The sequence below is a fragment of the Xanthomarina spongicola genome (genome assembly GCF_003148645.1).
In the GTDB taxonomy this organism is placed as follows: Bacteria; Bacteroidota; Bacteroidia; order Flavobacteriales; family Flavobacteriaceae; genus Xanthomarina; species Xanthomarina spongicola.
The window spans coordinates 519,042-749,727 of record NZ_QGGP01000001.1 but is presented as its reverse complement, the minus strand read 5'-3'; the positions used below and the strand labels follow the sequence as shown (position 1 = coordinate 749,727).

The 230,686-nt window shown below is 31.4% G+C and carries 201 protein-coding genes and 5 tRNA genes (2 of these 206 only partly in view); 102 read left to right on the top strand and 104 right to left on the bottom strand.

The genetic code is table 11. The features are described from left to right. From LX78_RS03395 to LX78_RS03355, 9 genes are all read left to right on the top strand, one after another. Positions 1–569: the 3' portion of a mechanosensitive ion channel family protein gene (locus LX78_RS03395; RefSeq protein WP_109681217.1), read on the top strand. 331 nt of this gene lie to the left of the window's left edge; only the last 569 of its 900 coding nucleotides appear in the window; the start codon falls outside the window, past its left edge; its stop codon occupies positions 567–569. 17 nt (positions 570–586) lie between these two features. Next, positions 587–1,813, top strand: coding sequence for a metallophosphoesterase (locus LX78_RS03390; RefSeq protein ID WP_109681216.1), 1,227 nt, complete (start codon positions 587–589; stop codon positions 1,811–1,813). 68 nt (positions 1,814–1,881) lie between these two features. After that, complete coding sequence (locus tag LX78_RS03385; RefSeq protein WP_109681215.1) at positions 1,882–2,385, top strand: hypothetical protein; 504 nt, start codon at positions 1,882–1,884, stop codon at positions 2,383–2,385. Positions 2,386–2,402: 17 nt separating this feature from the next. Beyond that, positions 2,403–2,858, top strand: coding sequence for a pyridoxamine 5'-phosphate oxidase family protein (locus LX78_RS03380; protein WP_109681214.1), 456 nt, complete (start codon positions 2,403–2,405; stop codon positions 2,856–2,858). 78 nt (positions 2,859–2,936) lie between these two features. Then, positions 2,937–3,824, top strand: a complete 888-nt coding sequence (locus LX78_RS03375; RefSeq protein ID WP_109681213.1) for a DnaJ C-terminal domain-containing protein — start codon at positions 2,937–2,939, stop codon at positions 3,822–3,824. Between the two features lie 2 nt (positions 3,825–3,826). Beyond that, entirely contained in the window at positions 3,827–4,123 is a 297-nt protein-coding gene (locus LX78_RS03370) for a chaperone modulator CbpM (RefSeq protein ID WP_245881459.1), read from the top strand. Between the two features lie 6 nt (positions 4,124–4,129). Beyond that, positions 4,130–5,227: a DUF6544 family protein gene (locus LX78_RS03365; protein ID WP_109681211.1), complete on the top strand. Its 1,098-nt coding sequence runs from the start codon at positions 4,130–4,132 to the stop codon at positions 5,225–5,227. Positions 5,228–5,337: 110 nt separating this feature from the next. Continuing rightward, complete coding sequence (locus LX78_RS03360) at positions 5,338–6,552, top strand: alpha/beta hydrolase-fold protein (RefSeq protein WP_109681210.1); 1,215 nt, start codon at positions 5,338–5,340, stop codon at positions 6,550–6,552. 80 nt (positions 6,553–6,632) lie between these two features. After that, on the top strand, positions 6,633–7,121 hold the full coding sequence (locus tag LX78_RS03355; protein ID WP_109681209.1) for an AAA family ATPase: 489 nt from the start codon (positions 6,633–6,635) through the stop codon (positions 7,119–7,121). 48 nt (positions 7,122–7,169) lie between these two features. Here the strand turns inward: LX78_RS03355 and LX78_RS03350 are convergent, their stop codons facing one another. The 3 genes from LX78_RS03350 to LX78_RS03340 all read right to left on the bottom strand — a co-directional run bounded on the left by LX78_RS03350 (position 7,170) and on the right by LX78_RS03340 (position 9,788). Continuing rightward, positions 7,170–8,168, bottom strand: coding sequence for an MlaD family protein (locus LX78_RS03350; RefSeq protein WP_109681208.1), 999 nt, complete (start codon positions 8,166–8,168; stop codon positions 7,170–7,172). A 67-nt stretch (positions 8,169–8,235) separates the two neighbouring features. After that, a complete protein-coding gene (locus tag LX78_RS03345; RefSeq protein WP_408068257.1) occupies positions 8,236–8,958 on the bottom strand; it encodes an ABC transporter ATP-binding protein in 723 nt (240 codons plus the stop codon). 59 nt (positions 8,959–9,017) lie between these two features. Beyond that, positions 9,018–9,788 (bottom strand): MlaE family ABC transporter permease, encoded by a 771-nt coding sequence (locus tag LX78_RS03340; RefSeq protein ID WP_109681206.1) that lies wholly within the window; start codon positions 9,786–9,788, stop codon positions 9,018–9,020. 133 nt (positions 9,789–9,921) lie between these two features. Between LX78_RS03340 and LX78_RS03335 the strand changes: the two genes are divergently transcribed. From LX78_RS03335 to LX78_RS03325, 3 genes are all read left to right on the top strand, one after another. Next, entirely contained in the window at positions 9,922–10,839 is a 918-nt protein-coding gene (locus tag LX78_RS03335) for a L,D-transpeptidase (protein WP_109681205.1), read from the top strand. A gap of 76 nt (positions 10,840–10,915) precedes the next feature. Continuing rightward, entirely contained in the window at positions 10,916–11,674 is a 759-nt protein-coding gene (locus LX78_RS03330) for an NYN domain-containing protein (protein ID WP_109681204.1), read from the top strand. A gap of 6 nt (positions 11,675–11,680) precedes the next feature. Then, the gene (locus tag LX78_RS03325; RefSeq protein WP_109681203.1) at positions 11,681–12,565 is read left to right on the top strand and encodes a ChaN family lipoprotein; all 885 of its coding nucleotides are present in this window, start codon (positions 11,681–11,683) and stop codon (positions 12,563–12,565) included. Positions 12,566–12,701: 136 nt separating this feature from the next. On the opposite strand, the gene LX78_RS03320 is transcribed toward LX78_RS03325, so the two are convergent. The 3 genes from LX78_RS03320 to mutS form a co-directional block, all read right to left on the bottom strand. Further along, a tRNA-Leu gene (locus LX78_RS03320) sits at positions 12,702–12,785 on the bottom strand. Positions 12,786–12,810: 25 nt separating this feature from the next. Then, positions 12,811–12,882: transfer RNA gene (locus LX78_RS03315), tRNA-Gly, on the bottom strand. 117 nt (positions 12,883–12,999) lie between these two features. Then, positions 13,000–15,612 carry a DNA mismatch repair protein MutS gene (gene mutS, locus LX78_RS03310; protein ID WP_109681202.1) on the bottom strand — a complete coding sequence of 871 codons (2,613 nt, stop codon included), beginning with the start codon at positions 15,610–15,612 and terminating at the stop codon, positions 13,000–13,002. 122 nt (positions 15,613–15,734) lie between these two features. Here mutS and LX78_RS03305 point away from each other — a divergent pair, with 122 nt between their 5' ends. Both LX78_RS03305 and LX78_RS03300 read left to right on the top strand, forming a co-directional pair. After that, a complete protein-coding gene (locus LX78_RS03305) occupies positions 15,735–16,274 on the top strand; it encodes an RNA methyltransferase (RefSeq protein ID WP_109681201.1) in 540 nt (179 codons plus the stop codon). Beyond that, the gene (locus LX78_RS03300) at positions 16,275–16,934 is read left to right on the top strand and encodes a class I SAM-dependent methyltransferase (RefSeq protein ID WP_245881458.1); all 660 of its coding nucleotides are present in this window, start codon (positions 16,275–16,277) and stop codon (positions 16,932–16,934) included. Between the two features lie 19 nt (positions 16,935–16,953). On the opposite strand, the gene LX78_RS03295 is transcribed toward LX78_RS03300, so the two are convergent. Together LX78_RS03295 and folK are read right to left on the bottom strand one after the other, a co-directional pair. After that, entirely contained in the window at positions 16,954–17,445 is a 492-nt protein-coding gene (locus LX78_RS03295) for a GyrI-like domain-containing protein (RefSeq protein ID WP_109681200.1), read from the bottom strand. Next, a complete protein-coding gene (gene folK, locus LX78_RS03290) occupies positions 17,426–18,574 on the bottom strand; it encodes a 2-amino-4-hydroxy-6-hydroxymethyldihydropteridine diphosphokinase (RefSeq protein ID WP_109681199.1) in 1,149 nt (382 codons plus the stop codon). Before folK ends, LX78_RS03295 begins: the two co-directional genes overlap by 20 nt. Before the next feature lie 71 nt (positions 18,575–18,645). On the opposite strand from folK, the gene LX78_RS03285 reads away from it, so the two are divergent. The 5 genes from LX78_RS03285 to LX78_RS03265 all read left to right on the top strand — a co-directional run bounded on the left by LX78_RS03285 (position 18,646) and on the right by LX78_RS03265 (position 23,812). Next, a complete protein-coding gene (locus LX78_RS03285; RefSeq protein WP_109681198.1) occupies positions 18,646–19,350 on the top strand; it encodes a queuosine precursor transporter in 705 nt (234 codons plus the stop codon). Between the two features lie 92 nt (positions 19,351–19,442). Further along, the gene (locus tag LX78_RS03280) at positions 19,443–22,079 is read left to right on the top strand and encodes an AsmA family protein (RefSeq protein ID WP_109681197.1); all 2,637 of its coding nucleotides are present in this window, start codon (positions 19,443–19,445) and stop codon (positions 22,077–22,079) included. A gap of 180 nt (positions 22,080–22,259) precedes the next feature. Then, the gene (locus LX78_RS03275) at positions 22,260–23,123 is read left to right on the top strand and encodes a sigma-70 family RNA polymerase sigma factor (protein WP_109681196.1); all 864 of its coding nucleotides are present in this window, start codon (positions 22,260–22,262) and stop codon (positions 23,121–23,123) included. Positions 23,124–23,164: 41 nt separating this feature from the next. Continuing rightward, positions 23,165–23,359: a 30S ribosomal protein S21 gene (gene rpsU / locus LX78_RS03270; RefSeq protein WP_109681195.1), complete on the top strand. Its 195-nt coding sequence runs from the start codon at positions 23,165–23,167 to the stop codon at positions 23,357–23,359. Between the two features lie 6 nt (positions 23,360–23,365). After that, on the top strand, positions 23,366–23,812 hold the full coding sequence (locus tag LX78_RS03265; protein ID WP_109681194.1) for a GNAT family N-acetyltransferase: 447 nt from the start codon (positions 23,366–23,368) through the stop codon (positions 23,810–23,812). Position 23,813: 1 nt separating this feature from the next. Here the strand turns inward: LX78_RS03265 and LX78_RS03260 are convergent, their stop codons facing one another. Continuing rightward, positions 23,814–24,608, bottom strand: coding sequence for a DUF2797 domain-containing protein (locus LX78_RS03260; protein ID WP_109681193.1), 795 nt, complete (start codon positions 24,606–24,608; stop codon positions 23,814–23,816). Positions 24,609–24,649: 41 nt separating this feature from the next. Between LX78_RS03260 and LX78_RS03255 the strand changes: the two genes are divergently transcribed. Next, complete coding sequence (locus LX78_RS03255) at positions 24,650–26,164, top strand: GH3 auxin-responsive promoter family protein (RefSeq protein WP_109681192.1); 1,515 nt, start codon at positions 24,650–24,652, stop codon at positions 26,162–26,164. A 318-nt stretch (positions 26,165–26,482) separates the two neighbouring features. On the opposite strand, the gene LX78_RS03250 is transcribed toward LX78_RS03255, so the two are convergent. Beyond that, the gene (locus tag LX78_RS03250; RefSeq protein ID WP_109681191.1) at positions 26,483–27,352 is read right to left on the bottom strand and encodes a MerR family transcriptional regulator; all 870 of its coding nucleotides are present in this window, start codon (positions 27,350–27,352) and stop codon (positions 26,483–26,485) included. A 151-nt stretch (positions 27,353–27,503) separates the two neighbouring features. On the opposite strand from LX78_RS03250, the gene LX78_RS03245 reads away from it, so the two are divergent. The 5 genes from LX78_RS03245 (at position 27,504) to LX78_RS03225 (ending at position 32,507) form a co-directional block, all read left to right on the top strand. Beyond that, positions 27,504–28,928 carry a fasciclin domain-containing protein gene (locus tag LX78_RS03245; RefSeq protein WP_109681190.1) on the top strand — a complete coding sequence of 475 codons (1,425 nt, stop codon included), beginning with the start codon at positions 27,504–27,506 and terminating at the stop codon, positions 28,926–28,928. Positions 28,929–29,042: 114 nt separating this feature from the next. Further along, positions 29,043–30,506, top strand: coding sequence for a phytoene desaturase family protein (locus LX78_RS03240; RefSeq protein WP_109681189.1), 1,464 nt, complete (start codon positions 29,043–29,045; stop codon positions 30,504–30,506). Position 30,507: 1 nt separating this feature from the next. Then, the gene (locus LX78_RS03235) at positions 30,508–31,344 is read left to right on the top strand and encodes a phytoene/squalene synthase family protein (RefSeq protein ID WP_109681188.1); all 837 of its coding nucleotides are present in this window, start codon (positions 30,508–30,510) and stop codon (positions 31,342–31,344) included. Between the two features lie 23 nt (positions 31,345–31,367). Beyond that, a complete protein-coding gene (locus LX78_RS03230; protein WP_109681187.1) occupies positions 31,368–31,823 on the top strand; it encodes a sterol desaturase family protein in 456 nt (151 codons plus the stop codon). A 3-nt stretch (positions 31,824–31,826) separates the two neighbouring features. Then, on the top strand, positions 31,827–32,507 hold the full coding sequence (locus LX78_RS03225) for a lycopene cyclase domain-containing protein (protein ID WP_109681186.1): 681 nt from the start codon (positions 31,827–31,829) through the stop codon (positions 32,505–32,507). Positions 32,508–32,542: 35 nt separating this feature from the next. Here LX78_RS03225 and LX78_RS03220 read toward each other — a convergent pair whose 3' ends face one another. From LX78_RS03220 to LX78_RS03170, 11 genes are all read right to left on the bottom strand, one after another. Continuing rightward, positions 32,543–33,112, bottom strand: a complete 570-nt coding sequence (locus LX78_RS03220) for a hypothetical protein (RefSeq protein ID WP_109681185.1) — start codon at positions 33,110–33,112, stop codon at positions 32,543–32,545. 40 nt (positions 33,113–33,152) lie between these two features. After that, positions 33,153–33,587, bottom strand: a complete 435-nt coding sequence (locus tag LX78_RS03215) for a hypothetical protein (RefSeq protein ID WP_146192537.1) — start codon at positions 33,585–33,587, stop codon at positions 33,153–33,155. A 30-nt stretch (positions 33,588–33,617) separates the two neighbouring features. Continuing rightward, positions 33,618–34,193, bottom strand: a complete 576-nt coding sequence (locus LX78_RS03210; RefSeq protein WP_109681183.1) for a hypothetical protein — start codon at positions 34,191–34,193, stop codon at positions 33,618–33,620. Between the two features lies 1 nt (position 34,194). Continuing rightward, positions 34,195–34,617: a hypothetical protein gene (locus tag LX78_RS03205; protein ID WP_109681182.1), complete on the bottom strand. Its 423-nt coding sequence runs from the start codon at positions 34,615–34,617 to the stop codon at positions 34,195–34,197. Between the two features lie 10 nt (positions 34,618–34,627). Continuing rightward, the gene (locus LX78_RS03200) at positions 34,628–36,109 is read right to left on the bottom strand and encodes a hypothetical protein (RefSeq protein WP_109681181.1); all 1,482 of its coding nucleotides are present in this window, start codon (positions 36,107–36,109) and stop codon (positions 34,628–34,630) included. A gap of 472 nt (positions 36,110–36,581) precedes the next feature. Beyond that, entirely contained in the window at positions 36,582–37,814 is a 1,233-nt protein-coding gene (clpX, locus tag LX78_RS03195; protein WP_109681180.1) for an ATP-dependent Clp protease ATP-binding subunit ClpX, read from the bottom strand. Positions 37,815–37,907: 93 nt separating this feature from the next. Then, positions 37,908–38,582 (bottom strand): ATP-dependent Clp endopeptidase proteolytic subunit ClpP, encoded by a 675-nt coding sequence (gene clpP, locus LX78_RS03190; RefSeq protein ID WP_109681179.1) that lies wholly within the window; start codon positions 38,580–38,582, stop codon positions 37,908–37,910. A gap of 96 nt (positions 38,583–38,678) precedes the next feature. Then, the gene (tig, locus tag LX78_RS03185; RefSeq protein ID WP_109681178.1) at positions 38,679–40,007 is read right to left on the bottom strand and encodes a trigger factor; all 1,329 of its coding nucleotides are present in this window, start codon (positions 40,005–40,007) and stop codon (positions 38,679–38,681) included. 81 nt (positions 40,008–40,088) lie between these two features. Beyond that, entirely contained in the window at positions 40,089–40,436 is a 348-nt protein-coding gene (locus LX78_RS03180) for a phage holin family protein (protein WP_109681177.1), read from the bottom strand. Positions 40,437–40,481: 45 nt separating this feature from the next. Next, positions 40,482–41,246: an alpha/beta fold hydrolase gene (locus LX78_RS03175; RefSeq protein ID WP_109681176.1), complete on the bottom strand. Its 765-nt coding sequence runs from the start codon at positions 41,244–41,246 to the stop codon at positions 40,482–40,484. Between the two features lie 50 nt (positions 41,247–41,296). Further along, complete coding sequence (locus LX78_RS03170; RefSeq protein ID WP_109681175.1) at positions 41,297–42,010, bottom strand: pyridoxine 5'-phosphate synthase; 714 nt, start codon at positions 42,008–42,010, stop codon at positions 41,297–41,299. Positions 42,011–42,099: 89 nt separating this feature from the next. On the opposite strand from LX78_RS03170, the gene LX78_RS03165 reads away from it, so the two are divergent. The 8 genes from LX78_RS03165 (at position 42,100) to murI (ending at position 50,360) form a co-directional block, all read left to right on the top strand. Beyond that, positions 42,100–42,759, top strand: a complete 660-nt coding sequence (locus LX78_RS03165) for a CBS domain-containing protein (protein ID WP_109681174.1) — start codon at positions 42,100–42,102, stop codon at positions 42,757–42,759. A 6-nt stretch (positions 42,760–42,765) separates the two neighbouring features. Next, entirely contained in the window at positions 42,766–43,650 is an 885-nt protein-coding gene (locus tag LX78_RS03160) for an NAD kinase (RefSeq protein WP_109681366.1), read from the top strand. A gap of 99 nt (positions 43,651–43,749) precedes the next feature. Further along, positions 43,750–44,439, top strand: a complete 690-nt coding sequence (gene porG, locus LX78_RS03155; protein ID WP_109681173.1) for a type IX secretion system protein PorG — start codon at positions 43,750–43,752, stop codon at positions 44,437–44,439. After that, the gene (locus LX78_RS03150; protein ID WP_109681172.1) at positions 44,440–45,180 is read left to right on the top strand and encodes an isoprenyl transferase; all 741 of its coding nucleotides are present in this window, start codon (positions 44,440–44,442) and stop codon (positions 45,178–45,180) included. Between the two features lie 10 nt (positions 45,181–45,190). Then, positions 45,191–47,797 carry a BamA/OMP85 family outer membrane protein gene (locus LX78_RS03145; RefSeq protein ID WP_245881457.1) on the top strand — a complete coding sequence of 869 codons (2,607 nt, stop codon included), beginning with the start codon at positions 45,191–45,193 and terminating at the stop codon, positions 47,795–47,797. A gap of 173 nt (positions 47,798–47,970) precedes the next feature. After that, positions 47,971–48,972: an OmpH family outer membrane protein gene (locus LX78_RS03140; RefSeq protein ID WP_109681170.1), complete on the top strand. Its 1,002-nt coding sequence runs from the start codon at positions 47,971–47,973 to the stop codon at positions 48,970–48,972. A 33-nt stretch (positions 48,973–49,005) separates the two neighbouring features. Next, a complete protein-coding gene (locus LX78_RS03135; protein WP_109681169.1) occupies positions 49,006–49,515 on the top strand; it encodes an OmpH family outer membrane protein in 510 nt (169 codons plus the stop codon). Between the two features lie 65 nt (positions 49,516–49,580). Continuing rightward, a complete protein-coding gene (murI, locus tag LX78_RS03130) occupies positions 49,581–50,360 on the top strand; it encodes a glutamate racemase (RefSeq protein ID WP_109681168.1) in 780 nt (259 codons plus the stop codon). Here murI and LX78_RS03125 read toward each other — a convergent pair whose 3' ends face one another. Both LX78_RS03125 and LX78_RS03120 read right to left on the bottom strand, forming a co-directional pair. Then, entirely contained in the window at positions 50,361–50,876 is a 516-nt protein-coding gene (locus LX78_RS03125; RefSeq protein WP_109681167.1) for a gamma carbonic anhydrase family protein, read from the bottom strand. Between the two features lie 91 nt (positions 50,877–50,967). After that, a complete protein-coding gene (locus tag LX78_RS03120; RefSeq protein WP_109681166.1) occupies positions 50,968–51,978 on the bottom strand; it encodes a PorP/SprF family type IX secretion system membrane protein in 1,011 nt (336 codons plus the stop codon). A gap of 252 nt (positions 51,979–52,230) precedes the next feature. Here LX78_RS03120 and LX78_RS03115 point away from each other — a divergent pair, with 252 nt between their 5' ends. The 5 genes from LX78_RS03115 to LX78_RS03095 all read left to right on the top strand — a co-directional run bounded on the left by LX78_RS03115 (position 52,231) and on the right by LX78_RS03095 (position 56,820). Then, a complete protein-coding gene (locus tag LX78_RS03115) occupies positions 52,231–53,133 on the top strand; it encodes a NifU family protein (protein WP_109681165.1) in 903 nt (300 codons plus the stop codon). A 52-nt stretch (positions 53,134–53,185) separates the two neighbouring features. After that, positions 53,186–53,386: a dodecin family protein gene (locus tag LX78_RS03110; RefSeq protein WP_109681164.1), complete on the top strand. Its 201-nt coding sequence runs from the start codon at positions 53,186–53,188 to the stop codon at positions 53,384–53,386. A 143-nt stretch (positions 53,387–53,529) separates the two neighbouring features. Continuing rightward, positions 53,530–55,572 carry a thioredoxin domain-containing protein gene (locus tag LX78_RS03105; RefSeq protein WP_109681365.1) on the top strand — a complete coding sequence of 681 codons (2,043 nt, stop codon included), beginning with the start codon at positions 53,530–53,532 and terminating at the stop codon, positions 55,570–55,572. Next, positions 55,572–55,934, top strand: a complete 363-nt coding sequence (locus tag LX78_RS03100; protein ID WP_109681163.1) for a DUF1304 domain-containing protein — start codon at positions 55,572–55,574, stop codon at positions 55,932–55,934. Before LX78_RS03105 ends, LX78_RS03100 begins: the two co-directional genes overlap by 1 nt. Before the next feature lie 73 nt (positions 55,935–56,007). Then, positions 56,008–56,820, top strand: coding sequence for a mechanosensitive ion channel family protein (locus LX78_RS03095; RefSeq protein WP_109681162.1), 813 nt, complete (start codon positions 56,008–56,010; stop codon positions 56,818–56,820). 4 nt (positions 56,821–56,824) lie between these two features. Here the strand turns inward: LX78_RS03095 and tsaB are convergent, their stop codons facing one another. From tsaB to LX78_RS02940, 31 genes are all read right to left on the bottom strand, one after another. Next, on the bottom strand, positions 56,825–57,499 hold the full coding sequence (gene tsaB / locus LX78_RS03090; protein WP_109681161.1) for a tRNA (adenosine(37)-N6)-threonylcarbamoyltransferase complex dimerization subunit type 1 TsaB: 675 nt from the start codon (positions 57,497–57,499) through the stop codon (positions 56,825–56,827). Between the two features lie 5 nt (positions 57,500–57,504). Beyond that, entirely contained in the window at positions 57,505–58,833 is a 1,329-nt protein-coding gene (locus tag LX78_RS03085) for a TolC family protein (protein WP_170109789.1), read from the bottom strand. Continuing rightward, positions 58,826–59,944, bottom strand: coding sequence for an efflux RND transporter periplasmic adaptor subunit (locus LX78_RS03080; protein WP_109681159.1), 1,119 nt, complete (start codon positions 59,942–59,944; stop codon positions 58,826–58,828). The genes LX78_RS03085 and LX78_RS03080 overlap by 8 nt, the downstream gene beginning before the upstream one ends. Positions 59,945–59,960: 16 nt before the next feature. Further along, positions 59,961–61,205 (bottom strand): ABC transporter permease, encoded by a 1,245-nt coding sequence (locus LX78_RS03075; RefSeq protein WP_185117697.1) that lies wholly within the window; start codon positions 61,203–61,205, stop codon positions 59,961–59,963. A gap of 1 nt (position 61,206) precedes the next feature. Continuing rightward, positions 61,207–62,436, bottom strand: a complete 1,230-nt coding sequence (locus LX78_RS03070; protein ID WP_109681158.1) for an ABC transporter permease — start codon at positions 62,434–62,436, stop codon at positions 61,207–61,209. Then, positions 62,429–63,130 carry an ABC transporter ATP-binding protein gene (locus tag LX78_RS03065; RefSeq protein WP_109681157.1) on the bottom strand — a complete coding sequence of 234 codons (702 nt, stop codon included), beginning with the start codon at positions 63,128–63,130 and terminating at the stop codon, positions 62,429–62,431. Before LX78_RS03065 ends, LX78_RS03070 begins: the two co-directional genes overlap by 8 nt. A gap of 90 nt (positions 63,131–63,220) precedes the next feature. Then, complete coding sequence (locus tag LX78_RS03060) at positions 63,221–63,439, bottom strand: hypothetical protein (RefSeq protein ID WP_109681156.1); 219 nt, start codon at positions 63,437–63,439, stop codon at positions 63,221–63,223. 10 nt (positions 63,440–63,449) lie between these two features. After that, a complete protein-coding gene (locus LX78_RS03055) occupies positions 63,450–63,995 on the bottom strand; it encodes a DUF420 domain-containing protein (protein WP_109681155.1) in 546 nt (181 codons plus the stop codon). Continuing rightward, positions 63,988–64,734 (bottom strand): SCO family protein, encoded by a 747-nt coding sequence (locus LX78_RS03050; RefSeq protein ID WP_109681154.1) that lies wholly within the window; start codon positions 64,732–64,734, stop codon positions 63,988–63,990. Before LX78_RS03050 ends, LX78_RS03055 begins: the two co-directional genes overlap by 8 nt. Beyond that, positions 64,724–65,446, bottom strand: coding sequence for a hypothetical protein (locus LX78_RS03045; protein ID WP_109681153.1), 723 nt, complete (start codon positions 65,444–65,446; stop codon positions 64,724–64,726). The genes LX78_RS03050 and LX78_RS03045 overlap by 11 nt, the downstream gene beginning before the upstream one ends. Before the next feature lie 143 nt (positions 65,447–65,589). Further along, a complete protein-coding gene (locus tag LX78_RS03040) occupies positions 65,590–65,970 on the bottom strand; it encodes a cytochrome C oxidase subunit IV family protein (RefSeq protein ID WP_109681152.1) in 381 nt (126 codons plus the stop codon). Between the two features lie 21 nt (positions 65,971–65,991). Next, on the bottom strand, positions 65,992–66,969 hold the full coding sequence (locus tag LX78_RS03035; protein ID WP_109681151.1) for a cytochrome c oxidase subunit 3: 978 nt from the start codon (positions 66,967–66,969) through the stop codon (positions 65,992–65,994). Between the two features lie 137 nt (positions 66,970–67,106). Further along, positions 67,107–67,688: a cytochrome c oxidase subunit 3 gene (locus LX78_RS03030; protein ID WP_109681150.1), complete on the bottom strand. Its 582-nt coding sequence runs from the start codon at positions 67,686–67,688 to the stop codon at positions 67,107–67,109. Positions 67,689–67,691: 3 nt separating this feature from the next. Then, positions 67,692–68,585 (bottom strand): heme o synthase, encoded by an 894-nt coding sequence (cyoE, locus tag LX78_RS03025; protein WP_109681363.1) that lies wholly within the window; start codon positions 68,583–68,585, stop codon positions 67,692–67,694. A gap of 60 nt (positions 68,586–68,645) precedes the next feature. Then, complete coding sequence (locus LX78_RS03020; RefSeq protein ID WP_109681149.1) at positions 68,646–70,760, bottom strand: energy transducer TonB; 2,115 nt, start codon at positions 70,758–70,760, stop codon at positions 68,646–68,648. A gap of 130 nt (positions 70,761–70,890) precedes the next feature. After that, on the bottom strand, positions 70,891–71,610 hold the full coding sequence (locus tag LX78_RS03015; protein WP_109681148.1) for an energy transducer TonB: 720 nt from the start codon (positions 71,608–71,610) through the stop codon (positions 70,891–70,893). A 58-nt stretch (positions 71,611–71,668) separates the two neighbouring features. Then, positions 71,669–71,980 (bottom strand): VanZ family protein, encoded by a 312-nt coding sequence (locus LX78_RS03010; protein WP_170109788.1) that lies wholly within the window; start codon positions 71,978–71,980, stop codon positions 71,669–71,671. A gap of 64 nt (positions 71,981–72,044) precedes the next feature. After that, positions 72,045–72,425 (bottom strand): glycine cleavage system protein GcvH, encoded by a 381-nt coding sequence (gcvH, locus tag LX78_RS03005; RefSeq protein WP_109681146.1) that lies wholly within the window; start codon positions 72,423–72,425, stop codon positions 72,045–72,047. A gap of 61 nt (positions 72,426–72,486) precedes the next feature. Further along, positions 72,487–79,692, bottom strand: a complete 7,206-nt coding sequence (sov, locus tag LX78_RS03000; protein WP_408068255.1) for a T9SS outer membrane translocon Sov/SprA — start codon at positions 79,690–79,692, stop codon at positions 72,487–72,489. 4 nt (positions 79,693–79,696) lie between these two features. Then, positions 79,697–80,278, bottom strand: a complete 582-nt coding sequence (gene ruvA / locus LX78_RS02995) for a Holliday junction branch migration protein RuvA (protein ID WP_109681145.1) — start codon at positions 80,276–80,278, stop codon at positions 79,697–79,699. An 82-nt stretch (positions 80,279–80,360) separates the two neighbouring features. Then, complete coding sequence (locus LX78_RS02990) at positions 80,361–82,640, bottom strand: NADP-dependent malic enzyme (RefSeq protein WP_109681144.1); 2,280 nt, start codon at positions 82,638–82,640, stop codon at positions 80,361–80,363. 71 nt (positions 82,641–82,711) lie between these two features. After that, the gene (gene queG / locus LX78_RS02985) at positions 82,712–83,635 is read right to left on the bottom strand and encodes a tRNA epoxyqueuosine(34) reductase QueG (RefSeq protein WP_109681143.1); all 924 of its coding nucleotides are present in this window, start codon (positions 83,633–83,635) and stop codon (positions 82,712–82,714) included. A 37-nt stretch (positions 83,636–83,672) separates the two neighbouring features. Continuing rightward, positions 83,673–84,695, bottom strand: a complete 1,023-nt coding sequence (ruvB, locus tag LX78_RS02980; protein ID WP_109681142.1) for a Holliday junction branch migration DNA helicase RuvB — start codon at positions 84,693–84,695, stop codon at positions 83,673–83,675. 165 nt (positions 84,696–84,860) lie between these two features. Further along, complete coding sequence (locus LX78_RS02975; protein ID WP_109681141.1) at positions 84,861–86,654, bottom strand: cytochrome c oxidase subunit I; 1,794 nt, start codon at positions 86,652–86,654, stop codon at positions 84,861–84,863. Between the two features lie 34 nt (positions 86,655–86,688). Beyond that, positions 86,689–87,756 carry a cytochrome c oxidase subunit II gene (locus LX78_RS02970; protein ID WP_109681140.1) on the bottom strand — a complete coding sequence of 356 codons (1,068 nt, stop codon included), beginning with the start codon at positions 87,754–87,756 and terminating at the stop codon, positions 86,689–86,691. A gap of 26 nt (positions 87,757–87,782) precedes the next feature. Continuing rightward, positions 87,783–89,144 (bottom strand): quinol:cytochrome C oxidoreductase, encoded by a 1,362-nt coding sequence (locus tag LX78_RS02965; RefSeq protein ID WP_109681139.1) that lies wholly within the window; start codon positions 89,142–89,144, stop codon positions 87,783–87,785. Between the two features lie 24 nt (positions 89,145–89,168). Further along, positions 89,169–89,726, bottom strand: a complete 558-nt coding sequence (locus LX78_RS02960) for a c-type cytochrome (protein WP_170109787.1) — start codon at positions 89,724–89,726, stop codon at positions 89,169–89,171. 9 nt (positions 89,727–89,735) lie between these two features. Beyond that, complete coding sequence (locus LX78_RS02955) at positions 89,736–90,272, bottom strand: DUF3341 domain-containing protein (protein ID WP_109681138.1); 537 nt, start codon at positions 90,270–90,272, stop codon at positions 89,736–89,738. A 3-nt stretch (positions 90,273–90,275) separates the two neighbouring features. Then, positions 90,276–91,733: an NrfD/PsrC family molybdoenzyme membrane anchor subunit gene (gene nrfD, locus LX78_RS02950; RefSeq protein ID WP_109681137.1), complete on the bottom strand. Its 1,458-nt coding sequence runs from the start codon at positions 91,731–91,733 to the stop codon at positions 90,276–90,278. A 34-nt stretch (positions 91,734–91,767) separates the two neighbouring features. Then, positions 91,768–94,974, bottom strand: coding sequence for a TAT-variant-translocated molybdopterin oxidoreductase (locus LX78_RS02945; protein WP_109681136.1), 3,207 nt, complete (start codon positions 94,972–94,974; stop codon positions 91,768–91,770). Positions 94,975–95,060: 86 nt separating this feature from the next. Then, positions 95,061–96,353, bottom strand: a complete 1,293-nt coding sequence (locus LX78_RS02940; protein ID WP_109681360.1) for a c-type cytochrome — start codon at positions 96,351–96,353, stop codon at positions 95,061–95,063. Between the two features lie 214 nt (positions 96,354–96,567). Between LX78_RS02940 and LX78_RS02935 the strand changes: the two genes are divergently transcribed. Together LX78_RS02935 and LX78_RS02930 are read left to right on the top strand one after the other, a co-directional pair. Beyond that, on the top strand, positions 96,568–96,966 hold the full coding sequence (locus LX78_RS02935) for an SPOR domain-containing protein (RefSeq protein WP_109681135.1): 399 nt from the start codon (positions 96,568–96,570) through the stop codon (positions 96,964–96,966). A gap of 87 nt (positions 96,967–97,053) precedes the next feature. Next, a complete protein-coding gene (locus tag LX78_RS02930; protein ID WP_109681134.1) occupies positions 97,054–97,476 on the top strand; it encodes a hypothetical protein in 423 nt (140 codons plus the stop codon). 148 nt (positions 97,477–97,624) lie between these two features. On the opposite strand, the gene infB is transcribed toward LX78_RS02930, so the two are convergent. The 3 genes from infB to rimP are packed head-to-tail and all read right to left on the bottom strand — an operon-like array spanning position 97,625 to position 102,124. Continuing rightward, entirely contained in the window at positions 97,625–100,387 is a 2,763-nt protein-coding gene (infB, locus tag LX78_RS02925; protein ID WP_109681133.1) for a translation initiation factor IF-2, read from the bottom strand. Positions 100,388–100,417: 30 nt separating this feature from the next. Further along, the gene (gene nusA / locus LX78_RS02920) at positions 100,418–101,650 is read right to left on the bottom strand and encodes a transcription termination factor NusA (protein WP_109681132.1); all 1,233 of its coding nucleotides are present in this window, start codon (positions 101,648–101,650) and stop codon (positions 100,418–100,420) included. A gap of 12 nt (positions 101,651–101,662) precedes the next feature. Beyond that, on the bottom strand, positions 101,663–102,124 hold the full coding sequence (gene rimP, locus LX78_RS02915) for a ribosome assembly cofactor RimP (protein WP_109681131.1): 462 nt from the start codon (positions 102,122–102,124) through the stop codon (positions 101,663–101,665). 161 nt (positions 102,125–102,285) lie between these two features. On the opposite strand from rimP, the gene LX78_RS02910 reads away from it, so the two are divergent. Continuing rightward, on the top strand, positions 102,286–103,110 hold the full coding sequence (locus tag LX78_RS02910) for a universal stress protein (RefSeq protein WP_109681130.1): 825 nt from the start codon (positions 102,286–102,288) through the stop codon (positions 103,108–103,110). A 53-nt stretch (positions 103,111–103,163) separates the two neighbouring features. Here the strand turns inward: LX78_RS02910 and LX78_RS02905 are convergent. Next, a tRNA-Gln gene (locus tag LX78_RS02905) sits at positions 103,164–103,236 on the bottom strand. A gap of 152 nt (positions 103,237–103,388) precedes the next feature. On the opposite strand from LX78_RS02905, the gene LX78_RS02900 reads away from it, so the two are divergent. Together LX78_RS02900 and LX78_RS02895 are read left to right on the top strand one after the other, a co-directional pair. After that, on the top strand, positions 103,389–106,703 hold the full coding sequence (locus LX78_RS02900; protein ID WP_109681129.1) for a glycosyltransferase family 117 protein: 3,315 nt from the start codon (positions 103,389–103,391) through the stop codon (positions 106,701–106,703). A 5-nt stretch (positions 106,704–106,708) separates the two neighbouring features. After that, positions 106,709–107,377 carry a polysaccharide deacetylase family protein gene (locus LX78_RS02895; RefSeq protein WP_109681128.1) on the top strand — a complete coding sequence of 223 codons (669 nt, stop codon included), beginning with the start codon at positions 106,709–106,711 and terminating at the stop codon, positions 107,375–107,377. Here LX78_RS02895 and LX78_RS02890 read toward each other — a convergent pair. The 5 genes from LX78_RS02890 to LX78_RS02870 form a co-directional block, all read right to left on the bottom strand. Continuing rightward, complete coding sequence (locus LX78_RS02890; protein WP_109681127.1) at positions 107,374–107,670, bottom strand: thioredoxin family protein; 297 nt, start codon at positions 107,668–107,670, stop codon at positions 107,374–107,376. The genes LX78_RS02895 and LX78_RS02890 overlap by 4 nt on opposite strands. Positions 107,671–107,815: 145 nt before the next feature. Beyond that, positions 107,816–109,045 carry a metallophosphoesterase gene (locus tag LX78_RS02885; RefSeq protein ID WP_109681126.1) on the bottom strand — a complete coding sequence of 410 codons (1,230 nt, stop codon included), beginning with the start codon at positions 109,043–109,045 and terminating at the stop codon, positions 107,816–107,818. Between the two features lie 40 nt (positions 109,046–109,085). Then, entirely contained in the window at positions 109,086–109,322 is a 237-nt protein-coding gene (locus LX78_RS02880; RefSeq protein ID WP_109681125.1) for a glycoside hydrolase family 2 protein, read from the bottom strand. 39 nt (positions 109,323–109,361) lie between these two features. Continuing rightward, positions 109,362–110,066, bottom strand: a complete 705-nt coding sequence (locus LX78_RS02875; RefSeq protein ID WP_109681124.1) for a copper homeostasis protein CutC — start codon at positions 110,064–110,066, stop codon at positions 109,362–109,364. 38 nt (positions 110,067–110,104) lie between these two features. Beyond that, positions 110,105–110,506: a beta-N-acetylhexosaminidase family protein gene (locus LX78_RS02870; protein WP_109681123.1), complete on the bottom strand. Its 402-nt coding sequence runs from the start codon at positions 110,504–110,506 to the stop codon at positions 110,105–110,107. Positions 110,507–110,548: 42 nt separating this feature from the next. On the opposite strand from LX78_RS02870, the gene LX78_RS02865 reads away from it, so the two are divergent. From LX78_RS02865 to LX78_RS02850, 4 genes are all read left to right on the top strand, one after another. Further along, on the top strand, positions 110,549–113,479 hold the full coding sequence (locus LX78_RS02865; protein WP_109681122.1) for a GH92 family glycosyl hydrolase: 2,931 nt from the start codon (positions 110,549–110,551) through the stop codon (positions 113,477–113,479). Between the two features lie 64 nt (positions 113,480–113,543). After that, complete coding sequence (locus LX78_RS02860) at positions 113,544–114,824, top strand: sugar MFS transporter (RefSeq protein ID WP_109681121.1); 1,281 nt, start codon at positions 113,544–113,546, stop codon at positions 114,822–114,824. Further along, entirely contained in the window at positions 114,817–117,153 is a 2,337-nt protein-coding gene (locus tag LX78_RS02855; RefSeq protein WP_109681359.1) for a GH92 family glycosyl hydrolase, read from the top strand. The genes LX78_RS02860 and LX78_RS02855 overlap by 8 nt, the downstream gene beginning before the upstream one ends. A gap of 5 nt (positions 117,154–117,158) precedes the next feature. Then, on the top strand, positions 117,159–118,160 hold the full coding sequence (locus tag LX78_RS02850; RefSeq protein WP_109681120.1) for an isoaspartyl peptidase/L-asparaginase family protein: 1,002 nt from the start codon (positions 117,159–117,161) through the stop codon (positions 118,158–118,160). Here the strand turns inward: LX78_RS02850 and LX78_RS02845 are convergent. Together LX78_RS02845 and cphA are read right to left on the bottom strand one after the other, a co-directional pair. Further along, entirely contained in the window at positions 118,157–119,566 is a 1,410-nt protein-coding gene (locus tag LX78_RS02845; protein WP_109681119.1) for an aldehyde dehydrogenase family protein, read from the bottom strand. The two genes, LX78_RS02850 and LX78_RS02845, sit on opposite strands and share 4 nt — an antisense overlap. 7 nt (positions 119,567–119,573) lie before the next feature. After that, complete coding sequence (gene cphA / locus LX78_RS02840) at positions 119,574–122,210, bottom strand: cyanophycin synthetase (protein ID WP_109681118.1); 2,637 nt, start codon at positions 122,208–122,210, stop codon at positions 119,574–119,576. 106 nt (positions 122,211–122,316) lie between these two features. Here cphA and LX78_RS02835 point away from each other — a divergent pair, with 106 nt between their 5' ends. Then, the gene (locus LX78_RS02835) at positions 122,317–123,180 is read left to right on the top strand and encodes a cyanophycinase (RefSeq protein ID WP_109681117.1); all 864 of its coding nucleotides are present in this window, start codon (positions 122,317–122,319) and stop codon (positions 123,178–123,180) included. Positions 123,181–123,272: 92 nt separating this feature from the next. On the opposite strand, the gene LX78_RS02830 is transcribed toward LX78_RS02835, so the two are convergent. After that, the gene (locus LX78_RS02830; protein ID WP_109681116.1) at positions 123,273–124,202 is read right to left on the bottom strand and encodes an isoaspartyl peptidase/L-asparaginase family protein; all 930 of its coding nucleotides are present in this window, start codon (positions 124,200–124,202) and stop codon (positions 123,273–123,275) included. 123 nt (positions 124,203–124,325) lie between these two features. Here LX78_RS02830 and polA point away from each other — a divergent pair, with 123 nt between their 5' ends. After that, positions 124,326–127,184, top strand: a complete 2,859-nt coding sequence (polA, locus tag LX78_RS02825) for a DNA polymerase I (protein ID WP_109681115.1) — start codon at positions 124,326–124,328, stop codon at positions 127,182–127,184. Between the two features lie 69 nt (positions 127,185–127,253). On the opposite strand, the gene LX78_RS02820 is transcribed toward polA, so the two are convergent. Further along, positions 127,254–129,626, bottom strand: coding sequence for an arylsulfatase (locus LX78_RS02820; protein ID WP_109681114.1), 2,373 nt, complete (start codon positions 129,624–129,626; stop codon positions 127,254–127,256). Between the two features lie 448 nt (positions 129,627–130,074). Between LX78_RS02820 and rplM the strand changes: the two genes are divergently transcribed. From rplM to rpoN, 9 genes are all read left to right on the top strand, one after another. Then, positions 130,075–130,530, top strand: coding sequence for a 50S ribosomal protein L13 (gene rplM / locus LX78_RS02815; protein ID WP_109681113.1), 456 nt, complete (start codon positions 130,075–130,077; stop codon positions 130,528–130,530). A 1-nt stretch (position 130,531) separates the two neighbouring features. Beyond that, positions 130,532–130,918: a 30S ribosomal protein S9 gene (rpsI, locus tag LX78_RS02810; RefSeq protein WP_109681112.1), complete on the top strand. Its 387-nt coding sequence runs from the start codon at positions 130,532–130,534 to the stop codon at positions 130,916–130,918. Positions 130,919–131,110: 192 nt separating this feature from the next. After that, positions 131,111–131,890 (top strand): 30S ribosomal protein S2, encoded by a 780-nt coding sequence (gene rpsB / locus LX78_RS02805; RefSeq protein WP_109681111.1) that lies wholly within the window; start codon positions 131,111–131,113, stop codon positions 131,888–131,890. Positions 131,891–131,982: 92 nt separating this feature from the next. Beyond that, the gene (tsf, locus tag LX78_RS02800) at positions 131,983–132,948 is read left to right on the top strand and encodes a translation elongation factor Ts (protein ID WP_109681358.1); all 966 of its coding nucleotides are present in this window, start codon (positions 131,983–131,985) and stop codon (positions 132,946–132,948) included. 201 nt (positions 132,949–133,149) lie between these two features. Then, complete coding sequence (gene pyrH / locus LX78_RS02795; protein WP_109681110.1) at positions 133,150–133,857, top strand: UMP kinase; 708 nt, start codon at positions 133,150–133,152, stop codon at positions 133,855–133,857. Between the two features lie 63 nt (positions 133,858–133,920). Then, complete coding sequence (frr, locus tag LX78_RS02790) at positions 133,921–134,475, top strand: ribosome recycling factor (RefSeq protein WP_109681109.1); 555 nt, start codon at positions 133,921–133,923, stop codon at positions 134,473–134,475. Between the two features lie 176 nt (positions 134,476–134,651). Then, on the top strand, positions 134,652–137,069 hold the full coding sequence (locus LX78_RS02785) for an efflux RND transporter permease subunit (protein ID WP_109681108.1): 2,418 nt from the start codon (positions 134,652–134,654) through the stop codon (positions 137,067–137,069). 45 nt (positions 137,070–137,114) lie between these two features. Further along, entirely contained in the window at positions 137,115–138,548 is a 1,434-nt protein-coding gene (gene asnS, locus LX78_RS02780; RefSeq protein ID WP_109681107.1) for an asparagine--tRNA ligase, read from the top strand. 234 nt (positions 138,549–138,782) lie between these two features. After that, positions 138,783–140,240 carry an RNA polymerase factor sigma-54 gene (rpoN, locus tag LX78_RS02770; protein WP_109681105.1) on the top strand — a complete coding sequence of 486 codons (1,458 nt, stop codon included), beginning with the start codon at positions 138,783–138,785 and terminating at the stop codon, positions 140,238–140,240. A 72-nt stretch (positions 140,241–140,312) separates the two neighbouring features. On the opposite strand, the gene LX78_RS02765 is transcribed toward rpoN, so the two are convergent. From LX78_RS02765 to LX78_RS02750, 4 genes are read right to left on the bottom strand one after another with little or no spacing between them, the layout of a single operon-like run. Then, the gene (locus LX78_RS02765) at positions 140,313–140,951 is read right to left on the bottom strand and encodes a DUF6705 family protein (protein WP_109681104.1); all 639 of its coding nucleotides are present in this window, start codon (positions 140,949–140,951) and stop codon (positions 140,313–140,315) included. 7 nt (positions 140,952–140,958) lie between these two features. After that, positions 140,959–141,603, bottom strand: coding sequence for a DUF6705 family protein (locus LX78_RS02760; RefSeq protein WP_146192536.1), 645 nt, complete (start codon positions 141,601–141,603; stop codon positions 140,959–140,961). 6 nt (positions 141,604–141,609) lie between these two features. Beyond that, on the bottom strand, positions 141,610–142,239 hold the full coding sequence (locus LX78_RS02755) for a DUF6705 family protein (RefSeq protein ID WP_146192535.1): 630 nt from the start codon (positions 142,237–142,239) through the stop codon (positions 141,610–141,612). A gap of 13 nt (positions 142,240–142,252) precedes the next feature. Beyond that, positions 142,253–142,741 carry a hypothetical protein gene (locus LX78_RS02750; protein WP_109681101.1) on the bottom strand — a complete coding sequence of 163 codons (489 nt, stop codon included), beginning with the start codon at positions 142,739–142,741 and terminating at the stop codon, positions 142,253–142,255. Between the two features lie 253 nt (positions 142,742–142,994). Here LX78_RS02750 and LX78_RS02745 point away from each other — a divergent pair, with 253 nt between their 5' ends. Then, positions 142,995–143,600, top strand: coding sequence for a hypothetical protein (locus LX78_RS02745; RefSeq protein WP_109681100.1), 606 nt, complete (start codon positions 142,995–142,997; stop codon positions 143,598–143,600). On the opposite strand, the gene LX78_RS02740 is transcribed toward LX78_RS02745, so the two are convergent. The 8 genes from LX78_RS02740 to LX78_RS02705 all read right to left on the bottom strand — a co-directional run bounded on the left by LX78_RS02740 (position 143,595) and on the right by LX78_RS02705 (position 148,796). Further along, on the bottom strand, positions 143,595–144,299 hold the full coding sequence (locus LX78_RS02740) for a porin family protein (RefSeq protein WP_109681099.1): 705 nt from the start codon (positions 144,297–144,299) through the stop codon (positions 143,595–143,597). The genes LX78_RS02745 and LX78_RS02740 overlap by 6 nt on opposite strands. 90 nt (positions 144,300–144,389) lie before the next feature. Further along, a complete protein-coding gene (locus LX78_RS02735; RefSeq protein ID WP_109681098.1) occupies positions 144,390–144,875 on the bottom strand; it encodes an ExbD/TolR family protein in 486 nt (161 codons plus the stop codon). A gap of 13 nt (positions 144,876–144,888) precedes the next feature. Further along, a complete protein-coding gene (locus LX78_RS02730; RefSeq protein WP_109681097.1) occupies positions 144,889–145,527 on the bottom strand; it encodes an ExbD/TolR family protein in 639 nt (212 codons plus the stop codon). Between the two features lie 2 nt (positions 145,528–145,529). Next, on the bottom strand, positions 145,530–145,949 hold the full coding sequence (locus LX78_RS02725; RefSeq protein ID WP_109681096.1) for a hypothetical protein: 420 nt from the start codon (positions 145,947–145,949) through the stop codon (positions 145,530–145,532). 24 nt (positions 145,950–145,973) lie between these two features. Further along, positions 145,974–146,756, bottom strand: coding sequence for a MotA/TolQ/ExbB proton channel family protein (locus tag LX78_RS02720; RefSeq protein ID WP_109681095.1), 783 nt, complete (start codon positions 146,754–146,756; stop codon positions 145,974–145,976). 75 nt (positions 146,757–146,831) lie between these two features. Next, a tRNA-Ser gene (locus tag LX78_RS02715) sits at positions 146,832–146,919 on the bottom strand. 75 nt (positions 146,920–146,994) lie between these two features. Further along, complete coding sequence (locus tag LX78_RS02710; RefSeq protein ID WP_109681094.1) at positions 146,995–148,026, bottom strand: asparaginase; 1,032 nt, start codon at positions 148,024–148,026, stop codon at positions 146,995–146,997. A gap of 2 nt (positions 148,027–148,028) precedes the next feature. Beyond that, on the bottom strand, positions 148,029–148,796 hold the full coding sequence (locus LX78_RS02705) for a TatD family hydrolase (protein WP_109681093.1): 768 nt from the start codon (positions 148,794–148,796) through the stop codon (positions 148,029–148,031). 52 nt (positions 148,797–148,848) lie between these two features. Between LX78_RS02705 and LX78_RS02700 the strand changes: the two genes are divergently transcribed. Next, a complete protein-coding gene (locus tag LX78_RS02700) occupies positions 148,849–149,289 on the top strand; it encodes a retropepsin-like aspartic protease family protein (RefSeq protein ID WP_109681092.1) in 441 nt (146 codons plus the stop codon). Between the two features lie 61 nt (positions 149,290–149,350). Next, complete coding sequence (locus LX78_RS02695; RefSeq protein WP_109681091.1) at positions 149,351–149,977, top strand: response regulator transcription factor; 627 nt, start codon at positions 149,351–149,353, stop codon at positions 149,975–149,977. Between the two features lie 545 nt (positions 149,978–150,522). On the opposite strand, the gene odhB is transcribed toward LX78_RS02695, so the two are convergent. The 3 genes from odhB to LX78_RS02680 are packed head-to-tail and all read right to left on the bottom strand — an operon-like array spanning position 150,523 to position 155,485. Next, positions 150,523–151,734, bottom strand: coding sequence for a 2-oxoglutarate dehydrogenase complex dihydrolipoyllysine-residue succinyltransferase (gene odhB / locus LX78_RS02690; protein ID WP_109681090.1), 1,212 nt, complete (start codon positions 151,732–151,734; stop codon positions 150,523–150,525). Between the two features lie 28 nt (positions 151,735–151,762). Next, positions 151,763–152,725 carry a M23 family metallopeptidase gene (locus LX78_RS02685; protein WP_109681089.1) on the bottom strand — a complete coding sequence of 321 codons (963 nt, stop codon included), beginning with the start codon at positions 152,723–152,725 and terminating at the stop codon, positions 151,763–151,765. Further along, positions 152,726–155,485, bottom strand: a complete 2,760-nt coding sequence (locus LX78_RS02680) for a 2-oxoglutarate dehydrogenase E1 component (protein ID WP_109681088.1) — start codon at positions 155,483–155,485, stop codon at positions 152,726–152,728. 140 nt (positions 155,486–155,625) lie between these two features. On the opposite strand from LX78_RS02680, the gene LX78_RS02675 reads away from it, so the two are divergent. Further along, positions 155,626–156,144, top strand: a complete 519-nt coding sequence (locus LX78_RS02675) for an alpha-ketoglutarate decarboxylase (RefSeq protein WP_109681357.1) — start codon at positions 155,626–155,628, stop codon at positions 156,142–156,144. Here the strand turns inward: LX78_RS02675 and LX78_RS02670 are convergent. Together LX78_RS02670 and LX78_RS02665 are read right to left on the bottom strand one after the other, a co-directional pair. Then, positions 156,141–156,491, bottom strand: a complete 351-nt coding sequence (locus LX78_RS02670) for a hypothetical protein (RefSeq protein ID WP_109681087.1) — start codon at positions 156,489–156,491, stop codon at positions 156,141–156,143. The two genes, LX78_RS02675 and LX78_RS02670, sit on opposite strands and share 4 nt — an antisense overlap. Then, positions 156,491–157,465, bottom strand: coding sequence for a polyprenyl synthetase family protein (locus LX78_RS02665; RefSeq protein WP_109681086.1), 975 nt, complete (start codon positions 157,463–157,465; stop codon positions 156,491–156,493). Before LX78_RS02665 ends, LX78_RS02670 begins: the two co-directional genes overlap by 1 nt. Positions 157,466–157,588: 123 nt before the next feature. Here LX78_RS02665 and LX78_RS02660 point away from each other — a divergent pair, with 123 nt between their 5' ends. The 7 genes from LX78_RS02660 to LX78_RS02630 all read left to right on the top strand — a co-directional run bounded on the left by LX78_RS02660 (position 157,589) and on the right by LX78_RS02630 (position 168,378). Beyond that, positions 157,589–158,200, top strand: coding sequence for a TetR/AcrR family transcriptional regulator (locus LX78_RS02660; protein ID WP_109681356.1), 612 nt, complete (start codon positions 157,589–157,591; stop codon positions 158,198–158,200). After that, a complete protein-coding gene (locus LX78_RS02655) occupies positions 158,197–159,540 on the top strand; it encodes a TolC family protein (RefSeq protein ID WP_109681085.1) in 1,344 nt (447 codons plus the stop codon). The genes LX78_RS02660 and LX78_RS02655 overlap by 4 nt, the downstream gene beginning before the upstream one ends. Before the next feature lie 20 nt (positions 159,541–159,560). Next, on the top strand, positions 159,561–160,772 hold the full coding sequence (locus LX78_RS02650; RefSeq protein ID WP_109681084.1) for an efflux RND transporter periplasmic adaptor subunit: 1,212 nt from the start codon (positions 159,561–159,563) through the stop codon (positions 160,770–160,772). After that, on the top strand, positions 160,772–164,251 hold the full coding sequence (locus LX78_RS02645) for an efflux RND transporter permease subunit (RefSeq protein ID WP_109681083.1): 3,480 nt from the start codon (positions 160,772–160,774) through the stop codon (positions 164,249–164,251). The genes LX78_RS02650 and LX78_RS02645 overlap by 1 nt, the downstream gene beginning before the upstream one ends. Positions 164,252–164,407: 156 nt before the next feature. Next, positions 164,408–166,162: an aspartate--tRNA ligase gene (gene aspS, locus LX78_RS02640; protein ID WP_109681082.1), complete on the top strand. Its 1,755-nt coding sequence runs from the start codon at positions 164,408–164,410 to the stop codon at positions 166,160–166,162. Positions 166,163–166,327: 165 nt separating this feature from the next. Continuing rightward, a complete protein-coding gene (locus LX78_RS02635; RefSeq protein WP_109681081.1) occupies positions 166,328–168,127 on the top strand; it encodes a chloride channel protein in 1,800 nt (599 codons plus the stop codon). After that, positions 168,127–168,378 carry a hypothetical protein gene (locus LX78_RS02630; RefSeq protein ID WP_109681080.1) on the top strand — a complete coding sequence of 84 codons (252 nt, stop codon included), beginning with the start codon at positions 168,127–168,129 and terminating at the stop codon, positions 168,376–168,378. The genes LX78_RS02635 and LX78_RS02630 overlap by 1 nt, the downstream gene beginning before the upstream one ends. Here the strand turns inward: LX78_RS02630 and LX78_RS02625 are convergent. Beyond that, a complete protein-coding gene (locus LX78_RS02625) occupies positions 168,375–168,824 on the bottom strand; it encodes a nucleoside deaminase (RefSeq protein ID WP_109681079.1) in 450 nt (149 codons plus the stop codon). The genes LX78_RS02630 and LX78_RS02625 overlap by 4 nt on opposite strands. A gap of 67 nt (positions 168,825–168,891) precedes the next feature. After that, positions 168,892–171,522 (bottom strand): T9SS-dependent M36 family metallopeptidase, encoded by a 2,631-nt coding sequence (locus tag LX78_RS02620; RefSeq protein WP_109681078.1) that lies wholly within the window; start codon positions 171,520–171,522, stop codon positions 168,892–168,894. Between the two features lie 138 nt (positions 171,523–171,660). Between LX78_RS02620 and LX78_RS02615 the strand changes: the two genes are divergently transcribed. Continuing rightward, positions 171,661–173,433 (top strand): 1-deoxy-D-xylulose-5-phosphate synthase, encoded by a 1,773-nt coding sequence (locus LX78_RS02615; RefSeq protein ID WP_109681077.1) that lies wholly within the window; start codon positions 171,661–171,663, stop codon positions 173,431–173,433. A 66-nt stretch (positions 173,434–173,499) separates the two neighbouring features. On the opposite strand, the gene LX78_RS02610 is transcribed toward LX78_RS02615, so the two are convergent. The 3 genes from LX78_RS02610 to LX78_RS02605 all read right to left on the bottom strand — a co-directional run bounded on the left by LX78_RS02610 (position 173,500) and on the right by LX78_RS02605 (position 178,477). After that, positions 173,500–176,730 (bottom strand): T9SS type A sorting domain-containing protein, encoded by a 3,231-nt coding sequence (locus tag LX78_RS02610; RefSeq protein ID WP_109681076.1) that lies wholly within the window; start codon positions 176,728–176,730, stop codon positions 173,500–173,502. 183 nt (positions 176,731–176,913) lie between these two features. Then, positions 176,914–177,045 carry a hypothetical protein gene (locus LX78_RS14975; protein WP_281267897.1) on the bottom strand — a complete coding sequence of 44 codons (132 nt, stop codon included), beginning with the start codon at positions 177,043–177,045 and terminating at the stop codon, positions 176,914–176,916. Between the two features lie 88 nt (positions 177,046–177,133). Next, positions 177,134–178,477: a deoxyguanosinetriphosphate triphosphohydrolase gene (locus LX78_RS02605; RefSeq protein ID WP_109681355.1), complete on the bottom strand. Its 1,344-nt coding sequence runs from the start codon at positions 178,475–178,477 to the stop codon at positions 177,134–177,136. A 244-nt stretch (positions 178,478–178,721) separates the two neighbouring features. Between LX78_RS02605 and LX78_RS02600 the strand changes: the two genes are divergently transcribed. After that, positions 178,722–181,535, top strand: a complete 2,814-nt coding sequence (locus tag LX78_RS02600) for a TonB-dependent receptor (protein WP_109681354.1) — start codon at positions 178,722–178,724, stop codon at positions 181,533–181,535. A gap of 43 nt (positions 181,536–181,578) precedes the next feature. Next, positions 181,579–182,754 carry a multidrug transporter gene (locus tag LX78_RS02595; RefSeq protein WP_109681075.1) on the top strand — a complete coding sequence of 392 codons (1,176 nt, stop codon included), beginning with the start codon at positions 181,579–181,581 and terminating at the stop codon, positions 182,752–182,754. Between the two features lie 67 nt (positions 182,755–182,821). Here LX78_RS02595 and LX78_RS02590 read toward each other — a convergent pair whose 3' ends face one another. Continuing rightward, entirely contained in the window at positions 182,822–183,175 is a 354-nt protein-coding gene (locus tag LX78_RS02590; RefSeq protein WP_109681074.1) for a toxin-antitoxin system YwqK family antitoxin, read from the bottom strand. A 384-nt stretch (positions 183,176–183,559) separates the two neighbouring features. Here LX78_RS02590 and LX78_RS02585 point away from each other — a divergent pair, with 384 nt between their 5' ends. Both LX78_RS02585 and LX78_RS02580 read left to right on the top strand, forming a co-directional pair. Then, complete coding sequence (locus LX78_RS02585) at positions 183,560–184,762, top strand: porin (protein WP_109681073.1); 1,203 nt, start codon at positions 183,560–183,562, stop codon at positions 184,760–184,762. Positions 184,763–184,837: 75 nt separating this feature from the next. Continuing rightward, positions 184,838–187,162, top strand: coding sequence for an inorganic phosphate transporter (locus tag LX78_RS02580; protein ID WP_109681072.1), 2,325 nt, complete (start codon positions 184,838–184,840; stop codon positions 187,160–187,162). 59 nt (positions 187,163–187,221) lie between these two features. Here the strand turns inward: LX78_RS02580 and LX78_RS02575 are convergent, their stop codons facing one another. The 3 genes from LX78_RS02575 to LX78_RS02565 all read right to left on the bottom strand — a co-directional run bounded on the left by LX78_RS02575 (position 187,222) and on the right by LX78_RS02565 (position 192,829). Then, positions 187,222–188,991, bottom strand: coding sequence for a Na/Pi cotransporter family protein (locus tag LX78_RS02575; RefSeq protein WP_109681071.1), 1,770 nt, complete (start codon positions 188,989–188,991; stop codon positions 187,222–187,224). A 198-nt stretch (positions 188,992–189,189) separates the two neighbouring features. After that, on the bottom strand, positions 189,190–191,661 hold the full coding sequence (locus tag LX78_RS02570; protein ID WP_109681070.1) for a ribonucleoside-diphosphate reductase subunit alpha: 2,472 nt from the start codon (positions 191,659–191,661) through the stop codon (positions 189,190–189,192). A gap of 187 nt (positions 191,662–191,848) precedes the next feature. Next, complete coding sequence (locus LX78_RS02565; RefSeq protein WP_109681069.1) at positions 191,849–192,829, bottom strand: ribonucleotide-diphosphate reductase subunit beta; 981 nt, start codon at positions 192,827–192,829, stop codon at positions 191,849–191,851. Between the two features lie 577 nt (positions 192,830–193,406). On the opposite strand from LX78_RS02565, the gene LX78_RS02560 reads away from it, so the two are divergent. Both LX78_RS02560 and LX78_RS02555 read left to right on the top strand, forming a co-directional pair. Beyond that, complete coding sequence (locus LX78_RS02560) at positions 193,407–194,141, top strand: LytR/AlgR family response regulator transcription factor (RefSeq protein WP_109681068.1); 735 nt, start codon at positions 193,407–193,409, stop codon at positions 194,139–194,141. Positions 194,142–194,145: 4 nt separating this feature from the next. Further along, positions 194,146–196,125 carry a tetratricopeptide repeat-containing sensor histidine kinase gene (locus tag LX78_RS02555; RefSeq protein WP_109681067.1) on the top strand — a complete coding sequence of 660 codons (1,980 nt, stop codon included), beginning with the start codon at positions 194,146–194,148 and terminating at the stop codon, positions 196,123–196,125. A 9-nt stretch (positions 196,126–196,134) separates the two neighbouring features. Here LX78_RS02555 and LX78_RS02550 read toward each other — a convergent pair whose 3' ends face one another. Next, entirely contained in the window at positions 196,135–196,704 is a 570-nt protein-coding gene (locus LX78_RS02550; protein WP_109681066.1) for a DUF3109 family protein, read from the bottom strand. A gap of 102 nt (positions 196,705–196,806) precedes the next feature. On the opposite strand from LX78_RS02550, the gene LX78_RS02545 reads away from it, so the two are divergent. Together LX78_RS02545 and LX78_RS02540 are read left to right on the top strand one after the other, a co-directional pair. Then, positions 196,807–197,010 carry a hypothetical protein gene (locus LX78_RS02545; RefSeq protein ID WP_109681065.1) on the top strand — a complete coding sequence of 68 codons (204 nt, stop codon included), beginning with the start codon at positions 196,807–196,809 and terminating at the stop codon, positions 197,008–197,010. Further along, positions 197,010–197,612: an FAD-dependent oxidoreductase gene (locus LX78_RS02540; protein WP_109681064.1), complete on the top strand. Its 603-nt coding sequence runs from the start codon at positions 197,010–197,012 to the stop codon at positions 197,610–197,612. Before LX78_RS02545 ends, LX78_RS02540 begins: the two co-directional genes overlap by 1 nt. Here the strand turns inward: LX78_RS02540 and LX78_RS02535 are convergent. The 4 genes from LX78_RS02535 to LX78_RS02520 form a co-directional block, all read right to left on the bottom strand. Beyond that, positions 197,609–199,201: a S41 family peptidase gene (locus LX78_RS02535; RefSeq protein ID WP_109681063.1), complete on the bottom strand. Its 1,593-nt coding sequence runs from the start codon at positions 199,199–199,201 to the stop codon at positions 197,609–197,611. The two genes, LX78_RS02540 and LX78_RS02535, sit on opposite strands and share 4 nt — an antisense overlap. Further along, positions 199,201–199,632, bottom strand: a complete 432-nt coding sequence (locus LX78_RS02530) for a deoxycytidylate deaminase (RefSeq protein ID WP_109681062.1) — start codon at positions 199,630–199,632, stop codon at positions 199,201–199,203. The genes LX78_RS02535 and LX78_RS02530 overlap by 1 nt, the downstream gene beginning before the upstream one ends. 119 nt (positions 199,633–199,751) lie before the next feature. Then, positions 199,752–200,342, bottom strand: coding sequence for a HupE/UreJ family protein (locus tag LX78_RS02525; protein ID WP_109681061.1), 591 nt, complete (start codon positions 200,340–200,342; stop codon positions 199,752–199,754). Between the two features lie 118 nt (positions 200,343–200,460). Next, positions 200,461–200,542, bottom strand: a tRNA-Leu gene (locus LX78_RS02520). A 144-nt stretch (positions 200,543–200,686) separates the two neighbouring features. Here LX78_RS02520 and LX78_RS02515 point away from each other — a divergent pair. The 20 genes from LX78_RS02515 (at position 200,687) to LX78_RS02420 (ending at position 220,493) form a co-directional block, all read left to right on the top strand. Further along, on the top strand, positions 200,687–201,628 hold the full coding sequence (locus LX78_RS02515; RefSeq protein ID WP_109681060.1) for a ribose-phosphate pyrophosphokinase: 942 nt from the start codon (positions 200,687–200,689) through the stop codon (positions 201,626–201,628). Positions 201,629–201,653: 25 nt separating this feature from the next. After that, complete coding sequence (locus tag LX78_RS02510) at positions 201,654–202,304, top strand: 50S ribosomal protein L25/general stress protein Ctc (RefSeq protein ID WP_109681059.1); 651 nt, start codon at positions 201,654–201,656, stop codon at positions 202,302–202,304. Between the two features lie 145 nt (positions 202,305–202,449). After that, a complete protein-coding gene (gene pth, locus LX78_RS02505; RefSeq protein ID WP_245881456.1) occupies positions 202,450–203,016 on the top strand; it encodes an aminoacyl-tRNA hydrolase in 567 nt (188 codons plus the stop codon). A gap of 218 nt (positions 203,017–203,234) precedes the next feature. Next, positions 203,235–205,199: a M43 family zinc metalloprotease gene (locus tag LX78_RS02500; RefSeq protein ID WP_170109786.1), complete on the top strand. Its 1,965-nt coding sequence runs from the start codon at positions 203,235–203,237 to the stop codon at positions 205,197–205,199. Positions 205,200–205,435: 236 nt separating this feature from the next. Beyond that, positions 205,436–208,285 carry a T9SS-dependent choice-of-anchor J family protein gene (locus LX78_RS02495; protein WP_109681056.1) on the top strand — a complete coding sequence of 950 codons (2,850 nt, stop codon included), beginning with the start codon at positions 205,436–205,438 and terminating at the stop codon, positions 208,283–208,285. A 79-nt stretch (positions 208,286–208,364) separates the two neighbouring features. Next, the gene (locus LX78_RS02490) at positions 208,365–209,300 is read left to right on the top strand and encodes a bifunctional riboflavin kinase/FAD synthetase (RefSeq protein ID WP_109681055.1); all 936 of its coding nucleotides are present in this window, start codon (positions 208,365–208,367) and stop codon (positions 209,298–209,300) included. Beyond that, positions 209,293–210,624: an HTTM domain-containing protein gene (locus LX78_RS02485; protein ID WP_109681054.1), complete on the top strand. Its 1,332-nt coding sequence runs from the start codon at positions 209,293–209,295 to the stop codon at positions 210,622–210,624. The genes LX78_RS02490 and LX78_RS02485 overlap by 8 nt, the downstream gene beginning before the upstream one ends. 33 nt (positions 210,625–210,657) lie before the next feature. Then, the gene (serS, locus tag LX78_RS02480; RefSeq protein WP_109681053.1) at positions 210,658–211,929 is read left to right on the top strand and encodes a serine--tRNA ligase; all 1,272 of its coding nucleotides are present in this window, start codon (positions 210,658–210,660) and stop codon (positions 211,927–211,929) included. A 142-nt stretch (positions 211,930–212,071) separates the two neighbouring features. Further along, complete coding sequence (locus LX78_RS14970) at positions 212,072–212,197, top strand: hypothetical protein (protein ID WP_281267896.1); 126 nt, start codon at positions 212,072–212,074, stop codon at positions 212,195–212,197. A 175-nt stretch (positions 212,198–212,372) separates the two neighbouring features. After that, positions 212,373–214,148, top strand: coding sequence for a tetratricopeptide repeat protein (locus tag LX78_RS02470; RefSeq protein ID WP_109681051.1), 1,776 nt, complete (start codon positions 212,373–212,375; stop codon positions 214,146–214,148). A gap of 4 nt (positions 214,149–214,152) precedes the next feature. Further along, positions 214,153–214,668 carry a GNAT family N-acetyltransferase gene (locus LX78_RS02465; protein WP_109681050.1) on the top strand — a complete coding sequence of 172 codons (516 nt, stop codon included), beginning with the start codon at positions 214,153–214,155 and terminating at the stop codon, positions 214,666–214,668. Between the two features lie 80 nt (positions 214,669–214,748). Further along, the gene (locus tag LX78_RS02460; protein WP_109681049.1) at positions 214,749–215,072 is read left to right on the top strand and encodes a DUF4286 family protein; all 324 of its coding nucleotides are present in this window, start codon (positions 214,749–214,751) and stop codon (positions 215,070–215,072) included. Positions 215,073–215,140: 68 nt separating this feature from the next. Then, entirely contained in the window at positions 215,141–215,941 is an 801-nt protein-coding gene (rsmA, locus tag LX78_RS02455) for a 16S rRNA (adenine(1518)-N(6)/adenine(1519)-N(6))-dimethyltransferase RsmA (RefSeq protein ID WP_109681048.1), read from the top strand. A 5-nt stretch (positions 215,942–215,946) separates the two neighbouring features. After that, the gene (gene mgtE, locus LX78_RS02450; protein ID WP_109681047.1) at positions 215,947–217,320 is read left to right on the top strand and encodes a magnesium transporter; all 1,374 of its coding nucleotides are present in this window, start codon (positions 215,947–215,949) and stop codon (positions 217,318–217,320) included. Between the two features lie 112 nt (positions 217,321–217,432). Beyond that, positions 217,433–217,798 (top strand): cupin domain-containing protein, encoded by a 366-nt coding sequence (locus LX78_RS02445; protein WP_109681046.1) that lies wholly within the window; start codon positions 217,433–217,435, stop codon positions 217,796–217,798. Positions 217,799–217,888: 90 nt separating this feature from the next. Next, the gene (locus LX78_RS02440) at positions 217,889–218,833 is read left to right on the top strand and encodes a 2-hydroxyacid dehydrogenase (protein WP_109681045.1); all 945 of its coding nucleotides are present in this window, start codon (positions 217,889–217,891) and stop codon (positions 218,831–218,833) included. A gap of 27 nt (positions 218,834–218,860) precedes the next feature. Continuing rightward, positions 218,861–219,316 carry a DUF1801 domain-containing protein gene (locus LX78_RS02435; protein WP_109681044.1) on the top strand — a complete coding sequence of 152 codons (456 nt, stop codon included), beginning with the start codon at positions 218,861–218,863 and terminating at the stop codon, positions 219,314–219,316. 85 nt (positions 219,317–219,401) lie between these two features. Further along, entirely contained in the window at positions 219,402–219,788 is a 387-nt protein-coding gene (locus LX78_RS02430; protein ID WP_109681043.1) for a VOC family protein, read from the top strand. Between the two features lie 12 nt (positions 219,789–219,800). Next, positions 219,801–220,061, top strand: a complete 261-nt coding sequence (locus LX78_RS02425) for a zinc ribbon domain-containing protein (RefSeq protein ID WP_109681042.1) — start codon at positions 219,801–219,803, stop codon at positions 220,059–220,061. Positions 220,062–220,121: 60 nt separating this feature from the next. Further along, positions 220,122–220,493 (top strand): DUF4870 domain-containing protein, encoded by a 372-nt coding sequence (locus tag LX78_RS02420; protein WP_109681041.1) that lies wholly within the window; start codon positions 220,122–220,124, stop codon positions 220,491–220,493. 8 nt (positions 220,494–220,501) lie between these two features. On the opposite strand, the gene LX78_RS02415 is transcribed toward LX78_RS02420, so the two are convergent. Genes LX78_RS02415 through LX78_RS02405 form a run of 3 tightly spaced genes read right to left on the bottom strand, consistent with a single transcriptional unit; the run spans position 220,502 to position 224,085 of the window. Further along, positions 220,502–222,334, bottom strand: coding sequence for a GNAT family N-acyltransferase (locus LX78_RS02415; protein ID WP_109681040.1), 1,833 nt, complete (start codon positions 222,332–222,334; stop codon positions 220,502–220,504). Positions 222,335–222,355: 21 nt separating this feature from the next. Beyond that, positions 222,356–223,606 (bottom strand): aspartate kinase, encoded by a 1,251-nt coding sequence (locus LX78_RS02410; protein ID WP_109681039.1) that lies wholly within the window; start codon positions 223,604–223,606, stop codon positions 222,356–222,358. Continuing rightward, the gene (locus tag LX78_RS02405) at positions 223,606–224,085 is read right to left on the bottom strand and encodes a GNAT family N-acetyltransferase (RefSeq protein WP_109681038.1); all 480 of its coding nucleotides are present in this window, start codon (positions 224,083–224,085) and stop codon (positions 223,606–223,608) included. Before LX78_RS02405 ends, LX78_RS02410 begins: the two co-directional genes overlap by 1 nt. Positions 224,086–224,208: 123 nt before the next feature. Here LX78_RS02405 and fbp point away from each other — a divergent pair, with 123 nt between their 5' ends. Continuing rightward, a complete protein-coding gene (fbp, locus tag LX78_RS02400) occupies positions 224,209–225,216 on the top strand; it encodes a class 1 fructose-bisphosphatase (RefSeq protein ID WP_109681037.1) in 1,008 nt (335 codons plus the stop codon). Positions 225,217–225,283: 67 nt separating this feature from the next. Here the strand turns inward: fbp and LX78_RS02395 are convergent, their stop codons facing one another. Further along, positions 225,284–225,715, bottom strand: a complete 432-nt coding sequence (locus LX78_RS02395; protein ID WP_109681036.1) for a tellurite resistance TerB family protein — start codon at positions 225,713–225,715, stop codon at positions 225,284–225,286. Positions 225,716–225,896: 181 nt separating this feature from the next. Here LX78_RS02395 and mfd point away from each other — a divergent pair, with 181 nt between their 5' ends. Continuing rightward, on the top strand, positions 225,897–229,235 hold the full coding sequence (gene mfd / locus LX78_RS02390) for a transcription-repair coupling factor (RefSeq protein ID WP_109681035.1): 3,339 nt from the start codon (positions 225,897–225,899) through the stop codon (positions 229,233–229,235). A 52-nt stretch (positions 229,236–229,287) separates the two neighbouring features. Here mfd and LX78_RS02385 read toward each other — a convergent pair whose 3' ends face one another. Beyond that, entirely contained in the window at positions 229,288–229,653 is a 366-nt protein-coding gene (locus LX78_RS02385) for a YraN family protein (protein WP_109681034.1), read from the bottom strand. Between the two features lie 148 nt (positions 229,654–229,801). Between LX78_RS02385 and LX78_RS02380 the strand changes: the two genes are divergently transcribed. Beyond that, complete coding sequence (locus tag LX78_RS02380) at positions 229,802–230,098, top strand: TFIIB-type zinc ribbon-containing protein (protein ID WP_109681033.1); 297 nt, start codon at positions 229,802–229,804, stop codon at positions 230,096–230,098. Further along, on the top strand, positions 230,095–230,448 hold the full coding sequence (locus tag LX78_RS02375) for a hypothetical protein (protein ID WP_109681032.1): 354 nt from the start codon (positions 230,095–230,097) through the stop codon (positions 230,446–230,448). The genes LX78_RS02380 and LX78_RS02375 overlap by 4 nt, the downstream gene beginning before the upstream one ends. Positions 230,449–230,564: 116 nt before the next feature. Here LX78_RS02375 and LX78_RS02370 read toward each other — a convergent pair whose 3' ends face one another. After that, positions 230,565–230,686: the 3' end of a hypothetical protein gene (locus LX78_RS02370; RefSeq protein ID WP_109681031.1), read on the bottom strand. 454 nt of this gene lie beyond the right edge of the window; the window shows 122 of its 576 coding nt (coding positions 455–576); its start codon lies off the right edge, out of view — the gene reads right to left on this strand; it ends in the stop codon at positions 230,565–230,567.

The following is a 230,686-nucleotide window of genomic DNA, read 5'->3' as shown; positions in this document are numbered from 1 at the left end:
TATATAAGCCTGGAGATAGAATTGAAATTAATGGCATTAAAGGAGATGTTATAGATGTTGGCAGTATTTATACAACTATGATGGAAATTGGCCAATGGGTTTCTAGCGATAATTACAGTGGAAGAATAGTAAAATTGAGCAATGCCTTTGTGTTTAAAGGAGCCATATACAACTACTCTCAAGACTTTCCATTTATTTGGGACGAAATTAATTTACCTATAAAATATGGCTCAGATATAGAATTGGCAAAATCTTTAGTCATTGATATTGCGTCTAAAGCATTGGCTGAACATACAGCAAGTTCTAAAACACAATGGAAAGAAATAGTAAACAAATATTATATTGAAGATGCGCAAATAGATCCAACACTTGCTATTACGTTAACAGATAATTGGATTCAATTTAATTTAAGATTTATTGTAGATTACAAAAAACGAAGGTTTACAAAAAACGAATTACACAACTCAATTCTAAAAGCTTTTGAGGGTACAAATGGCAAAGTTTTATTTGCATCAACCACCATAGAACTTGTTAAAATACCAGAAATTAAAGTCGATATTAATAAGTAAAATATATAAAATAGATTATGAAAAGCTATTCACTTTTTACCATATTCCTTTTGTGTTTAGTTATTTTTACTGTCGATTTTTTAGCATATCATTGGTTAAAGTCAATTACAAATCTTATTTCCTTCTCCTTTTTAAGGAGTGCCATTCATATACTTTTTTGGTTTTTTACTATTGGATTAATAGTAGCCATAATTACCCTGAAAATAAGATTAGACCACATACAACCTAGAAGAAAACAATTACTTATCTCATCTTTATATGGTTTGACCATATCATCCTTTATTCCTAAAATAATTTTTATAGTTGTTACGGCTATTTTCTTTTTTACCAATTATGTGTTTTCCGAAAAAGAATCGCTTTTAGTCATTCCTCTTATTGGGTTATTTGCTGGATTTCTACCCTTTTTCGTAATTGTTTATGGTATTTTTAAAGCTAGATACAATTTTAAAGTACATCATGTAAAACTCCCTTTTAATCATTTACCTGAAGGGTTTCATGGTTTGAAAATTGTTCAAATTTCCGATTTACACTTAGGAAGTTTCAATCATCAATTTCATATTCTAGATCGAGCTATAAATAAAATTAATCAGCTTGAGCCAGATCTGTTAGTATTCACAGGTGATTTAGTTAATAATTATGCTTGGGAATTACGTGGCTGGAAAAAAGCATTCAGACATTTTTCGCCTAACATAAGCAAGTTTGCTGTTTTAGGAAATCATGATTATGGCGATTATAGTAAATGGGACTCTAAAGAAGCCAAGCAAGAAAATTTTGAAGCTATTAAGACATTTTACAAAGAGAATAATTTTAAGCTTTTATTGAATGAATCTGAAATAATAACTTCAAAAAATGAAAAAATAGCCATTATTGGTGTTGAAAATTGGGGGAATCCACCTTTTAAACAATATGGAGATTTGCAAAAAGCATTATCTGGCACTGAAGAAGTTCCGTTTAAAATTCTTTTGTCTCACGATCCAACTCATTGGCCAGAAGAAGTTATAAAACAAACCAACATTGCCTTAACACTTTCTGGGCATACACATGGTATGCAGGCTGCTTTTAAATTAAAAAACAAAGAATGGAGTCCTATAAAATATAAATACAAGCATTGGGCTGGATTATACGAAAACAACAAGCAATGTCTCTATGTAAACAGAGGTCTAGGCTGGCTTGGTTTCCCTGGAAGATTAGGCATGCGTCCAGAAATAACACTTATAGAATTAATAAAAAAACAAAATGTCTAAACTGATTTATGTCATAGGCTTTTACTTTAATAAGTATTAAGTTAGTTGTTAGTCTAAATTAGAATATTATGACACGTAAAAAGAAAATACTATATGTTTTTATTGGCATTATTACACTATTTTTTTTATTCCTAGTTTGGTATAAAGTTACTTATTCCATGGACGAAGCTGCTTCTTACGAAATTAATTCTCCTACAAATCAAACTAAATTATTAATAGCAACCCAAGGCAGCGAATTTAAAAATGCAATAACAGAAAATATTGTAAATTACTACAAGAAAGATTCGCTTTACATTAAAGTTATTGATGTGTCACTATTAGATAAAATTAATGCCAATAAATTTAATGCTATATTTTTATTTCATACATGGGAAAACTTAAAACCTCCTATTGAGGTTGAGAAATTTATAGAAAGTAACAAAGCGCTTAAAAGCAAAATAATTATATATACTACATCTGGAAACGGTTCTTATAAAATGGAAAATGTCGATGCTCTAACTGGAGAATCTAATATTGAAGATGTAAAAAAGGTAAGCAATCAAATTAAAAGAAAATTGGACGATTTATTATAATAAGAAAACCCAGAAACATGATAGCAAATTTAGAAACCAAAGAATGCAACTTTATACTTAGCAATAATTACATTGGACATTTAGGGTACATCTTCCAAAACAAACCCTTTGTGGTACCAATTACTTATTACTTTGATGAAAAAGCGAACCATATTATCTGTTATTCTGGCGAAGGACATAAAATAACAGCCATGCGAAAAAACAATACAGTTTCCTTGCAAGTAGCAGAAATAGAAACAGTAAATAATTGGAAATCTGTTTTGGTTCATGGACAGTTTGAACTTCATTTTGGTAGCGAAGCTAAAGCCTATCTTCATGCTTTCTCATTAGGTGTAAAAGACGTTATTACAGAACAAGAACAGGTTAAGCTAGATCGTATTAGCGATTTTTCTAGCAAAATTTATAAAGATGAAATTCCTTTTGTTTTCTTAATTAAAATTGAAGAAGTAACTGGAAAAAAAAGAATTCATTAAGTTAAATTGTTATGGAATAAATAGCAGACAAACTAAATATTGAAATAGAGATATTATTAGAATTAAAAAACCATTAGGATGTCGTACATTGATTATTATAAAATATTAGGCATTCCAAAAAATGCTACAGAAAAAGACATAAAGAAAGCCTATAGAAAATTAGCAAGGAAATACCATCCAGATCTAAACCCTAACGACAAAGAAGCTGAAAAAAAATTTAAGGAAATTAACGAAGCCAATGAGGTTTTAAGTCATCCGGAAAACAGAAAAAAATACGATGAACACGGAAAAGACTGGAAACATGCCGAAGAATTTGAAAGAGCAAAACAACAGCAACAACAATACCAAGGTAGCAGACAGCAACAGTATTCTGGTGATTTTAATGAAAGTGATTTTTCAGATTTTTTCGAATCCATGTTTGGTGGAGCCTCTAGACAAAGAAGTAGAAGCACCATGTTTCGAGGTCAGGATTTTAATGCCGAATTACAACTAGATATAAAAGATGTTTATGCAAGCCATAAACGCACATTAACCGTAAACAACAAAAACATTAGGATTACTATTCCTGCAGGTATTGAGAATGGTCAGGTTATTAAAATTAAAGGACATGGTGGCAAAGGTGTCAATAATGGTCCAAATGGCGATTTATACATTAAATTCAATATTTTAAACAATACCAGTTTTAAAAGAGACAAAAACAATCTGTATACAACGGTCGATTTAGATTTATACAAAGCTCTTTTGGGTGGCGATGTTACAGTTGATACTTTTAACGGAAAAGTAAAACTGAAAGTAAAACCAGAAACCCAAAATGGCACTCAGGTTAAGCTTAAAGGCAAAGGCTTTCCTGTGTATAAAAAAGAAGGTCAGTTTGGCGATTTATACATTACATATAACATAAAAACACCAACAAAATTAACTGACAAGGAAAAAGAATTATTCACCGAATTATCAAAATTAAGATGATTATGGACAGAGAAAATTTAATATCAGTACAAGAGTTTTGCTCGCTTTATAAGGTTCCAGAAACATTTATTACATCCTTATACGAATACGAATTAATTGAAATTACAACCACAGATAACACCCAATGTGTACGTGTTACCCAATTAAAAAACATCGAAAAACTCATTAGGTTTCATTTCGAAATGGATATTAATCTGGAAGGCATTCATGCCATTTCTAATTTGCTTAATAAAGTGGAAACCTTACAGGACGAAATTAAGAGACTTCACAACAAGATAGATTTTTATGAAAGTAATTAATATGTTATGCAATATGTCTATAGCTTCATATTATTGTTTCATGGATTAATACATCTTTTAGGATTTGTAAAAGCCTTTAATCTAGCAGAAATAAACCAATTACCTCAAAGCATTTCAAAACCAATTGGGATTCTTTGGTTCCTAACGTTTCTTCTGTTTTTAATAACATTCTTGGCATATTTAAAATCTTATAAATTCTGGTTTATTATTGCTATTGTAGCAGTTATCATATCGCAAATAATCATTATTATATTTTGGAAATATGCTAAATTTGGTACGATAGCCAACATTATTATTCTTGTTGTTAGCATATTCTCTTTAGGCAAGTATCAATTTAATAATATGGTTTCAAACGAAACCACACAGGTTTTACAACATATTCAAACTAAAAATCATACTATAATTTCTGAAAAAGACATCTTGCATTTACCAGAAATTATTCAAACATGGTTAAGAAATTCTGGAGTAATTGGAAAAGAAATAAGTCAAAGCATTCGGTTAAAACAAATTGGGAAGATGAGGACTAAACCAGAAAACAAATGGATGCCTTTTACTGCCACACAAATATTTAATGTAGAAAAGCCAGCTTTTGTCTGGAATACTCAAGTTGAAGCCATGCCATTTATTTCTTTATATGGTAGAGACAAGCTATACCTAGAACAAGGTAGTATGCTTATTAAACTAGGAGCTTTAATTCCAGTAGTGAATGATGCTGAAAACCCACAAATAAATTCTGGAGCAATGATACGGTTTTTAGCTGAAATATGCTGGTTTCCATCAGCTGCTTTAAACAATTATATTGTTTGGGAAACTTTAGATAAAACTTCAGCAAAAGCGACGTTAACAGTCAATGGCGAAAGCGTATCAGGAATATTCAAATTCTCTAAAGAAGGCCATATTATTTCCTTTGAAGCCAAACGATTTTATGGTGGCAATACAAATTCTAAACTTGAGACTTGGCATGTAAAGATGACTTCTTACAAAACCTTTAACAATATTAAAATTCCAAATAAAAGCTCAGTAAGTTGGAAATTAAAAGAAGGTGATTTTAATTGGTTAAAGCTTGAAATATTGGAATTGGAAAGAAATATAATTAAAGATTAGGTAAAAACTTTTAGATTTGTAGGTATATGCATTAAGAATATACACACGAGTGTATATCTTGCATTGATTGTATATAATTTATTGAAGACAAAATATTATAAAAACGATAAATGAGGACGTATTGCATATTTTTTTTACTGCTGATTGTTACATGCTCAACAAAGGCTCAAGAATTCTCCTCCTACGAAAAACCAATAGAAACAAGTTTGTATTCGCAAGCATTAAATGACTCTGTAAGTCTGGAAATAACCTTGCCTAAAGAACTAAAAAATCAAACAGGTAAAGAATATCCTATTATATATTTACTTGATAGACAGTTATCCAACAACTATAAATACAATCTATATGCTATTGACTATTTAAGTACACTGCAATGGATGCCTAATGCAATAGTTATTGGTATTACTTTTTCTAATAAAAACAGAAATTCTTGGACAGTTCCTAATGCATCTGGTGGAAAAGCAGATAATTTGATACTATTTATAGAAAATGAGTTGAATAATGAATTGAGAGAAAAATACCCTATCTCAAATTTTAATTTGTTGATAGGACATTCTCGTACGGCAATTTTTTCATCTTACGCTTTATCAAAAAGCCCTGAATTTTTCAATGGTACAATAGCAAGTAGCGTTTCGAATTTTGACTTTGGGGATAATGAACAACACAAACAATTTGAACTCTTCTTGAATAAGATTGTGTCAAGTTCTCATAAATACTATTACTATTTTTCAGTAGGAGAAAAATCATATGGAGATTTACATGAATCAGCCGTAGACACATTAAACACTTATTTAAATGCTAAAAAATTACCTAAAAACTTGGAATGGAAATATTACAAGCATAAAATAGCACATGATCTTACACCAGGAGTTACTGTAGGTAATGCTTTAAGTGAAATTTTCAAAGATTACGGCAGAAGAATAGAGTTATGTTTTGATCTTGCAAAAGGATCGAGAAATAAAGTGCCATGGAATGATTTTCTAGACTTATATTCTTCCCTTTCTTCTGAATTAGGTTTTAAAATCCAACCATCAGAATTATTCTTCAATAGTATTGCTTCAGAGTATTACAATGATTATGACAGTATATATGGTGACAACAATCTAGATTTTACTCTAGAGATTCTATTAAAGGCAATAGAAGAGTTTCCAAATGATTTTGAATACAATAGTTGGATAGGAGAAATCTATATTACTCTCAAAGAAATTGAGAAAGGAGAACATTATCTCAATAAGGCAATCGAACTAATAAATAATGACAAATCCGTCTCGGAATTAGATCGAATAAACTACCTTAAAGAAATAGAGGCATTAAAAACGGAATAACCAACTACAATAATATGTGTAATGCAAGCATTGCTCACACCATAAACTAACCGTTAGGTTACAATCTGAAAAAAACAAAAATGATACATTTGATAGTTGGAAATACAGGTTCAGGAAAAACAACATATTCAACTGAATTAAAAAGAAAAACAAACGGCATTATTTTTTCAATTGACAAGTGGAATAAAACACTATTCTTAGCCGACAAAAAACCGACTGACGGATTAGAATGGTTTCTAGAAAGAATTGAACGAGCTGAAAAATTGATTATGACTCTAGTTAGTCAGTTAGAAACCTCAAAAACCGATTCAATTCTAGATTTAGGACTTTCAAAATTTGAACATCGTGAAAAATTTAGAAAGTTCGCTGATTTAAACGGTTATGAATTAAGAACCCATTTTTTAGACATTCCAAAAGAAACTCGACTAAATAGAGTTATGAAAAGAAACAAAGAAAAAGGTGAAACTTTTGAATTTGAAGTAAGTAAAGAAAATTTCGATTTTATGGAAAACTGGTTCGAAAAACCTACTAAAAAAGAAATGATTGGAGGAATAATTATTAATGAATAAAAAACATGTACCAATAAAGAACTAGGTAAGAAAACAATCTGTTTTAAACTAATTCTTTTCTTTTTCAGCCTTTTTCTCAGCCTTTTGTTCTTCTTTTTCTAATTTCTTAAAATAACCACGTGTCAAGAAATTATGCTTTAAGGCTTCCATATTCTGGTTAAATTTATCTGTACCTTCATTAATATATTTAATAGATTCTTCAAGTTGTTTTACTAATTCAGGATCGTTCGATAAATAATTTACAGCTCCTTCTCCTTCTTTTAAATTGGTTATGGTTTCGTTTAAATTGGTAATTACAGATTGTATTTCCATACTTGATGTTTCCAAATTTGAAATAATATGTCTTACCTTATTAGCTTCAATAGTATCGTTTAATAAAACACCAGCAACGCTTTCTTCTAAATCAATCTCAGCTATAAGCGAATTAAGCCTCAACATAGTTTTGTTGGTTTGCACACTTGTTAATTTTAAATTATTAAGCGTTTCCTTGATGTCATTTGCTGCAATGGTATCGTTTATAAGCATCCCTAGAGTGCCTTTTCCTTTTGTAATAGAATTAACAATGTCTAATAATTTAGATGTTAATAAAGCTGCATTTTCATTTGTTGTATTTAAGGTATTAAGCATTTCGCCTGTTCCAATTTTTGTATAAGATTTTATGTTATCTCCTTGAGCTATTGGACCTGCTAACCCTTGGCCTGGAATAATATTTACAATCATGTTTCCAACCAAACCATCGGAACCAATTGTTGCAATAGCATCTTTTTTAATATGCTTTACCATTTTCTCATTGATAACCAATTCCACATTAATAGTAGAATCGTTAATCATGTTAATATTTCTTACTGTTCCTACATTAATTCCAGAATAACGAACGTTATTACCTTGCATCAAGCCATTTACATTATTAAAATTAGCACTTATTGTAAAGGTTTTATCGAACATGTTTTTTTGTTCGCCAATAAAATAAACAGCAGTTATAAAAATGATTAATCCAATAACCACGAAAAGTCCCAGATTAAATGTCTCTTTACTTGTTTTTTTCATTTAACTATATTTATTTCATTCCTATAAATCTACCTGACTTCAGACAGAAAAGGGAATCTTTATTAAATTATTTAAAAAATGCTTTTACTTGCTCATCGTTAGACGAAGCCAATTCAGTAAAAGTTCCTTCAGCATAATTAGTTCCATCCACCAATAAAATCATGCGTTCGCTAACTACTCTAGCACAATCTACATCGTGAGTTATAATTAACGACGACGTTTTATATTGTTTCTGTACACGTCTCATAAGCTCAATAATTTCCTTAGACGTTATTGGATCTAAACCACTTGTTGGCTCATCGTATAAAATAATTTTAGGTTTTAAAATAAGTGCTCTTGCTAAAGCTATCCGTTTTTTCATACCTCCAGACAGTTCAGATGGCATTAAATTTACTGTATGAGCCAGACCAACACTTTCTAATGCTTCAGTAATAAGTGGTGTAGTATCTGTTAAATTTTCAAATTTCTTTTTATGTCTTCTTAACGGAAATTCTAGATTCTCTCTTACTGTCATAGAATCGTAAAGCGCATTCCCTTGAAAAAGAAAGCCAATTTCGGTTCGAATGTTATCTAATTCAACACGATTAAGTTTGGTAATATCCTTTCCCATAACTTTTATACTTCCGGAATCTGCTTGCATTAAACCAACAAGGCATTTAATCATAACCGATTTCCCTGAACCAGATTTCCCCATAATGACTAGATTTTCTCCTTCAAAAAGCTCTAGGTTAAATCCGTTTAACACGTGGTTATTTCCAAAAGATTTTCTCAAGTCAACAATCTCAAGCATGAGTTTTTTTTCGCTTTGCTCTTTAGTTACATCTAGTATGTTTTGAGTTTGATTCATCTTTAAATTTCAAAAAATATGTCTGTTATAAAAACGGCTATAAAATCTAATATAAATAAAAGCATGGACGCATAAACAACTGCAGAATTTGCTGCCTTACCAACACCTACTGTTCCTTTTTTGCAGTTATATCCTTTAAAACAACCTACAAGTGCAATGGCAAAACCAAAGAAAAACGTTTTTATAGTTGCTGGAATAAGATCGCTAAATTCTAAAGCTTTAAATACTTTATTAAAATATAAAACAAAAGACACATCTCCTTTTGCATTTTCAATAATATACGAACCATAAAGTGCAATAGCATCACCAAAAATAACCAAAATAGGAAGCATGATTGTTGCTGCAAGAATTCTTGTAACCACTAAAAATTTAAAAGGGTTTGTTCCAGAAACTTCCATAGCATCAATCTGCTCTGTTACTCTCATAGAACCTAATTCGGCTCCTATTCCAGAGGCAATTCTTCCTGCAAATGTTAAGGCAATAATAACAGGTCCAATCTCTCTAATTATAGAAATACTAACCATAGAAGGCATCCAAGATTCTGCTCCAAATTCTTGCAAAGTTGGTCTGGTTTGTAAGGTTAAAACCAAACCAATAATAAATCCAGTAACACCAACTAATAGAATAGAACGATTGCCAATACTATAACACTGCCTTAAAAGTTCTTTAAACTCGAATGGTCTAGAAAAAACTTCTTTAAAAAACCGACCAGCAAAGTATGTAAGCTCTCCTATTTCAATAAAAAACGATTTTATAGCGCTATTTTTCTGCATGTTACATAATTAGCATTCTACCAAATATAATGTAAGAAGCTAACAATTAATATGATTAATATCATTTCTTTTCTAAGATATTCATTCTAAATTTAAGTATGAATTCTTAATAAAAATAATTTATTATAATGTGATGACCTTTAAAACTATTAATTACTATCTACTTACTATTGTGTTAATAGTAACCACTAGCTTTTTTCCTAAAAACACACAATTAAACAATCAAAACACAATAAAAACAAGAAATCTTCAAGACTCAATACAACCAGTAATATTAACTAGAGATATTCAGATAAAAAGTTACTTTCAATATCTAGATTCTATTATTACAAATTTTAATTCCAAACATGCTTATATTATTTCTGAACATGTTCTGGTTAGACACAATCCATGGATAATAGACTCTTTGGCAAATACAGATTATTATAGAATGATGGCTAAAGACTCTTTTGTATACAATCAAAAAGAGTTAATTATACTAAAAAAAGGTAGTCGAATTAATATTCCAGATTCTCTTGAAACTAAACAATTACTTGACACCTTTAAAAATACTTGGTTAGATGTAAATATTCCCGAATATAAATTTCGAATCTATAAAGATTCCACAATGTTATACGAGTTTCCAATTAGAGTTGGTAGAAACGAAAAAAAATATTTGAAAATGGGAAACAGAGTTACTGATTTAAAAACTATTCCTGGTGAAGGAAAAATTGTAGCCTTTATAAAGAATCCTGATTACTACAATCCTGTAACTGGAAATCAATATTTTGTAACTAAAAGAGACGATAATAAAACAACCAAATTACCACAAATTCCATTTATTGAAACTGAAATAAATGGCATAAGATATGGTCAATTAATTCATCCAACAACCAATCCAATAACACTTAATAAAGCATATTCTAATGGCTGTATTGGCACAAACGAAGCAGATGCTTGGATTATATATTATTATGCGCCAATTGATACAAAAATTAGGATTAGATATGATTTAAATATTATTAACGAAGAAGGCGAAAAAGTAGTTTTAAAAGATATTTATGGTGAATAAATAAGTATATAACATTAATATCTTTTATATTATATGTAATTTGGCAATTAATGAAAATTAAAGTTTTAATAATAATATGAATTTAAACATTGCAGTACTTATAGATGGAGATAATATTCCCTCAGCTCACGTAAAAGAAATGATGGAGGAAATTGCAAAATATGGCAATCCTACCATAAAAAGAATTTATGGCGACTGGACCAAACCTCATCTAACTAAATGGAAAGATCTTTTACTGCAAAATGCCATTACACCTATTCAGCAATATGCTTACACGACAGGTAAGAATGCAACAGATTCGGCCATGATTATTGATGCCATGGATATCCTTTATTCTAATAAAGTAAATGGTTTCTGTTTGGTTTCTAGCGATAGTGATTTTACAAGATTAGCTATCAGATTAAGAGAGGCTGGCATGCAAGTTATAGGTATTGGAGAAAAAAAGACGCCAACACCTTTTATTGTGGCATGCGATAAATTTATTTACGTTGAAATATTAAGAAGCCAATCTGAAAAGAAAGACGAAACTAGCAACAAAGAGAAAGAAAAAGATAGTATCGATAAAATTACACCTCAAGTTATTAAACTAATTTCTACAACTATTGATGATTTATCAGATGAAGATGGCTGGGCATTTCTTGGAGATGTTGGAAGTTTACTACAAAAAAAACAACCCAATTTTGATTCTAGAAACTATGGCTTTGAAAAATTAACTCCCATGATTAAATCCACCGAAAGTTTTGAAATTGAACAAAGAGAAACTCCTAAAAGCAAACACAAATTAATTTTTGTTAAAAATATAGAAAAGCCTAAAAGAAGACCTAAAAGAAAATAATTCTACATGAAACAATTAGTACAAATAGCTTTCATATTCTTAGCGTTTATAAGTATAACAAATGCACAAAACAAACCAGCTTACCAATTGTTTAAAAACAATGGAAAAGCAGCTGATTACAACAAAATGATTAAAGATTTGGCTGAAAGTGATATGGTTTTTTTTGGCGAATATCACAACAATCCAATTTCACACTGGCTACAATTAGAAATGAGTAAAAGTTTCTTCGAGATTAAAAGAGACAAACTATTTTTTGGTGCAGAAATGTTTGAAAATGGAAACCAGTTAGTTTTAAACGAATACTTAGAAGGATTTTATGCTGAAGATAAAATGCTTCCAGAAATCACGCAGTTATGGGGAAATTACAAAACAGATTACAAACCTTTAGTCGATTTTGCCAAAGACAATAATTTAAGATTTATTGCCACAAACATTCCAAGACGTTATGCTTCCATGTTAAGTAAAAAAGGCATGGACGCTTTAAAAGAATTAAGCCCAGAAGCACTTGCCATGATTGGGCCAGATTTAGAAACCTATTTCGACCCAACTGTAAAGGCTTATGCTGAAATGGCAGATAAAATGGGTGGACATGTGCCTCCAAACATGCTAAACATTCAAATAGCCCAAGCCTCAAAAGATGCAACTATGGCTCATTTTTCTTTACAGAATTTTAATCCAGGTGAATTTCTCTTTCATTTTGAAGGTTCTTACCATTCCAACTACAATCAAGGCATTATTTGGTGGATTAATAAAATCCAGCCAGGCTTAAATATAAAATCTATTACAACGGTTATGCAATCGGAATGGGATGAGATGAGTAAAGAAGATAAAGCCGAAATAGCTAATTATATTATTGTTGTAGCAGATTCTATGACGCTGACTAAAGGGTAATCTTAAAACATCAAACTTTAAAAACTTATATATCTTCGACAAAGGTTTTGTTATAAAGAAGAGAATTGCCAAAAGTGAGCTTTCTGTAATTTTTTAAAACAAAAAAGCCGAAACTTTCGTTTCGGCTTTTCATCTGTACTGAAGACGGGACTTGAACCCGTACGTCCTAATGGACATTGGATTTTAAGTCCAACGTGTCTACCAATTCCACCACTTCAGCTTGGTATATTTTATTCAGTGTATAGAGCGAAAGACGGGATTTGAACCCGCGACCTCCACCTTGGCAAGGTGATGCTCTACCCCTGAGCTACTTTCGCAGTTTTTAATGAACGTACCTTCCAAATGGCAGGCAAGCAATCTCTCGATTGCGGATGCAAATTTAAAATATTTATATGAACTGCAAAGTCTTTTTTAAAAAATAATTCAATTTATTTTTAAGCCATCTTTTTCTTTACCAACATACGTTTTATTTCATTGAGTTTCATAAGCGCTTCAACTGGTGTAAGTGTATCTATATCAATATGTAAAATTTCTTCTTTAATATTTTCTAATAACGGATCATCCAGATTGAAAAAACTTAATTGCATCTCGTTATCTAGAGTTTTTACTTTTTCTGTTAATTCTTCACTGGAATGCGATTGCTCTAACTTTTTTAATATTTTATTAGCGCGATGTAAGACTTGTTGAGGCATTCCAGCCATTTTAGCAACATGGATTCCAAAACTATGAGCAGATCCTCCAGGGACTAGCTTTCTTAAAAAAAGTACATTGTCTTTTAATTCTTTTACCGAAACATTATAGTTTTTAATACGCTCGAAAGTTTCGGTCATTTCGTTTAACTCATGATAATGTGTAGCAAACAAGGTTTTCGCTTTTGCAGGATGTTCGTGTAAATATTCACTTATTGCCCAAGCAATAGAAATCCCATCATAGGTACTGGTTCCTCTTCCTATCTCATCTAGTAAAACCAAACTTCTTTCAGAAAGATTATTTAAAATAGAAGCTGTTTCGTTCATCTCAACCATAAAAGTCGATTCTCCCATGGAAATATTATCGCTAGCTCCTACTCTAGTAAATATTTTGTCCACCACACCAATTCTGGCTGATTTTGCAGGCACAAAACTTCCTGTTTGAGCTAGAAGTACAATCAAAGCTGTTTGACGTAAAATAGCCGATTTACCAGACATATTTGGCCCAGTAATCATGATGATTTGTTGTGTTTCTCTATTCAAGAATACATCGTTTGCTATATAGGCTTCACTTGGTGGTAATTGTTTTTCAATTACTGGATGCCTTCCATCTTTGATGTCTAAATCGGTTGAATTATCTATGGTTGGATACACATAATTATTATCGTTTGCTAATTGTGCAAAACCACACAAACAATCCAATTGCCCAATTAAGTTTGCATTTTGCTGAACAGCTTTTATGTACTGCATCATCCAACCAATCAATTCAGAAAACAGCTGTTGTTCTATAGCTGAGATGCGTTCTTCGGCTCCTAAAATTTTAGCTTCATATTCTTTAAGCTCTTCAGTAATATAACGCTCTGCATTAACTAAAGTTTGTTTTCTAATCCACTCGGTTGGAACCTTATCTTTATGTGTGTTTCTAACTTCAATATAATAACCAAATACATTGTTTGATGCAATTTTTAACGACGTGATTCCTGTTCGTTCACTTTCACGTTGCAACATGTTATCTAAATAGGTTTTTCCAGAAAGAGATAAACCTCGTAACTCGTCTAATTCTGAAGAAAAACCTTCAGCAATTGTAAAGCCTTTTAAAACATTTACAGGAGCATCTTCATTTAAAGTCTCCTTTATTTTTTCACGAAGTATCTGGCAACTTTGCAGTGTATCTCCAATAATTTTTAAAGATTCGTTGTCACAATTGGATGCCAATGCTTTTATTGGAACAATAGCTTCCAAAGAGTTTTTAAGCTGAATGACTTCTCGAGGATTTACTTTACCTGTAGCGACTTTTGAAATTAAGCGCTCTAAATCGCCAATATGCTTGATGTGATTCTGAATTTTTTGAAGTACTTGCTTATTTTTACTCAAAAAGTCAACCACTTCATGACGTTGTTTTATTTTCTTAATATCCTTTAAAGGAAGCGCCAACCAACGTTTTAATAATCGTCCTCCCATTGGAGAAATGGTTCTATCAATAACATTTAAAAGCGTTACTGCATTGTTATTGGTAGAATAATACAGCTCTAGGTTTCTAATGGTAAACTTATCCATCCACACATAATCATCTTCGGCAATTCTGCTGATCGATGTGATATGTTGCAATTTATTATGTTGTGTTTCGGCTAAATAATGCAAGATAGAACCTGAAGCAATAATCCCTTCGTATAACTCTTCTATTCCAAAACCTTTTAAAGTATTTGTATTGAAATGTTTGATTAAGGTTTCGTTAGAATAATCAATTTGATACACCCAATCCTCTAAATAAAAAGTGTGAAAATCGTCGCCAAAAACTGTCTTGAAATCGCTTCGCTTTTGTTTAGAAACAAGCACTTCACTTGGTTTAAAATTTTGAAGCAGCTTGTCAATGTATTCTTCATTACCTTGAGACGTTAAAAACTCTCCTGTTGAAATATCTAAAAATGAAATCCCTATATGTATTTTTCCGAAGTAAACAGAACATAAGAAATTATTGGATTTCGACTTTAAAACCTCATCATTAAAAGCAACTCCTGGAGTCACTAATTCGGTAACACCACGTTTTACAATGGTTTTAGTTTGTTTAGGATCTTCTAACTGATCGCAAATTGCAACACGTTCGCCAGCTTTTACAAGTTTAGGTAAATAGGTATTTAACGAATGATGTGGAAATCCAGCTAGCTCTATTTCACTTTCGCTTCCTGCTCCTCTTTTCGTTAAAATAATACCTAAAATACCAGCTGTTTTTATAGCATCTTCACCAAAAGTTTCATAAAAATCTCCTACACGAAACAATAACAAGGCATCAGGATACTTAACCTTAATAGCGTTGTACTGTTTCATTAAAGGCGTTACTTTTTTAGTTTTTTTTGCCAATGGTTAAATGATTTTTATGTGTTACTTTTGCTTTAAATGTAGGGTTGCTAATGTAACCATAATTTCATGTTTTGTAAAGCCTAAACCATAGAAGTTATTTACAATTATTCACAATTTTTAAAATGCGTAAACTAAAAAATAGCGAGTTAGATAGACTAAGTGTTGAAGATTTTAAAGAAAAAGTAAAAACACCATTAATTATCGTACTCGATAACATTAGAAGCCTAAACAATATTGGTTCTGTTTTTAGAACAAGTGATGCCTTTTTAATTGAAAAAATTTATCTCTGTGGCATTACAGCAATTCCTCCACACAAAGATATCCACAAAACAGCCTTAGGGAGCACAGAAACTGTTGCTTGGGAATATGTTGAAAACACCTTAGAATTAGTTGAAAATCTAAAAAAAGATAACATTAAAATAGTGTCTATTGAACAAGCTGAAAATGCTACGATGCTTAATGATTTTAAACCTCAACAAAAAACCAAATATGCACTTGTTTTTGGAAATGAAGTTAAAGGTGTTGCTCAAAATATTGTTAGTAATAGCGATGTTGTTTTAGAAATCCCACAGTTTGGAACCAAACATTCTTTAAATATTTCTGTAAGTTGTGGTGTTGTAGTTTGGGATTTATTTTCTAAGCTTACTGCAAACTCAAAATAGGTGATAAAAAAAACAAAGACTCCTTGGCCTACTAAAGATGTTATGAATCAGATTTATGACCTAAAACTTTGGGGAGGAAAAACACATGATTTTTATTCTGGAATAGGCTCACACGATCCAAAAATTATTAATCCTTATTTAGATGCTATCATCGCATTTTTAAAATCTAATAACAATGCTTTAGTTGTTTGCGATTTAGGTTGTGGCGATTTTAATATTGGAAAGCACCTTGCTAAATACACTAAAAAATATATTGCTATAGATATAGTCGATAAACTTATTACTAGAAATCAAAAACTATACAAAGAAGACAACTTAGAGTTCCTGTGTTTAGACATTACAAAAGATAATCTTCCATCTGGAGACTGTATTATAATAAGACAAGTATTACAGCATTTGTCTAATACTGAAATACAAAGCGTAATTAAAAAAATAACCTCTTATAAATACATTATTCTAACCGAACATATACCTATGGGGAACTTTATTCCAAATAAAGATGTTATTTCTGGTCAAGGGATTAGACTAAAACAAAATAGTGGTGTTATTATTACAGAATCCCCATTTAATCTAGACTTTAAAGAAGAAAAAAAACTTGGAGAACACATTCTTGAAAAGAATAAAGGACGCATTGTAACAACCTTATACAAACTATTCTAGAGCAGTTTAAGGTTTTAAATCAGCTTCTTTTTTTAATAGGAATCCAAATGTCTTCTTCTGTGTTTTGCAAATCCTTGCTATAATTTTCAGATAATTCTTCAAAATGAGCTCTATTATCTAATTGATACATAGAATTTGGTAACCACTCTTGGAAAATATATTGTCTGCTTTTTGGAAAATCTTCAATGGATCCTTTATACGAAAAAACAGCATAAGTTCCGGCTTCTAGAATGAACGTTTCCATTCCTTCTGGAATATGGTTAATATTAGAAACCTCAACACCTAACCATTTTTCAAACCTTGTTTGTGGAGTTACATCTTTCATCTTAAGATTCCCATAATTTTGAATAGAAAATACAAGTTTTCCAACTCGAGACGCAACTTCATGTCTTCTTGGCATAAATTGTCTAGCCAAATTTCCTGTTTCTTGCTGAATAGTTTGAATAGTCATGTTGGCTTTTATTCCAACAACGCATCTATCTTTAATTTGTTCAATTCTGTGTTGCATCATCTTTATGACATATTTCACTTAAGATCCAAAGGTAATCTTCTCGATTATCAACAAAATCCCTATCTGAAATATCTATGATCTTCACATTTAGTTCTGTTTGATTTTTTAGAAATTCTAAATAGCCTGTGTTTATTTTATCTAAATATTCGTTTTCAATGTTTTGTTCGTAATCTCGTCCACGTTTTTTAATATTTTCTTGCAAACGTTCTGTATTTTGGTACAAATACACGTATAATTCTGGTTTAGCGATGTCTTTATACATTAAATAAAAAAGTTTTCTATAAAGTTTAAACTCATCTTCAGGTAATGTAATTTTCGAAAAAATAAGTGACTTATAGATATCGTAATCACTTATAATGAAATCTTTAAATAAATCCAATTGAGATAAATCGTCGCTAATTTGCTGGTATCTGTCTGCTAGAAAAGACATTTCTAAAGTAAACGCATAACGTTTTGCATCTTCGTAGAATTTAGGTAAAAACGGATTTTCAGCAAAACGTTCTAAAATCAACTTGGCATTAAAATCTTTAGAAATCATGGTAGCCAAACTTGTTTTTCCTGCGCCAATATTCCCTTCAATAGCTATATAATTATAACTGGTAAATTGAAATTGTTTGCTTGGATTTTTTAACCAAATATTTATAGGTTCTAACACACTTGTATCTTCACATATTTCCAACAAATCCGATATGCTTTTATTTAACTTTGGATGTGTTAATTTAGGTGCAATCTCTAATAATGGCTTTAAAACAAATTTTCTTTTATGAAGCTCTGGATGTGGCACAAGAAGAGTATTTGTGTCGATTATTTCTTCATCTATAAATAATATATCTAAATCGATGGTTCTGGATTGATAACCAAGATTTTCATCTCTTTGCCTTCCTAAAGATGTTTCTATTGCAAGCAATTCTTGCATGACCTTGTTTGGCTCTAAATCTGATTCTAAAATAACACAACAATTCAAAAAATCTGCTCCTTCAAATCCAACAGCAGGCGTATTATAGACTTTAGAAATGATATTAATTTTTCCAATTTTATTAAAAATCAGATTAATAGCATCTTGCAGATATTTTAATCTGTCGCCTTTATTGCTTCCTATTGAAATGTAAATTTTTTGTCGTGTATCCATTGAAAAAACAAATTAACTAAAAGAATTTTTAATAGTTTATATTTACCAAACCTATTTATTCACAATTTTCAATGACCTTAAAAGATAAACTAGCTGCACAAAAAATCTATCTGTTTTTAGCAGCTTTATTTATTACATCTTTAGTGGTTTCAAACTTGATTTTTCAGAAATTTTTTTATTGGCATCCTTTTGATATTGAAATTTTTGGAGTTAAGTTATTCGAACTTTCAGTTGGCATTTTGCCTTATCCAATAACCTTTTTAATAACGGATTTAATTAGCGAAATCTATGGTAAAAAAAGAGCCAATCAAGTAGTGGTTGCTGGAATTTTTGCTTCGATTTTTTCGCTTTCAATTGTTTTAATAGCTAATGCTGCTCCAGCAACAAGCTGGTCTCCAGTAAATGACAATTTATTTTCAACTGCTTTTGGAAATACAGCAATTGCTGTTGCTGCCAGCATGATAGCTTATTTGTTTGCTCAATTTGTGGATATTCAAATTTATCATTTTTGGAAACGCTTAACAAAAGGCAGACATTTATGGTTACGTAATAATTTCTCTACCTTTTTATCGCAATTTGTAGACACTTGTACCATACTTCTTTTACTTTGTTCTTTTAACATTATAGAATGGAATAAATTTTATGGCTTACTTATTGCTGGCTTTCTATTTAAAGTTATTATTGCCATGTTAGACACTCCTTTTCTTTATTTAGGCGTTTATCTTTTCAAAAAACGTTTTCATTTAAAAACAAACGAAGAAATAGATATTCTCTAAGGTTATTAAAGTTTTATTAAACTTTTGTTTTTTAACAACTTTGATGCAATTTTATACGTATATACTTACAATAAACCCATAAATCACTTTACATGAAGAAAGTATTCAAAATTATTGGAATTACTTTATTAACAATACTATTATTACTAATTGCTATCCCTTTTGCTTTTCAATCTAAAATTAAAGAGGTTGTAAAAAGAACCATAAACGAAAACCTAAATGCTCATGTAGAATTTAGCGATGTCAACTTAAGTTTTATTAGAAGTTTTCCTCAAGCTCAAGTAAATGTTAGTGATTTAGTGATAACAAATTTTGAACCTTTTAAAGATGAAACTCTAGCAACAGCTAAATCCATTTCATTAAACATGTCTGTAAAAGAATTGTTTAAAAAAGCGAGCGATGAACCTATTGTAATTAATAAAATTAATATAGACGAAGCTCTCATTACTCTTAAAACGAATAAAAGAGGGGAAACCAATTACGATATTCTTAAAGATGAAAACAAAGATGAAAACAAAGATGAAAAAGAAAATTCATCTGCTGGATTTACCTTAGATGTTAAAGACTACTCGATTGATAATAGTGCTATAACCTATTTAGATGAAAGCTCTAACACCACTTTTTATATAACCGAATTCAACCATTCTGGAAAAGGAAAATTCTCTGAAACTGTTTCTGAATTAGAAACAAAAACAGAATCTAGAATTAGTTTAAGAATAGATAGCACAGATTATTTAAGCAATAACGAGCTAAAACTTGATGCATTAATAGATCTCGATTTAGATAACAACAAATACACTTTTAAGGAAAATAAAGCTTTTATCAATAAGTTACCATTAGAGTTTCATGGCTATGTACAATTGCTTGAAGCAGGTCAAGATATCGATATTACGTTTGAGAATCCAGGTTCCGATTTTAGAGATTTTTTAGCAATAATACCTGAAACTTACTCTAAAAATATAGAAGATGTTCAAACTACAGGAAACTTTAAATTAAAAGGAATGATTAAGGGCTTATTGACAGATGAGACTATTCCAAATTTAGATATCCAAGTTTCTTCCAATAACGCATCATTTAAATATCCAGATTTACCCAAACGTGTCGATAATATTACAATAAATGCAGCTGTAAAAAACACCACTGGAAAATCAGACGATACTTATATAGATATAAATGCTTTTAATTTTAAGATAGATCAAGATGCATTTAAATCGTCTGCTACATTAAAAAATATCACTAAAAATATGCTGATTAATGCAGACATAGATGGCGTATTAAATTTGGCCAATCTAACAAAAGCCTATCCTATTAAATTAGAAAAAGAGTTAAGTGGTATTTTAAAAGCAAAATTAAATACTGCTTTCGATATGAATGCGATTGAGACTAATGCCTATGAGCGTATAAAAAACAATGGCTCGGCTTCAATTACAGATTTTATATTTTCATCTGAAGATATGGTAAATCCAATTCATATTAAAAAAGCAAATATGACATTTAATCCTGGAACGGTTTCGCTTAATAATTTTGATGCAGTAACTGGCAAAAGTGATTTACACGCAAATGGAACCATTAAAAATTTACTTGGTTTCTTGTTGAGCGACAATAAATTACAAGGAAATTTCAATGTCAATTCTAATCTTTTTATCATTAGTGATTTTATGGTTGAAAGCAAAACAGCTTCCAACAACAATAAAACGACCTCCAAAAAAGAATCCTTAAAAATCCCTGAATTTTTAGATTGTACCATTCAAGCTGATGCTAAAACGGTTGTTTATGACAATTTGAATTTAGAAAATGTACAAGGCACGCTTGTTATAAAAGATCAACAAGCAACCTTAAAGAATATGACTACAAATATTTTCAATGGAAAATTAGCAGTTATTGGAAACGTATCAACTCAAAAAGAAACTCCAACATTTAATATCAATCTTGGAGCAGAAAACTTTGATATATCTAAAGCTTTTAAAGATTTAGACTTATTACAAGCTTTAGCTCCTATTGCAAAAATTCTTGAAGGAAAACTTAATTCAACCATTAGCTTAAGTGGTAGTTTAGACAAAGAGTTTACACCAGATTTAACAACTGTTTCGGGTAACGCTTTTGCTGAATTATTAACAACAGATATAAATACAGAGGACAGCAAAATATTAAGTTTATTAGGCAGTACATTAAAATTCATAGATTTCAATAAGCTTGATTTAAAAGACTTGAAAACTAACTTAACTTTTAAAGATGGACTGGTAAACTTAAAACCATTTACAATTAAATATGAAGACATAGATATTCATATTAATGGAGCTCATGGATTCGATAAAAACATTAATTACAATGTAGTTCTAGATGTTCCAGCTAAATATTTAGGAAGTGATATTAATAGACTTATTGGAAAAATTAACGATCCAAAAGTCAATAAAATTTCAATTCCAGTTACAGCAAATATTACAGGCTCTTTTAATAACCCGAATGTTAAAACAGATTTAAGTTCTGCAGTTACTAAATTAACCAAACAGCTTATTGAAATTGAAAAGCAAAAACTATTAGATCAAGGTTCTAATGCCATTAAAGATTTCTTACAAGGAATAACTGAAGAGTCTAATAGTGCTAATCAAGATTCAACTTTTATACAAACAGATACTATTAAAACAAACAATACTATAAACAATGGTATAAAAGATATTCTTGGAGGTTTACTTAGTGGCAAGAAAAACAAAAAGGATAGCATCAAGTAGTTTTTGTTACTCTTCAAATTATATAAGAAATATTATAATTATAAATAATTTGTTAATTATTTAACAGATTTCACCTGTTTTTAAGCAATTTCAACAAAGAAGTGTGCTTTTATTAGGATTTTCAAAAAAAAAGGTTATTATGTAAGGATAGGTAATAATAAAATAATCTAAAAGGAATATATGAGGCAATTAAAGATCACGAAGCAGGTAACAAATAGAGAGTCTAAATCTTTAGATAAATATTTACAAGATATAAGTAAGCTCCCTTTAATTACTGCAGATGAAGAAGTAGAGTTAGCACAAAGAATTAGAGAAGGAGATCAATTAGCCTTAGATAAATTAACTACTTCCAATTTACGATTTGTGGTTTCAGTTGCAAAACAATATCAAAATCAAGGATTAACCCTTCCAGATTTAATTAACGAAGGAAATGCAGGTTTGGTAAAAGCAGCCAAACGTTTTGATGAAACCAGAGGATTTAAATTTATTTCTTATGCAGTTTGGTGGATTAGACAAGCTATTTTACAAGCTCTAGCTGAACAGTCTAGAATTGTACGTTTACCATTAAACAAAATTGGTTCTATAAATAAAATTAATAAAGCATATTCTTATTTAGAACAAACACATCAACGTCCACCAAGTCCAGACGAAATAGCCAAGGAGTTAGATATGACTATTAGTGACGTAAAACAATCTATGAAAAATTCTGGTCGCCATTTATCTATGGATGCACCTTTAAAAGAAGGTGAAGATTCTAGTCTTTACGATGTAGTTAAATCTGGTGAGTCTCCAAATCCAGACGTTAGCTTAATGAAAGATTCGTTGAATCTAGAAGTAAATCGTGCATTAAACACACTCTCTCAAAGAGAAGCAGACGTGGTTAGACTTTATTATGGTATTAATAACGAACAACCAATGAGTCTTGAAGAAATTGGAGACACTTTTGGATTAACAAGAGAACGAGTAAGACAAATTAAAGAGAAAGGTATTAGAAGATTACGCCATACCTCTAAAAACAAAATACTTAAAACATATTTAGGTTAATCTTAAATAATTGAATAATTTAGACACCCAAAAAAAGATAGATGATAAAAATTGAAATTAAAGAAGGCGAAAAAATAGACAGAGCTCTTAAACGTTATAAGAAGAAACACAGAAATGTGAAAATTATGCAAAACATTAGAGAGAATCAGTTTTTTACGAAACCTTCAGTTAAGAGAAGAAGACAAGTTCAAAAAGCAGCATATATACAAAACTTAAGAGACCAAGAAGATATATAAAAATATATGCTTTTGTTTAAAGTATATCATTCTAAAACAAAACCTTCAAAAGAAGAAAAACAAAACATTGTAAATTTTTTACACGAACATTTACAAGAATTTAGAGACTCTAAAGAAGACATTTCTAAATGCTTGGATTATGCAGTAAAAAACAATGTTGCTTCCTTTGGAGGTTTTGTTTTGCTTATTTATGAAGAGAAATTACTCCAAGGAATAACCATTATTAATAAAACTGGAATGAAGGATTACATTCCAGAAAACATTTTAGTTTATATTGCTGTTCATGAACATGCTAGAGGAAAAGGTATTGGCAAACAACTTTTGCAAAAAGCTATTGAACTAACAGAAGGAGATATTGCTCTTCATGTAGAGCCTAACAATCCAGCCATTAAACTTTATGAAAGTTTAGGGTTTACCAATAAGTATTTGGAAATGCGTCTTAAGAAACACTAGTTTATATAATAGAAATATTTACTACTAAACCTTCGTTACTTCTAATATTAAAAACTGTTTCGTCTTCAAAAATGAGGTATTGCCCTTTTATTCCAACTAATTTTCCTGTATAATTTTGAGCCTTAGTTAAATTTAAACTTTTTGGTTTTTTTGGATAATGCAAAACTGGAAATAAAATATTGGTTTCAGAATTAGATTCTATATAATAATCTTTTGCTTCGTCTGGAATGTATTGTTTTAAATTATCTCTCCAAGTTACTAAATCTTCATCTGCAATATCGTTTTTCAACATAGTACGCCAATTGGTTTTATCTGCCACATAATCTTTTAAAGCAACTTCGGTAATACCAGCTAAATATCTATTTGGCACTTCTACTATTTCAATGGCTTCATGCGCTCCTTGATCAATCCAACGTGTAGGTATCTGGCTTTTTCTAGTAACACCAACTTTTACATTGCTAGAATTTGCTAAATACACTATGTGTGGTTGTAGCTGTACTTTTTTCTCGTATTCTAAATCTCTATCTTCTTTGTCTAAATGCGCTGTACTTAACTCTGGTCTCATAATCCAATCGGCAGTTTGAGGAATATCGAAGAAACAGCTTTTACAAAATCCTTGTCTAAATATAGGCTTATCTAAACCACAGCTTAAACATTGATACTTAACAAATTGAATGCTTATAGTTTTATCTAACATTTGATTCATGTTAATAAAATCTGATTCAAATACTAAATAATATTGAATGGGTTCGGAAAACTCCGTTTCCATTTTTGTTAAAACACCTTGGTAGGTCATAAAAAAAAGTCTTATTTTTATTTTTTAAATATAATGCAAATATGCCAATTCCTATAGTTAATTCTATTGCTTCATGGTTTTTAAAAAAACGGTTTCATCAAATAGATTTGTTTTTAAAATACCCTAACGAAGTTCAACATGAGCTACTTACGCATCTTTTAAATAAGGCAAAAGACACCGAATTTGGCAAGCAATTTGGTTTTGAATCAATTACAGATTACAAAACTTTTACCGAGCGAGTACCAATATCTACCTATGAAGATTATCAAGATGTAATTGAAAGATCTCGAAATGGAGAAAATAATATTTTTTGGCCTCAACCTATTAAATGGTTTGCAAAATCAAGTGGTACTACAAATGCAAAAAGTAAATTTATTCCTGTAAGCGAAGATTCATTAGAAGATTGCCATTATGCTGCAAGCAAAGACTTGCTTTGTATGTATTTAAATAACAACGAAAATTCTCAATTATTTACAGGTAAGAGTTTAAGATTAGGAGGCAGCAAAGAACTCTTTAAAGAAAATGGTACGACCTTTGGCGATCTATCTGCTATTTTAATAGACAACATGCCTTTTTGGGCAGAATTTAGCAGTACACCTAGTAACAAAGTTTCTCTAATGAGTAATTGGGAAGACAAAATGCAAGCTATTGTAGACGAAACCATTCAAGAAAATGTAACTAGTCTTGCAGGTGTACCTTCGTGGATGTTGGTTTTACTTAATAATGTATTAGAAACCACTGGAAAAGACAATTTATTTGATATTTGGCCAAACTTGGAGGTGTATTTCCATGGAGGAGTAAGTTTTCTTCCATATCAAGAACAGTACAAAAATATTTTACCTAAAAAGGATTTCAGGTATTACGAAATATACAATGCTTCTGAAGGTTTTTTTGCAATTCAAGACCTTAATAATTCTAGCGAATTACTACTTATGCTTGATTATGGTATTTTTTATGAATTTATTCCAATGGATACTTATGGAACAAAAGACGAGAAAGTAATTCCCTTAAGCGACGTTGAAAAAGATAAAAACTATGCCGTAATTATTACAACCAATGCAGGGCTTTGGCGATATAAAATTGGTGATACAGTTAAGTTTACTTCAACAAATCCATATAGAATTAAAGTAACTGGCAGAACCAAACATCATATTAATGCCTTTGGAGAGGAATTAATTATAGAAAACGCAGAAAATGCGTTAAGAAAAGTCTGTAAAAAAACCAAAGCAGAAATTGTTGATTATACAGCAGCACCAATTTTTATGCAAGGCAAAGAAAAAGGTGCTCATGAGTGGTTAATTGAATTTAAAACACCTCCTGCTGATATTAGTTATTTTAATGAATTATTTGACAACGCGTTAAAAGAAATAAATTCAGACTACGAGGCCAAACGTTATAATAATATGACATTAAATAAACCAACCATACACATTGCTAGAAAACAATTATTTTACGATTGGTTAAAACAAAATAACAAGCTTGGTGGCCAACACAAAATACCTAGACTCTCTAATACACGAGATTACCTAGATGATTTGTTAGAATTAAATAAGTAGTAAGTCTTTTATCGATAAAAAAAGTAAAAAAAATATTTATAACGAGTATTTTTTGTGCTTTATCTAAAAACAATGTCAGTCATTTTTTTCTTACAATTAAATTGCTAGTTTTACCATGCTATTAATAACAAACGATACTTTTTATCTGGTGTTTATAACAACCAAGTAAATGCCAGATAGATGTCGTTTCTTTAAGTAAATACCCTACAACTTTTTGACCATAAAATAATTTAATCATAGTGTCAAATTATTAATTAACATCCATATATTAAAGAAGAAACCCAAGCAAAAGCTTGGGTTAATTTTTTTATATTGTTTTTAAAGAGACTTTAATTCTTTTATAAAATCATCTGGATGAGACAAATATCTAATTTGCTTATTTTCTACAATATCTTCTAGAATATTAGGGTTTCCAGAAACAAATAGGGGAATATTACTTTGACCTAAAATTGCATTAATTTTTGTTTCTATAGGTTCATGAGTTGGCGTTACAAACATAGTTATCAATGCTTTTGGCTTAGTCTCTTCAATAACTTGCCTTATATTTTCAGTAGGCACATTTTGTCCTAGATAATAAACTCTCCAGCCATATTCTCTTGCAATATAATATGCGAGAAGCAATGCAATTTCATGATGTTCATTTTCAGACAAAAACATCAATATAGAAGGTGCATTTTTTTTTGGATATGGTAATAAATCAATAGTGGAAAATATTTTTTTCTTTATTAGGTTAGAAATAAAGTGCTCCTGAGCTGGCATGACTTTATTAATTCCCCACAAAACACCTACTTGATTTAAAAAAGGATAAATAAGTTTAGTGGTTGTTGTTAAAAGCCCGTTTTTGAGAATGTGTTCTTTAAGCACACCATCAAAAACTTCTTCATCCATTTCAAGCGTACTTAATATTAATGTACTAATATCATCTTCATGATTATCATCAATTAATTTATTACTAATAATATCATAGATTTCATTATCAGACATTTTATCAATCTTGGAAATTCTATATCCATTACGTGTTAAAATACTAATGTTCAATAGTTTTTTTAATTGTTCGTCTGAATAGTATCTAATATTTGTATCTGTTCGTTCTGGTTCCAAAAAACTATATCGAGATTCCCACTTGCGTAATGTATGTGCATTAATGCCAGTTAATGTAACGATTTGGGTCATTGTATATTTACTCATGTCTAATTATTTACACCACAAAGTTAAACAAATATATTCAATAAATTAAAATAACTAAAAATTATTTGTCCAACTTTTTTTATTTTTATTTGGACAATATTAAAATTGTATATATATTTGTCCAAGTTTAAACAATTAATTATTAGACATTATGAAAACAGCAAATTTATTTATCGTATTATTTAGTCTTTCATTATTTATTACATCTTGTAGTAATGATGATGACAATCAAACACCAACTCCTCAACCTCAACAACAAAATATTGTAGAGATTGCATTAGACACTCCAGAGTTAACTTCACTAGTTGCTGCGCTATCTAGAGCAGATGGAGATCTAGTAAATGTATTAAGTGGAGATGGACCTTTTACTGTTCTTGCTCCAACAAATGCAGCATTTACAGCATTTCTTAATGCAAACGGATTTAGCTCTTTAGAACAAGTACCTACTGATGTACTATCTCAAGTTTTATTGAATCATGTTATTATGGCAGATGTAAAAGCAAGTGATTTAATTGCTGCAGGAAGTGGTTATGCTTCAGGTAGCGCAACAGGTTCAGGAGGTCTAAATATTAGTATCTTTTTTGACACAGCAAATGGCGTAAGATTTAATGATGCAGCTTCTGTATCAACAGCAGATATTGATGCTTCCAACGGAACTATTCACATTATAAATGGCGTTCTTGGTTTACCAGACGTTGTTGACCATGCAATTGCAAATCCTTCTTTTACAAGTTTAGTTACTGCACTAGGAGCAGCAGATGGAGATTTAGTAACTGCTCTTCAAGGTGATGGCCCATTTACAGTATTAGCACCAGATAACAATGCATTTGAAACATTTTTAGATGGAGCTCCACTAGGAGGAGTAAATACAGCTGTATTATCTCAAATATTATTGAATCACGTAATCATGAATTCAACTATTGATTCTCAGTTTTTAATTGATTCAGGTGCAGGATATACAAATTCTAGTGCTACTGGACCTGGTGGAACAGCCATGAGTTTATATTTTAACACAAATGATGGAGTTAAATTTAATGGAATTTCTACAGTTTTTCAAGCTGACGTAGTTGGAACTAATGGTATTATCCATGCAGTTGATACTGTAATCGATATTCCAACAGTAGTTACTTTTGCTGCTGCAGATCCAAACTTCACAACTTTGGTTGAAGCCTTAACAACGTTAACCCCAGGAACTGACTTTGCTTCTATTTTATCAAGAACTGAAGGTAGTAATGCAGATGGTATTAATCCAGAATTCACAGTTTTTGCACCTACTAATGATGCATTTGATGCATTAGCCGCTATACCTAGTGAAGTGGTGTTAACTCAAGTATTATTACACCATGTTGTTAGTGAGTCTAATATAACTTCTAGCATGTTAAATAATCCTGGTGATACATCTGCACCAACTTTAGAAGGAGATAACATTACAATAACATTACCTGGAACAGGTGATAATATTGGAGATATTACAGATGGTTCAGGCGCTTCAGACATAGGTATAATTGCTGTAGATGTTCAGGCCGGAAATGGAGTTATCCATGTTATTAATAAAGTAATGATCCCTAATCTATAAATGGAATTACTACCAAACAAGTTGTTTAAACTGCTTGGTAAAAGATTGGTTTTAGTTGGTTGATTTGTAAGCCGACAGCTCTCTTGGTTGTCGGTTTACTTTATTAAACATTAAATGGAAACAAAAAAAATTATCATAATCGGTTCAGGGTTCTCATCGCTTTCGGCTTCTTGTTATTTAGCAAGTCAAGGGTTTGATGTTACCATTTTAGAAAAAAACAAAACTGTTGGTGGTCGTGCTAGGCAATTAAAAAAAGATGGGTTTGTTTTTGATATTGGCCCAACATTTTATTGGATGCCAGATGTTTTTGAAAGCTTCTTTAAAGATTTTAATAAATCAACAGACGATTATTACTCACTAAACAAACTAAATCCAGCCTATCAAATATATTTTGGCAAAAAGGATTCCGTTAGTATTTCTGATAATTTCGAGGACATTAAACAAACCTTCGAGAATATTGAAAAAGGTAGTGGTAAAAAGCTTCAAAAATTTATTAATAAAGCTCACAGAAACTACAACATTGCTATTAAAGATTTGGTTTATAAACCTGGAGAACATGTTTTTGAAATCATAAACAAAAAAACTTTTTTAAAACTATATGAGTTTGTTTTAACAATAAAAAATCAAGTCTCTGGCTATGTTAAAAACAAGCAACTTCAAAAAATATTAGAATTTCCTGTTTTATTTCTAGGAGCCAAACCAAGTAATACACCTTCATTTTACAATTTTATGAATTATGCCGATTTTAAACTTGGCACTTGGCATCCTAAAGGTGGCATGTATGAAGTTGTAAAAGCTATGACAACGCTTTCAAAAAGTTTAGGCGTTAAAATAATCACGTCAAGCGAAGTTGAAAAAGTAGAGATTAAAAATAATAATGTAACTGGAGTTACTACACATAGTGGTTATTTCCCTTGTGATATATTATTAAGTGGAGCAGACTACCATCATACAGAAACATTATTGCCTAAACCATTAAGACAATATTCTGAAAGCTATTGGGATAAAAAAGTATTTGCTCCTTCTGCTCTATTATTTTATGTTGGTTTCGATAAAAAACTAAATAACGTTTCACATCATACGTTGTTTTTCGATACAGATTTTGAAGCACATGCAAAAACCATTTACGACACTAAGGAATGGGCAGAAAAACCATTGTTTTATGCTAGCTTCCCAAGCATTACAGATGCTTCAACTGCACCAGAAGGGCAAGAAGCTGGTATTTTTTTAATTCCTATTGCTCCAGATGTAGAAGATACTCCTGAGATTAGAGAACATTATTTCAATCAGCTTGTAGAAAGAGTAGAAACTATTACAGGAGAATCTATAAAAAGCAACATTCTATTTAAAGAATCTTATTGTGTAAATAACTTTAAAGACGATTATCATTCTTATAAAGGCAATGCCTATGGTTTAGCAAATACACTCACTCAAACCCATGTGCTAAGACCAAAACTTAAAAGTAAGAAAGTAGATAATCTGTATTTCTGTGGACAATTAACCGTTCCAGGACCTGGAGTGCCTCCATCCTTAATATCTGGAAAAATTGTGAGTGATTTAATTCTAAAATATCATTAAAATGAAACACCTATTTGACTCTTCAAGCCTTAAGTGTAGCAAAATTGTTACCAATACCTATAGTACTTCTTTTTCGTTAGGCATCAAACTTTTTGCACCTTCTATACGGCCTCATATATATGCTATTTATGGGTTTGTTCGCTATGCTGATGAGATTGTAGATTCATTCGACATGTACAATCAAAAAGTATTGTTTCATGATTTTGTGAATGATTACAGAAAATCATTAGACAGAAAAATAAGCTTAAACCCTATAATTAATGCATTTCAAGAAGTTGTACATTCATTTAATTTATATGCCTATGCAGAAGATTTTTTACAACGTATGGAAGCAGATTTATATGTTACAGAATACACAACAAAGGAAGCTTATGAGAACTACATTTATGGTTCTGCAGATGTTGTAGGCTTAATGTGTTTACGTGTTTTTGTTAATAATGATGAAACTAAATTTAATGAGTTAAAGCATTCGGCAAAACATTTAGGTTCAGCATTTCAAAAAATAAATTTCTTAAGAGATATTAAAGATGATATTGAACAATTAGGACGTTCGTATTTTCCAAACCTATCAAATAACACATTAAACAATGTGACTAAAGAGGAAATTATTTCTGATATAAATGTGGACTTAAGAGAAGCATATAAAGGTATTATTCAATTGCCATTAGAAAGTAGATTTGGTGTGTATATTGCCTATAGATATTATTTAAAACTACTAAAGAAATTAAAGAAAGCTGATTCTGAAAAAATACTAGATGGACGTATTCGAATTTCAAATGGGTTGAAAGTTTTCATTCTTACCAAATCGTATTTAAGGTATAAATTAAACTTTCTTTAATCAATAAATCAGTAACTTTCATTATGATCATTCTATTATACATTTTAATTGCACTTGGCACTTTTTCCATAATGGAACTAGTAACATGGTTGACACATAAATATGTGATGCATGGATTTTTATGGTTTTTACACGAAGATCATCATCAACCAAAATATCCACATGTATTTGAAAAAAACGATACTTTTTTTATCATTTTTGCCATCCCAAGTATCTTGCTATTCTATTTTGGAGCTGTTCCAGAATTAAACTTTATGTTTTTTATTGGCTTGGGTATTTTTTTTTACGGACTCACTTATTTTTTAATCCATGATGTGTTGATCCATCAACGTTTTAAATGGTTTAAGAACACCAAAAACAAATTTCTTTTAGGTTTACGAAAAGCACATAAAGTACATCATAAACACCTTAACAAAGAAGAAGGCGAATGTTTTGGGATGCTGTTTGTGCCTAAAAAATATCATAATCAATATAAATAATCCATGGAAGCCTACACGTATTTATTGGTTAATCTAGCTTGTATTTTCATTCCGTTTATAGCAAGTTTTTATCCGAAACATACCTTTTACAAAGAGTGGAAATCGTTTTTTAAGGCCAACATTTTAGTAACTTTATTATTTGTTATTTGGGATTCATTATTTACTAAAATAGGTGTTTGGGGTTTTAACGAAACCTATTTAACTGGCATCCATATTGGCAATTTACCACTTGAAGAGATCTTGTTTTTTATCTGTATTCCTTATGCTTGTGTGTTTAGCTATTTTGCTTTTCAATATTTTTTTAAGACTAATTTTCTACAGAAGTCACAAGCTATTATATCTTATATACTTATAGCCATTCTTTTTGTTGTTGCAGTTTTTAATTATAACAAATTATACACGTCTGTAACCTTTTTTGGAACCTGTTATTATTTGATGTATTTAATCTATAAGAAGACAGACCTATCTTTGCATTATTTAAGTTATCTGTTTGTGTTGCCATTCTTCTTTCTAAGCAATGGTGTTTTAACAGGTAGTTTCTTAGTGGAACCTATTGTTTGGTATAATGATGCTGAGAATTTAGGAATACGGTTGTTTAATATTCCTATTGAAGATTCAATTTATGGCTTGTTGTTGATTTTTATGAATATAGAGCTGTATTGTTATTTCAAGAGAAAAGCATAAAAATTACTCTCTTGGAATGGTCTTATTTTTTTTATTTAATGAACATTTTTAATAACAATCGGTTCTTTATCTTTTATAATAATTAATTCAGTATGCCTAAATCTCACATATTGCTCTCTAAAATCTTTTATAAAATCTCTTTCTAATTTATTTTTAGGTAAATCTTTAGATTTAATTTTAGGGCTTAAAAAAGGTTCCATTAATGTCCTCATTTTCTTTTTACTCTTACAAGAAAAAGTATAATCAAATACTTCTTTATTAAGATCATTATAAATTAAAACTAATTTGTCATCGACATAGGTGTAATAATTAGGATACATAATATCTTGATCATTTTTCTCTAAAGGATATGAAGAATCATAAATATTATAAATTCTGAATATGTCTTTTTCTTTATTATAATTATTTAATCCTTTAATAACTACAATTATATATCCTATATGATTAAATTCAGAATCGAAAGTTTTTGTTTCTTTTATGTAGTCTGAAATTGTACTTTTTAAAATAGTATCTTTTAATTTAATTTCATGAATCTCTAATTCTTGAGCTTGAACACTAAATAAACTAGAAACAAAAAAGATTAAAACTGATAATTTATGATTCATAAAAAATTTAATTACTTGACTTCTTTTGTTTTACATTAAATTACTGAACTCCAACTAATTCAAAGACTTCAACTTCTCTTTCATTAAAGGCACCATATTCTATTTTTATTGAAAATCTGAATTGCTCTTCTTCTTTAATCTCTAATATAGTTGGGTTGCATAACCCTTCAATTTTATACAATTTACTATTTGTATAATAGTCGCCATCAGGAACTGTTGATATTATTAAACTTGTTAAAACTTCGTCAGTTCCTTCAAAATATTTTTCAGGTGTCGCTTTAGAATCTGAAATTTTAAACACTTTTACATATTGACCACCATTCCAAAGTTCTTGATTAAAAATATCTTTTGAATCAAGTCTTGCAAAAAGATAATTCATGTCCACATTATTTGAAATATCTTTTACAACTACTTTTTGTGCTTTACAACTCAAGCAGAAAAGCATTAGAAGCAAAATTGTTATTGTCTTTTTCATGTGATAGATTTATCTTTAAAATAAAAAAAACTAATCATAATGAGTCGCCTTTCTAATCTCGTGAGTTTTCCAATAAACTTCTAAAATTATTCCATAAGATTCCGAACCAAGGTAAGTTGGATGCCTAAATATTTCTGTAATAGTTTTACCATTACCTTCAAAGTCTCTAAATTTAAATTTCTTTTTTGGAGGCAAATAGTCCTCTAAAATCCTTCTAAATTTTCGTTTACTTTTCTTTGAATACTTAATATCAAATACATCATTAATAGTTTTATTATAAATAATAACCAATTTAGTGTCTATGTGAGTGTAGTAATTTGGATACCACCAATCTTCGCTCTTATCTAACACCTCAATTCCAGCATCTTCAATTTTATAAACTCTTTTAAGGTTTTTTCCTAAATACGGCTTATTAACTGATTTAATAGAAACTTTAATATAACCTACACTATTAAACTCAGGAAAGTTTTGTTTAGTTTCTTTAATATAATCAGAAATAGTGTTCTTTAAAATAGTATCTGTCAATTTTATTTCATGAATTTGTAATTCTTGAGCCTGAACACTAAATAAGCTAGAAACTAAAAAAATTAAAAATACATTTTTCATACTAAAAATCTTCTTTCTTAACAACCCAAACTAAGTCAACAATTCCATCATTATTATTGTCAATAAAAGAAATGTTTTCAACAATTAGAACATCTCCAATGTCTCCAATATTCATTGAGCCTTTTGACATATTAATATCATTCTCAACTACATTTTCTTGATAAACTTCTTTTATCGTTGTCATTTCAGAACCAACACCTAATCCTTCTTTCGTTTTAAACTTAGACGATGATAATATAATAGAGACAACTAACTTATTGGCATCCGTTTTAATGTCAATTATATTATCATCATAGGTGCTTTTTAAAGATTCATTAATCATAATATTTCCAGCACCTTTATCAGATATTAATAGTTCAGGTTGTTTACATGCAATAAAGCTAAAAAAACAAAATAACAGTAAATAGATTTTTTCTTTATACATAATTAGTTGTTTATGGACAGGCACCTTCACTTGAATTAGCATTTCCTCCATTAGTATTCACAGTTATTGAAGAACTATCTATTGTCCTAATGTCTTGACCTAAATTTCCAGGGTTACTACCTCCTCCTCCAATCCAAGAACCAGCAGTATCATTTAAATTCATATTTGAAGAGTTACAGATTTGAAGTGCTGCATCAGTACAATTAAATGTATTTAAATTATATGTTGGAGTGCCTAGACTTAATATTTGATTTTTTAAAGTATTAAATTCAGAATAATTAAGTATCATTGTAGCACTAACATCATAACCATGTCCTCCATCATCAACCCAAACGCCATTAATCTCTGGGCTAGTAGGACTTACAGAATCTGATGGATAAAACCCAAAAGTTTGGTTAACTATGTTTCCCATATCATTCATTCTAATTGAAATAAAAGTATGACCTACATTAATATCAGGATTAAAAATTGTTCCATCATTTACCCATGTATCATCACTATTAGGCATTGGTTGATCTACATATATTGTTAAATCAAAAGAAGAAGAAGTTGAAGCGCCAGAAAAACAATTCATATATTCCGTAATATTAATAATCTCTCCCGAATTAAATTCGTATTCAATTAACCATTCATTAGGGTTAATCTCAAAATATGCTTCTTCAAAACTTAAAGCATCATCTTGAACCAATAAACTAATAACATTCCCCCAAAGAGTAACAGCTTCCTCACAAGTGTAATCTGTCACAACAACAGATTGACAATGTTCTAATAAAAAATCCATAATCTCATCAACATCATCACTATTATCTTCATTATTAACCCATTTAGTCTCTTGAAATGTTAAAGTCATTCCATAAAATGTTAATACCTCTGATGGGTTAGGTGGAACTACAACAACTCCTCCATTCCCACCTGGCACAAAAGTTCCAGAACCTGTAGAACCTCCTGGTGTACTACCACCTGGTATATGTGTTCCCGTACTTCCTTCTTCATTTTCATTTGGGTTTGGGTCTGGAAATTCTCCATCACCTCCTCCACCTCCACCAGTACACGATATTTCAATAACATTATAACATTCATCATTGCAAGTGCAATCTCCTGAACTTACACAAACTTCATATTGAAGTATGTCGCAACCATCGTCCATATCTCGATTAGAATCATCTTGGGTATTGATAACTATCCCACTTTCAAATTCTTTAGAATCCAATAGGTTGTAATCTAAATCGTAACGCAACATATTTCCAGTGAAATTTTCTAAATTAAACATATAACTGTTTGTAACATACCAATCTGGATTTGGTTGCCATTGAATAATGTATGCCAAATAACCATTGTCTTCTGGTAGTTTTATTAAGTGAAGATTCTCAAAATCGATTTGAGATTGGGTGTTACTGGAATTTAAAATCCTAAATGAATATGTTTCTTTACCATCTATATTTACAAATTGGAGAATGTCTGACAAATCTAAATCACCGTAAGTGGTTGTCATAAACCTTTCATTTCTATTAGAGCCAATATCATTTAAAGCTTGTTCTATATCTGGTAAATCTTCAATGGTAAAATGATTAATACTTTCTTTTTGGTTTTGTAATGAATTAAAGTCAACGTCTTAAATATCGTCTTGTTTACAATTAAAAATTGTCAAAACTAATAACAACAAGCATCCTGTTATTAATCTTAATTTAGGTAATGTTTCGGTTTTTTGACCTTTCAAATTTGGGGTTTTCATATATAATTTATTATTAATAATGCATAAACCTAAAAAAAATATTTTTAGAATTATATACGTAGTTCTACGCTATTTTATCACTTTTCGATGAAATACCATTTTGCATTACGGTTTTTCCGTACTTTTTAAAGTATACCGTGAAAATTCAAATGTTAAACTAAAAATAAGTTCCATAAAACAAAAAAGACCACCTTTTTCAGGCAGTCTTTTTCAAATAGAAACTTATATAATTTTAAGAAACAGCTTTCAGTTTCTTAATAGTTGTTTTAGATAACTTCTCTTCTGCATAAGCCTTAGTTACTTTAATCTCTTTTTCTTCTGTACTAGGCAACTCGAACATAGCATCTGTTAAAATTTCTTCACAAAGGGAACGCAATCCACGTGCTCCTAGCTTGTATTCTATGGCTTTTTCAACTATAAAATCTAAAGCGCCATCTGTAATACTAAAGTCTATTTCGTCCATAGCAAACAATTTTTTGTATTGCTTGATAATGGCATTTTTAGGTTCCGTTAAAATGGCTCTTAAGGTTTTGGCATCCAATGGATCCATATAAGTTAGCACAGGCAAACGACCTATAATTTCTGGAATTAAACCAAAATCCTTTAAATCTTTTGGAATAATATATTGCAATAAATTACTTTGGTCTACACGTTCTTCAGACATGGAAGCGCTATAACCAACAGCCTGCATGTTTAAACGTTTAGAAATTACTTTATCAATTCCATCGAAAGCACCTCCTGCAATAAATAGAATGTTTTCGGTATTGACTTCAATAAATTTCTGGTCTGGATGTTTACGACCTCCTTTTGGTGGTACGTTTACAACTGTTCCTTCTAATAATTTTAATAAAGCTTGTTGAACACCTTCACCAGAAACATCTCTTGTTATAGAAGGATTATCGCTTTTACGAGCAATCTTATCTATTTCATCAATAAAAACGATGCCTTTTTCAGCTTTATCTAAATTGTAATCTGCTGCTTGCAACAAACGCGTTAAGATACTTTCTACATCTTCGCCAACATAACCTGCTTCTGTTAAAACAGTTGCATCCACAATAGCTAAAGGCACATTAAGCATCCTTGCAATGGTTTTAGCCATAAGTGTTTTTCCTGTTCCAGTTTGTCCAACCATGATGATGTTTGATTTCTGAATTTCAATATCGTCATCACTTGGTGGTTGCAGAAGTCTTTTGTAGTGATTGTACACAGCCACAGACATCACTTTTTTTGTCATATCCTGACCTATAATGTATTCGTCTAGAAACTTTTTTATTTGCTGTGGTTTTCTCAACATGAGCTCGGCAGATAAATCTGTTTTATCACTTTGTTTAGATTCCTCTAAAACAATGCCATGAGCTTGCTCAATACATTTATCGCAAATGTGCGCATCTAATCCTGCAATTAATAAATTTGTTTCTGGCTTTTTCCTACCACAAAACGAACATTCTAAATCTTCTTTTGCCATTACTTAAGTTTAAGGTTAAAAGTTAAAGTTTTCACTTTTACTTAAAACTATTACTCCATTCTATAATATAAATATTTAAAAAAAAGAGAATTTTTAGCTACGAACTAAAATTTCATCAATCATTCCATATTCTTTTGCTTTATCGGCTTTCATCCAATAATCTCTATCACTATCTGCATATACTTTGTCGTAATCTTGACCAGAATGCTTACTAATGATTTTATAAAGCTCTTCTTTTAATATTAAAATTTCTCTTGCAGTAATTTCTATATCACTTGCTTGTCCTTGTGCTCCTCCTAATGGTTGGTGAATCATAACACGAGAATGTGTTAAACCACTACGTTTTCCTTTTTCTCCAGCACATAATAAAACGGCTCCCATAGAAGCTGCCATACCTGTACAAATAGTAGCAACATCTGGCTTGATGAATTGCATAGTATCGTAAATTCCTAAACCTGCATAAACAGATCCTCCAGGAGAGTTAATATATATTTGAATATCTTTAGATGAGTCTGTGCTTTCTAAAAACAATAATTGTGCTTGAATAATATTAGCCACTTGATCGTTTATTCCTGTTCCTAAGAAAATAATACGATCCATCATTAAACGTGAAAACACATCGAAGATAGCTATATTCATTTGGCGCTCTTCAATAATATTTGGCGTCAAGTTAGTTGGGTACATACTGCTTAAAATTTTATTATAGTAGGTACTGCTTATTCCTTGATCTTTTATTGCGAATTTTTCAAATTCTTTTCCGTAATCCATAAATTGCTTTTGTATAATTAAATTGAATTAAAAAGGCGTTAAAAATACAATTTTAACGCCTAAATATAAGGATTTATTCTTTAAAACTTTGTTAACTTATTTATCTCCGTAAACTTCTTTAATAAAGTCTTCGTAAGTAAGTTCTTTTGTTTTAAGGTTTGCTTTTTCTTTATAAAGCTCTAATAATTTCTGACTGATAATTTGTTCTGAAATTCTTCTAGCTTCATCTTGGTTAGATAATACACGTGCTGCAATATCTTCCAATTCTTTATCTGAAGGATTCATTTGACCAAACTGAGCCATTTGCGCTTTAATCATTTGCTTGGCATGATCTTTAATATCATCCATAGTTACCTGAATGTTATTATCTGTAATTAACTTTCCTTCAATTAACTGATAACGTAAGCTTTTTTCAGATTTTTCGTATTCGTCTTTAGCTTCTTCTTCACTTAATTGATTTTCACCAGAATTTTGCATCCATTTTGTAAGGAATTCTCCTGGTAAATCGAATTTAGTATTTTCAACTAAATATTCTGTAACATCATTTAATAATTTCTGATCTGCTTGTTGCTTGAATTGCTTTTCAGCATCTTCTGCTATTTTTTCTTTTAATTCAGCAACCGTTTTAACAGTATCTTTTCCAAATAATTTATCGAATAACTCTTGGTCTAGTTCTGCTAATTCACGCTCATTAATTTCTGTGATTGTAAATGTAACTTCAATATCTAAACCATGAATTTCATCGTGAGTTAATTTTAAAGCGTGCATTAACTCATGCTCATCAGAATAAAGACCTTTAGTCTTTAAAGTAATAACATCTCCAACTTTAGCTCCAACAAATTTCTTTTCAGTTGCTTTTCCTTTAAACTTATCTAAAGTTAAAGTTACTGTATTTTCAATTTCTTTCTCTTCATTTTTATAAACACCAGTAACCTCACTGTCTTTAGTTACTTCTTTTTGAGATAATAACTTTCCATATTGCTTTTGGATGTTTATTATTTGATCGTCGATCATTTTATCTCCTGCAACAATAGTATAACTAGTTATTGCCTTCTTGCTCTTTAACTCAACGTTAAATTCTGGAGACAAACCTAATTCGAATTCAAAAGATAATTTATCTGAATCCCAATCTAAATCATCTTGAGGTTTAGGTAGTGGATGACCAAGAACATCTAACTTTTCTTCTGTTAAATATTTATTTAAAGCTTCTTGTAATAATTTGTTTACCTCATCAACTAACACAGCTTTTCCATATTGTTTTTTAACCATTCCCATTGGGACATGACCTTTTCTAAAACCTGGTATGTTTGCAGTTTTTCTATAATCTGTTAAGATTTTTTCAACTTTTTCGCTATAATCTTCTTTAGCGATATCTACTTTTACTACAGCATTTAATGCATCGATGTTTTCTCTTGTAATATTCATTATATTATGACATAAAAATTGGGTTGCAAAAATACATATTTTTTGCAACCCAACAAAGTTTTTAACGTATTGTATTTCAGTCTATTTTACATCTTCATTTAATAATGAAAATAAGATAGATTGAAGTAATGATAACAACAAACTAAATAGTAATGCTATCCAAAAGCCATCAACTGCAAAGCCATCAATAAAACTATTAGCCATTAAGATAATACAGGCGTTAATTACCAATAAAAATAAGCCTAAAGTAACTATAGTTATTGGCAAGGTAAGAATGACTAAAATAGGCTTTACTATAATATTAAGTAGGCCTAAAACTACTGCCACAATAATAGCCGAAGTAAACCCGTCTACTGTAACACCAGGCAAGAATTTTGCTAATATTACAACTGCAACAGCAGTTAATAATATACGAATAATTAAGTTCATAAAATTTTGTTTTAGTTAGATTTAAAGGTAGTAATCTACTTTAAACTATCCTAAAAAATTTATAACTTCCTTAAAAAAGTCCTTTGGATTTTCGGCATGCAACCAGTGGCCAGACTTAGAAATCGTTACAATTTTTGCATTTGGAAAATGCGTATTTATAATTGCTTCGTCTTGCAATCCAATATATTCAGATCTATCTCCACGAAGAAAAAGTGTTTTGCCAAAATATTGTGTATGCATTGGTAGGGCCTCGCCAATTTCTTCTATATTATCTTTTAAAACCTTTAGATTTATTCTTAATGCAAGTTCTTTAGAGTCATTCCAATATAGATTTTTTAATAAGAACTGCCTAATTCCAAAATTTGTAATAAAATGAGCTAATTGATCGTCTGCATCTCCTCTGCTTTTTATTTTATTAAAATCGAGACTACTTAAGCCTTTCAAAATAAGTTCATGATGCACTGGATAAAATCTTGGCGAAATATCGGCAACCAACAATTTTGAAACTAACTCTGGATGTGTTGCTGCAAAAAGCATAGCTACTTTCCCTCCCATTGAATGGCCTAGTAAAATAATGTCTTTTAATTGATGTTCTTGACAATACGCATTTAAATCTTCGACTAAAACCTCATAATTAAATACATTATCATGGAAACTTCTACCATGATTACGTTGATCTAATAAATGAACTTGATAACCTTCTTCACTAAATTTTTTACCTAAAGTGTTCCAATTATCACTCATGCCCAAAAAACCATGAAGAATAATAAACGGTTTCCCTTGACCTATTATATCTGAATATAATTGCATAGCGATTTAATGTTTTATATAAGTTTCAACTTGGCAAAACCAGATGTTTTTTATTTTAATTTTTGCAAATACATTTGAATTACGTTTTCTACTCCTAAATATAAGCTTTCTGAAATAAGCGCATGACCAATAGAGACTTCTAATAAATTTGGAATGTGCTCTTTAAAGTACTTAATATTTTCAAGAGATAAATCATGTCCAGCATTAATGCCAATTTTTAAAGAATTAGCCAATTCTGCACAAGCAGTATAAGGTTTAATAGCAGATTTGTTTCCTAATCCATAGGCATGTGCAAAAGCTTCTGTATAGAGTTCAATTCTATCGGTTCCAGTTGCCTTAGCGCCTTCAATTTGTTTTAAATCTGGATCGACAAAAATAGAAGTTCTAATTCCATGGTCTTTAAACTCCTTGATAACGTCTATTAAAAAATGTTTGTGTTTTATTGTGTCCCAACCTGCATTGCTGGTAATAGCATCTAAAGCATCTGGCACTAAAGTAACTTGTGTTGGTTTTAACTCTAAAACCATATTTACAAATTTATCTATTGGGTTTCCTTCAATATTATATTCTGTATAAACTTCAGATTTTAAATCGTAAGCATCTTGATATCTAATATGCCTTTCGTCTGGTCTTGGATGGATAGTAACACCTTCAGCTCCAAATTTTTGCACATCTTTTGCAAACTGAACTACATTTGGAGTATTGCCTCCTCTAGAATTTCTTAAAGTAGCAATCTTATTAATATTAACACTTAATTTTGTCATGACCATCAATTTATTCGGACAAAAATACAAAGTCAATCAAGGTTATTATAGTATTTTTTTGATTAATTTGCAGTAACATTAGAAGAATCATGAATCTTTCAGAATTTATAATAAACGACATAAAACCGTTAGATAGAGAAGATAAAATTGGAGACATCCAGTTATTGTTTAATCAATTAACGTATTCGCACATTCCTATTAAAAATAAAGATGGTATTTATTTAGGCTGCATGTCTGAAACAGATGCACATTGCTATAATAGTAATAAAGATATTTCTGAATATAGCCATGCTATTGAAGGTTTTTTTGTTAGACATAATACAGTTTGGCTAGACGTTCTAGAAGCTTTTGCGCAAAATTCAACTAACATTATGCCTGTTTTAAATGAAAAAAACACTTATTTAGGTTATTACGAATTAAACGATATTATTAGTCTGTTTAATGAAACGCCATTTTTTGCAGCAGCTGGTAGTATTTTAATTGTTGAAAAAGGTTTAAATGATTATTCTTTTAGTGAAATAAGTCAGATTGTAGAATCTAATGATGGAAAAATTTTAGGGGCTTTTATTTCTAAAATGGAAAATGATGTAGTTCAATTAACTCTAAAAATAGGCAACACTGGAATAAACGACATTATGCAAACCTTTAGACGTTATAGCTATAATATTGTTTCTGGACACGAAGAAGATAGTTATTTAGAGAGTTTAAAAGAGCGGTCGGATTATTTAAACAAATATTTAAACATGTAGATGTATATGAAAATTGCAATTTTTGGACAATTCTATCATAAAAATGCTGAAGAAGCTGTAGAAATACTTCTAGATTATCTTATTGATAAAAACATTGATGTTTATATAGAGGAAAAATTTTTCGACATTATTAACCACCAACTTACTAATCATAAAGATTACGATAAGTTTAAAACATTTCAAGCATTAGACAAAAGTTTCGATATTTTAATTAGTATTGGAGGAGATGGAACTATGTTAAGAACCACAACCTTAGTTAGAGATTTAGATATCCCAATTGTAGGCATTAATACTGGGCGTTTAGGGTTTTTAGCAACCATACAAAATGAAAATATTACCGAAGCCATTGATAATATATTATCTGGTGATTATAAGATATCTGAGCGTAGTTTACTTTCAATTACAACTTCTCCTGAACATAAGGAATTTAATGATTTAAATTTTGCTTTAAATGAAATTGCAGTAAGCAGAAAGAATACAACTTCTATGATATCTGTTGAAACTAGATTAAATGGAGAATATTTAACATCTTATTGGAGCGATGGATTAATTGTATCTACACCTACAGGCTCTACAGGTTATTCTTTAAGTTGCGGTGGCCCAGTTATAACTCCAGACACCAATAGTTTTGTTTTAACACCAATTGCACCTCATAATCTAAGTGCAAGACCATTAATTATTACAGATTCCACAGAGATTCAGTTAAAAGTAAGTGGTCGAGAAGATAATTTTCTAATATCATTAGACTCAAGAATTGCAACTCTAAGTAATAATACCATTGTTACTATAAAAAAAGCACCTTTTAAAATAAAAATGATTGAACTTTTAAGAGAAAGCTTTTTAGATACACTTCGCAAAAAGCTACTTTGGGGAGAAGACCGAAGAAATTAAACAATAATTTTTGAGAAATGTTGTTTTATTCTAATACAATTTGATTCAAATTGTTATAGGCTAATCTTATTTATTATATTTGCAAACTTTTGAACATTTATGAGGTATTTAACCACAATTTTTATATTTATAATATCAATGCAATTCAGCCATTCTCAAACACATGAAATTGGAGTGTTTCTTGGTGGCAGCAATTTTATTGGAGATGTTGGCGCAACTACTTATATTGCTCCAAATCAACTAGCTATTGGTAGTATTTATAAATGGAACAGAAGTCCAAGACATTCGTTTAGATTCTCTTTAATATATTCTGAGTTACAAGGAGATGATTTAAAATCGGACGACCCAAGACGACAAGAAAGAGGTTACCAATTTAATAATCATTTAGTAGAAGCTTCGCTTGGATTAGAATTTACATTTTTTGATTTCGACCTTCATGATGGCAAAAGAAAAGCAACACCATACTTATATTCAGGAATTTCAGCAGCATATCATGACAACTTTTTCTTTACACGTCAAGGAGTATATACTTCAGAAAACACTACTAGTATAGCATATGGCATACCAATGATTCTTGGTTTTAAAGCAAAATTTATGGAAAATTTTGTTTTAGCAGCCGAAATTGGAGCAAGATATACCTTTAGCGATGAAATTGATGGAAGTGTACCAGATGCTGTAGAATTAGATGGATTAAGCTTTGGTAATTTAAATAATAACGACTGGTATGTTTTTACTGGAATAACATTAACCTATACTTTTGGCGACAAACCATGTTATTGTGTGTTTTAAATGGATTTAAAATTAAAAATAAATACAGACCAATTACCAAAACATCTAGCAATTATCATGGATGGCAATGGTCGTTGGGCTAAACAAAAAGGTTTAATGCGTGCTATTGGCCATGAAAATGGCACAAAATCTGTAAGGCAAGCTGTTGAAGCAAGTGCCGAATTAGGCATTGAAAATTTAACGCTATATGCTTTTTCTACTGAAAACTGGAACAGACCAAAACTAGAAGTAAAAACGCTTATGAAACTTTTAGTTTCTTCATTAAAAAAAGAAATAAAAACACTGCAAGATAATAACATCAAACTATTAGCTATTGGAAATCTTGACGATCTACCAAAGAAAGCTCAGAAAGAACTAAAAGAAGTAATTGAGAGCACGAAAGACAATAGCAGAATGATTTTAACTCTTGCTTTAAGTTATGGTTCTAGAGAAGAAATAATAAATACAGTTAAAAAAATAAGCCTTAAAGTTAAAAATAATATAATTTCGCCCGAAAATATTGATGAATCGGTTATTAATGAGCATCTTTACACGCGAAATTTACATGATGTGGATTTGCTTATTAGAACGAGTGGCGAACAACGTATAAGCAACTTCTTATTGTGGCAAATTGCTTATGCTGAATTGTATTTTACAAATGTGCTTTGGCCGGACTTTACTAAGCAGCATTTATACGAAGCAATTATTGAATATCAAAAAAGAGAACGAAGATTTGGGAAAACAAGTGAACAAATTAACTAATAAAGTACTATTGAAAACATATTTACTATCAATTTTTACATTGCTATTTTTTGTAAATATTCAATTTATACAAGCTCAAGACAACATTAAGAAAGGCGAAAAATATGTTATTGGAGGCATTTCTGTTTTAGGCAATACCAGCTTTAGCGAACAAACAATCATTACTTATTCTGGTCTTAGAAAAGGCGAAGATGTTATTATTCCTGGAGATAAAATTAGTGCTGCAATTAAAAAACTTTGGAATTCTAATCTTTTTAATAACATAGAAATATATATTAATAAAATAGAAGGTAATGAGGTATATCTAGAAATTAGACTTGAAGATTTACCAGAAATTAATGAAGTTAAAATTAATGGTATTAAAAAGTCTAAAAAAGATAAAATTATTGAAGAAAACACTTTAAATAAAGGTGTTAAAGTAACCGAAAACCTATTAACAACTACTAAAAATTATCTTGAGAATAAATATAAAAAGGAAGGTTTTTATAATACTAAAGTTAGCATTAACACTATAGATGTAACTGAAATTGACACACTTCAAACATCTACTAAAGCCATGAACATGGTAGTTAATATTGACAAAGGGAAAAAAGTTAAAGTAAAAGAAATTGTTTTTAATGGTAATGATGCTATAAAAGATAGCAAGCTTAAAAAAGCTATGAAAAATACCAAACAGAAAAACATAACACATGTACTTAAACGTTCTAAATATATTGAAGCAGATTATCAAACAGATCTTAATAGTGTTGTAGATAAATTTAAAGAGAATGGATATAGAGATGCCAGAATAACATCTGACAGTTTAGTTGTATTAGATCAAAAAAACGTAGCACTTTACATTAATTTAGAAGAAGGAGAAATATATAGATTCGGAAAAATTGATTTTATTGGTAACACTGTCTATTCAGATGATGTCTTAAAAAGAATTTTAAGAATAAATCCTGGCGATACATATAATGGTATTTTACTTGAAAAAAGAATAGCTGATACAGAAAATCCAGAAGCAGTAGACATTACTAACTTATATCAAAATAACGGATATTTATTCTCTACCATTAACACAGTAGAAGTAAGTGCTGAAGGAAATGTTATAGATTTAGAGATTAGAATTTCTGAAGGAAAACCCGTTTATTTCAATAATGTTACTGTAGTTGGTAACGATGTAACTAACGATCATGTAATCTACAGAGAATTACACACACGTCCAGGACAATTATATAACAAATCTAATGTAATTAGAACTATTAGAGAATTAAGTCAACTAGGATTCTTTGATCCAGCCCTACTTACAACCGATTTCCCTAACCCGAATCCAAACGAAGGAACCATAGATTTAGAATATACTGTAGTAGAAACTGGGTCTAGCCAAATAGAACTACAAGGTGGTTATGGTGGAGGTGGTTTTATTGGTACTTTAGGATTATCTTTTAATAACTTTTCATTAAGAAATATATTAAACCCTAAAGCCTATAAACCTGTGCCAAGAGGAGATGGGCAAAAACTAGCTTTGCGTTTACAAGCAAGTCAGTTTTATCAAACTTATAGTTTTTCATTTACAGAGCCTTGGTTAGGTGGAGAAAAGCCAGTACAATTTTCAACATCTGTTTCTCACACTAAACAATTTTTATACAATTCTCAAACTGGAAAAGCAGATAAAGATAAAGCGTTTAACATTACTGGTATTTCTGTTGGTATAGCAAAACGTTTAAATGCACCAGACAACTATTTTACATTATCTCAAGCAGTTAGCTACCAGCATTACAACTTAAAAAATTATAATACAGGGTTATTTACATTCGGAGATGGTTATTCAAACAACCTAGCATACACAATTGGCTTAACAAGAAACAGTACTTATAACGATCCTGTTTTCCCAGTTGGTGGTTCTAACTTTAGTGTTAGTGCTAAATTAACATTGCCTTATTCATTATTTAATGGTGTTGATTATAATGCATTAAAACATGAAAGAGAAGATCTAGAAGACATTGTACAAGATCCTACATATTCTATTCCAGAAAGACAGGAAGCTAATCAAGGTATCGCAGAAATTGATCAAGAACGTTTTAAATGGTTAGAGTTTTATAAAATAAAATTTAAGGCAGAATGGTATCAAGAAATTGTTAAAAAACTAGTACTAAAACCTAGTGCAGAGTTTGGTTTTCTAGGTGCATACAATCAAGACAGAGGAGATATCCCTTTTGAGCGTTTCTTTTTAGGAGGAGATGGTTTAGGGTCTTACAGTTTAGATGGTAGAGAATCTATTGCATTACGTGGATACCCAAACCAATCTATTCAACCTGTTGATGCAAATGGAAATCCAACAAACGATGGAGGAACCATTTATAATAAGTTTTCACTAGAATTAAGATATCCAATTACTTTAAAACAACAAGCTAAAATATTTGTTTTAGGTTTTATGGAAGGTGGAATTTCATTTAATAATTTTAATGACTACAGTCCTTACGATCTTAAAAGATCTGCAGGTGTAGGCTTACGTGTTTTCATGCCTGCCTTTGGTTTATTAGGTATTGATTTTGGTTACGGATTCGATCCAATTCCTGGTCAATCATCTCCAAATGGATGGGAAACACACTTTATTATTGGGCAACAATTTTAATTTGGCACGATATTTTCTAATAACAAATTGATTATTTAATTTAAGAATTAAAATTTTTAAAGTTAAAATTCGTTAATTTTGAAATGTTAGTTCAAAAATTGACAGACTCATTAAATAATCTTCTGTCTTTTTTTTAGAATTTATAGACCAATAAATTATAAAATATGAAACAGATGAAAATAAAAGTTCTTTTTTTACTGGTTATAGTATTTATGATTAGTATATCTGCTCAAGCACAACGTGGTGTAAGAATTGGATATATTGATACAGAATATATTTTACAAAATGTTCCAGAATACCAAGAAGCTACATCTCAGTTGGAAGGTAAAGTTCAAAAATGGAAAACTGAAATTGAAAGTCAGTTAAGTGAAATTGAACAAAAACGAAAAGATTTAAGTAACGAGAAAGCGCTTTTAACAAAAGAACTAATAGAAGAACGTGAAGAAGATATCTCTTTTGAAGAAAAAGAAATATTAGATTATCAGCAAAAACGTTTTGGCCCAAATGGAGATTTAATGATTCAAAAGAAACAATTAATTCAACCTATCCAAGACCAAATATTTGCAGCCGTTCAAGATATTGCTGAAAAAAGAAAATACGATTTTGTTTTTGATAAGTCTGCCGATGTAGTGATGTTATATTCAGCAGAAAGATTTGATTTTAGCGAAGAAGTTATTAGAAGTATTTCTAGAACTGCTAAACGAACGCAAGCAGAGTCAAGATCTGAAAGAAAAGCAGCTGAAGACGAAGAGCTTCATCCAGAAATAGATAAAGAACAAGAGGCAAAAGATGCAGCAGCTGAAGAACGTAGACAAGAAATTTTAGACGAGCGTGAACAAAAACAGTTAGATGCTCAAAAACGTAGAGATAGTATTATAGCAGAAAGAGCTCGTTTAAGAGAAGAAAAATTAAATGCTAGATATAATGCAGCAAACGAAACTGTAGGTGAAGATGGTGAAGTTGTTGAAGGAGAACAAAAAACCAGAGAAGAAATATTAGAAGAGCGCAAACAAAAAAAATTAGAAGATAGAGCCCTTAGACAACAAGAACTAGAAGAACGTAAGCAACGTATTTTAGAAGAAAGACAAAGAGCTAAAGAAGAAAGAGAAAATAACGCACAACAAAATAATAATACTGAAGGCACAACAGAACCTGAAGAAACAGATAACAATTAAAATTTATAACACACACATTAATTCTATTTAAAAATGAAACATTTTAAGACCCTTTTATTAGTAACAGCTTTATTTATTGGAGCAACAAGTTTTACTCAAGCTCAAAGCAAAGTAGCTCATATTAATACGCAAACATTAATTCAGGCTATGCCAGAAATGAATACAGCTCAAGCTGAAATGGATAAGTTAGGTAAAACTTATGAAGCAGATATTCAAGCTATGGTTACTGAATATCAAAATAAAATGAAACAATACGAAGCAGAAGCTGCAACTAAAACTGATGAAGAGAACCAAAAGCGTTTAGTTGAAGTACAAACTATGCAACAAAATATCCAACAATATCAAGGACAAGCACAACAAGAAATGCAGAAAAAGGAAATTGATTTATTAAAACCAATTACTGAAAAAGCTAAAGCTGCAATCTTAAAAGTTGCTAGAGCTCAAGGATTTGATTACGTATTAGACTCTACTCAAGGTGGTGGTGTAATTATGGCTGATGGTAAAAATTTACTGGATGACGTTAAAAAAGATTTAGGAATCTAATATTTTTTAAAAGATAATTTTTAAAAGCCACTTTTTATAAGTGGCTTTTTTTATTTTTGATTGTTATGAGTAAACAACCAATTGGTATATTCGATTCTGGTGTAGGTGGCACATCCATTTGGAAAGAGCTAAACCTCTTATTACCTCATGAAAACACCATTTATCTAGCAGACAGCAAGAATGCTCCTTATGGCGAGAAAACTAAAAGTGAGATTTTAGAATTATGCAAAAAAAACATCGATTTACTAATTGAAAAAGAAAGTAAACTTATTGTTGTTGCTTGTAATACTGCCACAACTAATGCTATAAAAGTATTAAGAGAAACATACAACATTCCAATTATAGGTATAGAACCAGCAATTAAACCTGCAGCTTTACAAACTAAAACAAAAACAATAGGTATTCTAGCAACAAAAGGAACGCTTTCAAGCGAGTTATTCCATAAAACAACCGATTTATTCACGAATGGAATAAAAGTTATAGAACAAGTTGGAGAAGGCTTAGTTCAATTAATTGAAACTGGAAAAATTAATTCCCTGGAAATGAAATCTCTTTTAAAAACATACATAGAACCTATGTTGGATGCCAATGTAGATTATTTGGTTTTAGGTTGCACACATTATCCTTATTTAATTCCTCAGCTTTTAGAATTATTACCAAAGCATATTAAAATTATTGATTCTGGCGAAGCAGTAGCTAGACAAACCCAAACTGTATTAAGACAACATCAACTATTAAATAATACTACAAATAAACCAACTCTAAAATTTTATTCTAATGGAAGCCCTGAAGTGTTACAGTCCCTTTTAGGTAATAACCATCATGTAGCATATTTGGACTTTTAATTATTCTTTAAACCAACTGGAATACTTAACATAGTTTTCTGCAATTCTGTTTATCTCACCAGAGACTAGCTCCTCACTAATATCTTTTACTTTTTTTGCAGGAATTCCAGCATAAATACTACCAGCTTCTACTCTAGTATTTTTAGTAACGACAGCTCCTGCTGCAATAATACTATTGCTTTCTATTACACAATCGTCCATGACTATACTTCCCATTCCAATCAACACATTGTCTTTAATTGTACAACCATGTACAATAGCATTATGTCCAATAGACACATTATTTCCAATGGTTGTTGGCGATTTTAAATAGGTTGCATGAATTACTGCTCCATCTTGTACATTTACTTTATTACCCATTCTAATAAAGTGGACATCTCCTCTAACTACTGCATTAAACCAAACACTACATGCATTACCCATAGTTACTTCTCCTACTATTGTAGCGTTATCAGCTATATAACAATCGTCTGGAATAATTGGTGTTTTTCCATTAACAGGTTTTATAATAGGCATAATTGTAAATTAGTTTAAGCTCTAAGAGGCTTCGTTAAATAATAATAAAAGTAGTAAAAAAAAGCCTTGAAGAATCAAGGCTGTATATCATTTAATTTATTGCAGGACAATTACAGTGGTAACGTTCTTTTTTACAACCAAATTTATACCCTAAAGTTATTTGGTGAAATCCTCCATTATTGTAAACAACAGAATTTGCTTGGTAAGAATACGTATAAGCAAACATAAAATTATTATAATCAACACCTAGTAAAGGAGTAATATATTGTAATTTTTGACTAGAAACCTCAGTACCATCTTGAAATTCTGCACCATCTAAGCTTCTTCTATAAGATATGCCACCCCAAACAGTACCAAAATCCATTCCTTTATAAGCTTTCGCATTTATGTCTATTGAAGATTCTTTTGTACCATCTTTATACATAAACATGGCCGAAGGTTCAAAACTCCAATCACTACCAAACTTTTGGAATACATTTCCAATACTAAATAAAAATTGTCTTGGATTATCATAAACAAAAAGGCCATTCTCATTAGAGTTAATACCTTCATTTTTAAGCATATTCTTTACTGTAGCATGTGCATAAAAATTATATAGAAAATACGAAAACCCAAAATCGACATTAAAGTTGGTTGCACTTTGCTCAATTCCAGCTATAATTGGATCAAATGGTTCATCTATAAATGCTGTCTCATCTAGTTTATACTGTATGGCACCAATACTTAAACCAAAAGAAAGCATGTTTAAATCTAACTCACTCCTTGAGAATAAAATATGATGTGCATAAGTAAGATATACTCCTGTGTTAGAATGATATCCATTCTTATCTGAATACAAAATAGCTCCTACACCAGAATTTGATTCTCCTATTCTACTATTAATACTTGCAGTTAATAAACTTGGCGCATCTTCATCTCCAAACCATTGTTGACGTCCAGTAATTCTAATCTTTGCACAATTAGCTGCTCCAGCCATCGATGGATGAATTAAGTAATAATTATCGGTTAAATAATCTGAATAAATAGGCATTCCTTCTTGAGATATAGCTGTCTGTGCAAATAAAAACACACATGCCAATATATAGAACCGTTTCAATATCATAATTTTAGTTTTCAGGGACTCTATTTAATTAATGCTTTAAACTGGTTAGTTTATAAAACTCCTTTTTTGCAATAAAATTATAAATAGAAACCAAATATATAAAAATTACTTTTTATCAGTCTAACTAATAAAGTTAAAGGTTAACAATTATTTAGAGATATAAATAAAAATCTCACTTTTTTAAAGCGAAAAAGCCAAATATATGGATATCTAAAGTTATCTTTTAGTATTTTTGCCAAAAATTTTATCGTTATGAAAACTTTTCAAGTTTCTATTCAAGAAACTTCCAATAATAGCATCATTAAATTCGAAATAAATGAATTTATAACACAGCACCAAAGTTTCGAATTTAATAATATAGATGAAGCCAAGAAGTCTCCTTTAGCTCAACAGTTATTCTATTTACCTTTTGTAAAAAAAATCTATATCTCTGGCAATTTTATTGCTATAGAAAGATATAATATTGTAGAATGGAAAGATGTGCAGAACGAAGTAGCGGAACAAATAGAAACCTATCTAAATGATGGTGGTATTGTTGTTGAAGAAACTGCTACTCCTAAAAAAGTACCTGTTACAGTTTACGCAGAAAGCACTCCAAATCCTTCGGCAATGAAGTTTGTTGCAAATAAAAAATTAGTTACAACTTCCTATGAATTTACCTCTATAGACGAAGCTAAATTATCTCCTTTAGCAACAGAATTATTTCATTTTCCATTTGTAAAAGGAGTATTTATCGATGAAAACTTTGTGTCAATTACTAAATATGAAGTGGCAGAATGGAATGATATTACTATGGAACTTCGTGAGTTTATTAGAAGCTACATCGAACAAGGAAAGGAATTAATTCTTGCTAATGCTTCAAAAGTCCTAAACAAAACAACTGAACAATTAGATAAATCGTTCGATGAGCTGGACGATATTTCTAAACAAATCATCAACATTCTAGAAGAATATATTAAACCAGCAGTTGCTAGCGATGGTGGAAATATTCAATTTACATCCTACAATCCAGAAAGCAAAGTAGTTGAAGTAGTTTTGCAAGGCGCTTGCAGTGGTTGTCCTTCTTCAACTTACACACTTAAAAGTGGTATCGAAAATATTCTAAAAGAAATGCTACAAGACAAAGTTAGTAGCGTTGTTGCTATAAACGGATAATTTTTCATTAACTTTAAGATTAATTAAAGTTTAACAAAAAAATTATAAAATTATGGCAGTATTAAAAGTTATTGAAGTATTATCTAATTCGGATAAAAGTTGGGAAGATGCTACAAAAAAAGCTGTAAAAGAAGCTTCTAAAACTGTAAAAAACATTAAATCTGTTTATGTACAAGATCAAAGTGCTATAGTAAATGGAGATAGTGTTACAGAATTTAGAGTCAATTTGAAACTTACTTTTGAAGTAAAATAATAACCTTACTTAAATTATGAAAAAAAGCGTTCTAAAATGAACGCTTTTTTTGTGTCTTTAAATCCTTAACTTTGAATATGAAGTATGTTCCATTATTAATATTCAGTATTTTAATAAGTTGTCAAGGACAAAACAAGAAACCCATGAATCATCCATACACAAACAATCTAATTAACGAAACAAGTCCATATCTCCAACAACATGCCCATAATCCAGTAAATTGGCATCCTTGGAATGAAACTAGTTTAAGGAAGGCAAAAGATGAGAATAAATTAATTTTAATAAGTGTTGGTTATGCAGCTTGCCATTGGTGTCATGTTATGGAACATGAAAGCTTTGAAGACACCATTGTTGCTCAAACCATGAATTCTAAATACATAAATATTAAAGTAGACAGAGAAGAACGTCCAGATGTGGACCAAGTCTATATGAATGCTGTACAATTAATGACAGGAAGTGGAGGCTGGCCTCTAAATGTAATTGCTTTACCAGATGGTAGACCAGTTTGGGGTGGAACTTATTTTAGAAAAGAACAATGGATAAGTGCTTTAGAACAAATATCTGACTTATACCTTAGAAATCCAGAAAAGCTATATGAATATGCCGATAAATTGGAAAAAGGCATCAAAGCTATGGATGTGGTTTCTTTAAACAAAGATAAAGTCAATTTCAACAATGAATATATAGAAGTGACTTTAGAAAACTGGTCGCAATATTTCGATTATCTACATGGTGGATTAAAACGTGCTCCAAAATTTATGATGCCAAATAATTATCATTTTTTATTGAGATACGCTTATCAAAACAACCATCAAGAATTACAAGAGTTTGTTAATCTTACTCTAACTAAAATGGCCTATGGAGGACTATACGATCAAGTTGGAGGTGGTTTTTCAAGATATTCAACAGATGTTAATTGGCATATTCCACATTTCGAAAAAATGCTTTATGATAATGGCCAGTTAGTTAGTTTATATTCAGATGCATATTTAGTTACTAAAAATAAGTTATATAAAGATGTTGTTTACGAAACTTTAGAATTTGTAGAAAGAGAACTTACCTCAGCAAATGGTGCATTCTACTCTTCTCTTGATGCAGATAGTAATACTACCGAAGGGCATCTAGAAGAAGGTGCTTTTTATGTTTGGCAAAAAGAAGAATTACAAAAAATAATAACTTCAGATTTCGAATTATTTGAAGATTATTACAACATCAATAATTATGGTTTATGGGAAAACAAAAATTATGTTTTAATTAGAAAAGATGATGATAAAAGTATCCTGAAAAAACATAATTTATCGATTGAGGTTTTAAATGAAAAGAAACAAAACTGGAAAAACATTCTTTTAAAGACTAGAGAAAAAAAATCAAGACCAAGACTAGACGATAAAACTTTAACATCATGGAATGCTTTAATGCTAAAAGGATATATAGATGCTTATCGTGTTTTTGGAGAAGAGGATTTCTTAATTTCAGCCGAAAAAAATGCCAATTTTATTATAAACAATCAATTACTAGAAGATGGTGGACTAAACCACAATTACAAAAACAATATCAGCAATATTAATGGCTATCTTGAAGATTACGCAACTGCTATTGATGCATTTATATCGCTTTACGAAAACACACTAAATGAAAAATGGCTTCATACTGCAAGGGACTTAACTAATTATACGTTCGATTATTTTTATGAAGAAACAAATAACATGTTTTATTTTACTTCAAACGAAGATGCCAAACTAGTCACTAGAAATATAGAATACAGAGATAATGTAATTCCTGCAAGCAATTCTATAATGGCAAAAAACCTGTTCAAATTATCTCATTATTTTGATAACGAATATTATTACAACACAGCAACTAGTATGCTGAATAATGTAAAACCCGAAATAGAAAATTATGGTTCTAATTATTCAAACTGGTTAGATTTGATGCTTAATTACACAAATCCTTTTTATGAAGTTGCTATTTCTGGAGAAGAAGCTATCAATAAAATTAATGAGCTAAATAAAACTTATCTTCCTAATAAATTAATTGTTGGTAGTACTGAGGAGTCTAATATGCCATTATTAAAAAACAGGTTTGTTGAGAAAGAAACATTTATTTATGTATGTGTTAATAAAGCATGTAAGTTACCCGTTAATGAAACTAAAAAAGCAATTGAATTATTAAAAAACAAAAACTAATGAAACTATTATTAACCATCCTAATTGTATTTATTGCTTTAGAACATATTTACTTTTTAATATTAGAAATGTTCTTGTGGACTAAACCTAAAGGCATTAAGACCTTTGGTTTAAAGTCTAAAGAATTTGCTGAAGAAACTAAAGTTTTAGCAGCAAATCAAGGCCTTTATAATGGTTTTCTTGCTGCAGGATTAATTTTCTCTGTAATTATTAATAACTATAATACTACCTTGTTCTTTTTATGTTGTATTGCAATTGCAGGAATTTATGGTGCTTATTCAACAAAAAATAAAAAGTTGTTTTATATTCAATCCTTACCAGCCTTATTCACTATCATATTGACATTAAGTATGTACTTTTAATTTTCACTTTCATTTTAATTTATTGATTCTCATTCCTTTTTTATAAATTTACAAACAAATTAAAAATAAAAATATGGATATTGAAAAGTGGACTAAATTAGGAGTAGAAGTAGCAACCGAATATGGTTTAAAAATTCTAGGAGCAATAATTATATGGATTATTGGATCTTGGGTAATAAGAAAATTAATTGGTGGCACACGTGCTGTAATGACCAAAAGAGGCTTCGATGAAAGTCTTCAAAAATTCTTATTAAACTTAATAGGTTGGGTATTAAAAATACTTTTAATTCTTGTTATCTTATCACAACTTGGCATTGAAACTACCTCATTTGCAGCAATTCTTGCAGCAGCTGGTTTAGCCGTTGGTTTAGCACTCCAAGGCTCTTTAGGTAATTTTGCAGGAGGTGTTTTACTTATGATATTTAAACCTATTAAGATTGGAGATTTAATTGAAGCTCAAGGAGAAATTGGAGTCGTTAAAGAAATTGAAATTTTCACTACGAAGTTAATAGGCCTATCAAATAAAGAAATAATTATTCCTAATGGAGCACTTTCAAACGGAAATATTGTTAATTATTCTACTGAAGGAACCCGAAGAGTTGATTTAACAATTGGAGTTGGTTACGATTCTGATATTAAGAAAACCAAAGAGGTTTTAATGAATGTATTAACTTCTAATCCAAAAGTTATTTCAGATCCTGCTCCAACAGTAAACGTTTCTGAATTAGCAGATAGTTCTATAAATTTTGCAGTAAGACCATGGTGTAAAACCGAAGATTACTGGGCAGTTTTCTTCGAATCTACCGAAAATATTAAAGAAGCACTTGATGCTGCTGGAATAGAAATACCTTATCCACATCAAGTTGAAATTCATAAAAATGAATAGAAAATTATTTAGATTTTGGCTTTAATGCAATAAAATCTTTTAAGTAATATGGTTCAAAATAAGCGACATCTTCGATGTCGTTTTTTTTGTACTTATTATAAGCTATCTTACTCATTTCATTTGCCGAAGGCAGTTTGCTATCAATAAAAAAAGCATTTGGATGATTAATAAGAGATTTTGTTTTTTCAACACCATTCCCAACAAAATAAACTTTTCCTTTTTCTAAATATTCAGAAAAAGAAGTCTCATCTAGTATTTGTGCTTCAATTTCTCTTATCTCATTAAAATTTTTATCAAAAATTGCCGAATATACTTCCATTCGTCTGGCATCGAGCATTGGAATAACAACACCTTTATCTATAGTTACTTGCTGTGCTAAAGCCATTAAAGTAGAAACAGATATTAAGGGCTTATCTAAAGCAAAACAAAGTCCTTTTGCTGCCGAAACACCAATTCGTAATCCAGTATAAGAACCTGGTCCTTTACTCACTGCTATAGCGTCTAATTGATTTGCAATTAAATTATTTTCAGCCAATAGTTTTTCAATATATACATGTAGACGTTCTGCATGAGAAAATTCCTTGCTATTATCTTCTTTAAGTGCAAAAGTCTCTCCTTGTTTAGAAAGAGAGACTGAGCAATTAGTTGTTGATGTTTCTATGCTTAATATTAAAGCCAAAATATTTAGTCTATTAAAGATTTACCAAGATAGAAATCTAACACTTTAGTTTTAAATACAAAATCGTATTTAGAATTAGTTAGATTAGATTGTGCATTTACCAATTGGATTCTGGTTTGCTCTAAATCGAAAGCATTTAAAGCTCCCATATTATATCTTTCCTGTGCATTTTGAAATGCCATTTCTTGAGCCACTAAAGATTTTTTAGACGCTTCGTATGTTTTAAATGCTGCTTTTGCATCTGTGAAGGCACGTTGAATGCTACTCTCCAAATTTAACTTGGTTTGTTCTAATTCTAATACACTATTTTCTTGTTGAATTTTAGTTTTAGCTACATTGGTTTTATTTTGAAAACCTGAAAAAATTGGAATACCAACACTCAAAGAAAAGTTATGAGATTTTTGATCGTTCAATTGATTTAGAAATGTTTCCTCATCTTGAGTTAAATTAGAGAAGAACACATTGGTTCCAAAACCATAACCAAAAGACACACTAGGTAAAAATCCACTTTTTGCTAATTCTGTGCTTAGTAATGAATTTTCAATATTTTTTTCTGCTACTTTAATTTCTGGCCTATTAACATAAGCATATTCCAAAATTGGCTTTACATCATTATACATTAGAGCTGCAGATGGATTTTCAACTTCTTCAAAAGCTACTTGAAAACCTTCATATGGCAATTGTAAGAATTGCGATAAACTAAGTAAAGCTAAATCATAATTGTTTTCTGCAATAGTTAAGTTTTGTTCATCTTTACTAGCAGTTGCAATAGCATCGTAAGTATTTGCTCTAGGCTGTACACCAGCTTCAACTAATTTATTTACTTGATCTAATTGTTTATTAGAAAATTCTACTTGAGCTTTAGCTATTTCTAATTTTTCTCTGTTAAATAACACATTTAAATAAGCATTAACCACATTTAAAGAAATATCATCTCTAATTCTGTCCAACTCCATTTGGTTTACCTCTAAATTTAGTTGTGCTTGTTTATAAAGATTGGTGTTTCTAAAACCATTAAAAATGGTCTGATTTATACTTAATCCAAGATTGGTGTTATGGCTTGTTCTATCAACAAATTGCCCTTGAAATACTTCCTGATTTCCTAGATTTAAACTCTGACTTGCATTGGCACTAACAGTTGGCAAAAAATTACCTTTAGTTTCAATAACATCTTGTTCATTAGATAATAGAACATTGGTTCCTTTTCTTACAGTGATATTATTCTCTAAAGCATAATTTACACATTCTTCAAGTGTCCATAATTTTTCTTGAGAAAAGATAGTTATGCTTACAAAAACGGTTAGTAAAACGGTTGTAAATATCTTTTTATTCATCTTCATCATCGTTATTTTCTTTAGATGCTTTGTTCCACACTTTAATTTTATCTCCTTCTTTAACTCCTTCTGTTATTTCAACATTAATCCCATCAGAAATACCTAATTCTACATAGACTTCTTCGTAAGAATTATTATCGTTTAAAATTTCAACAAAAGGTTTTTCAGTAATTCTATTAAATTGAAGTAAAGCTTCTTTAATTACTAAAACACTGTCTTTACTTTCCATATCTATTTCTGCATTAGCGCTATAACCTGCTCTAATTTTTGTTGATGGCGTTACAGTAACATCTGCTTTAATAGTAAATTGAACAGCGCCATTCTCTTCTTGTCCTTTAGGAGCCACAAAAGTTAATTTTGCTGGAAATTCTTGTTCGTTTAAAGCACCAAGAACTACAATTATTTCTTTCCCTTCTTCAAGTTTTCCAACTTCGGCTTCATCTACTTTTCCTTCGAAAATCATTTTGCTCATATCTGCAATCGTTGCCACTGTTGTTCCTGCATTAAAACTATTAGATTCAATAACCTGGTCTCCTTCACGTACAGGAATTTCTAAAACAGTTCCAGGGATTTGAGCCACAATATTTGTGTTAGCTGAGCCTCCACCAGAAAGAGAACCTTGTCTAATAATCTGATAATCGTTTTGTGCTTGAGTTAAAGATTCTCTAGCTTGATTGTACGATAATTCACTATTTTCAAAATCTTGTTTAGAAATAACTCCTTTTTCAAAAAGCCCTTTATTTCTATTATAAAGTACCTGAGCATTCTCTAAAGCCAAACGTGCTGTACGCGTTCTACTATTTGCACTTGCTAAATTTTGCTCGTTAGGTACGACACGTATTTTAGCAATTAAGTCTCCTTTTTTAACAATATCGCCTTCTTCAACAAATATTTTATCTATAATTCCAGCTATTTGTGGTTTTAACTCAATTTCTTCTTCTGGATTAAGTTTTCCTGTAGCAACAACTTTTGTGTTTATTGATGTGAAAAATGGTTCTTCTACTTTAAAATCTTCAAGAGCCTTAGAATTAGAGTCTTTAAAATATTTAATTACTAATATAAATAGTATTAGCAATACAATTCCAATGATGATTTTTACTGTTTTATTCATTTCTTTTTTAATTGATTTATTCTTCTCTTAATGCATCAATTGGCTTAATACTTGTTGCTTTAAAAGCAGGAATTAATCCAATTAATGTTCCTAATATTATTAGTATAATTAATGATATAAAAACAACTGCAATAGATACAGATGCATTTACTATTACAGCTTCGTCTCCTTGACCAAAAGCTGAATCTAAACCAATTAGAATCCAACCTCCAGATAATATACCAAAAAACCCAGCTAATAAAGTTATAGATACTGCCTCTACAACAATTTGTCTTTTTATTTCGAATGGCGTAGCACCTAATGCACGACGTACTCCAATTTCTTTAGTCCGTTCTTTAACAGTAATTAGTAAAATATTTCCAATTGCAAAAACACCTGCTATAAGTGTTGCAATACCAACAAACCATGTTAAAAACTGCATACCTACTAAAAATCCAGTGATTTTAGCAAATTCTTTTCCTAAATTAAAACTTCCAAAAGCACGTTTATCTTCAGGATGAATGTTATTTAAATTTCTTAAAATAAGTTTGGCATCTGCTTCAATTTGAGATATGTCTGCATCTGGTTTCCCAGTAATCATCATCCATCCTATCTGGTCGCCTTGGTTATATATTTGTTGGAACGTAGTAAATGGAATATGTATATCGCTACTTGGTCCCATATTAACATTTCCTACTTCAAACATGCCTATAACTGTAAAATTCATGTCATTGATTTTAATCAATTCACCAATCATTTCAGCATCTTTCTCAAAAAGTTGTTTGTAAATATCTTCAGAAATTACAGCAACTTTTCTATTTTCATCAATATCTGTTTGATTGAGAAAACGACCTCTAATCAATTTCTTTTTTTGTACTTTATCTAGTAGTGGGAAGTCTCCATTAATACCATAAGTTCCAGATAAAAAATCTTTAACAACAAAAGCTTGATTTTGATTTCTTGGTAAAACAAACTCGATACCTTCAACATTTTCTTCAACTAACTTAGTATCTGTTAGTGTTAATCTAACTCGTTTTCCTTCTTGAAATCCTTTAAATGGTTTGCTAGTACTTTGTCCCCAAACAAAAACACTATTTGTAGCAAAATCTCCAAACAATCTATTAAAAGAGTTTTCCAGACCTTTAGCAGAACCAAGTAGACCAATAAGCAGTAAAATTCCCCACCAAACACCAACCATAGTAAGTATAGACCTTAGTTTGTTTTTACTAAGACTATCCCATACTTCTTGCCATGTATCTCTTTCGAATAAAAATTTTATCATATTAATCGTCTCTTAAGGCTACAATTGGTTTTATTTTAGAGGCTTTTTTAGCAGGCAAATATCCTGCAATTCCACCAGCAACTATAAGTGTTATTGTTGCTCCTATTACTAATGAAGTACTTACACTTGGGTCTTTAATAAAATAGGTTTCTAAACTTGGCCCAACAAATTCTAAAACTCCCATTCCAATTAATAATCCAACGTATCCAGCAATGGCAGTAATTAAAATAGACTCCATTAAAATGATAGATACAATAGAATTTGGCGAAGCTCCTAAGGCTTTTCTTATGCCAATTTCTTTAGTACGCTCTTTTACAATAAAAATCATGATGTTACTTACACCAACTATACCAGCTATAAGTGTTCCAAACCCAATAACAATAATAATAACTCCTAGTCCAAAAGTCATTTGGTTAACTGACTTAGATTCATTAGCTAAATTTCTTACTCTAATAGCTCGTTGATCGTTACTGGCTATATCGAATCTATCTTTTAAATCGTCTGTTAATGCATTACTAAAAGAAATAGCCTTATCGTAATCCATTTCTGGATTATAAGTTAAATTTATTTGATCTATAAAGTCGTTATTTCCATAAACACGTTGGGCTGTACTTACTGGCATATAGATTAAGCGTTCTTCATCATCTCCTCCATCGTCTTCAAAAATTCCTACAATTTTATATTTTAAGCCATTAAGAGTTATGTACTTTCCTAAAGCTGTAGTTTTTAAAAATAAATCTTCATCTACCAATCTACCTATAACTACTACTTTAGTTTTATTATCTATATCTAGTTGATTAATGTATCTGCCTTCTTTAATTTTTGTATTCTCTAAATATTGATGATCTGGATGAACAGCTCTAACTGAATATGAATTGTTTTCGTTTCTAAATGAGGCGTTTACATTTAAATATATTCTAGAAGTAATGTATTGAACCTTTTCTCCATACTCTTCTTTTATATAGTCGTAATCTTTATTCTTAAATTGAATTTGTCTACCAGCTTGATAACCTTTATGTGCTTTTGTTGTTGTTCCAGACTGAATGAATATGGAATTATTAGCATCGTCTGCAAATGCTTCATCAAACGTATTATTTAAACCATTTGCAATACCAAAAAGAATGGTAAATAACAAAATAGCAAATGCTACAGTAAAACCAGATAAAACACTTCTGGTTCTGTTCATATTAATACTTTGAAATATTTCCCTCCAAAGGTCTCTATCAAACATGTTGCGAGGCTCTTACTTGTTCAACTATAACGTCTTCCATGATAACACCATCTTTTAAACGCACTATACGCTTACACATATGGGCAATATCATCTTCGTGAGTTACAATAAGTATTGTTTTTCCTTCATCGTTTAAATGTTGAATGAAGTCCATAATTTCGTAAGATGTTGTGGTATCTAATGCTCCTGTTGGCTCATCTGCCAATAATAATTTTGGATTTGCTGCTAACGCTCTAGCTATTGCTACACGCTGTTTTTGCCCTCCAGATAATTCATTTGGTAAGTGATGTGCCCAATCTTTCAGTCCAACTTTTTCTAAATGAAATAATGCTTTCTCCTGTCTTTCTTGTCTTTTTAAACCTTGATAATATAAAGGCAATGCTACGTTGTCTAAAGCATTTTTATAGTTTATTAAATTAAAAGATTGAAAAATAAATCCTAAAAATTTATTCCTATAAATAGCAGCTTTTTTTTCTGTGAGGTTTTTAATAGGAACACCATCTAGAATGTATTCGCCTTCATCTGCTTCATCTAACATCCCTATTATATTAAGTAAGGTAGATTTTCCTGAACCTGAAGATCCCATAATGGCAACCATTTCTCCATCTTCGACAGATAGGTCTATTCCTTTTAATACATGTAAACTTGAATCTCCTATTGGATAGGATTTATGAAGTTTTTTAATATTTAACATACTTATTATTGTTGCTAATTAATGCTTTATAAAGGTTAGACTCTATAAAGATTAAAATGTTACAACAAAAGTAAATATATTTTAAGGTGTCTATTTTTTTGGCTTGTTAAACTTTTTATAAATTAAGAAACCAATACCTGCAACAAGAATATAAGGTATAGCCATTAAATAGACTATTCCATCATTTATACCTTTAGCAGTTTCTTGGCCTTCTTCGCTTTCTAATACTGCACGACACATGGCACATTGAGCATTTGTTTTAAGAAAAACGAATAGAGTAAAAAGTAAAAAGAAGATTTTGCGCTTCATAATTTATAAATTAAACATAATAAGGAGAAATCATTAGATACACAACAACACCAGAGACTGCAACATATAACCACAATGGAAATGTAATTCTTGCAATTTTTTTATGTCTTTCAAAATTCTCTGATAAAGCTCTTACAAAAGTGATTAAAACCAATGGAATTATAACAATAGATAACAAAATATGAGTGATTAATACAAAATAATAAACATATTTAATGAGCCCTTCTCCTCCAAACTTTGTTGAATCGCTTGTCATATGATAGGCCATATATAAAATTAGAAACACAGCCGAACACCCAATAGCTGTTGTCATTAAATTTTCATGGAGTACAATGTTTTTATTTTTAATTGCAAAAAAAGCGATAATAAGAATAACTGCAGTTAAGCCATTTATTGTAGCATATATTGGAGGCAACATGGTTAATGGTTGAACATTAAAACCAAAATCTCTTAAATTTACTCCAAACAAAGCTGCAACTATAATTGGAATCGCTATAGAAAGTACAACAATCCATTTATTATATTTTTTTTCGTTTTGCAAAGAGTTATTATTCATTAAGTAATTTTTTAATATCTTCTTTTAGCATACTGATTTCTTCTTTTTCGCCATCATCATTCACTTGTTCAGCTTCAGAAACAGTTCCTCTATAGTAAATTAATGGATTTCCAAATTCATCTAATCTAGAACGTATAAATCCGTTTTTATCTATTAAAGCAAAGTTTCCAGAATGCTCAAAACCTCCTTCTACATCTTTAGCCTCTGCAGTGTATAAATTAAACCCTTGATTAGCTAAAGCATAAATATCCTCTTTTTCTCCTGTCATTAAATGCCAATTTGGGTTTGTTATACCATACTGACTAGCATAATCCTTTAAAACTTGCATAGTATCATACTCTGGATTTATTGAAAAAGAAGCGATTCCAAAATTTGGATTTCCTTTAAATGAATTTTGAACATCAACTAAATTTTTATTCATTTTTGGACAAATTGTTGGGCATGTTGTAAAGAAAAATTCAACAACATAAACTTTTCCTAAATAATCTTGATTTGATATTGTTTTCCCTTCTTGATTAATAAAAGAAAATGCAGGCACTTTTTTTGGATCACCATTAATTTCTATGAAAGATAATGCACTAACATCTTTAAAATTATTGTCTTGTCCTTGGCTCATTCTATCGTTTCTTGATATATCGCCATTCTTAATTCTATCTACAATTCTTGGTATAAAGATAATTCCAAACACCAAGATAATAAAGGCCATGCCTATATAAGAATAATTAGTTTTATTGCTCATTTGTTGGTTTTAAATCGTTAGCTCTTCTCGTTGAAGAATCGAAATTTCCTTTTCTTTTTTCTCTATATTCCTGAAATAACACACGTAAATCGTCTGCACTCATTTTATTTTTTATTTCGGCTACTTCAATGCAATCATATGAATACAATGGATAAATAGCTTTTTCTTTTTCCTTCTCACTATCTGTTCTATCGTCTATTCTTCCCCTCTGATTTAAATCTTTATCTACTATAAAAACATCTTGAGTAGACAAATCTTCTTTTAATGGTATTCTAGATTTTAAACTATTAAATACTTTAAGAATATCTGTTTCTTCTCCATATACAAAATGCCAATATTTTAAATCTTCGTATGATTTAATTTCCCTTTTTAATATTTCAACTTGATCTTCTGTTCCATGAGGAAGTATTAATACAATTTGAAACTTCTTAAAGCCTTTAAATTTATCGTAAACTAATTCTTTTAAGTTAGAAGCTGCAATAGCATTATCCATAGGATTCTTTCCTAAAAAACCAAGAACTGTAATATGATCTTTTAAAATAATTGTCTGGTTGTCTTCGGAATCAAAATTATTAATATCTGCTACATTTTCATTAACAATATCTAATGCGCTATAATGATGTTTGGCAGGAAATAACATTAACAAAAATAACACTGGAAGAAAAAATAATATTCCAAGAACTGTGTAGCGTTTAATAAGCTTTGTATTCATTTATGAGTTGTCTATAATCAATTCAATAAACAATAAACTGATTGTTTTTAAACCTTAAACTTAATATAAGTTTGGTTTTGCAAAAATAAAAAAAGACGGTTTAAAAAACCGTCTTTTATATCTATTTAACTATAAAAACTTTTTTAAAAGTCTCTTTTTATATAACCACTAGAGTAAACACTTTCTATATATCCACCTTCTTGTAGTAAAATGAATATTAAATAACAAATTAAGAAAACTGCTGTCCATACAACCATTCTTCTTAGAGCTGCAGTTTCATCTCTCATGTGCATAAAGTCCCAAGTAATATAATAAGCTTTTGCTATTGTTAATATAATAAAAATCCAGTTTAAAATTTTCATTCCAATAAACTGTCCCATTAACATTTCTGGCTTATAGATACCTAATATTACTTCAACAGCTGTAATAATAGTTAGGAGTATTAAAACACCCCAAATTTTTTGCGTATTAGATTTAAACTTAACTAAACCTCTTAAAATTTCTAATTTATGTGCGTCTGCCATTTTTAATTGTATTATCTATTATTAAACTAGGTAGAAGAATGTAAATACAAATACCCAAACTAAATCTACAAAGTGCCAGTAAAGTCCAACTTTCTCAACCATTTCATAGCTTCCTCTTCTTTCGTATGTTCCTAAAATAACATTAAAGAATATAATGATATTAATTAATACACCAGAAAATACGTGGAATCCGTGAAAACCAGTAATAAAGAAAAAGAAATCTGCAAATAAAGGTGAGCCATATTCGTTAACCTTAAGGTTTGCCCCTTCAACAACTACTTTTCCATTTAATTTTAATTGTTGTAGAGATGCGCCTCTATCTAATACTGTTTTCTCTCCATTCTCATTTAAGTCTTGAGTTCTAACAAGAACATTATCATGAGATTCTAATCCAGCTATAACTTCTTCTACAGTATAGGTTGGTAAAGTTCCTTCACTAACAAACCACAACCCATTTTTATTTTCATGTGCTGTTCTATCTTTATCTTCTGCAACCACAAAATCTCTAAGTGCAACTCTGTTACCATCTGTATCTACAAACTGTAAAATGTTTCCACCTTTAGTTTGTACAGCACCAAAATCTCCTTTAATAAATGTATTCCATTCCCAGGCTTGAGAACCAACGAATATTAAACCACCTATAATAGTTAAAAACATATAAATGGTAACTTTTGCTTTATTCATATGGTGACCAGCATCTACAGCAAGTACCATAGTAACTGAAGACATAATAAGGACAAAGGTCATGAATGCCACGTATATCATTGGATAATTTCCATGAAAAAATGGTACGTGGGTAAACACCTCATCTGCTATTGGCCAAGAACCAATAAACTTAAATCTTGAAAATCCGTAGGCAGCTAAAAACCCAGAAAATGTTAAAGCATCAGAAACAATGAAGAACCACATCATCATTTTTCCATAACTTGCATTTAATGGCTTATTACCACCTCCCCAAGTTTTTCCTTCTGTTCCAGTATTTACAACTGTAGTATCCATATGTTTGGTTTAGTATTTAAAAGTTGCACAAAAATAATCAATTTATTTTTCTAACGAAATATCCATTCCTAAATTTTAAAAACTCTAAATAAGGTTTCCTTTAGATATTAATTAAGATTGTTGAAAAACAATAGTATTTATTTTACAAAATATAAAAACAAAAAGAGATATACCCAGAGTATATCTACAAAGTGCCAATATGTTGCTGCTAGTTCTAAACCTAGCATTTTAGCTGGATGGTACTTTTGTTTAAAATGATTATAAATTACCACCAATAAGCAGATTAACCCAACAACTATATGTAAAATATGTACTACAGCTATTAAATAGATGTAAGACATGGTAATATTACTAGTTGGTCCAGTAAAATTATAACCCAGATCAATTATTTCTTGAAATCCTTTAAATTGATTAAAAATAAATACAATACCAAGAATAAATGTCGCAATTAAAAAAATTGTTGTTGCTTGGCTTTTATTGTTTTTTAAAGCTCTTTTAGCTAACATAAAAGTTATACTACTTAATATAATAACAACAGTACTAACAATAAATGCATTTGGTAATTGAAAATCTTTTAGCCAATCTGGTCTGCTACTACTAACTACAAAAGCACTTGTCCAGCCAGCAAAAGACATGATTAGTGATATAATTCCAAACCAGAGCATCATTTTTTTTGCTCTGTTGTTTTTTTCTTCTAAGGTACCTTGTGTTAAATCCATGATTTATCTAATAAACTTATCTAATACGTAAACTATTTGTAATAATGTAATATAAGAAACACTTGCTAACATAAGCTGTTTAGCAGCTTTTACAGTCATTTTTTTATACAATTGAATGGCATAATACACCATGCCTAATCCTAATAAAAACACAATTACTGCAGAAAATGGTGTTAAATATAAGCGTCCTGTAAATCCAAATGCTGGAATAATTGAAACTAAAAGTGTCCAAATGGTGTACATAATAGTTTGAATTGCTGTACCTCTATCTTGTTTTCCAGTTGGCAACATAAAAAAACCTCCTTTTTTATAATCTTCGAATAAGAACCAACCAATTGCCCAAAAATGAGGAAATTGCCAGAAAAATTGTATAGCAAATAAGGTTCCTGGTTCTATGCCAAAATCGTTTGTAGCTGCTACCCAACCTAACATAAACGGAATTGCTCCAGGTATGGCACCTACAAAAACAGCTAGTGGTGTTTTTGTCTTTAATGGTGTATATGCACAAGTATAAAGGAATATTGAAATAGCTCCAAACATAGCTGTTTGAGGGTTTATGGTATATAAAATAAAAACTCCTAAGACAGTAAAAATTGATGCAATAATAAATGCTGTAGAAACAGACATACGACCTGCTGGAATTGGTCTGTTTTTAGTACGATCCATTAAAGCATCTAAATCTTTTTCTATAATTTGATTAAATGCATTAGAAGCTCCTACCATAAAATAACCTCCAAAAGCTAATAAAATAAGCGTTTTATAATCTACTGTTTCAACACCTAATAGATATCCAGCTAATGAAGAAAAAACAACACTAACCGATAAACGGATTTTGGTGATTTCTTTAAAATCTGAAATAATAGAATGCTTTGTTTCTGAAGTAATTGTTCTACTCAAAGTAATGGGTTGCTTATTCGCTTTGATTTGCGTTTGCAAAGATACTTTGAAAAGTTAATTCTACAAATCAAAATACCAATTAAATAGGTCTGTTCTAATTCCAATATTAAACCAAACTGTATTGCTGTTTATAGCATTTGCTGTTTGGACTTCAGGATTATAATCTCTGAAAGTAATATCTGTAAATATTTTTAAGTTAGTAGCAGGATTAATAACATATCCTGCTTGTAGATTTGCAAAAACTGAAGTTGTTTTATTTCCTTGCCCAACTGTTACTCCATTATCGTAAGGTCTTTCGTTGTAATCTCTATAGATATCTCCACCATAACTGTAATTATCTGTACCATTATCAAAATCCAAACCTCTAGTTCCCAATACTAATTGGGCATTTCCAAACCAACGTTTGTAATGATAGCGACCAATAAGAACAAACTCACTAAAATTTGAACCCCAAAGATGTGCCATAGATTGATTACTTTGCCCATAATTTAATACTACATTGTTGTGAGAATATGTATAAGGCCTTACTCTATTATATTCCGTTTGAAGCATTAAATTTTTCACTTTAAATGCATTATAATATTTAAAGCCTAATTGATATCCAAACTTATTTTTCCAGCTTTTTTCTCCTCCAGTAACATCGCTTGTTGAAAATTCGTCGATTATAAATTGCCCATAGACATTCATGTTATCGTTTAACTTGTATTTTCCAGATAAACCTAATAATGCATTTCCAGCGTCCTGACCTGTTTCAAATTCAATAGCTCTAAAGAAGATAATTGGATTTAAATAACTAACATCAAATCCTCTGTTATTGGAGTTAGTCCAAATTACTGATTCAAAAAGTCCTATATTTAAACGTTTAGATACATTCCAACTTAAAAAATGGGTTGCCATATATTTTGGCAAATAAGCTCCATCTACCTCAACTTCTGGTCTAACATCTCTTAACCACATCCAAGTACTTGTATACTTTATTTTCCAAAAAGTAGTGTTTAGTTTTAAAAATGGATGAGGTGTTGCTACATCACTAATAAAAAGAGAACGATAACCATCTCCAATAAAGTTTTTACCTTGCCCAAACTGGACATTAAGAAACTTAAAAGGAGTATAAGATAAATAAGCTTCAGCAACTGGATAATCGTAACCATTATCTTTAAAGTCTTTTGCGATACCACGACCAGGAATAATGGCTACTTCGTCTGCTGCTTTAATTGATTCTGCATATTGATTATAATATTGTGCAAAACGACCTTGGCTTTCAAAAAACGATGTGTAAAAACTAAATTTTTTACCAAAACCTCCCTGAATATTAATTCCTCTCGTATTATTATAAGTGCTTGAAAAATCTGCTTCGGTATCTTTACCAACTTCAAAATCGAAAATAGGATCGATAGTAAACCAATAATCTTTACCTTCTACTCTAACCAATCTTTCGTTCCAGAGTTTTCTTCCAGCAAAGGTTTTTGTGTCTTTTAATAAAGTATCTATCTCTGCTTGAAAATCGTAGTAATTAGAAATATCTTCATACATATATGGTTTAGATGCTGTATGACTATTCGTTCCAACTAAATTAATGCTTCTATCAAATTTTGCATAATAACTGTGAGTAAAAGGTATGTTTAGCTGACTCTTATATTCTTTATTTGAAAATGGAACCAGTTTCATGTTCACGCTATCATATTCTTTTTTAGCAGCATTTTCTAATTCTGTTAGCTCCTTGTCTAAAGTAACATCTTCATCTTTCGATAAATCTTTTGTTGCTACTGCTTGGTTAACTAATGGTATTTTAATTGGAATAGAATATTGTTTGTAAGTAGGTCTTCCATTATTAGTTCCAGGTTTAATCTTTGGAAGTTCTGCAAAAACACGTTTAGCTTCATCTTTTAATTCATCGTAAACAGCATCAACATAAATAACGCGAAAATCCCCATCTTTATCTACTTCAAAAAGCACTACCACATCTCCTTTATAGTTTTCATTAGAAACTATTTCAGGAACTTTAAAGGTGTTAAACACATGCGAGAAAATTTGATTATCAAAACACTTCTGTAAAAGTTCAATCTCTACATTTTCACACTCAGAAAATACAGGGGGTTTTTCGTATAAGAAATCGTTTTGAGCGTTAAAATGAAACGTAATAAATAAAAAAATAATTACGAAAAGCTTCTTCATATCAAATATTAAGTGTATTTATTAAATTGAGCAGAAAGATACTATTTTTTTAATAATGATGGTTTAAAAAAAGAAATCCTGTTACAGTAATTGTAACAGGATTTTATATTAATTTAAATACACTAAATTTTTAGTTTTGCACTTGGAATTTAATAGGTAAGTAGTAAGGTACTCTTACGGCTTTTCCTCTTTGTTTTCCTGGTTTCATTTTTGGTAACATGCCTATAACTCTAATAGCTTCTTGTTCCAATCTTGGGTGTGGAGCTCTTGCTTTAACATCTACAATTTCTCCTGTTTTATCTATTTTAAAAAACACGCTAATTTTTTGAACTCCACTTAATCCTAAATCTCCTGCTAAATCTGTATCGAACTTTTTAGCAACAAATTTGCTAATTTTCTCATTCATACATGCCTTTTTTGCTTCGTTATTACCACTTTCGCAACCTGGAAATACAGGCACATTTTCAATAACAGCAAAAGGAACTTCTAGGTCTTCTTCTACTTCTACTACTTCTACTTCTTCTACTTCAACAATTTCTTCTTCTTGGTTAGTTTCTGTAGATTCAATTACAGTTTCTTCAACTTCTTCTTCATCTTCAACAACTTCTATTACTTCTGGAGCTGCTGGAGGTGGTGGAGGTGGTGGAGGTGTTTGTAATTGTTCTGTAATTGGAACATCTTCCTCTAATTCTTCATCAAGATTTAATAATCCAATATCTATTGCAGACTTATCATAAGTCTTATAATTTATTGCATAATTAGTAATAAATAACATTAATACTAAACCAACTGCAAAATACAGACCACTGTTTCTACCTACGTTAGCTTGAGGATTCTTCTTTTGTTCCATGATTTTTTAATTTTCCTGAATGCTAAAATAACCAATTATTTGGCAATTAAGCAAACGATTAATATTTTTTAACTTCTATTTTAATATAGTTGTTTATTAAAATAGCTGCAATTAACACACCAAAAATATTTGCTACAATATCTAGGACATCGAAATTTCTTGATGTTGTTATTACAAGTTGTAAGACTTCAATAATTATACCAAAAAGCGACGAAACAATAATGCTTCGAATAATACTTTGATTTTTATTGTATTTATATCTATAAAAAAAGGTGTTAAACCAAAGCCATGCAAATAACAAATAAGCTAATAAATGAAATATTTTATCGCTATAAGATGGTATTATTTCTTCAACATCATCTAAATCCAAGGTTATTAAGCTTACAAATGTAAGCGTTATTGTATATAGTGTTGAAAAAAATAATGCCTTAGTTTTAAGCACCAATTAACGCTTTATAATCTTCTGAAGACATTAAATTGTCTACTTGTGAAAGGTCAGAACATTTCAATTTAATCATCCAACCCTCTCCATAAGGATCACTATTTACTTTTTCTGGTTCGTCTTCAAGAGATTCGTTAAACTCTATAATCTCTCCTGAAAGTGGTAGAAATAAGTCTGAAACTGTTTTAACTGCCTCAACAGTACCAAAAATCTCTTCAGCATCTAAGGTTTCGTCTAGAGTTTCTACTTCTACATAAACTATATCTCCCAACTCTCCTTGAGCAAAATCTGTGATACCAATAGTAGCAATATCTCCTTCTATTTTAATCCATTCGTGATCTTTTGTGTACTTTAAATTTGATGGAATATTCATTATAATATGTATTTATTTTCGCAAATGTATTTATTCAATTTTTAATATCAAACAGATTTTATTAATTACCAAAATTATATCTTAAAGTAATTCCTGAACGAATGGTAGTTTGAGGGTATGCAGTTGAGATAGCATATTCTGAAAACATATAATCGAAATAGAATATTCCTGTTAGATTTTTACTAAATGAATAATCTGCTGTAAATTTTCCAGACCAAATTGTTTGTCCTGAAGTAATTTGATTGTTTTCAAGATCTAGATACCTAATTATTGTTTCGTTTCTTCGGTAGGCTAAATCTGCTTTCATATTTAAATCGCTAACAATTCTTTTTGTTGGACCTGCCAATTTAGATTTAATTCTTACATCTTTAATTCTATAACCTAAGCCAATAATATATTCATTCCCTTGAATTTCTGTCATTAAATTATTATCAAAACTTAAAGATAGAAGTCTGTCTTTTTTAATTTCGGCTAGAATTTTTACAGAGTTTTTCATCTCCATATCTATTCGAATTAAAGGACTAAACATTTCTGTTAGGTTAACATTACTATATATGGTTTCGTTTTTAAAATTACCTCCTTGATCTAGTTCTTCTGGATCTAGTGGATCATAATCTAAATTAGTTCTAAATTGGTTGATGGTATAATTAGCACGATAACCATGGATTAAAGAAAATCGTTTAAATCGTTTTTTAAACCACTTTAAATTCATTAATCCTGTATATTTTAAATCCCAATTTGGAATTGGAAAATCGCTTATGGCTGACAATGAAATACCATTTGACTCTTTACCTTTATATGCCGCTAAGAAAGATGGTAATAACACAGCTTGATTATTTTTACCATAACCAACAGGATAGCCATCAGCATCTACAGGATAAGTTGTATTTCCATAATGATCTTCAGCTAATCTGTTTGCAATTTCTAATCTGTTTGCTCTAAAATCATCGAATGCAGCTGATTGGGTTTCGTCGCTTTTGCTAAATGCTGTTTTAATTAATATGGTAGAAATACTAAAATTACCAAATGTATTTGGAGTTAGAGATTCATATTCATATCCATTACCATAGTCGTTAATTCTATAATTTTCGGTATAACTTTCAGCATATATTCTAGAACCTACTAAATCAATTTTTAAATCATTTAATGGCTCAATATTAGCAGTATAATCTAGTTGTTGTGTTTTAACTGCTGTGTATTGTTCATTAAAATCTGGATAAACAGTTAACCAACCTTTTCTAGCTGCAAGATCTCTTACATCTCTTTGGCTACCAAAAGTAAATCCAACTGTTGGTTTTAAAGTTCCAATAAACCCTGGAGTTCTTAGATATCCTGGTAAATATGTACCATTAGTTTCAGCATAATTAAATTGAATTCTTTTAACACTCGTTAATATATCAATACCAACATTTGCTAATTTTTGCCCTCCATTTTTAGCTTTTGCAGGTTTGTCTGTTGCTCCTTTATCTGAATCTTCTTTACTATCTGGTCTAGCAGCAGGTGTTGGTGTTCTTCTAACTGTTTTCTTTTTAAGCCCTATATAATTATAGAACTTATTCATATTAAAGGTCGTGTTAATATTATGTCTATTAGCATTAGAAACAGTGTTTCCTAGATCGTATGTTACACCATCAATTTCTAAATCGCCAAATAAATCTGATCCTTTTTGCCATTGAAAATCGCCACTATATGAGTAGGCAGCATCAACAAAACTAAAGACTGGAATTTTATTTAACGGAATATCATAATTAATTCCTAATTGTTGAAACTGTCTATTGGGATCGCCAAAATCAAAGAAACCATCCCAAACATTTAACGTAGGATCTTGTTCTCCATTAATAATACCATCTTGAAAATAATTTCGCACAATGTTATTATTTGAAGCTGTTAGATTTAATTGTAATGATTTGGTTAAGTTGTAATTAATTGTGTATTGATAGTCGAAAGTATAATTTCTCTTGTAAAACTCATCCAGACCAATATTATCACCTACTAAATCTATTTCTCTAAATTTTTGTTGATTGTATTGTCGGTTAATATTTGTATTAACTGTAAAACTAGAAGGTAGAGGATTGAAATTAAAATCTTTTAATAGTTTTAAATATTCGCTTGTAAATAATGAATCATTTTTCTTAAATGGTTCTATAGTTAATGGCTGAAAATTATATGCATAGTTTACTCCAGCTCTTATTGTTTGATCTACAGAGTTTTCTATTTCAAAATCTCTATGTTTAATTTTATTGTATGAATAGTTAAACGTTAAATTTTCTACATCGTAAAAATGTGGTTTAGATTCATTGGTTTTTAATTTTCTTACTCCAATAAAGTTAATGCTTCTTCTTTTGGTATAATTTTCAGATTGTTCTCTAACTTTATCTTTTTCCTCATTTGTATCTGCTGCGTCAATTCTAGATTCTAAAGTTAAATCTTTATAATACTCATCGAATTTTGGTGTAATTAATTCTTCACCTTGACCATAATTAAATGGAATTTGGATTCCCCATTTTTTTGGTAACAACTGTCCTATATTAACATTCGTAACAACATCGTATTGTTCTACATCTTCTCTACTTCTCTCGTTTGGTCCTTGTTCTATTGAACCAAATCCTGTTGTACTTTTTCTACCAGTTGCACTTACGTTTGCAAAATCGGCAAAATTAGTATCTACACTTAAAATAGCAGCCCAACCACCTTCATTATCCATATCAGATAGACGAAGTTCGTTAAACCACAATACAGCACATTTATCTGTTGCAGCTGCATTCTTAACACCTATCATTAAAGTTCTAACATCACCAAAATTTGGGTTACCAATAATAGCAATACGCTGTTGCCCTAATGTATAAGGCGAGTATTCTGGTACAGGGTTTTCACTTAAAACGCCATCAATTACATCGTAAAATGTTGGATCTGGATTGCTAATGGTTCCATTACTAATTCCTTCAGATTTTATATCCTGAAGTAATTCTAACGGTAAATTAATTTCGTTTTCTGTTGGCCATAAAAGCTCTTGCGAGGTGCCTTCACTAACTTTTAAAGGTACTTCTATTTGGTAATAGTTTTGAGTTAAATCGTTACCCATTCTAATAAAACCTACTAAATCTTCATCATTCAGCCCAGGAATATCTCCTTCTTCGGCATGTATAAACATTCGTAAGTTATTATACTGACGCATATCTATATTAATGTTTTTATAGACAGCTCTACCATCTTGTGGTTCTAAATCGCAAACATCTAATACAAGAGATTGCTCGTTTTGACGAATTACTGTGTTATTATTATAAAACTCTTCTGGCTCCACTCCTGGAGGCGAAATGTAAGTACCATCATTTTCTATAGTTCCAATAACTCCAACGCTAAACTCTGTATTATCTAAATTAGGGTCACCACCATCTTCATCTAAAGAAAGTGTGTATCTTCTCCAATCACTTCTAACTAGATCTAATGTCCCAAAACGAAATACTGTTTTTTCTGAAAACTCTTTTAAGTACATACGTGTAAAACGTATAGATCTTAAATCTGATATACCTCCAACAGCATTGGTGAATTCGCTTACAGGAATTCTAAATTGAATCCATCTAGGGTTAACCGTTTGTCCATTAGGTAATTCTCTTACCTCATCATCTTTTATATCTACTATATATGGATTGTTTTCGTTTAATGTTGCAGGTGTTAAATCTAATTCATATTCGTAATAACTATCAATCGTATTCATAGTATTATCACGATTAATATCTTCTACATCTGGTTGCGTTGTTGAACCACGATCTGTATCTGAAAATGTATCTGGCGAGTTACCTTGAAGACCATTATAACGTTTATAGCGTTCAAAAATATCTCCTTCTGCATTTAAGAAATACGTATAGTTATCGTTTGAAGGATCTGCTAATCCTGAATAATCTGTAAAAATTTGTGCTTCTTCTGCATCGTTATATCCATCATAACCAACATCCTGATTGGTACGTTGGTCTCCTGTAGTATCGAATGCATAAATTAAAGATTGGTTTTGAGGATAAACAGTTTCCCAAGAAGGAGATGTAGGTAATACACCTATTACATTACCATCTGCAGGCAACCCGTTTTCATATAATTTTCTTCCATCTTTAATAACATCCTCTGAAATGTTACCAAGGTTAAAAACCAATTTCCCTCCTGGATTTGCAGAATTTTCTTGATATGGATCTTGTAACCAGAATTCAATGTATTCTACATTTGCTTGTTCAAAATCTGTTGATGTTAATTGTCTTGTAATTCCTGCCCAACTATTTTGAGGGGAAGTAAGCGTATTTGTTGATGGATCTACATTGGTTGTTTGAAAATTGTAAGGTCCTCTTTCTGTTGGATAGTAAGTTAAATCTAATGTATTAACAACTGTTGTTTGTCCTTGAGCTACATCTTGATTTGGAAATAATTCTTGAATAAAAACACGACTTGTATATAAATCTGAAATATCATCGTCTGTTATTCCACTAGGACTTTGGCTCCCATAAAAAATAGGATCAATATTATACCAATTTAACAATGCACGATCGTAACCTTGCTCTATTCCATTAACATCATCGTTATTTGAATTTATTCCACGAGGTCGACTGGAAATGAACCATGACTGTGGTGATTTTAAATCGATAGCGTTTTGAGAACCTTCAAAATCATCTATATAAGAAGTAGCTTCACCATTAAACTCTGTTCCTTTAGGAGATCCTGGAGTTAAATAAGCGAATTCACCTCTAACTGAGAGATTGGATGGTGCATCTGTATCTATATTTGGTAATTTATTTACTAATCTAGTAAAAAATGGAACTTCTGTAGAATAGTTTCCATGAATTCCAAAAATGTGATTGTTAATTGGTTCTTGATCGTAGTTGGCTTTTTGAGTAATAGGTCTTTCGCTTAAATGCAACCATGTTGCACCTAATACAAAGTTTTCGTTAAACTGATGTTCTACATTAATACCTGTAAAGCGCTTAGTTTGTTGGCCAAATACTGCATTATTTTCTGTAGTTACTTGTATTGGTGTATTTGAAGCTTTTAAAGCTTCGTCAAGAATTTGAACAGTTCCTTGTTGATAATTAACTGTATAATCTATACCTTCTACTAAAACACGACCTCCAGCAGTTACTTGAACGGAACCTCTTGGCACATTAAATGCTCCAATTGGAATACCATCTCCTCCTGAAGATTTGTAACGCCCTTTAATTTTGAATTTATTTTTATCTGCTGCCTCTAAAGCTGCCGTTTTAGTTTGCTTATAGAGAATATCGTAAACATATTTATTCTGATTCTCGTTATAAGTCAAATCATTATTATAGTCTTCTCCTCCAAGAGCTAATTTGTCGAATAAGTATTCTCCAAATGGTTCTGCCTTTGTGAAAATTATCTTCCCATTTTGTGGAATAACTGTAATTCCTGGAACAAAATCGAAAAATCCATCACCATTAGTTTGTGGATCTCCATTAAAATTTAATCTATCTAAATTAAACAACCTTAATAAGGTTGTATTCTGAATTAAATCTTCAGGAGGCGTAGAAGGTCCTACTGGATTTCCATTAATATCTACACCAAAGGAATTTCCATCTACTGGTGAAATAAAATTTAATGGAGATGCTTCATTATAGAATATATTTAATTTAAAATCTTCCTGACTTAATTGATAAGCACCAGTGTTATAGATGTTTTTCATCATTAAGTCCCAAATAGGTTGATCTACATTTGTAATTGGGCTTTTTAAAAGTTTTAAAATTAAATTGTTATTGGTAACTGTGGTTATTCCTCCAGGATCTGTAGTAACACCTGTTGCATCTAGCCCATCGTTTGCAAATTCACCTACTTGATAAACTTGTCCTCCAACTGTATATTGAAATGCAACAGCAAGAACTTCGTCGTTATTTAATCTTTGGTTTAAGGAAATAAAACCTAATTGTGTATCTAAAGTATATTCTTGCCCTTGTTGTAATTTTCTTGCATTTTCTAATTTCGCATAATCTGAACCTTCACTTACAGAGTTTGATACTGATCCAAAACCTTGTTGTACAGTTGCAATATCTCTAATTAACTCTGTTAACACAGATCCAGAGCCAATTTGTGTTGGATCGAAGTCGTTATTTCCATTATCTGGAAATGCATTTGGACCTGCATTAATAAATCCAGGAGGTATTGGTTGCAATACCATATTGTTTTGGTTTGGATCTGGATTAGATTCACCTAAATCCTGTAAACCAACAACATTTCTTACGTTTTCTGTACTATTACTTCTGTTTGTTACCCAAACTTCTATTCTAGTAATTTGAACATTAGAATTTATAAAAGGATAATTCTCTAATGTCCTATCATAATTATCTCTAAAGTAATGTGCTAAGAAGTAATGTCTGTTTTCATCGTATTCTCTTGCAAAAAAATCGAATTCTTCAAGTGTTCCTCCTCCTTGGGCAACTACAGTAGTTCTATCTGATTTTTGTTCAGAAAAAACTCCTGTAACAGTTGTTTTTCCAAACTGCAACTCTGCTTTAACACCAAATAAACTTTGAGCTCCAGTAATTAACGAACTATTTAATGGCATACTAACATTACCAACTTCAATTTTCTGAATTATATCGTCTTCTGTAGGTGTATATTCTAATTTAATTAAATTTTGAAAGTCGAAAGTAGATTCTGTATCGTAATTTGCTGTTACCTGCAATCTAGTACCAACTTTACCCAATAAACTTAAACTAATACGTTGATCAAAATCGAAAGTAAAATTACTTCTGTTTTGTGGAGAATATGTTGGATTATCTTGTTTGGTAAATAAAACCCCTAAATCTATTTCAACAGATCCTTGAGGCACTACATTAATGGTATTACTTCCAAAAATAGTTTCAAAAAATCCAGATCTTACATAGAATTCAGGAAGTAGATTTTTTTGTTCTTCTTCAGACCCTTCCTTCTTCCCATCGTAAGCATCAATTTTTTGCTTATAATATTCTTTTAAATTTTCTTGGATTACTAATTCTCTAAATTCTTCTGGAGTTAAAATAATTGGGTAATTAATATTAAAATTACCAACAGTTTCTGTGTAAATATATCTGTCTGTTAGAGGATCGTATGTGTATTTAGATTCAATGCTATTTGGATTAGGCATATTTATATTTCCTAATGCATATCCTGTACTTGTAGAATCTTGTTCTGTTGGTGTAACCTGAGAAAAGGAATATATACTAAAAAGCATAAAAAAGCCTAATAATATATAATGTTTAGTTTTTATTGAATAAGTATGGTTGGTTGTACTCAAATTTTTATAAATTTTTTAAAGCCCCTTTAATAATTTCCTCTACACTTGCGTTTGGCTGATTTGTTATAATTTTATCTACAACACGTTCGGATTGTTTTTTATTAAATCCAAGAACATCTAAAGCAGATAACGCTTCATCTTTATTAGTATTGCTTTTTTGAGTTGAAAGTTCGTCAATATCGTAAACTTTCAAAATTTTATCTTTTAAATCCAGAATTACTCGTTGAGCTGTCTTTGCTCCAATACCTTTTATAGATTGAATTAATGCTACATCTCCAATAGCAATTCCCTCTCTAACTTGTTTTGGTGTTAAAGAAGACAACATAGTTCTAGCTATACTAGCTCCAACACCACTTACTGAGATTAACAGCCTAAATATTTCTCTTTCTGCTAAAGATGAAAAACCAAACAAGGTATGTGAATCTTCCTTTACTTGAAGATGGGTAAATAATTTTAAGTTTTCTTGATTTGGAATTTGAGAGAATGTATGTAAAGATATGTTTAATAAATAGCCAACACCATTACAATCTATAACAACATCAGTTGGATTTTTCTCAACAAGTTTCCCTTGAATATGTGTAATCATTAACAAAACTTTAATAAACTCTCAAATGTAATAAAATTATTCGCATTATAAAGCCGTTTATTTTTCTAATACTTCTTTAATTTCAAGTTCTTTTTTTTTCTTTCTGTTGTGCATCTATTACTGCAATGGCAGTCATGTTAACAATTTCGTCTACACTTGCATCTAATTGTAAAATATGAACAGGTTTTCTTAGTCCCATCATTATAGGCCCAATAGAATCTGAATTATTAAGTTCTTTTAAAAGTTTATAAGTAATATTTGCCGATTCAAGATTTGGAAAAATAAGTGTATTTACTTTTTTTCCAGCTAATTTAGAAAAAGGGAAAATGTCTTGAAGCATCTCGCTATTTAAAGCAAAATCTGCTTGAAGTTCCCCATCAACTAATAAATTAGGATGTCTATTGTGCAAATAATTTACTGCTTCACGAACTTTTGTTGCTGTTTGGTTTTTTGATGATCCAAAATTAGAATAGGAAATCATAGCCATAACTGGTTCCATGCCAAACATTTTTACTACACCAGCCGTCATTTGAGCAATTTTTGTTAAATCTTCGGCAGTTGGGTTTATATTAATGGCTGTATCGCTTAAAAACATTGGTCCACGTTTTGTCATCATAATATTTGTGGTAGCTATTCTAGTTGAATCTGGTGCTAAACCTATTAGTTCGAGTACAGGTTTTACAACTGAAGGATACGATCTTGAAAAACCAGAAATCATAGCATCAGCATCTCCTTCATTCACCATCATGGCTGCATAATAATTTCGTTCTCGCATGATATTTTGAGCAGAATATAAAGTCACACCTCTACGCTTACGTTGCTCCCAATACACTTTAGCATAGTTGTTTTTTCTAGCCTCTTCTTCGTCTGATTTTGGGTCTATTATTTCTACATCTGCATCAAATTCAATTTCCTCTTTTAATTTTTCGATTGTTTTTCTTCTTCCTAACAGAATAGGGATTGCAATACCTTCATCATAAACAATTTGAGCAGCTTTTAAAACATCTAGATGATCTGCTTCAGCAAAAACCACTCGTTTTGGATTTAATTTAGCTCTATTAATTAAAAGTCTAACTATTTTATTATCTGAACCTAAACGTTCAAGAAGTTCATCTTTATATTTTTCCCAATTTTCAATTGGCTCTTTAGCTACACCACTTTCCATAGCTGCTTTTGCAACTGCAGGAGGCACTTCGGCAATTAATCTTGGATCGAATGGTTTTGGAATTATATATTCTTTTCCAAATGTTAATCTTGTTTCTCCATAAGCAATATTCACTTGTTCTGGAACAGGCTCTTTAGCTAATTTAGCCAAAGCTTTTACTGCTGCCATTTTCATTTCTTCGTTTATTTTTGTTGCTCTAACATCTAAAGCTCCTCTAAAAATAAACGGAAATCCAAGAACATTATTTACTTGATTAGGATGGTCTGAACGTCCAGTTGCCATAATAATATCCTTTCTAGTTGCAATTGCTAAATCGTATTCTATTTCTGGGTTTGGGTTTGCCATAGCAAAAACTATGGGATTCTTTGCCATTGATTTTAGCATCTCTGGAGAGACAATATCTGCCTTAGAAAGCCCGATAAACACATCTGCTTTTTTCATGGCTTCATCTAGTGTGTCTATCTTTCTATGTGTAGCAAATTCTGCCTTTTCATCAGAAAGATCTTTTCTGTCTTGTCTTATTACACCTTGACTATCGAGCATGACAATATTTTTTCTATTTGCTCCTAAAGCCATGTATAAACGAGTGCAAGAAATTGCTGCTGCTCCTGCTCCACTTACTACTATTTTAATATCTTTAATTTTCTTTTTTGATAACTCTACGGCATTTATTAATGCAGCTGCAGATATAATTGCAGTACCATGTTGGTCGTCATGCATTACTGGAATATCTAACTCTTCTTTTAAACGTCTTTCTATTTCGAAAGCTTCTGGAGCTTTAATATCTTCCAAATTGATTCCACCAAAAGTTGGTGCAATCATTTTTACTGTTTGAATGAATTCTTCAATATTTTCAGTACCAACTTCTATATCGAATACATCTATATCTGCAAATATTTTAAAAAGTAAACCTTTACCTTCCATGACTGGTTTTGAGGCTTCAGGCCCAATATTACCAAGCCCTAAAACTGCTGTTCCATTTGAAATTACAGCTACCAGGTTTCCTTTAGCAGTATACTTATAGACATTATTTACATCTTTAACTATTTCTAAACAAGGCTCAGCTACTCCAGGAGAATAGGCTAAAGACAAGTCTCTTTGTGTTGTATATTTTTTTGTTGGAACTACTTGAATCTTACCAGGTATTGGCTTGGCATGATACACTAAGGCTTCTCTACGTTTACTTTGTTTGCTCATATATGCTATTAATTAAAGCTTTGTTCAAAAAATACTGAACTAACAAATGTAGTAATACTCCAACTTAAAGCCTAATCTTTTAAGAATTTGATATTGCGCGTTAAACCTGAATATTTTGTTCGCTTGACAGCAGATTTTTGAAATACTTTTTTAAAAGTGTCTTCTGTAATATCTTCCCAATCTTTTTTTGTCATAGATAACAATTCTGGATGTGGATTGAATAGAGGTTCATTATGAGCCTTAGAAAAACGGTTCCATGGACATACATCTTGACATACATCGCAACCAAACATCCAGTCATCAAATTTGCCCTTAAATTCTGTAGGAAGATTGTCTTTCAATTCAATAGTAAAATAAGAAATACATTTACTTCCATCTACCACATAAGGTTCTTTAATAGCTTCGGTTGGACATGCGTCAATACATGCAGTACATGTGCCACAATGGTCTGAAGTAATTGAATCGTGCTCCAATTCTAAATCAATTATCAATTCGGCAATAAAATAAAAAGAACCAACTTGTTGAGTCAATAAATTACTGTGCTTTCCAATCCAACCTAATCCAGATTTTGCTGCCCAAGCTTTATCTAAAACAGGTGCAGAATCTACAAAGGCTCGACCTTCTACTTCACCAATCTCATCTTGAATATAATTTAATAATGATTTTAATTTGTCTTTTATTATAAAGTGATAATCTGTTCCATATGCATATTTAGACAGTTTATAACTGTTTTGATTTTGAATGTCTTTTGGGTAATAATTAAGTAATAAGGAAATTACAGATTTAGAATTATCAACCAGTTTTGTTGGGTCTAATCTTTTGTCAAAATGGTTTTCCATATACTGCATTTCACCATGCATATTGTTACTTAACCATTTCTCTAAACGTGGCGCTTCTTCTTCTAAAAATTGCGCCTTACTAATACCACAAGACAAAAAACCGAGGCGTTTGGCTTCGGTCTTAATTAATTCTGTATGCTTTTGTTTAGTGTTCATTTTTGATATACTTCACTTTGCATATAATAGCATCATATTAAAATAAACCTCCTTGAGTTGGGCCTTTTATTTTTCCAAGATGCTTATAAGCTAACTCTGTGACTTCACGTCCACGAGGTGTACGCATTATAAAACCCTGTTGAATTAAAAAGGGCTCGTACACTTCTTCAATGGTTTCGGCACTTTCGCTTACAGCAGTTGCTAGTGTAGTAATACCAACTGGACCTCCTTTGAATTTTTCTATAAGTGTTGTTAGAATCTTATTATCCATTTCATCTAAACCATGAGCGTCTACATGTAAAGCTTCTAATGAAAATCTTGCTATTTTTATATCAATACTTCCGTTTCCTTTAATTTGTGCAAAGTCTCGGACGCGACGTAACAAAGCATTTGCAATTCGAGGTGTTCCTCTACTTCTACCTGCAATTTCTACTGCTGCTTCCATAGAGATTGGTACATTTAAAATAGTTGAACTTCTTTGAACAATAGTGGTTAATAATTCTGTATTATAATATTGAAGTCGACTTTGGATACCAAAACGGGCTCTCATTGGAGCTGTTAATAATCCAGATCGGGTTGTTGCTCCAACTAATGTAAAAGGGTTTAAGTTTATCTGAACAGTTCTAGCGTTTGGTCCAGACTCAATCATGATATCTATTTTGTAGTCTTCCATAGCTGAATATAAATACTCTTCTACTATAGGACTTAATCTATGTATTTCATCTATAAATAAAACATCTCTTTCTTCAAGGTTTGTAAGTAATCCTGCTAAATCTCCTGGTTTATCTAATACTGGTCCAGAGGTTACTTTAATACCAACACTTAGTTCGCTTGCTAAAATATGAGCTAACGTTGTTTTTCCTAAACCAGGTGGACCATGAAATAACGTGTGATCTAAAGCTTCATCTCTTTGATTTGCTGCTTGAACAAATATTTGAAGATTTTCCAACACTTGCTCTTGACCAGTAAAATCTTCAAAAGATAATGGTCTTAACTTTTTTTCAACATCCAGTTCTTCTGGTGTAAAATTCTCACTTGTTGGATCTAGATTATCGTTCATCTTCAGTTCCCATAACAATGGGAATCTCTTTAATTATTAAAATAAAATATTTGCAAATGCAAACCTACAAGGGTTTCTAAGCCTTGCAGGCTGAACTTTCAACAAATATAAACAAAAAGCCTTTCTAATTAGAAAGGCTTCTGTTGTATTATATAAAGATTTTTTTTAATGTTGAAGTTCTTCTTCGCCTTCTTTTAAAGGGACATTTTGCGGAACAAAATCTACATCATGACCTGGTTTGCTATAATCGTAAGCCCAACGGTAAACATGAGGGATTTCGCCTGGCCAGTTACCATGTATGTGTTTTACAGGCGCTGTCCATTCTAATGTAGTTGATCTCCAAGGGTTTTGAGGTGCTTTCTTTCCATAGAAAATACTTACAAAGAAGTTGTATAAAAATACTAATTGAAATATTCCACCAATAATTGCAAACACGGTAATTACTACGTTAACATTTGCTAAATCGTCAAATAATGGAAAGTTTGAATTTGTATAATAACGTCTTGGTAATCCTGCCATTCCAATAAAATGCATAGGGAAGAATACACCATAAGCACAAATTGCTGTTACCCAAAAGTGGATGTATCCTAGATTTTTATTCATCATTCTACCAAACATTCTTGGATACCAATGATAAATTCCAGCAAACATTCCATAAAGAGCAGAAATACCCATTACTAAGTGAAAGTGAGCAACAATAAAATATGTATCATGAATGTTAATATCTAAAGCACTGTCTCCCATTATAATTCCTGTCAACCCACCAGTTATGAATGTAGACACAAAACCAATTGAAAAGAGCATGGCAGTATTCATTTGTATGTTCCCTTTCCATATTGTAGTCATCCAGTTAAAGGATTTTACGGCAGATGGTATTGCAATTAATAAGGTAGTAAATGTAAATACAGATCCTAAGAATGGGTTCATACCTGAGATAAACATGTGGTGACCCCAAACAATGGTCGATAAAAATGCAATGGCTAAAATTGAAGCAATCATTGCACGATAACCAAAAATTGGTTTACGTGAATTTGATGCCATAATTTCTGAAACTATTCCCATTGCTGGTAATATTACAATATATACTTCTGGATGCCCTAAGAACCAAAATAAGTGTTCAAATAAAACTGGAGATCCACCTTGATAATGTAATACTTCACCTTGAATAAATATATCTGACAAGAAGAAGGATGTTCCAAAGCTTCTATCCATTATTAATAATAAGGCTGCAGATAATAATACTGGAAAAGATACTACACCAATAATAGCAGTTACAAAAAACGCCCATATTGTAAGTGGAAGTCTAGTCATAGACATTCCTTTAGTTCTCAAGTTTATTATGGTAACAATATAATTTAACGATCCTAATAATGATGAAGCAATAAATATTGCCATAGATACTAACCATAAAGTCATACCCATTCCAGATCCACCTTGTGCCATTGGTAAGGCACTTAAAGGAGGATATATTGTCCAACCTGCAGCAGCTGGACCAGCTTCTACAAATAAAGAGATAATCATAATAACACTAGAAAGGAAGAATAACCAATATGAAATCATATTTAGGAATCCAGATGCCATATCTCGTGCTCCAATTTGCAATGGAATTAATAGGTTACTAAAAGTACCACTCAATCCAGCTGTTAACACAAAGAATACCATAATGGTACCATGAATAGTTACTAATGCTAAATAAATATCTGCATCCATAACACCTCCTGGTGCCCATTTCCCTAGTAATGCTTCAAACAATACATTTGGTTCTTCTGGCCATGCAATTTGCATACGAAACATTATGGACATTAAAACACCAATAACACCCATTATAGTACCTGTTATAAGATACTGTTTAGAGATCATTTTATGATCCTGACTAAAGATATATTTAGTCATGAATGTTTCCTTATGATGATGTCCGTGATCGTCTTCGTGTGCGTGAGTATCTGCGTGTGTTGACATAATCTATTATATACTTTTTAAAACCGTTTCTTAATTACTTAATTAAAGAATCTTTAAATTCTTTTTGTTCTTTTATCCATGCGTCGTACTCTTCTTGAGTCTCAACAATGATATTCATTTGCATATTATAATGCGATTTTCCACAAATCTTATTACATAACAACAAATAATCAAATTCGTAAGGTTCTAAGGCTGCTTCACCTTTAGCTGCTAATTCTTTACTTTTTTCAGCTCTAATATTATTAATATTAGCCACCTTATCTTTAATTTGTTGTGTTTGTCTCATGTCTGCTGTGGTAATAGTTGGTGTAAAACCAAACTGAGTAACCATACCAGGAACACAGTTCATTTGCGCTCTAAAGTGAGGCATATAAGCAGAGTGTAATACATCTTGAGAACGCATTTTAAACAAGACTGGTTTACCTACTGGTAAATGTAATTCTGAAGTAATTATATCATCTTGTGCATTTGGGTCAGATTCGTCTAGACCTAAAATGTTAGCATTATCTAAGTTAATTAATCTTACATTAGCTTTACCTAATGTGTTATCATTCCCACCATAACGAGCCTTCCAGTTAAACTGTTGTGCATATAATTCTATTATTAATGGATCATCATCTTCATTCACGTTCATGATACTTGTCCAAGTAAATAAACCGTATATAATTAAACCAGCCAATACAATAACTGGAATAATAGTCCAAATGGCTTCTAAGGTATTGTTATCTGCATAGAACAAAGCCTTCTTACCTTTTTCTCCTCTATATTTAAAAGCAAAATAGTGTAATAAATATTGTGTAACGGTTTGTACAATGAAAATAATTACCATAGTAATTATCATCAAATTATCAATTTCAGAACCATGCTCAGATGCTGAATTTGACATTAATGGTAAATCACCCCATTTTACAAAACATACAATGGTAATGATATAAATGAAAGCTAAAAAAGCTAACATTAAATATGCATTTATTTTGTTATCATTATCTGTTGCTATTTGGCTATTTGATGAACCAACCTGGGCTAAATCAAATATTTTAACCATTTGCCATATGGCAACAGCTACAAAAAGTACTATTATTATTGTTAAAAAAGCTGTCATTGTCTTTTCTCTTCTTTAATTAATTTTTAATAATGGAAATTTTCACTTTCCTTTAAGAACGGATTTCTTTTAACTACTAATGGTGCTTTAGTTAAAGCTGTAAATACTATAAATAAAAATAATCCAGCAAATAACATGATAGAGCTTATTTCAGGAATTCCAAACGCCCATCTGTCTCCAACAGTTGCTGGCATAATCATAACATACACATCAATATAATGACCAACTAAGATTACTATTCCAGCCATAACAACAAACCAAGGAATACGTTTGTAATCACTATTCATTAAGACTAGGAATGGGAATACTAAGTTTAACGCGAGCATTCCAAAGAAAAGTCCATTATAATCTTCAATACGAGTAACAAAATATGTTACTTCTTCTGGAATATTTGCGTACCAGATTAACATGAATTGAGAGAACCATAAGTAAGCCCAAAAGATGCTGAAGCCAAACATAAATTTCGCTAAATCATGAATATGACTATCGTTTACAACTTCTAAATATCCTCTAGATTTTAAATAGAGTGAAATAAATGCAATTACAGTAATACCACTAACTGCCATTCCAGCAAAAACATACCATCCAAACAAAGTACTAAACCAGTGAGGATCTACACTCATAATCCAGTCCCAAGACATAATAGATTCTGTATAAATAAAGAATACTAAAAATGCTGCAGAAATACGGAAGGTTTTCTTAAAGTTACTGTTATCATCAGATTTATCTTGAGCAATTGTAAATTTACGTGCAAAGAATCTATAGATACTCCAGCCTGCAATAAAGATTAATCCTCTTACTGCAAACCATCCTATATTTAACCAACCTGCTTTACCTTGTAATAATTTATCATGAGCAACTACATCTGGATCCATCCATATAAAAATGTTATAGTGTCCAATTGTTCCTGAAGCTATTGCAATAGCTAAAACAATAAGTCCTCCAGGTAATACATAAGCTGTAATTCCTTCCATAACCCTAAACAGAACTGGAGACCAACCTGCTTGAGATGCAAACTGTATAGCATAAAATGCTAATACACCAAGTGCAATCATGAAGAAGAAAAATGCTGCTACATATAATGCAGACCAAGGTCTATTTGCAATTTGATGTTGTACATGTTCTACATGCTCTTTATGAGCATCTACGTGAGATTCTTCACCATGTGATTCTTGTGCATGATCTTCACTAGCCACTACATCTTGTGATGCTGTTTCATGTGTAGCTTCTTCAGCATGTCCTCCACCATGAGATGATTCTTGTGCTAACATGGTTTCAACGTCTTCAAAAGATTTATGAGATGTCATAAAACCATATCCTACACCTAATAGTCCTAAAATTATTAAGGCTATAGAAAATGTCTTTAATTTATTTGAGATTGTGTACATATCTATATTTAATCTTTATCTTTCTTACTTTTCTAATTTAGCTTTTAAGTCTAATACATAAGCTACTACTTGCCAACTTTCTTCTTCGCTTAGTTGATTTGCATAAGAACCCATGGTATTTTTACCATAATAAATAGAATGATAAATACTACCTTCTGTAATAGATCTTCCTATATCATCATATCTTGGTATCCCTAATATTTTTTCTCTTTTCACAAGTTGTCCTTGTCCATCTCCTTTTGTACCATGGCAAATGCCACAATAAATATCATAAAGAATTTTAGCTTCTTCTAAGTTAACTTGAGTTAAATCTATTGGACTCTTTAAATTTTCTTTTGCTAATAGAAAATCTTCGATTGTATTTGAATATTCAAATGGCATATAACCTCTAGCAATAGTTCCTTCTACAGGCAATTGCGCTTCAATACCACTTCTAAATGCTTGAGATTCAGAATATGTTTCATAACCTACAGATTCATACATGTTTGGCATGAATTGATAATTAGGTCTTGAATCATCCATACAAGATACAAATGATATGAACACTAATCCTATAACCGTTATTTTTATTAAGCTCTTCATATTACTATATTAATGTGCTTCTTCTTTTTCAATTAATCTAATTTCTACTGCTCCAGTTTCTTTAAGTAAGCTATCTAACTCCTTTTCATTACCATGAACTGCAATTTCCATTAAAAAGTGGTCGTCTGTAGTTCTTGGGTCTGGATTTTCAGCTTTTTTAAATGGCCACATTCTACTGCGTAAATAAAATGTAATTACCATTAAATGGGCAGCAAAGAATACGGTTAGCTCAAACATAATTGGCACAAATGCTGGCATGTTTTCTATGTAGCTAAAACTTGGTTTACCACCTATGTTTTGAGGCCAATCAGATATCATGATAAAATCCATCATGACAATAGAAACAATTAAACCTATACATCCATAAATAAAAGATGCAATTGCAATACGTGTTGGAGCTAATCCCATAGCCTTGTCTAGTCCGTGAACTGGAAAAGGTGTATATATTTCTTCAATGTGATGTTTCTCTGCTTTTACTTTTTTAACAGCATTCATTAATACATCATCATCTGTATAAATAGCGTGAATTACTTTTGAAGTTTCCATATGCTACTCGTCGTTTTTTGTTTTGTTAACTTGGCTTCCAGAAGTTCTTTCATCAACTCCTGTTCCTACTAAACTATCTCCTCTTTCTCTAATCTTTTTATATCTATCACCTGAAGATTTTAAAATAGTTTTCACCTCAGCTTGAGCAATTACTGGGAATGTTCTTGCGTATAATAAAAATAACACAAAGAAGAATCCAATAGTTCCAATAAAGATACCTATATCTACAAATGTAGGAGAGAACATAGTCCAAGAAGATGGTAAGTAATCTCTGTGTAATGATGTTACAATAATTACAAAACGCTCGAACCACATACCAATATTTACTACAATTGAGATAAAGAATGAGAACATAATACTTGTTCTTAATTTCTTAAACCACATAAACTGTGGAGAGAATACGTTACAAGACATCATAGCCCAATATGCCCACCAATAAGGTCCTGTTGCTCTATTTAAGAATGCATATTGTTCGTATTCTACACCAGAATACCAAGCAATAAATAATTCAGTAATATAAGCCACACCTACTATAGAACCTGTAATCATAATTACGATGTTCATTAATTCTATATGCTGCACAGTAATATAGTCTTCAAGATTACACACTTTTCTCATAATAATAAGAAGTGTGTTTACCATGGCAAATCCTGAGAAAACGGCTCCTGCAACAAAGTAAGGAGGGAAAATAGTAGTATGCCATCCTGGTATAACTGAAGTTGCGAAATCGAAAGATACAATAGTATGTACTGAAAGTACTAAAGGTGTTGCTAAACCAGCAAGTACCAATGATACTTCTTCAAAACGTTGCCAATCTTTTGCTCTTCCAGACCAACCAAAACTTAATAATGAATATATTTTCTTTTGGAAAGGCTTGATTGCTCTATCTCTTAACATTGCAAAATCTGGTAATAATCCTGTCCACCAGAATACTAATGATACAGATAGATATGTTGATATTGCAAATACATCCCAAAGTAATGGTGAGTTAAAATTTACCCAAAGAGAGCCAAATTGATTTGGTATTGGTAAAACCCAATATCCTAACCATGGACGACCCATGTGAATAATAGGGAATAAACCAGCTTGAACAACTGAGAAAATTGTCATTGCTTCTGCAGAACGGTTAATTGCCATTCTCCATTTTTGACGGAATAATAGAAGTACAGCAGAAATTAATGTTCCTGCATGTCCAATACCAACCCACCAAACGAAATTGGTAATATCCCAAGCCCAACCTACGGTCTTATTTAAACCCCAAGTTCCGATACCTGTTGATATTGTATAAATGATACATCCTATTCCCCAAAGAAAAGCTACTAGTGCAATAGAAAAAACTATCCACCAAGATTTGTTTGCTTTACCTTCAACAGGTCTTGCTACATCCACAGATACATCGTGGTATGATTTTTCGCCTGTAACTAAAGGTCTTCTAATAGGTGCTTCGTAATGAGACGCCATAATCCTTTTATAATTATTTTCTTAATTCGTTTTATTATGCTTCGGTTGTATTTCTCACTTTAGTATGATACTGCACGTTAGGCTTAGTACCAACACTTTCTAATAAATGATACATACGATTATCTTCTAAAAGTTTTGCAACTTTACTGTCTTTATCATTGATATCTCCAAATACCATTGCTCCATTACTACAAGCAGAAGAACATGCTGTTTGGAATTCACCATCTTTAATTTCACGTCCATCACGTTTAGCATCTAGAATGGTTTTTTGTGTTTTTTGAATACACATAGAACATTTTTCCATGACTCCACGAGAACGAACAACAACATCTGGATTTAATACCATACGTCCTAAATCATCATTCATATAGTAATCAAACTCATCGTTTTGTGAGTATAAGAACCAGTTGAAACGACGCACTTTATAAGGACAGTTGTTTGCACAATATCTTGTACCTACACAACGGTTATAAGCCATATGGTTTTGACCTTGACGACCATGCGATGTTGCAGCAACTGGACAAACAGTTTCGCAAGGTGCATGATTACAGTGTTGACACATTACAGGTTGGAATGCCACTTGAGGATTCTCTGAAGCTTGTTCCATTTCGCCAAATTCACTTAATGAACTTCCTAATCCAGAAATATTTTCTTTTTTAGCATTATCTCCATCAAAAGATTCTTCAGAAGAGTAATATCTATCAATACGCAACCAGTGCATATCTCTACTTTTACGCACTTCTTCTTTTCCAACAACAGGCACATTATTTTCTGCATGACAAGCAATCACACAAGCACCACATCCAGTACAGGCATTTAAGTCAATAGATAAATTAAAATGATGTCCTATTGAACGATCAAATTCATCCCATAAATCTACATCAGGAGAACTTACTGGTGTATCAACGTGATTTAATGATACAACAGGTACAGCATTCCAAACAGATTTATCTTTTGTATTAAAAATTTCTAAAGTGGTTTCTTTAATAATATCTCCACGACCCATTAAAGTGTTGTGTAGTTGTACAGAAGCAAATTCGTGCATACCTGAAGCAGCTGTAACATTTACATTTTGTACATTATTAAAATCTTGGCATAAAACATAAGCATTTACACCAGTCTTCATTTCATTTTTTAAACCAGTAGTTCTACCGTAACCAAACGCTAAACCAACAGATCCTTTAGCTTGTCCTGGTTGAATCATTACTGGCACATTCTCTAAAGTTGTTCCGTTTACAGTTACGTTTGCATAGCTACCATTTAAACCACCATCAGCACTATGATCATTTCTTAGACCTAATGCTTCTGCATCTGTTATGGAAACTGTTAAATAATTATCCCAAGATGTTCTTGTTAATGGATCTGGAAACTCTTGTAACCATGGGTTATTGGCTTGTTGACCATCTCCCATTCCAACTTTAGTATATAATGTTAACTCAAAACCTTCAGGTAAAGTTGAAGAAGCTAATGCTCTTGCAGCTTGACCACCTTTAGCAACTGGTGCAGTAGTAGTTTCTTCAATAACAATTTCATCATCTTTCTTAATTCCTAGACCCTGTGCAACATCTTCAATAATACCTCCAACAAATGTTTTATCATCTTCTGAAGTTGTGTTAGTTTCACTTTCACTTGAAGTAGCTAAAGTCATGTTTCCGTTAGAAACAAAAACACCATCGTGTAATGCTTGACTAAATGATGCTCCTCCTAAAATACTTTCGTTCCAAGTTTGTTTTATGTAATCATGGTAAGAAATATCGTTCCCTATCCAATTTAATAAAGCGTCTTGAAATTGTTTTGTATCGAATAACGGACGAATTGTTGGTTGCATTAATGCAAAATGTCCTTTTTTCAATTCAACGTCTCCCCAAGATTCTAAATAATGAGGTGCTGCAGCAATATATTGAGTTTGTGTAGATGTTTCGTCTGCTTTCATTGAGAAAGTAACAGATAAATCTGTTTGAGCTAAACCTTCTGCAAAATCTGCTGCATTTGGTAATGTATAAAGTGGATTTACGCCACTCATGATAATAGCGCCAACTTTGCCTGCTTTCATATCAGCAACTAAAGTATTTACTTTTTTATCATTTCCTTGTCTTGTTTTTATTGGTGTAGAAGCATCAAAAGCTTTAGATTTTAAATATTCATTAATTTCTAAAACAACTGTTTGTGCATTTACATCTTGAATACCAGTAACTACAACTGCTTTGTTCCCTGAATTCTTAAGTTGAGTTGCTGCTTTGCTTACTGCATCTAATATATGCTCTGGCAAATCTACAGAAATAGATCCTCCTACAACTTCACTATATAATTTAGCTAAAGCTAATTTTTGTTGACTTGGTTTTAATGGTACACGTTTATCTGCATTAGCTCCAGTTAAAGACATATTAGACTCAAACTGAATGTGACGAGACATTTTTCCTTTTGTAGGTATGCGTCCAGCTGAATAGCCAGTATCGAACCCTCCTCCTTGCCAATCGCTAAGGAAATCTGCTCCAACAGAAACAATAGTTTCAGCTTTAGAGAAATCGTAATTAGCTAATGCTCTTTCATTATATTTTGCTTGATAAGCATCTAGTGCTGCAGATTCTGAAACAGCATCATATATAACATGGTTTACATTACCATATTTTTGTTTGAATTCAGCTATCAATTTTGATGTAGAAGGACTAGCAAATGTTTGTGTTAATAAAACAATTTGCTTTCCAGAACCACTTAAAGCAGTTAGTTTTTGACTTACCTCAGCATTTAAATCTTCCCAAGAAACATAACTATCTCCTTTAACAGGACCTTGCATTCTCAAACTGTCGTACAATCCTAAAACAGATGCATTTACCCTAGCATTTGCTCCACCATTAGTGGATGCCATAGTATTGTTTTCAATTTTAATTGGACGACCTTCACGAGTTTTAACTAATACACTCGCAAAATCAAAACCATCTGCAATAGTTGTTGCATAGTAATTTGCTACACCTGGAACTATTTCTTCTGGTTGCACTACATAAGGAATTGATTTAATAACTGGTCCTTCACAGGCTGCTAAAGATGCAGCAGCTGTACTAAAACCAACATATTTTAAGAAATCACGACGCGTTGTTTTAGAGCTCTCTAACGATTCTTTATTCCCTAAAAACTCATCAGTAGGAATCTCTTCAACAAACTCGTTTTGTTGTAGCGTCTCAACAATAGAGCTATTCTCTTTTAGCTCTTCAACACTTTTCCAGTATTTCTTGTTTGATGACATATTATATAATTGAATTACTTCTTAATTTATTTTTGTTTCTCTTTTAAGTGATTTCCATTGTTATGGAAATTTCTAAAATCTAATTATTAGTAATGGCATTTACCACATTCTAATCCACCCATTTGAGCTACTGTAAGCTGGTCTACACCATACTTTTTAGATAACTCTTCATGTATTTTAGTATAATAAGCATTGTCTTTTACTTTCACATTTGTATCTCTGTGACAGTTAACACACCATCCCATTGTTAATGGAGCATATTGCGAAACTATTTCCATTTCTTCTACAGGTCCATGACATGTTTGACATTCAATTCCTGCAACAGTTACGTGTTGTGAGTGATTAAAATATGCGAAATCTGGTAAATTATGAATTCTTACCCATTTAACAGGTTGCTCTTCTCCAGTATATTTTTGTTCTTCATCACTCCAACCAGCTGCAGCATATAATTTTTTGATTTCTCCATCGTAGAATTCTTTGCTGTATTCTTCAGTTGCAGTAGATTCAGCAACTTCATAAATTGATTTGTGACAATTCATACATACATTTAAAGATGGAATTCCAGATGTTTTACTAACTCTTGCAGAAGAGTGACAGTATTTACAATCTATTCCATTATCTCCAGCATGTATTTTATGCGAATAGTGAATTGGTTGTACTGGTTGGTATCCTTGATCCACACCAATTTGCATCATATAACCATATAAATAATAACCACTTGCTAATAATAAGAAAATAGCAGTAACTAAAACTAAAAATTGATTTTGAACAAATGCCTTCCAGATAGGAGTTCCTTTTGTTTCAGAAACATCTACACCTTTAGCCTCTGCAAAACGATTTAATGTACGTCTTACTAACAATAAGGCCATTGCTAAAAGTGCAAACAACAGTCCTAGTGCTCCTAAAATTATTTTGTTTGAAATTCCAGACCCTGATGATGCTTGTCCACCTGAAGAAACAGCACCAGCAACTTGTGCAGGAACTACAGCTTCTTGTTCTGTATAAGCTAAAAGATCGTTTATGTCTTCGTCTGATAATTGAGGAAAAGCTGTCATAGCTGCTCCACTGTACTCGTCATAAATCTTAGTTGCATATGCATCTCCAGCTTTAATTAAAGCTGAACTGTTACGAATCCAGGCTGCTAGCCATTCTCTATCTAAACCTTGTTCATCTGCCAAACGTTGCTCTATATGACGAAGAGCAGGACCTGTCATTTTCTTGTCTAATTTATGACAAGCAGCACAATTGGCATTAAATAAAGATTTTCCTTTTTCTGGATCGCCATCTTGAGCGAAAATTGAAGTTGAAATTGTTAGAATAAAAACTAAACTTAATTTAAGAATATTTCTGCCTAACTTACGGTTACTCACCTGTTTCATATTAATGGTTGAATTAACGTCTAAACTTTGGTATGATTTTTTCACTTAGTGTGAATGAAAAATACAATTATAAAATCTCTCGCAAAAGTAACATTTAAAGTCGATTTTGAAAATGTTAGAGAAGTGTTAATTGGTAATTTAGAGGAATTCTAAATAATAATTAGCTATAAAATTTAGTTTATAAGACATACATTTGCATTAAATATTGTTGAAAATGAAAACATTGAACATTAAAATAAGCACATTTACAGTTGTTTGCATACTTTTTTTAACCAACCTTAGTTTTGGGCAACAAGGCACAGTTACAATTAATCAAGATAAGGATATTGATAAATTATTGGCAATAAAGAAAGAAATGAATGAATCTGAAGACACTTCAGATAGATATAGGATTCAAATTTATTCAGGAAATAGGTCTGAAGCCGAAAAAGCACAAAGCACTTTTAAAAGCTTGAATATAGACTTACCTTCTAAATTAGTATACGAAACTCCTAATTACAAAATATGGGTTGGTAATTTTAGAGACAGACTGGAAGCAGATAGAGCGCTAAAAAAAGTAAAAACTAAATTTCCTACTGCTTTTAGGTTTAAGCCTAAAAAAGAGAAGGAATAGGCTTGATGGTGTTTTAGATACTCTTTATGCATTCATAATATGTCATGAAACATATGAAAATCAAATATAGGAAATAACAAATAAATTATGAATTCAATAAAAATTACTTTATCCATCTTTCTTTTTACTTTAGTCACCACTGCTTATGGGCAAAATATAAAAATCAAAAAGGATGTAATTACAATTGATGATCAGCTATTTGGAATAATTGAAGACGACAAATCTGTGAGAGGTTCCTTTTACATAAATGGCACAAATGAAAACAATCTTCTATACTTCAAATGGGTTGTTTATGGCAGTTTAAATTATTATGAAATTTATGAAGCTAATAATTTAGACAATATTCTCTTTGAAGAAAATGCTGTAATGGGATTCAAAAAATATATGGTTAAGAGATTATTTAACGCAGGTGTACTAACTCCTTCAGGAATTGATGAGGATAAACTATCTGATTTTTCTAAAAAAATGGGAAAAGAATTTACCCGAATAAGAGAAAACGGAAAGAACTAAAAACATTGTCAAATTAAATTCTAAGTTAAAAAAACAAGTAAATTTAGAAACCTGTATAAGATCAGTTAGGCATAATTTTAATTACATAAAATATTAAAACCAAAAACAGCGACCAATTGGTCGCTGTTTTTTTATGTGTAATTATAAATTATTTTAATTTCTTTTTAACTTCTACTTCATGGTAAGCTTCTATAACATCGCCTTCTTTAATATCGTTGTAGTTTTTAATTTGCATACCACAATCGTATCCTTTAGCAACTTCTTTTACATCGTCTTTAAAACGTTTTAATGATGATAATTCACCTGTGTAAACAACTACACCATCACGAATTAAACGAATACCAGAATTTCTAAAGATTTTACCTGTAATTACCATACAACCAGCAATACTTCCAATTTTAGAAACTTTAAAGATTTCTCTAATTTCTGCAGTTCCAGTAATTTCTTCTTTAAGTTCTGGAGATAACATACCTTCCATAGCATCTTTAAGATCGTTAATAGCATCGTAAATAATCGAGTACATTCTAATATCGATTTCTTCCTTATCTGCTATTTGACGTGCGTTACCCATTGGTCTCACATTAAATCCGATGATAATAGCATCAGACGCTGTTGCTAATAACACATCACTTTCTGTAATTGGCCCTACACCTTTATGGATAATATTTACTTGAATTTCTTCAGTAGATAATTTCTGGAAAGAATCTGTTAATGCTTCAACAGAACCATCTACATCTCCTTTAAGAATAATATTTAATTCTTGGAAATCTCCAAGAGCAATACGTCTTCCAATTTCATCAAGTGTAATATGACGTTGCGTTCTAACTGATTGCTCACGTTGTAATTGTGTACGTTTAGTAGCAATTTGTTTGGCTTCACGTTCGTCTTCAAAGACACTAAATTTATCACCTGCTTGAGGCGCACCATCTAATCCTAATATAGATACTGGAGTTGATGGACCAGCTTCTTTTACTTCGTGACCACGTTCGTCGTGCATGGCTTTTACTTTACCACTATTTTTTCCAGCAAGAACATAATCTCCAACTTTTAAAGTTCCAGCTTGTACAAGAATTGTAGATACATAACCACGACCTTTGTCTAAGAATGCTTCTACTACAGTTCCAACAGCAGCTTTATTTGGATTTGCTTTAAGCTCTAATAATTCAGCTTCAAGTAATACCTTTTCTAATAATTCGTTAACTCCAGTACCAACTTTAGCTGAAATATCATGAGATTGAATTTTACCTCCCCAATCTTCTACTAATAAATTCATACTAGCTAAACCTTCTTTAATCTTATCTGGGTTTGCTGTTGGTCTATCTATTTTATTAATTGCAAAAACAATAGGTACTCCTGCAGCTTGAGCATGAGCAATTGCTTCTTTAGTTTGAGGCATGATATCATCGTCTGCTGCTACAACAATAATTGCTATATCTGTAACTTGAGCACCACGAGCACGCATAGCTGTAAATGCTTCGTGACCAGGTGTATCTAAAAAGGCAATTTTTTGTCCTCCTTCTAATTGTACTCCATAAGCTCCAATATGTTGTGTAATTCCACCAGATTCTCCAGCAATAACATTTTCTTGACGTATGTAATCTAAAAGGGATGTTTTACCATGATCTACGTGACCCATTACTGTTACAATTGGTGCACGTTCTATTAAATCTTCAGGTTTGTCTTCTACTTTTTCAATAGACTCTTCAATATCTGATGTTACAAATTCTACTTGGTAACCAAATTCATCTGCTACAATGGCAAGGGTTTCAGCATCTAATCGTTGGTTCATGGTAACCATCATTCCAAGAGACATACAAGCTGAAATAATTTGTGTAACAGAAACATCCATCATGGTTGCTACTTCACTAGCCGTAACAAATTCTGTTACTTTTAATATTTTACTTTCGGCAGCTTCTAATTTCTGATCAATTTCAGTTTGTTCTCTATGTTGGTCTCTTTTATCTCTACGATATTTAGCACCTTTACCTTTATTAGACTTTCCTTGTAGTTTTTCTAGTGTTTCACGAACTTGTTTTTGAACTTCTTCTTCACTAGGCTCTTCTTTAACTATATTTCTTCTTCCTTTTCCTGCTCCAGGTTTGCCTTTAAACCTGTCGTTTCCTCCTCTTGGAGCATTAGCATTTCCTGTTCCAGGCGCTCCAACTTTACTTATACGACGACGCTTTTTCTTGTTAGCAGAAACAGCTTTATCATCTTTCTTTTTTTCCTCTTTTTTCTTCTTAGGCTTATTAAATTGCGTTAAATCTATTTTATCTCCAGCAATTTTTGGACCTGTAAGTTTTTGGTATTGCGTTTTTAATTTCTCGTCTTCAATTGGAGTTTCTTCCTTAGTTGATTCTACCTCTTTAGGAGCCACTTCTTTTGCAGGAGTTTTAGGCTCTTCTTTTTTAGTTGGTTTTTCTTCAACTTTTACTTCAACTTTTTCTTGAACCTTTTCCTCAACTTTCTCTTTAGGTTTTTCTTCGACAGCTTTTTCTTCTACTTTCTTTTCAGGAGTTTCTACAGCTTTCTTTTTTGGCTCTAAATCTATTTTTCCAACCTGTTTTGGTCCAGAAAGGGTAGATTTCGCCTTTACAACTTCAGCTTCTTTTGCTGCAGCTATAGCTTCTCTTTTTGCTCTTTCCTTCTCTTTTTCTTCAATTTCACGTTCGCGCTGTTCCTTCAAGGCTTCTTTCTCCTTTTGCTTTGCTTCACTAACTTCTTGAGATGCCATTTTTTTATTAGCATCTGTTTGAAATTCATCTGAAAGGACTTGGTAAACCTCGTCTGAAATTTTTGTAGTTGGACGTTTCTCTATCTCGATGCCTTTGGTATCTAAATACTCAACTGCACGATCTAAAGAAATGTTTAGCTCACGTAATACTTTATTTAATCTAATAGTTTCAGCCATAAATTGCCTTTAATATAACCTAAAAATATGTTATTCTTCAAATTCTTCTTTAAGAATTCTTATAACGTCAATAATTGTTTCTTCTTCTAAATCTGTTCTTTTTACTAAATCTGCAACCTCTTGTTCAAGGATGCTTTTTGCAGTATCAAGACCAGCTTTGCTAAACTCTGCTATAATCCAGCTTTCTATTTCGTCTGTAAATTCAGACAACTCAACATCTTCTTCTGCTCCTTCTCTAAATACATCTATTTCGTAACCTGTTAATTGACCAGCTAAACGAATGTTATGTCCTCCACGACCAATAGCTTTACTAACCTCTTCTGGTTTTAGTATAGCTTCTGCACGTTTAGTTTCTTCATCTATTTTAATTGATGTAACACGTGCTGGGCTTAAGGCTCTTGTAATAAAAAGCTGTAAATTGTTTGTGTAATTTATAACATCTATATTTTCGTTTCCTAGTTCACGAACAATGCCATGAATTCTTGATCCTTTCATACCAACACAAGCTCCTACTGGATCTATTCTATCGTCATAAGAATCTACTGCTACTTTTGCTTTTTCTCCAGGTATTCTTACAACTTTTTTAATTGTAATTAAACCATCAAAAACCTCAGGAATTTCTTGTTCGAATAATTTCTCTAAGAAAGCTGGAGATGTACGAGACATAATAATTGCAGGTTTATTACCTTTAAGCTCAACGCTTTCAATTACACCTCTTACATTATCACCTTTTCTAAAGAAATCTGATGGAATCTGTTTTTCTTTTGGTAAAATAATTTCGTTCCCATCGTCATCCAATAAAATAACTGCTCTGTGACGAATATGATGCACTTCTGCAGTATAAATTTCACCTACTAAATCTTTAAATTGCTTATAGATATTCGTATTATCATGTTCGTGGATTTTAGAAATTAAGTTCTGTCTTAATGCTAAAATTGAACGACGACCAAGGTCTATAAGTTTTACTTCTTCAGACACATCTTCACCTACTTCAAAATCAGGTTCTATTTTACGAGCTTCTGTTAAAGAAATTTCTTGATTAGGTTCTTCTACTTCACCATCTGCAACAACAACTCTATTTCTCCAAATTTCTAAATCTCCTTTATCTGGATTAATAATAATGTCAAAATTATCGTCGTCTCCAAATTTCTTTTTTAAGGCATTTCTAAACACATCTTCAAGAATCGCCATTAACGTTACACGATCTATTAATTTATCGTCTTTAAATTCCGAAAAAGAATCAATTAACGCAAGATTTTCCATATCTCTATTGAATTAAAATTTTATCATAACTTTTGCTTCTACAATATTTTCGTAGGCAATTTCAGCCTCATTTTGAACAGTAATTTTACCTTTACCAATGGGTTTAGGCTCTCTCGATTTCCACTGAACTTTAATGTTTTTATCTGTTGCATTTATAAGATTTGCTTCTATAACTTTATCTGTAGTTTTTATTTCTAAAGTTCTACCAATATTTTTCTTGTACTGCCTTGTATTTACTAAAGGAGCTGTTGCTCCAGATGATGCTACTTCTAGAGAGAAGTCTATTTCTTCTCTATCTAAATTATGCTCTATAGCACGACTAATAAACATACAGTCCTCTACAGTTACACCATTATCTCCATCAATAACTATTTTAATAGCATTGTCTTCGGATATTGAAAAGTCAATTAAAAACAGATGCTGTTTTTGCTCTAACCCTTCGTTTAATAAATTTTCAACAGTTGTTCTAAACATTTTTTTGTATAAAAAGAGGGGACTTTCCGTCCCCTCATATCTCTTAATTCTTACAACGCTGCAAATATACAATATTTATATTGATTTACATAATGATTGAAATGTCAATTTTTATTCTTAATTTTATTGACAACGTTCTAATGATAATTTAACTACCAACTATGAAAAAAATATTAGTTCCAACTGATTTTTCTAAAGAAGCAGAAAACGCATTAAAAGTAGCTGCCCAATTAGCCAAAAAATACAATAGTGAAATATTTTTAACACATTTGCTAGAACTACCCTTAAGCCAAGTAGATGCTTTAAGTAGCCATAGTGAATTACCCGAAGCTGTGTTTTTTATGAAATTAGCTCATAAAAAGTTTGAAGACGTCTTAGCCAGAGATTATCTTAAAGGTATTAAAGTACATGAGAATGTTGATTTTAATCAATCTTTTTCTGGAATTTCCGATACCGCAAAACAAAACAACGTCGATTTAATAATCATGGGATCGCATGGAGCTACTGGATTTAAAGAAATGTTTATTGGCTCGAATACTGAAAAAGTGGTTCGTACTTCTGAAGTTCCAGTTCTAGTTATAAAAAATGAACATCTAAATTTTGATATTAATGAATTTGTATTTGCTTCAGATTTTAAGAATGATAGTAAAGAGACTTATAAGCAAGCAACCGAAATAGCTAAAGCTTTTGATGCTAAAATACATTTGTTAATGGTTAATACTGCAAACAATTTTACAACAACTGAAAAAGCAAAGTCTAGAATTTCAGATTTTATTAAAGGGAACGATTTTACTAATTATACCATCAATATTTATAATGATGAGAATGTAGAAAAAGGAATTTTAAGCTTTTCGCATTCTATAAACGCAGATTTAATTGGTATTAGCACTCATGGCAGACAAGGAATTGCCCATTTTCTTAATGGCAGTATTAGTGAAGATTTAGTAAATCACGCAAAAAGACCTGTTATTACCTTTAAAATATAATATTCTATAAAATACAAAAAAGCCTTTCAAAATAAATTGAAAGGCTTTTTTTGTTGGCCCACTAGGGCTCGAACCTAGACTCTTTGGTACCAAAAACCAACGTGTTGCCAGTTACACCATGGGCCATTCTGGTATTGAGGTGGCAAATTTAAAACAAAATTTTGTTTGCACAAGTATTTTTTAAAGAAAAAATCATCAAAATACTTAACGTTTCCTTAAAAATATTTCTGATATCATATTTATTGTTAAATTCGCTTCTTCTAACAAACATAGATTTTATGACACATTTCAGCTTTAAAAAATGGAATACCCTTCTTGGATGGTTCTCCTTTTTAATTGCATTAATAACTTATAGCTTAACCGTAGAACCAACAGTAAGCTTCTGGGATGCTGGAGAATATATTTTAACATCCTCAAAATTACAGGTTGGCCATCCACCTGGAGCACCACTGTTTCAGATGTTTGGCGCATTCTTTTCTATGTTTGCTTTAGAGCCTAGCCAAATTGGTTTAGTAATGAATTTAATGAGTGCTGTTGCTAGTGCATTTACTATTTTATTTATGTTTTGGACCATTTCTTTACTACTTAAAAAAATAGTAAAAATGAATGGCGAATTCACTCATTCTAAAAAAGTAGCTGTTCTTGGTAGTGCTTTAGTTGGAAGTTTAGCATTTGCTTTTACAGATTCTTTTTGGTTTAATGCTGTAGAAACTGAAGTTTATGCCATGGCAACCTTAATTATGTCTGTATTATTCTACTTAGGATTACGCTGGGAAGAAGACATGGATAAGCCTCGTGGAAATAAATGGCTAATTCTTATTGCTTTTATTATCGGACTTTCTTTTGGAGTCCACTTTATGGGACTTTTAACAATTCCTGCTATTGGTTTAATCTATTACTTTAAAAACTACAAAACCATTACAGTTAAAAATTTTATTATAGCAAATGTAGTTTCAGTAGCCATCCTACTATTTATTTTTAAACTCTTATTGCCAAATGCATTAAAAATATTTAGCGCATTCGAAATCTTTTTTGTGAACTCAATTGGATTGCCTTTTAATTCTGGAACCGTTATAGCTGGTCTTGTTTTAATTGCTGCTTTTTATTTTGGTATTAAATATACCAGAGACAAAAATTATAAACATTTAAATACTGGTATATTATGCTTGCTCTTTATTTTCATCGGATTTTCTTCTTGGCTCATGTTACCAATTCGTGCGAATGCTAATGTAGTAATTAACGAAAATGACCCATCTGATGCTAGAGAATTATTAGCATATTATAACCTAGAACAATATCCAGAAACACATTTGTTTTATGGACCATTATTTACCGATCAATACTCTGGATTAGATGAAAACGAGCCTTATGTAGACGATAAACCAAATTATGAAAAGGATCTTAAAACAGGAAAATATGTTATTGTAAATGATTGGAAAAACGCCAAGCAAAATTATAATCATGAACATGCAGCCATATTACCAAGAATGTGGAGTCAGGAAAATGCCGAAAACTATATGCTGTTTTCTGGGTTTTTAGATTTCAAATTAAAACCCGATTACCAAATGGAAAATGAGTTGCGAAAAGCAATTTCAGATTTCAAAAGCGATGTGGCTCAAGGTGCTGTTGATTATGAAGATTATCATAATTTTCTGAAACAATTTGGACAATATATAGATGTTGAAAAACCTTCTTTAGGAAGTAATATTGCCTACATGTTAGAATACCAGTTAGGATATATGTACTGGAGATATTTTTTATGGAACTTTGCTGGTAGACAAGATGATATTCAAGGAAGATATGACAATCATGGTAATTGGCTAAGTGGTATAAAACCTATAGACGAATGGCATTTAGGCTTTTCGCAAGACAACTTACCAAGCGATGTAAAAAACAATAAAGCAAGAAATACCTATTATTTTTTACCTTTAATTTTAGGACTAATTGGGCTCTTCTTTTTATATAAAAAAGACAAAAAATTATTTTGGACTATGATGGTGTTTTTCCTATTTACAGGATTAGCCATTCAGTTTTACACCAATGTGAGACCTTTTGAACCAAGAGAAAGAGATTATTCTGTTGTTGGTTCATTTTATGTATTTGCCATCTGGATTGGGTTTGGTGTATTTTCTTTATATGAGATATTCAATAAATATACCTCCTCTAAGTTTTTAGCACCTGCAGTTACTTTAGCTTGCTTTATTTTAGTGCCAGGTATTTTAGTCTCTAACAATTGGGATGATCATGATAGATCTGGAAAATATACTGCCAGAGCAATGGCAAAAAAATATTTAGATTCTTGCGATGAAAACGGAATTCTTTTCTCCATTGGAGATAACGATACATTTGCTCTTTGGTATGCTCAAGAAATTGAAGGTTATAGAACAGATGTTAGAGTAGTTAACACAAGCTTGTTTCAAACAGATTGGTATATAGACCAAATGAAACGTAAGGCTTATGAAAGCGATCCAATTCCTTCGCAACTAACACATGATCAATATAGATATGGTACGAGAGATTACATCATGAAAAGATTAGTTTCTAGAGATACTATGGAGATAAAAGACTTTTTAAGTTTTGTATCTAGCGAAAATCCTAAAACTAAATTTAAATATATTTTGCAACAACAGGGAGATGACCCAAGTTTTTATCCATCACAACTTGTAAACTCAAATTATTTTCCAGTTGAAAATGTAAGAATTCCAGTTAATAAAGAAAACGCTTTGGCATCTGGTATTGTTAGAGAAAAAGATGCTGAAGAAATGGTGGATTATTTAGACATTACAATAACAGATAATGCTATTTACAAAAACAGATTGTTGATGTTAGATATTGTTGCAAATAACGATTGGAAACGTCCAATTTATTTTACAGGTGGTGCCTTTGGTGATGAAGACTATATCTGGATGAAGGACTATTTACAATTAGATGGTATGTGTTATAAATTAGTTCCTATTAAAACACCAGTTGATAGAGCCAATCCGTTTGATATGGGACGAGTAGATAGCGATTTAATGTATAATAAAGTAGTAAAATGGGATTGGGGAAATAGTGGAGATACAGATATCTATCACGATACTGAAACACGTAAAAACTCTATTACCTATAGAGGCAATTTAGCCAGATTAGTAGAGCAATTAATAAATGAAGAAGAGCTAACGAAAGCTGAAGAAATTGCAGACATAGCCATGGATAATATGCCTGTAGAACAGTTTGGTTATTACACTTTATTAGAGCCTTATATTGGTGCTTATTACGAAGTTGGGTCTAATGAGAAAGCTCAAAAACTTTATAAAGATGTTTCTAAAAAATATCAAGAGAACCTAACGTATTTTAGTAAATTAGATGTAGAAAGTCAATACAGACTTATAGAAGATATTCTAACAGATATTGAGCGTTACAAAGGAATTTTGGATGTATTACAGGATTACGATAAGCCTTTCTATAAAGACGAAACTATTATCTTTACAAATTATTTAAACTTATTTAGTCATTTTTATGAAGGTATGGAAGAAGAAACTGTACCAGAATCTAATCCAGATATAATTCAAGAAAAAGAATTAGATAGTTTACTTTTAGATTTAAATAACTAAACCATATGGAATTTATTCCAGCAAAGCTTCCTTTCTTTGTAAGAAAACTGTTTCCAAAATATATCTGGAATATGTCTTCTGATGAAAAAGTTATTTATCTCACTTTTGATGATGGTCCAACTCCAAAAATTACTAATTGGACACTAGATATATTAAACCAGTTTAATGCTAAGGCTACGTTTTTTTGTACAGGAGACAATGTGCAGAAACATCCAGAAATTTTTCAGGATATAATAAAAAAAGGGCATGTTATAGGCAACCATACCTTCAACCATCCAAATGGCTTAAAATCTCCCACTAAAGCATATTTAGAGAATGTTAAACAGGCTCAGGAAATTATTAATTTTCAACTTCTAAAATCTGAATTAAACAATCAACAAACTAAAACCTGTAATCTCTTTCGTCCTCCTTATGGGCAAATAACAAAAAAGCAAGGTCGCGAATTAATAAATTTAGGTTACAATATAATTATGTGGCATGTGTTAGCTATAGATTGGAGTGCTAGAACAAATAAAAAATCTAGCCTAAAGAATGTAATAAATAATGCTGGCAATGGAAGTATTGTTGTTTTTCATGATAGTGAGAAGGCATCAGAAAACATGATGTATGCCTTACCAAAAACTTTAGAATATTTTAGCAATAAAGGATATACTTTTAAATCTTTAACTATTTAAATATACTCTTGAATAATTCCAATTAGAGTATTGGCATCTTGCTCACCATTATGGCGCCATTTCATTTCGCCATTTTTATAAATAATTAATGTTGGTAAGCCTTTTACTCTAAGAGCTTCGGCTAACTCTTTATTTTTATCTACATCAATTTTTATAACTTTTGCTTTATCGCCTAATGCAGCTGCTACATCTCTTAGAACAGGATGCATGGCAGTAGATTGATCATTCCATTCGGTAAAAAAATCTAGTAACACAGGAATTTCTACATCTATAAGTTCCCCAAATTTTGACATACTTTTAAAGTTTTAAGTCAAACGAATATATACAAACCTACGTATTTTTTTCATATTTTGTATATATACCTTATAAATAGCAAGTTTCAGCAATCAATAATATAAATATACACAAATAATATGTATGATTATAGCAATCTTATATTTATACTAAATCCTTACCTTTTTTAAGCTCTATAACGGTTATTTCTGGCCAAATTCCAACTCTTCCAGGATAACCAAGATATCCAAAACCTCTATTTACATTTATATACTGTCCCATTTCTTTATAAATACCAGCCCAATATTTATAACGCCATTTAATTGGACTCCATTTAATCCAACCTGGAATTTCAATTCCAAATTGCATACCATGTGTATGTCCACTCAATGTAAGCTGATATTTATAGATATCATCTACAACCACATCTTCCCAGTGTGAAGGATCATGACTCATTAAAATTTTAAAATCTTCTTCATCTATATTTTTGGCTGCTTTCTTTAAATCTCCTGCTTTTTTAAACGGACCTCTTCCCCAATTCTCTACACCAACTAGTGCAATGCGTTCACCATTTTTTTCAATGAAACGGCTTTCATTTAAAAGTAAATCAAACCCTATTTCTTTTTGAATTTGTTTTAATTCTTCTAAATTATTTTGTTTAGCTTCATTACTATCCCATTCAACATAATCTCCATAATCATGATTCCCAAGAATAGAATACTTACCATCAGTAGCCTTTAATTTGCCAAAAACGTCTTTCCAAGGAATCATTTCTGAGGCCTTATTATTTACCATATCTCCAGTAAAAAATATAGCATCAGATTTTTGTTCATTCACTAAATTTACTGCGTATTCAATTTTCTCTTTATCGTCAAAACTCCCAGAATGAATATCACTAATTTGAGTAATTTTATAACCATCAAATGCCTGTGGTAAATCGTCAAAATGTAACGTATATTTTAAAACTCTAAAATCGTATTTTCCTTTATACATACCATATAACAAAGAAGAGAACGGAATAGCTGCTAATCCAAGAGCTATTTGACTAATAAATTTTCTTCTTGAAGGCACATGGAAATTCTTTTTTGAAGGTGAAAATTTATGATATAACCCAGCAAAAAATCGAACAATATCTTCACTAAATAGAATAGGCGCAATTACCAAACTAAAAGACATAAAGGCCAAAAGAAACCCGAAAGCCTCACTTTTAGGCTGAGATAATACACGACTATTTGAAGCAATAGTAAACTCAAACACAAAATTACCTACAACCAGTAAGGCAAGACCAATAAAAATAGCATATATCCATTTATTTTTAGTGAGAGTTTTTATAGCTTGATAGCCATAAACCACTAAAAATATATAAATAATGGCAAAAATAATCCAGCGAGACATAAGGTTTTATTTGGTGTTAAAGATAAGTAATCCAATTAATTTATTGTCTTATTAAACTGTTAACACTTTTAGTTTTAAAAAGGATATTTTCAGTGTGAGTTGTTTCAAAATCAACAACTTTCTTCATGTTTGGCAATAAATCAAAATAGTTGTCGGAAAAGCGACCGGTTTCATTACAAAATAAGAAGACATCTTTTTGAAGGACTGTAGAGATGAGTTCAATTTTAAATTCGCTTGCAGTCTTTGTCACTTTTTTCTGAATAGCTTCCTGTTTCAATTGTAAATCTTTTGGCTTGGCTAAATAAGAAATAAGCTTTTATTTTTTAATGACTTTTAAAATATCAGTAATTGTATCTAAACATGAAATCGTTTGTGCTGTTTCACCAAAATAATCGCACTTGCTTTTAGTTAAAATTACTTGAGATGCAGAGGCATGAATTTCAGTAAATCCTGCTTCTTTAAACAAAAGAGCATTTTTAGGTGTAATGCCACCACCTGGAAGAATGGTGATTTTATCTCTTGCTTTTTCTTTAAGTTTCTTTAAAAGTTCCAAACCTTTTTCGGCTGAAGGTTCTTGTCCTGAAGTTAAAATTCTATCGACTCCCAAATTTATTAATTGCTCTAATGTTTTTATGGGATTAGGCACGCAATCTAAAGCGCGATGAAAGGTAAATGCTAATGGTTTTGAAAGTTCAATAAGAATCTTGGTTCTTTCTTCATCCAAGGTATTGTCTTCCTTTAAAACACCTGAAACAATACCAGCACATCCTAAATTTTTACAGATTTGAATGTCCTGTTTAATGATTTCGAATTCTTCTTTGGAATAGGTGAAATTTCCACTTCTAGGACGAATTAACACGAAGGTTTCTATGTGTAATTCTTCAATAACTTTTTTAATCAATCCATAACTTGGAGTGATGCCACCTACTGAAAGTTCCGAACATAACTCTATGCGATGTGCTCCTGCTTCTTGAGCATTTTTAGCAGATTGAAAGGAATTGGCACAGATTTCTAATATCATCTTAATCAATTATTATTTCATCAATAAAGGTCCAAGCATTACGTCCAGAACCTTGTTTGTATTCTTGGATAGTTCCGTAGTTTGGAATTATTATTTATCGACTTATTTGCTTTAATTTCAATTTGAGTTGGTGTTATATTCAACACATAACCTTCGTCACTTTTAATTCTTTCTTCTTTTATAAAAACAATGGTATTGTTTTCCTTTAAAACGAGATTACTTCCTTGTTGAATAAAAGCTTTCAGAAATGCTGCTGAAACTTTAAACGCAGTATCAAATTGTAAACCACTTTCATTATCCAAAATAAAAACACCTTTTGTTAAAACTTGCTCTTGTAGAATAGAAATTATTTGAGGTGAAATTGCTTCTGGATGATTTTCAGCACAGCTAACAATAACGCTTATAAAAACGATAAGAATAAGAGATTTCTTGAATAGCATTTTAGTATATTAGATGCATTAAATTTAGTAATCTATTTTTTAATGAAGCTAAAACGCCTTTTTATTTTATTCGCAATCCTCTCTCTAACAAATTGTTTAGAGAATCATAAAAATCTCCAAGCAGTAAAAGAAAAGGATCTCATTAAATATGTAAATCCGTTTATTGGAACTGGTGGTCATGGACACACATATCCTGGTGCAACCATGCCTTTTGGCATGATGCAACTCTCTCCAGACACAAGATTGGATGGTTGGGATGGTTGTTCTGGTTATCATTATTCCGACGAATATATTTACGGGTTTTCGCATACACATTTAAGTGGGACTGGTGTTTCAGATTATGGTGATATTTTATTGATGCCAACCAATGAAGTCCGTTTTAATAATGGATATGATGGCAAAAAAGGCTATCGCGCTCATTTTTCACACGAAAATGAAATTGCAGAACCTAGTTATTACAAAGTGCATTTAGATTCAACAGAAATTGATGTAGAGTTGACGGTTTCTAAACGAAGTGGGATTCATAAATACAGCTTCCCTAAAGATTCAAAACAAATTGTTATTCTGGATTTAGAACATCGAGATGAAGTTCTAAATTCTAAGGCAACTGTATATTCCAACACTGAAATTGGTGGTTTTAGACATTCTAAAGCTTGGGCTACAAATCAAATGTTATTCTATAACATTCAGTTTTCGAGACCTTTTAAAAATATGACTTTTTTAAATGATATAGGTGAAGGAAAAAAAGTGAAAGCCGCTTTTGAATTTGATACTTCTGAAAGCACTGTTCTAGAAATTAAAATCGGAATTTCAGCTGTAGATGAAGCTGGTGCCAAAAAGAATTTAGATAAAGAAATTAGCAACAAAACTTTTGAAGAAGTTAAAATTGAAGCCCAAAATACTTGGGAAACACAACTTGAAAAAATTGTAGTAGAAAGCAATAATGAAGATTACAAAACCAATTTCTACACATCATTGTATCACACCATGATTGCTCCAAACTTATATCAAGATGTCGATGGACGTTATCGTGGTATGGATTTGAAAATTCATCAAACAACAGATTTCGACTATTACACTGTTTTTTCTCTTTGGGATACGTATCGAGCAGCACATCCACTTTACACAATTATAGAACCCGATAGAACCAACGATTTTATAAATACTTTTTTAGCAAAATATAACGAAGGTGGCATTATGCCTATTTGGGATTTATCAGGAAACTATACTGGTTGTATGATTGGATATCATGCTGTTCCAGTTATTGCTGATGCGTATTTAAAAGGCATAAAAAATTATGATGCTGAAAAAGCTTTCGAAGCTATGATTCATTCGGCTACACGTGACAAACTAGGACTAAAATCTTATAAGGTATTCGGGTTTATTCCTGTAGAAGAAGAAAGCGAATCGGTTTCAAAAACTTTAGAATATGCTTATGATGATTGGACGATTGCCCAAATGGCAAAAGCCTTAGAAAAAGATGACGCTTACAAAACGTATACAGAAAGGGCTCAGTATTATAAGAATGTTTTCGATCCAGAGACTCAGTTTATGAGAGGCCGTTTTAGAAATACCTGGTTTGCTCCTTTCGATCCTTACGAAGTGAATTTCAATTACACCGAAGCCAACTCATGGCAATACAGTTTTTATGTGCCACAAGATATTTCAGGATTTATAAATTTACTTGGTGGAAAAGACAGGTTAGAAGCAAATTTAGATGCATTGTTTACAGCTAAAGCTGAAACTTCAGGAAGAGATCAAGCAGATATTACAGGACTCATAGGCCAGTATGCACATGGAAACGAACCGAGTCACCACATGGCATATTTATATAATTTTGTAAACAAGCCACATAAAACACAAGAGAAAGTGCATCAAATTATAACCGAATTATATAAAAATGCTCCTGATGGCATTTCCGGAAATGAAGATTGCGGACAAATGAGTGCTTGGTTTGTGTTTTCTTCATTGGGTTTTTATCCTGTAACACCAGCTTCAAATCAATATATTATTGGAACACCTTTATTTAAAAAAGCAACTATCAATTTAGAAAATGGTAAAAATTTCACTATTACTGCCAAAGATTTAAGTGATACTAATATCTATATTGAAAACATGTTTTTAAATGGTGAAGAATTAGACAGAACTTACATTTCTCACAGTGACATTATGAATGGTGGCGCTCTCGAATTTCAAATGACAAGTAGTCCATCTAATTGGGGAACGCTTGAAAACCAAATACCAAAAACTGAAATCACTGAACATCTTATTGTTCCTGTACCATTTATTGCAAAAGGCGAAGTCGCCTTCAAAGTTGAAACTGAAATCGTTTTAGAAAATGTCGATACAGATGCTGAAATTTTATATAAATTAGATGATAATGACTATAAAGTTTATGAAAAACCATTAACCATTTCAGAACCATCAACATTAGAAGTTTATTCCATAAAAGGCAATACTGAAAGCGCTCGAATTACAACAAAATTCTATAAAATAGATCCAAACATCTCCATACAATTAGAAACAGAATATGCCAATCAATATAATGGTGGTGGAAATAATGCGCTTATCGATGGTATTTATGGCACACAAGATTATAGAACAGGAACTTGGCAAGGCTATTTTGATGCAGACTTAGTAGCGACTGTTGATTTAGGAAGCAAAAAAACAGTAAATAACATTTCGGTAAACTTCTTAAAAGACCAACGTTCATGGATATTTTTTCCAACTGAAGTTGAATGTTTTATATCGAATGATGGGAAAAACTTTAAATTAATAGGTAATTATAAATTCGAAGAAATAAAACCTACAGACGAGATAGATTTAAAAACCATAGAATTTAAACTCCCAAATAGTAATTATCGTTATGTGAAAATCATTGCAAAAAAACTAGGACAACTTCCAGAATGGCATTTAGGTTTTGAACATGATGGCAGAAGTTGGTTGTTTGTAGATGAAATTACTATTAAATAGCACAACCGATTGCCATGACCTAAAGGTCTAGTAATGACAACAAAAATCGTATCGTTCATCCTTCATTCTACTAACTCTGTTATTTTTCCTTTGGGGATTTATAACTGTTTTAGTAGACTCTTTAATTCCAAGACTTCGCGAGCTATTTACACTCTCCTACTTTCAAGCTGGAATGGTACAGTTCGCCTTTTTTGGAGCTTATTTTATACTTTCTATTCCTGCTAGTTATATCTTGTCTAAAATTGGGTATAAAAAGGGCATCATTTTCGGATTGTTAACTATGGCTTTAGGTTGTTTGCTCTTTTATCCTGCTGCATCTTACAGAATATTTGGAATTTTTATGTTAGCTTATTTTATTTTGGCTGGAGGCATGACCATTTTGCAAGTAGCTGCCAATCCATTTGTTGCAGTTTTAGGTTCTGAAGATGGAGCTTCAAGTAGATTAAACCTATCGCAAGCATTCAACTCATTAGGAACAGCCATTGCTCCAGCAGTTGGAGCTTTGTTTATTTTAAGCGATAAAATTAAAACTACAGAAGAGATTGAAGGGTTAGTAGGAACGGCAAAAGACACCTATTTAGCTTCTGAAGCCTCTGCAGTTCAAACACCTTTTTTAGGACTGGCATTATTTATAGTATTTATAGCTGGAATATTTCTCTTTGCGAAACTTCCAAAAATGATTAGCGAAGAAAACACAGGAACCTATGCTGAAGCCTTTAAAAACAAAAATTTAATGTTAGGCGTTTTGGGCATCTTCTTCTATGTTGGAGCAGAGGTTGCCATTGGAAGCTATTTGGTTAACTACTTTCTTGATATGAATTTAGTTGATGTTATAAAAGAAAATAGCTTTATGAAATCTATTGCTGAAGGCATTCTTAATTCTGGAATTACAGAAAAAGATAGTAAAGCTATTGTTGGTGTCTTTGTTACTTTTTATTGGTCTGGAGCAATGATTGGCCGTTTTGCTGGAGCCTATTTAACCAAAATCATGAAACCAGGAAAAGTTCTTGGAATCTTTGCAACTATAGCTATCTGTCTCATATTTGTTTCTATCAGTACAACAGGATTATTAAGTATGTGGAGCATTTTAGCTGTTGGTTTATTTAATTCCATCATGTTCCCAACTATTTTTACATTAGCATTAAATGGTATTGGCGATTTAAAACCAAAAGCATCTGGATTGTTATGTATGGCAATTGTTGGAGGCGCAATAATTCCTCCATTATTTGGGCTACTAACGGATAACGTAGGCTTTAAATCAGCCTTATTATTTATTGTAATCTGCTATGGTTATATTTTATGGTATGGTTATAAAAATTCTAAAAACAAATTACAAAATGTTTAGAAAACTAATATTATTACTAATTATAGGACTTGCATTTGCTTGTAAAAATGAAACAACTAAAAACGAAAACGTAGAAGAAACAACAAGTTTAAATGTACCAACAACTTATTATACACAATACGTCAATCCTTTTATAGGGACTAGTAAAATGGGACATGTATTTCCTGGAGCTACTGCACCTTTTGGTATGGTTCAATTGAGTCCTCAGACCAACTTTGAAGTCATGTTTGAAGATGGAAAATACAATACTGAAACCTATGAATATTGTGCTGGTTACCAATATCGTGACTCAACCATCATTGGATTTGCACACACCAATTTTAGTGGCACAGGACATTCGGATTTGGGTGATCTTCTCATCATGCCAACCACAGGTAAATTAGTGCTTGATCCTTTAGAAACCAAGGAAGGTGAGAAAGGCTTTTATTCTACTTTTTTACATAGTTCTGAAGAAGCATCTCCAGGTTATTATAAAGTAGATTTGGATAGCTATAATATTCAAGCTGAATTGACTGCTAGTGAACGCGTAGGTTTTCATCAATATACATTTCCAAAATCTAATGATGCACATATTATTTTAGATATGGTTTATAATGTGTATCATCACGACAATAAAAATGTGTGGACTTTTATTCGTGTTGAAAACGATTCCATGATTACAGGTTATAGGCAAACCAAAGGTTGGGCTAGAGATAAGAAAGTATTTTTCGCCATGCAATTCTCGAAACCCTTTAAAAGTTATGGTCATAAAAAATATGATAACATTACATATGATGGCTTCTACAGACGCTTTAATCAAGATGAAAATTTCCCAGAAATGGCAGGAAAAGACATTAGAGCATATTTCAATTTTGATACAGAAGAGGGCGAGCAAATTAAGTTAAAAATGGGGTTGTCTAATGTGAGTTCGGCTGGAGCTTTAAAAAATCTGGTTGCTGAAATTCCACATTGGGATTTCAACAAAACTTATGAAGAAACCAGTGAAAAATGGAACAATGAACTATCAAAAATTGAAGTTGAAACGCTTACTGAAGAGCAAAAAACAACGTTTTATACAGCATTATATCATACCAATCTTTCACCAATTATTTATGAAGATGTCGATGGACAATACAGAGGTTTAGACCAAAATATTCACACTTCTGAAGGTTTTACAAACTACACCATTTTTTCGCTTTGGGACACTTACAGAGCCTTGCATCCATTGTTCAACATCACACAACCTCAACGCAACAACGATATGATAAAAAGTATGTTGGCACATCATGACCAAAGTGCACATAATATGTTGCCTATTTGGAGCCATTATGCCAATGAAAATTGGTGTATGATTGGTTATCATGCAACATCGGTTATTGCAGATGCAATGGCAAAGAATATTGGAGATTTTAATCAAGAACGTGCTTTAGAAGCTTCTGTGAATACAGCAAACGTGAAGTATTTTGATGGTTTGGGAGATTACATCGATTATCAATACGTGCCAGATGATAAAAGCCATTCTTCAGTATCTAAAACCTTGGAATATGCCTATAACGATTGGTGCATTGCCCAAATAGCAAATCAAATTGGAGACATTTCAGTTGAAACAGAATTCTTAAAACGTTCCGAATATTACAACAACGTTTATGATCCTAAAATCGGATATATGAGACCAAAATTAGCTGATGGCACATTCAGAAAAAACTTTGACCCAATGGACACACATGGACAAGGATTTATTGAAGGAAATGCATGGAATTATGGATTATATGTGCCTCAAAACATTGATAAAATGATTGGGATGATGGGAGGAAAAGAGCGTTTCACACAGCATTTAGATTCCCTATTCACTATGGAAATTGAAGAAAAATACATTTCAAATCACGAAGATATTACTCGCGATGGTATTATTGGAAATTATGTACATGGCAACGAACCTGGACATCATATTCCCTACTTGTATAATTGGACTGGACATCCAGAAAAAACACAAGCTCGTGTAAGAATGATTATGGATACTATGTATGGACCAACAGTTGATGGGCTTTGTGGTAACGACGATGCTGGACAAATGAGTGCTTGGTATGTTTTTAGTAGTTTAGGTTTTTATCCTGTAACTCCTGGCTCATCAGATTATGCTTTAGGAAGTCCCATGGTTAAAGAAGCGAAAATTCATTTAGAAAATGGAAAAACATTAATCATTAGAGCTAATAATCAAAGTAAAGAAAATGTGTATGTGCAACGGGTTTCTATAAATGGAAAAACTCTTGAAGGCACTTTGTTATCGCATCAAGATATTATGAATGGTGGAGAACTTATTTTTGAAATGTCTAATACACCAAAAAATTAAGAATTATGAAGAGAAGAAATTTTATTAAAAACGCCTCCTTAACTGGAGTTGGATTAGCAGTTGGAAGCACTATAGCAAGTTGTGTTGAAAATCCTTCCGAAGACAAAAAAATTATAGCAAACACTAGCAAGGCATCATTACCATTGGTTATTGCCACTTGGCATGTAGAAAATGCCACAGCAAAAGCCATGGAAGTTTTACAGGCTGGAGGAAATGCTCTAGATGCTGTTGAACAAGGATGTATGATTGAAGAAGCCGATGTCATGAATCAATCTGTTGGAAAAGGTGGTCTGCCTGATCGTGAAGGCAATGTCACTTTAGATGCTTGCATCATGGACAAACATGGTAATTGTGGTTCGGTTGTGTATTTACAAAATGTGACTCATGCTGTTTCCGTTGCACGAAAAGTTATGGAAGAAACACCTCATGTCATGCTAGCCGGAAAAGGTGCTGAACAATATGCCTATGAACTCGGTTTTAAAAAAGAAAATCTACTAACTGAAGCCTCTAAAGAAGCTTGGGAAAAATGGAAAGTAGAATCTGAATACAAACCCATTATCAATATCGAGAACCATGACACTATTGGTATGTTGGCTATAGACAAAAATGGTGATATTTCTGGAGCTTGTACCACAAGTGGATTAGCATATAAAATGGCTGGACGTGTTGGCGACTCTCCAATAATTGGTTCTGGGTTATTTGTAGATAACGAAATTGGCGCATGTGTTGCTACTGGATTAGGTGAAGAAGTCGTAAAAACCGTTGGCAGCTTTTTAGTGGTTGAATTGATGCGTCAAGGTAAATCGCCTCAGGAAGCTTGCGAAGAAGCGATAAACAGAATCGTCAACAAACCAAAAAGCGATTATAAAAACTTTCAGGTTGGATATATTGCAGTTAATAAACAAGGAGAAATAGGAAGCTATTCAATTCATCAATGGTTTAGTATGACCAAGTTTCAAGATGGAGTGAATGAGCAAATACAATCAGATTTTTTTTATAAAACTTAAAACCACTTAATGGTCAAATCCACTATTTTTTGTTTCCAGTTATTATAAGGTGGGAATAATAAATTAAGTGGTCCAATAGTGTGTCTTTTTAAAACTGCACGTTGATTTGAAAAATCTTGAAATCCAAAAAATCCATGTGTCTTACCAATACCACTATTATTAGATCCACCAAATGGTAGATAATGATTAGTAACCTGTAATGCATTTGTATTTATACATGTTCCACCTGCTCTGGTATTATTAAGAACATAATTTATTACTCTCTTATTTTTACTATAAATATATAGCGCAAGAGGCTTTTCTCTTTCATTAATATAATTGATAACCTCATCAATATTTTTATAAGTTTTAATTGGAAGAATCGGTCCAAATATTTCTTCCTGCATCAGTAATGTGTCATCCTTTAAATTTGAAATAACTGTTGGTTCGATATAGTTATCATTACTATTATAATGACCTCCTAATTCTATAGTAGCATCAGTTTCTTTGGCATTTTCAATATAGCTTACCAACCTGTTATAATGCTTATTATTTACAATTCTGCAATAAGAATCTGATGTTGAAACATCTGAAGTATAATAAACTTCCAGCTTCTTTTTATAAGCTTCAATAAATGAGCCTTTTACAGATTCATGAATCCACACATAGTCTGGAGCAATACAAGTTTGCCCATTATTAATATGTTTTCCCCATACTAAATTTTCTATAGCATTATTAATATTTGCAGTTTCATCTATAATGGTTGGCGATTTTCCTCCTAATTCTAAGGTTACAGATGTTAAGTTTTTTGATGCAGCTTCCATAACTATTTTACCAACAGCTGGGGAACCTGTGAAAAATATGTGATTAAAAGGCAATTTCAATAGTTCTTGAGCCACATCAACAGCACCTTCAATTAAAACGACTTCATTTTCATTAAAAACATCTTTAACAAGATCTGCCATAACTTTAGATGTATTTGGTGTTAGTTCAGAAGGCTTAATAAAAACGGTGTTTCCTGCAGCAATTGCAGAAACCAAAGGACTAAAAGTTAAATTTATTGGATAATTCCAAGGTGAAAGAATTAAACAAACACCTTTAGGTTCGTAATGTATCCAAGACGATGTTCCAAAGAGTGCTAAAGGTGTTTCTACTTTTTGTTTGGAAGTCCAGTTTTTTAAATTTGAGATTACTACTTTAATTTCCTTTATTACTAAGTAAATCTCTGTTAAATCAGTTTCTACAAAAGGTTTTTTAAAATCTTTGTAAAGTGCGTTTTTTAATAAGTCTCTATAAGTATATTCTAAAGCATTTTTTAATCGTTTTAGCTTTTTTATACGTTCCTTATAGGTTGTATTACCAACAACAAATTGATTCGCTTTTTGTTTCTCGAATAAATTAGCAAATTTATTTTCCTTATAATCCATAGTTTAATTAAGCTTGAAACGGCTCACCTTTCATATCTTGTTCTTTAAATTTTTGAACCAACGCTAAAGCATCTGGAATGACATCGCTACATAAAATAATAAGCGAACCTTTTACAGCATTTTTAACTGCAAACGTTATGGCTTCTTTTTCTGAGGGGATGATAGTTGTTTTCTTTTTAGGGTCTTTAGACTGAATACCATCATTTAACAACTTAATAAGTTCCTCTTCTGTTCTCCCTCGTAAGCGTTTATCTTGTCGAATAATAATTTCATCAAACATATCTGCTGCAATACTCCCTACCAGATTCGTGTCTTCATCTCTTCTATCTCCTACTCCTGCAATAATTCCAACTTTTACAGTTGCGTCTAATTCATCTGTAAACTTTTTAAGTGCTAACATTCCTGCTGGATTGTGAGCATAATCTAGAAGTATTGTAAAGTTTTGAAACTCGAATAAATTTAAACGTCCTGGTGTTTGTGTTGCAGAAGGAATAAATGTTTCTAGTGCAGCTTTCATGTCTTCAATGCTAAAGCCTTGAATATTTGCTGTTAAAATAGCTGGCAACACATTTTGAATCATGAATTTTGCTTTTCCACCATAAGTCAATGGTATGTTTTCGGCTTTCATAATTCGCATTTTCCATTCGCCACGACAAATAGTAACAAAGCCATTTTCGTAAACAGCAGTAATTCCTCCCATACGTTGTAAAGCTTTAATTCTTGGATTGTTTTCGTCCATAGAAAACAAGGCTACATTGCTATTTACTGTACGTCGCATTTCGTAAACTAGGTCGTCATCTGCATTTAATATTGCATAACCATCAGGCAAAACTGTTTCTGGAATTACACCTTTTACTTTTGCTAATTGTTCTACTGTATGAATTCCTTTCAATCCTAAATGGTCTGCTGCTACGTTAGTAACAATACCAATGTCACACTTTTTGTATCCAAGACCAGCTCTTAGTAATCCTCCTCTGGCGCTTTCAAGAACAGCAAAATTTACTGTTGGGTCTTTTAGTACAAATTCAGCACTTGTAGGTCCTGTACAATCTCCAGTCATTAGCAATCTATTTTGAATATACACACCATCACTAGTGGTATAACCAACTCTATAACCATTCATTTTTGCCATATGGGCAATTAATCTAGTTGTTGTTGTTTTACCATTGGTTCCAGTAATAGCTACAATAGGAATGCGTCCAGTATTTCCTTTTGGGAATAATTTATCAATAACATGACCTGCTACATTTCTTGGTAAGCCCTTAGTTGGTGCTAAGTGCATTCTAAATCCAGGTCCAGCATTTACTTCAAGAACAGCTCCACCAGTTTCAGATAAAGGTTTTGAAATATCTGTGGTTGCTATATCTATACCACAAATATCCAAATCGATAATTTTCGAAATACGTTCAACCATTGAAATATTTGCAGGATGCACTATATCTGTCACATCTTCAGCAGTTCCTCCAGTACTTAAATTTGCAGTATCTTTTAATATAAGCATCTCATCTTTAGGTACAACAGACTCTAAGGTATATCCAGCATCTTTAATAATTGTTTTGGTTAAATCGTTTATTGTAATTTGGGTAAGCACATTTTCATGACCATAACCACGTCTTGGGTCTTTGTTTATTTCGTCTACTAATTCTTGAACAGTAGACTTACCATCACCAATAACGTGAGCTGGAGTTCTTTTAGCTGCTGCAACCAATTTATTATTAATAACTAACAAACGGTAATCATCTCCAGTAATAAATTTTTCTACAATTATCGCTCCACTACGTGAACTTTCTTTTGCATGTCTAAAGGCCACTAAGGCATCATCATAATTTTGAATATCTACTGTAATACCACGTCCATGATTGCCATCAACTGGTTTTATTACCAGTGGATAACCTACATAACGACAGGCTTCCTCTAGACTGCTTTCTCGTCTAATAATATCGCCTTTTGGCACTTCAACTTCTGCTTGTTCCAGTAAGTATTTTGTATCTTCCTTATCGCAAGCTAATTCTACACCAATACTACTTGTTTCACTTGTTACTGTAGCTTGAATACGTTTCTGATTGGCTCCATAACCTAATTGACAAAGAGAATATTTATTTAAACGAATCCATGGAATACCTCTCGATTCAGCTTCTTCAACTATAGACCCTGTACTTGGACCAAGACGAGAATCTTCACGAAGCTCACGCATTTTCTGAATATCGTCAGTCATATCATAATCTTCACCAGCAATCAGAGCTTCACAAATATCAACAGAGACTTTAGCAGCATAACGACCAACAGACTCTTCCATATATGCAAAAACTACATTATAAACACCTTCTTCACCATAACCACGAGTTCTACCAAATCCAACATCCATTCCCGCAAGAGTTTGTATTTCTAAAGCAATGTGTTCAATTATATGACCCATCCAAGTTCCTTCTTCTACTCGCTGAAAAAATCCTCCTGGTTCTCCAACCGAACAACGATGCTCGTACATGGTTGGGAACATGGTTTTTAATCGATCGTAAAAGCCATCAATTTTATTAGATGGAAATTCTTCCATCTCTTCAAGATCTAGAACCATTACTATTAATTTATGACGTCTTACAGACCAATAGTTTGGTCCTCTCATGGCATTAATCTCTCTTATCTTCATGTGGGTTGGATTTTTTATTTAGTTATTGTGAAAGATTATAAATATATATAAAATCTGTAAAAAATTAGTTTATTTTTGCACAATAAAATTTTTAAGAGAAGATTACATGCAAAAATTTAAAGGTACATTAATTCCGATTGGTGGAAATGAAGATAAAGGAATGGGGAGTGATGAAAAGCACACCTTAGAATTTATTGATGAAGGCATTCTTTATCATGTAGTAAAAGAAGCAGGAGGAGTAAATGCAAATATTGTTGTAATCCCAACAGCATCAAGTATTCCAGTTGAAGTTGGAGAAAACTACATGACAGCTTTCACTACCTTAGGATGCAAAAATGTAACTGTTTTAAATATTAAAAGCAAAGAAGATTCTGAAAAAGAGGAATCTATTCAGTTGATAAATGATTCAGATTGCATCATGTTTTCTGGAGGTGACCAATCTAAAATTAAAAATAAAATTGGTGGCACTACTATTCATAACATCTTATTAGATAGATTTAAAAACGAAGAAGGTTTTGTAATTGCTGGTACAAGTGCAGGAGCCATGGCTATGACAGACGAAATGATTGCAGGTGGAAGCCCAAAAGATGCATTTGTAAAAGGCGCTGTAACTATGTATAAAGGTTTAGGGCTTATTCCTGAATTAATTATAGACACCCACTTCATTCAAAGAGGTCGTTTTGGACGCGTGTCTCAAGCTGTTTCTAAATTCCCAAACCTTGTTGGTTTTGGTCTTGCCGAAGACACAGGAATGATTATTAAAAATGGTAACGATTGTACTGTTATTGGTTCTGGAATGGTGATTGTTTTTGATGGAAGCGCACTTACCCATAATAATGAAAAAGTTCTAGAAGAAGGAACACCAATGACTATGGTAAATTTGATTGTCAATATTTTAACAAATGGTGATCTCTATGATATAAAGAACAGACGTGTTAGTGTTTTACCAATTGAGGCTCCATTTATTTAATTAACCTTAACAATTACAAGGAACAAAGTGGTGTGGTTATAACTTAAATTAAGTACTAAAACTAATTGCTTTAAATTAGTTACAATGACACCTTATTTATAAATAGAAATCTCTTCGATTCCTTTAGATGATTTACTAGCTCGATACATGCCTTCTGTATTAAAAGGCATAGCAATATTGCCTTGTGAATCAATTGCTATTAAACCACCATCTCCACCTAATTCGAGAATACGCTTGTTAATGACTTCATTTGATGCTTCTTCTAACGACAATTCTTTATGTTCCATTAAGCAGGCCACATCATAAGCCACGACTCCACGAATAAAAAATTCGCCACTTCCAGTACAAGAAATAGCACAGGTTTTATTATTGGCATAATTTCCAGCTCCAACCATTGGTGAATCGCCTACTCTTCCCCATTTTTTATTAGTCATGCCTCCAGTTGAAGTTGCTGCTGCAATGTTCCCTTGTTGGTCACAAGCCACAGCACCAACAGTTCCAAATTTAGAATCTTTCTTTTTGGCATGATCCAGCTGAAAACTATCTGTATCTTTTATTTCTAACCATTGGTTGTGTCTAAATTCATCATAAAAATAAGATGCTTCTTCTAGTTTATAGTTTAATTCTTTTGCAAATTGCATAGCGCCTTCTCCTGCTAAAAACACATGCTCGCTTTTTTCCATAACATCTCTGGCTAAACTTATCGGGTTTTTTATTCCTGTAATTAAAGACACTGCTCCAGCATTTAAAGTCTTCCCATCCATTATACTAGCATCCATTTCATGAGATTCGGTTGCTGTAAACACACTTCCTTTTCCTGCATTAAACAAAGGCGAATTTTCAAGTAGTTTTACGGCTTGCTCAACAGCTTCAATTGCTGTTCCTCCATTTTCTAAAATGTCATAACCTGAATCCCTGGCTTGTTTTAAAGCTTGTTTATATTTAGATTCTAATTCTGGTGTCATCATGCCCTGTACTAAAGTTCCAGCTCCACCATGAATGGCAATTGAGAATGTTTTCATTGTTATTTTTTTGAGTTTCAAATATACACTTTGCTTTTGAAAAATAAAGTCCTGTCAAGTTTTAAAAACCTGAAAGGTCTGATAACTTTTTTGTAGCTTTGATGTTCTTACAAAAACAATCCAATGTCTGAACAAAAACGCCTTTTCTTAGTCGATGCTTATGCTTTAATTTTTCGTGGCTATTACGCTTTTATAAAAAACCCAAGAATCAATTCTAAAGGACTTGATACTTCTGCTATTATGGGTTTTATGAATTCACTTTTAGATGTTATAAAAAGAGAAAGACCAGACCATTTGGCTGTTTGTTTTGACAAGGGAGGCAGTGTAGACAGAGTTGAAATGTTTTCTGAATATAAAGCCAATAGAGATGCAACACCAGAAGCCATAAAAATTGCTGTTCCATATATTTGTGAAATTCTAAAAGCCATGCATATTCCAATTATGGTAAAAGAAGGATATGAAGCAGACGATGTTATTGGAACACTTGCTAAGAAAGCAGAGATTGAAGGCTACAAGACCTTTATGGTAACACCAGACAAAGATTTTGCACAATTAGTAAGCGATAATATATTTATGTATAGACCCGTTTTTGGAGGTGGTTATGAAACATGGGGAATTCCTGAAGTACAAAAGAAATTTGAAGTTGAACGTCCAGAGCAAGTAATCGATTTTCTTGGGATGATGGGAGATTCTTCCGATAATATTCCAGGACTACCTGGCGTTGGTGAAAAAACAGCGAAGAAATTTTTAGCAGCTTATGGAAGTATGGAAAATCTTTTAGCCAATACTCATGAGCTTAAAGGAAAAATGAGAGAGAAAGTAGAAGCTTCAAAAGAATTAGGAATGCTTTCTAAACAATTAGCAACTATTATGCTAGATGTTCCTGTGGAATTTGATGAAAAAGACTTTGAAATGTCTGAGCCAGATATTGAAGCAGTAACCCATTTGTTTCAAGAATTAGAATTTAGACGTTTGATTGATAATTTCTTAAAGACGTTTACTTCTGAAGATACTGCTGCTTCTAATGAATTATCTGATGCTTCAAAAGCTGACAATACTCCTAAAACTACTGCTAAAGAACAAATCTCTGCTGGTTCAGGACAGTTTTCGTTGTTTGGTGGCGAACCTTCATCTGTTTCAAAACTTGAAACAGTTTCAGAATATACAAGAAAAACAGCCGAAACATCGTCACATTTTTATCAAAGTGTGGCTTCTGGAATGGCTACCAAACTATTCATTAAAAATTTAATGAATCAAACAAGTGTTTGTTTTGATACTGAAACGACAGGATTAAACCCATTGACTGCAGAATTAGTTGGTATTGCTTTTTCATGGGAAGTTGGAAAAGGATTCTATTTGCCCTTTCCAGAAAACAAAGACGCAGCTCAAGAGTTGATTGAACAATTAAGATCGTTTTTTGAAGCTGAACATATTGAAAAAATTGGTCAGAATTTAAAATATGATATTAAAGTCCTTAGAAAATATAACATCAAAGTAAAAGGCAAATTATTCGACACTATGTTAGCGCATTATTTGATTAATCCAGACATGCGACATAATATGGATGTGTTAGCAGAAACGTATTTGAATTACACACCTATTTCCATAACGGAATTAATTGGTAAAAAAGGAAAGAACCAATTATCGATGCGAGATGTTCCTTTAGAGAAACAAACCGAATATGCTGTTGAAGACACTGACATCACACTTCAATTAAAAGAACATTTTACAAAAGAACTAAGTGAAGCCAACACCCAAAAATTGTTTGATGAGATAGAAATTCCTTTGCTTCGTGTACTTGCCGATATGGAACTAGAAGGAATTAATCTGGATACGGAATTTTTAAATTCACTTTCAGTAGAACTCAATAATGATATTGCTAATCTTGAAAAGAAAATTTATGAAGCAGCTGGCGAGGAATTCAACATTGCCTCACCAAAGCAAATGGGCATCATCCTTTTTGAGAAATTAAAACTGATTGACAAACCGAAAAAAACCAAAACCGGACAATATGCAACAGGGGAAGACATTTTATCTTATTTAGCAAAAGACCATGAGATTATTCGGAATATTTTAGATTATCGTGGACTTGCCAAATTAAAAAGCACCTATGTGGATGCACTTCCACTACAAGTAGAACCTTCTACAGGTCGTGTTCATACAGATTATATGCAAACCGTTGCAGCAACAGGTCGTTTGAGTAGTAATAATCCGAATTTACAAAACATTCCAATTAGAACAGAACGTGGTCGCCAAGTTAGAAAAGCCTTTATTCCTAGAAACGAAGACTACACCTTATTAGCAGCCGATTATTCACAAATAGAATTACGCATTATTGCTGCTTTAAGTGAAGAAGAAAACATGATTCAAGCCTTTAACAATGGCGAAGATATTCATGCTTCAACGGCTTCGAAAGTATTTAATGTCCCTTTAAATGAAGTAACACGTGAGCAACGAAGTAATGCTAAAACAGTAAATTTTGGTATTATCTATGGTGTTTCAGCTTTTGGTTTGAGTAATCAAACAGATTTATCCAGAACCGAAGCTAAAGAACTTATTGATACTTATTATACAACATATCCAAAGTTGAGAAACTACATTAGTAAACAAATAGATTTCGCCAGAGATCATGGCTATGTTCAAACCGTTTTAGGAAGACGTCGCTATTTAAAAGACATCAACTCTAGAAATGCTGTTGTTCGAGGAGCTGCCGAACGTAATGCCATAAATGCACCTATTCAAGGAAGCGCAGCAGACATTATTAAAATTGCCATGATTAATATTCACAACAAGCTGGTTACAAACAATTACAAAACTAAAATGCTTTTACAAGTTCATGACGAATTGGTTTTTGATGTCTATAAACCAGAACTAGAAACCATAAAAACATTGGTTAAAACTGAAATGGAAAAGGCTTTTAAATTAAAAGTACCTTTAGATGTCGATTTAGATGTTGGTGATAATTGGTTGGAGGCTCACTAATTATTCTTGTAAAAAAAACAAAAAAGTCCATTTAAAAATGGACTTTTTTGTTTTGAAATAAATCGAATCTTATTTTACATCAATAATTATTTTATCAATTTTTCCATTAAATCTATTTGTAATTCCATAATCAGCTACTTGCGTGCCTTCATCTATTCCAACATCTGCCATATCATCTACAGAGAATATGGTCATTTGAGTTTTGTCTACCCTGCTTTCAGCAGATTTTTTACCATCAACACTAATAGTAGCTGTACCTCCTTTACCACGACCACCACCATCATATTTAAAGTCCATTACAATTTTGTGTTTTCCAGATTTAAGTTTTTCAGTTGCTTTAACATTATAAGATTCTAACCCTAAAAAATTATATGTAAAAGCTGGAATACCATTCTTTATGTATAGTGAAAAACCTCCAAAACGACCACCTTGACAAACCAATACGCCGTTTCCATTATCATCAACTTCTACATCGGCAGTAATAGAAAACGATACATTATGTGTATTTATAAACACATCAGGCGCCATGCCTCTCATACCTTCTCCTAATACTAGATGTTTGCGACCATCCATAAGCGTTGGTCTTCCAACTGCAGCTGCATCCATTCTAATAAATACTCTATCATCAATTGGTAACACATGATATTTTTCAGCTTCTTTCATAAACAAATCTTGAAGCTCTTTAAGCTTTTCTGGATGCTTATCTGCAATATTATTTGTTAAAGTAAAATCTTCCTGCTCGTTATATAATTCCCAAATGTCATCTTGCAAAGATCTTATTGGTTTTGCTTGCCATGGTGCTTTATGTATAACTCTAGCTAACCATCCATCGCTATAGATACCTCTGTTTCCAAACATTTCAAAATATTGCACTTTATGCTGTTCTTCAGCATCCTTCTCATTAAATGTATAAACCAAACTGGTTCCTTCTATTGGGTTTTGTTTAATACCATTTACAACTTTTGGTGCAGGAACGCCTACTATTTCGTAAACTGTTGGTGCAATATCATTAACATGACTAAATTGTTCACGAATCTCTCCAGTTTTTGTAATACCTTTTGGATAATGAATAACCATTCCATTTCGTGTACCACCAAAATCTGAGGCCATTTGCTTAGTCCATGTAAAAGGAGCATCTAATGCTACTGCCCAACCAGCTGCCATGTGAGGATAGGTACTTGGACTTCCCCATTCATCATAATGTTCTAACATATCGTCAACCGTTTCAGGTACTTGATTGAAATAAGTCATTTCATTAAACATTCCATTCATGCCACCTTCTGCACTCGTACCATTATCTCCTGCTATATAGATAAATACGGTGTTATCCATAACGCCTAAATCTTCAATAGCTGCTTTTAAGCGACCTATTTCAAAATCGGTTTGTTGAGCAAATCCAGCATAAACTTCCATTTGACGAGCAAATAACTTTTTCTCCTTATCTGTTAAATCATCCCAGTCTTTTATATCCTTTGGCTTTGGAGCTAATTTTGCATCTTGAGGTATAATTCCTAATGCTTTTTGTCTTTCAAAAGTTTCTTGCCTCATAACATCCCAACCAGCATCAAACTTACCTTTATTCTTATCGATCCATTCTTGTGGTGTATGATGAGGTGCATGTGTTGCTCCAGGAGCATAATACATCATAAAAGGTTTTTCTGGCGTCATTGCTTGTTGAAAACGAACCCAAGAAATAGCTTGATTCGTCATATCAATCGTAAAATGATAATCAGGATCTTTTGGTGTTTCCATCATGGTTACACCATCATAGATTAAAGGAGCCCATTGATTGGTTTCTCCTCCTAAAAATCCATAAAACTTTTCGAATCCTGAATGAGCAGGCCATTGTGTTTGAGGCCCAGACACAGATAATTCCCATGGTGGAACACCATGACATTTACCAAACATAGCTGTATTATAACCATTTTGAAGTAGTACTTCTGGCATTGGTGTTATAGATTGTGGTCTAATAGCATCATTTCCAGGAAATGATGTTGCTGTTTCCGTAATAGAACCCATATTTACTGAGTGGTGATTGTAACCAGTCATTAAAGCAGACCTAGTAGGCGCACATAAAGCGGTTGTGTGAAAACGATTATAACGTAACCCATTATCTGCTAACTTATCTAGTACTGGCATTTCAATTGGTCCTCCAAAAGTATTAGTTACTCCAAAGCCCATATCGTCTATTAAAACAATTACAACATTTGGTGCCCCTTTTGGTGCTTTTACTTCAAAGCGAGGTGGCGCTTTTACATCTCTAACATCCAATTCTGTATAAAAAGGACGCTTGGGTTTTACTATAGGCAATACAGATCGATCGTAATCATCAGTATTTACAGCTATTTCAGGCTTAACTGCAGTTTCTGTCTTTTCCTGACAAGATGTAGCACAAATTCCAATAGCTAAAATACCCAAAACTAATTTTAGGCTTTTTTTCATAATTGATGGTGTTTAAATTTTAATAAAGGTATTAATTATGCTTTTCATTTTAAAACTAATTTAAAATAATTTAATCTGTTGTTTTAAATTCAACAAGAGATTATAAATTCTAATAGAATTTTTTGTCATTTGTTTTGGAATGGTAACGGTTCTGGAGTTTCCAAAGAGCTTTTTGTTAATTATCTTAATGAAGCTAATCTCAAAAAGACATTTATCTACTTAGAAAATAAATAGAGTTTGATAATGATGATTTTTCTTTTATTAATTTGAAAAGAAAAAGATATAATTTTCAATAAAAAATGTCTATAAAAAGATATTAACAGAGTTATCAAAAATATCTCACTACACTATTTGGTAATCAAATATATAATCGTAAATTTGCAAACTCTTTTAAAGAGAGGAATGTTTAATCTATTTCGCATCGTGCGAGATAAAAAAATTAATAAGTGTGGACACATTAAGCTACAAAACAATTTCAGCAAACAAAGCTACTGTTAATAAAGAGTGGGTTTTAGTTGATGCTGAAGGTCAAAGCCTAGGTCGTTTATGCTCTAAAGTTGCAAAACTTTTAAGAGGTAAACACAAGCCTAACTTCACACCACATGTTGATTGTGGAGATAACGTTATTGTTATCAATGCAGAAAAAATCAACTTAACAGGAAACAAATGGACAGATAAATCTTATATCCGTCACACAGGTTATCCAGGTGGTCAAAGAAGTTTATCTGCTACAGAATTGTTTGGAAAAGATCCAGCAAGATTAGTAGAAAAATCAGTAAAAGGAATGTTACCTAAAAACAAATTAGGTGCAGATTTATTCCGTAATTTAAATGTTGTTGTTGGTTCAGCTCATACTCATGAAGCTCAAAAACCAAAAACAATTAACCTAGAAGAATTCAAATAACATGGAAGTAATTCACAAAATTGGCCGTAGAAAGACGGCTGTTGCACGTGTGTATGTTGCCCCAGGAAAAGGGAACATCACGATTAATAAAAAAGACATAGCTGTTTATTTTCCTACTGCTACATTGCAGTATAAAGTAAACCAACCTATAGTTATGACTAACAATGATGGCAACTTTGATATTACAGTAAATGTATTTGGAGGAGGTATCACAGGTCAAGCAGAAGCAATCCGTTTAGCATTATCTCGCGTTATGTGCGAATTAGATGCGGAAAACAGATTAATTCTTAAACCAGAAGGTTTATTAACAAGAGATCCAAGAATGGTTGAGCGTAAGAAATTCGGTCAGAAGAAAGCTCGTAAGAAATTTCAATTCTCTAAACGTTAATTTATCTTCAACAAGATTGAGTGTCTTTATAATAAGTATCTCAATTTTGTTGAAACAAAACAAAAAAATAACCCAGTTATTGTTGTCCATGACCAAATGGTCAGGATTTAGTTTAGCATCTAAATGATTAAGGCGAATTGAAAAATGACCACTTAAACATTGCTAATACAACAGAACGTAAACTATTACAAAATGGCAGTAGAAGTAAAAGACTTACTTGAAGCAGGTGTACACTTTGGACACCTTACACGTAAATGGGATCCAAACATGGCTCCTTACGTATATATGGAGCGTAATGGCATTCATATTATTAACTTATACAAAACAGCAGCAAAAATAGATGAAGCTGGAGCAGCACTTGCAAAAATTGCAGCTTCTGGACGTAAAATTTTATTTGTTGCAACAAAAAAACAAGCTAAAGATATTGTAGCTGAAAAAGCTGGTAACATCAACATGCCTTACATCACTGAAAGATGGCCAGGTGGTATGTTAACTAACTTCGTTACTATTAGAAAAGCCGTTAAAAAAATGGCAACTATCGATAGAATGAAGAAAGATGGTACTTTCAATTCTTTATCTAAAAAAGAACGTTTACAAGTAGACCGTCAACGTGCTAAATTAGAAAAGAACTTAGGTTCTATTAGCGATATGACGCGTTTACCAGCAGCATTATTTGTTGTAGATATTAAACGTGAACACATTGCTATTGCAGAAGCTCAAAAATTAAACATTCCAATATTTGCTATGGTTGACACCAACTCTGATCCACGTCAAGTTGATTATGTAATACCAGCAAACGATGATGCTTCTAAATCAATAAGCAAAATTTTAACCCACGTAACAGATGCAATTGCAGGTGGATTAGCAGAACGTAAAGCTGAAAAAGATGCAACTAGTAAAGATGCTGAACCTAAAGCTGAAAAGAAAGCTGCTCCAAAAAAGAAAGCAGTAGCAAAAGACGAGGAAGAATAAATTATTAAAAACAACCTAATTAAGTCGTTTATTCTTTTCTAGTTTGAAAATAGATTAAACGACTTTTTTAAATATTAAAATATATGGAAGCTATGGTAAAAGTAACAGCAGCAGAAGTAAATAAATTAAGACAAGCAACAGGTGCAGGTATGATGGATTGCAAAAAAGCTTTAGTGGAAGCTGAAGGTAATTTTGACAAAGCCATTGAAGTATTACGTAAAAAAGGACAAAAAGTAGCAGAAAAAAGAGCTGACAGAGATTCTTCTGAAGGAGCTGCTATTGCAAAAATAAACGCAGACAACACTTCTGGTGTTGCAATTGTATTAGGATGTGAAACTGATTTTGTTGGTAAAAACGAAAACTTTGTAGCATTAGCTAACCAATTGGCTGATATTGCATTAAACTACAACACTAAGGAAGAATTTTTAGCTGCTGATTTTGGTGGAATGACTGTTTCTGAAAAATTAACAGAACAAACTGGAGTAATTGGTGAAAAATTAGACATCACGGCATTTGAAAAGTTAGATGCACCTTACGTAGGACAATATGTTCATATTAATAAAATTGCAGCCTTAGTTGGCTTATCTAAAGAAGTTGATAATGCTGATACTTTGGTAAAAGACGTTGCTATGCAAGTGGCATCTATGGGAGCAACAACATTGTCTTATAAAGATTTTGATTCTGCTTTTATAGCATCAGAAACAGAAGCTAGAATTGCAGTTATAGAAAAAGATAATATTGAATTAGGACGTTTAGGTAAAACACTTAAAAATGTTCCTCAATATATCTCTATGGCTCAATTAACTCCTGAAGTTATTGCTAAAGCTGAAGAAGCTGCAAAAGCTGAATTAAAAGCTGAAGGTAAACCAGAACAAATTTGGGATAGAATTCTTCCAGGGAAAATGGAACGTTTTATTTCAGATAACACCACTTTAGACCAAGAAAAATGTTTATTAGATCAAAACTTTATTAAAGATGAGAAGATAAACGTTGCTAAATATGTAGCATCTTATGGAGATGTTTCAATTACAGGTTTTAAACGTGTAACTTTAGGTTAACATAATATCTTCTAAGCGTAAAGCAAAGAATATAAATATAAAACCACTACTTTAATCAGTAGTGGTTTTTTTATACCATAACTTTAAACTCAATTTTAAAACATTTGAAAATTATTTTTAAAACTAAAAACAAAAAAATTATGTAGTTTTGCTAAACGTAAATTCCCACTTAGGGAATCTTTAACAGACCAAATTCAACTAATGAAATACAAAAGAATTCTTTTAAAATTATCTGGTGAAGCCTTAATGGGTAACAGACAATATGGAATTGATCCAGATCGATTATCTGAATATGCAAATGACATTAAAGAAATTAAAGAGCTGGGTGTAGAAGTTGCAATTGTTATTGGAGGAGGCAATATCTTTAGAGGTGTTGCAGGTGCTAGCAATGGCATGGATAGAGTTCAAGGAGACCACATGGGAATGCTTGCTACAGTTATCAATGGTTTGGCTTTACAAAGTGCTCTGGAAAATGCAGGTGTACCAACCAGACTACAAACAGCTATCCATATTGAAGAAGTTGCAGAACCTTTTATTAGAAGACGTGCTTTAAGACATTTAGAAAAAGGACGTGTTGTTATTTTTGGTGGTGGAACCGGCAACCCATATTTTACAACAGACTCTGCTGCTGTTTTAAGAGCTATTGAAATTAGTGCAGATGTTATTTTAAAAGGAACTCGAGTTGATGGAATCTATAATACTGATCCAGAAAAAGATTCGAAAGCAATTAAATTCGATCATATATCTTTCGACGATGTTTTAAGAAAAGGTTTAAAAGTCATGGACACAACAGCTTTTACTTTAAGTCAAGAAAACGAGTTACCTATTATTGTTTTTGATATGAATAAAAAAGGAAACCTTTTAAAAGTTGTTACAGGTGAAAATATAGGAACTAAAGTTAATTTATAATCCTTATTTTTAATCTTTGGCTTATTTTTTGAAACATCCTTTGTAATATTAAATTTTATTAAGATGAACGAAGACATTCAGTTTATACTAGACACAACAAAAGAATCTATGGATGCTGCCTTAAAGCATCTTGAAAAACAATTAGTAAATATTAGAGCTGGAAAAGCAAGTCCAGCCATGTTAGGTAGCGTTATGGTGGACTACTATGGTTCACAAACACCACTAAGTCAAGTTGCAAATGTAAATACGCCAGATGGCAGAACCATTACTGTTCAACCTTGGGAAAAAAATATGCTTCAGGAAATTGAACGTGGTATTATGTATGCCAACTTAGGTTTTAACCCAATGAATAATGGAGACACCATTATTATAAATGTTCCTCCATTAACTGAGGAACGTAGACGTGATTTAGCTAAACAAGCAAAAGCTGAAACTGAAGATGCTAAAATTAGTGTTCGTTCTGCTAGAAAAGATGCTAATACAGAAATAAAAAAATCTGATGTCTCAGAAGATCTTCAAAAGAATGCTGAAATAGACATTCAAAAGATGACAGACGCTTATGTTCTAAAAATAGATGCTATTTTAGATATTAAAGAAAAAGAAATCATGACAGTTTAATAAAAAAAGCGACTATATAGTCGCTTTTTTTTATTCATAGATTTTATAAAATCTATTCTTCACCAAATAAATTAATCTTTATTCAGATAAAGATCATCCAAATCATGACATTATCGCTAAAATCATTGAGCAAATACATTGCTTTTCCCTAACTTTGCGCCTGTTTTTAATAGCGTATGTTTAAACTATTTACAAAAGGGTTTTGGGATGTAATTGCTCGAGTAATTTTAAGAAATAAAATTGCCATACTTCTCGCAATTGTTTTAGCTACTGTTTTTTTTAGCACTCAGTGGGAAAATATGCGATTCACTTATACTGAAGCCAACTTACTACCTGATGATCATGAAGTAAATGTCGTTTATAACGATTTCTTAAAAGTTTTTGGAGAAGAAGGTAATTTAGTTGTTTTAGGAATAAAAGATTCTTCTCTTTTTACTGTTGAAAAATTAAATGCTTGGAACAAGCTCTCAGAAGAATTTAAAAGTCTAAATGAAATTGAAGCTGTATTATCCATTAAGGATCTTAAAAAATTAGTAAAAGATACCGAAAACGAGCGTTTTGAATTAATACCTTTTATTAAAGACTCTATAAATTCTATAACCCAATTAGATTCGCTTCAAGAAGAATTATTTAAGCAATACCCTTTTTACGATAATTTCCTTTTCAATAAGAATACTAAAACAATTAGGACAGCTATATATCTAAAAAAAGATATTGTTAATACATCTGCCCGAAAAGATTTTGTTTTTAATGAGTTATTACCAAAGGTAGAAGCTTTTGAAGAAGCTACCAATCTGGATGTTAGAATCTCTGGAATGCCTTATGTTAGAACCTTAAATGCACAAAACATTGTCGATGAAATTGGAAAGTTTATTGCCTTGGCACTTGGTGTAACATCGCTTATTTTCTTTTTCTTTTTTAGGTCGTTTAGAGCCACCTTAATTTCACTTATAGTAGTTTGTATTGGTGTTATGTGGACCTTTGGAATTATTGGTTTATTAAACTATGAGATAACGGTTCTTACAGCTTTAATTCCACCATTAATAATTGTTATTGGAATTCCAAACTGTATTTTCTTAATAAATAAGTATCAGCATGAAGTTAAATTACATGGCAATAAAGTAAAATCTTTACAACGTGTAATAACCAAAATTGGTAATGCTACATTAATGACCAATGTAACTACAGCTTCAGGTTTTGCTACATTTATGCTAACTGAAAGCACACTTCTAAAGGAGTTTGGTCTAGTTGCATCATTAAGTATTCTAGCTATCTTTATTTTATGCTTGCTTATCATTCCAATTATTTACACATTTTTACCTTATCCAAAAGACAGACATTTAGAACATTTAAATAAACGTTGGATAGGTGGTTTTGTAAATTGGATGGAACGTATGGTAAAACAAAGACGTATTACTATTTACATTACTTCAATTATTCTATTAATTGCCAGCATGATTGGCATCTATCAAATAAAAATTTCTGGTAGCCTAATAGAAGACATGTCTAAAGAAGCTGAGTTTTTTCAAGATATTCGCTTTTTTGAAGAAGAGTTTAATGGTATTATGCCAGTTGAAATTTTAGTCGATACCAAACGTAAAAAAGGCGTTATGAAGTTAGCCACTTTAAAACGCATGAATGAGCTAGAAGATGTTATTCTAGAAACTCCAGAATTATCAAGACCAATTTCTATTGTAAGTCTTGTTAAGTATTCTAAACAAGCCTATTATAATGGTAACCCTAAATATTATCAATTACCAACATCTCAAGAAAATAGCTTTATTTTAAGTTATGCAAAAAACTCATCGTCTGATCTAAACCTACTAAACAATTTTGTGGATAGTACTGGTCAATATGCTCGTATTACTACGTTCATGAAAGATATTGGAACAGACAAAATGGAGCGTATAGAAGATAATCTTCAAGCAAAAATAAATAAGGTTTTTCCTGCAGATAAGTACAACGTAACCATTACTGGAAAAGCACTAGTGTTTCAAAAAGGAACCAAATATTTAGTTAAAAACTTAGCCATTTCTTTGTCTCTAGCTATCTTTTTAATCTCTTTATTTATGGCTTACATGTTTCGTTCGTTTAGAATGATTGTGGTTTCATTAGTACCAAACTTATTACCTTTAGTTATAACTGCTGGATTAATGGGTTATTTAGGAGTACCAATTAAACCTTCAACCATATTAGTGTTTAGTATTGCTTTTGGTATTTCGGTAGACGACACCATCCACTTTCTTGCTAAATACAGACAAGAACTTCAGGCCAATCATTGGAAAATTAGAAAATCTGTTTATGCTGCACTTCGTGAAACTGGTGTAAGTATGTTTTATACTTCTATTGTTTTATTCTTTGGCTTTTTAGTATTTACTTTCTCTAGTTTTGGTGGTACTGTAGCGTTAGGAGCTTTAGTTTCTGCTACTCTACTTTTTGCTATGTTATCTAATTTACTGTTGCTTCCTTCTTTATTATTATCGTTAGAAAGAAGTATTGCTAACAAAGAAGTATTAAAAGAGCCTTCTATAAATATTATTCCAGAAGAAGATATAAATGAAGATGAATTTGAAAACGATAAAAACAACAATTAAAAAAATATAACAAAGAATTATCTTTGTGAACAAAATATGATTACAATGACATCGAACACAATTGCAAGCTTACTCTCTAAAGAAAACAAACTACAAGATGTTGAAGTTAAAGGTTGGGTAAGAACATTTAGAGCGAATCGTTTTATTGCATTAAACGATGGTTCTACTATAAATAACATTCAATGTGTAGTTGATTTTGAAAATACAGACGAAGCCGTTTTAAAACGTATAACTACTGGAGCTGCTGTATCAATAAAAGGATCTCTAACCGAAAGTCAAGGAAAAGGACAACAAGTAGAAATACAAGTAAAATCTATTGAAATTCTAGGAGATTCAGATCCTGAGACATTTCCAATTCAACCTAAAAAACACTCTTTCGAGTTTTTAAGAGAAAATGCTCATTTAAGAACAAGAACTAGCACTTTTAGTGCTGTTATGCGCTTACGTTCTTCATTATCTTTTGCTATTCATAAGTATTTTAATGAAAATGGCTTTTACTATATGCACACACCAATTATTACTGGAAGTGATGCTGAAGGAGCAGGAGAAATGTTTCGTGTGTCTAATTTAGATGCTAAAAATCCACCTTTAGATGAAGATGGAAACGTTAATTTCAAAGAAGACTTTTTTGGAAAAGAAACCAACTTAACAGTTTCTGGACAATTAGAAGCTGAAACCTATGCTATGTCTCTTGGAAAGGTATATACGTTTGGTCCAACCTTTAGAGCCGAAAACTCAAACACATCCAGACATTTAGCAGAATTTTGGATGATTGAACCAGAAGTCGCTTTTATGGATTTGGCAGGAAATATGGACTTGGCAGAAGACTTTATGAAATCGGTTTTAAGTTATATACTTGAACACAATCGCGAGGATTTAGAGTTTTTAGAAAGCAGATTGTTAGACGAAGAAAAAACAAAACCACAAGCCGAACGTAGTGAGATGAGCTTAATTGAAAAAATTAAGTTTGTAGTAGATAACAATTTTAAACGTGTAAGCTATACAGAAGCCATTGATATTCTTAGAAATTGTAAACCAAACAAGAAAAAGAAATTCAAGTATATTATTGAAGAATGGGGAGCCGATTTACAAAGTGAACACGAACGTTACCTAGTAGAAAAACATTTTAACTGTCCTGTTATTTTGTTCGATTATCCAGCAAACATTAAAGCATTCTATATGCGTTTAAACGAAGATGGAAAAACCGTTCGCGCCATGGATATTTTATTTCCTGGTATTGGAGAAATGGTTGGAGGCTCGCAACGTGAAGAAAGACTAGACGTATTAAAAGCAAAAATGAAAGCCTTAGGCATCGACGAAGAAGAATTGTGGTGGTATTTAGATTTAAGAAAATACGGAACTGCAGTGCATTCTGGTTTTGGTTTAGGGTTTGAGCGCTTAGTGATGTTTGCCACAGGAATGGGTAACATTCGCGACGTAATTCCTTTTCCTAGAACACCTCAAAATGCTGAGTTTTAAAAATGAGCATTCAGAGTGAAGCGAAGAATCTTATGGATTAAAATTTTCGTTTTAAATAAGTAATTCAAAATAATATCATAAAACAATCTATAACCATGTTTATATAGATTGTTTTTTTTATTTTTATATGAAATGCCATGAACAAAAAGTTGAAAACCAACTGACATATAATAAGGCATTGCATCTGACCGTTGAAAAACAATAAAAATTAACAGATGAAACCAAATCATAATAATGCTTAAACAATTTTTACAATTTAAATTATCGCAAAAGTTATCGCCTCAGCAAATCCAGTTGATGAAGCTGATACAATTGCCAACACAAGCATTTGAGCAACGCTTGAAACAAGAGTTGGAAGAAAATCCAGCCCTAGAAAGTGGGAAGGAGCAAACAGATGAATATGATGACGATTTTGACAATACAGACGATTACGAAGATGATAATGAAACTATAAATACAGACGACATTAATGTAGACGACTATTTAAGCGACGACGATGTGCCTGATTATAGAACCCAAGCCAATAATTACAGTAGTGACGATGAAGAAAAAACCATGCCTTATGCAGCTGGTATTTCTTTTACACAACATTTAATCAATCAACTAAACACCTTTAGATTAACAGACGATGAGTTTGATATTGCAGAATTTTTAGTTGGAAGTATTGATGAAAGTGGTTATATACGTCGCGAATTAAGCGATATCATGGACGATTTAGCTTTTACACAAAACGTCTATACCACAGAAGAAGACATTGAGAAAGTACTAAGAATAGTGCATCAATTGGATCCTGCTGGTGTAGGAGCAAGAAATCTTCAAGAGTGTTTAAGCATTCAATTACACAGAAAAGAGAAACGTCCAGATGTAGAGTTGGCTATAGATATTATTGACAATGCTTTCGAGAAATTTACTAAAAAACACTATAAAAAACTACTTCAAAAATTCGATATTACAGAGCAACAACTAAAAGATGCCATTGACGAAATTGAACACCTAAACCCAAAACCTGGAGGTTCTTATTCTGGAAATAATAGAATGGTGGAACATGTAGTTCCAGATTTTGCTATAAAGATTGTAGATGGTGAATTAGAACTGACCTTAAATGGGAGAAATGCACCAGAGCTTCACGTGTCTAGAGAATACAATAACATGCTTAAAGGTTATAAAGAATCTAAGGACAAGTCGAAATCGCAAAAAGATGCTGTGATGTTTATTAAACAAAAGTTGGATGCAGCCAAATGGTTTATAGATGCTATTAAGCAACGTCAGCAGACTTTATTTGTTACCATGAGTGCTATTATGCATTATCAAAAAGAATACTTTTTAACTGGCGATGAACGTAAATTAAGACCCATGATTCTTAAAGACATTGCAGACGAAATAGACATGGATGTTTCTACGGTTTCCAGAGTTACCAATAGCAAATATGTAGATACGCCTTATGGCACGAAATTGATTAAAGAATTCTTCTCAGAATCGATGACTAACGACCAAGGAGAGGAAGTTTCCACCAGAGAAATTAAAAAAATTCTTGAAACTGTTATAGAAGACGAAAACAAAAGAAAACCTTTAACAGATGAAGCACTTGCCAAAATTTTAAAAGAAAAAGGCTATCCTATTGCTAGAAGAACTGTGGCAAAATACAGAGAACAATTAGATATTCCTGTGGCTCGATTGCGTAAGAAGATATGATAAATAAATTTGCCACGAATAATTAAAATATTCGTGGCAACATATTTTTTAAATTTCAAGCTAAGCTCTTAATTATTGCTTAATAAATGTATAAACTCCTACAGGAATTGTTATAATCTCGGGACCAGAATAGTTAATACTTGCATTTTCATTAAATCTCATGGTTATTTTTGCTCTAATTTTTTCTACGCCACTTTCAACAAATCGAGCCATTACAATTCCTCCCCATAATCCAGGTTTGGTAGGTTCTTTAATACTTAATATTATAAAACGCGTATTTGGAGCACATTCAGGACAGGGTGGAAATCCAATATCATTTGTTGTAATAGAGTAAGAAACTATGTTATTATTTCGCATGGCATCTTCTTGATTGACAATATTAGGAATTCCTATTGGCTCGATTAAAGGGAATGTATTTACCAATTCAACACTATTTTCTATATATTGATATTCTCCAACAAGTAAATCGGAATAATCACCCACACTAGAAGTATATTGCTCTACTTTATTAAAAATAATGGTTAAAGAATTATTGCCACTTTCCCATTTCCAAGTACCAACATAAGGATTATAATCGTTATCAACGTCTTTTAAATAGGCTTCATCTTCTGGAAGTTCAACCCCATTAATATTATAAATTGGTACGATGTTTTGGGCTTTACAGCTTAAAACTAATAATAAAATAATATATGTTATAAATACCTGTTTCAAAAAAATATTAATTCTGTTTTATAAATGTATAAACCCCATCTGGAATAGTTATATTATCTGGTCCGGAATAATCAATACTTGCATTTTCATTAAACTTCATATTAATTTTCGCTCTAATTTTTTCTACACCACCTTCTACAAATCGAGCCATTTTAATTTCACCCCATAATCCTGGTTTTGTTGGATCTGAGATACTTAAAATTATAAAACGCGTATTTGGCGCACATTCTGGACATGGTGGAAACCCTCTATCTATTGTTGTTATTACAATTGATGATATATTATTATTTAAGGGATCTTCTTGGTTGACTATATTAGGAACTCCTATTGGTTCTATTAATGGAAATGTATTGACCAATTCAACACTATTCTCTGTGTACTTGTATTCGCCTAAAAGAAAATCAAAATAATCTCCACTACCTGAAGGATAATGTTCAAATTTATTAAAAATGATTGTTAAAGAATTATTTCCACTTTCCCATTTCCAAATACCAACATATGGGTTATAATCGTTATCTACATCTTTATAATATCTATTTGTAATGGTTTCATTTGTTTGATTACTTGTAACAGGATATAAGGGTGTTATTGATTGTGCTTTACAGCTTAAAACCAAAGAAAAAATAAAGTATGTTACAAGAAAGTATTTCAAAAAATATTAATTCTGTTTAATTAAAGTATAAATACTATTTTCTGGAATAGATAACTCACCATTTGAGTTAGATAAATTGTGTGTCTTATAAATTCTAGCTCGAATTTTTTCTACACTACTTTCTACAAAACGTGCCATAACAATATCTCCCATCAAGTTTGGCTTTGCTGGGTCTGATATCTCTAAAATAATAAAGCGAGTATTAGGTGCGCATTCTGGGCAAGGTGGAATCCCTTTATGGGTATCGGCAATTCTTATAGATACTATGTTATTTTCCCAAGGATCTTCTTGATTGACAATATTAGGAATCCCTATTGGTTCAATTAATGGAAATGTATTTACCAATTCAACTCCATTCTCTATATATTGGTATTCTCCAACTAAGAGGTCTGAAAAATCTCCATGCCCATTATTATTATAAACTACTTTATTAAAGATAATAGTTAAAGAATTATTCCCACTTTCCCATTTCCAAGTGCCAACATAAGGATTATAATCGTTATCTACATCTTTATAATATTGGTTCACAATAATCTCATTAGTTGGACTACTATCTACAGGATATAAAGGTGTAATTGTTTGTGCTTTACAGCTAATCAAAAATAAAACACTAAGAATTTTAAATATATTTTTCATTTTTTCATTTTTTTTAATTACAAGGTACATCTATTGGCTCATTCTCTATAGGAAGTACTGAAATAACAAAATGCCATATTTCTCCATTGTATTCTAAAGTTATGTAAGAATATAAAAAAAATTTAATTTCTTCCCCATTGTCAGTAATAACAAAATTTTCGAAAGTAGCTTCTGCCAAAAGAGGAGTCTCAATTTTAAAGGACCAAGCTTCACCTCCATTAGAAGTGACATGCAGTATCTCATCTGTTAATATTGAAAAAGACCCATCGTTAGCATCAATTTTTGAGTTAGAACCTAGATTCGAATTAGGATTTGAAGTTTTATTTTTAGTCTTGGTTTTGTTAATATCAAAACTATTAGAAATCTTTTTTAAAGATTTTTGTAGCTTACTGTTTTGTTGTACTTCATCCAAACTAAGTATTTGCGAGTGTATGTCTGGATACTTATTTGAATTATTTTGCTCTACTAGTTCAAAATCGTCTTTCTGACAAGTAAATAACAATACATTTAATAAAAGAAAACAGATTATTTTGAGTAGTGAAAATTTTGGCAATTTGGCAATTAGTATTTGATGTTTCACAAACTAAAAAAAGCGTTATTGATTAATTCTCTATAAACCTAAAAAATCAAATCAAAAAAAACATACATAATAACACGTATATTTGAACCTTTTCGATGAAACACACACTTTCAATTACGGTTTTTCCGTAATTGTGTTTAGAAATCAATAAATTTCTTACTTTTAAAATAAAAATTTGAATCAGCTTTTAAAAAGTATCTCGTTTATATTCCATCCTATTCTTATGCCATTATTAGGTGTGGTTTTTTACTTTTCTAAATCGCCAAGATTTATTCCTTTAGAAATTATTCAGGCAAAAATAATATCGCTATTTATCTTAACCATATTGCTTCCCATTCTACTTTATTATCTTTTAAAGAATATTGGCAGAGTTCATTCTATCTATTTAAACACTACAAACGAAAGACTTTTACCTTTGTTTCTAAATGGTTGTATAATTATTTTAATCTTAAATCGTGTACTTCCTCCAACAGAAATTATTGAGCTTTATTATTTTTTTGTAGGTATTTTAATCTCTACTCTAGCCTGTTTTATTTTAGCCATTTTAAAATTTAAGGCAAGTATACACATGATAGGGATTTCTGGAGTCACAATGTTTTATATTGCTTTAAGTATACATTTTAGCATCAATATTAATGGCACCTTAGCGCTTATGTTTGTTTTAATTGGTGCTATTGCTACTTCGAGGCTTCACTTAAAAGCACACACTAATATAGAATTGCTCTTTGGATTTTTTATTGGTTTTATTCCTCAGTTAATTTTAGTGAATTACTGGCTATAGGATATAAAATATTAAGCCAAATTTAACTGCAAACATATCTATGGCTTGTTCGCCTAATTGGGCATCTTTTGAAAGAATAGGATTTAAAGAATAATAAATATGAAAATTCCATGTGTTATAACCAGCGCTTAAAGTTAGACCATATTGAAAATCGTTAAAATCTTTAATATTACTATTTTTTACAGTACCTATATCTCCCTTAAATTTTGTTGAACTTGCTACTAAATAACCCACTTTAAAACCTGTGTAAATTCGCCAAAATCTATATTCGTCTTCTGTAGAAGTTCGCCATCTTAATTCAAAAGGCATTTCTACAAGGTAGGTTGAGAATTTATTCTTAGTATAATTAATATCAGAATCACTTAAATTAATATATGCTATCTCTCCAGTTTCGTTTTTATATACATAGATATTATGATTGTAAGAGTTTAAAGAAAACCCTAAGCCCAAACCAATACCAAAATTTCTTCTCTCATTTAAAGGCATGTCTCTAATATATCCCAAATGAAATCCACTAGAAAAACCTGTTTGACTAACATTGCTTGGTTTTTCAGCAAGCAGATTATAAGTAATGGCAAAATAAAATTGGTCTTCTCTATATTTTGGATCGATGATCTTGGTGGAATCTGCAACTACATCTTGAGACCATAATGAAGCTGAGCATATAAAGCTTAAAAATAAAGTTAATATAAACCTCATATTAATTACATAATTTTTCTAAGTTAAATATAAAACAAAAGGCGTTAAGATTTCTCAAAACGCCTTTATAATATAAAATTAAGAGTTTAATTAATTTTTTAAACCATCTAAGGCATTACCTTTTCTAGTTGTATAATTAATTTTAAGTGCATTTACTTTTCGTAATTCTTGTTTAATATCTGTAACTAATCCCATATTTGCTTCACTATCTACTTTTAAAGCAGTAGTTAAAAATGGTATTAATTCTTCTCTTTTAGATGCACGTTCGGCAGCTATAAAAGCAGGTATTTCTTCAACTTCAGCAAACTTATCGTTTAATTGAATTCTTGCTTCTGTACCAAAAGTTGATTTATAATTACTACTAGGTTTTCCAGCATAAATATACATTACCAAATCTTTTTTGTCCAGTTTTTCAACTTGATCTGCTTGTGGTAATTTATTCTCAATCATTAGTGTGTTCTGTCTCATAACAGTAGCCACCATAAAAAAGAATAATAACATAAATACAATATCTGGTAAAGATGCTGTATTTACAGCTGGCATTTCGCCTCCTTTTTTCTTTTTAAATTTAGACATATTTTTTATTTATCTAATTAGACTTTTTAGGTTCTGCTTCAGAGAATTTTTGCGGAATTAAAATTTTAATTTCTTCTAATTTATCTTTTAAATTCGCTTTTTCTTCTGATGGAGTTCTAGGATCTGAATAGCGCTTATCTGCTTCAACAAAGTTCATTCCTAAGTTAGGGAAACTTCTTTCAAATTCTCTATTTCTTAACTCGTTATAAGCAGCTATAATCTCGTTTTGAACTGCTATATACGTTTTGTATTTAGTAGCTCTATCGTTCTGTAACGAAATAATGGCTTTATCAAAATTATCTGAAGACCTAGGGTTTTTTCTCCCTTGACAACGCTTACAAGCATCTGGTCCAGTTCCACCACCATTATCTAAAAAGGCAACAGCAGCTGCACGAAGGTCTTTAATTTGGATAATTTTTTCTTCTCCTCCTGTTTTTAAGAACAAGGCGTCATTTTTGTTAACATTAAGTTGAAAAATATTTTTCTCTTTAATAATAACTTCTGTATCATCAGGTGGATCTATAGGAGGCAACTTTCTATTTAATCCAGAATCTGTTTCAATGGTTGTTGTAACCAAGAAGAATATAAGGAGTAAGAATGCAATGTCAGCCATAGAGCCTGCATTAACTTCTGGTGCTGATCTTTTTGCCATAATTATTTATTCGTTAATTTTTTAATGCCAGATAAAGTCATAGAACCAATAGCAATAATTGCTAAAGCATAAAATGCGTACAATCCAGCTCCAACATTTTTAGAAATTGCTTCTGTTATATCAACGCCTTTATTTGTAAAAGGTGTTAAATCTAAGTCTGTTCCTGAAGACATGGCGTAAGAAATTACTAGAATAACTACAAATGCTCCTACAGACATTAACGTCTTTTTAATATTACCTGCAAATAATCCTTTAATCACATATACTAGAACTAAGGCTAGTATAATAGCAAGAACTACATAAGTAACATACATCATATTGTCTATCATACTTTCATTTCCGGACATAATCATTAAAGCGAATATGACACCTACTATTGAAAGTACACCAACAATAATTTTTAATATTTTATGTAAACTCATTGTTTAATGTGTTTTAGGTTATTATTACTTCTTGTTTCTAATCAATAAATCCATTAAAGTGATTGATGCATCTTCCATATCGTTTACAATGCTATCAATTTTTGCAATAATGTAATTATAGAATACTTGAAGAATAATAGCAACAATTAGACCAAATACAGTTGTTAAAAGTGCTACTTTAATACCACCAGCAACTAAAGATGGTTGCATATCTCCTGCAGCTTCAATTTTATCGAAAGCTTGAATCATCCCAATTACTGTTCCCATGAACCCTAACATTGGAGCCAAAGCAATAAATAATGAAATCCAAGATACGTTTTTCTCTAATTGTCCCATTTGCACACCACCATAAGCAATAACAGCTTTTTCAGCAGCTTCAATACCTTCGTCTGTTCTATCTAAACCTTGATAAAAAATAGAGGCAACAGGTCCTTTAGTGTTTCTACAAACTTCTTTAGCAGCATCTACACCACCAGATTGTAATGCGTCTTCTACGTCTTGAGTTAATTTTTTAGTGTTTGTAGTAGAAAGGTTTAAAAAGATAATTCTTTCGATAGCAATTGCTAAACCAAGAATTAAACATAATAGAACGATTCCCATAAATCCAGGTCCACCTTCTATAAATCGTTTTTTTAGTTCTTGGTGAAATCCAAGATCTTCAGAAGCCGCGTCTGTTGCTACTTCATCTTGTGATACACTAGCAACAGTTGCTGCTATTGATGCTGTTATATTTGCAGTTGTATTTGCATTAACAGTTCCGAAAGCCATAATTCCAGTAATGGCTAGAATAGAAAATAATCTTTTCATTGTTCTTGTTCTTAATTTTATTAGTTAAAGTGTTAAAGATATAAAAAAAATGTTACTAAAAAATAAAAATATCAGCAGAGAGGAAGGGATTCGAACCCTCGATACCCTTTTGAGGTATACACACTTTCCAGGCGTGCGCCTTCGACCACTCGGCCACCTCTCTGTATATTATATTTAATAATACAGTTCAGCAAATAACAAAAAAACTTTTGAAAGCTAAAAATTTTGAGAGTTAATTTTAAGACAATTCTCCTCTTAAAGAGGTTTCAAATATGGTTTTGAAGGTGTTAGCCGATATTTTTTCTCCTAATAAATACATTAATTTAACAATAGCAGCTTCTGTAGTTATATCTTTTCCAGAAATAACGCCTATTTTTTTTAATTGAGAACTGGTTTCATATTGTCCCATACTAACACTACCTCCAGAGCATTGAGTCACATTTATTACTTGAACCCCTTTTTCTATAGCATTATTTATTAAAGAAATAAACCATGCTTCTGTAGTAGCATTTCCTGCACCATAAGTTTCTAAAATAATTCCTTTTAAACTAGGGTTATTAATTATGCATTCTAATATCGATTTAGAAATGCCTGGAAATAGTTTTATAAGCGCAATATTTGTGTCTAAAGCTTTATGAATATTCAACTTCTTTTTAATGTTTGGAATAAACAATGCTTCGTAATTAACTTTTATATGCACTCCAGATTCTGCTAAATGCGGGTAATTTAAAGACTCGAAAGCTTCAAAATGTTCTGCATTTATTTTTGTGGTTCTATTGCCTCTATATAATTTGTATTCAAAATATAAACCTACTTCTCTAATAACTGGCTTGTTGTTTTTTCGCAAAGAGGCCATTTGAATAGATGTAATTAAATTCTCTTTAGCATCTGTACGCAAATCTCCAATAGGTAATTGCGATCCTGTAAGAATAACTGGTTTTGCTAGATTTTCCAGCATAAAACTTAAAGCAGAAGCTGTATAGCTCATGGTGTCGCTTCCATGAAGCACTACAAAACCATCAACAGTGTTGTAATGAGTCTCAATAATTTCTACCATTTGAACCCAATATTCTGGATTCATATTTGAAGAATCAATAGGTTCTTCAAATGATACTGTTGAAATTTGGCAGCTTAACAATTTTAATTCTGGGATGCTTTTTAAAAGGTTATTAAAATCGAATGATTTTAATTCTCCAGTATTTGGGTTTTTTATCATCCCAATGGTGCCTCCTGTATAAATTAAAAGGATGTTAGGTTTGTTAGCTTCCATACTTATATATTAAAAACGTCTTTTGAATTTTGAGTTGTAATTTCGGCAATTTTTTCCTGAGGAAGCAAATAAAGTTCCGATAGTTTTTCTAACACCTTTATTATATAGCTGCTTTCATTGCGTTTTCCTCTATATGGTTTTGGCGCTAAATAGGGCGAATCTGTTTCCAGTACAATATGTTTTAAATCGATTTGATTAATAAACTGATCTATTTTCCCATTTTTAAAAGTGACTACACCTCCAATACCTAATTTCATATTAAAGGAGATAGCACGTTTTGCTTGTTCTAAAGTTCCTGTAAAACAATGAAAGATTCCGAAAAGATTATCGCTTTTTTCTTCTTCTAAGACATCAAATATCTCATCGAAAGCATCTCGACAGTGAATAACTATTGGCAACTTATATTTTTTTGCTAATTGAATTTGGCGCTTAAAAGCTTTTTTCTGGATTTCTAAAGTAGATGTGTCCCAGTACAAATCAATTCCAATTTCTCCTATAGCATAAAAATGTCTCTTGGCAAGCATTTCTTCAACATGTAATAATTCTTCTTGATAATTTTCTTTAACAGATGTTGGATGCAATCCCATCATTAAAAAAATATTTTTTGGGAAATCTGCTTCTAATTCAAGCATCGCTTTTGTGTAAGACGAATCGATAGCTGGAATAAAAAAACGAGAAACTCCAGCATCAATAGCTCTTTGAATCATCTCTTTCCTATCTTCAACAAAAGCCTCACTATATAAATGTGTATGTGTGTCTGTAATTATCATTTTGCAAAAATATATGTTTTTACATTATTATCTTTGCAATAAACCCCTTGTTATGGAAAAGCTTCAAGATTACCTATTAGAAAAAGGCTATACAAAAGTTAAATTAAAATTAACAAAGACAAATCATTTTGAAGTGAAAGCCACTATTAATGGTGTTAACGGATTGTTTATTTTAGACACTGGAGCTTCTAGTTCTTGTGTAGGCTTTGATGCAATTGAAACTTTTAAATTAGAAGCAAAAGATTCTAATGTAAAAGCAGCTGGTGCTGGTGCAACAGATATGCTTACTCAAATTTCAAAAAAGAATAAAGTGAAAATTGGTAAATGGAAAAAAGACAAAGTAGCACTTATTTTATTTAACTTAACACACGTAAATACAGCCTTAATTACACATAATGCACAACCTGTAGATGGCATAATTGGAGCAGATATTTTAAAGAAAGGAAAAGCAATTATCGATTATGAAAAGAAATATTTATATTTAAAATTGTAGTACATTTCTTATAAAATAAATATCTTTACCTTTAAATATTATTAGAATTTATTAATAGCACATGAAAACCTCAATAATTATTGCAGACGACCATCCACTAATTTTAAAAGGGCTAAACGATTTTCTTATTGAAAAAAAATACAATGTTTTAGCAAGTGCTGTTAATGGCAAGGAGGCTTTTGACCTTATAGAGAGACATCGGCCAGAAATTGCAATATTAGATATACAAATGCCGTTTTTAACAGGATTGGAAATTGCTAAAAAAAGTAAAGAATTAAATTACGAAACCAAAATAATCTTAATTACTTTCGAAAAAGATGAAGCTATCTACAACCAGGCTAAATCTTTAGGTATTTATGGCTATGTTTTAAAGGAATTTGCGCTAGAAGAAATTGAGCATTGTATTGATGCAGTCTCTAAAGACATTCCATATTTTAGTCAAGAATTACTTTCTTATTTAGAAGCAGAAGAAGCACCTATTGAAATCGAATCTTTAACTCCAACAGAAATAGACGTTTTAAAACATATATCTGAAAATAAAACAGCTAAAGAAATTGGTGAACTTATGTTTATTTCTTTTAGAACAGTAGAAAAACATAAAAGTAATATTAACAGAAAATTAAATCTTACTCCAACAAAATACAGCCTACTTTTCTGGGCTAAGGAAAATAAGAGCCATTTAAAGTAAAATATACGTAGTACTACGTATTGTTTGGTGTGATAATAATGCAGATATTTGTATTGCTATTAATTAGTTCTTAGGGAGAATTATGAAAGCTCTAAATAATTTGTTTTATTTAGAGCTTTCTTCATTTATACCATTCATTTATTGTTAATTACCATTCATTTATTATTAATATATATGAAAAATACGTAGTACTACGTATTGTTTAGCATTAAGATAATTAAGACATTTACAGTGCTATTAATCAATTACCATTATAGGGATTAAAACAAACTCTGTGTTTTTAAATAAGACACAGAGTTTCAATTCCGAATGAATTTTTAAAATGCCCTAAACCTATTACATTTTAACAATGGAAAACGAAGAAAACACAGTAAACGAAGAAAGCACTGTAAACAAATATTTTATTATTGGATTAATTATTGTTGTTATAACTGTTATATCTATAAATATTCTTGTTAATTTTTTTTAGTTAGTTATTTTCAAGACAAAAGCGCAACTTAATTACAAGTTGCGCTTTATTTATACTTTAAATATTTGTTAGAAAATTATAATTCTAAAGCTTTTTTAACATCACTATTCATTAATAATTCGATTGGATTTTCTAATGCCTCTTTAATAGCAACTAAAAATCCTACAGATTCTTTACCATCAATAATTCTATGGTCGTAAGATAAAGCTACAAACATAATTGGTCTAATTTCTACTTTACCATTTACAGCTACAGGACGTTCAACAATATTATGCATACCTAAAATCCCACTTTGTGGAGGATTGATAATTGGTGTAGATAACATACTGCCAAAAACGCCTCCATTAGATATGGTGAATGTTCCACCAGTCATTTCATCCACAGTAATTTGTCCATCACGTGCTCTAATAGCAAGACGTTTTACTTCAGCTTCAACTCCTCTAAAAGTTAGGTTTTCTGCATTTCTTATTACTGGAACCATTAATCCTTTTGGTCCAGAAACGGCAATAGATACATCAACAAAATCGTAAGTAATCATTTCGTTTCCGTCAATCATTGAATTAACATCTGGATACATTTTTAAAGCTCTTACAACTGCCAATGTAAAGAAAGACATAAAGCCTAATCCTACATTATGTTTGTTTTTAAAAGTTTCTTTATACTCGTTACGTAAAGCAAATATTGGAGACATATCTACTTCGTTAAACGTAGTTAACATAGCAGTTGTGTTCTTAGCTTCTACCAAACGTTCTGCTACTTTACGACGCAACATAGACATTCTACTTCTAGAAGATCCTCTATTTCCACCTGTTGGTGTTCCCATTGAAGGCACAGCATTAACTGCATCTTCTTTAGTAACACGTCCATCTTTACCTGTCCCAGAAACAGTAGAAGCTTCCATGTCTTTTTCTGCTAATATTTTTTTTGCAGCTGGACTTGCTGTTCCAGTTGCATATGTTTTAGTCTCAACTGTCTTAGGCGTTTCAACTGCTTTTGGAGCTTCAATTTTTTTCTCTTCTTTTGCTGGTGCTGCATCACCTTCTGGTTTTGCTGCACTTGTATCTATTAAACAAACTACTGCGCCAACAGCTACAGCATCTCCTTCTTCTGCTTTAAGAGTAATTGTTCCACTAGCTTCGGCAGGAAGTTCTAGTGTTGCTTTGTCGCTATCTACTTCAGCAATAGCTTGGTCTTTTTCTACATAGTCTCCATCTTGCACTAACCAAGTTGCTATTTCTACTTCTGTAATTGATTCTCCTGGCGAAGGAACTTTCATTTCTAAAATCATAATTATAATTTTATTAGTATACGGTTTGTTATCTGTCTCTATTTTTTATTAAATCTCCTTTAACAGGAAGGTAATTTTGTTTTAATTCTCCATTAACCAAAATCTTGTCAAAGTATAATTTCCCACCTGTTGCAATATTCATATCTAACACATTCTGTAAGCTTAAATGTAAATGTGGTTCGGTTGTGTTTCCAGAGTTTCCACATTGACCTAATAAACTACCTTGTCTAATAAATTGACCTTCTCTTACTGCTATTGAATTCTCTTTTAAATGTGCAAAAAGAATATATTCTTTATTACTAGTTTCTAAAACAATGGTATTCCCTGTAAGTTGTTCTGGATTTAATTCTCCAGGAATATTGTCTTTTACTCCAGTTATAACTTTTACAACTTTAGCATCACAAGGTGCAATAATCTCTTTCCCAAAAACAAAATAATTTTCATTTATTTTAGGATCACCTTTATAAGACATACTGTCTTTTACAATTAAAATATCGTAAGCATACTGCTGGTTTTCGTGAGCAACGTGGTAATTTTGTTCTTCACTAGTTCCTCCCCAAAACACATACCATTCTTCTTTAAAAGGCAATATCATTTTCGTGGTATTTCTTTCAAGAACTGGTAAATTATCAGGTTTATGATATGTTACAAGTAAACCTCCTATTCTATTATATCTATCCAGATAAAACATTATATCTCTAACTCCTAGAGCAAAAGCTGTTTTATATATATGTGCATCATCTTTTAGTTTACTAAATTCAACTTGAGATATTTTACCTAGTTTACTATTTAAATCTGCAAAAAACGCTTGAGTCTTATCTAAAGGCAAAGCCTTTTTCATGTTATAATTAAACATATTATAGATGGCGTTATAGTTCCCTTCATTATAAAATGATTGAAATTCTGAAACCACTTTTTTATAAGTTTCCTTTTCTTGAGAAAAAGAAACTACAGAGGTAAGTAAAAATAATATGAATAATCCTTTTTTCACTTAACGTTGATTGTTTTTAGATTTATCGAATACAAAATCTATGACTTCTTTATGACGTTTCTTAGAACGCACAGAACTACCAGCTGCTGGAGCTCCATATGCTCTACGAGTTACTGCTCTAAAGGTTTTTGCTTCGTCTAAATGCATTAACATATGACTGTAAGCTCCCATATTTCTTGGTTCTTCTTGTGCCCAAACAACATCTGTAGCGTTTTTATATTTTTTTAATATGTCTCTAATTTCGTTTATTGGTAAAGGGAATAATTGTTCTATTCTTACTAAAGCAACATCATTTCTTTCTAATTTCTCTTGTTCTTCTAGTAAATCGTAGTAGAATTTTCCTGTAAGAAATACTAAAGTTTTTATCTTTTCTGCTTTTGCTCTTTCATCATCAATTAACATTTGGAAGCTACCGTTTGCAAATTCATCGACTGTTGAAACAACTAATGGATGACGTAATAAACTTTTAGGTGTAAAAACAATTAATGGTTTTCTAAAATTAGCCTTCATTTGTTTACGTAACAAATGATACATGTTTGCAGGAGTTGTACAGTCTGCAACAAACATATTATCTTTAGCACAAAGCTGTAAGTAACGTTCCATACGTCCAGAAGAATGTTCTGCTCCTTGACCCTCGTAACCATGAGGCAATAACATAACTAATCCATTTTGAAGTTTCCATTTATCTTCTGCTGCAGAAATATATTGATCTAACATAATTTGTGCTCCATTGCTAAAGTCGCCAAATTGTGCTTCCCAAATAGTTAATGTTTTAGGACTTGCCATGGCATAACCATAATCGAAACCTACAACACCATATTCTGAAAGTAAAGAATTATAAATAAAGAATCTTCCTTGTGTATCACTTATGTTATTATGTAGAATTATTTCTTCTTCACTGTCTTCAACTTTTACTACTGCATGACGATGAGAAAATGTCCCTCTTTCAACATCTTGCCCAGAAATTCTAACATCATATCCTTCTTCAAGTAATGTACCATAAGCTAAATGTTCAGCCATTGCCCAATCTAACTTATCTTCTTTAAACATATCTTTTCTAGATTCTACCAATCTAGAAATTTTGCGTATAAACTTTTTATCCTTTGGTAAAGATGAAATAACATCTGTTATTTTTGCTAAGCCTTCTTTAGAAAAAGTAGTATCTATAGGCTTCATCATTTTATCTTCTTCAACAGTAATATAGTTTTCCCATTCGTTACTCATAAATGGAGTAATTTCTGTTTTCTGTATCTTTCTAGAATCTTCTAATTTTTCTTCTAGAGAATTTTTATAATCTTCTTCTAATTTATTAACATAATCTTTATTAATAACACCTTCTGCTATTAATTTTTCGGCATAAATATCTCTTGGATTTTTATGCTTAGCAATAGCTTTATATAATAATGGTTGAGTAAATTTAGGCTCATCACCTTCATTGTGTCCATATTTTCTGTAACCTAATAAATCTATAAATACATCACGCTTAAATTTCATTCTAAAATGTAATGCAAATAGCATAGCATGTACAACAGCTTCTGCATCATCTGCATTGACATGCATTACTGGAGAAAGTGTTACTTTGGCAATATCTGTACAGTAAATACTAGAACGTGCATCAAGATAATTGGTAGTAAAACCAATTTGGTTATTTACTACTATATGTATGGTTCCGTTTGTTTTGTAACCATCTAATTGCGCCATTTGTACAATTTCATATACCAAACCTTGACCTGCAATTGCTGCATCACCATGAACAATAATTGGTAATACTTGCGATGGGTTTTCAGGGTATTTATCGTCCTGTTTTGCTCTTGCAATACCTTCTACTACTGCTCCAACGGTTTCTAAGTGCGAAGGGTTTGGTGCTATATTTAAATTTATCTTTTTACCGGAATCTGTAACCCTGTCACTTGTCCAGCCTAAATGGTATTTTACATCTCCATCAAAAACTTCTTGTTCATAATCTTTACCATCAAATTCACTAAATATGTCTTTTGCAGATTTGCCAAAGATATTTGTTAAAGTACTTAAACGACCACGATGTGCCATTCCCATAACAAATTCTTTCACATCATATTCTGAAGCATTCTCAATTAAAGCATCTAAAGCAGGAATTAAAGATTCTCCACCTTCTAATGAAAAACGTTTTTGCCCAACATATTTTGTATGCAAAAAGCTTTCAAAAGAAACTGCTTCGTTTAATTTTTTAAGAATGTGCCTTTTTTCATCAGCTGAAAATTTAGGCTGATTGTCATTAACATTTAATTTGCTTTGAAACCAAGAAATTACTTCTGGCTGACGAATATACATATACTCAACACCAATAGAATTGCAATAAATAGCTTCTAAATGACTGCGAATTTCGCGTAGTGTTTTTGGACCAATTCCTATAATTTCTCCAGCATTAAAAACAGTATTTAAATCTGATTCTGAAAGTCCGAAGTTTTCAATCTCTAATGTTGGTGCATATTTACGTCTTGCACGAACAGGATTTGTTTTTGTAAATAAATGACCTCTAGTTCTGTAACCATCAATAAGTTTTACAACTTGAAATTCTTTGGTAAGACTTTCTGAAACATGCTCACAGGAAGCAGCTTCAACTGGTAGGTCTATCATGCCAGAACTTTCACTACCAAAATCAAATCCTTGAAAAAAGGCTCTCCAGCTAGGCTCTACAGAATCTGGGTTTTGTAAATACTGGTCGTATAAATCAGCAAAATAAGCTGAATGCGCTGCATTTAAAAATGAAAATTTATCCATATAAAATGTAAAACTAAATAGTTTAAACAAAATTTACACAAAAGTACAACTTTTAGTAAAATTAGATATGGTTTTATTATTTTTATCCACAACCTTTTTAGATGAAAAATAAAAATATTAAAAAACCGTTCTATTTACATATGAAAAATAAGATTGTTATTTGCTTATTATGTTTCTTTTCATTTGGCTTAAATGCACAAGAGATAACAAAGAAACAACCAAGTGAATTTTGGAGTCATGTTCAATTTGGAGGAGGCATTGGTCTTGGCTTTGGTAATGGATATTTTAGTGGCACTTTAGCACCTAGCGCTATTTATAGATTTAATAATTATGTTGCTTTTGGAGTTGGGCTTAGTGGCACCTATAATACAGAGAAGAATTACTATAAGTCTTCAATAATTGGAGGTGGTATTCTAGGACTTTTTAATCCAATACCTGAAATACAACTTTCTACTGAATTTGAACAAAATAATGTTAATATTGATTGGGATAGCCGAACGGGTTTTGCAGATGAAAACTATTGGTATCCTTCTTTATTTTTAGGAGCAGGTTATAGTACTAGAAATGTAACTATTGGTATTCGTTACGATGTGCTTTACAGTAGCTCTAAAAGCACATATTTAGATCCATGGATGCCATTTGTACGAGTTTACTTTTAAGAATACTTTTTTCTAAACCACACTTTTTGCCACTCTCTCTGAAGAATCAAAAAACTAACTTGTTCTGATAATAATAAGGTATCACTTCCATCTAGTTGTTTTACTTTTTTTTCAGATACATCTATAATATAAAGAAGATTTAGGTAATCCATAAATTTTTCCTGAATCAATTTATAAACGGTCTCATGTAGCATTAATTTTAAACTTGTTGGCAGAATATCTTCATTAAATTCTAAATCAATATTAGCATACAACAAATCTTTATTTAATTGTTTTACCAAACTAGTGTACAAGTTATCTTCAGTGGCTTGATTAATTAACTCATTGAAAGTATCTGGTAATTGCATTACACGTTTCTATTCATTAATTGTTCTCCAAATTGTCTTAAAGCTTCTTTGTTTTCTTCTGAAATATGTAATTTATCTAACACTAAAAATGCTTTAGAAGTATAATTCTGTATTTCGTTTTGTGTAGCTTTAGCTGAACCACTTGAAATAAATATTTGTTTTGCAGTTTTAATTTTTTCTGAATGATCTTTTGTATTTAAACTATACAAATGCATCAATTCAGTTTTCTTATCTTCTTCTGAAAATTCTACTGCTTTTATATACAAATAGGTTTTTTTGTTCTCAATAATATCTCCACCTACTTGCTTTCCAAACGTTTTTGGATCTCCAAACGCATCTAGATAATCGTCTTGCAACTGAAAAGCAATTCCTAAATTTTTTCCAAAATCATATATTAAGTTTTGATCTTCTTCTGAAGCATTAGCAACAATGGCTCCCATTTTCATGGCAGCACCAATTAGAACAGCTGTTTTGTATTCTATCATTTTTAAATATTCAAGAATTGTAACATCGTCTCTTGTTTCAAAATCTACATCGAATTGCTGTCCTTCGCATACTTCTAGAGCTGTTTTACTAAATAATTTTGCGAGGGCTTGAAACGTTTCTGGAGAATAATTTTCAAATAACTGGTAAGCCATTATTAACATAGCATCTCCAGATAAAATTCCAGTATTTAAATCCCATTTTTCATGAACTGTTTCTTGACCACGACGCAATGGAGCATCGTCCATAATATCATCATGAATCAAAGAAAAATTATGAAACACCTCTATGCTTAATGCTGCATTTAAAGCTTTCTTGTAATTACAATTAAATAATTCAGCAGACATTAAAGTTAAAACAGGACGTAAACGTTTACCTCCTAATTTCAATATGTAGTTAATAGGATTGTATAAGGATTCTGGTTTTCTATTAACTGTAAAACTGTTTAAAAAAGAAACAAAAGCTTCCTGATAATATGGTACTTGTTGCATCAAACAAAAATAGTGTAATTAAAGAAACATATGCAATAAGTTTTTGTCAATATTAACAAAATGTTAAAACTTTGGAAACTTTTTAGGTTTTTAAAGTTTCCTGTTGTAATTTTGCTGTCAATTATGAGAGACAAAATTATATCTAATGCCAGCGAATTGTTTATTACCTATGGGTTTAAAAGCGTTACCATGGATGATATTGCAAATCAGATAGGCATTTCGAAAAAAACAATTTATCAGCATTTTGAAAATAAAACAAAACTGGTAGAAGCTACAACTATGCACATGTTTGAAATTATTTCTCATGGCATTGATTGTATTTGTGAGCTTGAAAAAAACCCTATTGAAGAACTTTACGATATTAAAAGTTTTGTAATGCTTCACCTAAAGGATGAGAAATCTTCACCACAATATCAACTTCAAAAATATTATCCAAAAATCTCAGCTACTCTAAAAAAGAAACAGTTTGAAGTCATGCAGAAATGTGTAACAGATAATTTAAAAAAGGGAGTTGAAAAAAAGTTGTTTAGGCAAGACATTAATATAGATTTTATATCAAGAATTTACTTTAATAGTATGGTTTCTTTAAAAGATCAGGATTTATTTCCACTAAACAATTTCTCTATGAATATGCTTATGGAGAACTACTTAGAATACCATTTAAGAGGTATTTGCACACCAAAAGGATTAGACATTTTAACAAAAATCATCAACAAAAACAAAAATCAACAATGAAAATCAAACTAATATTTATATTTAGTTTAGCTATTACATTCTCAATATTTTCTCAAGAAAACACACAGAGTTTCACCTTGCAAGAAGCTATAGACTTTGCACTAGAAAATAATAGAACTGCAAAAAATGCTGTTCGTGATATTGAAGTAGCAGAAAAACAAAAATGGGAAGCCACAGCAAGTGGATTGCCTCAAATAAATGGTAATTTAGAATACCAAAACTGGTTAAAACAACAAGTATCTTTATTACCTGGAGAATTGGCTGGTGGCGATCCTGGAACTTTTATTCCAGTTACATTTGGAACAAAACAAAGCGTTAACGCTAATGCCACTTTAAATCAATTGATTTTTGATGGCTCTTATTTGGTTGGACTTCAAGCTGCCAAAGTGTATTTAGTAATCTCCGAAAATTCTAAAACTAAAACCGATTTAGACGTTAGAAAGGCTGTTATTAATGCTTATGGTAATGTATTATTATCTGAAGAAAGTTTAAATATTGTAAATAATAACATTGTAATTCTTGAAAAAAATCTGGATGAGACCACAAAAATTTATGAAAATGGTCTAGGAGAAGAAGAAAGTGTAGAGCAACTTCAAATTACTTTAACTAGTTTAAAAAACTATCGAAACAATGTAGTTAGATTAAAAGACCTAGCGTATAAAATGTTTAACATTACATTAGGAATAGATTTAAATAACAACACAGTTCTTACTGATAATTTAGAAGTTCTTACTCTTCAGAATATTTCCTTGAATTTACTTGAAACGGAAGACAATGTTGAAAATACTATAGATTACAAAATAGCCTCAAACTATATGGAAACCAGAGAGCTTTTATTAAAGCTCGAAAAAAATTCTTTCTTACCTAGCTTAAATGCTTTTGTAAATGCTGGTTATAGTGGCTATAACGATGCGTTTGTATTTACTACAAACAACCAAAAATGGTTTGGATCTTCATTATTTGGTGTAAATATGTCTATCCCTATTTTTAGTTCTGGATTACGTAATGCATCTACACAACGAGCTAGAATTGATGTTGAAAAGGCTAAAGAAGAATTAACAGAAACAGAACAACAATTAAAGTTTCAAATAGCAAATGCCAAAAGTGATTACCAATTTGCAATTGAAGAATACTCCAACAAAAAAGAAAATCTAAATCTAGCAGAACGTATTGAAACTAAAAACGAAACCAAATTTTTTGAAGGCATTGCTTCTAGTTTCGATTTAAGACAGGCACAAACACAACTTTATACAGCACAACAAGAATATTTACAATCTATGTTTAATGTAATTGCTAAAAAAGCAGAATTAGAAACCATATTAAACACAGTAAATTACTAAGCACTTAATCAATCATAATCATGAAAAATATAAAATTCCTAATAATCTTTGCCCTTATCGTTTCGTCTTGTAGCGATAAAAAAGCAAAATCTTTTGATGATGTTCTTGCATCTAACAATTTAACAGAGTTAAAAGAAAAGCGAAACGAAATAGACAATAAACAACAAGAACTTAACGAGCAAATGAAGTTGCTCAGCGAGAAAATTTCTCAGCTAGATACAGTTAGAAAAATTCCATTGATTACTACTTTTAAAGCTCAACAGGAAATCTTTAACCACCAGTTGGAAATTCAAGGAAATGTTACAACTAAGGATTTATTAATAATCACTCCAGAATTCAATGGAATTTTAACCAACGTATATGTTAAAGAAGGTCAAAAAGTAAACAATGGACAACTTCTAGCTAAAATAGACGATGGAGGTTTAAGTCAACAATTGGCACAATTAGAAATACAGACCAATCTTGCCAAAACTACTTTTGAACGCCAAAAACGTTTATGGGATCAAAACATAGGTAGTGAAATTCAATACCTACAAGCAAAATCTACTTACGAATCTCAGGAAAAAGCTATTAGCCAACTAAAGCAACAAATTGCTAAAACCAATGTTATTGCTCCTTTTTCAGGCACTATAGACGATGTGATTACACAACAAGGAAGTGTTGTAGTCGCTGGGCAAACTCAACTTATGCGCATTGTAAATCTAGACAACATGTATATAGAAACAGATGTACCAGAAAGTTATATTAGCGATGTGATTAAAGGGAAAGATGTTACTGTAGATTTTCCTGTTTTGGGGAAAACCATTGAAACTAAAATTAGACAAGCTGGAGACGTTATCAATCCTGCAAACCGAACTTTTAAAGTAGAAGTAGGTGTGCCAAACAAAGACAAAACCATTAAACCTAATTTAACGGCACGTCTTAAAATTAACGACTACACTAATGAAAAAGCCTTATTAATTCCACAAAGTATTATATCTGAAAATGCTGAAGGCGAACAATATATTTATGTAATAACAAATAAAAATGCCAATAATGAAGGCGATGCTAAACGTGTTATTATAAAAACTGGAAGAACTCAAGGCGATGTTATTGAAGTTCTTGATGGTATTGAAGATGGTGCAGAAATAGTAAAGGAAGGTGCCAGAAGTGTGAAAGATGGACAGACAGTTAAAGTAATTAATTTGTCTACCGAGAATGAAAACAACAGCACTAACCAACAAAAGGACTAATGACTAAAAAGAAAAAACAAGTCGATAAAGAATTTGGTTTATCATCATGGGCAATTAGCAACAAAACCACCATGTATGTCTTAATTCTGGTAATATTTTACTTAGGTGTCACTGCCTTTTTCGATATGCCTCGTGAAAACTTCCCAGAAGTAAACGAAACCAAAATTTATGTAAGTTCTGTCTATCCAGGAAACACGGCTGAAGATGTTGAAAAGTTAATTACAGACCCTCTTGAAGACGAGCTAAAAACGGTAAGTAATGTGGTTGAAATAACCTCAACATCGCAAGAGGATTTTTCTATGATAATTGTAGAGTTCGACGAACACCTTACCGTAGAACAAGCAAAACAAAAAGTAAAAGACGAAATAGACACCATTACTGCTGGCGAAGATTGGCCAATGTCTAATGGTGCCAAAGTAAAACCAGATGTTTTCGAATTAAGCCTTTCTGAAGAAATGCCAATTCTTAACATCAATATTTCTGGCGATTATCCTGTTGAAAAACTAAAGGAATATGGCGAATATCTCCAAGATGAGATTGAAAATTTAATGGAAATTAAAAAAGTAGATATTCGTGGTGCTCAAGACAAAGAAGTTGAAGTAGCTGTAGATATTTACAAAATGATGGCAGCCGATGTCACTTTTTCAGATATTATTGGAGCCATTAACAACGGAAACATAACCATGTCTGCCGGAAACTTAAAAACCAGTGGGCAACGAAGAACCATCAGGATTTTAGGTGAAATAGATTCTCCAGATCAACTTAATAACTTTGTTGTAAAAGCAGAAGAAGGTCATGCTATTTATTTAAAAGATATAGCCACTGTTTCTTTTCATGAAGAAGACAAAACTACTTACGCTCGAGAATTTGGCGAGCCTGTAGTGATGTTAGATGTTAAAAAACGCGCTGGTAAAAACATGGTAGCAGCAGCCGAGCAAATTCAAGTAATTGTTCAAGATGCTATTGCCAATGTGTTTCCTCAAGATTTAGAAGTAACTATTGCAAACGATCAATCTCCTGTAACCATTGGTCAAGTGGATGATTTAGTGAACAACATTATATTTGGTGTCATCCTTGTTGTTACCGTTTTAATGTTCTTTTTAGGATTCAAAAATGCTATTTTTGTTGGCTTTGCTATCCCAATGTCCATGTTTATGTCTCTTATGATCTTGAATCTTTTAGGACATAGTTTAAACACGATGGTGCTTTTTGGTTTAATTATGGGACTTGGAATGTTGGTGGATAATGGTATTGTGGTAGTTGAAAATGTCTATCGACTCATGGACGAAGAAGGCATGAGCCGTATTGAAGCAGCAAAAAAAGGAATTGGCGAAATTGCTTTTCCTATTATTATTTCGACAGCAACAACCGTTGCAGCCTTTATTCCTTTAGGATTATGGCCAGGAATTATGGGAGAATTTATGATGATTTTACCTATTACACTTTCTGTTGTTTTAGGTTCGTCACTATTTGTTGCCATTTTCTTTAACTCGGTATTAGTATCGCAGTTTATGAATATCGAAGACAAAAATATGCCTCTTCACAAAATTATAAGAACTACCATAATCATGGCAGTTATTGGTATCTTGATATTTATTTTTGGTGCTGAATATCGTGCCCTTGGATCATTAATGGTTTTTACAGCCATTATGCTTTGGGTGTACCGTTTATTTTTGCGTAAATGGGCAAATAGTTTTCAAACAAAAACATTGGTAAGATTGGAGCGTTGGTATGAACGACAATTACGTTGGGCTTTGTCTGGGAAAAATCCATATTTATTAACAATTGGAACCTTTGCTTTATTAATTATTGCTTTTGTTACTTTTGGAATCTCATTATCTACTCAACGTACCAAAGTGGAATTCTTTCCAGATAACAAACCCAATCAGATTATTGTTTATGTGGAATATCCACAAGGAACAGCTATTGAGAAAACTAATGCTATTACCAAGGAGATAGAGAAAATTGTTTATGCTGTTGTAAACGTTGAACAATATAAAGATGGAGACTATAATTTTATGGTAGAAAGTGCTGTATCGCAAGTTGGTGAAGGTGCTGGAAATCCACAAACTGATAGTGGTTCTTCTGCCGAAATGCCACATAAAGCAAAGATTACAGCTTCCATGCGTGAATATAAATACCGTCGTGGTGAAGATAGTGAGTTATTACGTCAAAAAGTCCAAAAGGCATTGGTTGGAATTTTCCCAGGTGTATTAATTTCTGTAGAGAAAAATGCAGATGGACCACCAGCTGGAGCTCCAATAAACATTGAAATTGAAGGTGATAATTACGACGAGCTGATTAACACAGCCGAAAACATGCGTGAATTTATAAATAACAAAAGTATTCAAGGAATTGATGAACTTAAAATTGATGTGAATAAGGATAAACCATCTATGAAAGTAGTGGTTGACAGAGAAAAAGCTGGAGAATTAGGTATTAGTGCTGGCCAAGTGGGAGAACAATTACGTAATTCTATTTTTGGATCGAAAGCTGGTATTTACAAAGAAGGTGGAGACGATTTTGATATTTATGTGCGTTTTAATGAAGAAAATCGTTATAACACGAGTGCGCTTTTTAATCAAAATATCACGTTTAGAGATAATACTGGTAAAATTAAAAGCATTCCAGTTTCTGCAGTTACAAAACACGAAAACAATTCAGGTTTTAGTGCCATTAAGCATAAAGACACCAGAAGAGTAGTTACTGTTTATTCGGCTTTATCACCAGGTTATACTGATGCTGGAGCTATTGTAACCCAGATTCAAAATGAAATGAAAAGCTATAAAGGCTTGCCTGAAAATATTAAAATAGATTATACAGGTCAAATTGAGGAGCAGAACAAGCAAATGTCTTTTTTAATGGGTGCCTTTTTTACTGGATTAGGATTGATATTTTTTATCTTAATATTTCAATTTAACTCCATTTCAAAACCAGCCATTATTATGCTTGCCATACTATTAAGTTTTATTGGTGTTTTTGGAGGTATTGTTATTACTGGAAGTGCCTTTGTAATTATGATGACGATGGTTGGTATTATTTCTCTTGCAGGAATTGTGGTAAATAATGGTGTGGTTCTACTAGATTATGCACAATTACTCATAGATAGAAAAAAGCAGCAGTTAGATTTAGACGGCCATGATTATTTAAGTAAAGAAGATTTATTTGAAAGTATAGTAAGAGCTGGAAAAGCACGTTTACGACCTGTTTTATTAACAGCTATCACAACAATTTTAGGGTTAATACCATTGGCTATTGGATTAAATATCAATTTCTTTACCTTTTTTAAAGAATTTGATGCTAATATTTATATGGGTGGAGATAACGTAGTTTTTTGGGGACCATTAGCATGGACAGTAATTTACGGTTTGTTAATAGCAACATTCTTAACCCTTATTGTAGTTCCAATATTGTTCTTTTTATCCATGCAATTAAAAATGTGGATTCGAAGAAAAAGAACTTCAACAGACCTTATCTAATTACCTTCCTTTTTACTCTCAATTAAAAGGACTGATTAATAGCGGAAAAGCCTTGACAAATGTTAAGGCTTTTTTATTTGATAATCATTAAACTTCATTAAATTTGCAACTTATTTAATTCCTTGTAAAAACAAGAAATTTAAATTTTCAAATTTTATGTATAGAAGTCATAATTGTGGTGAAATAAGAGCATCACATATCAATAACAAAGTCACACTTTCTGGTTGGGTACAAAAATCTCGTGATAAAGGATTTATAGTCTGGGTAGATTTACGTGATCGATATGGTATTACGCAATTGGTATTTGATGAAGAACGCACACCTAAAGCCATGATGGAAGCAGCTCAAAAACTTGGTCGTGAATTTGTGATTCAAGTAACTGGAACTGTTATTGAACGTGCTTCTAAAAATCCAAATATACCTACAGGCGACATAGAAATATTAGTTACAGAGATGACTATTTTAAATGAATCTCTACTTCCTCCTTTTACTATTGAAGATAAAACTGATGGTGGTGAAGATATTAGAATGAAATATCGTTATTTAGATATAAGAAGAAATCCAGTAAAAAATAGTTTAATATTCCGTCATAAAGTCACTCAAGAAGTTAGAAATTATCTTTCTAAAGAAGGGTTTATAGAAGTTGAAACACCTTACTTGATTAAATCTACTCCAGAAGGAGCTAGAGATTTTGTAGTACCTTCAAGAATGAACGAAGGTCAGTTTTACGCACTTCCTCAAAGCCCTCAAACTTTCAAGCAATTGTTAATGGTTGGTGGCATGGATAAGTATTTTCAAATTGTAAAATGCTTTAGAGACGAAGATTTACGTGCAGACAGGCAGCCTGAATTTACACAGATAGATTGCGAAATGGCTTTTGTTGAACAAGAAGATATTTTAATTGCTTTTGAAGGGTTAACAAGACACCTTTTAAAAGAAGTGAATGGTGTGGAGGTTAAAGAATTCCCTAGAATGCTGTATGATGATGCTATGCGTTTGTACGGAAATGACAAGCCAGACATCCGTTTTGGGATGAAATTTGGCGAACTAAATGAAGTTGCACAACATAAAGATTTTGGTGTGTTTAACTCTGCTGAGCTTGTTGTTGGAATTGCAGTTCCTGGTGGAAATAGTTATACAAGAAAAGAAATAGATAAATTAATTGATTGGGTAAAACGTCCACAAGTTGGAGCTTTAGGCATGGTATATTCTAGATGCAATGAAGATGGAAGCTACAAATCTTCAGTAGATAAATTTTACGATCAAGACGACTTAGCCAAATGGGCTGAGATAACTGGAGCAAAATCTGGCGATTTAGTTTGTGTGCTTTCTGGTGATAAAAATAAAGTAAGAGCACAATTGAGTGCTTTACGTATGGAACTGGCCGAACGTTTAGGTTTACGTAAACCAAACGAATTTGCACCACTATGGGTTATGGATTTTCCACTTTTAGAATGGGATGAAGAAACAGAACGTTATCATGCCATGCATCATCCATTTACATCACCAAAACCTGGACAGTTAGAATTATTAGCTACAAATCCTGGAGAGGTAAAAGCAAATGCTTACGATTTAGTTTTAAATGGGAACGAAATTGGTGGTGGTTCTATAAGAATTCACGACAAAAAAACACAAGCTTTAATGTTCGATTATTTAGGCTTTACTAAAGAAGAAGCAAAAGAACAATTTGGTTTTTTAATGAATGCTTTCGAATATGGAGCGCCTCCACATGGTGGATTAGCTTTCGGATTAGATAGATTGGTTGCTATACTTGGTGGCCAGGAAACCATTAGAGATTTTATTGCTTTCCCGAAAAATAATTCTGGGCGAGATGTTATGATAGATGCTCCTGCTCCAATAGACGATAAACAACTAGAAGAACTTAGCTTAAAGCTTAATATAAAATCATAACATATTAAATCCTGCATTTGCAGGATTTTTTAGTAGATTTAATTCATGAGAAAGAAGATTATTAAGGTTATCTTATATGCAGTTCTAGTCTTTACTATAATATTGTTTAGTTTATACACTTACGCATATTTTGTAATGAATACTTAATAAACTATCAGTCTAAATATGGATATAAAGTCTTTAATAAAGCAGTTTTTAATTTGGAGATACAAACATATCTCACAGAAAAATTTTGTTTTATTTTTGAGCACCTTTGTAGGTTTATTAGCTGGTATAGCTGCTGTAACATTAAAAAACATTACATATTTCATTCAGAATACATTAGAAAAAGGAATTGTATTTTCTCAAAATCAGTTGTATTTTATCTTACCAATAATAGGATTATTAATAGTATATCTTATTAAAAAATATATGTTTAGAAAAGAGATGATACCTTCTGTTCCTCCTTTTATAAAACGTGCAGTTCCTTCACTCTTATATTCACTTTTAAGACAAAAAGGCTTATTATCATACAAGCTAATTTATCATCCATTAATTCTTGCTCCATTAACAGTAGGTTTTGGTGGTTCGGTAGGATTATTGGGTCCTGCTATAACATCAGGTTCGGCAATTAGTTCTAATTTAAGTAGGTTGCTTCATATAGATAAGAAAACACGAACCTTACTAATTGCTTGTGCAACTGCTGGAGCAGTTGCCTCAATGTTTAAATCTCCAATTGCTGCCATAGTTTTTGCTGTTGAAGTGTTTAGTTTAGACTTAACATTTGCTTCTTTACTACCTTTATTAATAGCGTCAATCTCATCTGTATTAACATCTTATTTTTTCCTTGGAGATGAAGTGCTTTTTAGTTTTACCCTTACAGATAAATTTACTCTATACGATACAGCTTTTTATATTATTCTTGGTTTAGGGACTGGAATTGCATCTATTTATTTTACAAAAATTTACTTTGCCATATACAAGTTCTTCGATAGGTTTAAAACTCGGTTTGCCAAATTACTAGTAGGAGGTTTAGCCATTGGTGTTATGCTCTATTTTATTCCTCCTCTTTATGGTGAAGGTCTAAGTTTTACAAAAGATTTATTCGATGGTAATCATCTACATGCTTTAGGGACTAATTTATTCGATGATTACCTTGACAATATTTGGGTTGTAATTGTTCTACTTATTGGATTTACTATTTTTAAAGCAATAGCTATGACCACAACTTTTGCAGCAGGTGGAATTGGTGGAGTTATTGTACCAACAATGGTTATGGGAAGTGCTTTAGGAAACGTTGTAGCAAAAATAGTCAACAACATTGGTTTTGGACATCAAGTCTCTGAATCTAACTTTACTTTAGTAGGCATGGCTGGACTTATTGCTGGAGTTATTCATGCACCATTAACTGCTATCTTTTTAATAGCTGAAATTACAGGAGGTTATGAATTATTTCTTCCTCTAATGATAACAGTAGCTATTTCTTATATGATTACTAAAAATTATATGGAGCATACAATCTACACTAAAGAATTAGCAGAAAGAGGTGATTTGCTTACTCATAATAAAGATCAAAACGTCTTAACTTCTATGAATATAGATAGTGTGATTGAGAAAAATTTTATAACTCTAAATCCTAATATGTCTCTTGGCGACATGCTACATAAAGGTGTTTCAAAATCTAATAGAAACCTATTCCCTGTTGTTAATGAAGATCAAGTTTTAGTAGGTATTATTCTTTTAGATGATATTAGAAGTATTATGTTCGACCAATCTTTGTATGAATCTACTTCTGTTGAAACTTTCATGCAAATGCCACCTGGATATATTGATTACGAAAAAGATTCCATGCGAATTGTCATGCAAAAATTTCAAGATACTAATGCCTGGAATTTGCCTGTAATTAAAAATGGTAAGTACTTTGGATTTGTTTCAAAATCAAAATTATTAACAGCGTACAGACGCGAATTAATCAACTTTACTTAATGTCAAATATTGCTTTAAAATTAATAACCTTTATTCTTCTAATACTATCTTTAGGAAGCATTCTAGCTGGTTATTTATTAGATTTAGATTACTCTGAAAAATTAATTGGTTTTGGGGTTGTTGGGCTTTTTATTTTTGTATTTCCATTGTTTTCCTATTACAGATGGAAAGATAGAAATGTTAAGGATTACATGATTACAAAAGAAAGTTTAGAAAAAATGCGCGACTATAAAGAAAGTAAAGACACTTAATTCAAATTCCTTTTTTCAATAAAAAAACGTTTTAATAATTGTGAAGCATCATCTGCTAAAACACCACCTTCAATAATGGTTTTTGGATGTAATTTCGTTTTCATATTAATACAACCACGTTCTTCGTCTCTAGCGCCATAAACAATTTTACTTATTTGGCTCCAGTATAAAGCTCCAGCACACATTTGACATGGTTCTAAGGTTACATATAACGTGCAATCTTTTAAATACTTTCCTCCTAAAAAATTTGAAGCTGCTGTTATTGCTTGCATTTCTGCATGTGCAGTTACATCGTTTAAAAGCTCGGTTAAATTATGTGATCTTGCTATAATTCGATTATCAACTACAATAACAGCTCCAACAGGAATCTCGCCTTTTTCGAAAGCAACTTCAGCTTCTTGAAGGGCTTTTTTCATAAAATAAGTATCGTCGAACATATTTTCCATATCTGTAAAAATAAAAAAAGGCAGCTAAATAACATTAGCTGCCTTTAAAATATGATAATAAAATCTATTAGTTTTTAATAATCTTATGATTTGCACTAAATGATTGTCCGTTAATATTTAATATATAAATACCTGACTGCAATCTATTAATGTCTAATTCTACTTCGTTAAATAACTCTACTTTTTTAGAAAGTACTTGTCTTCCATTAATGTCTGTAAGTGTCATTGTTACTTCTCCATAATTTTTAGCAGTTTTAACAAACAAACGACTATTTGTTGGGTTTGGATATACCTTATAGCTACTAGAATTAAATTCTTCAATACTTAAGCTTGTACAGTTAGCTAAGGAAGGATCTGTTTCTGGTGGCATAGCAAAGTCTTCTACTTGGTCTGCTCTAGTAAAACCTAACCCTTGAGATGCATTTAAACCAACACCTCTATTAGCAAATACTTCCCAAATTAAACATTGATCTTCTCCTCCTGTTAATGCCATATCTGCAGTTAAAATACCATCTCTACCTGCAACAAATCCAGGATTACAACCTTGTAATTTTAATCCATCTATTACTAATTGCATTACCTTATTGTTACCACCTGTTCCATTATAAAGATCGGCATCAAAGCCATATTTATCTACATAAGCCCAAGTTAAATCCCAAAGTATTGTTGCCCAGATAAACCCAATACCATGTGGTGCAGCTACATTTGCAGTGTCATTAGTATCAATATACGTATAATCATTTACAGCAAAATCTGTACTATAAGGCGCTAATCTAATTCCTAAACCAGTTGTTGGTTGACCTATAGCATAAGTTCCAATACCTCTTCCGTCTTCTGGCTGATCACCTGGTTTCATAGTTAACATTAATCCAAACCAATCTGACCATCCTTCACCCATTTGTTCAGCATTTGATAAACAATTAGAGTTTGAAGCACCTCCAGTTAATCTATTTGAAATTCCATGCCCAAATTCGTGAGCAATAATACCATTATCAAAACTTCCATCTCTTTGGTAAGATACAGGACTAAGTAATGTAGCACTAATTGTATCTCCAGCTAATAAAGCAGCGATTATAGCTTCACCATCAATATTATCTACCATTACAACTGGGATTGTTACAGTTGCTCCAACTGCTCCTCCACCCATTGCAATAGTGCCTCCTGGCACATTGTTTACTATTATTACAGCTACTGCTCCTTCATCTTCGGCAGCCTTTGCTTTAAATCCAAATTCACAGTCACCACGACGAATTACAACAATCTTATTGTTTAATTCTGCTCCATTTGTAATGGTATTACAACCATCGTTAGGGTCGTTAACATCATCAATAGCAATAGCTAAATCGGCAGTAAGTGGTGTGCTAGGTATGCTAGCACCAAAATTTCCTGGTTCAGCTATATAGTCTCCTGCTAAAGCTCCATCATTAATTGTTAGAGCATTTCCTGGTGGCTCAGACCACAAATACATTTGCATATATGGGTTTTGACCATCTGGTGGAGTTCCAAAATTGGCATTATTTGTTCCTCCTCCATCTTGTCCTTCAGCTTCAACATAATCACTACCTAAACCACCACTTCCATAATTGTTTTCTTGAAAATTTCCAGAAGCTTCATCAAAACCATATTGATACCAAACATCGTGCATCACATTACTAACATAAAACATATTAGTTACAGACACATTTTGATAACCTATTGGGGTTTGATTTAAATCTAATGGGAAGTCAAAGTTTAAAGAAGCCCCTCCATCTGGAGATGTTCCAGGTGCATCTTGATTAGCAGTATCCTCGTAAGCATACACATTGTTTCCTCTTGTAATAGTATATTCTGCACCAGCTACTCCATTTGTATCATGCCATCCATAAGGTGAGGCATTGTCATCTGCAGGATTACTTAATAAAGTTCTTCCTCCAAAACTTGGTGCTTCAACTGGAAAAGCAAATACATTGTATTGAGATCCATCTGCAACAAAAGAATTTGTTTTAAATAAATTAAAATCTTTATTTGAATTAGTGTGAAAATCATGATTAGAGTGATTTCCTTCACCAAAATTACAAGACACAATCCAATCGTTAGTGTCAATTATTTGTCCTGTAATGGCATCAACTCTTAAGCTCCACCAATTTTTTCCATTTAACGTATGAATACTTAAATCCCAAGAAAGTTTTAATTCTCCTTGTTCTGTTAAGAGGTAAACTAATTTAACTGGAATTTCTGTTCTTGAAATATTTCCACTACTATATAAAAACTCTTTATCGTTACCAGAAATTAATTCTAAGTCTAGGATAGCACCTAAATTTAATTGAGAGGCAGCATTTTCTATTGCACGTTGTGCATTAATTTGTGGTGCAATAGTATTTACTTTTTCAGAAATATTGCTCAATAAGTTATTTGCATAATAAAATACCGCATTATCTTTAATAGCAATACTTGAAGTGGCATTATGTATTTCTATCCCTTGGTGTCTTTGGTTAACATAAACATGATTAATCTTGGTACTTTTAGAAAAGTACTCATTATTAACATATAAATCTTCAATATCATTAGCTGTTAAATTATACTTAGCTTGATTTTGAATTAAGTATGTTTTAATAACATTGCCATATTCTGAATTAACTAAAGTGTTTTGAGAAAAACCTAGTAACCCGAAAAACAACAATCCAATTACCATTAAACGCTGGATGTAATTTTTTTTCATTTTATCTGTCTTAAATTAAATTTTGAATTTCACAAATATAGACTCCTTATCGTTATAATTAATACAATTAAGTAAAATACTTAACATATTAACAGTTATTCTACCAATTTTAATAATTTTACTAAATATTATAAACGAATGAGTATTGATCTTTTAAAAACTATAAATTCTTCAAAAGAGTTACGCAAATTACCTATCGAACTGCTGCCTCAATTAGCTAAAGAGCTAAGGAAGTTTATTATAAAAATTGTTGCTACTAAAGAAGGTCATTTAGGAGCTAGCCTAGGTGTCGTAGAACTTACCATAGCTTTGCATTATGTTTATAATACGCCTAAAGATTTACTAATCTGGGATGTTGGTCATCAAGCTTATGGCCATAAAATTCTAACTGGAAGAAGAGATGTATTTGAAACCAATAGGCAATTTAATGGTATTAGTGGTTTTCCAAAAAGAGAAGAAAGTGAATTTGATGTTTTTGGTGTAGGTCATTCTTCTACTTCAATTTCTGCTGCTTTAGGAATGGCTATCGCTTCACAATTAAAAGGAGATACTACAAAACAACATATAGCAGTAATTGGAGATGCTTCAATTGCAAGTGGAATGGCTTTTGAAGGCTTAAATCATGCTGGTGTAACCAATGCTAATTTACTAGTTATTTTAAATGATAATGCTATTGGTATAGACCCATCTGTTGGAGCTTTAAAGCAATATTTAACTAATGTAAAAAAAGGAACACAAAAGCAGGATAATATATTTGAAGCTTTAAATTTTGATTATTCTGGACCAATTGATGGACATGATCTTTCTCAGTTAATTTCTGAATTAGAGCGTTTAAAAACTGTACAAGGACCAAAACTTTTACATGTTATAACTAAGAAAGGGAAAGGCTTAAAACAAGCAGAAGACAATCAAGTAACTTATCACGCTCCAGGTAAATTCGATGCTGATACAGGAGAATTAGCAACTAAGATAATTATTGAACAACCACCAAAATATCAAGATGTTTTTGGCTTTACTATTGTTGAATTAGCAAAAAAGAATAAAGATATTATAGGAATAACTCCTGCAATGCCTACTGGAAGTTCCTTAAAATATATGATGGAAGAAATTCCTGAACGTGCTTTCGATGTTGGTATTGCCGAACAACATGCTGTAACGCTTGCTGCTGGAATGGCAACTCAAGGATTAATACCTTTTTGTAATATCTATTCTACTTTTTTACAACGTGCGTACGATCAAGTTATACATGATGTAGCCTTACAGAAGTTACCTGTTATATTTTGTTTAGATAGATCAGGTTTGGTTGGACAAGATGGTGCTACACATCATGGTGTTTTTGATTTAGCCTTTTTACGTTGTATTCCAAACATCATAATTTTTGCACCTAGAAACGAAATTGAGCTTCGCAATATAATGTACACATCTCAATTAGGTAAATTGAAACAACCAATTGCAATAAGGTATCCTAGAGGAAGAGGTGTTACTCTAGACTGGAAACAGCCTTTTAATGAGATTATAATGGGAACTGGTATTCCACTAAAAAAAGGATCTGAAATTGCTGTTTTAAGCATTGGAACCATTTCTAAAAATTGTTCTGAAGCGATTGATAAGATTGAGAGAAAACATAAAATATCTCATTATGATATGCGTTTCTTAAAACCTCTAGATGAAAAATTACTGCATACTATTTGTAAAACACATCAAAGCATTATAACTGTTGAAGATGGTTCTATAAATGGTGGCTTTGGTACAGCCATTTTAGAATTTGCTTCTCAACATAATTATAAAAACACATTTAAGTTACTCGGTATTCCTGATGAATTTATAGAACATGGAACAACTGAAGAGCTACATAGAGAATGTAAAATAGATTCAATAAGCATCTTCCAAACCATAACAGGACTCTTATAAAATATTCAATTTAAAGCAAAAAAAAGAGGCGAATATATCGCCTCTTTCTATATAATAATATAAAGCTTATTTAATAATAAACTTCTTTGTTTCAGTAAAATTACCTTTTGAGAATCTAGCAAGATATAATCCTGAGCTTAAATCTAAAGATAATTGTTGTCTTCCATTTGAATTCAATTCTAAATCCGAATTGTAAATCATTTGACCAGCTAGGTTATAGATAGCTAATTTAACTTCACCTAAATTAGATTTAGCTGAAATAGTTATTTCTCCATTAGAAACCGTTGGATATAAAGTTAAATCTGAAGCTAAGGTATTTTCTTCAACACTTAAGAAATCTGGAGTAAACATTCCAGAGAATACACCTCTACCATGTGTAGCAGCAAAAACCATATTATCGTTTCTAAGATCTAAGTCTAAAACTTTAACATTACTCATGCCATTATATGCCTGATTCCAATTTGGGCTAGCAGAAGAAAAGTTTTCTGTAAACCAAACACCTAATTCTGTACCAATAATTACTTGCTCAGTATTTAATGGGTTTTGTAAAATAGCTTTTACTGGTAAATCTGGTAAATCACCATCTTTAGCTTCCCAGTTTGCTCCACCATCACTAGTGTACCAAACATTATTAACTCCGTAGTTGTGTACGGTTACAAAAATATCATCTTCAGTTTGTCCAAACTCAACATCAGAGGCACTTCCAACAATTGATCTATTAGCTAATTCTGTCCAAGTTGGGCTTGCAGTATTTGCATTCTCAATTAGTATTATATTTCCTAAACGGTCACCTACAAGTAACTTAGAAGAACTTGTTGTATGAGGAGATACTGTTAAAGCAGTTACACTCGTTACTAATTCTGCATCTACTAAAGTTGTTGCTGATAAAGTTGCAGATGATTTAATACCCGAATATCTTCTAATACCTGGATCTGCACCAGCCTGATAATTAGAATATAAAATATCTAAATTAGAATCTAAAGCTTGTGGATTAATAAACGCTCCATTATTATCGCCTGAACTAATAGTAACGTTAGCTCCAAGAGATCCATCTGCATTTAAAAATCTTAAGTTTACACCTGCATTATAAACGTAATTTCTAATAAAATATCTATCAGTTCCGTCTTGATCAAAGAAGGTATATGCTCCATCACCTCCATAAGGCTCTTCAGCATCATCTACGCCATTTGGATTCGCATTTCGCATCAATTGAGTTCCATTATCTTGTAAACCACCTGCAAAATAATCTCCTGAAAGTGCTGTAGTTGGTGCTACACCAACAGTATAAAATTGAGACGTATTATAACCTGTATTTCTAGATTGCGTTGTAGTTCCTCCATTTGAAGAGTAATATACACCTCCATCATTACCAATAACTATCTTATTTGGGTTAGTATGTCCAAAAGCTAGTATATGTTGATCGGCATGTACTTCTTGAAAACCAAAACCACCATACCAGTGAGAAAATTGATTCCATGATGTTGCTCCATTTGTAGATTTAAATAAGTCAATTCCACCAGTGTATACAACTTCATCATTTGTAGGATCCACTTCTAACAATAAATCGAAAAAAGCTTGACCTCTTGTAAAATCTGATGCAGAAATTCCAGTATCAGCATCATTTGGTAAGGCTTTAGTTTGCACTAAAAAAGTTGGTACAAAAGCCGTTGTTGTTTTTTTGATTGTTACACCAGAAGCTGTTTCAGCTAACACATAAACTTTATCTGCTACAGTTGAAGAAACTGCAATTTGAGTTCTTATTCCTCCAGCAACTTCATAAGCTATAGTAAACGTATTTCCATCTGTAGAAGAAAAAATTGTTCCTCCACCATCTCCATATAGTTTACTATTAGTAGTAGACATCCAAATTTTTCCGTTTGGCCCTATTTCTAAATCGTTTGGAGCATATTTATGTCCATCTGCTGTTAAAGGTAAACTAACTTCACTCCAGTTAGCCCCTCCATCTACAGATTTGTATAAACCGTAAGTAAGCCCTCCAATAGTTGTTGCTGCATTAGAAGATCCATATACAGCATCACTAGCTGCTACATAGATTTCTGAATTACCACCATTATTTCTTACTTTAACATCGTTAATTTGTTGAACTCCTGGCACTACCATTGCAGTAAAATCTCCAGAAGCAGGATTTAAAGACCCATTTACAGTTCCAGAAGCTAAAGCAGCTTCTAAAATATCACCATCTGCCATACTAATCATAACAGAAGGTATTGTTATTGTTGGATCTGTTCCACCCATTGGTACTGGTTCTCCTGGCACATTATTTAATACAATAGCACCTATTGCTCCAGCATTTTGTGCATTCTTAACTTTATCAACAAATGGGCAATCTCCTCTTCTTATTAAAGCAATTTTTCCAGCTGCACTTGGCCCAAAAGAATTACATCCTTGAGTAGGAACACCTGAAGGGTCATTAGCCATAATAAAATCTGCCGTTATTGTAGATGTAATTTCAGGTCCAAAATTTGTAGTTGGATAAGATTGATAATTTCCGGCAATTCCAGCAGGTGAATTAACCGTTATTGTAGAAGCTGAAACAAAATAACTAGTACCAGTATTTCCACCAAAAACATTTGTCCATGTGTCTCCACCATCTGTAGATTTCCATAATCCATCTCCATTTACAGAACCATCTGTATGTCCAACATAAGATTCTCCAGTTCCTAAATAAAAGGTATCTGTATCATTTGGATCGTAAGTAATACTTGATACTGCTAAATTTTCTGGAATATTGACTCTAGTCCATACACTACTAGCGCTTGAAATATTTGAGTTTTTCCATAAACCACCACTAACACCACCTGCAAAAACAGTATTATCTGTAGCGTCATTAGGATCGAACATCACTGCTCTAGTTCTTCCACCAACATTGTTTGGTCCTCTTTCAAGCCAACCATTATCCATAGCATCTCCAGGAACTCTTCCGTTTATTAAATCGATTCTTCTTTGTTCTAATAACTCTTTTTGAAGTTCTGCTACCTTATGAGGTGTTGGTCTTCCTAATTCTGGATTCATAGTTAGAATCCATTGTTCTTCATTGTACTTGTTAGGCGTTAACCTGTGTTCTTTTCTCTCTTTCTTAGATAATAATAAAGCTTCTTTAAAAGGATTATTATCTATGTGTTCTTTGTGTTTTTGTTTCAATTCTTCAACAGAAACTAAAGCAACTTTGTTGTTTGAAGCATCTTCATTTTTAGATGCATCGTCATTTTTCGTAAAAACAAAAATGGCTAATGCAGCAATTAAAACGCTAAAAATTAATAGGGAAATTTTTTTCATGTGTTATTTTTTTTAGAAAAGCTAAATTAACTCAATTATTATATACTACAAAATACCAGCAAATAATTTAACACTTTAAAAAGCTATAAATCACTTTCTTAAAATATTTCATATTATAAAGGTGAAAATAAACTCTAAAAATTGGTTACGATATAGAGAAGACTGTCAAAATATAATATGCTATTATTCAGAGTCAGTATAGTATTGTTGCGTTTCAACTTCTGAAGTATCTTTGTTACTTAATTCAATCATAACTAGCAAACATGCAAAAGTTACAAAAATGATAACGATTGCTCCAAGTAGATTTTTTTTCATTTTGGATAGATTTAGCATTTAGGTCTTGTAAATATACGCTTTTTATTCGATAAAAAGCATAATTATTCGATAAAATGCACAAAGTGCTTTAAAAAGCAATGCCTTTTATCATTTTATATTTTAAAATGGCTCTACTATCTGATAATAACGATATATAATTACATACTTTAAGCAATTTGTTATAAATACTATTTGTTTCAATAAAGTCTAATTCTGGGATGCTTTTTAATATAAGTTTATCATAATTAGACGCTTTTTGATTGGAATTATTAATTATGGCTGAGGTATATTTTTCTAATAAGGTGCTAATAACTTCGAATCCTACTATTTCTTTATCTATAACTTCTTTGGATTGATATACATTTTTAACGCTCAATTTAATTATATCATTTATTTGAGCATCGTATTTACTTTTATCTAATAATGCACATGTAAACCTGTCTTTTAAAATCTCTTCTTCATTATTTAAAAACACTTCAACAGCTTCATTAATTAGTGTATTTATTGCCAATGCTCTTAAATAACTTACTCGATCTTGTGTGGTAGAAAGTTGGTTATATTTTGAAGTGTTTATTGAGTTTCTAACTAAATTAATTAGGTATTCTAAAGCATATTCTTCTTGGATAAGCCCTAAATTTATTCCGTCTTCAAAATCAATTATAGTATAACATATATCGTCTGCAGCTTCTACCAGAAATGCTAATGGATGTCTTGAAAAACTGATATCGTTTGTATTTCCTCGTTTTAGTAATCCAAGTTCCATAGCGACATCTATAAATAATTCTTTTTCGCTTTGAAAGAATCCATATTTTTTATCTGCAATATGATTGCTTGGTTTTTTGGGCAAAGACTCTTTGGGATATTTCATAAATGCACCAAGAGTAGCATAACTTAAACGCAAACCTCCTTCTCTTCCAATTCTACTTTCTGTGGCTATTTTAAAGCCATTGGCATTTCCTTCAAAATCGCATAAATCTTGATATTCTTTTTCTGTTAATTGGTTCTTGAACTTTTCTCCATTTCCAGATTTAAAAAACTCTCCGATAGCTTTTTCACCTGAATGCCCAAAAGGTGGATTTCCAATATCATGCGCTAAAGCAGCTGCTGCAACTATAGCTCCAAAATCGTTTGCTTGATATCCATGAATGGTTTGTAAATGAGGATGTTTCTCGATTAGCTTTGCTCCAACTTTTCTCCCTAATGTTCTGCCTACAACACTTACCTCTAAACTATGTGTTAATCTAGTATGAACAAAATCTGTTTGCGACAAAGGAATGACTTGTGTCTTGTCTTGAAGGCTTCTAAATTCTGATGAAAATATAACACGATCATAATCAACCTCAAATCCTAGTCTTGTCTCGTCTTGTTCTTTTCTTAAGCGTTTATTTGTATCTCCATAACGCTTTAATGAGAGTAATTGTTCCCAATTCATAGTACTAATTTTGTTGATGCAAGATACATTTTTCATCTTTTAAAATTTCTTTTTTCAGGAGCAGATATAAACAAATTATTTTGAGTCTATGTTAAGAAATCATTTCCAAAACCAAAACATCATGTTACCCGCTTAACATTTAAGTAACAGTTTTATTACGAAGGTTTAATCTAGCATTAACAGACGCTTTACATTGTTGTAGTTTCTTTGCCAATAGAAAATGACTAAAGAACTAAAACAAATAATGAAACATATTTTTCTCTTTTTTATCCTAATGGCATCTTTAACTTCTTATGCACAAAACACAGGTTCTATATTAGGTAAACTAACAGATTTAGATGCAAATAACGAACCTTTAGTTTTTGCAAACATATTAATTAAAGGGACTATAAAAGGAACTACTTCAGATTTCGATGGCCTTTATAAAATTAATAATATTGAAGCCGGAATACATACAGTAATCTTTAGCTTTGTTGGTTATGAAACGCAAGAAATTGAAGTTGAAATTCTTGCAAATAAAGACACTGAGGTAAATGTTTCTATGAAAGCTAGTTCAGCTACATTAGATGAAATTGTAATATCTACCACTACAAAAAGAGAAAGCGAAACAGCATTACTCCTGGAACAAAAAAAAGCAGTTGAAATAAAACAAAGTATTGGAGCCGAAGAGTTATCTAGAAAAGGAGTTAGTGATGCGGCTGGAGCAGTTGCAAAAATTTCTGGAGTTTCTAAACAAGAAGGCTCAAGCAATGTTTATGTTCGTGGTTTAGGAGATAGATATTTAAATACAACCATGAATGGACTTTCGCTTCCTTCAAACGATGTCAATAAAAAGAATATCGATTTAAATTTATTCTCTTCAGATATTATAGAAAATGTTTCTATAAGTAAAGCATATTCTGCAAAATACTATGGCGATTTTTCAGCTGGAAATGTAAACATTAACTCTAAGGACTTTACAGGTAATTGGTTCTTTGATGCTTTTACCTCAACTGGTTTTAATACGAATGCCATCGATAAAAATTTTGTTAGAAGTGAAGGGACAGGATACTTTGGGTACTATGGTAGATACGACCATAATCCGTTCGCTATTATTTTATCACATGGTGTAGATCCAGTAAGTGTTGGCACTCCAATTAATTTTGGATATGGAGCTTCTGCTGGGAAATCTTTCACCTTTAGTAATGGTTCTAAATTAAGCGTATTTGCAACAGCTTCATTTGATAATAATTATGAATACAGAAAAGGTTCTGCTGTAGATTATACATTAACTGAAAAAAAGGCTTTTGATAATAATGCTGAAGAATATGAATATGATACGACTACTACAGCAATGGCTGATGTAAATTATCGTATTGATAGTGATAATTCAATCAAATACAATTTCTTATTCATAAATAACTCGTCAGATGTTGTTGGTTATTTTGGAATCGATGGAAATGGTAGAAATAGAGATGCTATAGCAAATACAGATGAAGGCTTTTATCAAATGAATGTGCAATTCGATCAAACACAAATGTATGTCAACCAATTATTAGGTAAGCATACATCAGGAAAGATTGACGTTGATTGGGGATTTGGATATAACTATGTGTTTTCTAAACAACCAGACAGAAAGCGAATTAGTATTGAAAATTATCAATTTGCATTAGATAATGATATAGATACAAACCCAGTATTTTATAGTAATGTTAATTACGACAACCAACGCTATTTTCAGGATATTGAAGATGATGAATACAATGGTAGAATAAATCTTGCTTACAATGCAAACGATTATTTAAAACTAAATTTTGGTTTTAATGGAAGAAGCAAAAAGAGAGACTTTGAAAATATTCGTTATGGTTATGATATAGTAGATTCGGGATACCAAATTACAGATGTAAATAATTTCAATTCTATCTTTACTATAGATAATTTAAATCTAAATAATGGAGATGATGGAGTTTACGAGATAAAAGTAATAAATGCACTACCATCTCAATCAAATACAAATAGACCAGGTTTACCAGAAAACACCTATGAAGGTAAACTAGATATATTTGCTGGATATGTTGATGCTGAAATAAAAGCTGGAGAAAAATGGTTATTTGTTCCAGGAATAAGACTGGAATCCTTTCAACAAGACATTGCTTTCGATGTTATTAACTTAGGAAATCAAGGCAAAAATACCATAAGCTCTTATGAGAATTTCTACCTACCAAGTTTAAATATTAAATATGCTTTAAACGATGATCAAAACCTTCGTTTCTCTGCAAGTCAAACCGTTTCAATTCCAGAATTTAAAGAAGTTGCTCCTTTTGTATACGAAGATATCTCAACTCGAATAGGTGGAAACCCAGATTTACTTGACAAAGGCTATTCTAAAATTTTAAACATCGATTTAAAATACGAATGGTTCTATACTAAAAGTGAAATTGTTTCTGTGGCTCTTTTTACTAAAGAAATAAAAGACCCTGTAAACTTAGTTGTTGGTGCAGATGCTACAGGAACGCAACGCTATTTTAGAACTGGAGATAAAGCAAATGTTTATGGAGTTGAAGTAGAAATAAGAAAAAACATCCTCACAGACACAAATGATGAACCTAAACTTTCTTTAGGATTCAATGCAACTTATATGAAAACAGAGCAAGACTTATATAGCTCAATTGATGGTGAATATTATGATGTAAGTTTCGAAAAATCTGAAGACGAGCTCCAAGGCGCATCACCACTAATATTAAATGCTGATATAAACTATTCTCCAACTTTTGGGAATTATAAACCTGTTGCCAATTTAGTGTTCTCTTATTTTTCTGACAGAATAGACGCTTTAGGTTCTGGACAATTAGGCAATGTTATAGAAAAAGGCGTTCCAACTTTAGACTTTATCTGGAAGAATAGTTTTGGTGAAAATCTGGAAATAAATTTTAGCATTAAAAACTTACTAAACCCAACCATCGAATATTTTAGAGAAACCTCTTTAGGAGATATTGCTGTAAACTCTGCAAATGGCAAAGGAGTAACAGATTATAAAAGAGGTATGGATTTAGGATTACAACTTAAATATAAATTTTAAACACAATTAATAAACTAATAAAAATTAAATCAAATTAGAAAAAATGAAAAACAACTTAATTTTAGGAATAGCAATAATAAGTATGCTTTTCTCTTGTTCATCAGACGACACATCAGACATTTACATTACAGACAATAGTGTAAATTATAATGGTGGTGGAACTACAGATCCAGAAACTATTTTCCTTTCTGGTACTTACACTCAAGATTTAATTCTAGATGCTAACAATACGTATAAAGTGAATGGTTCATTAATTATGGCTAGTGGAACGACTTTAGAAATTCCTGCAGGAATGACTATTACAGCTTTAGCTTCTGGCGCAAATGTTTATGTAGCAATTTCTCAAGGTGCTAAAATTATTGCCAATGGAACTGCCGATAAACCAATTGTATTCACTTCAGATGCTTCTGCTCCTTCAGCTGGAGATTGGGGAGGACTAATCCTATTAGGTAAAGCGCCAATAAATTCTGTTACTGGAAGTTCTACTTCTACTTCAGAAATTGCTAGTTTACCATTTGGTGGAACTGACGAAGCTGACGACTCAGGTATTATTCGTTATGTTCGTGTGGAATATTCTGGTGGAGCTGCAGACGGTCAATCAGAAAATAATGGGTTTTCATTTTATGGTGTTGGAAACGCAACTGTAGTAGAATATATTCAAGCATTCGAAGGTAAAGATGATGGTATTGAGTTTTTTGGTGGCACTGTTAATGCTAGTTATATTTCTGTTGTTAATGCTCAAGATGATTCTATAGATTGGACGGAAGGTTACAGAGGAACTATTACTAATGCTTATGTTAAACATGGAGCAGATCATGATAAAGGGATTGAAGCAGATGGTTACAATACAGATTTTAGTAATGCTGCAGGATTCTTCTCAAAACCAACTGTTACTAACCTAACTATTATAGGACTAGGTTCTTCAACTGGAAACGAAGCTATTAGATTAAGAGCTGGTACTCAAGGTGTTTTTAATAATGTTCTAATACAAGGTTTTGAAGAAGGTTTTGATTTAGATGGTGATGCTGGAGATAACCCAACTGGAGCTGGTGTATTAAGTGGTGATTTAAGCGTTACCGATGTCACTTTTACAGATGTTGTTTTAAATATGAAAAACGATACTGGTGAAACTTTTACTGAAGTTGATTTTATTTCAGGGGAAGGAAATGGAACTGGAACAGATTATGCAACTTGGGGAGCATCTTGGACCGTTGAATAAATGAATTAGTCTAAAAATAAAAAAGCATCCTTAAATTAGGATGCTTTTTTATTTAGTATAAAATGCATTAATTGCGTAGTGCAACATGAGATAGATTAGTCCATTCGTTTACACTAGCAATCGCATTGTTCTCATAATCCACTTCTTTTAAAGTTTTATCATTCCAATAAAACCATTTGCCGACTTTCTTCCCATTATCATAATTCGCAGAAATCATTTTTTCACCTTCTGTGTTAAAGCTTAACCACTCACCTTGAAGTTTGCCATCTAGAGTATAAGTACCTGTCTGGCTTACTACTCCATTGTCATGATAATAAACCACTTCAATTAAGTTTGTGTCTTTGTTAAGTTTTAATTCTCTCTCTTGTGCAAAAGAGCCCACAGTAATTAAAAAGGTAAAAAGCATTACAATTTTCTTCATAATTATTTGGGTTTCTATTTATTATAAATCAAATATAACTATTAGATAATATTTAAGCAACATTCTCTTAACATTAATTTTACATTGGAATGGTATCTATTTGATTACGTGTCTTTTATTCATTATAAAATACCTTAGAATATTAATAATTACTTAATATTTAGGTTACAATTATATCATAAACATTAAGGATATTTGTAATGTCTTAAGACAAAAAATTAGTAATTTCATATAATTTATTAGTTTTTGTCGACTATATTATCATGAATTCTATGGCTGCTTTTGGCCAAGGCAGCCTTTTTTTGTATTAAACTTAATCTTAAGGAAACGTTAAATTAACATTAGAGTTAGTTATTTGCATTGACAAAAACTAATAATTCCAATATGAAATTTAAAGCTACCCTTTTGATATTACTATTTGCAGTAATATTTAAAACTAACGCACAAGAAACTAAACCTACAAAATTCGGAAAAGGCATCGTTAATATAGTTGGGAAGGATAGTTCTTTTACTATGAAAATTGGTGCTCGAATTCAAATATTAGGTACAGCAGCATGGGAGAATAAAGATGGTGAATTAGTTAATCCATATTCTAATATGCTTATTAGACGTGCTAGATTAAAGTTTGATGGCTTTGCATTTTCGCCTAATCTTATATATAAAATTGAACTCGGGTTTTCTAATAGAGATATGTCTGGTTCATCATTATATACAAGAGATTCCCCAAGAATTATATTGGATGCAGTTATGAAATGGAATTTTCATGAGAATTTTGTTCTCTGGTTTGGTCAAGCTAAGTTACCAGGAAACAGAGAGCGTGTTATATCTTCAGCCAATTTACAGTTTGTAGATCGTTCCATATTAAATGCTGGGTTCAATATAGATCGTGACATTGGTGTGCAATTAAGACATCATATAAATCTATCCGATTCGTTTGTGATGCGTGAAATTGTTGCTATTTCACAAGGAGAAGGAAGAAATATAACCGAAGGCAATCAAGGAGGATTTCAATATACAGGAAGACTAGAGTTCTTACCTTTTGGCACCTTTCCTGGAAAAGAAGACTATAAAGGAAGTGATTTATTACGCATACAAACTCCAAAGTTAGCAATTGGCGCAACATACGATTTTAATAACAACGCTGTTCGAACTAGAAGTAATATGGGATCTTTTATGATAACAGATGATGGATTATATGAAACGAATATTTCTACTGTATTTGTTGATGCTATTTTTAAATATAAAGGAATCTCCTTTATGGGTGAATATGCCTATCGTGATGCAGAAGATCCAATTGTAAAAAATCTAGATGGTACTCCAACTGGGCAAACCGTTCAAGTAGGAAATGCTTTTAATTTACAATCTGGATATTTGTTTAAGAAAAACTGGGAGCTTTCTGGAAGATACTCTAATGTTAACTATAATCAAGAAATTACAGGAAAAGGACTTGTACAAGAGTATACCTTAGGTGCATCAAAATATATAGTTGGTCATAATCTTAAGGTTCAATCAGATTTAACATATATCGATAATGAAATTGGAAATGGAGGATTAGCTTATCGTTTACAGTTTGAAATGCAATTTTAATATCGAAATAATAACAATTACATAACATTTTTGTGAAAATCCCTATAGATATTTGCAAACTATTTAATATTAACTATGGATAATATATACTTTTTAATGATAATTGCTCTAGCTATTTTGGCTATAGCAGATTTGGTAGTTGGAGTTAGCAACGATGCTGTAAACTTTCTTAACTCAGCAATTGGATCTAAAGCTATTTCCTTTAAAACCATCATGATAGTTGCTAGTATTGGAGTTGCTGTAGGTGCTGTTTTTTCAAGTGGAATGATGGAAGTTGCCAGAAAAGGAATTTTTAATCCACACGAATTTATGTTTAATGAAATCATGATTATTTTCATGGCAGTCATGATAACAGACATACTTTTACTAGATTTCTTTAATTCTGTTGGTATGCCAACTTCTACAACGGTTTCTATTGTTTTTGAACTTTTAGGAGCTTCCGTTGCAATGGCATTAATAAAAATTGGCCATGATGGTGGTGGTTTAAACGAAGTTATAGACTATATAAACACAACAAAAGCTACAGAAATTATCTTAGGAATCCTGCTCTCAGTTGTCGTTGCTTTTTCTATAGGTGCCATGGTTCAATATGTTGCAAGAGTATTACTTTCTTTTAATTTTGAGAAAAAAGCAAATTGGGTTGGCGCCTTATTTGGTGGTATTGCCTTGACATCTATAACCTATTTTATCTTCATGAAAGGTTTAAAAGGGACTGCTTATTCTAAAGCAACTTTTGATATTATTAATGGAGAAACAATTAGTCATTTTTTAGAAAATAATGTTCTTTTAATTGTTTCTGTTAGTCTAATTTTCTGGTCGCTTTTATCATTTATATTTATTTCTGTTTTAAAAACGAATATTTATAAATTAATTATTTTAGTTGGAACTTTTGCTTTAGCATTAGCTTTCGCTGGGAACGATTTAGTGAACTTTATTGGTGTTCCAATTGCAGGTTGGCAGTCTTATGTAGCTTGGTCAGGTTCTGGAGTTTCTGCAGAGTTGTTTAGCATGGGATTTCTTGCAGACAAAGTACCTACTCCAACCTACTTATTAGTTGCTGCAGGCTTAATAATGGTCGTTACATTATGGTTTTCAAGTAAAGCTAAAGATGTTGTAAAAACCTCTTTAGATTTATCAAGTCAAGAAGACACAAAAGAACGTTTTCAACCTAATTTCTTATCTAGAGGATTTGTTCGATTTGCAATGATGATGTCTAAATTGTCTGATTATATGTTGCCTGAATCTGTGCAAACAAAAATTGAAAAACAATTTGAAAAACCTGTTATTGCTCTAAAAAGAGATAAGACTTACGAGTTACCTGCATTTGATTTAGTTCGTGCAGCAGTTAATTTAATGGTCGCAGCTGTATTAATTTCAATTGCTACATCCATGAAATTACCTCTATCTACAACTTATGTTACATTTATGGTGGCAATGGGTACTTCTTTAGCAGATAGAGCTTGGGGAAGTGAAAGTGCTGTCTATAGAGTTGCAGGTGTTTTAAATGTTATTGGTGGCTGGTTCTTTACGGCAATCATAGCGTTTTCAGCAGCAGGATTAGTTGCTTACTTATTAAATTTAAATTTATCCTTAATGTTCCCAATTTTATTGTTGGCAGCATTTGGATTGATATTGAGAAACTATATTGCTCATAATAAAAAAACAAAAGAAGTTAAAGCTGAAGATAGCCTAAAAAGAGCTGAGAGTAGTTCTGTTCAAGGTGTTATTCATGAAAGTGCACATAATATAGCAAATGTTGTTAAGCGTTCTAATCGTATTTACTCTAATGCCATTGTTGGTTTAGCGAGACAAGATTTAACCTTACTTAAAAAGAGTAAAAAACAAGTTGTAAAATTAACTGATGAAGTTGACGATTTACGTGATAACGTTTTCTACTTTATTAAGAATTTAGATGAATCAAGCATTGGAGCCAGTAACTTTTATATTAATGTTTTAGGCTATTTGCAAGATATGACCCAATCTTTAGAATACATATCTAAAGTGAGCCATAAGCATATTAATAACAATCACAAAAAACTGAAGTTTAGTCAAATAAAAGAGTTAAAAGAAATAGATGATCGCTTTGAGTTATTCTTTAATAATACATACAAAGCATTTGATTCTAGATCGTTTGAAGAAATTGGTATTATCTTAAATAGAAAGCAAGAAATTATTTCTCTTGTAGCAGATAAGATTCAAAAACAAGTAGAACGTACAAGAACAGAAGAGTCTAGTCCAAAAAACACCACTTTATACTTTAGTCTTTTATTAGAAACAAAAGATTTACTAATAGCTACTATGAATCTCTTAGAAGAGTACCATAATGCTCACGATAGCTCTGTTGAACCTGCTACTATAGATGTAGTTGATGAGCTATTGGAAAGTGGAGATTCTAAATAATAAAAAAACCACCTTAAATTAGGTGGTTTTTTTATGGGAAATGGTATTAATTACTCGCTTTATTCTTTAGAGTCTCCATTTTCTAAAAGAGAATCTTTATTACCATAAATTAATTCGGTAACAATTATTAAATTTTTTATCATATCGTTCACGTTATCATTGTCGTTAACTAATGAAGAAGCCATATTTACTGTAATTAAGTCTTTTCTAATAAGTGCATCAATCTCTAAATTATCTTTATAAATATTAGCTTTAGCCTCTTGTTTTAGCTTGGAAAGTGTCTTATAGTATTTACGATTCTCTGTCTCAGTTCTAAATAAATATATAACTCTTAATACCTTAGCAACCCGTTTTCTAAGTTTATTATATTCTTTTTGAATATGCTTATTCTCAGAATTTAAATACAAAGTAATATTTCGGCTTAGCTCATTAACATCCTTAATAATTTCAACCATTCTTCTATTTGCTATTTTTATTTCAGCAATTTCCACATTCTGAGCTTCACTAAAATTTAATAAACTCTGAGCTTTTGTAGCGAATTTTATAATCTCTCCATAAATGTGTTTTATTTTTGTGGTATACAACTCTCTAATATCAGCCTCAAAAAGGATGTTTGATTTTTTGATAAGTTTTTTAAGTTTCAAATCAGATTTTATGTCTTCTCTATGAATGTTTAAAGCGTGAGATACAATTTCAAAAATAGCATTCTCAAATAAATATTTAGATTCCTCTAACAATGTAGAAATTGCTGAACCTGGAAATTCTAGAACTGCATCGTTTAAAAATTTAGGTTCATCTACTCCTTGGTGAGTTTCTTCTTTTATAACTCTTAAAAGGAAGCTTTCAAGATGTTTTATAAGTGGAATCATCAATAAAACCCCAATCACATTAAAAACAGTATGAAATAAGGCTAGTTTTAATGTATAATCAGTTTGTAATATTTGAAACCAGTCGGCCAAAATATTAACAAAATTTGCTAAAGGAAAAATTAATAATAAAGTAATAAGTCCTGCAGAAACATTAAATATTAAATGTGCTACAGCTAAACGTTTACCAGCAATATTAGAGCCTAACGATCCTAAAATTGCCGTAATAGTTGTCCCAATGTTTGCTCCAATAGCTAAAGCTAATGCGTTTTCATATTCTATTTGCCCAGCAGAAAGCGCTGTTAATATTAATGCTAAAGTAGCACTACTTGATTGAAGAATGGTAGTTATTAAAATTCCTAATCCAGCATAAACTACTACTCCTAAAAATCCTGGTATAGCATATTGGGTTAAATCGATATATTCTTTAAAAACATCGAATCCTTCTTTCATAAAATGAATACCCAAAAAGAAGAATCCCAAACCTGCTAAAACATTTCCAATGCCTTTAAACGTAGAATTTTTTTGAAAAGAAAAAATTACACCAAAAACTAACATTGGCATAGCTATAGAAGAAATATCTATGTTAAGTCCAAATCCGGCAACTAACCAAGCTGTTGCTGTTGTACCAATATTGGCTCCAAAAATTAACCCTATTCCTCCTGAAAGCGAAATTAATCCAGCACTTATAAACGAAATTGTAATGACTGTAACTAAAGAGCTAGACTGCATTAATGCTGTTATTAATGCTCCTGTTGTAATACTTTTATATAATTTGTCTGTCGACTTTTTTAGAATATTTTGAAGTGGTCCTTTAGTAAATACTTTAAACCCTTCTTCAAGCATAACCATACCAAAAAGTAAAATAGCTACTCCTGCAGAAATAGTTTCAAAATTTGGATTTAAAAAAAACAGAATTGCTAGTATAACTAAAAGTCCAAAGAATAAGATTTTTTTAATCATATTATTTACTCATTTTGTCCTTATGCAAACTAATAGTCTTGTAGTAAACCATAATATAAACTTTTGTCAACTATATTATTTGTAAAAGATAATATTATAATTTTATTCAACAAAACCATATGATAAATGTCATATAATCTAGAAAATAAAAAAGCATCTCAAGAGAGATGCTTTTTATAACACTTAAATTTAATTTAATTAAGAACCACACATAAGGCAATCATCACCTTCGGCTTCTTTTGCTTGGGCAATTAATGCTTTCATTTCTTCGGCAGACATTGGTTCTACTTCTTCTTTTGTTTGCTGACTAAATTTAGCTGCTGTTTTTGCAGCTTTTTGTTGTTGTTGAGCAACTATAGTTTCATCTACTTCAACAATTTCAGCAACAGGTTCTTCTTTCTTTTTAGTATCAAGCGTAAACTTAATGGCATCTACTGCACTTTTTGTTCTTAAATAATACATTCCCGTTTTTAAGCCACTTTTCCATGCATAAAAATGCATAGATGTTAGTTTTGCCATGGTTGCGCCTTCCATAAATAAATTAAGAGATTGAGATTGATCTATAAAATAACCTCTTTGACGAGACATATCTATAATGTCTTTCATACTTAACTCCCAAACAGTTTTATACAATTCTTTAATGTCTTGAGGAATAACATCTATATTTTGAATAGAGCCATTAGCTCTCATTATATCTTGTTTCAATCCATCGTTCCAAAGACCTAATTCCACTAAATCTTCTAGAAGGTGCTTATTAACTACAATAAATTCTCCAGATAACACACGACGTGTGTAGATGTTAGAGGTATATGGTTCAAAACATTCGTTATTTCCTAATATTTGAGATGTACTTGCTGTAGGCATTGGAGCTACTAACAAAGAGTTTCTAACACCATGTTTTTTAACCTCTTTTCGTAGTTTAGCCCAATCCCAACGTCCACTTAATTCTTCGTCTTTTACATTCCAAAGGTTGTGCTGGAATTCGCCATTACTAATTGGTGAGCCTTTATACGTTTTGTAAGGACCTTCTTTTTCTGCTTCTTCCATACTTGCTGTTACAGCAGCAAAATATAATGTCTCGAAAATTTCCTGATTTAACTTCTTGGCTTTATCGCTTGTAAAAGGCATACGTAATTTTATAAACGTATCTGCTAAACCTTGAACACCTAAACCTATTGGTCTGTGACGGAAATTAGAGTTCTCTGCTTCAATAACAGGATAGTAATTTCTATCGATTACTTTATTTAAGTTTTTGGTAACGCGTTTCGTTATTTTATATAACTCTTTATGGTCAAACTCACCATTTTTAATAAACATTGGCAAAGCAATAGATGCTAAATTACACACAGCAACTTCATCTGGAGATGTGTACTCCATGATTTCTGTACATAAATTTGAAGAACGAATGGTTCCTAAATTTTTCTGATTAGATTTTCTGTTTGCAGCATCTTTATACAACATATAAGGCGTTCCAGTTTCAATTTGAGATTCCAAAATTTTCTCCCAAAGTTCACGAGCTCTTATTGTTTTACGTCCTTTTCCTGCTGCTTCATATTTTAAATATAGTGCTTCAAATTCTTCACTATGTGTTTCAGGTAATCCTGGACATTCGTTTGGACACATTAAAGTCCATTCTCCATCTTCTTGCACACGTTTCATGAATAAATCTGAAATCCACATAGCATAGAATAAGTCTCTTGCACGCATTTCTTCTTTCCCATGATTCTTTTTTAAATCTAAGAAATCGAAAATATCTGCATGCCAAGTTTCAATATAAATAGCAAAACTACCTTTACGCTTTCCTCCTCCTTGATCTACATATCTAGCAGTGTCATTAAACACTTGAAGCATTGGTACAATTCCGTTAGATGTGCCATTTGTTCCTGCAATGTAACTTCCTGTTGCGCGAACATTATGTATTGCTAAGCCTATTCCACCTGCAGATTGAGAAATTTTAGCTGTTTGTTTTAATGTATCGTAAATACCTTCAATACTATCGTCTTTCATGGTTAAAAGAAAACAAGAAGACATTTGTGGTTTTGGTGTTCCAGAATTAAAAAGTGTAGGTGTAGCGTGTGTAAAATATTTTTTAGACATTAACTCGTAAGTCTCGATTGCAGCATCTAAATCGTTTAAATGAATTCCAATTGAAACACGCATTAACATATGTTGAGGACGTTCGGCAATTTCGCCATTTAACTTTAATAAATAAGAACGTTCTAATGTTTTAAATCCAAAATAATCGTATCCAAAATCGCGATTATAAATAATAGTAGAGTCTAATTTTTCTTTATTATCCATGATTACTTTGTAAACTTCATCAGATAATAATGGCGCATCTTTACCTGTTCTTGGGTTTACATAAGTGTATAAATCGTGCATAACCTCGCTAAAGGTTTTCTTTGTGTTTTTATGTAAGTTGGATACTGAAATTCTTGCAGCTAATTTGGCGTAATCTGGATGAGCTGTAGTCATTGTTGCAGCAATTTCAGCAGCAAGATTATCAAGTTCACTTGTTGTTACACCATCATACAATCCTTCAATAACACGCATGGCTACTTTTACTGGATCTACTAAATCGTTCAATCCATAACATAACTTTCTCACTCTAGCAGTGATTTTGTCGAACATCATTGGTTCTTTGTGGCCATCTCTTTTTACTACATACATATTTTACACGTTTTTAAATTTTTCTGAACACCTTCAGAAAATGGATTAATTAGTTGGTTTAAGTATTCAAAAACAATTGAAACACTTATAATTTAAATAATTATTGGAAATAAGTTAACTGAATATTTACTTGAAATATTGAATAAAAAGATTGCTATTAACTTATTTTATATTCTTGGGTTGCTTGCTAAAAATCGGCGTCAAATTTAAATTTATCCTCTTCCTCTTCTTTATTTAAAACACCTGCTTTCTGGTACTCTGACACTCGTTTTTCAAAGAAATTTGTTTTTCCTTGTAACGATATCATGTCCATGAAATCGAATGGATTAGCAGTGTTATATTCTTTTTCACAATCTAATTCGCTTAAAAGTCTATCTGTTACAAACTCTAAGTATTGCGACATTAATTTAGCGTTCATGCCAATTAAACTTGCTGGTAAAGATTCTGTAATAAATTCACGTTCTATATCTAACGCATCAATAAGAATTTCTCTAATACGTTCTTTAGGCACTTTATTAACCAAGTGTTTGTTATGTAGGTGTACTGCAAAGTCGCAATGCACACCTTCATCTCTTGAAATTAACTCGTTAGAGAAAGTTAATCCTGGCATTAAGCCACGTTTTTTTAACCAAAAAATAGAGCAAAATGCTCCTGAAAAGAAAATTCCTTCTACTGCTGCAAAAGCAATTAAACGCTCACCAAAACTTGGTGATTCTATCCATTTTAAAGCCCAATCTGCTTTCTTCTTTATGGCAGGAAAATTATCTAAAGCATTAAAAAGTTGGTCTTTTTCTTTTTCGTCTTTTACGTAGGTGTCTATTAATAGCGAATAGGTTTCACTATGTATGTTTTCCATCATTATTTGAAATCCGTAAAAGAACTTTGCCTCACTATATTGAACTTCATTGATAAAGTTTTCTGCTAAGTTTTCATTCACAATTCCATCACTAGCTGCAAAAAAAGCTAATATGTGTTTAATAAAATAGCGCTCATCATCATTCAATTTACTTTTCCAATCTGTAAGATCTTGGTGTAAATCTATTTCTTCAGCAGTCCAAAAACTTGCTTCAGATTTTTTGTACCATTCCCAAATATCATGGTGTTGAATTGGAAATATTACAAATCTATCCTTATTTTCTAGCAATATTGGTTCTGTTACTTGAGACATTATTTTTTAGTGTTTTTAAATTGTGAAACGAAAATTTTGATGTGATTTGGGGCTAACAAAGATTCAAAAATGAGATTGAAAATGAAAGGTTAAGTTATAAACATTGTCAACAAGTTTTTAACAAAAGTAATCTGTCAATTATTATGAATCGCATATCTATTTAAGCGTTATCTAGCTGACTATTAAGCACTTATTTTTTTGTGAATTAAATTTATTACTGTATGAAAATACGTGTTAAACAATAAAGAATGATAGGCAGCCACTATATTCTTTAGCAATACTTCTTTAGAATTTTTTGCATAAAAAAAGACCAGCTTGAACTGGTCTTTTTAGATCGATTAATAGCAAACATTATAAAATGAAATGCATATCCCTTAATTAATAGCATTACAAATATCAAAGATTTTATAATACAAAAATGAGATTTTGTATAGTTGGTAACAAATACTGTATAATTGGTAATCTAATTATTACATTTACTTAGTTAATAGGAAGATAAATACTCTTTATACAAAAATTGCAGCCAACTATACATATAAAAGGCTAAACAAAATAATATATTGCTATATTTGAGTTTATGATAAAAGCAGTAATTGTAGACGATGAAACTAAAGCTATACAAAGCTTAACATGGGAATTAGCTAATTTTAGCAACGAAATTCAAGTTATTGAAACTTTCACAAAACCCGAAGAGGCTATAGCATATTTAAAAACACACACGCCAGATTGTTTGTTTTTAGATATAAACATGCCAACTATGGATGGGTTTCAGTTTCTAGAATCCTTAACACAAAAAGATTTTGCCATTATTATTACAACAGCATATAATGAGTATGCCTTAAAAGCTTTAAAAAATGAAGCGATAGATTATTTATTAAAACCTATAGATTCTGATGATTTAAAGGAAACTATTAAAAAGATTAAAAAATTTCACAATAGTAATATATCTTCTGCTAAAGTTGAAGAAGTCTTATTAAATTTTAATGCAGGTTTAAAACAAAAAAAAGTTATTATAAACACAGATGGCAAACTCGTTTTTTTAAACGTAGACGATATTTTATATATCGAATCTGATGGAAATTATAGTACTTTTATAATGGCCAATAATCAAAAAATGGTTGTTACAAAAAAAATAAAAGAAATAGATGCCCTTTTACCAGAAAACTATTTTTTTAGAATTCACAATTCTTATATTATAAATCTAAATAAAATTAAAGAGTTTGTAAAAAACGACGGTTATGTAGTTATGGAGTCTAACGACAAAATACCTGTTGCCAGACTAAGAAAAACAGATTTTTTAAACAAATTATAATGTAATGAAACGTTATTTTTATTTTTCTAAAATGTCTTTAAAAAAAATAATAGCTCTGCTTCTAATTCTTTTATATTTCCCCTTTACTAGTATCTCTCAAAATGAAATAGACTCCAAATTTAAATCTGAAATAAATAATTTTTTAATAGATAAAACACCTATTTATAAAGTTTTAGATTCTACTTTCAGCAATGTTAAAAACGACACACTAAAGATGCAGTTTTTATTAATTAAAAGTAGAGAAACTAATTATTTAGAAGGCCAAAGCTACTCCTTAAATATGCTAGGAGAAAACTATAGAAATCTCTCGATTTACGATAAAGCTATAGAAACTCATCAAGAAGCTTTAGATATAGCTAAAGAGGCAAAAAACATAGATTTACAAGTTGTAAGCTTAAACATGTTAGGAGTAGTCTATAGAAGACTGGACGTAATTAGAACAGCATTAGACTACCATAAGGAAGCTTTAGATTTAGCTGAAACTGTAAAGCCAATTACTCTAGAATTAAAACACAGTATTGCTATTTCTCAAAACAGTATGGGAAATATTTATTTAGCTCTTAAACAATATGATTTAGCATTAGAACTCTTTTATAAATCTTTAGAAATTGAAAAAGAACTAGATAATAAATTAGGCTTAGCAATTAATTATCATAATATTGGTTATGCCCAAGAAGCTAAAGGAAATATTGATGTTGCCTTGCTTAATTATGAAACTTCCTTAAAATACAACAACGAAATAAACTCAGATATTGGTCGTGTTATTTGCTATAATAGTATTGGAAAACTAGATATTTTAAAAGGCGACTACAAAGAGGCTTTACCAGTTATTGAAAACGCATTAGAAAGGGCTAAAATTACTAATGATCAATATTATATATCGCTATCTTATGCCAATCTAGGTTTGATAAATTTAAAACTGAATAATTTTAATGATGCTGAAAATAATTTAAACGAAGCATTAAATATTGCAAAAAAATTCAATTTAAAATCTCAAGAATCTGAAGCCTACAAATATCTTTCACAATTAAATGAACAGTTAGCAAATTATAAAACTGCTCTTCAATTCTATCAACTGTATGTAGATTTAGATAAAACAATTACTAACGAAAAAAACTTTCAATATGTAAGCGATTTAATTCTAAAATATGAAAGCGAAAAGAAAAACAATCAAATAAAAGCATTGGCTAGCGAAAACGAAATTGTAAAATTAAAACTAATACAAAACCGTAAAATTTTACTCTTAAGCTTACTTGGAGGTATATTAATTGTTGGCTTTTTTGTTATTCTACAAAGGCAACACAGATTAAAAAATGAAAAAAAGATTGTAACACTAGAGCAAGAGATGTTACGTAACCAGATGAATCCTCATTTTATTTTTAACTCACTAAACTCTATAAAACTTTATATTATTAATAATGAAAAGGAAAACGCTGTTTATTATTTAAACAAATTTTCTAAACTCATTCGAAAAATACTTATCGCTTCAACCGAAAAAGAGATTTCTCTACAAGACGAGTTAGATACTATGGATCTTTATATGAATATTGAAAATATGCGTTTTTCAAATGAAATTAATTACAAAACATCCATAGAAACAGATGTAAATCCATCTATTATTAAAGTTCCTTCATTAATTTTGCAACCTTTTTTAGAAAATGCTCTTTGGCATGGTTTATCTTCTAAAACAGGAGAAAAAAACATTTATTTAGATGTTAATCAAAAAAATCCAGGCTACATTACTATTACTATAACAGATAATGGTGTTGGTAGATCTGTTTCTGAAAAAATAAAAGAACAAAAAAAATTAAAACGAAAATCTGTAGGTATAGACATTACAAAAGCTAGGTTAGAAAACTTTTCAAAAGATTTTATAAACGATTATAAAATTGAAATTATAGATTTATTTGAAAACGAAAACCCTTCAGGAACAAAGGTTATTGTAAACATTCCAATAAAAACATTTGTTTTAAAAACTGCTTAATAGAGAATTTTATTTATTGAATCCTTTAGCTACATTCTCTAATTCTGCATACCAATCTTCCCCAAATTTTCTTATTAATGCCTCTTTTACAAATTTATAAATTGGCACTTGAAGTTCTTTTCCTAAAGTACAAGCATCGTCACAAATTTCCCATTTATCATAATTAACTGCCGAAAACTCGCTATAATCTTTTACTCTTATAGGATATAAATGACAAGAAACAGGTTTCTTCCAGCTTACAACACCTTGATTATAAGCTTCTTCAATTGCACAAAGAGCAGTCCCTTTTTTGTCAAAAATAACATAAGCACAATCTGCATTATTAATTAAAGGAGTTTCAAAATCTCCAAATTCTGTTGTAATAAAAACGCCTTGTTTTTCAATAGCTTCAATCCCTTCTTTTCTTAAAAAAGGTTTTACTTTTGGATAGATATCCTCAAGAATTTTTGTTTCACTATCCTCCAGTGGAGCTCCAGCATCGCCATCAATACAACAAGCACCTTTGCATGCCGAAAGGTTACAGAGAAAATCTTTCTCAATAATATCTTCTGAAACGATGGTTTTTCCTAATTGAAACATGTGGCAAATATACATTTTAAAAGCATAAATAAAACGTCAAAAAGATTCTAATATTCGTTTCAAATTATCGAAATTTGCAACAAGAAAATAAACACTTAACTCATGAAGATTTTCAAGATTTTGTTATCAATACTTGCAATTGTATTAATAATTTACAATTTTACTCAGGTTAATTTTAATGCTCCTTTTGAAGAAGAAAGCATTATAGCCTTTATTACTATTCTAGCCTCTATGTGTGCTTTAATTTTATTGCAAATTTTAAGACTTTCAAAAAAAATTGAAAAACAGATAAAACAAAATAAATAATGTTCGATGTTTTAATTATTGGTGGAGGAGCTTCTGGCATGTCTTGTGCCTTGGTTTTAGGTTCTGCAAAAAAACAAGAATTTGCTAAAAACAAACAGATTGGCATTATATTACATCAAAAAACGTCTCATCTACAAAACGCTCTATTTAATAATGTTTTAGGATTAACTCCAGGAACAACTGGAGAATCTATACTTGAAAATGGCATGCACCAACTTGCATCTTTATATCCACATGTTAAGCAAATAGAACATGAAAAAGTATGTGAAATTGTTAAAGCTGAAAATGGCTTTTTAGTAAAAACTAATAAGGCTGAATATAACTCCAAAATTGTTGTTGTAGCAGTTGGATACACCAATTTAATAACTATTGAAGGTTTAGAAAAATACATAGAACCTCATCCAAGAGCAAAAGCTGAAAAAAATAGAATCTGGTTGAAAAATACAGATCATAAAATAGAAGAAAACCTTTATGTGACAGGGACTTTAGCTGGATGGCGAAGTCAATTTGCTATTGCTTGTGGTAGTGGAACTCAAGTGGCAACAGACATTTTAACGCTTTGGAATAATGGTGAGCATGTTAAGATTCATGATAAAATTTAATCCACTCTATTACTCAATGTTATAACCTCTTCAATCATAATATCTTTTTGATTGATAACTTCTTCGAAAGCGCCATTTCCATAAAGTTGGTCTGCTAAAGTGGCTTTAATATATTGTTTAACTTCTTCGTTGTAGGCAACAAATGTAATATTGGCTTTTGTCTTTTCATTTAAATAATTTTGAAAATCCAAAACCATATCGTCGTTAAACTGAAAGCTCATAATAAACTCCTTTCTTGAAATATTATCGTAAGCATGACGATCTTTTTCTAAAAGTTCGAAAACAAAATTGCTAATAAACCCTCTTCTGTCTAAAAAAGTAAGTGTTTCGTTTTGCATACTCATATCTAAAGGCACAAACACATCTGGAATAATACCACCTCCTCCATAAACAACTTTTCCATTAGGAGTTGTAAATTTTAAAGAATCTGCTACTTCAATTTTTTCAGGATCTAAAAGTTCGCCACTATTTAATCGATCGAAATACTCGTCGTAATAATCTCTATTTCCGTTTTCATAAGAACGCTGAATGGAGCGACCTGTTGGTGTATAGTATCTTGAAACGGTTAGTCTAACTGCACTTCCGTCTCCTAACTCCATTTCTCTTTGCACCAACCCTTTACCATAAGAACGACGTCCAACAATAGTTCCTTTATCGTTATCTTGTAATGCTCCTGCTATAATTTCGCTTGCTGAAGCTGAGTTTTCATCTATTAGTACGTAAACTTTTCCTTTTTCAAATGTGCCTTTTTTTGTAGCATAGCTTTTTTCAATATCACCTCTTTTATTTTTAGTGAATAAAATAAGCTTGTCGTCTTCAAGAAATTCATCTACAATTTGTTCGGCAACACCTAAAAAACCTCCAGGATTATTTCGTAAATCGACTGCTAATTCTTTAATTCCAGCTTTTTGCAATTTAGTAAGTTCCTTTTTAAATTCTTTATAAGTGGATTCTGCAAAACGGTTAATTTTAATATAACCTAACTTATCTGTAAGCATGTAAGCTGCATCAACAGATCTTATTGGAATATGATTTCTTTTCACAGAAAAATTTAAAAGTTCTGGCTCACCTCTTCTGTAAACTTTTAAATCGACTATGGTATTAATAGGCCCTTTTAATTTTTTAATGATATCGTTATTGTTAAAATCTTTGCCAAAAATAGAATCGCCATTTGCCATAATAATTCTGTCTCCTCCAATAATCCCAGCTTTTTCACTTGGACCTCCTTCTACAGCTCTAATTACTGTAATGGTATCTTTATAAGTATAAAAATTAATGCCAATACCTACAAAATCGCCTTTCATATTATCGGTTACACGTTGCATATCTTCTTTTGGAATATATACCGAATGTGGATCTAGATTATTTAAAATGCCATTTACTGTTACATCTACAATACTATCTGTATTAACATCGTCAATGTATTCGTAATCTATATAATCTATAAGTCTATTAAGTTTGTCCTTTTTGCTGTTTTTTGTAAATAATCTATCAGACGTATCAGTGAAATTTAATTTTCCCCCAATGTATATTCCTGCTGCAATTGCAACACCAATAATAAGTGGGATATATTTTTTCTTTAGCCTCATTAAGCTTTTAAATCTTCTATTAATACAAGTTCAATTCCTGCTTTTTTTAAAAATTGCAATCCTGAATCGTCTTTATATGCTTCTTTATATACAACTCTAACAATTCCTGCTTGATGGATTAATTTACTACACTCCTTACAAGGAGATAAGGTAATATATAATGTAGCTCCTTTACAAGATTGTGTTGAAGACGCTACTTTTAAAATTGCATTGGCTTCAGCATGCAAAACATACCATTTGGTATAACCTTCGTCGTCTTCACAATAATTTTCAAACCCAGTTGGTGTGCCATTAAATCCATCAGAAATAATCATTCTTTCTTTTACAATAATTGCGCCAACTTGTTTACGTTCACAATAAGATAGTTTTCCCCATTCTTTTGCAATTCTTAAATAAGCTTTATCGTATTTAAGTAGTTTGTGTTCTTTCATATATATCTCAAAGTGAAAATCTAATTTAATAATATACAACGAAGATAGGTTGTAAGTATTTTAATTACAACCAGAGAATTAAAGTTTTATGAAAACTTTAGGTAAAAATGAAGGTTATTTTAAGCTAATAAATCGCTATTCAAAATCATTGGAATAACTAATCCAACCACAACTGCCGAAATTACCATAACCCAATCGCGTTTAGAAAATCTAAAAACAGTTTGCATGATGTAACCTAAAAATAGCACTACAAAAACAATAATTACTTGAGCAATTTCAATACCTAGAGCAAATTCTAAAAGAGTTACTAATTTGTTATCAGACTGTCCAACTAACATTCTAAATTCTCTTGCAAAACCCAATCCATGAACTAACCCAAAGAATAATGTGGAGAAAAACAGAACGCCAACTTTTTCTTTTTGAGCTCCTTTTCCTGCTGTAAATACATTGAAAAGTGCAACCATTAAAATAGTTACTGGAATCAAAAATTCTACTAATTGACCATTAACACTCACTACATTATAAGCTGCTAAAACTAAAGAAAGGGTATGACCCAATGTGAATAAAGTAACTAACAGTAAAACACGTTTCCAATCTTTAAAAAGATATGGTACTGCTAGAACTATTAAAAAGAGAACATGATCGTAGGCATTTATATCTAATACGTGATTGATGCCATACTCTACGTGAAACCAGAAATTATCAAACATTGTTTATTGTCGTTTATTTGGGTGTTTTCAAATATACAATTTATAACGAAATGACAATAAAAGCATCATTAATTTAAACATAAAAGACACACAAATTGTGTGTCTTTTATTATCTGAGTACTCAAGGTGGGAATCGAACCCACACTCTCGAAAGAACTGGATTTTGAATCCAGCGCGTCTACCAATTCCGCCACTTGAGCTAAATAGACTGCAAAATTATAAAATAAAATAGCACAAACAATTAAAATTAGTCCCTTTTATGCTTTTGGAGTTGAAATAAATTCCTAAATTTGCACCTCATTTAATAAAAACGATTTAATTCGTTACAAAACAACAGTTTAACAATGCCAAACGCTAAAACAGAGGCTAAAATTTTTACTTGTACACAAAGTAAAGAGCTTGCTATTAAAATTGCAGGTGCTTTCGGTGTTCCATTAGGCAATGTTATAACCTCTACTTATAGCGATGGTGAGTTTCAACCATCTTATGAAGAATCCATAAGAGGGACTCGTGTTTTTATTATAGGTTCTACACATCCAGGTCCAGAAAATTTAATGGAAATGTTATTAATGATTGATGCAGCTAAGCGTGCATCTGCAAGACATATAACAGCTGTACTTCCTTATTTTGGATGGGCTAGACAAGATAGAAAAGACAAGCCAAGAGTACCAATTGCTGCTAAATTAGTTGCAAAGATGTTGGAAGCTGCTGGAGCAACTCGAATAATTACAATGGATTTGCATGCCGATCAAATTCAAGGGTTTTTTGAAAAACCTGTAGATCACCTTTTTGCTTCAACTATATTTTTACCTTATTTAAAAAGTTTAAATCTAGACAACTTAACTATTGCTTCTCCAGATATGGGAGGATCGAAAAGAGCTTATGCGTATTCTAAAGCGTTAGAAAGTGATGTGGTTATTTGCTATAAGCAAAGAGCAAAAGCAAATACCATCTCTCATATGGAATTAATTGGAGATGTAACAGGTAAAAATGTTGTATTGGTGGACGATATGGTAGACACAGCTGGCACATTAACAAAAGCAGCCGATTTAATGATAGAACGTGGTGCATTAAGTGTTCGTGCTATTTGTACACATCCTATTTTGTCTGGAAATGCTTATGAAAAAATTAAAAACTCAAAACTAGAAGAATTAATTGTAACAGATTCAATTCCTCTAAAACATAAAAGCAGCAAAATAATAGTTTTAAGCTGTGCCGAACTTTTTGCAGATGTAATGCATAATGTCCATTACAACAAATCAATTAGTTCAAAATTTATAATGTAATTAATAATTAATATAAACACAAACAATGAAATCAATTACAATCAACGGATCTCAAAGAGAAAGCGTGGGCAAAAAAGCAACAAAAGCCTTACGTAATGCTGGTCAGGTTCCTTGCGTATTATACGGAGGAGACAAACCAGTTCATTTTACAGCTGAAGAATTAGCCTTCTCAAAACTTGTATATACGGCTAATGCGCATACAGTTGCAATTGCTTTAGATAATGGTGAAACTTATAATGCTATTATGCAAGATATTCAGTTTCATCCTGTAACAGATAAAATTTTACATATAGATTTCTATCAGTTATATGAAGACAAACCAATTATGATGGAAATTCCAGTACATTTTATTGGAAATTCTAAAGGTGTTAAAGCTGGTGGTGTATTACGTAAAAACGCACGTAAATTACGTATCAAAGCTTTACCAAAAAACTTACCAGATTTTATAGAGGTAGATATTACACCTTTAAAAATTGGAAACAAATTATATGTTACTGCTTTAGAAAACGAAGCTTTCAACATAATGCATCCAGACAATACAGTTGTTTGTCAAATTAAACGTGCTAGAGCTGCAATGGTTGTTGCTGCTGAAGATGATGATGAAGAAACAGAAGGAGCAGAAGGAACTACTGAAGGAGGAGAAACTCCAGAAGTAGCTGCAGAAACTCAAGAATAAACCTAACAGTTTAACTTATACTAAAGCATTCTGAATAATTCAGAATGCTTTTTTTATTTTTACACAAATAAATAAAATGTGTAACTTCTTAAAAAATCTTTTTAGTAAACAGGATACTCCTATTTATAGTGAAGAAACAAACACAATGAAAAAATTTTTAATTGTTGGTCTTGGTAATATTGGCGAAAAATATGCAAACACCAGACACAATATTGGTTTTAAAATATTAGATCATTTAGCAAAAAAAGAAGACCTGTCTTTTGTTACACAAAAATTAGGAGACCTAACTACATACAAATTTAAAGGAAGAACCTTTATTTTATTAAAGCCAAGTACCTATATGAATTTAAGTGGTAAAGCAGTTCTTTATTGGCTTACAAAAGAAAAAATACCTTTAGAAAATCTTCTAATAATTACTGATGATTTAAATTTAACTTTTGGGACTTTTAGACTTAAAACCAAAGGTAGTGATGGTGGACATAACGGATTAAAAGATATTCAAGACAAATTAAATACTACTAATTATAATAGGTTTAGATTTGGAATTAGTAATGAATTTAATAAAGGATCTCAAGTAGATTATGTTTTAGGAGAATGGGATGAAGAGGAAAATAAAAAACTCCCTGAACGACTTGATAAATCAATAGAATTAATTAAATCTTTTGGTACAGCAGGCATTAATAATACCATGAATGCCTTTAATGGAAAATAAAAAAGGGAAGCTAAATTAGCTTCCCTTTTTTATTTTTAAAATTTATTACTAATACATATTATGTTAAATTATTATTACAAATTCAAAATTTGCACTTTGTATCTAACATTATTCTGATATTTATTTATATTTTAGTCCCTTATTACTCTCAAAACTATTAATTAATACACATTATGAAAAAAATTACTTTAAAATTTATGATTTTAACCTTTTTTTGCATGCCAGTTTTCTTATTAGCACAAGAAAAACAAAAGGCACCAAAAAAACAGATCAATCTAGAACTAACTGAAGAAAATCAAAGACACTTAGAAGAAACAGGATTTATAAGATGTGCTACTGTAGAAGTGGAAGCTTTACGTAGACAAAACGATCCTTCAATCCAATCTGAAGAAGAATTTGAAAATTGGTTGGCGCCTTTAATTGAGGCACGTAAACAACGAATTGCTGAAGAAAAAGCTAACGGAACTTTTAGACGTATAGAATATAATATTCCAATTATATTTCATGTTATTACTGGTTCTGCAGGTGATGCTTACGATTTATCGGAAGCGCAAATACAAGCACAAATAGACCAATTAAATATTGATTTTAGAAATTTAGCAGGTAGTACACATGCTGCAGCTGCAGATTCTGAAATAAACTTTATTCCAGCAACAGTAGATCCAAATGGAATTGCTTTAACCGAGCCAGGAATTAATAGAGTTTATGGATATACTGGCACACAATCACAATCATCTATGGATGGAACCGTTAAACCTGCAACTATTTGGGATCGTTCTTTATATGCTAACGTTTGGACAGCTAATTTAGGTGGTGGTTTATTAGGTTATGCACAATTTCCTTCAAATTCAACATTACCAGGTATGCCAGGAAGTGGTGGTTCTGCACAAACAGATGGTGTAGTAGTACTTGCTGGAACTGTTGGTTCTGTTGCAAATCCAGGAACAGCTGCTCCATATAACTTAGGTCGTACGTTAACTCATGAAATTGGTCACTGGATAGGTTTAAGACATATTTGGGGAGATGGTGGTTGTACTGTGGATGATTATTGTGCAGATACACCTAATGCTGGTGGTGCAAACTTTGGATGTCCAAGTGTAGATTCTTGTGCTGGTGGTGATGTAGATATGGTTGAAAACTATATGGATTATACAGATGATGCTTGTATGGATATTTTCACTAACGATCAGGTTGGCAGAATGGTTACTGCACTAGAAAATGCCACTGGTCTTTCAAGTCTTCCAAGCTCACCAACAGGTAATCCTGTTACGGTTTACGATTTAGATGGTCGAATAAAAATAAACAATTTAAATCTAGTTGATTGTGAGTACACAATTACACCTGAAATTGAATTAATTAATACAGGAAATAATCCTATAACCTCTATTACAATAAGCTATGATATTGATGGAAACACTCCAACAGATTATTTTTGGTCAGGAAATCTAGCTAATACTGGAGACTCTGAAGTAATTAATCTTCCTACAACTTCATCAACTTCAGGATCACATACTTTCAATGTTAATATTACAAGTCCTAATGGAGGAACAGATATGAATGTTGTAAATGATGTTGATTCTGAAAATTTTGATTTTGGAACTTCTTTTATGGGTTCAACGAGCATTGAATTAGAATTAGTAACCGATGACTACGGAAGTGAAACAACTTGGGAATTTACAAATTCTAGTGGTACGGTTTTATATGGTAGCGGTTCTCTTTCTAGTAATACAACTTACAACGAATCATTCACTATTGAGGATAATGAATGTTACACATTTACAATTTATGATTCTTATGGAGATGGTATTTGCTGTGATTATGGAACCGGATCTTATGAACTGTCAGATAATACAGGGACAATAATTTTTACAGGTGCCGAATTTGCTGCAGAAGAGGCTACAACAATTTCTACAGCTTCTTTAAGTACGTCTGAATTTGAATTAAGTACTTCTTTAAGTATTTACCCAAATCCAACATCTCAAGTTCTTAATATAAAGTCAACAAATACTAATTTACCAGATGCGTATGCTATTTACAATATGTTAGGTCAAGAAATCATGAGTAATAAAATCTCGAATGAATCTGATTTATCAATAAACACATCTAACCTAAGCAACGGAATGTATTTTATTAAAATAGCTAAAGAATCTAATCAAGTTTCTTTACCGTTTATTAAGAAATAACCCTTATTACCAAATAAACTTAAAAGAGGATTGATGCTTATCAATCCTCTTTTTTTGTCAAAAATTTTTAAAATTGATCAAATACTTCAACTTTTAAAAACATTCTATTAATACGTTTTATGTTAAAAAAACTTCATTAATACTCAATTAGAGCTTTTTATATAATATTTTCTTGTTAATTTTATTTAAATTTACATATTAAACACACTTAAAATCAACTTATTAATTAGTGAATTATGAAACAGAACGACTTTAAAAAAGTTTTATTAGGTTTATTTATGCTTTTAATGGTTTTTAGTTTGCAAGCGCAACAAAAAACAAGTTTAGCTACAAGTATTTTATCTAATGAACCTTTACAATTAACAGAAGAAAATCAAAGACATTTTGAAGAAACAGGTTATGTAAGATGTGCAACTGTAGAAATGGAAGCCTTACGTAGACAAAACGACCCTTCAATTCAATCTAAAGAAGAATTTGAAAATTGGTTAGCACCTTTAATCGAAGCTCGTAATCAACGAATAGCTGAAGAAAAGGCAAACGGAACCTTTAGGCGTGCAGTAGTTAATATTCCAATAATATTTCATGTGCTTACTGGCTCTGCTGGAGATGCTAACGATTTATCTGCATCACAAATACAAGCGCAGATAGACCAATTAAATATAGATTTTAGAAATTTAGCAGGAAGCACACATGCTGCAGCTGCCGATGCTGAAATTAATTTTATTCCGGCAGTAATTGATCCAAGTGGAAACACTTTAGCAGAGCCAGGAATCGATAGAGTTTATGGCTATCCAGGAACAATTTCTACAACAGCACTAGACAATACGATTAAACCTGCAACTATATGGGATCGCTCTTTATATGCAAATATTTGGACAGCAAATCTTGGTGGTGGGTTATTAGGATATGCGCAATTCCCATCAAATTCAACATTACCAGGTTTACCTACAAGTGGAGGTTCAGCTCAAACAGATGGTGTAGTTGTACTTGCTGGAAGTGTAGGTTCTGTAGCAAATCCAGGAACAGCTGCTCCTTATAACTTAGGTCGTACTTTAACACATGAAGTTGGTCACTGGATAGGATTAAGGCATATTTGGGGAGATACATCTGCTTGTACAAACGATGATTATTGTGCAGACACTCCTGATTCTACAACTTCTAATGGAGGTTGCCCTACTATTGACCGTTGTCCTAGTGATGGTTTAGGAAACGATATGGTTGAAAACTACATGGATTACACAAATGATGCTTGTATGAATATATTTACTAACGATCAAGTTAGTAGAATGATAACAGTTCTTGAAAATGCTACTGGTATATCAAACTTACCAAACTCAAACACTGGAAACTCTACTCCTACAATTGCTTTTGGCACACCAATAGTGAACGAATTAGAAGGCACAAGTTGTATCGCTCGAGATGTTAATATACCTGTTAATATTGCTATAGGAGCATCAGCTAATGCAACAGTCACTTTTTCAGTAAGTGGTTCAGCAACAAATATGACAGATTTTGAAATTTTAACTCCATCTGTAACTTTTGCATCTGGAGACAATTCGAGTCAAGACCTAATGCTTAGAATATTTGAAGATGGATTTGTTGAAGCTGACGAAACAATTATTGTTGACATGACTTTAAATGCCAATGGTGGAGATGCTGAATTAGCAACAAATGGTTCTGAAACGTTAACTTATACTATTTTGAATGATGATAACAGTCCAAATCTTGGTTCTGTAGTTACATTGTTTAGTGATGATTTTGAAAGTTATAATACTTTCGATATTAGCCCAATTGGTGGATGGACAATGGATGATGGTGATGGTAATGCTACTTACGGTGAAGGTGATCCATATGAATGGACTAACCAATATTACACAGGAACATTTATTGTTTTTGATCCTTCTCAAGTTACTGGTGGTACTTTACCAGCATCATGGAATCCACATAGTGGCAACCAAGGCTATTATTGTTTTGCAGCAACAGATACACCTAATGGAACTGCTCAAAATGATGATCATATAATTACACCTCAAATAAGTCTTACTGGAGTTAACAGTGAATTACGTTTCTGGGCCAAAACACAAGATCCTACTTGGGGGTTAGAACGCTTTAATGTTAAAGTATCTACATCAGATACAGATTTATCAAATTTTGCAACCATACAACCAAGTTCACCGGCACCACAATCACCTTATCAATCGGCTCCTACGGCTTGGACAGAATATGTATTTGATTTATCTGCTTTCGATGGTATGGACATCTATATTGCTATTCATGAAGTATCAGCAGATAGCTATATCTTTATGTTAGATGATATTAGCGTAACAACTTTTATTCAAAATTCTGTTCAAACAACTGTAAATACTGGCACTTCTGCTCAGATGGATTTAAATGGATCTGGTTCAGCTTATGCTTATGATAGTACTTCCGCGAATATTATGGCTGAAGTACAAAACAATGATAGTTTTGATTATGGTTGTGCTGACATCTCTGTTATGCGTGCTGGTACTGGAGCACAAATGTATGAAAATCCAGATTCTGGCGAATTTGTAATGGATAAAGCATTTACAATTGGCACTGATTCTGGAAATACAGCTGGTGATGTTATGGCTACTTTCTATTTTACAAATGCTGAAATTACTGGTTGGGAATCTGCTACTGGTCAAGTAAGGGCAGATTTATACATAATAAGAGAAGTAAATGGTAATGTTGAAGATATTGTTCCTGCAACTATTGGAAGTTATGGCGCAACCGATGTTACTCTTGAAGGAAGTTTTACAGGTGCAGATGGAGATTTCTATTTTGGACCACTTAATGCATATTTAAGCGTTGAAGAAAATATACTTGAAGGGTTCAGTATGTTTCCAAATCCAACTTCTGGTGTACTTAACATCTCCTTAGCTAATGCAAATGAGTTACCAGATAGCTATGTTATTTATAACATGTTAGGTCAGGTAGTACTAAATAAAGAAATTAGTAACGAATCAGACTTAACGGTTAATACTTCAACTTTAAGTAATGGTATGTATTTTATTAAAATAGCTAAAGAATCTAATCAAATTTCTTTACCTTTCATTAAGAAATAAATTTTAATACTAAATAAACTTAAAAGAGGATTGATGTTTATCAATCCTCTTTTTTTATTTTTGAAGAAATAATAAACGTTTGAAAATTTTCGATTCCTTACCAGCAGATTTTAATTCGAAAACAGTGGTTACAATTGGCACCTTTGATGGTGTCCACATTGGTCATAAAAAAATTATCGAAAGATTAGTAAATACTGCAAAAAAGAGTGGTTTACAATCTGTTGTGCTTACCTTTTTCCCTCATCCAAGAATGGTCTTGCAGAACGATGCTAATATTAAACTTATAAATACCATTGAAGAACGTAGTCTTATTTTAAAACAACTTGGTTTAGATGTATTAATAATTAAGAAATTTACAAAAGATTTTTCACGTTTAACTGCAGAAGAATTTGTTTCAGAAATTTTAGTTAAACAACTTCATGCCAAAAAAATTATTATTGGTTACGACCACCATTTTGGAAGAAATCGTTCGGCAAACATTGAAGATCTAAAAGCCTTTGGTATACAATATGATTTTGATGTTGAAGAAATTTCAGCTCAAGACATTAATGAGGTTTCAGTAAGTTCCACAAAAATTAGAAATGCTTTAGTTGAAGGCGATGTTAAAACAGCAAATAAATATTTAGGAAATTACTTTATGCTAACTGGAAAAGTTGTTAAAGGTAAAAGCTTAGGAAACACCATTGGCTTTCCTACTGCTAATTTAAATATAAAGGAAACTTACAAACTCATCCCAAAACTAGGTGCTTATATTGTTAAAACTATCTATAAAAATCAAACTGTTTATGGAATGATGAATATTGGCACAAACCCAACTATAAAATCTAACAACCAACAATCCATAGAAGTTCATTTTTTCAATTTTAATGAATCTATCTATAATAAAACTTTAACTATTGAACTTTTAGATAGAATTAGAGATGAGCAAAAATTCGATTCAATTGAAGACCTTAAAATTCAATTACAAAAAGACAAAACAACCTCTTTAAACTATATAAATAAGCATCATGCTTAATAAACTACTTTTCAAACATATTGACAATAGTTCTTTAATTGTATTTAGAATCATTTTTGGTCTGTTATGTTTTTTAGAGTCTGTAGGTGCTATTTTTACAGGTTGGATTAAAAGAACCCTTATAGATCCAGAATTTACTTTTTCTTTTATAGGTTTCGAATGGTTACAACCACTTCCTGGCAACTGGATGTACGCTTATTACCTATTAATGGGTGTTTTTGGCTTGTGCATCATGCTTGGCTATAAATATCGTTTTAGTACCATTATGTTTACCATTTTGTGGGCAGGAACTTATTTTATGCAAAAAGCATCTTATAATAATCATTATTATTTATTGATTTTATTAAGTGCTATAATGGTATTTCAACCAGCTAATAAATATTATTCATTAGATGTAAGAAATAATCCAAGCATCAACCAAATATCAATGCCTAATTGGTGTCGTTTAGTTTTTATTTTACAAATGTTTATTGTCTATTCGTATGGAGCAATAGCTAAGCTATATCCAGATTGGTTAGATACCAGGTTTATTGAAATATTAATGAAAGGCAAACAACATTACTTACTTGTTGGTGAGTTGTTACAAGAAAAATGGATACATTATTTCTTAGCTTATGGTGGTATTTTATTCGATGGTTTAATAATTCCATTATTACTTTTTAAACCAACAAGAAGGTGGGCTTTTTTCGCATCTATATTCTTTCATTTGTTTAATTCAATTGTTTTCCAGGTTGGCATTTTCCCATATTTATCTTTAGCCTTTGCACTTTTCTTTTTTGAGCCTAAAACCATTCATAATATGTTCTTAAAAAGGAAGCCATTTTATAATAAAGATGAAGTGTTTATTCCTATATATAGAAACCTTTTAATAACCGTTTTTTCTATTTATTTCATTATTCAAATAGCTCTTCCTTTAAGACATCATTTTATAAAAGACAATGTGCTTTGGACAGAAGAAGGTCACAGATTATCATGGAGAATGATGCTGCGTTCCAAACAAGGTTTTGCTATCTATAAAGTTGTAAATAATAAAACAAAAAAACCAACAACTATAAATCTGAATGATTATTTATCTAATAAACAAATTCATTTAGCTTCAACAAAACCAGACGTAATTTGGCAATTTTCTCAACATTTAAAAGAAGAGTATCTTAAAAAAGGAGAAGAAGATGTTTCTATTTATATAGATTGTAAAATAAGCATTAATGGAAGACCTTACCAACAGCTTATAAATCCTGAAGTGGATTTAGCCTCTGTTCCTTGGCAAATTTTTAAACATAGCGATTGGATTTTACCCTCAAATGAAGATTATTTTACTAAGTAATTACGTAAATTTGTCGCTTAAATTTTTCATTCCATGTTACAAGTCCCTTTTATTAGAGAAAATAAAGAAGATGTTATAAAACGATTAGCTATTAGAAATATAGATGCTACTCAAATGATTGATGATGTTATTTCTATTGATGAAGACAGACGTCAAACTCAAACCCTTTTAGATAATGTCTTGGCAGAATCCAACAGCTTGTCTAAAAAAATTGGAGACTTATACAAATCAGGAAAAGCAGCTGAAGCTAATGTTTTAAAAGAAAAAACTATCCAGCTTAAAGAGAATAGCAAAAATTTAACTGAAAGACTTAACGACATTGTAGAAGCTTTAAATCAATTACTTTACAAAATTCCAAACGTACCTCATCCAAGTGTACCAAGTGGTTCTACAGAAGATGATAACGAAGAAATATATAGAGAAGGTAATATTCCCGTTTTACATAGTGAAGCTATTCCTCATTGGGAATTAGCAAAAAAATACGATATCATCGATTTCGACCTAGGTAATAAAATTACAGGAGCAGGATTTCCTGTTTACAAAGGAAAAGGCGCTAAATTACAACGTGCTTTAATTGCTTATTTTCTAGATAAGAATACTGAAGCTGGTTATACTGAATATCAATTACCACTTTTAGTAAATGAAGCCTCAGGTTTTGGAACTGGACAATTGCCAGATAAGGAAGGCCAAATGTATCATGTTACTGAAGATAATTTATATTTAATTCCAACTGCCGAAGTGCCAGGAACTAATATTTTTAGAGATGTAATTCTAGACGAATCTCAATTACCAATTGGAATAACAGGCTATACACCTTGTTTTAGACGCGAAGCTGGAAGCTATGGAGCACATGTAAGAGGTTTAAACAGATTGCACCAATTTGATAAAGTTGAAATTTTACGTGTAGAACATCCAGACCGTTCTTATCAAGCTTTAGACGAAATGGTAAATCATGTAAAAGATATTTTAAAAGAACTAAAATTACCATATAGAATTTTAAGACTTTGTGGTGGAGATATTGGCTTTACTTCTGCCCTGACATTCGATTTTGAAGTGTTTTCAACAGCACAAGATAGATGGCTAGAAATATCATCTGTTTCTAATTTTGAAACTTTTCAAGCCAACAGACTTAAACTTCGTTTTAAAAATAATGAAGGTAAAAACGAATTGGCACATACATTAAATGGAAGTTCACTTGCATTACCTAGAGTACTTGCTGGTATTTTAGAAAATTATCAAACTAAAGATGGTATCTTGATTCCTGATGTTTTAATACCATATACTGGATTTAAAATAATAAATTAACCATAGGATTTTTCTTACTTTTATTTATGTTTTTTCGATAAAATGACAAAAAAAGACGTTGTTTAACGATTTTTTGGCAATTTCCTTTGTTTATTAAATTATTTTTTTGATGTTAGTACTCCCAAACAAAAACCTACTTATTTTGAAAAATGTAAAACGTATTTTTCTACTAATTGCTTTAATAGTTATTGCTAGTAAAGTTTTATCTTCAGATTTTGATTTATTTAAATCTGAAAATAATACAAATACTATTGTTTCAACTAAATAAAGTATTAGTAATATAGAATTGCCCCAATCGAGTATTTGAATCATGTTAAATAAAACAAGATTAATAGCACATTTATTTTGGTTGGTAAATGCCTGAATAACTTCAGGCATTTTTTTTATAATAACATTTACATTTTCTACAAATCACATTTGTTATATTTACAGAAAGTAATGCTATGAGATTTTTATTTTTAATATGTTTTTTGTTTAGTTTCAATGTCTTTTCTCAAGAAGACCTTGTAGCTTCAGAATATTTTAAAAATGGAGACTTCGAAAAAGCGCTACTTTCTTACCAAACACTACATAAAAAAACGCCTAACAACAACACATATCTTTTACAGTTAGTAAAATCTCATCAACAATTAGAACAACTAGATGAAGCTGAAACACTTCTTCTAAACCAAATGTCTAGAATTAATTATCCACCTCTATTAATAGAGCTAGGATATAATTATCAATTAAAAAACGAGTTGGTAAATGCTAATAAATACTACAATGATGCGATAGCTACATTAGACGAAAACCCAAATTATGTCTTTATTATTGGCAAAACTTTTGAAGACAGATCTTTATTAGAACAGGCTATAACAGCTTACGAAAAAGCCATGTTATTAAAACCAGATTTAAACTTTAATATTCAATTAGCAAGAATTTATGGCGAACAAGGTAATGTAGAAAAAATGTTTGATAGCTATTTAAATTTTGTTGAATTAAACAATACCTATTTAAACACTATAAAACGAGCATTCAGCGATTTTATAAGCGAAAATAGTGATAACGAAAACAACCTAATTTTAAAACGAATTCTTCTAAAAAAAATTCAGCAAGAGCCTAACTTACTATGGAACGAAATGCTAAGCTGGCTTTTTGTTCAACAAAAAGATTATAAAAAAGCATTTGCTCAAGAAAAAGCCATTTTCTATAGACAACCTGAAAGCTTAAATAGAATTGAAGAACTTGCTCATATTGCATCAAACGATAGTGAATACGAAACTGCTATTTCAATATTTTCATACATAACAGATATTGCCCAAGACATAGATACTAAACTAACTGCAACCTATTATCTAATAGAGATTAAAACCAAAATAGCTTTAGAATCAGAATACAACGAAATTTCAAAACAGTATCAAGATGTTTTTTATACTTATGGAATGTTTACACAAACATTTTATATTCAAAAATCTTACGCTCATTTTTTAGCTTTCTACAAGCATAATCCTACCGAAGCTATTTCGTTTTTAAAACAAACATTAGAGCTTCCGTTGTCTTCATTTCAAGAGGCAGAAGCCAAACTAGAGCTTGGAGATATTTTAGTTTTACAAGAAAAATTTAATGAAGCATTAATTTACTACTCACAAATACAACGTAATTTAAAAAATAGTACGATTTCGCAAGAAGCACGTTTTAAAGTAGCTAAAACCAGTTACTATAAAGGAGATTTTCAATGGGCAGAATCTCAACTAAAAATACTAAAATCATCTACTTCTCAACTAATAGCAAACGATGCTTTAGAACTTATGCTTTTAATTACGGATAATAAGTTTGAAGACTCAACACAAGCTGGTTTAAAACTTTATGCTAAAGCAGATTTAATGGCTTTTCAAAACAAAACAGATGAAGCTATTTTATTATTAGACCAAATTTTAAAAGAGCACAAAGGCGAAAGCATAGAGGACCAAGCCTTATTTAAACAAGCAAATTTATTTTATAAAAAACAAGAGTATCTTAAAGCACAAGAAAACTACATAAGCATTATTACAAATTTTAGCGACGATATTCTTGCAGATGATGCCTATTTTTATTTAGCAGAACTGTATTTCAAAAAGCTCGATAAACCTGATAAAGCAAAAGAACTCTATGAAAAAATAGTGTTTGAGTATGAAGATAGTATTTACTATGTTGAAGCTAGAAATAATTTTAGATTACTACGTGGAGATTCTATAAATTAATTCAATGAAAATAGCTGAAACATCACGACTAATAATTTCAAAAATCACATTAGAGGATGCTGACTTTTTTTTAGAATTAGTTAATACACCAAACTGGAAAAAATATATTGGGGAGCGTAATATAAAAACCTTAAAACAAGCCGAAGAAGCTATAAAAAATGGCCACCTTAAAAGCTATAAGACCTTCGGTTTTGGATTCTATAAACTTCAGTTTAAAGAAGAAAACAATAAAACCATTGGCACATGTGGACTCATTAAACGAGAGAAGCTTGACCATGCAGATATAGGCTTTGCAATGTTACCAGCTTACGAAGGTAAAGGCTTTGGCTTTGAATCGTCCAAAGCTATTTTAAAATTAGCAAAAGAAGAATTCCATCTCGATAAAATCTTGGCCATAACATTACCTACAAATACAAATTCTATTAAGTTATTAGAAAAATTAGGGTTATCTTTTGAAAAAAGAGTCAAACCCTTTGAAGATGACGAAGAACTTCTGTTATTTGCAAAGGATTTATTATAAAATTCAAATTTTAACAGGCTATTATTTTAAGTGATAATAACTTTAGGCACATTTAAATTCAGACACTTATAACTTAAAAAATGATTATATATAACGTAACTGTAAATATTGACGAAAGCATACATGACGAATGGCTTCTGTGGATTAAAGAACATATTCCACAAGTTTTAGCAACTGGTAAATTTGAAAAAGCAACGCTTACAAAAGTATTGGTAGAAGAAGAACTTGGTGGTCACACCTATTCTGTACAATACAGATCTTATTCAAGAGAAGCACTAGAGGCATATTACAAAGAAGATGCAGAAAAAATGAGAATTGAAGGTTTAAAAAAGTTCGCAGATAAAATGTTAGCCTTTAGAACAGAGCTTCAAATAGTGGATGAGTATTCAGTAACCTTTAAATAATCATTATTCCTTGAAAAGTAGGAATCCATTAATATAATATACCTTTACAATCAAATATTCGTGAATTCGTGGCTCAAAACGCAAACCAACATCAAGTAAAAGCAAAAAAATATTTAGGACAACACTTTCTAAACGATGAATCTATTGCTGAAAAAATTGCAAATTCATTATCTTTTAAAGGCTACAAACATGTGCTCGAAATTGGTCCAGGAATGGGAGTTCTAACAAAGTATCTGTTAAAAAAAGAAACAACAACACATGTTATTGAAATAGATCCAGAATCTGTAGAATATTTAAAAAATAACTATTTAAATTTAGCAGATAGAGTTATTGAACAAGACTTTTTAAAATACAATTTAAACGAGGTTTTCGAAAACGAACCCTTCGCTATTATTGGAAATTTTCCTTATAATATTTCTACTCAAATCGTTTTTAAAACTTTAGAAATGCGTGATCAAATTCCAGAATTTGCAGGTATGTTTCAAAAAGAAGTAGCACAACGTATTTGCTCGAAAGAAGGCAGTAAAGTCTATGGAATATTATCTGTATTAACCCAAGCGTTTTACGATGCTGAATACCTATTTACAGTTCCTCCAAGCGTTTTTAATCCACCTCCAAAAGTAGAATCTGGTGTGTTATTACTTAAAAGAAAAGAAAATTACACACTCTCGTGTAGTGAAGACTTATTATTTAAAGTTGTAAAAACAGCTTTTCAACAAAGAAGAAAAACACTTCGCAACAGTTTAAAAACTTTGAATTTAAGCGATAATTTAAGAGAAGATAGTATCTTTGGAATGCGTCCAGAACAATTAAGTGTTGTCGAGTTTATAAGACTAACTACCTTAATAGAAAACGACTTAAATAACTAAATCCATTGTCTGAAGAAAACGATAACATACAATTTGAACTCACCGATGAACTTATAGAACAAGTAGAATTACTTATTGAAACTAAAAACGATAAGGAACTTCAACTCATTCTAAAAGAGTATCATCATGCAGATATTGCAGAAATTTTAGACGAGTTAGATTTAGAAGAAGCCGTCTATATTATTAAATTGTTGGATTCAGAGACTACGTCTGAAATCTTAATGGAACTCGATGAAGACAATCGAGAAAAGGTTTTAAAAAACTTATCTAACAAAGAGATTGCAGAAGAGATTGAAGAGTTAGACACAGATGATGCTGCAGATATAATTGGCGAGCTACCAGAAGAGCGACAGGCTGAAGTTATTTCACAAATTGAAGACGAAGAACACAAAGCAGAGATTCGGGAGCTTATGGCTTATGATGAGGATTCTGCAGGTGGACTTATGGCAAAAGAACTGGTTAAAGTTTACGAAACATGGACAGTAGCTGGCTGTATGCGCAGAATAAGAGGACAAGCAAAAGATGTTACAAGAGTTCATTCCATTTATGTGGTAGACAAACAAGATAGGTTAATAGGAAGACTCTCTTTAAAAGACTTAATTACTGCAAAAAGCGAACAAAAAATAGCTGAAATATCAAACTCGAATGTAGACTCTGTAAATGTTCATGATGATGCCGAAGATGTAGCAAAAGTAATGCAGAAATACGATTTAGAAGCCATTCCTGTAGTGGATGATAATCAAAAACTTTTAGGTAGAATTACCATTGATGACATTGTAGATGTCATGAAAGAAGAAGCCGAAAAAGATTACCAATTGGCAGCTGGTATCTCCCGAGATGTTGAAGCAGACGATAGTATTTGGAAATTAACAATTGCTCGTTTACCATGGCTATTAATAGGTATGTTTGGAGGTCTGGGAGCAGCAAGCATTATAGAACACTTTAATGGAGAAATGGGAGACTTTATTGTGCTTCTAAGCTTTGTGCCATTAATCCAAGCAACAGCTGGAAACGTAGGTGTTCAATCATCTGCAATTGTAGTTCAAGGTTTGGCAAACGATAGTGTAGATGGTAACATTTTAAAACGTTTATTTAAAGAATTCTTATTAGGTTTAGTAAACGGGGTTGCAATTGCATTAATAGGATTAGCCATTACGCATTTTGCATTTGGAACACCATATATTGTATCTATAACCATTGCTATTGCCTTAGTAGCAGTTATAGTTATGGCTGCACTTATTGGCACATTTATTCCCATATTCTTAGATAAAAGAGGTATTGATCCTGCTGTAGCCACTGGACCATTTATAACAACAAGTAATGATGTGTTTGGGATTTTAACCTACTTTCTAATAGCCAAACTTATTTTAGGTTTTTAATTTTTTTGGCGTTACCATAAAGGTCGGGCTTTCCACTACAATCTTTTTGCTCTTATGTCACAAAAAGGATTTCCATTTCAATCCCTAACGCAAAACTTCGTAAATTTATAATATGAAAGCCATAAATATCGAAGAAAAGTTTACAAAATTTAGCAAAAACTGGCATCCACATCAAATTGCTGTAGTAGATAACATGCAGGTTATATTAGCAAAACTAAAAGGTGAATTTGTTTGGCATAGCCATGACAATGAAGACGAACTATTTCAAGTCATTAAAGGCACGCTTTACATGCAATTTAGAGACAGAACAGAAATAGTAAAACAAGGCGAAATTATTGTAGTTCCAAAAGGTGTTGAACATAATCCAACAACCAAAAATAACGAAGAAGTACATGTACTTCTTTTCGAAAAACTTTCAATAGCTCATACAGGAAAAGTTCAACACGAAAAAACACAAACACATTATCCAAAAATTTAATTTTAGTCATGCTGAGCTTGTTTCAGCATCTCATAATTTGTTTACTTTTACTAAAAAATTAATAAGATACTTCCTTTGCAATAAATAAATATGAAAATTCTTCACTTAGATACAAATCATCCACTTCTAATAGAGCAACTAAACGATTTAGGTTTTCAAAACGATGAAGATTATACTTCCTCAAAACCTGAAATAGAAGCTAAAATTTTAGATTATGATGGCATGATTATTCGAAGTCGTTTTACCATAGATAAACATTTTCTGGATGTAGCTTTAAACCTAAAATTTATTGGACGAGTTGGTGCTGGATTAGAAAATATTGATTGCGACTATGCCCAAAAAAAAGGAATACATCTTATTTCTGCTCCAGAAGGCAATAGAAATGCTGTTGGAGAACATAGTCTGGCCATGCTCCTATCTTTATTTAATAAGCTTAACAAAGCAGATAAAGAAGTTAAAGAAGGAAAGTGGCAACGCGAAGCTAATAGAGGTGTTGAATTAGATGGAAAAACAATTGGCATCATTGGTTATGGAAACATGGGAAAAGCCTTTGCTAAAAAACTTTTAGGTTTCGATGTAAACGTTTTTTGTTACGATATTAAGGAGAACGTAGGCGATAAAAATGCCAAACAAGTCTCCTTAAAAGAATTTCAAGAAAAAGTAGATGTGGTTAGTCTGCATACACCACAAACATCTCTAACTTTAAATATGATTAACAACAATTTTATTAATCAATTCAAAAAACCATTTTGGTTTATAAATACTGCTCGTGGAAAAAGTGTTGTCACAGACGATTTGGTTTCGGCTTTAAAAACAGGAAAAATTTTAGGAGCTGGATTAGATGTTTTAGAATACGAAAAAACCTCATTTGAGAATTTATTTAACAGAAATGATGAAGAAATGCCACTGGCATTTCAATATTTAATAAAAGCCGAGAATGTTATTTTAACACCTCATGTAGCTGGATGGACTATTGAAAGCAAAGAAAAATTAGCACAAACTATAGTCAATAAAATTAAAGAGAAATTTTGTTAACTTTATAACATAAAGAAATACAAAAGCATGCAATATAAAGCAGACACTCCAGAAGACTATATTAATCAAGTTCCTGAAGAACGAAAAGAGGTCTTAAAAAAACTTCGAGAAACTATAAATAAAAATCTTCCAAAAGGATTTGAAGAAGGCATCCAATATGGAATGATAGGTTATTATGTACCACATTCTGTTTATCCGGATGGTTACCATTGCGACCCAAAAATACCTTTGCCATTTATGAGTTTTGCCTCACAGAAAAATTCTATAAACTTTTACCATTCTGGAATTTATGCAAACCCTGAGATTCATGATTGGTTTATTAAAGAATTTCCAAAGCATAGTAAACGTAAATTAGACATGGGTAAAAGTTGTGTTCGTTTTAAAAAAATTGAAGATATCCCTTATGAGCTTATAGCCGAATTAGTAAGAAAAATGACTATTGATGATTGGATAGGTATTTATGAAAAAACATTAAAAAAATAATATATTATCCTGCAAGGTTTTAAAAACCTTGTAGTATTATAATAATAGTTTAACTAAAAGATTTCCACTTTCGTGGAAAATAAATATGAAAAAAAGGGTAACTGGAATTGGTGGTTTGTTTTTTAAAAGTAAAGACCCAAAAGCTGCTAAAGATTGGTATAAAAAACATCTAGGATTTAATACCGACGATTATGGATGTACTTTTTGGTGGAAAGATAAAGATGGTAATGATTGCTCCACACAATGGAGTCCGTTTGCAGAAGACACTAAATATTATGAGCCTTCAAAAAAAGACTTTATGTTTAATTATCGTGTAGAAAACCTTCATGAATTACTTGCAACTTTAAAAGAAGAAGGTGTAACAATTGTAGGCCAAATAGAAGAGTACGATTATGGAAAGTTTGGATGGATTTTAGATAACGATGGAAATAAAATAGAGCTTTGGGAACCTGTAGATAAGGCTTTTCAATAAACCATAAACAAGATGAAAACATATAAAATTTGTCAAAGTTGTGCCATGCCCTTAAAAAAAGACCCTAAAGGAGGCTCAACTAATGCCGATGGAACCAAGAACAATATGTATTGTAGCTATTGTTTTGAAGACGGTAAATTTCTTCAACCAGATATTTCTGCACAACAAATGCAAGTTTTTGTTAAAGACAAATTAAAAAGCATGGGGTTTCCAGGATTCTTAGCTGGATTTTTCACAAAAGGCATTCCAAAATTAGAACGTTGGAAAAAATAAGTGCTTGTAACTATCTAATTTTCACTATCTTTAATATATTAATCTTTAAAATTAAAAATCATGTCTGAAGAAGAAAAAAGTTTTGGAGATGAAGCCAAAGAGAAAGCTCAAGAGTTTTCTAAAGATGCTAAAGAAGTTTTAAGTGATGGTAAAAATGTGGCAATTATTGCTCACATTACGTTAATAGGTTGGATTATTGCCTTAATAATGAACAACAATAACAAGAGTGAGTATGCTTCATTTTATATTAGACAAGTTTTAGGCATCATGCTTTTCTTTTTAGTCTTAAGTTTTATTCCTGTAATTGGTTGGTTTGTTAATATTGGTATTCTTATTTTGTGGATTATAAGTTTAGTTGGTTCTTTAAGTGGAGAAATGAAACCAATTCCATTATTAGGAAATCAGTTTCAAGAGTGGTTTAAATTTTTGTAGATATTAATTTAAGAATCTCCATTCTGTTCAGAGAGCTTTTGTTCTAATTCTGCCTGGAATTCTTCCATTACAGGTCTTACTGTGCTTTCTGGTAAGTCGGCGATTTTTATATACATTAAACCATCTACAGCATTATTAAAAAGTGGGTCCACATTAAATGCAACTAATTTAGCATTTTGCTTAATGTACTTTTTTAGTAATACTGGCATACGCAATGCTCCTGGTTCTACCTCATCAATTATCTTATCGAACTTATTTAAATCTGCTTCCGTTTCGTCGAAAACAAAATCTTTATCTGCATCTTTCAGTTTTACTTTAAACTCTTTTTTTGGATGCACATATTGTGCAATATAAGGATCGTAATAATGAGATTTCATAAACTCAATCATTAACGATTTTGAGAAATTTGAAAACTGATTACTAATACTTACACCACCAATTAAAAATTTGTGTTCAGGATAACGCAACGTAGTATGTACAATGCCTTTCCAAAGCAAAAATAATGGCATGGGTTTTTGTTGGTAGTCTTTAATAATGAAAGCCCTTCCCATTTCTATAGATTCGCTCATCATTTTAAATAATTCCGGCTCGAACCTAAATAAATCTTGAAGGTAAAAACCATCGATACCATGTTTTGCAAAGATTTGTGAACCTAATCCCATTCTATAGGCACCAGCAACCAATTCTTGTTCGCTATCCCAAAGAAACATGTGGTGGTAATAAGAGTCAAATGTATCTAGATCTATAGCTTCATTAGTACCTTCCCCAACTTCTCTAAAAGTAATTTCACGTAATCGTCCTATCTCTCTTAATATATTTGGAACGTCTTTAGAAGTTGCTAAAAACACTTCGTAATTCTTACTTTGTAACAATCTAAAGTCCCCTTTTCTTAAGGCCTCTACCTCTTTATTCATTACCTCCTTAGATATTGGAGTAACAATCCGTTTTGGTGGTTTTGGTACTTTTAACGACGTAGAAAAATTGCTCAACAAGTTACCTTTCTCATCGAAAGAATTAGAAAGCATATAGGTTTTCTTTCTTAAAAATTCTGAAAAATCTTCAAGAGATTGATGTTCCTTTTGATCTGCAATAGAAATTGGTTTTCCTATTCTAACTCTTATAGTTCTTCGTTTTTGAGTTAACAATTCCGAAGGTAATTTAGCTGTTCTAAACGTATCACTAATCTTGGATAACTTATAGAATAATTGACTGTTTTTCGCATGAAAATAGATTGGTACAACAGGAACCTCAGCCTTTTTAATTAATTTCATAGCTGCTTCTTCCCAAGGTTTATCTACTAAAAGTTTTCCATCTTTATATGTTGAAACTTCACCTGCAGGAAACACACCAAGTGGATGACCTTCTTGTAAATGTTTTATCGCATTTTTAAAACCAGCAATACTAGATTTAACATCCTTCCTGTCTTCAAAAGGATTTACTGGCATAATGTAAGGTTTTAATGGCTCTATTCTATGTAAAAGAAAATTGGCTATTATTTTAAAATCCTCTCTTTGTTCAAGCATTAATTTTAAAAGTAATATACCATCTATGCCACCAAGTGGATGGTTCGAAACTGTAATGTAAGCGCCTTCTTTAGGCAAACGTTTTAAGTCTTCTTCCGGAATTTCGAACTTAATTTGAAACTCCCCTAAAATCCCATTTAAGAATTCTAATTTCTCAAGGTGTTTGTTTCTATTATAAATCCTATTGAGCGTAGATATTTTAAGGACCTTCATAAGTATCCACCCAATAAAAGTTCCTACAAAACCGTAGGAATCTATTTGTATGGCTTTAGCTACTTCTTTTGCTGTAACTAATCCTTTATCTGGTTGATGGCTCATATACAAATGTAATGAAATTGTTTATTTAGTAACTATTTGCATAGTTTCTTGAGTTAATTGTTTCAGCAACACCTTTTTATCCTTTTCTAGTTGATTTATTGCAGCTTCATTATAATGTCTTATAGTATATAAAGACACATTTTCATTACAAGTTACTTTAAATTTTGCTTTTAAATGCTGTAATAACTTGTCTAAATTTTGGTACATATTATCTACGCAGACAGAAAAACTAATAGCAGAGTTTTGAATAACATCTACTTTCATTTTGTATAGATGCAATAGTTTAAAAATCTCACTAATATTATCTTCTACTATGTATGAAAAATCTAATGAAGATAAAGAGATTAAAACTTGATTTTTCTTTACAATAAAACATGGAATGTTTGGTTCTAAACCAACCTCTTTACATACTATGGTGCCTTTATTTTCAGGTTCTAAAAAAGATTTTACGTATAAAGGAATTTCTTTTCTTTGTAAAGGTTGTAACGTTTTTGGATGAATAACAGAAGCTCCATAAAATGCTAACTCTATAGCTTCACGATAAGAAATTTTATAAAGTAATTGAGCGTTTTCAAAATAACGTGGATCTGCATTTAAAACACCTGGAACATCTTTCCATATAGTAACACTTTCTGCATTTAAACAATAGGCGAAAATGGCAGCAGTATAATCACTTCCTTCTCTTCCTAAAGTTGTTGTAAAATTGTTAGAATCGCTCCCTAAAAATCCTTGTGTAATATTTAAAACATTTTTGTTAAATTGTTTAGAAATTTGGGCTTGAGTAACTTCCCAATTAACATTGGCACTTCTATAATAATTGTCTGTTTTAATATAATCTCTTACATCCAACCAGTTGTTCTTTAAACCAACTTCGTTTAAATATTCACTAATAATTGTGGTTGAAACCATTTCGCCAAAACCTATAACTTGATCATAAACAAAATTGTAATCTGGCGATTTATTAGTCTCTAAAAACAAAGCTAACTCATTAAAGAAATTATTAACTTTTTTAAAAGCTTTATGCTTCTCGTTCTCAAATAAGTCTAATAAAATAGCATTGTGAAACTTTTTTACTTCTTGAAGAGAACTTTGTAATTCGCTCTTTTTATTAAAATAATTAGTAATTACAATCTCTAAAGCATTGGTTGTTTTTCCCATGGCAGAGACTACAACCAACGTGTTTTTATATCCTGTTTTATTTAAAACATTTACTAAGTTTTTTACACCATTGGCATCTTTTACAGATGCGCCACCAAATTTAAATACTTGCATTATAATTTTGATAAATATGCTTTTATACCTTTTTCGTCTAGTTGAACCACGTCCCAATCTCGCATGACATTAGCTCCTTTCTTTTCATAAAACTCAATAGCAGATTCATTCCAATCCAATACTTCCCAGCTAATTCGTTTAACACCTAATTGATGGCCATACTTAACTACTTCATCCAGTAACATCGTTCCAATGTTATTCCCTCTCATACTCTTGCTTACAATTAAATCTTCTAAATGTAATACAGAACCCTTCCATGTAGAATAGCGCATATAAACTAAGGCTATTCCTTCAATTCTATTTTTTGTTTCAGCTACAAAGCAATGGAATTTTGAATTATTCCCAAAACCATCTTGTTCTAAATCTTTTACAGTTATCTCAACAGCGTCTGGCTCTTTTTCGAATATAGCTAATTCTTTAATTAAAATAAGAACAGCAGTCATATCTTCCTTTATGGCTTTACGAATTGAAATATTCATTTAAAAAAATTTGGGTTAAAGATAGTTTAAAGTTGCCTATTTTATATTATTAATCCGTTTCGAAAACGTTGTAGTTTGTTAAAAAATACGATATTTGCAATACTAACAACACAATACAACTTCATGTCAAGAAAAAATCAAACTTTAGGAGAATTTATTATTGAGAATCAAAAGTCTTTTAAATATACTTCTGGAGAATTATCACGACTAATTAATTCTATTCGCTTAGCAGCAAAAGTAGTTAATCACGAAGTTAATAAAGCAGGTTTAGTAGATATTATTGGTGCTGCTGGAGACACAAATATTCAAGGTGAAGATCAACAAAAACTAGATGTTTACGCAAATGATAAATTTATTCAAACACTTAAAAACAGAAACATAGTTTGTGGTATAGCAAGTGAAGAGGAGGATAATTTTATTAGCATTAATAGTAGAGATGAAAACCATCAAAACAAATATATAGTTCTTATAGACCCTTTAGATGGCTCTTCAAACATTGATGTTAATGTTTCGGTTGGGACTATTTTTTCGGTATACAGACGCGTTACTCCTGTTGGAACTCCAGTAACACTGGAAGATTTTCTTCAAAAAGGGAGTCAGCAAGTAGCTGCTGGTTATGTTGTTTATGGAACTTCTACAATGTTGGTTTATACAACTGGCGATGGTGTTAACGGGTTTACTCTAAATCCAGCTATTGGCACTTTCTATTTATCTCATCCAAATATGGAATTTCCAGAAAATGGAAATATTTATTCTGTAAACGAAGGAAACTACATTCATTTTCCTCAAGGAGTAAAAAATTATATTAAATATTGCCAAATGGAAGAAGGAGACAGACCATATACTAGTAGGTATATTGGTTCTTTAGTTTCAGATTTTCATAGAAACATGATTAAAGGTGGTATTTACATGTATCCTAAAAGCTCTAAAGACTCAAACGGTAAATTACGTTTACTTTACGAATGTAATCCTATGGCATTTTTAGCAGAACAGGCAAATGGAAAAGCAAGTGATGGCTTTAATAGAATTATGGATATTGAGCCAACAGAATTACACCAAAGAGTACCTTTTATTTGTGGCAGCAAAAACATGGTTGAAAAAGCTGAAGAGTTTATGCGCAATGCCAAATAAAATTTTCTATATAAACATAAAAAAAGCGAGCTAATAGCTCGCTTTTTTATTTAAGTACAGAATAATATTATCTGTTCATATTTCTTATTTCTTCAATAAAGGTCTCTAAATCAACACCATTACTTACTAAAGTTAAAGCCTTATCAACCACATATTTTACGTTATCTGGAGAAAAACCTAAACCTACTGCTATTTTTCTAAGTACAAATTCTTCGTGATCTCCTTTAATATGGTCTACATAAACCATACGAGATAAATCATATAAACGCTCTAAACGTCTATCGTAAGATGTTGGAGGATTTATTGGATGAGACTTATAATCTTTAAGAATTTCCTTATACTTATCTTCACTTATATCAAGGTTTCTAGCCAAACGGTCTAAAAACGCCTTCTCTTCTTCTGTTATAATTCCATCGTCCATTGCCACTCTAACAATTGCTGCAAAATGGTCTTCGTTGCGTTGTTTAAACCCACTATCGAATAAATCTAAAAATGACATATTTTTTTGTTTTTAAAGTCGTGCAAATATAGTCAAAGATAATACCTTTTAAAATATAAATTTTGCTTTTTTTATCTCTTATAAAAAGGAAGTAATTCAGGAAATAAAATCAATCTATTATTAAATACTAACCTTTATATTTGCAATTCTTAGAATCAACGATTCATTAAAATAAATTGTCTTGAGTAAAACTCTTCTCTCGCAAAAATATGCACAGGCTTTGCAAACGCAAAATCTGCAAACTACTATTGCCAAAAATCAAAGTAAAACACATTTAAAAGGACTTGTAGGCTCATCTCTATCTTTTGTTTTAACTGAAACATTTAAACAAATAGACAAACCGTTCTTACTTATCTTTAACGATAAAGAAGAAGCTGCTTTTTATTTAAACGATTTAGAGTTTTTATTGAATGATAAAGATGTGCTTTTCTATCCTGGAAGCTATAGAAGACCTTACCAAATTGAAGAAACAGATAATGCCAATGTGCTTTTAAGAGCTGAAGTTTTAAACCGAATTAATTCACGTAAAAAACCAGCCATAATTGTTACCTATCCTGATGCTTTATTCGAAAAAGTAGTTACCAGAAAAGAACTGGAACGAAACACACTAAAAATATCTGTTAATGATAATCTATCTATCGATTTTGTAAACGAAGTCTTGTTTGAATACAAATTTAAACGAGTTGATTTTGTTACCGAACCTGGCGAATTTTCAGTGCGAGGAGGTATTGTAGATGTCTTCTCCTTTTCACATGATGAGCCTTATAGAATTGAGTTTTTTGGAGATGAAGTAGATAGTATTAGAACCTTCGATGTGGAAACACAACTTTCTACAGAACAAATTAAAAAAATAAACATCATTCCTAATGTTGCTAACAAATTTTTAGAAGAAAGCAGACAGAGTTTTTTAGACTATATCGCTTCAAAAACAGTAGTTTTTACTAAAAATAGCGATTTAATGTTTTCAAGAATCGACGATTTCTTTGAAAAAGCTGTTGAAGCATTTAAAAATTTATCGTCCGAATTAAAACATGCAGAACCTGAAGAGTTATTCTGTAATTCCTCCTTATTAAAAAAACAATTACTGGATTATACTTTGGTAGAGTTTGGTACACAGTCTGTTTTTAGTAATAACAGTATTATTCAATTTAACACCACACCTCAACCCTCTTTTAATAAACAATTCGATTTATTAATTGAAAACCTAAACACGAATCACGATAAAGGTTTTACAAATTACATAGCTTGTTCAAGCGAACAACAAGCCAAACGTTTTCATGATATTTTTGAAGATGTTGAACAGGACGTGCATTATAAAACTATTGTATTATCACTTTTTCAAGGATTTATAGACAATGACATTAAGATTGCTTGTTATACAGACCATCAAATTTTTGAGCGTTACCATAAGTTTCATTTAAAAAATGGGTATGCAAAAAAACAAGCTATTACTTTAAAGGAACTTACAAATCTTGAAATTGGCGATTATGTAACACATATAGATCATGGAATTGGTCGATTTGGTGGTTTACAGAAAATAGATGTTGAAGGCAAAAAACAGGAAGCTATAAAACTGGTTTATGGCGAACGAGATGTGCTTTATTTAAGCATCCATTCACTCCATAAAATCACTAAGTTTAATGGTAAAGATGGCAAGCCTCCAAAAATATACAAATTAGGATCTGCTGCTTGGAAAAACCTAAAACAAAAAACTAAATCCAGAGTTAAAGAAATTGCCTTTAACTTGATTCAAGTGTATGCAAAACGCAAGTTAGATAAAGGTTATCAATATCATCCAGATAGTTATATGCAACTGGAATTAGAATCTTCTTTTATTTACGAAGACACACCTGACCAAACCACAGCAACTGCAGACATAAAAGCAGATATGGAAAGCCAAAGACCAATGGACAGATTGGTTTGTGGTGATGTTGGTTTTGGTAAAACCGAAGTGGCTATTCGTGCAGCTTTTAAAGCTGTAGATAATGGCAAACAAGTAGCTGTTTTAGTGCCAACAACTATATTAGCCTACCAACATTCTAGAACTTTTAAAGAGCGTTTAAAAGAGTTTCCTGTTACTGTAGAATATTTAAATCGCTTTAGAACTGCCAAAGAAAAAAGAGAAACTCTAGAGGGTTTAGAGGCTGGAAATGTGGATATTATTATTGGAACACATCAGTTAGTAAATAAAAATGTCAAGTTTAAAGATTTAGGTTTATTGATTGTTGACGAAGAGCAAAAGTTTGGTGTTGCAGTTAAAGAAAAACTAAAAACGCTTAAAGAAAATGTAGATGTGTTAACCCTTACTGCTACTCCAATTCCTAGAACGCTTCAGTTTAGTTTAATGGCAGCTCGTGATTTATCAGTAATAACAACGCCTCCACCAAACCGATATCCTATAGAAAGTCATGTAATTCGTTTTAACGAAGAAGCTATAAGAGATGCAATTACTTATGAAATTCAACGTGGTGGACAAATTTTCTTTATTCATAATCGCATTGAAAATATTAAAGAAGTTGCTGGAATGATTCAACGTTTGGTTCCAGATGCCAAGATTGGTATTGGTCATGGACAACTAGATGGTAAAAAACTTGAAAATTTAATGTTAGCATTTATTAATGGTGAATTTGATGTTTTAGTAAGCACAACCATTGTTGAAAGTGGGCTCGATGTTCCAAATGCAAACACCATCTTTATTAATAATGCCAATAATTTTGGACTAAGCGATTTACACCAAATGCGTGGACGTGTTGGACGAAGCAATAAAAAAGCTTTCTGTTATTTTATAACACCAGAATATTCTGCCATGACAGAAGATGCCAGGAAACGAATTACAGCTTTAGAACAGTTTTCTGAACTTGGTAGCGGTTTTAATATTGCTATGAAGGATTTGGAAATTCGTGGTGCTGGAGATTTATTGGGTGGCGAACAAAGTGGTTTTATAAACGATATTGGCTTTGATACTTATCAGAAAATATTAAACGAAGCTATTGAAGAACTTAAAGAAAATGAGTTTAAAGATTTATATGAAGACGATGGCAAAGAAAAAGAATATGTAAAGGACATCACTATCGATTCGGATTTCGAATTGCTTTTCCCAGACGATTATGTGAATAATATTTCCGAGCGTCTAAATCTTTATACCCAACTTAATAATATTAAAACAGAAGAAGAGCTACAAAAATTTGAATCTGAAATAGTGGATCGCTTTGGTGAGTTGCCAATTCAAGTAACCGACTTATTAAATAGTGTACGTATAAAATGGATTGCTACTAAAATGGGGCTTGAGAAAGTAATTATGAAACAAGGCAAGTTGATTGGATATTTTATAACAGATCAAAAAAGTGGCTTTTATCAAAGTAATGGCTTTACAAAGGTTTTACAATATGTACAATCTCATTCAGGAGCCTGTAGAATGAAAGAAAAACAAACCAGAAATGGCTTACGTTTATTATTAAGCTTCGAAAATATTAAATCCGTAAAACAGGCTTTAGCAGTTTTAAGGCCAATTGTAAACTAACAAATGAGATTCCCTCTTTTGTATTTGGATGAGATTCCCTTTTTCACAGGAATTAAAAGTGATAAAACGCATTTTCATAATGTATGAGTTCTTCTGTAGATTTGTTTTTTATAATTGCTATAATATCAAAACGTGTTTCAAATGAAATATCTTTTTCAATTAAATAAGCATCCATAGCTTTTACTAGAAGCTTGATTTTCCCTTTGCTTACAAAACTTTGTGGATCGCCAAACATATCAGAATTTCTAGTTTTTACCTCAACACAAACAATGCAATTCCCTTCTTTAGATTTAGCAATAATGTCTACTTCAGCTCGATCATAAAAATAATTTCGCTCTAAAATATCATAGCCTTTTTTTACAAGGTATTCAGTAGCAAATTGTTCTCCCCATTCTCCAAGTTCGTTGTGTTGTGCCATAATTCCTGCGCAAGCAGGAATCTCTTCCTGCAAATTTATAAATTAAAGATAACCAACTCTTAGCCATTTAACAATGTTTAAGGTTAATTCAATCAAAAAATTCATTCAATAAGTGGTACTTTTGTAAATTAATTAAAGAACCAGTAACATGGCTACCATTAAATGTCCTAATTGTGGTGTTTATAATACGAATAGAGATTATTGCGAAGAATGTAAAACCGTACTTTCCTATAAAATAAGACGTGAATTAGCTTTTAAAAAACAAGAAGAGGAACGCTTAAAACAAGCTAAATCTATAGAAAAGGAACCTTCTTTTTTTGAAAAATATGTTAATCATCGGTATTTTTTAGTCCGAATTAGCGCCAAAATCATTCGTTCTATTTGGCTTGTATTTATGGCTATTGGAATGTTTATTGCTTGGTTAATTTCAGCTATTGTCGCATGAAAATTTTAAAAAATCCTATCTTTTTAGTTTTCTGTTTAATTGCTTTGTTTATATATTTTGCAAGCAGATTGGCATTGCCACTTCCGTCATGGATTTATTCTTATGTAAATGATTTTCTTTGTATGCCTATTGTATTAAGTCTAAGTCTGGCAATCCTTCGATTTATAAAAAAAACAGATGCTATTTACGCTCCTTTAAGCATCATTTTAATTATGACAACTTATTACGCTATTTATTTTGAGTGGCTTATGCCAAAACTCAACACGCGATATACTGGAGACCCTATAGATGTATTTCTCTATTTTTTAGGAGCTATATTATTTTATATATTTCAGAAGCGATTGTTATAATTATCATAACTTTTACTCCTTTAAAACATTTCATTTAAAACTATTTATATAAAAAAAGCTGAACAAGAATATCTTGCTCAGCTATAATTGATAACTGTAAACCAATCTCTGGTTAATTAACCTTGAGAAGTATTACAACTAGATAAATTAAATTCTGAATACATTGCCCAGCTATTACCAGAAAACCCTGAACCTTCAGCCCAAGCTGTTTCTCCACCAGTAGGCCCTTCAACTTCTG

Coding starts and splice junctions, on each gene's coding strand:
- LX78_RS03390 (WP_109681216.1), top strand. CDS start 587: ATGAAAAGCTATTCACTTTTTACCATATTCCTTTTGTGTTTAGTTATT.
- LX78_RS03385 (WP_109681215.1), top strand. CDS start 1,882: ATGACACGTAAAAAGAAAATACTATATGTTTTTATTGGCATTATTACA.
- LX78_RS03380 (WP_109681214.1), top strand. CDS start 2,403: ATGATAGCAAATTTAGAAACCAAAGAATGCAACTTTATACTTAGCAAT.
- LX78_RS03375 (WP_109681213.1), top strand. CDS start 2,937: ATGTCGTACATTGATTATTATAAAATATTAGGCATTCCAAAAAATGCT.
- LX78_RS03370 (WP_245881459.1), top strand. CDS start 3,827: ATGGACAGAGAAAATTTAATATCAGTACAAGAGTTTTGCTCGCTTTAT.
- LX78_RS03365 (WP_109681211.1), top strand. CDS start 4,130: ATGCAATATGTCTATAGCTTCATATTATTGTTTCATGGATTAATACAT.
- LX78_RS03360 (WP_109681210.1), top strand. CDS start 5,338: ATGAGGACGTATTGCATATTTTTTTTACTGCTGATTGTTACATGCTCA.
- LX78_RS03355 (WP_109681209.1), top strand. CDS start 6,633: ATGATACATTTGATAGTTGGAAATACAGGTTCAGGAAAAACAACATAT.
- LX78_RS03350 (WP_109681208.1), bottom strand. CDS start 8,168: ATGAAAAAAACAAGTAAAGAGACATTTAATCTGGGACTTTTCGTGGTT.
- LX78_RS03345 (WP_408068257.1), bottom strand. CDS start 8,958: ATGCTTGAGATTGTTGACTTGAGAAAATCTTTTGGAAATAACCACGTG.
- LX78_RS03340 (WP_109681206.1), bottom strand. CDS start 9,788: ATGCAGAAAAATAGCGCTATAAAATCGTTTTTTATTGAAATAGGAGAG.
- LX78_RS03335 (WP_109681205.1), top strand. CDS start 9,922: ATGACCTTTAAAACTATTAATTACTATCTACTTACTATTGTGTTAATA.
- LX78_RS03330 (WP_109681204.1), top strand. CDS start 10,916: ATGAATTTAAACATTGCAGTACTTATAGATGGAGATAATATTCCCTCA.
- LX78_RS03325 (WP_109681203.1), top strand. CDS start 11,681: ATGAAACAATTAGTACAAATAGCTTTCATATTCTTAGCGTTTATAAGT.
- LX78_RS03305 (WP_109681201.1), top strand. CDS start 15,735: ATGCGTAAACTAAAAAATAGCGAGTTAGATAGACTAAGTGTTGAAGAT.
- LX78_RS03295 (WP_109681200.1), bottom strand. CDS start 17,445: ATGATGCAACACAGAATTGAACAAATTAAAGATAGATGCGTTGTTGGA.
- folK (WP_109681199.1), bottom strand. CDS start 18,574: ATGGATACACGACAAAAAATTTACATTTCAATAGGAAGCAATAAAGGC.
- LX78_RS03285 (WP_109681198.1), top strand. CDS start 18,646: ATGACCTTAAAAGATAAACTAGCTGCACAAAAAATCTATCTGTTTTTA.
- LX78_RS03280 (WP_109681197.1), top strand. CDS start 19,443: ATGAAGAAAGTATTCAAAATTATTGGAATTACTTTATTAACAATACTA.
- LX78_RS03275 (WP_109681196.1), top strand. CDS start 22,260: ATGAGGCAATTAAAGATCACGAAGCAGGTAACAAATAGAGAGTCTAAA.
- rpsU (WP_109681195.1), top strand. CDS start 23,165: ATGATAAAAATTGAAATTAAAGAAGGCGAAAAAATAGACAGAGCTCTT.
- LX78_RS03265 (WP_109681194.1), top strand. CDS start 23,366: ATGCTTTTGTTTAAAGTATATCATTCTAAAACAAAACCTTCAAAAGAA.
- LX78_RS03260 (WP_109681193.1), bottom strand. CDS start 24,608: ATGACCTACCAAGGTGTTTTAACAAAAATGGAAACGGAGTTTTCCGAA.
- LX78_RS03255 (WP_109681192.1), top strand. CDS start 24,650: ATGCCAATTCCTATAGTTAATTCTATTGCTTCATGGTTTTTAAAAAAA.
- LX78_RS03250 (WP_109681191.1), bottom strand. CDS start 27,352: ATGAGTAAATATACAATGACCCAAATCGTTACATTAACTGGCATTAAT.
- LX78_RS03245 (WP_109681190.1), top strand. CDS start 27,504: ATGAAAACAGCAAATTTATTTATCGTATTATTTAGTCTTTCATTATTT.
- LX78_RS03240 (WP_109681189.1), top strand. CDS start 29,043: ATGGAAACAAAAAAAATTATCATAATCGGTTCAGGGTTCTCATCGCTT.
- LX78_RS03235 (WP_109681188.1), top strand. CDS start 30,508: ATGAAACACCTATTTGACTCTTCAAGCCTTAAGTGTAGCAAAATTGTT.
- LX78_RS03230 (WP_109681187.1), top strand. CDS start 31,368: ATGATCATTCTATTATACATTTTAATTGCACTTGGCACTTTTTCCATA.
- LX78_RS03225 (WP_109681186.1), top strand. CDS start 31,827: ATGGAAGCCTACACGTATTTATTGGTTAATCTAGCTTGTATTTTCATT.
- LX78_RS03220 (WP_109681185.1), bottom strand. CDS start 33,112: ATGAATCATAAATTATCAGTTTTAATCTTTTTTGTTTCTAGTTTATTT.
- LX78_RS03215 (WP_146192537.1), bottom strand. CDS start 33,587: ATGAAAAAGACAATAACAATTTTGCTTCTAATGCTTTTCTGCTTGAGT.
- LX78_RS03210 (WP_109681183.1), bottom strand. CDS start 34,193: ATGAAAAATGTATTTTTAATTTTTTTAGTTTCTAGCTTATTTAGTGTT.
- LX78_RS03205 (WP_109681182.1), bottom strand. CDS start 34,617: ATGTATAAAGAAAAAATCTATTTACTGTTATTTTGTTTTTTTAGCTTT.
- LX78_RS03200 (WP_109681181.1), bottom strand. CDS start 36,109: ATGACAACCACTTACGGTGATTTAGATTTGTCAGACATTCTCCAATTT.
- clpX (WP_109681180.1), bottom strand. CDS start 37,814: ATGGCAAAAGAAGATTTAGAATGTTCGTTTTGTGGTAGGAAAAAGCCA.
- clpP (WP_109681179.1), bottom strand. CDS start 38,582: ATGGATTACGGAAAAGAATTTGAAAAATTCGCAATAAAAGATCAAGGA.
- tig (WP_109681178.1), bottom strand. CDS start 40,007: ATGAATATTACAAGAGAAAACATCGATGCATTAAATGCTGTAGTAAAA.
- LX78_RS03180 (WP_109681177.1), bottom strand. CDS start 40,436: ATGAACTTAATTATTCGTATATTATTAACTGCTGTTGCAGTTGTAATA.
- LX78_RS03175 (WP_109681176.1), bottom strand. CDS start 41,246: ATGCAATTATATTCAGATATAATAGGTCAAGGGAAACCGTTTATTATT.
- LX78_RS03170 (WP_109681175.1), bottom strand. CDS start 42,010: ATGACAAAATTAAGTGTTAATATTAATAAGATTGCTACTTTAAGAAAT.
- LX78_RS03165 (WP_109681174.1), top strand. CDS start 42,100: ATGAATCTTTCAGAATTTATAATAAACGACATAAAACCGTTAGATAGA.
- LX78_RS03160 (WP_109681366.1), top strand. CDS start 42,766: ATGAAAATTGCAATTTTTGGACAATTCTATCATAAAAATGCTGAAGAA.
- porG (WP_109681173.1), top strand. CDS start 43,750: ATGAGGTATTTAACCACAATTTTTATATTTATAATATCAATGCAATTC.
- LX78_RS03150 (WP_109681172.1), top strand. CDS start 44,440: ATGGATTTAAAATTAAAAATAAATACAGACCAATTACCAAAACATCTA.
- LX78_RS03140 (WP_109681170.1), top strand. CDS start 47,971: ATGAAAATAAAAGTTCTTTTTTTACTGGTTATAGTATTTATGATTAGT.
- LX78_RS03135 (WP_109681169.1), top strand. CDS start 49,006: ATGAAACATTTTAAGACCCTTTTATTAGTAACAGCTTTATTTATTGGA.
- murI (WP_109681168.1), top strand. CDS start 49,581: ATGAGTAAACAACCAATTGGTATATTCGATTCTGGTGTAGGTGGCACA.
- LX78_RS03125 (WP_109681167.1), bottom strand. CDS start 50,876: ATGCCTATTATAAAACCTGTTAATGGAAAAACACCAATTATTCCAGAC.
- LX78_RS03120 (WP_109681166.1), bottom strand. CDS start 51,978: ATGATATTGAAACGGTTCTATATATTGGCATGTGTGTTTTTATTTGCA.
- LX78_RS03115 (WP_109681165.1), top strand. CDS start 52,231: ATGAAAACTTTTCAAGTTTCTATTCAAGAAACTTCCAATAATAGCATC.
- LX78_RS03110 (WP_109681164.1), top strand. CDS start 53,186: ATGGCAGTATTAAAAGTTATTGAAGTATTATCTAATTCGGATAAAAGT.
- LX78_RS03105 (WP_109681365.1), top strand. CDS start 53,530: ATGAATCATCCATACACAAACAATCTAATTAACGAAACAAGTCCATAT.
- LX78_RS03100 (WP_109681163.1), top strand. CDS start 55,572: ATGAAACTATTATTAACCATCCTAATTGTATTTATTGCTTTAGAACAT.
- LX78_RS03095 (WP_109681162.1), top strand. CDS start 56,008: ATGGATATTGAAAAGTGGACTAAATTAGGAGTAGAAGTAGCAACCGAA.
- LX78_RS03085 (WP_170109789.1), bottom strand. CDS start 58,833: ATGAATAAAAAGATATTTACAACCGTTTTACTAACCGTTTTTGTAAGC.
- LX78_RS03080 (WP_109681159.1), bottom strand. CDS start 59,944: ATGAATAAAACAGTAAAAATCATCATTGGAATTGTATTGCTAATACTA.
- LX78_RS03075 (WP_185117697.1), bottom strand. CDS start 61,205: ATGATAAAATTTTTATTCGAAAGAGATACATGGCAAGAAGTATGGGAT.
- LX78_RS03070 (WP_109681158.1), bottom strand. CDS start 62,436: ATGTTTGATAGAGACCTTTGGAGGGAAATATTTCAAAGTATTAATATG.
- LX78_RS03065 (WP_109681157.1), bottom strand. CDS start 63,130: ATGTTAAATATTAAAAAACTTCATAAATCCTATCCAATAGGAGATTCA.
- LX78_RS03060 (WP_109681156.1), bottom strand. CDS start 63,439: ATGAAGCGCAAAATCTTCTTTTTACTTTTTACTCTATTCGTTTTTCTT.
- LX78_RS03055 (WP_109681155.1), bottom strand. CDS start 63,995: ATGAATAATAACTCTTTGCAAAACGAAAAAAAATATAATAAATGGATT.
- LX78_RS03050 (WP_109681154.1), bottom strand. CDS start 64,734: ATGAGCAATAAAACTAATTATTCTTATATAGGCATGGCCTTTATTATC.
- LX78_RS03045 (WP_109681153.1), bottom strand. CDS start 65,446: ATGAATACAAAGCTTATTAAACGCTACACAGTTCTTGGAATATTATTT.
- LX78_RS03040 (WP_109681152.1), bottom strand. CDS start 65,970: ATGGCAGACGCACATAAATTAGAAATTTTAAGAGGTTTAGTTAAGTTT.
- LX78_RS03035 (WP_109681151.1), bottom strand. CDS start 66,969: ATGGATACTACAGTTGTAAATACTGGAACAGAAGGAAAAACTTGGGGA.
- LX78_RS03030 (WP_109681150.1), bottom strand. CDS start 67,688: ATGGATTTAACACAAGGTACCTTAGAAGAAAAAAACAACAGAGCAAAA.
- LX78_RS03020 (WP_109681149.1), bottom strand. CDS start 70,760: ATGAAGAAGCTTTTCGTAATTATTTTTTTATTTATTACGTTTCATTTT.
- LX78_RS03015 (WP_109681148.1), bottom strand. CDS start 71,610: ATGGAACAAAAGAAGAATCCTCAAGCTAACGTAGGTAGAAACAGTGGT.
- gcvH (WP_109681146.1), bottom strand. CDS start 72,425: ATGAATATTCCATCAAATTTAAAGTACACAAAAGATCACGAATGGATT.
- ruvA (WP_109681145.1), bottom strand. CDS start 80,278: ATGATTACACATATTCAAGGGAAACTTGTTGAGAAAAATCCAACTGAT.
- LX78_RS02990 (WP_109681144.1), bottom strand. CDS start 82,640: ATGAGCAAACAAAGTAAACGTAGAGAAGCCTTAGTGTATCATGCCAAG.
- queG (WP_109681143.1), bottom strand. CDS start 83,635: ATGAACACTAAACAAAAGCATACAGAATTAATTAAGACCGAAGCCAAA.
- ruvB (WP_109681142.1), bottom strand. CDS start 84,695: ATGAACGATAATCTAGATCCAACAAGTGAGAATTTTACACCAGAAGAA.
- LX78_RS02975 (WP_109681141.1), bottom strand. CDS start 86,654: ATGTCAACACACGCAGATACTCACGCACACGAAGACGATCACGGACAT.
- LX78_RS02970 (WP_109681140.1), bottom strand. CDS start 87,756: ATGACAGCTTTTTTAACAATAATAATAGTACTTTTTGTAGCTGTTGCC.
- LX78_RS02965 (WP_109681139.1), bottom strand. CDS start 89,144: ATGTACACAATCTCAAATAAATTAAAGACATTTTCTATAGCCTTAATA.
- LX78_RS02960 (WP_170109787.1), bottom strand. CDS start 89,726: ATGAAGAGCTTAATAAAAATAACGGTTATAGGATTAGTGTTCATATCA.
- LX78_RS02955 (WP_109681138.1), bottom strand. CDS start 90,272: ATGGAAACTTCAAAAGTAATTCACGCTATTTATACAGATGATGATGTA.
- nrfD (WP_109681137.1), bottom strand. CDS start 91,733: ATGGCGTCTCATTACGAAGCACCTATTAGAAGACCTTTAGTTACAGGC.
- LX78_RS02945 (WP_109681136.1), bottom strand. CDS start 94,974: ATGTCATCAAACAAGAAATACTGGAAAAGTGTTGAAGAGCTAAAAGAG.
- LX78_RS02940 (WP_109681360.1), bottom strand. CDS start 96,353: ATGAAACAGGTGAGTAACCGTAAGTTAGGCAGAAATATTCTTAAATTA.
- LX78_RS02935 (WP_109681135.1), top strand. CDS start 96,568: ATGAAAACATTGAACATTAAAATAAGCACATTTACAGTTGTTTGCATA.
- LX78_RS02930 (WP_109681134.1), top strand. CDS start 97,054: ATGAATTCAATAAAAATTACTTTATCCATCTTTCTTTTTACTTTAGTC.
- infB (WP_109681133.1), bottom strand. CDS start 100,387: ATGGCTGAAACTATTAGATTAAATAAAGTATTACGTGAGCTAAACATT.
- nusA (WP_109681132.1), bottom strand. CDS start 101,650: ATGGAAAATCTTGCGTTAATTGATTCTTTTTCGGAATTTAAAGACGAT.
- rimP (WP_109681131.1), bottom strand. CDS start 102,124: ATGTTTAGAACAACTGTTGAAAATTTATTAAACGAAGGGTTAGAGCAA.
- LX78_RS02910 (WP_109681130.1), top strand. CDS start 102,286: ATGAAAAAAATATTAGTTCCAACTGATTTTTCTAAAGAAGCAGAAAAC.
- LX78_RS02900 (WP_109681129.1), top strand. CDS start 103,389: ATGACACATTTCAGCTTTAAAAAATGGAATACCCTTCTTGGATGGTTC.
- LX78_RS02895 (WP_109681128.1), top strand. CDS start 106,709: ATGGAATTTATTCCAGCAAAGCTTCCTTTCTTTGTAAGAAAACTGTTT.
- LX78_RS02890 (WP_109681127.1), bottom strand. CDS start 107,670: ATGTCAAAATTTGGGGAACTTATAGATGTAGAAATTCCTGTGTTACTA.
- LX78_RS02885 (WP_109681126.1), bottom strand. CDS start 109,045: ATGTCTCGCTGGATTATTTTTGCCATTATTTATATATTTTTAGTGGTT.
- LX78_RS02875 (WP_109681124.1), bottom strand. CDS start 110,066: ATGATATTAGAAATCTGTGCCAATTCCTTTCAATCTGCTAAAAATGCT.
- LX78_RS02870 (WP_109681123.1), bottom strand. CDS start 110,506: ATGCTATTCAAGAAATCTCTTATTCTTATCGTTTTTATAAGCGTTATT.
- LX78_RS02865 (WP_109681122.1), top strand. CDS start 110,549: ATGAAGCTAAAACGCCTTTTTATTTTATTCGCAATCCTCTCTCTAACA.
- LX78_RS02855 (WP_109681359.1), top strand. CDS start 114,817: ATGTTTAGAAAACTAATATTATTACTAATTATAGGACTTGCATTTGCT.
- LX78_RS02850 (WP_109681120.1), top strand. CDS start 117,159: ATGAAGAGAAGAAATTTTATTAAAAACGCCTCCTTAACTGGAGTTGGA.
- LX78_RS02845 (WP_109681119.1), bottom strand. CDS start 119,566: ATGGATTATAAGGAAAATAAATTTGCTAATTTATTCGAGAAACAAAAA.
- cphA (WP_109681118.1), bottom strand. CDS start 122,210: ATGAAGATAAGAGAGATTAATGCCATGAGAGGACCAAACTATTGGTCT.
- LX78_RS02835 (WP_109681117.1), top strand. CDS start 122,317: ATGCAAAAATTTAAAGGTACATTAATTCCGATTGGTGGAAATGAAGAT.
- LX78_RS02830 (WP_109681116.1), bottom strand. CDS start 124,202: ATGAAAACATTCTCAATTGCCATTCATGGTGGAGCTGGAACTTTAGTA.
- polA (WP_109681115.1), top strand. CDS start 124,326: ATGTCTGAACAAAAACGCCTTTTCTTAGTCGATGCTTATGCTTTAATT.
- LX78_RS02820 (WP_109681114.1), bottom strand. CDS start 129,626: ATGAAAAAAAGCCTAAAATTAGTTTTGGGTATTTTAGCTATTGGAATT.
- rpsI (WP_109681112.1), top strand. CDS start 130,532: ATGGAAGTAATTCACAAAATTGGCCGTAGAAAGACGGCTGTTGCACGT.
- rpsB (WP_109681111.1), top strand. CDS start 131,111: ATGGCAGTAGAAGTAAAAGACTTACTTGAAGCAGGTGTACACTTTGGA.
- tsf (WP_109681358.1), top strand. CDS start 131,983: ATGGTAAAAGTAACAGCAGCAGAAGTAAATAAATTAAGACAAGCAACA.
- pyrH (WP_109681110.1), top strand. CDS start 133,150: ATGAAATACAAAAGAATTCTTTTAAAATTATCTGGTGAAGCCTTAATG.
- frr (WP_109681109.1), top strand. CDS start 133,921: ATGAACGAAGACATTCAGTTTATACTAGACACAACAAAAGAATCTATG.
- LX78_RS02785 (WP_109681108.1), top strand. CDS start 134,652: ATGTTTAAACTATTTACAAAAGGGTTTTGGGATGTAATTGCTCGAGTA.
- asnS (WP_109681107.1), top strand. CDS start 137,115: ATGACATCGAACACAATTGCAAGCTTACTCTCTAAAGAAAACAAACTA.
- rpoN (WP_109681105.1), top strand. CDS start 138,783: ATGCTTAAACAATTTTTACAATTTAAATTATCGCAAAAGTTATCGCCT.
- LX78_RS02755 (WP_146192535.1), bottom strand. CDS start 142,239: ATGAAAAATATATTTAAAATTCTTAGTGTTTTATTTTTGATTAGCTGT.
- LX78_RS02740 (WP_109681099.1), bottom strand. CDS start 144,299: ATGAGGTTTATATTAACTTTATTTTTAAGCTTTATATGCTCAGCTTCA.
- LX78_RS02735 (WP_109681098.1), bottom strand. CDS start 144,875: ATGTCTAAATTTAAAAAGAAAAAAGGAGGCGAAATGCCAGCTGTAAAT.
- LX78_RS02730 (WP_109681097.1), bottom strand. CDS start 145,527: ATGGCAAAAAGATCAGCACCAGAAGTTAATGCAGGCTCTATGGCTGAC.
- LX78_RS02725 (WP_109681096.1), bottom strand. CDS start 145,949: ATGAGTTTACATAAAATATTAAAAATTATTGTTGGTGTACTTTCAATA.
- LX78_RS02720 (WP_109681095.1), bottom strand. CDS start 146,756: ATGAAAAGATTATTTTCTATTCTAGCCATTACTGGAATTATGGCTTTC.
- LX78_RS02710 (WP_109681094.1), bottom strand. CDS start 148,026: ATGGAAGCTAACAAACCTAACATCCTTTTAATTTATACAGGAGGCACC.
- LX78_RS02705 (WP_109681093.1), bottom strand. CDS start 148,796: ATGATAATTACAGACACACATACACATTTATATAGTGAGGCTTTTGTT.
- LX78_RS02700 (WP_109681092.1), top strand. CDS start 148,849: ATGGAAAAGCTTCAAGATTACCTATTAGAAAAAGGCTATACAAAAGTT.
- LX78_RS02695 (WP_109681091.1), top strand. CDS start 149,351: ATGAAAACCTCAATAATTATTGCAGACGACCATCCACTAATTTTAAAA.
- odhB (WP_109681090.1), bottom strand. CDS start 151,734: ATGATTTTAGAAATGAAAGTTCCTTCGCCAGGAGAATCAATTACAGAA.
- LX78_RS02680 (WP_109681088.1), bottom strand. CDS start 155,485: ATGGATAAATTTTCATTTTTAAATGCAGCGCATTCAGCTTATTTTGCT.
- LX78_RS02675 (WP_109681357.1), top strand. CDS start 155,626: ATGAAAAATAAGATTGTTATTTGCTTATTATGTTTCTTTTCATTTGGC.
- LX78_RS02670 (WP_109681087.1), bottom strand. CDS start 156,491: ATGCAATTACCAGATACTTTCAATGAGTTAATTAATCAAGCCACTGAA.
- LX78_RS02665 (WP_109681086.1), bottom strand. CDS start 157,465: ATGCAACAAGTACCATATTATCAGGAAGCTTTTGTTTCTTTTTTAAAC.
- LX78_RS02660 (WP_109681356.1), top strand. CDS start 157,589: ATGAGAGACAAAATTATATCTAATGCCAGCGAATTGTTTATTACCTAT.
- LX78_RS02655 (WP_109681085.1), top strand. CDS start 158,197: ATGAAAATCAAACTAATATTTATATTTAGTTTAGCTATTACATTCTCA.
- LX78_RS02650 (WP_109681084.1), top strand. CDS start 159,561: ATGAAAAATATAAAATTCCTAATAATCTTTGCCCTTATCGTTTCGTCT.
- LX78_RS02645 (WP_109681083.1), top strand. CDS start 160,772: ATGACTAAAAAGAAAAAACAAGTCGATAAAGAATTTGGTTTATCATCA.
- aspS (WP_109681082.1), top strand. CDS start 164,408: ATGTATAGAAGTCATAATTGTGGTGAAATAAGAGCATCACATATCAAT.
- LX78_RS02635 (WP_109681081.1), top strand. CDS start 166,328: ATGGATATAAAGTCTTTAATAAAGCAGTTTTTAATTTGGAGATACAAA.
- LX78_RS02630 (WP_109681080.1), top strand. CDS start 168,127: ATGTCAAATATTGCTTTAAAATTAATAACCTTTATTCTTCTAATACTA.
- LX78_RS02625 (WP_109681079.1), bottom strand. CDS start 168,824: ATGGAAAATATGTTCGACGATACTTATTTTATGAAAAAAGCCCTTCAA.
- LX78_RS02620 (WP_109681078.1), bottom strand. CDS start 171,522: ATGAAAAAAAATTACATCCAGCGTTTAATGGTAATTGGATTGTTGTTT.
- LX78_RS02615 (WP_109681077.1), top strand. CDS start 171,661: ATGAGTATTGATCTTTTAAAAACTATAAATTCTTCAAAAGAGTTACGC.
- LX78_RS02610 (WP_109681076.1), bottom strand. CDS start 176,730: ATGAAAAAAATTTCCCTATTAATTTTTAGCGTTTTAATTGCTGCATTA.
- LX78_RS14975 (WP_281267897.1), bottom strand. CDS start 177,045: ATGAAAAAAAATCTACTTGGAGCAATCGTTATCATTTTTGTAACTTTT.
- LX78_RS02605 (WP_109681355.1), bottom strand. CDS start 178,477: ATGAATTGGGAACAATTACTCTCATTAAAGCGTTATGGAGATACAAAT.
- LX78_RS02600 (WP_109681354.1), top strand. CDS start 178,722: ATGAAACATATTTTTCTCTTTTTTATCCTAATGGCATCTTTAACTTCT.
- LX78_RS02595 (WP_109681075.1), top strand. CDS start 181,579: ATGAAAAACAACTTAATTTTAGGAATAGCAATAATAAGTATGCTTTTC.
- LX78_RS02590 (WP_109681074.1), bottom strand. CDS start 183,175: ATGAAGAAAATTGTAATGCTTTTTACCTTTTTAATTACTGTGGGCTCT.
- LX78_RS02585 (WP_109681073.1), top strand. CDS start 183,560: ATGAAATTTAAAGCTACCCTTTTGATATTACTATTTGCAGTAATATTT.
- LX78_RS02580 (WP_109681072.1), top strand. CDS start 184,838: ATGGATAATATATACTTTTTAATGATAATTGCTCTAGCTATTTTGGCT.
- LX78_RS02575 (WP_109681071.1), bottom strand. CDS start 188,991: ATGATTAAAAAAATCTTATTCTTTGGACTTTTAGTTATACTAGCAATT.
- LX78_RS02570 (WP_109681070.1), bottom strand. CDS start 191,661: ATGTATGTAGTAAAAAGAGATGGCCACAAAGAACCAATGATGTTCGAC.
- LX78_RS02565 (WP_109681069.1), bottom strand. CDS start 192,829: ATGTCTCAAGTAACAGAACCAATATTGCTAGAAAATAAGGATAGATTT.
- LX78_RS02560 (WP_109681068.1), top strand. CDS start 193,407: ATGATAAAAGCAGTAATTGTAGACGATGAAACTAAAGCTATACAAAGC.
- LX78_RS02555 (WP_109681067.1), top strand. CDS start 194,146: ATGAAACGTTATTTTTATTTTTCTAAAATGTCTTTAAAAAAAATAATA.
- LX78_RS02550 (WP_109681066.1), bottom strand. CDS start 196,704: ATGTTTCAATTAGGAAAAACCATCGTTTCAGAAGATATTATTGAGAAA.
- LX78_RS02545 (WP_109681065.1), top strand. CDS start 196,807: ATGAAGATTTTCAAGATTTTGTTATCAATACTTGCAATTGTATTAATA.
- LX78_RS02540 (WP_109681064.1), top strand. CDS start 197,010: ATGTTCGATGTTTTAATTATTGGTGGAGGAGCTTCTGGCATGTCTTGT.
- LX78_RS02535 (WP_109681063.1), bottom strand. CDS start 199,201: ATGAGGCTAAAGAAAAAATATATCCCACTTATTATTGGTGTTGCAATT.
- LX78_RS02530 (WP_109681062.1), bottom strand. CDS start 199,632: ATGAAAGAACACAAACTACTTAAATACGATAAAGCTTATTTAAGAATT.
- LX78_RS02525 (WP_109681061.1), bottom strand. CDS start 200,342: ATGTTTGATAATTTCTGGTTTCACGTAGAGTATGGCATCAATCACGTA.
- LX78_RS02515 (WP_109681060.1), top strand. CDS start 200,687: ATGCCAAACGCTAAAACAGAGGCTAAAATTTTTACTTGTACACAAAGT.
- LX78_RS02510 (WP_109681059.1), top strand. CDS start 201,654: ATGAAATCAATTACAATCAACGGATCTCAAAGAGAAAGCGTGGGCAAA.
- pth (WP_245881456.1), top strand. CDS start 202,450: ATGAAAAAATTTTTAATTGTTGGTCTTGGTAATATTGGCGAAAAATAT.
- LX78_RS02500 (WP_170109786.1), top strand. CDS start 203,235: ATGCCAGTTTTCTTATTAGCACAAGAAAAACAAAAGGCACCAAAAAAA.
- LX78_RS02495 (WP_109681056.1), top strand. CDS start 205,436: ATGAAACAGAACGACTTTAAAAAAGTTTTATTAGGTTTATTTATGCTT.
- LX78_RS02485 (WP_109681054.1), top strand. CDS start 209,293: ATGCTTAATAAACTACTTTTCAAACATATTGACAATAGTTCTTTAATT.
- serS (WP_109681053.1), top strand. CDS start 210,658: ATGTTACAAGTCCCTTTTATTAGAGAAAATAAAGAAGATGTTATAAAA.
- LX78_RS02470 (WP_109681051.1), top strand. CDS start 212,373: ATGAGATTTTTATTTTTAATATGTTTTTTGTTTAGTTTCAATGTCTTT.
- LX78_RS02465 (WP_109681050.1), top strand. CDS start 214,153: ATGAAAATAGCTGAAACATCACGACTAATAATTTCAAAAATCACATTA.
- LX78_RS02460 (WP_109681049.1), top strand. CDS start 214,749: ATGATTATATATAACGTAACTGTAAATATTGACGAAAGCATACATGAC.
- LX78_RS02445 (WP_109681046.1), top strand. CDS start 217,433: ATGAAAGCCATAAATATCGAAGAAAAGTTTACAAAATTTAGCAAAAAC.
- LX78_RS02440 (WP_109681045.1), top strand. CDS start 217,889: ATGAAAATTCTTCACTTAGATACAAATCATCCACTTCTAATAGAGCAA.
- LX78_RS02435 (WP_109681044.1), top strand. CDS start 218,861: ATGCAATATAAAGCAGACACTCCAGAAGACTATATTAATCAAGTTCCT.
- LX78_RS02430 (WP_109681043.1), top strand. CDS start 219,402: ATGAAAAAAAGGGTAACTGGAATTGGTGGTTTGTTTTTTAAAAGTAAA.
- LX78_RS02425 (WP_109681042.1), top strand. CDS start 219,801: ATGAAAACATATAAAATTTGTCAAAGTTGTGCCATGCCCTTAAAAAAA.
- LX78_RS02420 (WP_109681041.1), top strand. CDS start 220,122: ATGTCTGAAGAAGAAAAAAGTTTTGGAGATGAAGCCAAAGAGAAAGCT.
- LX78_RS02415 (WP_109681040.1), bottom strand. CDS start 222,334: ATGAGCCATCAACCAGATAAAGGATTAGTTACAGCAAAAGAAGTAGCT.
- LX78_RS02410 (WP_109681039.1), bottom strand. CDS start 223,606: ATGCAAGTATTTAAATTTGGTGGCGCATCTGTAAAAGATGCCAATGGT.
- LX78_RS02405 (WP_109681038.1), bottom strand. CDS start 224,085: ATGAATATTTCAATTCGTAAAGCCATAAAGGAAGATATGACTGCTGTT.
- fbp (WP_109681037.1), top strand. CDS start 224,209: ATGTCAAGAAAAAATCAAACTTTAGGAGAATTTATTATTGAGAATCAA.
- LX78_RS02395 (WP_109681036.1), bottom strand. CDS start 225,715: ATGTCATTTTTAGATTTATTCGATAGTGGGTTTAAACAACGCAACGAA.
- LX78_RS02385 (WP_109681034.1), bottom strand. CDS start 229,653: ATGGCACAACACAACGAACTTGGAGAATGGGGAGAACAATTTGCTACT.
- LX78_RS02380 (WP_109681033.1), top strand. CDS start 229,802: ATGGCTACCATTAAATGTCCTAATTGTGGTGTTTATAATACGAATAGA.
- LX78_RS02375 (WP_109681032.1), top strand. CDS start 230,095: ATGAAAATTTTAAAAAATCCTATCTTTTTAGTTTTCTGTTTAATTGCT.